This is a genomic window from Rhizobium sp. N731, from assembly GCF_001664145.1.
GTDB classification, from domain to species: domain Bacteria; phylum Pseudomonadota; class Alphaproteobacteria; order Rhizobiales; family Rhizobiaceae; genus Rhizobium; species Rhizobium esperanzae.
This window is the reverse complement of sequence record NZ_CP013601.1, coordinates 3,915,001-4,140,624: the sequence shown is the minus strand read 5'-3', so window position 1 is coordinate 4,140,624 and position 225,624 is coordinate 3,915,001. Positions and strand designations below refer to the sequence as shown.

Annotated in this window: 225 protein-coding genes, 2 tRNA genes, 1 pseudogene and 1 riboswitch (2 of these 229 cut by a window edge); of the genes and pseudogenes, 133 read left to right on the top strand and 95 right to left on the bottom strand. The window is 61.3% G+C overall.

The features are described from left to right. From rplS to ffh, 6 genes are all read right to left on the bottom strand, one after another. A protein-coding gene (rplS, locus tag AMK02_RS20075) for a 50S ribosomal protein L19 (protein WP_064805537.1) crosses the window boundary here: on the bottom strand, window positions 1-476 show its 5' portion. 67 nt of this gene lie to the left of the window's left edge; only the first 476 of its 543 coding nucleotides appear in the window; its start codon is at window positions 474-476; its stop codon lies off the left edge, out of view. A 210-nt stretch (window positions 477-686) separates the two neighbouring features. Then, window positions 687-1,388 (bottom strand): tRNA (guanosine(37)-N1)-methyltransferase TrmD, encoded by a 702-nt coding sequence (trmD, locus tag AMK02_RS20070; RefSeq protein ID WP_064805535.1) that lies wholly within the window; start codon window positions 1,386-1,388, stop codon window positions 687-689. After that, a complete protein-coding gene (gene rimM / locus AMK02_RS20065) occupies window positions 1,388-1,954 on the bottom strand; it encodes a ribosome maturation factor RimM (RefSeq protein ID WP_064806395.1) in 567 nt (188 codons plus the stop codon). The genes trmD and rimM overlap by 1 nt, the downstream gene beginning before the upstream one ends. Window positions 1,955-2,069: 115 nt before the next feature. Next, complete coding sequence (gene rpsP, locus AMK02_RS20060; protein WP_064805533.1) at window positions 2,070-2,441, bottom strand: 30S ribosomal protein S16; 372 nt, start codon at window positions 2,439-2,441, stop codon at window positions 2,070-2,072. Window positions 2,442-2,489: 48 nt separating this feature from the next. After that, window positions 2,490-2,810, bottom strand: a complete 321-nt coding sequence (locus tag AMK02_RS20055; RefSeq protein ID WP_027682490.1) for a chorismate mutase — start codon at window positions 2,808-2,810, stop codon at window positions 2,490-2,492. A gap of 16 nt (window positions 2,811-2,826) precedes the next feature. Next, window positions 2,827-4,404 carry a signal recognition particle protein gene (ffh, locus tag AMK02_RS20050; RefSeq protein ID WP_064805532.1) on the bottom strand — a complete coding sequence of 526 codons (1,578 nt, stop codon included), beginning with the start codon at window positions 4,402-4,404 and terminating at the stop codon, window positions 2,827-2,829. Between the two features lie 399 nt (window positions 4,405-4,803). Here ffh and AMK02_RS20045 point away from each other — a divergent pair, with 399 nt between their 5' ends. The 6 genes from AMK02_RS20045 to AMK02_RS20020 all read left to right on the top strand — a co-directional run bounded on the left by AMK02_RS20045 (window position 4,804) and on the right by AMK02_RS20020 (window position 10,228). Next, complete coding sequence (locus AMK02_RS20045; RefSeq protein ID WP_064805530.1) at window positions 4,804-5,028, top strand: hypothetical protein; 225 nt, start codon at window positions 4,804-4,806, stop codon at window positions 5,026-5,028. Window positions 5,029-5,140: 112 nt separating this feature from the next. Then, entirely contained in the window at window positions 5,141-6,046 is a 906-nt protein-coding gene (gene dapF, locus AMK02_RS20040) for a diaminopimelate epimerase (protein ID WP_064805528.1), read from the top strand. After that, the gene (gene mtaB / locus AMK02_RS20035; RefSeq protein WP_064805526.1) at window positions 6,043-7,314 is read left to right on the top strand and encodes a tRNA (N(6)-L-threonylcarbamoyladenosine(37)-C(2))-methylthiotransferase MtaB; all 1,272 of its coding nucleotides are present in this window, start codon (window positions 6,043-6,045) and stop codon (window positions 7,312-7,314) included. The genes dapF and mtaB overlap by 4 nt, the downstream gene beginning before the upstream one ends. A gap of 16 nt (window positions 7,315-7,330) precedes the next feature. Next, window positions 7,331-8,923 carry a signal recognition particle-docking protein FtsY gene (gene ftsY, locus AMK02_RS20030; protein WP_064805524.1) on the top strand — a complete coding sequence of 531 codons (1,593 nt, stop codon included), beginning with the start codon at window positions 7,331-7,333 and terminating at the stop codon, window positions 8,921-8,923. A gap of 76 nt (window positions 8,924-8,999) precedes the next feature. Further along, complete coding sequence (locus tag AMK02_RS20025) at window positions 9,000-9,644, top strand: septation protein A (protein WP_064805522.1); 645 nt, start codon at window positions 9,000-9,002, stop codon at window positions 9,642-9,644. Next, the gene (locus tag AMK02_RS20020; protein ID WP_064805520.1) at window positions 9,641-10,228 is read left to right on the top strand and encodes a DUF2585 domain-containing protein; all 588 of its coding nucleotides are present in this window, start codon (window positions 9,641-9,643) and stop codon (window positions 10,226-10,228) included. The genes AMK02_RS20025 and AMK02_RS20020 overlap by 4 nt, the downstream gene beginning before the upstream one ends. A gap of 39 nt (window positions 10,229-10,267) precedes the next feature. Here the strand turns inward: AMK02_RS20020 and AMK02_RS20015 are convergent, their stop codons facing one another. From AMK02_RS20015 to ccmA, 5 genes are read right to left on the bottom strand one after another with little or no spacing between them, the layout of a single operon-like run. Then, complete coding sequence (locus tag AMK02_RS20015; RefSeq protein WP_064805518.1) at window positions 10,268-10,876, bottom strand: DsbE family thiol:disulfide interchange protein; 609 nt, start codon at window positions 10,874-10,876, stop codon at window positions 10,268-10,270. Next, the gene (ccmD, locus tag AMK02_RS20010) at window positions 10,873-11,040 is read right to left on the bottom strand and encodes a heme exporter protein CcmD (protein WP_064805516.1); all 168 of its coding nucleotides are present in this window, start codon (window positions 11,038-11,040) and stop codon (window positions 10,873-10,875) included. The genes AMK02_RS20015 and ccmD overlap by 4 nt, the downstream gene beginning before the upstream one ends. A gap of 3 nt (window positions 11,041-11,043) precedes the next feature. Continuing rightward, on the bottom strand, window positions 11,044-11,805 hold the full coding sequence (locus tag AMK02_RS20005; protein WP_064805514.1) for a heme ABC transporter permease: 762 nt from the start codon (window positions 11,803-11,805) through the stop codon (window positions 11,044-11,046). A gap of 47 nt (window positions 11,806-11,852) precedes the next feature. Next, a complete protein-coding gene (gene ccmB / locus AMK02_RS20000; RefSeq protein WP_012485530.1) occupies window positions 11,853-12,512 on the bottom strand; it encodes a heme exporter protein CcmB in 660 nt (219 codons plus the stop codon). Then, on the bottom strand, window positions 12,509-13,156 hold the full coding sequence (gene ccmA, locus AMK02_RS19995; RefSeq protein WP_012485529.1) for a heme ABC exporter ATP-binding protein CcmA: 648 nt from the start codon (window positions 13,154-13,156) through the stop codon (window positions 12,509-12,511). Before ccmA ends, ccmB begins: the two co-directional genes overlap by 4 nt. A gap of 262 nt (window positions 13,157-13,418) precedes the next feature. Between ccmA and acnA the strand changes: the two genes are divergently transcribed. The 3 genes from acnA (at window position 13,419) to AMK02_RS19980 (ending at window position 17,910) form a co-directional block, all read left to right on the top strand. Beyond that, window positions 13,419-16,109: an aconitate hydratase AcnA gene (gene acnA / locus AMK02_RS19990; RefSeq protein ID WP_064805511.1), complete on the top strand. Its 2,691-nt coding sequence runs from the start codon at window positions 13,419-13,421 to the stop codon at window positions 16,107-16,109. A gap of 345 nt (window positions 16,110-16,454) precedes the next feature. After that, window positions 16,455-17,195 carry a DUF1223 domain-containing protein gene (locus AMK02_RS19985; protein ID WP_064805509.1) on the top strand — a complete coding sequence of 247 codons (741 nt, stop codon included), beginning with the start codon at window positions 16,455-16,457 and terminating at the stop codon, window positions 17,193-17,195. Window positions 17,196-17,508: 313 nt separating this feature from the next. Further along, window positions 17,509-17,910 carry a DUF2794 domain-containing protein gene (locus AMK02_RS19980; protein WP_064805507.1) on the top strand — a complete coding sequence of 134 codons (402 nt, stop codon included), beginning with the start codon at window positions 17,509-17,511 and terminating at the stop codon, window positions 17,908-17,910. A 6-nt stretch (window positions 17,911-17,916) separates the two neighbouring features. Here the strand turns inward: AMK02_RS19980 and AMK02_RS19975 are convergent, their stop codons facing one another. The 4 genes from AMK02_RS19975 to AMK02_RS19960 form a co-directional block, all read right to left on the bottom strand. After that, entirely contained in the window at window positions 17,917-18,474 is a 558-nt protein-coding gene (locus AMK02_RS19975) for a GNAT family N-acetyltransferase (protein ID WP_064805505.1), read from the bottom strand. Window positions 18,475-18,580: 106 nt separating this feature from the next. Continuing rightward, window positions 18,581-19,309: a Bax inhibitor-1/YccA family protein gene (locus AMK02_RS19970; protein WP_064805503.1), complete on the bottom strand. Its 729-nt coding sequence runs from the start codon at window positions 19,307-19,309 to the stop codon at window positions 18,581-18,583. Between the two features lie 296 nt (window positions 19,310-19,605). Further along, window positions 19,606-22,149 carry an ABC transporter permease gene (locus tag AMK02_RS19965; RefSeq protein ID WP_064805501.1) on the bottom strand — a complete coding sequence of 848 codons (2,544 nt, stop codon included), beginning with the start codon at window positions 22,147-22,149 and terminating at the stop codon, window positions 19,606-19,608. Beyond that, window positions 22,146-22,853 carry an ABC transporter ATP-binding protein gene (locus tag AMK02_RS19960; RefSeq protein ID WP_064805499.1) on the bottom strand — a complete coding sequence of 236 codons (708 nt, stop codon included), beginning with the start codon at window positions 22,851-22,853 and terminating at the stop codon, window positions 22,146-22,148. Before AMK02_RS19960 ends, AMK02_RS19965 begins: the two co-directional genes overlap by 4 nt. 72 nt (window positions 22,854-22,925) lie before the next feature. On the opposite strand from AMK02_RS19960, the gene AMK02_RS19955 reads away from it, so the two are divergent. Then, window positions 22,926-23,570: an arylesterase gene (locus AMK02_RS19955; RefSeq protein ID WP_064805497.1), complete on the top strand. Its 645-nt coding sequence runs from the start codon at window positions 22,926-22,928 to the stop codon at window positions 23,568-23,570. Between the two features lie 68 nt (window positions 23,571-23,638). Further along, window positions 23,639-24,232 carry an RNA 2',3'-cyclic phosphodiesterase gene (thpR, locus tag AMK02_RS19950; protein WP_064805495.1) on the top strand — a complete coding sequence of 198 codons (594 nt, stop codon included), beginning with the start codon at window positions 23,639-23,641 and terminating at the stop codon, window positions 24,230-24,232. Here the strand turns inward: thpR and AMK02_RS30285 are convergent. Beyond that, the gene (locus AMK02_RS30285; RefSeq protein ID WP_082929686.1) at window positions 24,139-24,639 is read right to left on the bottom strand and encodes a low molecular weight protein-tyrosine-phosphatase; all 501 of its coding nucleotides are present in this window, start codon (window positions 24,637-24,639) and stop codon (window positions 24,139-24,141) included. The two genes, thpR and AMK02_RS30285, sit on opposite strands and share 94 nt — an antisense overlap. A 33-nt stretch (window positions 24,640-24,672) precedes the next feature. Here AMK02_RS30285 and AMK02_RS19940 point away from each other — a divergent pair, with 33 nt between their 5' ends. Continuing rightward, window positions 24,673-24,978, top strand: coding sequence for a 4a-hydroxytetrahydrobiopterin dehydratase (locus tag AMK02_RS19940; RefSeq protein ID WP_064805491.1), 306 nt, complete (start codon window positions 24,673-24,675; stop codon window positions 24,976-24,978). Between the two features lie 57 nt (window positions 24,979-25,035). Then, complete coding sequence (locus tag AMK02_RS19935; RefSeq protein ID WP_064805489.1) at window positions 25,036-25,428, top strand: YkvA family protein; 393 nt, start codon at window positions 25,036-25,038, stop codon at window positions 25,426-25,428. Between the two features lie 15 nt (window positions 25,429-25,443). Here AMK02_RS19935 and AMK02_RS19930 read toward each other — a convergent pair whose 3' ends face one another. Continuing rightward, entirely contained in the window at window positions 25,444-26,004 is a 561-nt protein-coding gene (locus AMK02_RS19930; RefSeq protein ID WP_064805487.1) for a sigma-70 family RNA polymerase sigma factor, read from the bottom strand. 335 nt (window positions 26,005-26,339) lie between these two features. On the opposite strand from AMK02_RS19930, the gene AMK02_RS19925 reads away from it, so the two are divergent. The 5 genes from AMK02_RS19925 (at window position 26,340) to AMK02_RS19905 (ending at window position 31,164) form a co-directional block, all read left to right on the top strand. Then, on the top strand, window positions 26,340-26,849 hold the full coding sequence (locus tag AMK02_RS19925) for an invasion associated locus B family protein (protein ID WP_064805485.1): 510 nt from the start codon (window positions 26,340-26,342) through the stop codon (window positions 26,847-26,849). A 247-nt stretch (window positions 26,850-27,096) separates the two neighbouring features. Further along, complete coding sequence (rlmN, locus tag AMK02_RS19920; protein WP_064805483.1) at window positions 27,097-28,326, top strand: 23S rRNA (adenine(2503)-C(2))-methyltransferase RlmN; 1,230 nt, start codon at window positions 27,097-27,099, stop codon at window positions 28,324-28,326. A gap of 93 nt (window positions 28,327-28,419) precedes the next feature. Continuing rightward, window positions 28,420-29,373 (top strand): ABC transporter substrate-binding protein, encoded by a 954-nt coding sequence (locus tag AMK02_RS19915; protein WP_064805481.1) that lies wholly within the window; start codon window positions 28,420-28,422, stop codon window positions 29,371-29,373. 121 nt (window positions 29,374-29,494) lie between these two features. Next, window positions 29,495-30,373 (top strand): ABC transporter permease, encoded by an 879-nt coding sequence (locus tag AMK02_RS19910; protein WP_064805479.1) that lies wholly within the window; start codon window positions 29,495-29,497, stop codon window positions 30,371-30,373. Then, on the top strand, window positions 30,370-31,164 hold the full coding sequence (locus AMK02_RS19905; protein ID WP_064805477.1) for an ABC transporter ATP-binding protein: 795 nt from the start codon (window positions 30,370-30,372) through the stop codon (window positions 31,162-31,164). Before AMK02_RS19910 ends, AMK02_RS19905 begins: the two co-directional genes overlap by 4 nt. Window positions 31,165-31,224: 60 nt before the next feature. On the opposite strand, the gene AMK02_RS19900 is transcribed toward AMK02_RS19905, so the two are convergent. Beyond that, the gene (locus AMK02_RS19900) at window positions 31,225-31,866 is read right to left on the bottom strand and encodes a LysE family translocator (RefSeq protein ID WP_064805475.1); all 642 of its coding nucleotides are present in this window, start codon (window positions 31,864-31,866) and stop codon (window positions 31,225-31,227) included. An 84-nt stretch (window positions 31,867-31,950) separates the two neighbouring features. Beyond that, window positions 31,951-32,802 carry an SDR family NAD(P)-dependent oxidoreductase gene (locus AMK02_RS19895; RefSeq protein WP_064806393.1) on the bottom strand — a complete coding sequence of 284 codons (852 nt, stop codon included), beginning with the start codon at window positions 32,800-32,802 and terminating at the stop codon, window positions 31,951-31,953. A 176-nt stretch (window positions 32,803-32,978) separates the two neighbouring features. On the opposite strand from AMK02_RS19895, the gene AMK02_RS19890 reads away from it, so the two are divergent. The 4 genes from AMK02_RS19890 (at window position 32,979) to AMK02_RS19875 (ending at window position 36,478) form a co-directional block, all read left to right on the top strand. Next, window positions 32,979-34,202, top strand: a complete 1,224-nt coding sequence (locus tag AMK02_RS19890) for an argininosuccinate synthase (RefSeq protein WP_064806391.1) — start codon at window positions 32,979-32,981, stop codon at window positions 34,200-34,202. 271 nt (window positions 34,203-34,473) lie between these two features. Next, window positions 34,474-35,076 (top strand): TetR/AcrR family transcriptional regulator, encoded by a 603-nt coding sequence (locus AMK02_RS19885; RefSeq protein WP_064805474.1) that lies wholly within the window; start codon window positions 34,474-34,476, stop codon window positions 35,074-35,076. Between the two features lie 41 nt (window positions 35,077-35,117). Further along, a complete protein-coding gene (locus tag AMK02_RS19880) occupies window positions 35,118-35,579 on the top strand; it encodes a cupin domain-containing protein (RefSeq protein WP_237352966.1) in 462 nt (153 codons plus the stop codon). A gap of 257 nt (window positions 35,580-35,836) precedes the next feature. Then, window positions 35,837-36,478 (top strand): LysE family translocator, encoded by a 642-nt coding sequence (locus AMK02_RS19875; RefSeq protein ID WP_064805472.1) that lies wholly within the window; start codon window positions 35,837-35,839, stop codon window positions 36,476-36,478. Window positions 36,479-36,573: 95 nt separating this feature from the next. Here the strand turns inward: AMK02_RS19875 and AMK02_RS19870 are convergent, their stop codons facing one another. Next, a complete protein-coding gene (locus AMK02_RS19870; RefSeq protein WP_064805470.1) occupies window positions 36,574-37,005 on the bottom strand; it encodes a hypothetical protein in 432 nt (143 codons plus the stop codon). 227 nt (window positions 37,006-37,232) lie between these two features. Between AMK02_RS19870 and AMK02_RS19865 the strand changes: the two genes are divergently transcribed. The 4 genes from AMK02_RS19865 to ppa all read left to right on the top strand — a co-directional run bounded on the left by AMK02_RS19865 (window position 37,233) and on the right by ppa (window position 42,691). Continuing rightward, complete coding sequence (locus AMK02_RS19865; RefSeq protein ID WP_064805468.1) at window positions 37,233-39,320, top strand: M3 family metallopeptidase; 2,088 nt, start codon at window positions 37,233-37,235, stop codon at window positions 39,318-39,320. A gap of 159 nt (window positions 39,321-39,479) precedes the next feature. Beyond that, window positions 39,480-41,300, top strand: coding sequence for a translational GTPase TypA (gene typA, locus AMK02_RS19860; protein ID WP_037117960.1), 1,821 nt, complete (start codon window positions 39,480-39,482; stop codon window positions 41,298-41,300). 200 nt (window positions 41,301-41,500) lie between these two features. Next, window positions 41,501-42,007 (top strand): GNAT family N-acetyltransferase, encoded by a 507-nt coding sequence (locus AMK02_RS19855; protein ID WP_011427107.1) that lies wholly within the window; start codon window positions 41,501-41,503, stop codon window positions 42,005-42,007. 147 nt (window positions 42,008-42,154) lie between these two features. Further along, complete coding sequence (gene ppa, locus AMK02_RS19850; protein ID WP_064805467.1) at window positions 42,155-42,691, top strand: inorganic diphosphatase; 537 nt, start codon at window positions 42,155-42,157, stop codon at window positions 42,689-42,691. A 4-nt stretch (window positions 42,692-42,695) separates the two neighbouring features. Here the strand turns inward: ppa and AMK02_RS19845 are convergent, their stop codons facing one another. Together AMK02_RS19845 and AMK02_RS19840 are read right to left on the bottom strand one after the other, a co-directional pair. Continuing rightward, a complete protein-coding gene (locus tag AMK02_RS19845; RefSeq protein WP_064805465.1) occupies window positions 42,696-43,007 on the bottom strand; it encodes a DUF167 domain-containing protein in 312 nt (103 codons plus the stop codon). Next, window positions 43,004-43,294 (bottom strand): YggT family protein, encoded by a 291-nt coding sequence (locus AMK02_RS19840; RefSeq protein ID WP_011427104.1) that lies wholly within the window; start codon window positions 43,292-43,294, stop codon window positions 43,004-43,006. Before AMK02_RS19840 ends, AMK02_RS19845 begins: the two co-directional genes overlap by 4 nt. Before the next feature lie 139 nt (window positions 43,295-43,433). On the opposite strand from AMK02_RS19840, the gene AMK02_RS19835 reads away from it, so the two are divergent. Beyond that, entirely contained in the window at window positions 43,434-44,666 is a 1,233-nt protein-coding gene (locus AMK02_RS19835; RefSeq protein ID WP_064805464.1) for an MFS transporter, read from the top strand. 13 nt (window positions 44,667-44,679) lie between these two features. Here the strand turns inward: AMK02_RS19835 and AMK02_RS19830 are convergent, their stop codons facing one another. The 6 genes from AMK02_RS19830 to hemC all read right to left on the bottom strand — a co-directional run bounded on the left by AMK02_RS19830 (window position 44,680) and on the right by hemC (window position 50,527). Next, window positions 44,680-45,435 (bottom strand): glutamine amidotransferase, encoded by a 756-nt coding sequence (locus AMK02_RS19830; RefSeq protein ID WP_064806387.1) that lies wholly within the window; start codon window positions 45,433-45,435, stop codon window positions 44,680-44,682. Then, on the bottom strand, window positions 45,422-45,907 hold the full coding sequence (locus tag AMK02_RS19825) for a tellurite resistance TerB family protein (RefSeq protein ID WP_064805462.1): 486 nt from the start codon (window positions 45,905-45,907) through the stop codon (window positions 45,422-45,424). The genes AMK02_RS19830 and AMK02_RS19825 overlap by 14 nt, the downstream gene beginning before the upstream one ends. Before the next feature lie 17 nt (window positions 45,908-45,924). Then, complete coding sequence (locus AMK02_RS19820) at window positions 45,925-47,535, bottom strand: heme biosynthesis protein HemY (protein ID WP_064805460.1); 1,611 nt, start codon at window positions 47,533-47,535, stop codon at window positions 45,925-45,927. Between the two features lie 4 nt (window positions 47,536-47,539). Continuing rightward, entirely contained in the window at window positions 47,540-48,814 is a 1,275-nt protein-coding gene (locus AMK02_RS19815) for a COG4223 family protein (protein ID WP_189636985.1), read from the bottom strand. A 68-nt stretch (window positions 48,815-48,882) separates the two neighbouring features. Next, window positions 48,883-49,590, bottom strand: coding sequence for a uroporphyrinogen-III synthase (locus AMK02_RS19810; protein ID WP_064805456.1), 708 nt, complete (start codon window positions 49,588-49,590; stop codon window positions 48,883-48,885). Between the two features lie 7 nt (window positions 49,591-49,597). Next, complete coding sequence (hemC, locus tag AMK02_RS19805) at window positions 49,598-50,527, bottom strand: hydroxymethylbilane synthase (RefSeq protein ID WP_064805454.1); 930 nt, start codon at window positions 50,525-50,527, stop codon at window positions 49,598-49,600. Window positions 50,528-50,599: 72 nt separating this feature from the next. Here hemC and tsaD point away from each other — a divergent pair, with 72 nt between their 5' ends. Genes tsaD through AMK02_RS19780 form a run of 5 tightly spaced genes read left to right on the top strand, consistent with a single transcriptional unit; the run spans window position 50,600 to window position 54,065 of the window. Next, window positions 50,600-51,697: a tRNA (adenosine(37)-N6)-threonylcarbamoyltransferase complex transferase subunit TsaD gene (tsaD, locus tag AMK02_RS19800; protein ID WP_064805452.1), complete on the top strand. Its 1,098-nt coding sequence runs from the start codon at window positions 50,600-50,602 to the stop codon at window positions 51,695-51,697. Then, window positions 51,694-52,677, top strand: coding sequence for an NAD(P)H-dependent glycerol-3-phosphate dehydrogenase (locus tag AMK02_RS19795; protein ID WP_064805450.1), 984 nt, complete (start codon window positions 51,694-51,696; stop codon window positions 52,675-52,677). The genes tsaD and AMK02_RS19795 overlap by 4 nt, the downstream gene beginning before the upstream one ends. 10 nt (window positions 52,678-52,687) lie before the next feature. After that, on the top strand, window positions 52,688-52,981 hold the full coding sequence (locus tag AMK02_RS19790) for a YciI-like protein (protein ID WP_064805448.1): 294 nt from the start codon (window positions 52,688-52,690) through the stop codon (window positions 52,979-52,981). 2 nt (window positions 52,982-52,983) lie between these two features. Beyond that, window positions 52,984-53,415 carry an EVE domain-containing protein gene (locus AMK02_RS19785; RefSeq protein ID WP_064805446.1) on the top strand — a complete coding sequence of 144 codons (432 nt, stop codon included), beginning with the start codon at window positions 52,984-52,986 and terminating at the stop codon, window positions 53,413-53,415. Beyond that, on the top strand, window positions 53,412-54,065 hold the full coding sequence (locus AMK02_RS19780) for a class I SAM-dependent methyltransferase (RefSeq protein ID WP_064805444.1): 654 nt from the start codon (window positions 53,412-53,414) through the stop codon (window positions 54,063-54,065). Before AMK02_RS19785 ends, AMK02_RS19780 begins: the two co-directional genes overlap by 4 nt. Here AMK02_RS19780 and AMK02_RS19775 read toward each other — a convergent pair. Continuing rightward, on the bottom strand, window positions 54,062-54,568 hold the full coding sequence (locus tag AMK02_RS19775) for a hypothetical protein (RefSeq protein WP_064805442.1): 507 nt from the start codon (window positions 54,566-54,568) through the stop codon (window positions 54,062-54,064). The two genes, AMK02_RS19780 and AMK02_RS19775, sit on opposite strands and share 4 nt — an antisense overlap. A 418-nt stretch (window positions 54,569-54,986) precedes the next feature. On the opposite strand from AMK02_RS19775, the gene sdhC reads away from it, so the two are divergent. From sdhC to AMK02_RS19680, 18 genes are all read left to right on the top strand, one after another. Beyond that, window positions 54,987-55,382 (top strand): succinate dehydrogenase, cytochrome b556 subunit, encoded by a 396-nt coding sequence (gene sdhC, locus AMK02_RS19770; RefSeq protein WP_064805441.1) that lies wholly within the window; start codon window positions 54,987-54,989, stop codon window positions 55,380-55,382. Window positions 55,383-55,392: 10 nt separating this feature from the next. After that, on the top strand, window positions 55,393-55,773 hold the full coding sequence (sdhD, locus tag AMK02_RS19765) for a succinate dehydrogenase, hydrophobic membrane anchor protein (protein ID WP_064805439.1): 381 nt from the start codon (window positions 55,393-55,395) through the stop codon (window positions 55,771-55,773). 7 nt (window positions 55,774-55,780) lie between these two features. Next, window positions 55,781-57,622: a succinate dehydrogenase flavoprotein subunit gene (sdhA, locus tag AMK02_RS19760; protein WP_064805437.1), complete on the top strand. Its 1,842-nt coding sequence runs from the start codon at window positions 55,781-55,783 to the stop codon at window positions 57,620-57,622. 18 nt (window positions 57,623-57,640) lie between these two features. Beyond that, window positions 57,641-58,420: a succinate dehydrogenase iron-sulfur subunit gene (locus AMK02_RS19755; RefSeq protein WP_011427088.1), complete on the top strand. Its 780-nt coding sequence runs from the start codon at window positions 57,641-57,643 to the stop codon at window positions 58,418-58,420. A 465-nt stretch (window positions 58,421-58,885) separates the two neighbouring features. Beyond that, window positions 58,886-59,401, top strand: a complete 516-nt coding sequence (locus tag AMK02_RS19745) for a protease inhibitor Inh/omp19 family protein (protein WP_064805435.1) — start codon at window positions 58,886-58,888, stop codon at window positions 59,399-59,401. An 80-nt stretch (window positions 59,402-59,481) separates the two neighbouring features. Then, entirely contained in the window at window positions 59,482-60,645 is a 1,164-nt protein-coding gene (gene zapE / locus AMK02_RS19740; RefSeq protein ID WP_064805433.1) for a cell division protein ZapE, read from the top strand. Window positions 60,646-60,821: 176 nt separating this feature from the next. Beyond that, the gene (mdh, locus tag AMK02_RS19735) at window positions 60,822-61,784 is read left to right on the top strand and encodes a malate dehydrogenase (protein WP_010034465.1); all 963 of its coding nucleotides are present in this window, start codon (window positions 60,822-60,824) and stop codon (window positions 61,782-61,784) included. A 34-nt stretch (window positions 61,785-61,818) separates the two neighbouring features. Next, complete coding sequence (gene sucC, locus AMK02_RS19730) at window positions 61,819-63,012, top strand: ADP-forming succinate--CoA ligase subunit beta (protein ID WP_064805431.1); 1,194 nt, start codon at window positions 61,819-61,821, stop codon at window positions 63,010-63,012. Window positions 63,013-63,031: 19 nt separating this feature from the next. Further along, window positions 63,032-63,934 (top strand): succinate--CoA ligase subunit alpha, encoded by a 903-nt coding sequence (gene sucD, locus AMK02_RS19725; protein WP_064805429.1) that lies wholly within the window; start codon window positions 63,032-63,034, stop codon window positions 63,932-63,934. A 165-nt stretch (window positions 63,935-64,099) separates the two neighbouring features. After that, on the top strand, window positions 64,100-67,084 hold the full coding sequence (locus AMK02_RS19720; RefSeq protein ID WP_064805427.1) for a 2-oxoglutarate dehydrogenase E1 component: 2,985 nt from the start codon (window positions 64,100-64,102) through the stop codon (window positions 67,082-67,084). 15 nt (window positions 67,085-67,099) lie between these two features. After that, complete coding sequence (locus AMK02_RS19715; protein WP_064805426.1) at window positions 67,100-67,408, top strand: YciI family protein; 309 nt, start codon at window positions 67,100-67,102, stop codon at window positions 67,406-67,408. A gap of 39 nt (window positions 67,409-67,447) precedes the next feature. Next, a complete protein-coding gene (gene odhB / locus AMK02_RS19710) occupies window positions 67,448-68,704 on the top strand; it encodes a 2-oxoglutarate dehydrogenase complex dihydrolipoyllysine-residue succinyltransferase (protein ID WP_064805424.1) in 1,257 nt (418 codons plus the stop codon). Window positions 68,705-68,716: 12 nt separating this feature from the next. Beyond that, a complete protein-coding gene (locus AMK02_RS19705; RefSeq protein ID WP_064805422.1) occupies window positions 68,717-69,466 on the top strand; it encodes a DUF4241 domain-containing protein in 750 nt (249 codons plus the stop codon). Next, on the top strand, window positions 69,463-69,993 hold the full coding sequence (locus tag AMK02_RS19700; protein ID WP_064805420.1) for a hypothetical protein: 531 nt from the start codon (window positions 69,463-69,465) through the stop codon (window positions 69,991-69,993). The genes AMK02_RS19705 and AMK02_RS19700 overlap by 4 nt, the downstream gene beginning before the upstream one ends. Next, window positions 69,990-70,742, top strand: coding sequence for an SDR family oxidoreductase (locus AMK02_RS19695; RefSeq protein ID WP_064805418.1), 753 nt, complete (start codon window positions 69,990-69,992; stop codon window positions 70,740-70,742). The genes AMK02_RS19700 and AMK02_RS19695 overlap by 4 nt, the downstream gene beginning before the upstream one ends. A gap of 21 nt (window positions 70,743-70,763) precedes the next feature. Then, entirely contained in the window at window positions 70,764-71,012 is a 249-nt protein-coding gene (locus tag AMK02_RS19690; RefSeq protein ID WP_064805416.1) for a hypothetical protein, read from the top strand. 26 nt (window positions 71,013-71,038) lie between these two features. After that, window positions 71,039-72,445, top strand: a complete 1,407-nt coding sequence (gene lpdA / locus AMK02_RS19685; protein ID WP_064805414.1) for a dihydrolipoyl dehydrogenase — start codon at window positions 71,039-71,041, stop codon at window positions 72,443-72,445. A gap of 102 nt (window positions 72,446-72,547) precedes the next feature. Then, a complete protein-coding gene (locus AMK02_RS19680; protein WP_064805412.1) occupies window positions 72,548-73,048 on the top strand; it encodes a cytochrome b in 501 nt (166 codons plus the stop codon). A gap of 78 nt (window positions 73,049-73,126) precedes the next feature. On the opposite strand, the gene AMK02_RS19675 is transcribed toward AMK02_RS19680, so the two are convergent. Further along, window positions 73,127-74,203, bottom strand: a complete 1,077-nt coding sequence (locus AMK02_RS19675) for a TraB/GumN family protein (RefSeq protein WP_064805410.1) — start codon at window positions 74,201-74,203, stop codon at window positions 73,127-73,129. Between the two features lie 178 nt (window positions 74,204-74,381). Then, entirely contained in the window at window positions 74,382-75,317 is a 936-nt protein-coding gene (locus tag AMK02_RS19670) for a tyrosine recombinase XerC (RefSeq protein WP_064805409.1), read from the bottom strand. Window positions 75,318-75,456: 139 nt separating this feature from the next. Here AMK02_RS19670 and AMK02_RS19665 point away from each other — a divergent pair, with 139 nt between their 5' ends. Further along, window positions 75,457-76,407 carry a GNAT family N-acetyltransferase gene (locus tag AMK02_RS19665; protein WP_064805407.1) on the top strand — a complete coding sequence of 317 codons (951 nt, stop codon included), beginning with the start codon at window positions 75,457-75,459 and terminating at the stop codon, window positions 76,405-76,407. A gap of 4 nt (window positions 76,408-76,411) precedes the next feature. Continuing rightward, window positions 76,412-76,852: a GNAT family N-acetyltransferase gene (locus AMK02_RS19660; protein ID WP_064805405.1), complete on the top strand. Its 441-nt coding sequence runs from the start codon at window positions 76,412-76,414 to the stop codon at window positions 76,850-76,852. A gap of 17 nt (window positions 76,853-76,869) precedes the next feature. Here the strand turns inward: AMK02_RS19660 and AMK02_RS19655 are convergent, their stop codons facing one another. After that, window positions 76,870-77,802, bottom strand: a complete 933-nt coding sequence (locus AMK02_RS19655; RefSeq protein ID WP_064805403.1) for a dihydrodipicolinate synthase family protein — start codon at window positions 77,800-77,802, stop codon at window positions 76,870-76,872. A 185-nt stretch (window positions 77,803-77,987) separates the two neighbouring features. Here AMK02_RS19655 and AMK02_RS19650 point away from each other — a divergent pair, with 185 nt between their 5' ends. From AMK02_RS19650 to AMK02_RS19615, 8 genes are all read left to right on the top strand, one after another. Then, on the top strand, window positions 77,988-80,204 hold the full coding sequence (locus AMK02_RS19650; RefSeq protein ID WP_064805401.1) for a primosomal protein N': 2,217 nt from the start codon (window positions 77,988-77,990) through the stop codon (window positions 80,202-80,204). Window positions 80,205-80,275: 71 nt separating this feature from the next. Beyond that, window positions 80,276-80,665, top strand: coding sequence for an AGROH133_08824 family phage infection protein (locus tag AMK02_RS19645; protein WP_064805399.1), 390 nt, complete (start codon window positions 80,276-80,278; stop codon window positions 80,663-80,665). A gap of 255 nt (window positions 80,666-80,920) precedes the next feature. Continuing rightward, on the top strand, window positions 80,921-81,487 hold the full coding sequence (locus AMK02_RS19640; RefSeq protein WP_082929685.1) for a F0F1 ATP synthase subunit delta: 567 nt from the start codon (window positions 80,921-80,923) through the stop codon (window positions 81,485-81,487). Continuing rightward, window positions 81,487-83,016, top strand: a complete 1,530-nt coding sequence (gene atpA / locus AMK02_RS19635) for a F0F1 ATP synthase subunit alpha (RefSeq protein ID WP_064805395.1) — start codon at window positions 81,487-81,489, stop codon at window positions 83,014-83,016. The genes AMK02_RS19640 and atpA overlap by 1 nt, the downstream gene beginning before the upstream one ends. A gap of 28 nt (window positions 83,017-83,044) precedes the next feature. Continuing rightward, window positions 83,045-83,929, top strand: coding sequence for a F0F1 ATP synthase subunit gamma (locus AMK02_RS19630; protein ID WP_064805394.1), 885 nt, complete (start codon window positions 83,045-83,047; stop codon window positions 83,927-83,929). A gap of 22 nt (window positions 83,930-83,951) precedes the next feature. Beyond that, window positions 83,952-85,379, top strand: coding sequence for a F0F1 ATP synthase subunit beta (gene atpD, locus AMK02_RS19625; protein WP_011427065.1), 1,428 nt, complete (start codon window positions 83,952-83,954; stop codon window positions 85,377-85,379). Then, window positions 85,379-85,618, top strand: a complete 240-nt coding sequence (locus tag AMK02_RS19620; protein WP_064805392.1) for a hypothetical protein — start codon at window positions 85,379-85,381, stop codon at window positions 85,616-85,618. The genes atpD and AMK02_RS19620 overlap by 1 nt, the downstream gene beginning before the upstream one ends. After that, on the top strand, window positions 85,618-86,022 hold the full coding sequence (locus tag AMK02_RS19615) for a F0F1 ATP synthase subunit epsilon (protein ID WP_064805390.1): 405 nt from the start codon (window positions 85,618-85,620) through the stop codon (window positions 86,020-86,022). Before AMK02_RS19620 ends, AMK02_RS19615 begins: the two co-directional genes overlap by 1 nt. Before the next feature lie 360 nt (window positions 86,023-86,382). Here the strand turns inward: AMK02_RS19615 and AMK02_RS19610 are convergent, their stop codons facing one another. The 5 genes and pseudogenes from AMK02_RS19610 to AMK02_RS19590 all read right to left on the bottom strand — a co-directional run bounded on the left by AMK02_RS19610 (window position 86,383) and on the right by AMK02_RS19590 (window position 91,287). Next, the gene (locus AMK02_RS19610) at window positions 86,383-87,120 is read right to left on the bottom strand and encodes a sugar transferase (RefSeq protein WP_064805389.1); all 738 of its coding nucleotides are present in this window, start codon (window positions 87,118-87,120) and stop codon (window positions 86,383-86,385) included. 167 nt (window positions 87,121-87,287) lie between these two features. Then, window positions 87,288-88,507, bottom strand: a pseudogene (locus tag AMK02_RS19605) (acyltransferase family protein). Between the two features lie 89 nt (window positions 88,508-88,596). After that, window positions 88,597-89,607, bottom strand: a complete 1,011-nt coding sequence (locus AMK02_RS19600; RefSeq protein WP_064805385.1) for an ABC transporter substrate-binding protein — start codon at window positions 89,605-89,607, stop codon at window positions 88,597-88,599. Window positions 89,608-89,671: 64 nt separating this feature from the next. Then, window positions 89,672-90,484 (bottom strand): ABC transporter ATP-binding protein, encoded by an 813-nt coding sequence (locus AMK02_RS19595; RefSeq protein ID WP_064805383.1) that lies wholly within the window; start codon window positions 90,482-90,484, stop codon window positions 89,672-89,674. After that, window positions 90,481-91,287 (bottom strand): ABC transporter permease, encoded by an 807-nt coding sequence (locus AMK02_RS19590; RefSeq protein WP_064805381.1) that lies wholly within the window; start codon window positions 91,285-91,287, stop codon window positions 90,481-90,483. Before AMK02_RS19590 ends, AMK02_RS19595 begins: the two co-directional genes overlap by 4 nt. A gap of 160 nt (window positions 91,288-91,447) precedes the next feature. Beyond that, window positions 91,448-91,561: riboswitch (TPP riboswitch) on the bottom strand. A gap of 332 nt (window positions 91,562-91,893) precedes the next feature. Between AMK02_RS19590 and soxR the strand changes: the two genes are divergently transcribed. The 10 genes from soxR to AMK02_RS19540 all read left to right on the top strand — a co-directional run bounded on the left by soxR (window position 91,894) and on the right by AMK02_RS19540 (window position 102,759). After that, window positions 91,894-92,364 (top strand): redox-sensitive transcriptional activator SoxR, encoded by a 471-nt coding sequence (soxR, locus tag AMK02_RS19585; protein WP_064805379.1) that lies wholly within the window; start codon window positions 91,894-91,896, stop codon window positions 92,362-92,364. 123 nt (window positions 92,365-92,487) lie between these two features. Beyond that, window positions 92,488-93,258 (top strand): SDR family NAD(P)-dependent oxidoreductase, encoded by a 771-nt coding sequence (locus AMK02_RS19580; protein ID WP_064806383.1) that lies wholly within the window; start codon window positions 92,488-92,490, stop codon window positions 93,256-93,258. 103 nt (window positions 93,259-93,361) lie between these two features. After that, a complete protein-coding gene (locus AMK02_RS19575) occupies window positions 93,362-93,703 on the top strand; it encodes an ArsR/SmtB family transcription factor (RefSeq protein ID WP_064805377.1) in 342 nt (113 codons plus the stop codon). Window positions 93,704-93,780: 77 nt separating this feature from the next. Then, entirely contained in the window at window positions 93,781-94,674 is an 894-nt protein-coding gene (locus AMK02_RS19570; RefSeq protein ID WP_011427055.1) for a LysR family transcriptional regulator, read from the top strand. Window positions 94,675-94,809: 135 nt separating this feature from the next. After that, window positions 94,810-95,289: a formate dehydrogenase subunit gamma gene (locus AMK02_RS19565; RefSeq protein WP_064805375.1), complete on the top strand. Its 480-nt coding sequence runs from the start codon at window positions 94,810-94,812 to the stop codon at window positions 95,287-95,289. After that, on the top strand, window positions 95,286-96,842 hold the full coding sequence (locus AMK02_RS19560; RefSeq protein WP_064805373.1) for a formate dehydrogenase beta subunit: 1,557 nt from the start codon (window positions 95,286-95,288) through the stop codon (window positions 96,840-96,842). Before AMK02_RS19565 ends, AMK02_RS19560 begins: the two co-directional genes overlap by 4 nt. A gap of 66 nt (window positions 96,843-96,908) precedes the next feature. Further along, the gene (gene fdhF, locus AMK02_RS19555; protein ID WP_064805371.1) at window positions 96,909-99,788 is read left to right on the top strand and encodes a formate dehydrogenase subunit alpha; all 2,880 of its coding nucleotides are present in this window, start codon (window positions 96,909-96,911) and stop codon (window positions 99,786-99,788) included. A 73-nt stretch (window positions 99,789-99,861) separates the two neighbouring features. After that, window positions 99,862-100,686, top strand: a complete 825-nt coding sequence (gene fdhD, locus AMK02_RS19550; RefSeq protein WP_064805368.1) for a formate dehydrogenase accessory sulfurtransferase FdhD — start codon at window positions 99,862-99,864, stop codon at window positions 100,684-100,686. Then, window positions 100,676-100,921, top strand: coding sequence for a formate dehydrogenase subunit delta (locus tag AMK02_RS19545; protein WP_064805366.1), 246 nt, complete (start codon window positions 100,676-100,678; stop codon window positions 100,919-100,921). The genes fdhD and AMK02_RS19545 overlap by 11 nt, the downstream gene beginning before the upstream one ends. 179 nt (window positions 100,922-101,100) lie before the next feature. Then, entirely contained in the window at window positions 101,101-102,759 is a 1,659-nt protein-coding gene (locus AMK02_RS19540) for an OFA family MFS transporter (RefSeq protein ID WP_064805364.1), read from the top strand. A gap of 184 nt (window positions 102,760-102,943) precedes the next feature. Here AMK02_RS19540 and AMK02_RS19535 read toward each other — a convergent pair whose 3' ends face one another. The 3 genes from AMK02_RS19535 to rocF form a co-directional block, all read right to left on the bottom strand. After that, window positions 102,944-103,420, bottom strand: coding sequence for a chemotaxis protein CheW (locus AMK02_RS19535; protein ID WP_064707940.1), 477 nt, complete (start codon window positions 103,418-103,420; stop codon window positions 102,944-102,946). 198 nt (window positions 103,421-103,618) lie between these two features. Then, a complete protein-coding gene (gene rocD, locus AMK02_RS19530; protein WP_064805362.1) occupies window positions 103,619-104,818 on the bottom strand; it encodes an ornithine--oxo-acid transaminase in 1,200 nt (399 codons plus the stop codon). Window positions 104,819-104,840: 22 nt separating this feature from the next. After that, a complete protein-coding gene (gene rocF, locus AMK02_RS19525; RefSeq protein WP_064805360.1) occupies window positions 104,841-105,776 on the bottom strand; it encodes an arginase in 936 nt (311 codons plus the stop codon). Between the two features lie 122 nt (window positions 105,777-105,898). Here rocF and AMK02_RS19520 point away from each other — a divergent pair, with 122 nt between their 5' ends. Next, complete coding sequence (locus tag AMK02_RS19520) at window positions 105,899-106,336, top strand: Lrp/AsnC family transcriptional regulator (protein ID WP_170965837.1); 438 nt, start codon at window positions 105,899-105,901, stop codon at window positions 106,334-106,336. A gap of 172 nt (window positions 106,337-106,508) precedes the next feature. On the opposite strand, the gene AMK02_RS19515 is transcribed toward AMK02_RS19520, so the two are convergent. The 3 genes from AMK02_RS19515 to AMK02_RS19505 form a co-directional block, all read right to left on the bottom strand. Further along, window positions 106,509-112,931 carry a translocation/assembly module TamB domain-containing protein gene (locus AMK02_RS19515; protein ID WP_064805358.1) on the bottom strand — a complete coding sequence of 2,141 codons (6,423 nt, stop codon included), beginning with the start codon at window positions 112,929-112,931 and terminating at the stop codon, window positions 106,509-106,511. 60 nt (window positions 112,932-112,991) lie between these two features. After that, entirely contained in the window at window positions 112,992-114,920 is a 1,929-nt protein-coding gene (locus AMK02_RS19510) for an autotransporter assembly complex protein TamA (RefSeq protein ID WP_189636984.1), read from the bottom strand. A gap of 167 nt (window positions 114,921-115,087) precedes the next feature. After that, window positions 115,088-115,345 (bottom strand): YMGG-like glycine zipper-containing protein, encoded by a 258-nt coding sequence (locus AMK02_RS19505; RefSeq protein WP_011427043.1) that lies wholly within the window; start codon window positions 115,343-115,345, stop codon window positions 115,088-115,090. Between the two features lie 328 nt (window positions 115,346-115,673). Between AMK02_RS19505 and hemA the strand changes: the two genes are divergently transcribed. From hemA to AMK02_RS19470, 7 genes are all read left to right on the top strand, one after another. Continuing rightward, the gene (gene hemA / locus AMK02_RS19500) at window positions 115,674-116,888 is read left to right on the top strand and encodes a 5-aminolevulinate synthase (RefSeq protein WP_064805354.1); all 1,215 of its coding nucleotides are present in this window, start codon (window positions 115,674-115,676) and stop codon (window positions 116,886-116,888) included. Window positions 116,889-117,188: 300 nt separating this feature from the next. Beyond that, entirely contained in the window at window positions 117,189-118,211 is a 1,023-nt protein-coding gene (locus tag AMK02_RS19495) for a LacI family DNA-binding transcriptional regulator (RefSeq protein WP_064806379.1), read from the top strand. 69 nt (window positions 118,212-118,280) lie between these two features. Next, the gene (locus AMK02_RS19490) at window positions 118,281-119,519 is read left to right on the top strand and encodes an ABC transporter substrate-binding protein (protein ID WP_064805352.1); all 1,239 of its coding nucleotides are present in this window, start codon (window positions 118,281-118,283) and stop codon (window positions 119,517-119,519) included. A gap of 73 nt (window positions 119,520-119,592) precedes the next feature. Beyond that, on the top strand, window positions 119,593-120,510 hold the full coding sequence (locus AMK02_RS19485; protein ID WP_064805350.1) for a carbohydrate ABC transporter permease: 918 nt from the start codon (window positions 119,593-119,595) through the stop codon (window positions 120,508-120,510). Next, the gene (locus tag AMK02_RS19480; protein WP_011427038.1) at window positions 120,507-121,370 is read left to right on the top strand and encodes a carbohydrate ABC transporter permease; all 864 of its coding nucleotides are present in this window, start codon (window positions 120,507-120,509) and stop codon (window positions 121,368-121,370) included. Before AMK02_RS19485 ends, AMK02_RS19480 begins: the two co-directional genes overlap by 4 nt. A gap of 19 nt (window positions 121,371-121,389) precedes the next feature. Then, window positions 121,390-123,312: a glycoside hydrolase family 127 protein gene (locus AMK02_RS19475; RefSeq protein ID WP_064805348.1), complete on the top strand. Its 1,923-nt coding sequence runs from the start codon at window positions 121,390-121,392 to the stop codon at window positions 123,310-123,312. An 11-nt stretch (window positions 123,313-123,323) separates the two neighbouring features. Further along, complete coding sequence (locus AMK02_RS19470; RefSeq protein WP_064805346.1) at window positions 123,324-124,409, top strand: ABC transporter ATP-binding protein; 1,086 nt, start codon at window positions 123,324-123,326, stop codon at window positions 124,407-124,409. A 15-nt stretch (window positions 124,410-124,424) separates the two neighbouring features. Here the strand turns inward: AMK02_RS19470 and dxr are convergent, their stop codons facing one another. After that, window positions 124,425-125,615, bottom strand: a complete 1,191-nt coding sequence (dxr, locus tag AMK02_RS19465; protein WP_064805344.1) for a 1-deoxy-D-xylulose-5-phosphate reductoisomerase — start codon at window positions 125,613-125,615, stop codon at window positions 124,425-124,427. A gap of 377 nt (window positions 125,616-125,992) precedes the next feature. Here dxr and AMK02_RS19460 point away from each other — a divergent pair, with 377 nt between their 5' ends. Together AMK02_RS19460 and AMK02_RS19455 are read left to right on the top strand one after the other, a co-directional pair. After that, complete coding sequence (locus tag AMK02_RS19460) at window positions 125,993-126,643, top strand: hypothetical protein (RefSeq protein ID WP_064805342.1); 651 nt, start codon at window positions 125,993-125,995, stop codon at window positions 126,641-126,643. Between the two features lie 61 nt (window positions 126,644-126,704). Beyond that, a complete protein-coding gene (locus tag AMK02_RS19455) occupies window positions 126,705-126,995 on the top strand; it encodes a BON domain-containing protein (RefSeq protein WP_064805340.1) in 291 nt (96 codons plus the stop codon). Window positions 126,996-127,063: 68 nt separating this feature from the next. Here the strand turns inward: AMK02_RS19455 and AMK02_RS31805 are convergent, their stop codons facing one another. Then, window positions 127,064-127,216: a hypothetical protein gene (locus tag AMK02_RS31805; RefSeq protein ID WP_164517809.1), complete on the bottom strand. Its 153-nt coding sequence runs from the start codon at window positions 127,214-127,216 to the stop codon at window positions 127,064-127,066. 120 nt (window positions 127,217-127,336) lie between these two features. After that, a complete protein-coding gene (locus AMK02_RS19450; RefSeq protein ID WP_064805338.1) occupies window positions 127,337-127,594 on the bottom strand; it encodes a hypothetical protein in 258 nt (85 codons plus the stop codon). Between the two features lie 166 nt (window positions 127,595-127,760). On the opposite strand from AMK02_RS19450, the gene AMK02_RS19445 reads away from it, so the two are divergent. Then, entirely contained in the window at window positions 127,761-128,276 is a 516-nt protein-coding gene (locus tag AMK02_RS19445; protein ID WP_064805336.1) for a DUF2937 family protein, read from the top strand. Between the two features lie 130 nt (window positions 128,277-128,406). Here the strand turns inward: AMK02_RS19445 and AMK02_RS19440 are convergent, their stop codons facing one another. The 3 genes from AMK02_RS19440 to AMK02_RS19430 form a co-directional block, all read right to left on the bottom strand. Continuing rightward, complete coding sequence (locus tag AMK02_RS19440) at window positions 128,407-128,670, bottom strand: DUF982 domain-containing protein (protein ID WP_064805335.1); 264 nt, start codon at window positions 128,668-128,670, stop codon at window positions 128,407-128,409. A 320-nt stretch (window positions 128,671-128,990) separates the two neighbouring features. Further along, window positions 128,991-129,067, bottom strand: a tRNA-Arg gene (locus AMK02_RS19435). Window positions 129,068-129,121: 54 nt separating this feature from the next. Continuing rightward, a complete protein-coding gene (locus AMK02_RS19430) occupies window positions 129,122-130,285 on the bottom strand; it encodes a M20 aminoacylase family protein (protein WP_064805333.1) in 1,164 nt (387 codons plus the stop codon). Window positions 130,286-130,442: 157 nt separating this feature from the next. On the opposite strand from AMK02_RS19430, the gene AMK02_RS19425 reads away from it, so the two are divergent. Together AMK02_RS19425 and AMK02_RS19420 are read left to right on the top strand one after the other, a co-directional pair. Further along, window positions 130,443-131,576 carry a D-alanyl-D-alanine carboxypeptidase family protein gene (locus tag AMK02_RS19425; RefSeq protein ID WP_064805331.1) on the top strand — a complete coding sequence of 378 codons (1,134 nt, stop codon included), beginning with the start codon at window positions 130,443-130,445 and terminating at the stop codon, window positions 131,574-131,576. Between the two features lie 30 nt (window positions 131,577-131,606). Then, window positions 131,607-132,776, top strand: a complete 1,170-nt coding sequence (locus AMK02_RS19420) for a CobW family GTP-binding protein (RefSeq protein WP_064805329.1) — start codon at window positions 131,607-131,609, stop codon at window positions 132,774-132,776. Between the two features lie 65 nt (window positions 132,777-132,841). On the opposite strand, the gene AMK02_RS19415 is transcribed toward AMK02_RS19420, so the two are convergent. The 5 genes from AMK02_RS19415 to AMK02_RS31800 all read right to left on the bottom strand — a co-directional run bounded on the left by AMK02_RS19415 (window position 132,842) and on the right by AMK02_RS31800 (window position 136,649). Beyond that, on the bottom strand, window positions 132,842-133,066 hold the full coding sequence (locus AMK02_RS19415; RefSeq protein ID WP_064805327.1) for a sulfurtransferase TusA family protein: 225 nt from the start codon (window positions 133,064-133,066) through the stop codon (window positions 132,842-132,844). 5 nt (window positions 133,067-133,071) lie between these two features. Continuing rightward, complete coding sequence (locus tag AMK02_RS19410) at window positions 133,072-134,304, bottom strand: L,D-transpeptidase family protein (RefSeq protein WP_064805326.1); 1,233 nt, start codon at window positions 134,302-134,304, stop codon at window positions 133,072-133,074. A 196-nt stretch (window positions 134,305-134,500) separates the two neighbouring features. Further along, window positions 134,501-135,454: an acetyl-CoA carboxylase carboxyltransferase subunit alpha gene (locus tag AMK02_RS19405; protein ID WP_011427025.1), complete on the bottom strand. Its 954-nt coding sequence runs from the start codon at window positions 135,452-135,454 to the stop codon at window positions 134,501-134,503. A gap of 62 nt (window positions 135,455-135,516) precedes the next feature. Next, the gene (gene xerD, locus AMK02_RS19400) at window positions 135,517-136,467 is read right to left on the bottom strand and encodes a site-specific tyrosine recombinase XerD (RefSeq protein WP_064805324.1); all 951 of its coding nucleotides are present in this window, start codon (window positions 136,465-136,467) and stop codon (window positions 135,517-135,519) included. A gap of 5 nt (window positions 136,468-136,472) precedes the next feature. Then, window positions 136,473-136,649, bottom strand: coding sequence for a hypothetical protein (locus tag AMK02_RS31800; RefSeq protein ID WP_020922424.1), 177 nt, complete (start codon window positions 136,647-136,649; stop codon window positions 136,473-136,475). Window positions 136,650-136,797: 148 nt separating this feature from the next. Here AMK02_RS31800 and AMK02_RS19395 point away from each other — a divergent pair, with 148 nt between their 5' ends. Genes AMK02_RS19395 through AMK02_RS19385 form a run of 3 tightly spaced genes read left to right on the top strand, consistent with a single transcriptional unit; the run spans window position 136,798 to window position 139,825 of the window. Further along, window positions 136,798-137,385: a shikimate kinase gene (locus AMK02_RS19395; protein ID WP_064805323.1), complete on the top strand. Its 588-nt coding sequence runs from the start codon at window positions 136,798-136,800 to the stop codon at window positions 137,383-137,385. Further along, on the top strand, window positions 137,382-138,515 hold the full coding sequence (gene aroB / locus AMK02_RS19390; protein ID WP_064805322.1) for a 3-dehydroquinate synthase: 1,134 nt from the start codon (window positions 137,382-137,384) through the stop codon (window positions 138,513-138,515). Before AMK02_RS19395 ends, aroB begins: the two co-directional genes overlap by 4 nt. Further along, the gene (locus tag AMK02_RS19385; protein ID WP_189636983.1) at window positions 138,515-139,825 is read left to right on the top strand and encodes an HlyC/CorC family transporter; all 1,311 of its coding nucleotides are present in this window, start codon (window positions 138,515-138,517) and stop codon (window positions 139,823-139,825) included. Before aroB ends, AMK02_RS19385 begins: the two co-directional genes overlap by 1 nt. A 38-nt stretch (window positions 139,826-139,863) precedes the next feature. Here the strand turns inward: AMK02_RS19385 and AMK02_RS19380 are convergent, their stop codons facing one another. Continuing rightward, window positions 139,864-140,148, bottom strand: coding sequence for a BolA family protein (locus tag AMK02_RS19380; protein WP_170961494.1), 285 nt, complete (start codon window positions 140,146-140,148; stop codon window positions 139,864-139,866). 102 nt (window positions 140,149-140,250) lie between these two features. On the opposite strand from AMK02_RS19380, the gene AMK02_RS19375 reads away from it, so the two are divergent. The 5 genes from AMK02_RS19375 to AMK02_RS19355 all read left to right on the top strand — a co-directional run bounded on the left by AMK02_RS19375 (window position 140,251) and on the right by AMK02_RS19355 (window position 145,760). Continuing rightward, on the top strand, window positions 140,251-140,868 hold the full coding sequence (locus tag AMK02_RS19375) for a J domain-containing protein (protein ID WP_064805318.1): 618 nt from the start codon (window positions 140,251-140,253) through the stop codon (window positions 140,866-140,868). A 309-nt stretch (window positions 140,869-141,177) separates the two neighbouring features. Further along, on the top strand, window positions 141,178-142,170 hold the full coding sequence (gene cobS / locus AMK02_RS19370; RefSeq protein WP_064805316.1) for a cobaltochelatase subunit CobS: 993 nt from the start codon (window positions 141,178-141,180) through the stop codon (window positions 142,168-142,170). 13 nt (window positions 142,171-142,183) lie between these two features. Beyond that, window positions 142,184-144,085 (top strand): cobaltochelatase subunit CobT, encoded by a 1,902-nt coding sequence (gene cobT / locus AMK02_RS19365; RefSeq protein WP_064805314.1) that lies wholly within the window; start codon window positions 142,184-142,186, stop codon window positions 144,083-144,085. A gap of 24 nt (window positions 144,086-144,109) precedes the next feature. Further along, window positions 144,110-145,135 carry an esterase-like activity of phytase family protein gene (locus tag AMK02_RS19360; RefSeq protein ID WP_064805313.1) on the top strand — a complete coding sequence of 342 codons (1,026 nt, stop codon included), beginning with the start codon at window positions 144,110-144,112 and terminating at the stop codon, window positions 145,133-145,135. Window positions 145,136-145,193: 58 nt separating this feature from the next. Next, complete coding sequence (locus AMK02_RS19355; RefSeq protein WP_064805311.1) at window positions 145,194-145,760, top strand: ATP-binding protein; 567 nt, start codon at window positions 145,194-145,196, stop codon at window positions 145,758-145,760. A gap of 6 nt (window positions 145,761-145,766) precedes the next feature. On the opposite strand, the gene AMK02_RS19350 is transcribed toward AMK02_RS19355, so the two are convergent. Together AMK02_RS19350 and rpmB are read right to left on the bottom strand one after the other, a co-directional pair. Further along, window positions 145,767-146,402 (bottom strand): VUT family protein, encoded by a 636-nt coding sequence (locus AMK02_RS19350; RefSeq protein WP_064805309.1) that lies wholly within the window; start codon window positions 146,400-146,402, stop codon window positions 145,767-145,769. 109 nt (window positions 146,403-146,511) lie between these two features. Then, window positions 146,512-146,808, bottom strand: a complete 297-nt coding sequence (rpmB, locus tag AMK02_RS19345) for a 50S ribosomal protein L28 (RefSeq protein WP_008527777.1) — start codon at window positions 146,806-146,808, stop codon at window positions 146,512-146,514. Window positions 146,809-147,048: 240 nt separating this feature from the next. Here rpmB and AMK02_RS19340 point away from each other — a divergent pair, with 240 nt between their 5' ends. Both AMK02_RS19340 and yddG read left to right on the top strand, forming a co-directional pair. Further along, window positions 147,049-147,828 carry a DUF3108 domain-containing protein gene (locus tag AMK02_RS19340; protein WP_064805308.1) on the top strand — a complete coding sequence of 260 codons (780 nt, stop codon included), beginning with the start codon at window positions 147,049-147,051 and terminating at the stop codon, window positions 147,826-147,828. Window positions 147,829-147,858: 30 nt separating this feature from the next. Further along, window positions 147,859-148,749, top strand: coding sequence for an aromatic amino acid exporter YddG (gene yddG / locus AMK02_RS19335; RefSeq protein WP_064805306.1), 891 nt, complete (start codon window positions 147,859-147,861; stop codon window positions 148,747-148,749). Window positions 148,750-148,752: 3 nt separating this feature from the next. Here the strand turns inward: yddG and AMK02_RS19330 are convergent, their stop codons facing one another. Together AMK02_RS19330 and gloB are read right to left on the bottom strand one after the other, a co-directional pair. After that, window positions 148,753-149,175, bottom strand: coding sequence for a cupin domain-containing protein (locus AMK02_RS19330; protein ID WP_064805304.1), 423 nt, complete (start codon window positions 149,173-149,175; stop codon window positions 148,753-148,755). Further along, window positions 149,175-149,945 (bottom strand): hydroxyacylglutathione hydrolase, encoded by a 771-nt coding sequence (gene gloB, locus AMK02_RS19325; protein WP_064805302.1) that lies wholly within the window; start codon window positions 149,943-149,945, stop codon window positions 149,175-149,177. The genes AMK02_RS19330 and gloB overlap by 1 nt, the downstream gene beginning before the upstream one ends. Window positions 149,946-150,035: 90 nt before the next feature. Here gloB and AMK02_RS19320 point away from each other — a divergent pair, with 90 nt between their 5' ends. The 4 genes from AMK02_RS19320 to AMK02_RS19305 all read left to right on the top strand — a co-directional run bounded on the left by AMK02_RS19320 (window position 150,036) and on the right by AMK02_RS19305 (window position 153,349). Beyond that, on the top strand, window positions 150,036-150,776 hold the full coding sequence (locus AMK02_RS19320) for a class I SAM-dependent methyltransferase (RefSeq protein WP_064805300.1): 741 nt from the start codon (window positions 150,036-150,038) through the stop codon (window positions 150,774-150,776). 123 nt (window positions 150,777-150,899) lie between these two features. After that, the gene (gene hisC, locus AMK02_RS19315; RefSeq protein WP_189636982.1) at window positions 150,900-151,997 is read left to right on the top strand and encodes a histidinol-phosphate transaminase; all 1,098 of its coding nucleotides are present in this window, start codon (window positions 150,900-150,902) and stop codon (window positions 151,995-151,997) included. Beyond that, window positions 151,994-152,920 carry a prephenate/arogenate dehydrogenase family protein gene (locus tag AMK02_RS19310; RefSeq protein ID WP_064805296.1) on the top strand — a complete coding sequence of 309 codons (927 nt, stop codon included), beginning with the start codon at window positions 151,994-151,996 and terminating at the stop codon, window positions 152,918-152,920. Before hisC ends, AMK02_RS19310 begins: the two co-directional genes overlap by 4 nt. A 9-nt stretch (window positions 152,921-152,929) precedes the next feature. Beyond that, window positions 152,930-153,349: a GNAT family N-acetyltransferase gene (locus AMK02_RS19305; RefSeq protein WP_064805294.1), complete on the top strand. Its 420-nt coding sequence runs from the start codon at window positions 152,930-152,932 to the stop codon at window positions 153,347-153,349. On the opposite strand, the gene AMK02_RS19300 is transcribed toward AMK02_RS19305, so the two are convergent. Further along, entirely contained in the window at window positions 153,346-154,362 is a 1,017-nt protein-coding gene (locus AMK02_RS19300; protein ID WP_064805292.1) for a DUF2125 domain-containing protein, read from the bottom strand. The genes AMK02_RS19305 and AMK02_RS19300 overlap by 4 nt on opposite strands. A gap of 49 nt (window positions 154,363-154,411) precedes the next feature. Between AMK02_RS19300 and AMK02_RS19295 the strand changes: the two genes are divergently transcribed. After that, the gene (locus tag AMK02_RS19295; protein WP_064806377.1) at window positions 154,412-154,942 is read left to right on the top strand and encodes a gamma-glutamylcyclotransferase; all 531 of its coding nucleotides are present in this window, start codon (window positions 154,412-154,414) and stop codon (window positions 154,940-154,942) included. Here the strand turns inward: AMK02_RS19295 and AMK02_RS19290 are convergent, their stop codons facing one another. The 4 genes from AMK02_RS19290 to ftsE all read right to left on the bottom strand — a co-directional run bounded on the left by AMK02_RS19290 (window position 154,943) and on the right by ftsE (window position 158,282). Next, entirely contained in the window at window positions 154,943-155,740 is a 798-nt protein-coding gene (locus AMK02_RS19290) for a lysophospholipid acyltransferase family protein (protein ID WP_064805290.1), read from the bottom strand. 87 nt (window positions 155,741-155,827) lie between these two features. Next, complete coding sequence (locus AMK02_RS19285) at window positions 155,828-156,544, bottom strand: YdcF family protein (RefSeq protein WP_189636981.1); 717 nt, start codon at window positions 156,542-156,544, stop codon at window positions 155,828-155,830. A 66-nt stretch (window positions 156,545-156,610) separates the two neighbouring features. Continuing rightward, entirely contained in the window at window positions 156,611-157,630 is a 1,020-nt protein-coding gene (locus tag AMK02_RS19280; protein ID WP_064805286.1) for a cell division protein FtsX, read from the bottom strand. Then, entirely contained in the window at window positions 157,623-158,282 is a 660-nt protein-coding gene (gene ftsE / locus AMK02_RS19275; protein ID WP_064805284.1) for a cell division ATP-binding protein FtsE, read from the bottom strand. The genes AMK02_RS19280 and ftsE overlap by 8 nt, the downstream gene beginning before the upstream one ends. 206 nt (window positions 158,283-158,488) lie before the next feature. Between ftsE and AMK02_RS19270 the strand changes: the two genes are divergently transcribed. From AMK02_RS19270 to AMK02_RS19260, 3 genes are all read left to right on the top strand, one after another. Beyond that, window positions 158,489-159,142, top strand: a complete 654-nt coding sequence (locus AMK02_RS19270) for a hypothetical protein (RefSeq protein ID WP_064806375.1) — start codon at window positions 158,489-158,491, stop codon at window positions 159,140-159,142. Between the two features lie 129 nt (window positions 159,143-159,271). Then, a complete protein-coding gene (hpt, locus tag AMK02_RS19265) occupies window positions 159,272-159,814 on the top strand; it encodes a hypoxanthine phosphoribosyltransferase (protein ID WP_064805282.1) in 543 nt (180 codons plus the stop codon). Window positions 159,815-159,950: 136 nt separating this feature from the next. After that, entirely contained in the window at window positions 159,951-160,310 is a 360-nt protein-coding gene (locus AMK02_RS19260) for a response regulator (RefSeq protein ID WP_010028815.1), read from the top strand. Window positions 160,311-160,343: 33 nt separating this feature from the next. On the opposite strand, the gene AMK02_RS19255 is transcribed toward AMK02_RS19260, so the two are convergent. The 4 genes from AMK02_RS19255 to argH form a co-directional block, all read right to left on the bottom strand. After that, complete coding sequence (locus AMK02_RS19255) at window positions 160,344-163,013, bottom strand: TIGR02302 family protein (RefSeq protein ID WP_064805280.1); 2,670 nt, start codon at window positions 163,011-163,013, stop codon at window positions 160,344-160,346. A 268-nt stretch (window positions 163,014-163,281) separates the two neighbouring features. Next, window positions 163,282-164,550 carry a diaminopimelate decarboxylase gene (lysA, locus tag AMK02_RS19250; RefSeq protein ID WP_064805278.1) on the bottom strand — a complete coding sequence of 423 codons (1,269 nt, stop codon included), beginning with the start codon at window positions 164,548-164,550 and terminating at the stop codon, window positions 163,282-163,284. Window positions 164,551-164,562: 12 nt separating this feature from the next. Next, complete coding sequence (lptM, locus tag AMK02_RS19245) at window positions 164,563-164,757, bottom strand: LPS translocon maturation chaperone LptM (protein ID WP_003582619.1); 195 nt, start codon at window positions 164,755-164,757, stop codon at window positions 164,563-164,565. A 154-nt stretch (window positions 164,758-164,911) separates the two neighbouring features. Further along, window positions 164,912-166,315 carry an argininosuccinate lyase gene (gene argH / locus AMK02_RS19240; RefSeq protein ID WP_064805276.1) on the bottom strand — a complete coding sequence of 468 codons (1,404 nt, stop codon included), beginning with the start codon at window positions 166,313-166,315 and terminating at the stop codon, window positions 164,912-164,914. Window positions 166,316-166,339: 24 nt separating this feature from the next. On the opposite strand from argH, the gene tlpA reads away from it, so the two are divergent. After that, window positions 166,340-167,002, top strand: coding sequence for a thiol:disulfide interchange protein TlpA (gene tlpA, locus AMK02_RS19235; RefSeq protein ID WP_064806374.1), 663 nt, complete (start codon window positions 166,340-166,342; stop codon window positions 167,000-167,002). A gap of 170 nt (window positions 167,003-167,172) precedes the next feature. Here tlpA and AMK02_RS19230 read toward each other — a convergent pair whose 3' ends face one another. The 7 genes from AMK02_RS19230 to AMK02_RS19200 all read right to left on the bottom strand — a co-directional run bounded on the left by AMK02_RS19230 (window position 167,173) and on the right by AMK02_RS19200 (window position 172,947). Further along, on the bottom strand, window positions 167,173-168,054 hold the full coding sequence (locus tag AMK02_RS19230; RefSeq protein ID WP_064805274.1) for a 3-hydroxybutyryl-CoA dehydrogenase: 882 nt from the start codon (window positions 168,052-168,054) through the stop codon (window positions 167,173-167,175). A gap of 149 nt (window positions 168,055-168,203) precedes the next feature. Then, on the bottom strand, window positions 168,204-169,133 hold the full coding sequence (locus tag AMK02_RS19225) for an electron transfer flavoprotein subunit alpha/FixB family protein (RefSeq protein WP_064805272.1): 930 nt from the start codon (window positions 169,131-169,133) through the stop codon (window positions 168,204-168,206). Window positions 169,134-169,157: 24 nt separating this feature from the next. Continuing rightward, window positions 169,158-169,907, bottom strand: coding sequence for an electron transfer flavoprotein subunit beta/FixA family protein (locus AMK02_RS19220; protein ID WP_064805270.1), 750 nt, complete (start codon window positions 169,905-169,907; stop codon window positions 169,158-169,160). 184 nt (window positions 169,908-170,091) lie between these two features. Further along, on the bottom strand, window positions 170,092-170,874 hold the full coding sequence (locus AMK02_RS19215; protein WP_064805268.1) for a rhomboid family intramembrane serine protease: 783 nt from the start codon (window positions 170,872-170,874) through the stop codon (window positions 170,092-170,094). A 32-nt stretch (window positions 170,875-170,906) separates the two neighbouring features. Next, the gene (locus AMK02_RS19210; RefSeq protein ID WP_064805265.1) at window positions 170,907-171,485 is read right to left on the bottom strand and encodes a cob(I)yrinic acid a,c-diamide adenosyltransferase; all 579 of its coding nucleotides are present in this window, start codon (window positions 171,483-171,485) and stop codon (window positions 170,907-170,909) included. Window positions 171,486-171,891: 406 nt separating this feature from the next. After that, window positions 171,892-172,095 carry a twin transmembrane helix small protein gene (locus AMK02_RS19205; RefSeq protein WP_064805263.1) on the bottom strand — a complete coding sequence of 68 codons (204 nt, stop codon included), beginning with the start codon at window positions 172,093-172,095 and terminating at the stop codon, window positions 171,892-171,894. An 18-nt stretch (window positions 172,096-172,113) separates the two neighbouring features. Beyond that, the gene (locus AMK02_RS19200) at window positions 172,114-172,947 is read right to left on the bottom strand and encodes an SDR family oxidoreductase (RefSeq protein WP_064805261.1); all 834 of its coding nucleotides are present in this window, start codon (window positions 172,945-172,947) and stop codon (window positions 172,114-172,116) included. Between the two features lie 75 nt (window positions 172,948-173,022). On the opposite strand from AMK02_RS19200, the gene AMK02_RS19195 reads away from it, so the two are divergent. Then, complete coding sequence (locus AMK02_RS19195; protein WP_064805259.1) at window positions 173,023-173,946, top strand: YihY/virulence factor BrkB family protein; 924 nt, start codon at window positions 173,023-173,025, stop codon at window positions 173,944-173,946. Here the strand turns inward: AMK02_RS19195 and gluQRS are convergent. Then, a complete protein-coding gene (gluQRS, locus tag AMK02_RS19190; protein WP_064805257.1) occupies window positions 173,911-174,792 on the bottom strand; it encodes a tRNA glutamyl-Q(34) synthetase GluQRS in 882 nt (293 codons plus the stop codon). The genes AMK02_RS19195 and gluQRS overlap by 36 nt on opposite strands. On the opposite strand from gluQRS, the gene AMK02_RS19185 reads away from it, so the two are divergent. Continuing rightward, on the top strand, window positions 174,791-175,483 hold the full coding sequence (locus tag AMK02_RS19185; protein WP_064805255.1) for a DNA-3-methyladenine glycosylase family protein: 693 nt from the start codon (window positions 174,791-174,793) through the stop codon (window positions 175,481-175,483). The genes gluQRS and AMK02_RS19185 overlap by 2 nt on opposite strands. A 111-nt stretch (window positions 175,484-175,594) precedes the next feature. Beyond that, entirely contained in the window at window positions 175,595-176,152 is a 558-nt protein-coding gene (locus AMK02_RS19180; RefSeq protein WP_064710619.1) for an HNH endonuclease, read from the top strand. A gap of 10 nt (window positions 176,153-176,162) precedes the next feature. On the opposite strand, the gene AMK02_RS19175 is transcribed toward AMK02_RS19180, so the two are convergent. Beyond that, window positions 176,163-176,678, bottom strand: a complete 516-nt coding sequence (locus tag AMK02_RS19175; protein ID WP_064805253.1) for a disulfide bond formation protein B — start codon at window positions 176,676-176,678, stop codon at window positions 176,163-176,165. Between the two features lie 22 nt (window positions 176,679-176,700). Next, on the bottom strand, window positions 176,701-177,291 hold the full coding sequence (locus tag AMK02_RS19170; RefSeq protein ID WP_064805251.1) for a YqaA family protein: 591 nt from the start codon (window positions 177,289-177,291) through the stop codon (window positions 176,701-176,703). Window positions 177,292-177,486: 195 nt separating this feature from the next. Between AMK02_RS19170 and AMK02_RS19165 the strand changes: the two genes are divergently transcribed. Next, window positions 177,487-177,777: a hypothetical protein gene (locus AMK02_RS19165; RefSeq protein ID WP_064806372.1), complete on the top strand. Its 291-nt coding sequence runs from the start codon at window positions 177,487-177,489 to the stop codon at window positions 177,775-177,777. Between the two features lie 16 nt (window positions 177,778-177,793). On the opposite strand, the gene AMK02_RS19160 is transcribed toward AMK02_RS19165, so the two are convergent. After that, a complete protein-coding gene (locus AMK02_RS19160) occupies window positions 177,794-179,539 on the bottom strand; it encodes a cation:proton antiporter domain-containing protein (protein WP_064806369.1) in 1,746 nt (581 codons plus the stop codon). Between the two features lie 209 nt (window positions 179,540-179,748). Between AMK02_RS19160 and AMK02_RS19155 the strand changes: the two genes are divergently transcribed. The 3 genes from AMK02_RS19155 to AMK02_RS19145 all read left to right on the top strand — a co-directional run bounded on the left by AMK02_RS19155 (window position 179,749) and on the right by AMK02_RS19145 (window position 182,316). Next, window positions 179,749-180,030: a hypothetical protein gene (locus tag AMK02_RS19155; protein ID WP_064805249.1), complete on the top strand. Its 282-nt coding sequence runs from the start codon at window positions 179,749-179,751 to the stop codon at window positions 180,028-180,030. A 168-nt stretch (window positions 180,031-180,198) separates the two neighbouring features. Beyond that, a complete protein-coding gene (locus AMK02_RS19150) occupies window positions 180,199-180,486 on the top strand; it encodes a hypothetical protein (protein ID WP_064697599.1) in 288 nt (95 codons plus the stop codon). A gap of 666 nt (window positions 180,487-181,152) precedes the next feature. After that, window positions 181,153-182,316: an endonuclease domain-containing protein gene (locus AMK02_RS19145; protein ID WP_064805248.1), complete on the top strand. Its 1,164-nt coding sequence runs from the start codon at window positions 181,153-181,155 to the stop codon at window positions 182,314-182,316. 78 nt (window positions 182,317-182,394) lie between these two features. On the opposite strand, the gene AMK02_RS19140 is transcribed toward AMK02_RS19145, so the two are convergent. The 3 genes from AMK02_RS19140 to AMK02_RS19130 all read right to left on the bottom strand — a co-directional run bounded on the left by AMK02_RS19140 (window position 182,395) and on the right by AMK02_RS19130 (window position 185,411). Continuing rightward, window positions 182,395-183,462, bottom strand: a complete 1,068-nt coding sequence (locus AMK02_RS19140) for an AAA family ATPase (RefSeq protein WP_064805246.1) — start codon at window positions 183,460-183,462, stop codon at window positions 182,395-182,397. Further along, window positions 183,459-184,139 carry a hypothetical protein gene (locus AMK02_RS19135; RefSeq protein WP_064805245.1) on the bottom strand — a complete coding sequence of 227 codons (681 nt, stop codon included), beginning with the start codon at window positions 184,137-184,139 and terminating at the stop codon, window positions 183,459-183,461. The genes AMK02_RS19140 and AMK02_RS19135 overlap by 4 nt, the downstream gene beginning before the upstream one ends. 579 nt (window positions 184,140-184,718) lie before the next feature. Continuing rightward, window positions 184,719-185,411, bottom strand: a complete 693-nt coding sequence (locus tag AMK02_RS19130) for a recombinase family protein (protein WP_064805243.1) — start codon at window positions 185,409-185,411, stop codon at window positions 184,719-184,721. Window positions 185,412-185,772: 361 nt separating this feature from the next. Here AMK02_RS19130 and AMK02_RS19125 point away from each other — a divergent pair, with 361 nt between their 5' ends. Genes AMK02_RS19125 through AMK02_RS19105 form a run of 6 tightly spaced genes read left to right on the top strand, consistent with a single transcriptional unit; the run spans window position 185,773 to window position 191,237 of the window. Further along, entirely contained in the window at window positions 185,773-186,000 is a 228-nt protein-coding gene (locus tag AMK02_RS19125) for a hypothetical protein (RefSeq protein ID WP_064805241.1), read from the top strand. A gap of 41 nt (window positions 186,001-186,041) precedes the next feature. Continuing rightward, entirely contained in the window at window positions 186,042-186,464 is a 423-nt protein-coding gene (locus AMK02_RS30270; RefSeq protein WP_237358357.1) for a very short patch repair endonuclease, read from the top strand. Beyond that, window positions 186,458-188,281, top strand: a complete 1,824-nt coding sequence (locus tag AMK02_RS19120; RefSeq protein ID WP_064805239.1) for a hypothetical protein — start codon at window positions 186,458-186,460, stop codon at window positions 188,279-188,281. The genes AMK02_RS30270 and AMK02_RS19120 overlap by 7 nt, the downstream gene beginning before the upstream one ends. Continuing rightward, entirely contained in the window at window positions 188,278-189,195 is a 918-nt protein-coding gene (locus AMK02_RS19115; protein ID WP_064805237.1) for a hypothetical protein, read from the top strand. Before AMK02_RS19120 ends, AMK02_RS19115 begins: the two co-directional genes overlap by 4 nt. 8 nt (window positions 189,196-189,203) lie before the next feature. Continuing rightward, on the top strand, window positions 189,204-189,932 hold the full coding sequence (locus AMK02_RS19110; RefSeq protein WP_064805236.1) for a hypothetical protein: 729 nt from the start codon (window positions 189,204-189,206) through the stop codon (window positions 189,930-189,932). Between the two features lie 9 nt (window positions 189,933-189,941). Continuing rightward, the gene (locus tag AMK02_RS19105) at window positions 189,942-191,237 is read left to right on the top strand and encodes a DNA cytosine methyltransferase (protein ID WP_145924237.1); all 1,296 of its coding nucleotides are present in this window, start codon (window positions 189,942-189,944) and stop codon (window positions 191,235-191,237) included. 15 nt (window positions 191,238-191,252) lie between these two features. On the opposite strand, the gene AMK02_RS19100 is transcribed toward AMK02_RS19105, so the two are convergent. The 6 genes from AMK02_RS19100 to AMK02_RS19080 form a co-directional block, all read right to left on the bottom strand. Next, window positions 191,253-192,014 carry an HNH endonuclease gene (locus tag AMK02_RS19100; protein ID WP_064805232.1) on the bottom strand — a complete coding sequence of 254 codons (762 nt, stop codon included), beginning with the start codon at window positions 192,012-192,014 and terminating at the stop codon, window positions 191,253-191,255. Between the two features lie 44 nt (window positions 192,015-192,058). Next, on the bottom strand, window positions 192,059-192,421 hold the full coding sequence (locus AMK02_RS31290) for a hypothetical protein (RefSeq protein WP_145924236.1): 363 nt from the start codon (window positions 192,419-192,421) through the stop codon (window positions 192,059-192,061). 74 nt (window positions 192,422-192,495) lie between these two features. Next, window positions 192,496-193,323 (bottom strand): hypothetical protein, encoded by an 828-nt coding sequence (locus AMK02_RS19095; protein ID WP_064805231.1) that lies wholly within the window; start codon window positions 193,321-193,323, stop codon window positions 192,496-192,498. Window positions 193,324-193,467: 144 nt separating this feature from the next. After that, entirely contained in the window at window positions 193,468-194,880 is a 1,413-nt protein-coding gene (locus tag AMK02_RS19090) for a tyrosine-type recombinase/integrase (protein ID WP_237358356.1), read from the bottom strand. Window positions 194,881-194,995: 115 nt separating this feature from the next. After that, window positions 194,996-195,080: transfer RNA gene (locus tag AMK02_RS19085), tRNA-Leu, on the bottom strand. A gap of 124 nt (window positions 195,081-195,204) precedes the next feature. Beyond that, window positions 195,205-196,500, bottom strand: coding sequence for an MFS transporter (locus tag AMK02_RS19080; protein ID WP_064805229.1), 1,296 nt, complete (start codon window positions 196,498-196,500; stop codon window positions 195,205-195,207). Between the two features lie 126 nt (window positions 196,501-196,626). On the opposite strand from AMK02_RS19080, the gene AMK02_RS19075 reads away from it, so the two are divergent. Next, on the top strand, window positions 196,627-197,205 hold the full coding sequence (locus tag AMK02_RS19075; RefSeq protein WP_064805228.1) for a TetR/AcrR family transcriptional regulator: 579 nt from the start codon (window positions 196,627-196,629) through the stop codon (window positions 197,203-197,205). Between the two features lie 64 nt (window positions 197,206-197,269). Here AMK02_RS19075 and AMK02_RS19070 read toward each other — a convergent pair whose 3' ends face one another. Continuing rightward, window positions 197,270-198,250: an aldo/keto reductase gene (locus AMK02_RS19070; protein ID WP_064805227.1), complete on the bottom strand. Its 981-nt coding sequence runs from the start codon at window positions 198,248-198,250 to the stop codon at window positions 197,270-197,272. 197 nt (window positions 198,251-198,447) lie between these two features. Here AMK02_RS19070 and AMK02_RS19065 point away from each other — a divergent pair, with 197 nt between their 5' ends. Further along, entirely contained in the window at window positions 198,448-200,076 is a 1,629-nt protein-coding gene (locus AMK02_RS19065; protein ID WP_064805225.1) for an AMP-binding protein, read from the top strand. Between the two features lie 15 nt (window positions 200,077-200,091). Here AMK02_RS19065 and AMK02_RS19060 read toward each other — a convergent pair whose 3' ends face one another. The 3 genes from AMK02_RS19060 to secA form a co-directional block, all read right to left on the bottom strand. Next, window positions 200,092-201,369 carry a GNAT family N-acetyltransferase gene (locus AMK02_RS19060; RefSeq protein WP_064805222.1) on the bottom strand — a complete coding sequence of 426 codons (1,278 nt, stop codon included), beginning with the start codon at window positions 201,367-201,369 and terminating at the stop codon, window positions 200,092-200,094. After that, entirely contained in the window at window positions 201,370-202,785 is a 1,416-nt protein-coding gene (locus tag AMK02_RS19055) for a lipopolysaccharide biosynthesis protein (RefSeq protein ID WP_064806367.1), read from the bottom strand. A 177-nt stretch (window positions 202,786-202,962) separates the two neighbouring features. Further along, window positions 202,963-205,677, bottom strand: a complete 2,715-nt coding sequence (gene secA, locus AMK02_RS19050; RefSeq protein ID WP_064805220.1) for a preprotein translocase subunit SecA — start codon at window positions 205,675-205,677, stop codon at window positions 202,963-202,965. 246 nt (window positions 205,678-205,923) lie between these two features. Here secA and AMK02_RS19045 point away from each other — a divergent pair, with 246 nt between their 5' ends. From AMK02_RS19045 to AMK02_RS19020, 6 genes are all read left to right on the top strand, one after another. Beyond that, window positions 205,924-206,805 (top strand): peptidylprolyl isomerase, encoded by an 882-nt coding sequence (locus AMK02_RS19045; protein ID WP_064806365.1) that lies wholly within the window; start codon window positions 205,924-205,926, stop codon window positions 206,803-206,805. A gap of 113 nt (window positions 206,806-206,918) precedes the next feature. Next, complete coding sequence (argJ, locus tag AMK02_RS19040; protein ID WP_064806364.1) at window positions 206,919-208,160, top strand: bifunctional glutamate N-acetyltransferase/amino-acid acetyltransferase ArgJ; 1,242 nt, start codon at window positions 206,919-206,921, stop codon at window positions 208,158-208,160. Further along, window positions 208,141-208,947: a GNAT family N-acetyltransferase gene (locus tag AMK02_RS19035; RefSeq protein WP_064805218.1), complete on the top strand. Its 807-nt coding sequence runs from the start codon at window positions 208,141-208,143 to the stop codon at window positions 208,945-208,947. Before argJ ends, AMK02_RS19035 begins: the two co-directional genes overlap by 20 nt. Then, on the top strand, window positions 208,944-209,357 hold the full coding sequence (gene mutT, locus AMK02_RS19030) for an 8-oxo-dGTP diphosphatase MutT (protein WP_064805216.1): 414 nt from the start codon (window positions 208,944-208,946) through the stop codon (window positions 209,355-209,357). Before AMK02_RS19035 ends, mutT begins: the two co-directional genes overlap by 4 nt. Before the next feature lie 147 nt (window positions 209,358-209,504). After that, complete coding sequence (locus tag AMK02_RS19025; RefSeq protein ID WP_064697586.1) at window positions 209,505-209,822, top strand: hypothetical protein; 318 nt, start codon at window positions 209,505-209,507, stop codon at window positions 209,820-209,822. Between the two features lie 78 nt (window positions 209,823-209,900). Beyond that, window positions 209,901-210,068, top strand: coding sequence for a Flp family type IVb pilin (locus tag AMK02_RS19020; RefSeq protein WP_064805214.1), 168 nt, complete (start codon window positions 209,901-209,903; stop codon window positions 210,066-210,068). A gap of 15 nt (window positions 210,069-210,083) precedes the next feature. Here the strand turns inward: AMK02_RS19020 and AMK02_RS19015 are convergent, their stop codons facing one another. Continuing rightward, the gene (locus AMK02_RS19015) at window positions 210,084-210,968 is read right to left on the bottom strand and encodes a methyltransferase domain-containing protein (protein ID WP_064806362.1); all 885 of its coding nucleotides are present in this window, start codon (window positions 210,966-210,968) and stop codon (window positions 210,084-210,086) included. 77 nt (window positions 210,969-211,045) lie between these two features. Here AMK02_RS19015 and AMK02_RS19010 point away from each other — a divergent pair, with 77 nt between their 5' ends. From AMK02_RS19010 to AMK02_RS18995, 4 genes are read left to right on the top strand one after another with little or no spacing between them, the layout of a single operon-like run. After that, window positions 211,046-211,822, top strand: a complete 777-nt coding sequence (locus AMK02_RS19010; protein WP_064805212.1) for a ComF family protein — start codon at window positions 211,046-211,048, stop codon at window positions 211,820-211,822. A 32-nt stretch (window positions 211,823-211,854) separates the two neighbouring features. Further along, window positions 211,855-212,112, top strand: coding sequence for a glutaredoxin 3 (grxC, locus tag AMK02_RS19005; protein WP_064805210.1), 258 nt, complete (start codon window positions 211,855-211,857; stop codon window positions 212,110-212,112). An 11-nt stretch (window positions 212,113-212,123) separates the two neighbouring features. Continuing rightward, window positions 212,124-212,981 (top strand): carbon-nitrogen hydrolase family protein, encoded by an 858-nt coding sequence (locus AMK02_RS19000; protein ID WP_064805208.1) that lies wholly within the window; start codon window positions 212,124-212,126, stop codon window positions 212,979-212,981. Then, entirely contained in the window at window positions 212,978-213,406 is a 429-nt protein-coding gene (locus AMK02_RS18995; protein WP_064805207.1) for a DUF1178 family protein, read from the top strand. Before AMK02_RS19000 ends, AMK02_RS18995 begins: the two co-directional genes overlap by 4 nt. An 82-nt stretch (window positions 213,407-213,488) precedes the next feature. Here AMK02_RS18995 and ubiG read toward each other — a convergent pair whose 3' ends face one another. Beyond that, the gene (gene ubiG / locus AMK02_RS18990; protein WP_064805205.1) at window positions 213,489-214,235 is read right to left on the bottom strand and encodes a bifunctional 2-polyprenyl-6-hydroxyphenol methylase/3-demethylubiquinol 3-O-methyltransferase UbiG; all 747 of its coding nucleotides are present in this window, start codon (window positions 214,233-214,235) and stop codon (window positions 213,489-213,491) included. A 296-nt stretch (window positions 214,236-214,531) separates the two neighbouring features. Here ubiG and AMK02_RS18985 point away from each other — a divergent pair, with 296 nt between their 5' ends. The 6 genes from AMK02_RS18985 to clpB all read left to right on the top strand — a co-directional run bounded on the left by AMK02_RS18985 (window position 214,532) and on the right by clpB (window position 224,053). After that, window positions 214,532-215,806, top strand: a complete 1,275-nt coding sequence (locus tag AMK02_RS18985) for an aspartate kinase (RefSeq protein WP_064697592.1) — start codon at window positions 214,532-214,534, stop codon at window positions 215,804-215,806. An 89-nt stretch (window positions 215,807-215,895) separates the two neighbouring features. Then, window positions 215,896-218,163, top strand: a complete 2,268-nt coding sequence (ptsP, locus tag AMK02_RS18980; RefSeq protein WP_064805203.1) for a phosphoenolpyruvate--protein phosphotransferase — start codon at window positions 215,896-215,898, stop codon at window positions 218,161-218,163. A 28-nt stretch (window positions 218,164-218,191) separates the two neighbouring features. Then, window positions 218,192-219,271 (top strand): peptide chain release factor 1, encoded by a 1,080-nt coding sequence (prfA, locus tag AMK02_RS18975; protein WP_064805201.1) that lies wholly within the window; start codon window positions 218,192-218,194, stop codon window positions 219,269-219,271. Next, entirely contained in the window at window positions 219,268-220,128 is an 861-nt protein-coding gene (prmC, locus tag AMK02_RS18970; RefSeq protein ID WP_064805199.1) for a peptide chain release factor N(5)-glutamine methyltransferase, read from the top strand. Before prfA ends, prmC begins: the two co-directional genes overlap by 4 nt. Before the next feature lie 343 nt (window positions 220,129-220,471). After that, on the top strand, window positions 220,472-221,200 hold the full coding sequence (locus tag AMK02_RS18965; protein ID WP_064805197.1) for a DUF4167 domain-containing protein: 729 nt from the start codon (window positions 220,472-220,474) through the stop codon (window positions 221,198-221,200). Window positions 221,201-221,452: 252 nt separating this feature from the next. After that, window positions 221,453-224,053 carry an ATP-dependent chaperone ClpB gene (gene clpB / locus AMK02_RS18960; protein WP_064805196.1) on the top strand — a complete coding sequence of 867 codons (2,601 nt, stop codon included), beginning with the start codon at window positions 221,453-221,455 and terminating at the stop codon, window positions 224,051-224,053. Between the two features lie 57 nt (window positions 224,054-224,110). Here clpB and AMK02_RS18955 read toward each other — a convergent pair whose 3' ends face one another. Then, on the bottom strand, window positions 224,111-225,624 hold the 3' portion of the coding sequence (locus AMK02_RS18955; protein WP_064805194.1) for a M23 family metallopeptidase. 427 nt of this gene lie beyond the right edge of the window; the window shows 1,514 of its 1,941 coding nt (coding positions 428-1,941); the start codon falls outside the window, past its right edge; it ends in the stop codon at window positions 224,111-224,113.

Below are 225,624 nucleotides of genomic sequence, written 5' to 3'. Positions count from 1 at the left end.
TCTGCTGCTGCCTTTTCGGCGGCGAGCGCCTGGGCGGCTGCAACCTTCTCGGCTTCGATACGGGCCTTTTCCTCGGCGACAGCAGCGCGCTCGGCGTCGTTGAGCTTGCGGGCGCGAACGCCGGTGTCTTCAACGATACGAGCCGACTTGCCGCGACGGTCGCGGAGGTAATAGAGCTTGGCGCGACGGACCTTACCGCGGCGAACAACGTCGACGCTTTCGATCATCGGCGAGTAGACCGGGAATACGCGCTCGACGCCTTCGCCGTAGGAGATCTTGCGAACCGTGAAGTTTTCCTGCAGGCCACCACCGGAGCGGGCGATGCAGACGCCTTCATAGGCCTGGACGCGGGTACGGTTGCCTTCCGTGACCTTCACGTTGACGCGGACGGTGTCGCCCGGGGAGAATTCGGGGAGGGTGCGCTTGGCTTCGATCTTAGCGGCCTGTTCGGCCTCGAGCTGCTGGATGATGTTCATCGTCTTAACCTTTGGTTCTTCTGAAACAGCCAGAGCGCTCATACTGTCCTTCGGTCGATGCCTCTGGAGTTTGCCCTTACGGACGGGAGCGGATTCGCCATTCTTTGTTTGCTGGCAGACGGGGCTAGCCCCATTTCCGCGTGCGCCAATACACGAAAGGCCGGGGCTTGTCATCCCTCGCACGACATTTTTGTGAAAAGGACGGCGAAATCAGCCGTTTTTCTCGTTTTTAGCGCTATCGAGCAGGTCCGGCCGCCGTTCCTGCGTCAGCCGCACCGCTTCCTGGTGGCGCCATTTCTCGATGGCTCCGTGGTTGCCGGACGTCAAGACGGAGGGAATTTCCCGGCCTTCCCACTCTTGTGGTCGGGTATAATGGGGATGTTCCAGCAACCCGCCTTCGAAGCTTTCATGCAGGCCGGAAAGATCGTTGCCCATAACGCCGGGCAGGATGCGGATGATCGCATCAAGCAGGATCAGCGCCGCCGGCTCGCCGCCCGACAGCACGTAATCGCCGATCGAGACTTCTTCCAGTCCGCGCGCCTCGATCACCCGCTGGTCGACGCCCTCGAAGCGACCGCAGACGATGATGACGCCGTCACCCGCCGCAAGCTCACGCACGCGCCGCTGCGTCAGCGGCCGGCCGCGCGGGCTCATCAGCAGGCGCGGCCGGGGATCATTTTCACCGGCACTGTCGATCGCGCGGGCGAGAACGTCAGCCTTCAGCACCATGCCGGCGCCGCCGCCGGCCGGCGTGTCGTCGACAGTGCGGTGTCTGTCGGTGGCGAAATCGCGAATCTGCACCAGATCCAGTGACCATTGCCCACGCTCCATCGCCTTGCCGGCGAGCGAGAAGCCAAGATGCCCCGGAAACATTTCCGGATAAAGTGTCAGTACGCGCGCCCGGAAAGCCATTACTTCTTCTTTTTCGGCTTGTCCGCGGTGAACTGCGAAAGCTCGGGGTCGTCGACCAGTCCCGCCGCCAGCGGATCGATCAGCAGCGTACCGGCTTCGAGATCGATTTCCAGCACAGAGGCTTCCGAGAAGGGAATGAGAACGGGGCGCTTGCCCGGGCCCTTGAGCTCCAGGAGATCGCCAGCGCCGAAATCGAAGACGCCGGTGACCGTTCCGTAGCTGACGCCCTTGTCATCAAGCGCTTCGAGCCCTTCGAGATCGGCATAGTAGAACTCGTCGTCCTGGAGCTCCTCGTCCGGCAGGTTGTCGCGCTCGATATAGAGTTCAAGTCCGTTCAGCGCTTCGGCGGCGTTGCGGTCGTTGATGCCGCGGAAACGGACGACGACGACATTCTTCATCTCGCGGATTTCGAGGATTTCGAAGCTGCGTCCGTCCATGCTGTGCAAAAGGCCGTAATCGCCGAGCGCGCTAGGATCGGCCGTGTAGGCCTTGGCGCGCACCTCGCCCCTGAGACCCTGCGCGCCACCGATCGTCGCCATCAAAACCGGGTTTTCAAGCTTTGTCATGGGTTCCTTCACGTGAAGCCGAAAGACAGGTTTCTCATAAACGAAGTGCGGGCGATTGGAAACGAAAACGGGCGGCATGTCGCCATGCCGCCCGCTCGAGAAGGGAATGTCCCGATTATTCCGCGGCGTCGGCAGCAGCTGCTGCAGCGTCGGCGATCTTCTGGGCCTTTTCGGCGGCGCGTTCCTGGGCGCGCTTGCCGGGCTTTGCCTTGATCGGGTTGTTCTTGGCTTCGCGCTTGGCAACGCCGGCTTCATCGAGGAAGCGCAGAACGCGGTCAGTCGGCTGGGCGCCGTTGTCGATCCAGTGCTTGATGCGCTCGGCGTTCAGCTGAACGCGCTTCTCGTCGTCCTTGGCGAGCATTGGGTTCCAGGAACCGAGGTTTTCGAGGAAGCGGCCGTCACGCGGGCTGCGCGCATCGGCGAGCACGACGTGGTAGTACGGACGCTTCTTGGAGCCACCGCGGGCGAGACGAATTTTCAGTGCCATGTTCTTTACTCCTTAGGCTTTTCTTGACCGCTTCGTAGGGCGGTGTGGTTATCGGGCTGCGGCGCTCTGTTCAGCGTGGTCCGCAGCGATCTGCTCATGATGCCGGATGACTTCCTTGATGACGAAGTTCAGGAACTTCTCGGCGAAATCCGGATCCAGATTGGCGGTCTTCGCCAGCTGGCGAAGGCGTTCGATCTGGTATTCCTCGCGCGCCGGATCGGCCGGCGGCAGATTGTATTTGGCCTTCAGCACGCCGACTTCTTTGGTGCAGCGGAAGCGTTCGGCCAGCATGTGCACGAGAGCGGCATCGATATTGTCGATCGACTGACGATAGCTCGCGAGCTGGGCTTTGACGTTTGGATCAATCATGGGGCAAGCGATCCTTTCACTTCTTCTTCGGCAAGCCGGGCAAGCCCGGGAAACCACCGCCAAGGCCCGGCAGCTTGGCGCCGCCGAGGCCCGGCAAACCACCCGGCAGACCGCCGAGACCGGGCATACCCCCGCCCGGTTTTCCCAAACCCGCCGCTTCCGCCTGCTTCTGCAGGGCTTCGAGCTGACGGGGATCGATATTCGAGAGATCGGGCATGCCGCCCATGCCGCCGCCGCCAAGCCCCATCTTGCCGGCAAGGCCGCCCATCATCTGCTTCATCAGGCCGCCTTTGCCCTTGCCGCCCATCATCTTCATCATGTCCGCCATCTGGCGGTGCATCTTCAGAAGCTTGTTGATGGCGGCGGCATCGGTGCCGGAGCCGGCGGCGATGCGCTTCTTGCGCGAATGCTTGAGCAGGTCGGGATTGGCGCGCTCGGCCTTGGTCATCGATTGGATGATGGCGATCTGGCGGCCGAAAAGCTTGTCGTCGAGGCCGGCTGCGGCCATTTTGTCCTTCATGCCGGCCATGCCGGGCATCATGCCCATGATGCCGCCCATGCCGCCCATCTTCTGCATCTGGCGCAGCTGATCGGCGAGGTCGTCGAGGTCGAACTTGCCCTTGGCCATCTTGGCGGCCATGGCGGCCGCCTTTTCGGCGTCGATATTCTCAGCGGCGCGCTCGACGAGCGAAACGATATCGCCCATGCCGAGAATGCGGTCGGCAATGCGGCGGGGATGGAACTCCTCGAGCTCGCTCATCTTCTCGCCGACGCCGATCAGCTTGATCGGCTTGCCGGTGACGGCGCGCATCGAAAGGGCAGCACCGCCGCGGCCGTCGCCGTCCATGCGGGTCAGCACCAAGCCGGTGATGCCGACGCGTTCGTCAAAATTGCGGGCGAGGTTGACGGCGTCCTGGCCGGTGAGGCTGTCGGCGACCAGCAGGATTTCATGCGGGTTCGAGCGCTTCTTGATGTCGGCCATCTCGACCATCAAGGGCTCGTCGATATGGGTGCGGCCGGCGGTGTCGAGGATGACGACGTCATGGCCGCCGAGCTTGGCCGCCTGCACGGCGCGGGCGGCGATATCGGTCGGCGACTGGCCGGCAATGATCGGCAGCGTGTCGATATTGGCCTGCGCGCCGAGCTGGCGAAGCTGCTCTTGCGCGGCCGGACGGCGCGTGTCGAGCGACGCCATCAGCACCTTTTTCTTCTCGCGCGTCGACAGACGATTGGCGATCTTGGCTGACGTCGTCGTCTTGCCCGAGCCCTGAAGGCCGACCATCATGACGACGACGGGGGCGGCCGCATGCAGGTCGATGCCCACGCCTTCGCCGCCCAGCATCTCGATCAGTTCGTCATGGACGATCTTGACGACCATCTGGCCGGGCTTGATCGACTTCAGGATCTCGGCGCCGACGGCCTTTTCACGCACGCGGTCGGTGAAGGAACGCACGACGTCGAGCGCGACGTCGGCCTCCAGCAGGGCGCGGCGAACCTCGCGCAGCGCTGCGGAAACATCGGCTTCCGAAAGCGCGCCACGGCCTGTCAGTCCATTCAGAATGGATCCAAGACGGTCCTGGAGGTTTTCAAACATCGGCTCTTCCTTGATACGTTTCGGGCGGGTTGATCTGCCCGGAAACGTCGTGCTTTTCCTTGACGAAAACAAGACGCAAAGCCAAAAAGCACCCGAGGGCGCATCGCGCTGTCGGGTGTTGACCTCCGGGATCTCGAAGTCCCGGTCGGCGGCTCGGAGTCATCTGGCTCGTCGCGGATTGGGCGCGATAAACAGGAAAGCGGCGGGAAAGTCAAGGCGAATGCGGGGGGATGACCGCACAGCGGGCTTTTCGGAAGCGGTGCCACATGGGGCAAGCGGCTAAATTGCCGCTCACAATCCAATTCGGCATGCAGGCCAGTTGCAAAATATTCTGCTTGTGATTCTACTTTCTACTTAAGTGCGTCCTGTAAAATGATTCGTGAATATCCTTGATGCCGGATGATCCGGCGGAGATATCGAATGATCAATGCTGATATTGAAAGTTGGGCGCTGGCACGGGCCCATCATATTGTTCTCAACGAAGGCCTTAGTCTTGCAAAAGCGGCACAGGATCTGGATCGCAAACGATCCCGCTCGCTGGTCTACGAGCTGAGGAAGGTCATCACCGCCGCTATCGTCGAGGCGCATGCGGCGTCCTTCGAAGCCGACGGCGGGCAGCGGTAGAAGACGGACCGCCCGGAGGCTCAGTCGGCTGCAAGGCCTGCATGGCACTCACCCACTGGTAATTCCCTCGCGTTTCCGCCATATACAGCGGAAAGACGGACGGAATGACATCATGAGCGCAACGGTCGAATTCGCGAGGATGAACGGGCTTGGCAACAAGATCCTGGTCGTCGACATGCGCGGACGGCCTGATAAGGTGACGCCCGCAGCGGCCGTCGCGCTCAATGCCGATCCGCAGACCGAGTTCGACCAGATCATGGCGATCCATGATCCGAAGGCTGAAGGCACCGACGCGTTCATCGATATCCTGAATTCCGACGGCTCGAAGGCGCAGGCCTGCGGCAACGGCACCCGCTGCGTCGTACAGGCGCTTGCCGCCGAGACCGGTCGGAAGGCGTTCACCTTCCAGACGGTCGCCGGCATCCTCAATGCCGTCGAGCACGAGGACGGGACGATCTCCGTCGATATGGGCAAGCCGGTCTTCGATTGGGACAGGATTCCGCTGGCGGAGGAATTTCACGACACCAGCCGCATCGAGCTGCAGATCGGCCCGATCGACAATCCGGTGCTGCATTCGCCGTCCGCCATGTCGATGGGCAACCCGCATGCGATCTTCTGGGTGGACAGGGACGTGATGTCATATGATCTCGCCCGATTCGGACCGCTGCTCGAAAACCATCCGATGTTTCCCGAGCGCGCCAATATCACCTTGGCGCAGGTCACCTCGCCGACATCGATGACGACGCGCACCTGGGAGCGCGGTGCGGGCCTGACGCTTGCCTGCGGCTCGGCCGCCTGTTCTGCCGCCGTCAGCGCCGCGCGCACCGGCCGCACCGGCCGCAAAGTGACGATCAATGTGGCAAGCGCCAAGCCGCCGGCCACACTTTCGATCGAATGGCGCGAGCGCGACGATCACGTCATCATGACCGGTCCGGCCGAGTGGGAGTGGTCGGGCAGGCTCGATCCTGCGACCGGCCTGTGGTCGCGCGATGCGGACCGGGGAGCCGAGGCGCAGTGAGCGGCATCGAGGTCATTACCTTCGGCTGCCGCCTCAACACATATGAATCCGAAGTGATGAAGGCGCAGGCCGAGAAGGCCGGGCTCAACAACGCCATCCTGGTCAATACCTGCGCCGTGACCGGCGAGGCCGTGCGCCAGGCCCGCCAGGCGATCCGCCGGGCGCGGCGCGACAATCCGCATGCCCGCATCATCGTCACCGGCTGTGCCGCGCAGACGGAAAAACAGACCTTCGCCGAGATGGCGGAGGTCGATGCGGTGCTCGGCAACGAGGAGAAGCTTTCGAGCGCCTCCTATCGCAGCCTGCCGGATTTCGGCGTTTCGGCCGAAGAGAAGTTGCGTGTCAACGATATCATGAGCGTCAAGGCGACGGCGCCGCAGATGGTCAGGCACATCGACGGCCATGTGCGCGCCTTCATCCAGGTGCAGAACGGCTGCGACCACCGCTGCACCTTCTGCATCATTCCCTATGGCCGCGGCAATTCCCGCTCCGTGCCGATGGGAGCCGTCGTCGACCAGGCCCGCAGGCTGGCCGACAGCGGTTATCGCGAGATCGTGTTGACCGGGGTCGACGCCACCAGCTATGGCGGCGACCTGCCGGGCGCGCCGACCCTCGGGCTTCTCGCCAAGACGCTCTTGAAGCAGATTCCGAATATCCGCCGCCTCAGGCTTTCCTCGATCGACAGCATCGAAGCCGACGCGCATCTGATGGGTCTGATCGCCGAAGAACCGCGCTTCATGCCGCATCTGCATTTGTCGCTGCAGCATGGCGACGACCTGATCCTGAAGCGGATGAAGCGCCGACATTTACGCGCCGATGCGCTGCGCTTCATCGCGGAGGCGCGCCGTCTGCGCCCAGAAATGAGCTTCGGCGCCGATATGATCGCCGGCTTCCCGACAGAGACGGAAGAGATGTTCCGCAATGCCGTGCGGCTCGCCGAAGAGGCCGGCATTGCGCATCTGCACGTCTTTCCCTACAGCCCGCGTCCCGGCACGCCGGCAGCTCGCATGCCGCAGCTCGACCGGTCGCTGGTCAAGGATCGCGCCGCCCGGCTGCGCGCCACTGGACATAGGCTCCATCAGTCCCATCTCGACGGCATGGTCGGAACCCGGCAATGGCTGCTTGTCGAAAACAACGGCCTGGCGCATACGGAGAACTTCACGCTGGTCGCAGCCGCCGGCCTTCGCCCCGGCGAACTTGTGCCGGTCACCATCACCGGCCACAATGGCAAACATCTCGACATGCAATTGACGGCCGCAGCGGCCTGACTTTCACGGAATCCTCATGGCGCTCAGTTTCATCAAAAAGGTCTTCACCTTCGGCAAGCCGGCTGAAGAGCCCGTGCCCCAGGCGGTCGACAAGGAGCTGGAGCGGCGTTCGCGCGCCGAAGATCTGCCAGTCGCCGATGATCCGGTGCTGCCCGAGGAAATGGATACGGCCGGCGGACCGGCGGCGGATATCGGCGAGGGCGTGACGGAAGAGCATGTCGCGGCAGAGGATACGGAACCACAAAATCTGCCCGCCCCGGACCAGTTGAGCGAAATGGGCGTCGTGCCACTTTCATTGCTGGAGGCAGAGGCTGCCGCGGAGGCGGAAGCCCAGCCGATTGCGGGCAGCGCTACGGAAACACCCCCCTCTGTCCCTTCGGGACATCTCCCCCACAAGGGGGGAGATCATTTTGAGCCTGATGCACCGGCTTTGATCGAAAGGACCGGGGAAGTCGCAGAAGCGCCTGTAGAGGAAATTCCACCTGAGATCGATGAGGTACCGGGCGCCTCTATTCAGCCGATCTCCCCCCTTGTGGGGGAGATGCCCGGCAGGGCAGAGGGGGGTATCACGCCCACCGGGCCTTCCGAGACGACTGCGGAACAGCCGAAGCTGGAATCTCCCGTTCTTCCCAAAGGCTTCGCCACCGGCCCGGCAATCGTCGAACCGCAGCCCATTGCCCCGCAGCCGAAACTCAGCTGGTTTCAGCGGCTGCGCAACGGTCTGGCGCGCACCTCCTCGCAGCTGACCGGTCAGATCACTGCGCTCTTTACCAAGCGCAAGCTCGACGACGAGACGCTGCAGGATCTCGAAGACTTGCTGATCCAGGCCGATCTCGGCGTCGAAACCGCGCTGCGCGTCACCGATACCCTGGCTTCCGAGCGCTACGGCAAGGACGTCACCGGCGAGGATGTCAGCAGGATCATGGCGTCCGAAATCGCCAAGGTTTTGAAACCGGTCGCCAAGCCGCTGCAGCTCGATCTCTCGCACAAGCCGCATGTCATCCTCGTCGTCGGCGTCAACGGCACCGGCAAGACGACGACGATCGGCAAGCTGGCGGCCAAGCTTTCCGGCGCCGGACTGAAGGTCATGGTGGCTGCCGGCGATACGTTCCGCGCGGCGGCGATCGAGCAGCTGAAGATCTGGGCCGAGCGGACCAATTCCGAATTCGTTGGCACCAAGCTCGGCGCCGACGCCGCCGGCCTTGCCTATGATGCCTTCGAGCAGGCGAAGGCCAAGAAGTGCGACGTGCTGATCGTCGACACGGCCGGCCGCCTGCAGAACAAGGCCGAGCTGATGGCCGAGCTCGAGAAGATCGTGCGCGTTCTCGGCAAGCTCGATCCCGATGCGCCGCACACCGTGCTGCAGACGCTCGACGCGACGACGGGACAGAATGCGCTGAGCCAGGTCGAGATCTTCCGCAATGTCGCCGGCGTCAACGGCCTGATCATGACCAAGCTCGACGGCACGGCGCGCGGCGGCATCCTGGTGGCCATTTCCGCCAAGCACAAGCTGCCGGTCTATTTCATCGGTGTGGGCGAAGGCGTCGACGATCTGGAGCCGTTCGAGGCCGAGGACTTCGCGCACGCCATTGCCGGACTTCCCCAATGATGCCACAGATATGCCGCCGAAAGCCTGCAGGGCATGACGGGAACAGGTTTTCAGGAACAGCAGGTTTGACGAACGCATGACCACCGAAAGCGATATTACCCCGAGCGCGGCCGACCGGCATCATCCGCTGTTGAAGCTGGCGCTGGAGCTCGGGCCGCTGTTGATCTTCTTCTTTGCCAATCTGCGCGGCCAGTGGCTGGTGGAACGGCTTCCTGCTCTTTCGGAACTTGGCGGTCCGCTGTTCGTCGCAACCGGGCTCTTCATGGCGGCGACGGTGTTTTCGCTGATCGTTTCGAAGATCGTGCTCGGCCATCTGCCGATCATGCCCTTCGTCTCCGGCATCGTCGTCGTGATCTTTGGCTCACTGTCGATCTGGCTGCAGAACGAGACCTTCATCAAGATGAAGCCGACCATCGTCAACGCGCTGTTCGGCGTGGCGCTGCTCGGCGGGCTCGCCTTCGGCCGGTCGCTGCTCGGCTACGTCTTCAACGCCGCCTTCCAACTCGATGCCGAAGGCTGGCGCAAGCTCACCATCCGCTGGGGCATCTTCTTTCTGTTCCTCGCCGTGCTGAACGAAGTCGTCTGGCGCAATTTTTCCGACGATACCTGGGTCGCCTTCAAGGTCTGGGGCACGATGCCGATCACCATCATCTTCACGCTGGCCCAGATGCCGTTGGTGCTGAAACACAGTATCAACCTGGAAACGGACGGCGAGAAGTGAGTGCCGCAGACGCCGAATATCATGTCAGACGCCAGAGTTTCTGGTTCGTCGCCTGCGTTGCGGTGCTGGTCGCGCAGATCGTCACCGAATATTTGATGGGCCGCGTGCCGATCTGCGCCTGCGGTTATGTCAAGCTGTGGGAAGGCGGGGTCAATACCAGCGGCAATTCGCAGCATTTGTCCGACTGGTACACGCCGTCGCATATCATCCACGGCTTCCTGTTTTACGGCCTCGGATATCTCGTCCTGCGCCGCAAGCCGCTGGCGGCACGGCTGCTCCTGGCGCTGGTGATCGAATCCGGCTGGGAGCTGCTGGAGAATTCGCCCCTCATCATCGATCGTTACCGCACGGCGACCATTGCACTCGATTATTACGGCGACAGCATTCTGAATTCGGCCATGGACACTGTTTTCATGTGCGTCGGCTTCTTCTTTGCATCGCGGGCGCCGGTGGCGCTGACGGTGGCGATCGCCATCTTCTTCGAGATTTTCACCGGCTACGTGATCCGCGATAATCTGACGCTCAACGTGTTGATGCTGATCTGGCCGGTGGAGGCGATCAAGGTCTGGCAGGGTGGGGTTTAGGCCCACGTCGTTGCAAAGACCCCTCACCCGGAATGATGCTTACGAAGCCGGTTTCGCCAGCGCCTTTTCCATCGCCGGGAACAGCCCTTCCTTCAGGCTGATATCGTCGAAGGGGCCGACGCGCTTGTAGAGGATGGTGCCGTCGGGGGCGACCAGATAGCTTTCCGGAATCCCGTAGACGCCCCAGTCGATTGCCGCCTTGCCGTTCGGGTCGACGCCGATCGCCCGATAGGGATTTCCCAGTTCGCCGAGGAAACGCAGGGCGTTGTCGTTCTTGTCCTTGTAATTGATGGCGACGATGTTCAGCCGACCGTCTTTCGCCAGTTCCTTCAAGATCGGATGTTCGTCCCGGCAGGGGATGCACCAGGAGGCGAAGACGTTGACCAGGGTCAGCTTGCCCGTGATCGCCGCATCGGTCAGCGCCGGCAGATTTGCGCCGTCGAGCGGCGGAAGGTTCAGCGCCGGCGCCTTGGTGCCGATCAGGGCCGACGGGATTTCGGCGATGTTCTTGCCATGGAAATCCTGGTCATAAAGCATCTTTGCGGCCGTCGCGGCAATGGCGCCGAAGACGAACAGCGGCAGAAGCGCCAGGGCGTAGCGGCTAAGTCCGCTCGGCTTGCCGGGCTCGGCTTCGGGTGTTTCGCTCATTCGCCGTCCCTCGCGGGCGCCGAGCGGCGGCGAATGCCCGCGGCTTCGAGGGCTGCGAGCTCACGCTGGCGCGCCCGGCCGTCGGCCCAGATCCAGAGCGTGACCGCAACAGTCACGAGCGCCGCAAAGCCGTAGGAGGCGTAGACGTAGAAGGCATGCGTCATGATCTACTCCTCCCGGCTCGCCATCCGGGCGGCGAGACGGCGCTGCGCGGCGATCCGGCGGCGCCAGATCTCGTTCCTCATCGCCATGATGTGCAGGGTGAAGAAGAGCAGGGTGAAGGCGATCGCCATGACGAGCAGCGGGCGCAGGAATTCCGGATCGATCGCCGGACCACCGATCCTGAGCACGCTCGCCGACTGGTGCAGCGTATTCCACCATTCGACGGAGAACTTGATGATCGGAATGTTGACGAAGCCGACGAGGATGAGCACGGCTGAGACCCGCGCCGCCCTCGACGGATCGTCGATGGCGCGGCTCAGCGCAATCAGGCCGAGATACATCAGAAAGAGCACGAAGACCGAGGTCAGGCGCGCGTCCCACACCCACCAGGTACCCCACATCGGCTTGCCCCAGAGCGAGCCGGTGACCAGCGCGAGCAAGGTGAAGGCGGCGCCGAGCGGGGCTGCGGTCTTGGCGGAGACGTCGGCCAGCGGGTGGCGCCAGACGAGCGTGCCGATCGCCGAGAGGCTCATGATCGTGTAGCACATCATCGAAAGCCAGGCGGCAGGCACGTGGATATACATGATCCGAACGGTCTCGCCCTGCTGGTAATCGCCTTCGGTCGAGAAGCTGAGATAGAGGCCGGCCGCGAAACACAGCGCGGTGATGCAAGCCAGCCAAGGAATGACGCGGGCCGCCAGCGCCAGAAATCGCGTCGGATTGGCGAGATCGCTGAATTTACGGATGGCAAGGCTTATGTCGTTCATGGCCGCTTCCTTATCCCTATCCGGCTGTTCCCGCAATCGAGTGACATTCAATCCGACGTGTTTCGCAGCGCGAGCGCAGCGGCGGCCGGGCCGATCACCGCAAAGAACAGCGTCAGCGCAGTCAGGATGAGGAAGGGCGGCAGGAAAGGGGCGGGATCCTCGACCGCGGCATAGGTGGCGCTGACGCCGAAGATCAGTACCGGGATGGTCAGCGGCAGGACCAGGATCGAAACCAGCAGGCCGCCGCGGGGCAGGGCGACGGCAACGGCAGCGCCGACGGCGCCAATGAAGGTAATGGCCGGCGAGCCGACAAGAAGCGTCAGCATGGTCGCGCCGATCGCTGCCTCGTCCATATTCATGAAGAGGCCGAGCAGCGGCGAGGCGATCACCAGCGGCAGGCTGGTGGCGGCCCAATGGGCGAAGCATTTGACCAGCACGGTCAGGACAAGCGGTGTTTCCTGCATCAGCATCAGGTCGAGCGATCCGTCGTCGCGCTCGGCCTGGAACAGGCGGTCGAGGCCGAGAAGGGCGGCAAGCAGCGCGCCGATCCAGACGATGGCTGGGCCGATGCGCGAAAGCAGCTTGAGATCCGGCCCGACGCCGAAGGGGATGACGGCGACGACGGTCAGGAAGAACAGCACGCCGATCAGCGCACCGCCGCCGGCGCGGATGGAAAGTTTCAGGTCGCGGAGGAAGAGGGCAGTCATCCCCACACTCCCTGATCCACGCCGGCAAAGCCCGTCATTTTCAATTCCTGCATATTCTTCAATCCCAGCGGCTGATGTGTCGCCGCCAGAAGAATGCCACCCTTTGCCAGATGCGCTTCGATCAATCCGGCGAACAGCCGGTCGGCGCTGGCATCGAGCGCCGCTGTGGGCTCGTCGAGGATCCAGACGGGGCGATGGGCGACGAGCAGCTTGGCGAAGGCGAATCGGCGCTGCTGGCCGGCGGAGAGATAACCGAAGGGAAGGTGGGTTATTCCCGAGAGGCCGACGGCTTCGGCTGCCTCCTCAAGGGACAGGCCGGCAGAAGTTTCCGTTTCGTCGAGAAAGGTGCGCCAGAAATCGAGGTTCTCTGCAACCGTAAGTTCATTCTTCATTGCGTTTCGATGGCCGAGGTAGTGGCTGACCTCGCCGGGATGCCGGCCTTCCCGGCTGCCGTCGCCATGAAAGACGACAGTGCCTTTTTCCGGCCGCAGGAGGCCGGCAACAACACGCAGCAAAGTGGACTTTCCCGATCCATTTCTCCCCGTCAACACAAGCGCCTCGCCGGCCGCCAAGTGAAAGGAAAGATTAACGAAAATCAGATCGTCACCGCGCCTTGCGGCCAGATTTTCGGCGGTGAGATGCATGCATCGGTTCTTTCTTCGTTTTGGCTTCCGGATGGGTCAAAAAATGTCCGATTTTGCTCGTTTCCGGGTATGGCAAGTTTTTAGGAAATTATCTATAAGACCTGCAACCACGCCAGCGGTCGGCGTGAATTTCATCCTTGCGCCGAACTTGGAGCGTCTGCTCCACGTGCGGACAGCGGAAATGGCCGTACCCGCATCCTGATGTGCATTAAGTGCATAGGCGTTCGCACGACTGTGTTGGCTATCAGAAACGGGGTCTCTCGTGTCTAAATCTCTTGACAGTTTCAATTGTCGTTCCACGCTTTCCGTGAACGGGAAGGACTATGTCTATTACAGCCTGCCCAAGGCTGAGGCAAACGGTCTGCCCGGCGTTTCCAAGCTGCCCTATTCGATGAAGGTGCTGCTGGAAAATCTGCTGCGCTTCGAAGATGGCCAGTCGGTCACCAAGGAGCATATCCTGGCCGTTGCCGAATGGTTGAACAACAAGGGCGCGGTCGAAAACGAGATTGCCTATCGCCCGGCGCGCGTGCTGATGCAGGACTTCACCGGCGTTCCCGCCGTCGTCGACCTTGCCGCGATGCGCGACGCGATGGTGTCGCTCGGCGGCGATCCCGAAAAGATCAACCCGCTCGTTCCCGTCGACCTCGTCATCGACCACTCCGTCATCGTCGATGAATTCGGCACGCCGCAGGCTTTCGCCAAGAACGTCGAGCTGGAATATCAGCGCAATGGCGAGCGTTACCGCTTCCTGAAGTGGGGTCAGCAGGCCTTCAAGAACTTCCGCGTCGTTCCTCCAGGCACCGGCATCTGTCACCAGGTCAATCTCGAATATCTCGGCCAGACCGTCTGGACGAAGGAAGAAGACGGCGAGACGATCGCCTATCCCGATACTTGCGTCGGCACCGACAGCCACACGACGATGATCAACGGTCTCGGCGTTCTCGGCTGGGGCGTGGGCGGTATCGAAGCGGAAGCGGCGATGCTCGGCCAGCCGGTCTCGATGCTGCTGCCTGAGGTCATCGGCTTCAAGCTGACCGGCAAGCTCAAGGAAGGCGTGACCGCGACCGACCTCGTTCTGACCGTCGTGCAGATGCTGCGCAAGAAGGGCGTCGTTTCCAAATTCGTCGAATTCTTCGGCCCCGGCATGGACAACATGCCGCTCGCCGACCGTGCGACGATCGGCAACATGGGTCCGGAATACGGCGCCACCTGCGGCTTCTTCCCGGTTGACGGCGAAACCATCAACTATCTCACCATGTCCGGTCGCACGCATGACCGGATCGCGCTGGTCGAAGCCTATTCGAAGGCCCAGGGCATGTGGCGTGAAGGCGATGGTTCCGATCTGGTCTTCACCGACACGCTGGAACTCGACCTCGGCGACGTCGTGCCGTCGATGGCCGGCCCTAAGCGTCCGGAAGGCCGCATCGCGCTCGAAAACATCGCTTCCGGTTTCGCCGGCTCGATGGATGCGGATTACAAGAAGCCCGGTCAGCTCGGCAACCGCTATGCGGTCGAAGGCACGGATTTCGATCTCGGCCATGGCGACGTGGCGATTGCCGCCATCACCTCGTGCACCAACACCTCCAACCCGTCGGTACTGATCGCTGCCGGCCTTCTCGCCCGCAACGCCGTCGCCAAGGGCCTGAAGACCAAGCCGTGGGTCAAGACCTCGCTGGCGCCGGGATCGCAGGTCGTCGGCGAATATCTCGCCAAGTCCGGCTTGCAGGCCGACCTCGACAAGCTCGGCTTCAACCTCGTCGGCTTCGGCTGCACCACCTGCATCGGCAATTCCGGCCCGCTGCCGGCGCCGATCTCGAAGACGATCAACGACAAGGGCCTGATCGTATCCGGCGTTCTGTCGGGGAACCGCAACTTCGAAGGCCGTATCTCGCCTGACGTCCAGGCGAATTACCTGGCTTCGCCGCCGCTCGTCGTCGCTTACGCGCTCGCCGGCACCGTGCAGAAGGATCTCACCAAGGAACCGATCGGCGAAGACCAGAACGGCAATCCTGTTTATCTCAAGGATATCTGGCCGACCTCGCATGAGGTGCAGGAATTCATCCAGAAATTCGTCACCCGCGAGCTCTATGAATCCAAGTACGCCGACGTCTTCAAGGGCGACGTCAACTGGCAGGCCGTTCAGGTTCCGCCGGGCCAGACCTATGCCTGGGACGACAACTCGACCTATGTCCAGAACCCGCCCTACTTCGTCGGCATGGGCAAGAAGGGCACCGGCGTCGCTGATATCAAGGGCGCGCGCGTCCTCGGCCTGTTCGGCGACAAGATCACCACCGACCACATCTCGCCGGCCGGTTCGATCAAGGCGGCTTCGCCGGCAGGCGCCTACCTCATCGGCCACGACGTTGCGGTTGCCGACTTCAACCAGTACGGCACACGCCGCGGCAACCATGAAGTGATGATGCGCGGCACCTTCGCCAACATTCGCATCCGCAACCACATGCTTGGCCCGAACGGCAAGGAAGGTGGCTACACCATCCACTACCCGTCGAAGGAGGAGACCTCGATCTACGACGCCGCCATGCAGTACAAGTCCGAAGGCGTGCCGCTCGTCATCTTCGCCGGTGTCGAATACGGCAACGGCTCGTCGCGCGACTGGGCTGCCAAGGGTACCAACCTGCTCGGCGTCAAGGCGGTGATCGCCCAGTCCTTTGAGCGCATCCATCGCTCGAATCTGGTCGGCATGGGCGTCATCCCCTTTGTCTTCGAAGAGGGCACGACCTGGCAGAGCCTCGGCCTGAAGGGCGACGAACTCGTTACCATCGAGGGCCTCGACAAGATCAAGCCGCGCGAGCGGAAGATTGCCAAGATCACCTATAGCGACGGCACCGTTAAGGACGTTCCGCTGCTGTCGCGCGTCGATACGCTCGACGAGGTGATCTACCTCAACAATGGCGGCATCCTGCAGACGGTGCTGCGCGATCTCGCTGCCTGATTTTCAGAGCATGATGCCGAAAAGTGTGAGCGGTTTTCGGACGACATCATGTTCTTCTTCTTTGATGTAGATCCGGATTCAGATTTTAGGCCGGGCCGGCCTAAAATCATCCGGGTCTAGGAGAGTTGATTGATAATGGCCGCCGGAGAGCAATTTCCGGCGGCTTTTCTTTGCGGCGACAGTCTTTGCCGGAGGCTCACGATGATTTGTTTCAGCTGCGTTCCGGCCGAGCTGTGGTCTCACCCGTTCGTGATTTTTCGTTTGGACCGGGAAGGATTATTCGTACTCTGATATCTCAGAGCCTTCGGTTCCAAAACGCCGGCGCTGAAAAAGAGGTGCAGGTGAATGTCCCCCCGTTTCTTGATTTCGCTGATCGCCGGCATTGCTTTTGCAGGCTCGCTGCATGCCGAAGACGGTAAGCCCAGAGGCGTCGTCGAGCTTTTCACGTCGCAGGGCTGCTCCTCCTGTCCTCCCGCTGATGCCGCCTTCCGCAAGCTGGTGAACCAGGGCGACGTCATCGCGCTCGCCTATCATGTCGATTACTGGAATTATCTCGGCTGGGCCGATACGCTGAGCTCCAAGGAAAATACCGAGCGGCAGTACGGCTACGCCAGGACGATGGGCCGCAGCAACGTCTATACGCCGCAGGCGATCGTCAACGGGCGCGGCCATTTGGCCGGCGCCGATCTCACCGGTATCAACAGCAAGATCGACACATACAGCATCGAAGGCAACGGGCTGACCGTTCCCATCAGCGCGGCGATGCGCGGCGACGAGCTGGAGATCAAGATCGGCGAAGGACAGGGCAAGGCCAATGTCGTGATGGTCTATTTCGACAAGGAAAAGACGATCGACGTCGAAAAAGGCGAAAACAGCGGCAAGAAGATCTCCTATCTGCACAGCGTCACCAATGTCGAAACCGTCGGCATGTGGGACGGCAAGGCGACCAGTCTGACGCTGCCGGCGAGCGTCCTGCAGCGACCGCAGCTCGAGGGCTGCGCGATCCTGCTGCAGTCGGCGACGGCCGACGGCGATCCGGCAGCGATTCTCGGCGCAACCGTGGTGATGGCGGGAAAAAATATCTGATATTTCGCCCGATGACGGGTGAAATGCCGGGCGGCCCGGCCGAGCGTATTCGGGGCTGGGGTTAAGGTCGATACGCTCCGCCGGGCCCTTTGGCGCGCTGGCGCCAAACCGGGATGCATAAATCCCCTGCAAATGAGGCGCTGTTTTGACTGAAATGCGGCACAGGGGAGAAAGCATTGCTTGGTCCCCAACGAAGGTGCCTGGACGTGCGGCGCTGCGGTACGGCCAAATGTGAGGAGCCGCACTCTTGCAATTTGCGGCGGCTCGGGCAAACTGTCACTCTCCTGTCACAAGCGGAGGCCTTGGAGACCTGATGACAGATCAGCCGGATTTGCGACACGGCGAAAGCCGCTCCGTCGACAATAGTTCCTCGGTCGTCGTCGATCTCAGGGAGTACAAACAAAGCAAGGATCCGCTTCCGGTGACCTTCCACCGGCGTGAGCTGGACGCGATCCTCTGGATCTACGGCCGCATGGTCGGCGAGGGGGAATGGCGCGATTACGCCATCGACCATCTGAAGGACAGAGCAGTCTTTTCCGTCTTCAAGCGCTCCGGCGAGATGCCGCTCTTCCGGATCGAAAAGAACCCGAAGCTTGCCGCCAAACAGGGCGCCTATTCTGTCATCAACGTCAACGGCATGATCCTGAAGCGCGGGCACGAGCTGAATCAGGTCCTCAAGGTGTTCGACAAGGCATTGAAACTCGTCGATAAATAATTCTCATCAGCCCGGAAACAACGAACCGGGATAGGTGGAGGGATCCGGATCGGTCGTCATGCCCTCGCCGAGGCTGCGCTGCATGAGCATCGTGTCCAGCCAGCGGCCGTGCTTGTAGCCGGTGCCCTTCATCAGTCCGACCTCCACAAAACCTGCCTTCAGATGAAGCGCAATCGAGGCCGGGCTCGCGCCGCCGATGACGGCTACCATCTGACGAAAGCCAAGCGCGGTGCAGCGGTCGATCAGCTCGACCATCAGTGCCTTGCCGATGCCACGGCCGCGGGCTTCGGGCGCCAGGTAGATCGAATCCTCCACCATCCAGCGATAGGCGGGGCGGGTGCGGAAGGCCGACGCATAAGCGTAGCCCAGGAGTTTCCCGTCAGCATCGGTTGCGGCGACATAGGGATATTGCTGGCTGACGATCGCGGAAAAACGCTGGGCCATTTCGGCCTCGGAGGGCGGCGCAATCTCGTAGCTTGCAACGCCATTCAAGACCGAGTCACGATAGATCTCCGTAATGGCGGGGATGTCGGCTTGGGAGGCGTCGCGCAGGAGGAAGGACATCGGGCGGCAGGTCCATCGGAAGAGCAGGCTCCTCTAAAACCACCCCTGCGAAACCGGCGCAACAAAAAAGGCGGCCGAAGCCGCCTTTTCGATCTCAATGCGCCTGTTATCTGCGGTTGCCCATGAACTGCAGCAGGAACATGAAGAGGTTGAGGAAGTCGAGATAGAGCGTCAGTGCGCCCATGATCGCCTTGCGACCGGCGACAGCGACGTCATCGGCTTCGAAGTAGAGTTCCTTGATCCTCTGCGTGTCGTAGGCGGTGAGGCCTGCGAAGATCAGCACGCCGATCACCGAGATCGCGAACTGCAGCGCGGATGAAGCCAGGAAGATGTTGACGAGCGAGGCGATGATCAGGCCGAAGAGACCCATGATCAGGAACGAACCCATCGCCGACAGGTCACGCTTCGCCGTATAGCCGTAAAGCGACAGCGCGCCGAAGGAGGCGGCGGTGACGAAGAAGGTCTGAACGACGCTCTGGCCCGTATAGACCAGGAAGATCGACGAGAGCGACAGCCCTACCAGGCCGGCGTAGATCCAGAAGGTGGTCTGAGCGGCGGACACGCTCATCTGATGAATGCGGAAGCTCAGGAAGAAGACGACCGCAAGGGGGGCAAGGATCACGACCCAGCGCAACGGCGACTGGAACAGAAGCGCGCCAAACTGGGTGAGCTGGCCGTCCTGGACCGCGAAGTTGAATCCGAGATATGCGGCCACGCCGGTGATCGCCAGGCCCAGCGCCATCAGGTTGTAGACCTTGAGCATATATGCGCGCAGGCCTTGATCAATCATCTCGCCGGTCTGGACGCGGCTTTGATAGTTACGAAGATCAGCCATAGTTTCCTCTTACAAGCTCCGAAGGAGATACGGTGTCGGGGTTCTCGACCCGGGCGCCGCTGCGGAGCTCCAGCATGCCTGCAGACAATATGAGGCCTTAGCCCTTTGCAAACAAGGGGCTTGCAAAGGCGCGGACGGTTAAATCGCCGTAAGGTGAAGGCTTTGGGGCGGCGCCAGAGCGGTTCAGCTTTTCAAGGAAACGCAGAACCGCTCGAACCTTTTGGATATATGCAATCCCGCAAAAGCGCTTCGCGCTTTGCCTGGGAAAACCGCTTCGCACTTTCCTGGAATTGCTCTCAAAGCTCGCGCAGCACAGGCGCGGCCTTCTGCCCGAGGATGCGCCAGGTGCCGACGAGGCCGATGCCGACGGTCAGAACGAGTGCCGTCACCAGCGTCAGTCCTGCCACATCAGGCAGGAAGGCAGAGGGCAGTCGCATGATGCGGGCGACGATGAACCAGGCGGCAATACCGCCGGCAAAGAGTGCGAAGATCGCGGTTGCCAGTCCGAGGATCAGATATTCGTAGCTGAAGGCACGAATCAGCATGGCGCGCGTGGCGCCGAGCGTCTTCAGCACCACCGCGTCGTGGGTGCGGGCCCTGTTGCCGGCGGCGAGCGCCCCGGCAAGAACAAGAATCGAGGCGATGAGCGCCACCGATGCGGCGGCTCGGATCGCGGTCGCAAGCTGGGCGACGAGCTGGTTGACGATATCGATCGCGTCCTTGACGCGCACGCTGGTGATCGTCGGATAGGTATTGGTGACGGATTTCAGAATTGCCGCATCTTCGGCCGGCGTCGAGGAGGGATCGGTCAGCGTCGCCAGCCAGGCATGCGGGGCGCCGCGGAAGGTGTTCGGCGAGAAGACCATGACGAAATTGATCGACAGCGATTCCCACTGAACACGGCGCAGATTGGCGATCTTGGCCGTGATATTGCGCCCCAGCACGTTGACGGTGACGCTATCGCCGATCTTCAGGCCGAGTTCATGCGCCTCTTCGGAGGAGAAGGAGACCAGCGGCTCGCCGTTGTAATCCTTGTCCCACCAGCTGCCTTCGGTGAGCGCGGCATTTTCCGGCAGCGTGTCGGCGTAGGTGATGCCGCGGTCGCCGTTCAGCACCCAGCGGCCGGCGGCCGGCACGTTCATCTTGGTGACGTCCTCGCCGTTGAAGGCGATGATCCGGCCGCGCAGCATCGGCACCTCCATCAGCTTGCCCTTCGGCGCCTGCGCCTGGACAAGATTGCGGAAGGCGTCGACCTCGGCACTCTGGATATCGACGAAGAAGAAGTTGGGTGCACCCTCGTTCATGCGGCCGGTCAGCTGCTGGCGCAGGTTGCCGTCGATCAAGGTCAGGGTCACCAGCAATGCCAGGCCGAGGCCGAGCGAGAGCACCACTGATGGCGTCAGCGCGCCCGGGCGGTGGATGTTGCCGATCGCGAGCCTCAGCGCCGGCGAGTGAACGCGCGGGCTGCGGCGCGCGAGCCAGGCAATCAACGCGGCGACGAGGCGCAGGACAACGAAGGCAAAGACGATTGCGCCGACGAAGACGACGGCGATGAAGCGATCATAGGCGGTGAGGATGGCAAGGCCGGCAAGGGCTGCCATGAAAAGGGCGGCAAGCAGGATATAGGGCCAGGACGGCAGACGGCGGGCCTCGAAGCCCTGCTCGCGGAAGAGTGCGGTCGCGGGCACTTCGCGGGCATGGCCGAGCGGCAAAATGGCGAAGGCGAGCGTCGTCAGGATGCCGAAGAGCGTCGCAAGGAGCAGCGCGCCGGGATAGAGGGTCGGCGCGGTTGAGACCGGCAGGAATTGCGCCAGGAACTGCGCCGCAAAGATCGGCGACAGGGCGCCGATGACGAGGCCGATCATGATGCCGCCAAGGGCGATGATGGCGATCTGAAAGAGATAGATCAGAACGACAACGGCGGCCGGAGCGCCGAGGCATTTGAAGGTGGCGATGGTGGTGCGCTTGGAATCGAGGAAAGCGCGTACGGCATTGGCGACACCGACGCCACCGACGATCAGCGCAGTCAGGCCGACCAGCGTCAGGAATTGCGAGAAACGGGTGATGTTCTCGGTGAGCGAGGGTGCTGCGCGGTCGCTGGTGCGGATCGACCAACCGGCGGAGGGAAACTCCTTGGAGGCGCGCGCCTGGATGCCCGAGATCGCGTGCTTGTCTTCCAATCGGATCTTGTAGGCGTGTTCGACCAGGCTTCCGGTCTGGATCAGCCCCGAGGCTTCGAGCGCCTGTCGGCTGACGAGCAGACGCGGCGCAAAACCGAAGCCTTCCGACAGCGCGTCCGGCTCGGTTTTGACAGTGCCGGTAATGCTGAGCTTGACATTGCCGAGCAGCAATTCGTCGCCGACCGCAAGGCCAAGCCGATCGAGAAGCAGCGGGGCGGCGACCGCGCCATAGGTGCCGCCTTGGTCGGAGAGCAGGGCTGTAAGCGGATAGTCCGGTTCGGCGATGAACCTGCCGTAGAGCGGATAGGCGTCGTCGATGGCCTTGACCTCGACCAGCGCCTGGTCGGAACCGTCGGGCTTGCGGGCCATCGAGCGCAGGCCCGTTGAAACCGAAACGGTTCCCAGGCCCTGAAGGAAGCTCATTTCCTGAGGTGTCGCCTGGCGATTGTTGAGTTCGAAGCGGACGTCGCCGGCCAGCAACTCCTGCCCCTGCGAGGCGATCGTGTCGGTGATCGACTGCGAAACGGAATTGACGGCGGCGATCGCACCGGTGCCGAGCGCGATGCAAGCCAAAAAGATGTAGAAGCCACGAACGCCGCCGCGCAGTTCGCGGAGCGCCAGGCGAAAAGCGAGCGCGACGCGTGGCGTGACCATGCTCATGCGATTGCCGCCTCGCTGCGGCGGGCTGCGCTGTCGCCCTCGATCCTGCCGGAACGGACGCGGATCTGGCGCGAGCAGCGGTTTGCCAGCGAGACGTCGTGGGTGACGAGAAGCAGGGTCATGCCGCGTTCGGCCTGCTTGGCGAAGAGAAGATCGGCGATCTGTCGGCCCGTTTCGGTATCGAGATTGCCTGTGGGCTCGTCGGCAATCAGCAAGGCGGGCGAGGGAGCGAGCGCTCTGGCAATCGCCACGCGCTGTTGCTCGCCGCCGGAAAGCTGGCCGGGATAGTGGTTCAGCCGTTCGCCGAGACCGACCGAACTCAGTTCGCGATGGGCGATTTCGAAGGCGTTGCTGATATTGGCGAGCTCCAGCGGCACCGCGACGTTTTCCAGCGCCGTCATGTTGGCGATCAGATGGAAGGACTGGAAGACGATGCCGATATTGCGGCCGCGGAAATCGGCGACCTCATCCTCACTCAGGGCGTGGAGCGGCGTGTCATTGATATTGATTTCGCCACTGTCGAGCTTTTCCAGTCCGGCAAGCACCATCAGCAGAGTGGATTTGCCGGAGCCGGAAGGGCCGACGATGCCGACGGATTCGCCAGCGGCGATATCGAGATCGATGCCCTTCAGAACATGGACGGAGGCGGCCGCACTGCCAAGGGTGAGATCGGCGCCCTTCAACTCGATGATGGTTTTTGCCAACAGAAATCGCCCTATATTAATCTCTAACGCAATGGCCGCATAACGGCACCTCGCCAATCTAGGGAAGCCAGAATGAGATTTAAAGTTGCCGCGCTTCAATTCACCGTCATCGCGGTGTCGCTGATCTTTGCCGTGGGCGCAAATGCGCGGACGATCAACCTCGTCGGGCTCGGGGACAGCCTGATGGCGGGTTATCAGCTGCCGCCCGGCGAGGGCTTTCCGGAAAAGCTGCAGACGGCGTTGAAGGCCAAGGGACTCGACGTTTCCATTGCCAATGCCGGGGTCTCGGGCGACACCACGACAGGTGGGCTTGCCAGGGTCGACTGGTCCGTCCCCGACGGCACCGATGGCGTTATCCTCGAGCTTGGCGCCAATGATGCGCTGCGCGGTATTCCGCCGGAAGAAAGCGAGAAAAACCTCGACCAGATGATCGCCCGGCTCAAGGCGCGCGGCATAGCGGTGCTGCTTGTCGGCATGATGGCGCCGCCGAACATGGGAGCGGATTATGCGGCGCGCTTCAATCCGATTTATCGGAAACTTTCCGACAAATATGGAGTTCGACTTTACGCCTTCTTCCTCGACGGGGTTGCGCTCGATGCGGGGCTGAAGCTCGATGACGGCATGCATCCGAACGCGAGAGGTGTCGACGTCATGGTCGAGAAAATGGAAGCTGATGTCACAAATTTCATCGATACGATTTCTTCTGTGAAGAATTAGGGGCTTGCACGGCCATTGATTGCGTGATTCCGTGTAAGCACCTGCAAAAGATTCGGGGAGTGCTCGTTATGCCGAGACTGTTTACCGCCCTCGAAATTCCGCGCAATGCGGCAATGAGCCTTTCATTGCTGCGCGGTGGCCTCCCCGGAGCACGATGGATCGATGTGGAGAATTACCACATCACGCTGCGCTTCATCGGTGATGTCGACGGTCGTACGGCCGATGAAATCGTTGAGCGCCTCGACCGGATCGATCGGCCGGAATTTCAGTTCCGGCTCGAAGGCATCGGGTCCTTCGGCTCGAAGAAGCCGCATTCGGTCTGGGCAGGCGTTTCTCACTCGCCTGAGATGTACGCCCTGCAGGGCGAGATCGAACGGATCTGCCAGCGCATCGGCCTGCCGCCGGATCCGCGCAAGTTCACGCCGCACGTGACGCTGGCCCGGCTGAAATCCTCGCGGCTCGACGATGTCGTGCAATACCTGAGTGGGCGCGGCAACTTCCACACCGCGACCTTCACGGCGCCGCGTTTCGTGCTGCTTTCATCGCGCGAATCGGTCGGCGGCGGGCCCTACCTCACCGAGGAAGTGTTCCCGCTGCACGAAGTACGTTCGGCGACCAGCGTTTCGAGCAGGCTGCTGCAGCCGGTCAAGAGCTTGGTATAGAGCAGCTCGAAACCTTCCGGACCGCCATAATAGGGGTCGGCAATGTCCTCCCCCGTTCCCAGCGCGATATCGCCGAACAGCTGGATATTCGCCTCGGGAGAGGTGATCCTGTTGAGTTCAGCCACGTTGTCGCGGTCCATGGCGACGATCAGATCGACACTGACGAAATCGATCGAACGGATGCGCCGGGCACGTTGCCCTGCTATGTCGATGCCATGGCGGCGGGCAACAGCGATCGAACGACGGTCGGGCGGTTCACCTTCATGCCAGCCGCCGGTGCCGGCGGAATCGATCGTGAAACGATCTCTCAGCCTCGCCTGGTTAACAAGGTGGGTAAAAATTCCCTCCGCGAGCGGAGAACGGCATATATTGCCCATACAAACGAAAAGGATGCCGATGTCTTTCATCGGTAACCTGCTGACGGATGAGAGGATCATGGCATGAAACAGGAAAGACTGGAACGGGCAGCGGCCGAGGAACGACTGGCCGAGCTTTCAGGCTGGGCGCTCAATGATGCGGCCTCTTCGATCTCGAAATCGTTCAAGTTTTCAAATTTCATCGAGGCCTTCGGCTTCATGACACAGGCAGCGATTACGGCCGAGAAACTCAACCACCATCCCGAATGGTTCAACGTCTATTCCCGGGTGGATGTGACGCTGAACACGCATGATGCCGGCGGGCTGACGGAACTGGATTTCAAGCTCGCCCGGGCGATGGACAAGGCGGCAGCACGCGGTGCCGTTTGAAGATTGAAAGCCGAAAAGCCGTCACCATATGTTCGCATGGACGAAAGGATGTCAGGGATGGACGAGGTCAAATTCGGGGAAATCCTGCTGCCGGGCGACGAGGACACCCAGAGCCGGCGGGAGAAAACCGTACGGCAGAAATTCTGGCCGACGTTCCGGCGGGCCGTGCGGCAAATTCCCTTCTCGCGCGACGTCGTCGCCGGTTTCTACTGTGCGCTCGATCCGCAGACGCCGACCAAGGTCCGCGGCGTGCTGCTTGCAGCGCTCGCCTATTTCGTCATGCCGGTCGACATGATCCCGGATATTTTCGCCGTCATCGGCTTTTCTGACGACATCGCCGTGCTTTCCGCCGCCTTTGCCATGGTGCGCGGTCATATCCGGCCGAGCCATTACGACGCGGCGGACCGCGTGCTTGCCGACCGGCCCGTGGACACAATGAAAACGATTTGAAGGCCACGGCGCGGTTCACCTGAGTTCCTGCTCCAGCATCTTGCGAAGCTTTCCAAAAGCAAGCCGAATACGTGATTTCACCGTGCCGAGCGGCAGCCCGGTCGCTTCGGCGATCTCAGAATGCGATTGGCCGAGGAAGAAGGCGGCACGCAGCATGTCGCGCTGTTCTTCGGGCAGCTGTTCGACCGCGGCGCGCAGCTTGGCGTCGCGATCGCCACTGGCGATGATTTCATCGGCGCCGATCTCGGCCGATGGCAGCAGGGTCGGGTCGGTTTCGTCGAAAGTACGGGTGCCGGTGCGGCGCCGCAGATCGATGCGGCGGTTGCGGGCGATGCGAAAAAGCCAGGTCGACAGAGAAGATCGCGTCGCATCGTAGAGATAGGCCTTGTGCCAGAGCACGATCATGATCTCCTGCACCAGCTCTTCGGCCTCGCCTGATGTCATCTTCTGGCGCATCAGCCAGCTCTTCAGTCGCGGCGCGAAATAGTCGAACAGGATGGAAAAGGCCTGCTGGTCGCGATCATCTGCGACAGCCTTTGCGAGGGCAGCGAAACGCCGTCTTTCCCAGGCATCCATGTTGTCTCACCAGCCCCCGCGGCGAAAATTTCGTCCCGGATTTCCAAAGTCTTAATGAGGTACAGCGGATTTTTGAAAGGTCAAACTCTTGCCTGAATCTTTGTGTCTTAAGTTCAGCCGAACGGCCAGCCGGTGCCATCGGCGCACCGGCATCGCAGCCGATTTCGGCAAGGGGCAAAAGTGGTAGTCGAGCTGAAATGACACAGGCACATACAAATCGCAGCTATTGTTGACCATTTGGTAACCTGAATTAAGTCAAAATAAAGCAGATCGTGATTATGCGGCGCCCGCTATGATCGCTTCGGGCCTTGAATCGCAAGAACCGGCAGGAATCCATGTTTGTAAGAAGTATCGTATCCGCCCTCGCCCTCACCCTGACAATGGCCGGAGTGGCGGCAGCGCAGCAGGCCGCGCCGACCCGCATTCAGCAGTTCCAGGCTTGGGGCGCCTATTCCTATAAGTCGGGCAACAGCACTGTGTGCTACGTGCTATCCGTTCCAACGGCAAAGCAGCCGGCAAGCGTCGACCACGGCGACAATTTCTTCATCGTTTCGCAGCGTCCGGGCCAGAACATCTCCTACGAGCCGCAGGCGATGATGGGCTACACGGTCAAGGAAAATTCAAAGATCAACGTCGTCATCGACAACAAGACCTTCGTGATGTTCACCAAGGACAAGGCCGGCTGGGTGGAGAACGCGGCGCAGGAGCCGGCCCTCGTCGCAGCGATGAAGACCGGTCATTCGATGACGGTCAATGCCGTCTCGCGCAAGGGCACGGGCACGTCCTACAGCTATTCGCTCTCGGGCATCTCGGCAGCGCTGAAGCAGATCGAAAGCTGCAAGTAGGCGGGACTTCCAGTCACAAAGTTTCAAGAGCCGGCCTTGTGCCGGCTCTTGCCATTTCCATCTATAGTGACGCGCGGGCAAAATGATGCTAAAGGCCGCGCAAACAGCGGACAGATCGCGATATCAGTCGCCGTCCGCCATCAATTTCTGCCAATGTGCCGTCATGCCTCCGCAAGTCTTCCGGATCAAATCCTGAAGTCCGCGGCTTGCGGAACGGTTACGTGTTTTAATTCGAGGTCAGAAGCCTATGTCCGTCATGGATGCGATCGTCGTCAACAAACCTCAGGCCGCGCGCCCCTCTTCCGGCGCCGAGAAGCCGTCGTTGATCGGGCTCTCCCGCGAGGAAATGGCGGCGGCGCTCCGGGAAAAAGGTGTACCCGAAAAGCAGATCAAGATGCGCGTCTCGCAGCTCTGGAACTGGATCTATGTGCGCGGCGTCTCCGATTTCGACCATATGACCAATGTCGCCAAGGACATGCGTGAGATGCTGAAGACGCATTTCACCATTGCGCGTCCGGAAATCGTCGAGGAGCAGGTCTCCAACGACGGCACGCGCAAATGGCTGCTGCGTTTTCCCGCGCGGGGCGCAGGCCGCCCGGTCGAGATCGAGGCCGTCTACATTCCGGAAGAGGGCCGCGGCACGCTCTGCATCTCAAGCCAGGTCGGCTGCACCCTGACCTGCTCCTTCTGTCACACCGGGACACAGCGGCTGGTGCGCAACCTGACGGCGGAGGAAATCCTGTCGCAGCTGCTGCTCGCTCGCGACCGGCTCGGCGATTTTCCGGATCGTGAAGCGCCGCAAGGCACGATCATGCCTGCAGAGGGCCGCAAGGTCAGCAATATCGTCATGATGGGCATGGGCGAGCCGCTCTATAATTTCGACAGCGTCAAGCAGGCGCTGCTGATCGCCACGGATGGCGACGGCCTGTCGCTGTCCAAGCGACGCGTGACGCTTTCCACCTCCGGTGTCGTGCCGGAGATCTTCCGCACTGGCGAGGAGATCGGCGTCATGCTGGCGATCTCGCTGCATGCGGTGCGAGACGACCTGCGCGACATCCTCGTGCCGATCAACAAGAAGTACCCGCTGAAGGAGCTGATCGACGCCTGCAAGGCCTATCCGGGCCTTTCCAATGCGCGGCGCATCACCTTCGAATATGTGATGCTGAAGGATGTCAACGACAGCCTCGAAGACGCGAAAGGTTTGATCAAGCTCCTGAAGGGCGTGCCGGCGAAGATCAACCTCATTCCGTTCAATCCGTGGCCCGGCACCAATTATCAGTGTTCGGATTGGGAGCAGATCGAGAAATTCGCCGATTTCATCAATTCGGCCGGTTACGCCTCGCCGATCCGCACCCCGCGCGGCCGCGACATCCTTGCCGCCTGCGGCCAGCTGAAATCGGAATCCGAACGCATGCGCAAGACAGAGCGCCTGGCCTTCGAGGCAATGATGATCGCCAATCACGGCGCCGACGACTGATCAGCAAGTTTGATCCTCGCTGCAATTCTCCTGCATTGATTTAAGCATGCGCTTTTCCTAATAGTGCCGCCAAAATCATTCAGGAGGACATCCATGCGCCCGATTCTGCTCGCTCTTGCCGCCACTTTGGCGCTTTCCCTGCCCGCCAAGGCCGATGATGTGACCGTTGCCGTGACGGCGATCGTCGAGCATCCCGCGCTCGATGCCGCCCGCAGGGGCGTTCTCGACGTGCTGACGGCCGCCGGCTACAAGGAAGGCGAGAACCTGAAATTCGTGTTCGAATCGGCGCAGGGCAATCCGGCGACGGCGGCCCAGATTGCCCGTCAGTTCGCCGGTGATGAGCCCAATGTCATCGTGCCGATCTCCACGCCCTCGGCCCAGGCCGTCGTGTCGGCGACGCGCGACATTCCGGTCGTCTTCACGGCCGTATCCGATCCGCTCGGCGCCCAGCTCGTCAAGAACATGGATAAGCCCGGCGGCAATGTCACCGGCCTTTCCGACATGTCTCCCGTCGGCGAGCATCTGGCGCTGATCAAGGAAATCGTACCGAAGGCCAAAACAATTGGTTACCTTTACAATTCTGGTGAGGCGAATTCCGTTTCGCTGCTCGCAGTGTTGAAGGCCGAAGCCGAGAAGGCCGGCTTGACGGTCGTGGAGTCGGCGGCCACCAAGTCCGCCGAGGTTCAGGGTGCGGCGCGCGCCCTCGTCGGTCGCGCCGATGCGATTTATGTTCCGACCGACAACACCATCATCTCCGCGCTCGAAGGTGCCGTCGCGGTTGCCGAAGAAAGCAAGCTGCCGCTCTTCACCGCCGATACGGATTCGGTATCGCGCGGTTCGATCGCCGCCCTCGGCTTCAACTATTACGATGTCGGCAAGCAGACGGGCGAGATCGTCGTTCGTGTGCTGAAGGGCGAGAACCCGGGCGATATCGCAGTCAAGACCGCTGCCGGCAGCGATCTGGTGGTCAACAAGGCTGCCGCGGCCAAGATGGGCGTCACCCTGCCCGAGAGCGTGCTTTCGCGCGCCAACAAAGTCATCGAGTAAGCGCTCATCTTTACATCAACCATTCACATTCAGCCGCTCCCGTTTGCGCGGGGGCGGCTGAAGTATTAAAAGGCTGCGGTTTCGCGACGGGCGGAACGGAAACAAAAAGGGGCTGAAAGCCTTGAGCCAAATCGCATTCTGGGGGGCCGTCGAGCTCGGCCTGGTCTATTCCTTCGTCGCCCTCGGCGTCTATCTCGCCTTCCGCGTCCTCGATTTTCCCGACCTGACGGTGGACGGTTCCTTTCCGCTCGGCGCCGCAGTGACAGCCGTTCTGATCATTGCCGGCGTCAATGCCTGGCTTGCGGCTTTGATCGCGATGGCGGCAGGGGCGGGCGCGGGCATGGTGACGGCGCTGCTCAATGTGCGCTTCAAGATCCTCAACCTGCTTGCCTCGATCCTGACGATGATCGCGCTGTTTTCCGTCAATCTTCGAGTGATGGGAAAACCCAATGTCGCGCTCATCAATGCCGATACGATGATCAGCCCGTTCTTCGGTCATGGCCTGCGTGATTTCTACGTGCGGCCGCTCTTCGTCGGCGTTCTCGTCGTCGTCGCGCTGATTCTGGTCTGGCGTTTTCTGGAAAGCGATGCCGGGCTTGCGATGCGCGCGACCGGCGCCAATGCGCGCATGGCCCGCGCCCAGGGCGTCGACACCAGCCGGCAGATCTATCTCGGCATGGCGATTTCGAACGCGCTGGTGGCCTTCGGTGGCGCCTTGTTTGCCCAGACCAACGGCTTTGCCGACGTCACTTCGGGCGTCGGCACGATCGTCGTCGGTCTTGCCGCCGTCATCATCGGCGAGACGCTGCTCGGACGCCGGGGTCTGCTAATCGCGCTCGTCGGCTGCGTGCTCGGCTCGATCCTCTACCGCATCGCCATCCAGCTGGCGCTGTCGAGCGACGTTATCGGCCTGCAGGCCTCCGACCTCAATTTCGTGACGGCAGTGCTGGTGACCTTCGCACTCATTCTTCCCCGTCTTCGCCGAGGTGCCGCATCGTGATCAGCGTCAGGGATATCAAGGTCGTCTTCGGACGCGGCACGCCGCTGCAGAAGCAGGCGCTGAACGGCGTCAGTCTGACCATCGAACAAGGCTCCTTCGTCACCGTCATCGGCTCCAATGGCGCCGGCAAATCGACGCTGCTCGGCGTGCTCGCCGGCGATGTCATCCCGAGCGAAGGACAGGTTCTGATCGGCAAGAGCGATGTGACGCGCAAATCGACGGCGGCCCGCGCCGGCCTGGTGGCGCGCGTCTTCCAGGATCCGCTGACGGGCAGCTGCGGCTCGTTGTCGATCGAAGAGAATCTTGCTCTGGCCGCCCGGCGCGGTGAAAAGCGCGGCCTTGTGCCCGCGCTCGGCGGCAAGCGCCGCGACTATTTCAAGGAGCGGATCGCCGAGCTCAATCTCGGGCTGGAAAACCGGCTGAAGGATCGCATGGATCTGCTTTCGGGCGGGCAGCGGCAGGCCGTGTCGCTCGTCATGGCGACCCTTGCCGGCTCGGAAGTGCTGCTGCTCGACGAACATACGGCAGCGCTCGATCCCGGCATGGCCGAGTTCGTGATGAACCTCACGCAGAAGATCGTTGCCGAGCGCAAGCTGACGACGATGATGGTCACACATTCCATGCGCCAAGCGCTGGATTACGGCCACCGCACGATCATGCTGCATGGCGGCGAGATCGTTCTCGACGTGGCGGGTGACAGCAGGAAGGGCCTACAGGTCGAAGATCTGATCGCCATGTTCCGCAAGATGCGCGGCCAGACGCTCGATGACGATGCTTTGCTGATTGGCTGAACCTACAGCGTGCCGATCGGATAAACCGACAGCGTGCTGATCGGCTGAGCCGACCGCGACCTATCGAGCCTGGGTGAGCAGGATTTTGGCGGCGAAGATCGAGAAGACGCTGGCGAAGGTGTAATCCATGCCGCGCAGAACCTTCTTGTTGTTCTGCAGCCAGGATGCCAGCCAGTCGGCGGCAAAGACGACGGCGGCATTGACGGGCATACCGATCAGGATGAAGCAAAAGCCGAGAAACAGCAGTTTACGCGTGACGGCGGGATCGCCGGCGCTGACGAATTGCGGCAGGAAGGTCATGAAGAAGATGATGACCTTGGGATTCAGGAGATTGACCCAGAAGCCGGATGAGATGTTGGCAAGCGCGGTGCCCTTCTGCGTCTCGATCTTGGCAACGATGAGCTTCGAGCCGAAGCGGATGGCCTGCACTGCGAGCCAGAACAGATAGGCCGCGCCGCCGGTCTTCAGGATCAGAAAAGCCGTTGGTGAGGCGGTGATCAGCGCCGAGATGCCGAAGGCGACCAGCATGGTGTGGACGACGATGCCGAGGCTGGTGCCGACGACGACGAAGAGGGCAGACTTCTTGCCTTGGGCCAGCGCGCGGCTGATCGACAACGTCATGTCAGGGCCGGGCGTCGCCGCAAGGAGGAGCGTCGCGGCGGCAAAGGCCAGAAGTGTTGGAAGGCTGGGCACGAAATCCATGGCACTCTCTGCAAGCCGGACAACCCTGACGATCTCTAAACCGGCTTTCAGAAAATTACCAATCAAACCTCCTGATGTCGCCGATCACTTCTGCTCCAGGAAGGCCTTGAACTTGTCGGCATAATCCTTGTGCCAGCGCGACAGCGGCGGGCGGTTCTCGATGATGTCGCCGGCCGCCCAGGCCATGCGGCGTTCATCGACCGGGCGGGGTACGTCGTTGTCCGGGCAGAGGATATAGAAATCGCCGCGTTCCAGGCTTTCGACCATGAAGTCGACCGTCTGTTCCGGTGTCCAGGCGCCGGCCGGCTTTTCCGCGCGGTCGCCCTTGGTGAGACCGGTGAAGACGAAGCCGGGGATCAGCAGATGCGCGGAGATCTTCGCGTCTTTGGTGTTGCGAAGCTCATGCTCGAGCGCTTCGGTAAAGACTTTCACGCCAGCCTTGGAGATGTTGTAGGCGGGGTTGCCCGGCGGCGTGGTGATGCCCTGCTTCGAGCCGGTATTGATGATCAGGCCAGGCTCGCCGTGGGACAGCATTTTCGGCCCGAAGACGCGCGTGCCGTTGACGACGCCCATCAGGTTGACGGCGAAGATATGATCCCAATTCGCCTGCGCACTGAAGATCGAAGTCTCCGGACCGATCCCGGCATTGTTCATCAGCACATGCACACGGCCGAAACGCTGGAGCACGGCGCGTTCGAGCGCCTCCAAGGAGTCCCTACTGGCGACGTCGGTCTCGACCGCCATGACATCTTCTTCGCCGGCAATGGCCTTGAGTTCGTCGGCGGCGGCGGCCAGCCGATCGCCGCCGAGATCGGCGATGACGACACTCATGCCGCGTCCGGCGAAATATTTCGCCGCCGCCAGGCCGATGCCGGAGGCACCGCCGGTGACCACGGCAACATTGGATTTTTTGAAAATGTCTTGAATATTCGTCACGGGGAGCCCCTCCTCGATCATTGCTAGGACGTTGGCGAATATGGGCTCCGCTTTCGCACTGTCAAACGCTATCGGCGCCGGCGGTGTCGCACTTGCCCTTGCGTCACGCGCCAATCTCGCTAAAAGTGCCGCGACACCGGGTTTTCGCCGGCCTTTATGCAACGGACCTCATCATCATGGCATCATACAAAGACGTGAAGAAAGTCGTGCTCGCTTATTCTGGCGGCCTCGACACCTCGATCATCCTGAAGTGGCTGCAGACGGAACTCGGCGCCGAAGTCGTCACCTTCACCGCCGATCTCGGCCAGGGCGAGGAGCTGGAGCCGGCGCGCAAAAAGGCCGAAATGCTGGGCATCAAGGAGATCTATATCGAGGACGTCCGCGAGGAATTCGTGCGCGACTTCGTCTTTCCGATGTTCCGCGCCAATGCCGTCTACGAGGGCGTCTACCTGCTGGGCACCTCGATCGCCCGTCCGCTGATCTCAAAGCACCTGATCGATATCGCCCGCAAGACCGGCGCCGACGCGATCGCCCACGGCGCGACCGGCAAGGGCAACGACCAAGTTCGCTTCGAGCTCTCCGCCTATGCCCTGAACCCCGACATCAAGATCATCGCGCCGTGGCGCGATTGGGCGTTCAAGAGCCGCACCGAGCTGTTGGCCTTTGCTGAACAGCATCAGATCCCGGTCGCCAAGGACAAGAAGGGTGAGGCTCCGTTCTCCGTCGACGCCAACCTTCTGCATTCCTCTTCCGAGGGCAAGGTTCTCGAGGACCCTGCCCAGGAGGCGCCGGAATATGTGCATATGCGCACGATCTCCCCGGAAGCAGCGCCCGACAAGGCGACGACAATCAAGGTCGGCTTCCGCAAGGGCGATGCCGTGTCGATCAACGGCGTCGAGATGTCGCCGGCGACGCTGCTCGCGACGCTCAACACCTACGGCCGCGACAACGGCATCGGCCGTCTCGATCTCGTCGAGAACCGCTTCGTCGGCATGAAGTCGCGTGGCGTTTACGAGACGCCCGGCGGCACGATCCTGCTCTCGGCGCATCGCGCCATTGAATCGGTCACGCTCGACCGAGGTGCCGCCCATCTTAAGGATGAGATCATGCCGCGTTACGCCGAGCTGATCTATTACGGCTTCTGGTTCTCGCCGGAGCGCGAGATGCTGCAGGCGCTGATCGACAAGAGCCAGGAGCATGTCGAAGGCGAAGTGACGCTGAAGCTCTACAAGGGCAACGTCATGGTCATCGGCCGCGAAAGCGAAAAGTCGCTCTACTCCGACACGCTCGTCACTTTCGAGGATGACCAGGGCGCCTACGATCAGAAGGACGCAGCCGGCTTCATCAAGCTCAACGCGCTGCGCCTGCGCACGCTCGGCAAGCGCAACCTCGGGAAGTAATCACGGAATTCGTCTTCGGACGGACATCAGCCCGCCGGCATTGCCGCGCGGGCTTTTTTTATGGAATGCGTGGCAAGCGCGCCGATATCTCTCGGGGCATTCAAGATGACCGGATTGCGCCAACAACGGTCATCAATCGTCGCTGTTCGCGCGCCATCGCCTGCGTCTGGGTCTTGCCGATACCCCTCTCCGCGAAGGGTCAACAACCCCAGTTGACATGATCGTAAAATGGTGTCACTACAAGAGACATTAATACATCATGAGAGACATAATGTCCCAACAGTCGCCCACACGAAAGTACAGCTCTCCCTTGCGGGAGTCGCAGGCCCAGGAAACAAGGGAGCGCATCCTGCGCGCCACCTCAGACCTTCTCAACGGCAATGCGTTCGCGGACATTTCCATGGACGATGTCGCGCGGTCTGCCGGGGTGGAGAGGCGAACCGTGTTCCGACATTTCGCAACGAAGGAAGCGCTGTTCGACGCGTTCTGGGTCCGCATTAACCAAAGCATGAATGCGGCGACCCTTCCGACGACCCTGGAGGAGCTTCTTCGCTCGCCCCTCGACGCCTTTCCGCAGTTCGACAAGAACGAAGGTATCATTCGCGCCAGCCTTCATACGCCAACGGGTCACGCCATGCGGATGCGGACGGTCAAGGCACGGCGCACCGCGTTCCGAACGTGCCTTGAAGAGGCCAATCTGGATGTAAATTCCAAGAGCGCCCGCAAGGTCGAGGCGCTCTTCCACCTTCTCTACAGCGCCAGCGCCTGGGAAACGCTTAAGGACTACGGCGGATTGACGGGGAAGGACGCGGGACAGGTCGCGTCCTGGGCGATGCAGGCGCTGTTGAAGGCGGCCGAGACCGACGAGAACTGATCACACACATGCCGGCGAGGGCCGGCTTAACGATGGAGACGATGATGGATCAAGCATTCAAGACACGAGACACTGCGGACGCCCTTTGGGTCATTCGCGACAAGGTGCAGTTCATGGGCGAAGTGCCGGAGAAGGGCTTGTCGATCCTGGAGGTGACCGTGCCCCCCGGTTCCGGTACGCCGCCGCACAAGCACGAATCCGTGGAGATATTCCGGGTCCTGAGCGGCGAGATTACCTTCACGGTGTTCGACAGCGTACCTCCCTCGCAAATGGTCGCGCGGCCCGGCGACGTTCTCACCCTGCGCTCCTTCCAGCCGCACAATTATGCCAATACCGGAAGCATCCCCGCGCAGATGATCGCCGTCGTGGAAAACTCGATGAGCCACTTTTTCCGCGACGTCGGCCAGAGCGAAGTTCCGCCAGATGGCCCTCCTTCGGCCGAGGAAATCGGCGCCGTATTGGCGGCGTGCCAGAGGCATGGAATTGAGGTCCTAGGCAGCTGATGGTGGCCGGGCGACGGCGACATCCGTCGCCCTCCCAACCGACCACGACCCGTTGCGGAAGCGCCCTGGACGCGGCGGCAGGCTCGAGCCCGGCCGACGCCAACCGGAAGGTGATGACGATATGCAGATTGCGATTGGAGCGGTTCAGCTTTTTACGGACGCGCAGAACGGCTCCGACCTTTTCATGGCCGTGCCATCGCCCTTGACGGATGCCTGCCATCGCTTAGTCTGCTCCGGTCATTCTTCGGAGCATTTTCATGACGCAGTCCCTGCTTTTCGGCGCCTTTCTGGCGGCGCTGTTCTACGTGCTCATACCAGGCCCCGCCTTTCTGCAACTGCTCGGCATCGGCGCCGGGCAGGGGCGCAAGGCCGGCGCCTTGTTCATGATGGGGCATCTGGTCGGAGATCTCATCTGGTCGTCGCTGGCGCTGATTGCGATCGTCGGCGCCAAGACAATCGGGACCTTCGTCTTCGATCTGCTCGGGCTCGCCTGCGGCTTCTACCTCGCCTGGATCGGCTGGGGCGCCGTCAATGCCAAGCCGAAAGCGGATGGGCAGGCGCTTGTTATGGTCGAGCGGCCGTTCCGGCGTGGCCTGATTTTCGGGGTCACCAATCCGAAGGGGTACCCGGTGGCGCTTGCCACCTTCACGGCGCTGGTCGCGGGCTCGGCCGGTGCACTCGATTTCGAGGCGCTGCCGGTGCTTCTCGTTGTGTCCTTTCTGGGGTTTGTGACCGCCGACATCATCCTGATCGGCGTCATCGGCGCGGGTGCGGTGCGGCGCTTCTATCGCGCACATGAGCGGCTGATCGTGCGCTCGTCCGGCGTGCTGTTCATGGGCTTTGCCGCACAGGCGCTATGGCACGCAACGCCAGGCCTCATCGGTTGGCGCAAGGCCTGACTTAGGAACCGGATGTATCATCCTGTTCTAAACTGGATAATGAGAGCATGATGTCGTCCGAAAAATCGCTCAGACTTTTCGGCATCATGCTTTGATCAGCCATCCAGAAAGTTGACGATTGATTTCAGCGTCTGAACCTCATGAGGATCGCCGATCGACATGGCGACCTGCAGTTGGTTCTTATAATAATCGAGGAAATTGAAACTCGTGCCGTCGGTGACGCTGGAGAGATCGATGATATTGCCCAGCGGATCGATCGCATGCATCGGCAACGGTTCGGAGATCGCGGCGTAAGTGTGCTGATCGATCAGACCGCTATCGAAGCTTTGGCGGGCGTAGTTGCGCAGCTCGCCAGGGCTGACGGCGGTGAAATCCGGCCCCTCGTCGAGATTATCTTCGATGTGAAACGAAACCGGTGCCGGAGCCTTGGTCTCGATTTGAATATCGGCAGTCTTCGAATTTCTTGCGTTATTAGGGTTGTTTTTAAATAGCAAACTCTGAGAAGACCGCAGGGAAAAAATTTCCATGGCGCATGTCCCCTGGCAGGAAGATCACCGGGAAACTAGCGCCTGTGCCTGATTCGCGTCAATCGTTAACAAACCGTTAATTTTCAACTGTCAAATCTTGTCCACCGGCATTGGTTGACGTGCGTCAGATCGCCGAACGAGGCAAAAGGCCCCTTGCCACGACATACCAATTCCGTGATGGCTCTCCTATATTGACCATCCGTTCGCATACCAAAAGGAATTCTCCGATGGCTTCTCCCCATGATTTCAATCCGGCGCTCGTCAACTGGGACGCTCTCCACGGCCTGCCGCGGTTCGATGCCGTCGATGACGGCGATTTTTCCGCCGCTTTCGACGCCGCACTCGCCGCGCATGAACAGGAGATCGACGAGATTGCCGGAAACAGCGATGCGCCGACCTTCGACAATACTGTGGTGGCGCTGGAGATTGCCGGCGATGCGCTCTCGCGCGTTTCGGCGCTGTTCTGGAACAAGGCGGGCGCACATACCAACGAAGTCATCCAGGCGCTGGAGCGTGAGATCTCGCCGAAGATGTCACGCCACTATTCAAAGATCGGGATGAACGCCGCGCTCTTTTCCCGCATCGATGCGCTTTGGGAGACGCGCGAGAGCCTGGGGCTGACGCTGGAGCAGACGCGGGTGCTGGAACGCCATTGGAAGGGTTTTGTCAAATCCGGCGCCAAGCTCGAAAAACCCGAGCAGGAGAAACTTGCGGCGATCAATGAAAAACTCGCGGGCCTCGGAACACAGTTCGGTCAGAACGTGCTGGCCGATGAGAAGGCCTGGGCGCTCATCCTTTCCGAGGGCGCGGAACTCGACGGGCTGCCGGAATTCCTGCGCGACGCGATGGCGGCGGCGGCGCGCGAACGCGGCGAGGAGAGCAAATATGCGGTGACGCTGTCGCGCTCGATCATCGAGCCATTCCTGACCTTTTCGGAGCGCCGCGATCTGCGCGAGCAGGCGTTCAAGGCTTGGGTGGCGCGTGGGGCAAACGGCGGGGAAACCGACAACCGCGCCGTCATCAAGGAAACGCTGGCGCTGCGCCATCAGGTGGCGAAGCTTCTCGGCTACGGCAATTTCGCCGAGCTGAAACTCGACAACACGATGGCGAAGACGGCAGATGCGGTGAACGGCCTGTTGAAAGCCGTCTGGGCGCGGGCGGTGAAACGCGCCGGCGAGGAAGAGGTCGACATCGCGACGCTGATCGCCGAGGAGGGCCGGAATCATGAGGTAATGCCCTGGGACTGGCGCCACTACGCCGAAAAGATCCGAGCCCGGAAGTTCGATTTTTCCGAGGCCGAGCTCAAGCCTTATCTGCAGCTCGAAAAAATCATCGACGCCTGCTTCGACGTGGCCGGCCGGCTGTTCGGCATCCGCGCGGTCGAGAAGAAGGGTGTCGCGGCCTATCACCCCGACGTCAGGGTGTTCGAAATCAGGGATCGGGACGACAGGCTGGTCGCCCTCTTCCTCGGCGACTATTTCGCCCGGAGCTCGAAACGCTCAGGCGCCTGGATGAGCTCGCTGCAATCGCAGCACAAGCTGCAACTGAAGAACGGCCGCCGCGGCGAGTTGCCGATCATCTACAATGTCTGCAATTTCGCCAAACCCGCCGAAGGCAAGCCGGCGCTGCTGTCGCTCGACGACGCCCGCACGCTGTTCCATGAATTCGGCCATGCGCTGCACGGCATGCTTTCAAACGTCACCTATCCCTCGGTCTCCGGCACCGGCGTCTCGCGCGATTTCGTCGAGCTGCCCTCGCAGCTGTACGAGCATTGGCTGACGGTCCCCGCCATCCTCAAGAAATATGCCGTGCATTTCGAGACGGGCGAGCCGATGCCGCAGGTGCTGCTCGACAAGGTGCTGGCGGCCCGCACCTTCAATGCCGGCTTCAATACGGTCGAGTTCACCTCGTCGGCGCTTGTCGACATGGCGTTTCATACGCGACAGGCCGTCGACGACCCGATGGCGGTGCAGGCGGAGGTGCTGGCCGAGATCGGCATGCCGAAATCGATCGTCATGCGCCACGCCACACCGCACTTCCAGCACGTCTTCTCCGGCGGCTATTCGGCCGGCTATTATTCCTACATGTGGTCCGAGGTGCTTGACGCCGACGCCTTTGCCGCCTTCGAGGAGACGGGCGACGCCTTCAACGGCGAGATGGCGAAAAAGCTCAAGGAAAATATCTATTCCACCGGCGGCTCGGTCGATCCGGAGGATGCCTATAAGGGCTTCCGCGGCAAGCTGCCGAGGCCGGATGCGATGCTCGTCAAGAAGGGACTTGCGACCTTCGAGGAATTGACAGGCAGCGACGCTTAAGACAGTTTGATGACATCAAGCAAAGCGGCATGGTGAAAGCCATGCCGCAGCTTTCGCGCGCGACCCCCTTTCGCAATCGCGAAAAAAACGGTAAGAGCGCGCCAAACGTAAATGGCGCGTCCACTTGGCGTAGCGCCCCAGCCTCAGAGATTATGACATATGGCACTTCGCAACATCGCGATCATCGCGCACGTTGACCATGGCAAGACCACTCTCGTTGACGAGCTTCTGAAACAGTCCGGCTCGTTCCGCGAGAACCAGCGCGTCATGGAACGCGTGATGGACTCCAACGACATCGAAAAAGAGCGCGGCATCACCATTCTCGCCAAGGCGACCTCGATCGAGTGGAAGGATACCCGCATCAACATCGTCGACACGCCCGGCCACGCCGACTTCGGCGGTGAAGTCGAGCGTATCCTGTCGATGGTGGACGGCGCGATTGTTCTCGTGGACGCCGCCGAAGGCCCGATGCCGCAGACCAAGTTCGTCGTCGGCAAGGCCCTCAAGGTCGGCCTGCGCCCGATCGTCGCCATCAACAAGATCGACCGTCCCGACGCCCGCGCCGACGAAGTGGTCAACGAAGTGTTCGACCTTTTCGCCGCGCTCGATGCGACCGACGAGCAGCTCGACTTCCCGATCCTCTACGGTTCCGGCCGCGCCGGCTGGATGAACTACGATCCGGCAGGCCCGACCGACGAAGGCCTGGCGCCGCTGCTCGACCTCGTCGTCAAGCACGTGCCCGAGCCGAAGGTCGAGGAAGGTCCGTTCCGCATGATCGGCACGATCCTCGAGGCCAACAACTTCCTCGGCCGCATCATCACCGGCCGTATCGCTTCCGGTTCGATCAAGCCGAACCAGGCCGTCAAGGTTCTCGGCCAGGACGGCAAGCTGATCGAACAGGGCCGCATTTCCAAGATCCTCGCCTTCCGCGGCATCGAGCGCCAGCCGATCGAAGAGGCGCATGCGGGCGACATCGTCGCGATCGCCGGCCTCTCCAAGGGCACCGTCGCCGATACATTCTGTGATCCGGCGGTGACGGAAGCCCTGAAGGCGCAGCCGATCGACCCGCCGACGGTCACCATGTCCTTCATCGTCAACGACTCGCCGCTTGCCGGCACCGAAGGCGACAAGGTGACGAGCCGCGTCATCCGCGACCGGCTGTTCAAGGAAGCCGAAGGCAACGTTGCGCTCAAGATCGAAGAAAGCGCCGACAAGGATAGTTTCTTTGTCTCCGGCCGTGGCGAACTTCAGCTCGCCGTTCTGATCGAAAACATGCGCCGCGAAGGCTTTGAGCTTGCCGTTTCGCGTCCGCGCGTCGTCATGCACAAGGATGAGAGCGGCCAGCTGCTTGAGCCGATCGAAGAAGTCCTGATCGACGTCGATGAAGAGCATTCCGGTGTCGTCGTTCAGAAGATGTCGGAACGCAAGGCCGAAATGGTCGAGCTTCGTCCGTCGGGCGGCAATCGCGTCCGTCTGGTGTTCTATGCGCCCACTCGCGGCCTGATCGGCTACCAGTCGGAACTGCTGACGGATACGCGCGGCACGGCGATCATGAACCGCCTGTTCCACAGCTACCAGCCCTACAAGGGTGAGATCGGCGGCCGCGTCAACGGCGTGCTGCTCGCCAACGAAGCCGGTGAAGCCGTGGCCTACGCCCTGTTCAACCTGGAAGACCGCGGCCCGATGATCATCGACGCCGGCGAAAAGGTCTATATGGGCATGATCATCGGCATCCATACCCGCGATAACGACCTTGAGGTTAACGTGCTGAAGGGCAAGAAGCTGACCAACATCCGCGCCGCCGGCAAGGACGAAGCCGTCAAGCTGACCCCGCCGATCCGTATGACCCTGGAGCGCGCTCTCTCCTGGATCCAGGAAGACGAACTGGTCGAGGTCACGCCAAAGTCCATTCGCCTGCGCAAGATGTATCTCGACGCCAACGACCGCAAGCGGTTCGAAAAGACCAAGGCGGCCCTCTAAGAGCTCAGTCGTTACCGCTTTCAAACCCCGGCCTTCGAGCCGGGGTTTTTTATTGTGCGCTGCGCTGATTCCGACTTGTGACAATCGTTAAAAAAGCGTTAAATTTTATCCGTCGTCCACATATCAAGTCTGTGGGCAATCGATCACGATGCGCTCGCCGCATATGGTTAATTGCCTGCGGCAGGACCAGAGTAAACGTTATGAAGACGTTGTCGATCGATGTCCGGCGGGCCGAACCGCACGATGCCCGAGCCATTTCGGAAACGCACAGGCTCGCCTGGCAACACACCTATGCGGGCATCATTCCACATCGCGCGCTGACGCAGATGATCGAGCGGCGCGGCGAAAACTGGTGGCGCAAGGCAACACGCGGACCCGCGACATTGCTGGTTCTCGATGTCGCGGGGACGGTCGCCGGCTATGCGACGCTCGGTCTCAATCGTGCCCGCGCCCTGCCGCAGGAAGGCGAAATCTACGAGCTTTATCTTCGCCCCGAATATCAGGGCATCGGTCTCGGCCACATGCTGTTCGGCGAGGCGCGCCGACTGTTGAAGTCGCTCGGCTGCAACGGGCTGGTCGTCTGGTGCCTTGAAGAAAACGAGGCCGCCAGCCGCTTCTACCGCCATCACGGCGGGACCGATTTCTGCGAAGGCATGGAAAATTTCGACCACAAGCAGTTGAAGAAGATCGGTTTCATCTGGAACTGATCGGCCTGCTCGAGCGTCGCACGCCTCTCCTCTAAAGTTTTTGCGGCATCACGCCGGTGTCATCACGCATCGGTGATCTGCCGTGTTGCGTTGCGAGATGAAACTGATTATCTGGCTTCGAGCAATTCAACCCCGCGGGAGTATCCTATGCGCATCGACGCCATTTCAATCGGTAATAATCCACCTGAAGACGTCAACGTTATCGTCGAGGTTCCTGTTGGCGGTCATCCGATCAAGTATGAAATGGACAAGGAGGCCGGCACGCTGGTCGTCGATCGTTTCCTCTACACGCCGATGACCTATCCGGGCAATTACGGTTTCGTACCGCACACGCTGTCTGAAGATGGCGACCCGATCGACGTGCTGATCGCCAGCACCCGGCCGCTGGTTCCGGGCTGCGTCATCAACGTCCGTCCGATCGGCGTCCTGAAGATGGAAGACAATTCCGGCAAGGACGAGAAGATCATCGCCGTGCCGTCGCCGAAGCTGACGCTGCGCTATGAGAAGGTGAAGGACTTTACCGATCTTCCGGAGATCACGCTGAAGCAGATCGAGCATTTCTTCGAACACTACAAGGATCTGGAGCCCGGCAAGTGGGTGAAGATCTTCGGCTGGGGCGATTCCAAGGAAGCCGGCCAGCTCATCATCGAAGCCGTCGAGCGGGCCAAGAAGGCGAAGGGCTGACCCCTCAGCCTAATAGCGCTTCGAGCTTTTTTACCAAATCCTCCGGGTCGCCCTCGATCCGGAGGATTTTTTTGCGCGCCGTCTCGCCGGAGACGAGGCTGATGCTGGTTTTCGGAATGCGCAGCGACCGGGCGATCAGCAGGATCAGCGCCTTGTTGGCCTTGCCCTTCTCGGGCACTGATGTGACGCGCGCCTTCAACAGGGTCTCGCCGTCGCCATCCTCCTCGATGCCATCGATCGCGTCACGCCCGCCATTCGGCGTCAGCCGAACGGCCAGGCGCAAGTGATCGCCGGAAAATCTCCAGGGAGGGCTCAAGCGACCAGCGGGTATAGCGTGGTCCAAAGGAAGGTACGCAGGAAGAAGATGATCACCAGCAGGATGATCGGCGAAATATCGATGCCGCCGAGATTCGGCAGCAGACGGCGGATCGGCTTCAGCGCGGGTTCGGTGACATTGTAGAGGAACATGCCGACCGAATTGACGAACTGGTTGCTGGAATTGATGACGTTAAACGCATAGAGCCAGGAGAAAACGGCACTGGCAATCAGTATCCAGGTGTAAATATTCAAAACCAAATCAATGGTTTGAAACAAGGCAAACATCGTCGTCTCCAATTGGTTGTTGACAGACATGTAGACATTGGCGACTAAACGGGCAAGTGCCGTGTCGAAACGCATGGCAGATCATGTTTAACGGGCGGCCTCGCAGCCATTCCGGCGCCCGCTTCCTCGGACAAGGCCCATGTCGTTTTCGCCCACCGGAGACCGTTTCGCCGCGTTTCGGCATTCGTCCTACACGCGCTTCTTCTTCGCGCGCTTTCTGCTTTCCTTCTCGCAGCAGATCGTCAGCGTCGCCGTCGGCTGGCAGATGTACGACCAGACCGGCAAGGCGATCTATCTCGGCCTGATCGGTCTCGTGCAGTTCCTGCCGTCGCTGCTGCTCATCCTCGTCACCGGTTCGGTCGCCGATCGGCACAATCGCCGGGCCATCGCCGCTCTTTGCTCTCTGGTAAGCGCGCTCTGCACGCTGGCGCTGCTGATCATGACGGCGACGGAGACCTTCGCGCCCTGGCCGGTCTTTGCGGTGCTCCTTATTTTCGGGATCGAGCGTGCCTTCATGTCGCCGGCAGTGCAGTCTCTCGCACCCAATCTCGTGCCCGAGCACGCCCTTTCCAATGCGATCGCCTGGAATTCATCGTCCTGGCAGCTAGCGGCGATCACCGGGCCTGTTATCGGCGGCCTGCTCTACGGGGTCAGCGCGACGACCGCCTATACGGTGGCGGTCATCTTTTCCATCCTCGGGGCGGCTCTTCTCTTCATGATCCCGAAGCCGGAACAGAAGACGACGGGTGAGGCCAAGAGCTGGGCGATGATTCTCGGCGGCTTCAGTTTCATCCGTGCGGAAAAAGTGGTGCTCGGCGCGATCTCGCTCGATCTCTTCGCCGTTCTGCTCGGCGGCGCCACTGCGCTGATGCCGATCTTCGCCCGCGATATTCTGACGCTTGGCCCCTGGGGCCTTGGATTGCTGCGCGCAGCACCGGGCCTTGGGGCTATCGTCATGGCGATCTTCCTCGCCGCCTACCCGCTGAAACACCGCGCCGGCCTCTACATGTTCATCGGCGTTGCCCTGTTCGGTGTCGGCACCATCATCTTCGGCGCCTCGACCAATACCGAAATTTCGATCGCAGCCCTTGCGCTGATGGGCGCGGCCGATATGGTGTCGGTCTATGTGCGCGAGAGCCTGATCGCGCTCTGGACGCCGGATCAGCTCCGCGGCCGGGTCAATGCGGTCAACATGGTCTTTGTCGGCGCTTCGAACGAACTTGGAGAGTTCAGGGCGGGCACGATGGCATCGGTCTTCGGTGCTGTGCCGGCAGTCATCATCGGCGGGATCGGAACTCTGGCGGTTGCGGCGATCTGGGCTTCCAGTTTCCCGAAGCTGCGCCGGATCGACACGCTCGACGCGCCTGCCTGACCGCTAAACGGAATTATGCGTGCAGAGTAATAGACGGTGTCGCCTTCGCCGACTTTCCCTCAAAGACGAGATCGAGGAATTCTGTCAGCCAGGCTCTCAGCGGCGCGTCGAACAGCATGCGGCCTTCGAGGTGTTCGCGGCCCTGCTGGGCGTTCGGCAGAATGAAGCGGTGCGCGCCGTGCACGACCCAGCGATGCATCATCACCCGGGTGAGCTCGGCATGGAACTGCAGGCCCCAGGCGTTGCCGTCGTAATGGAAGGCCTGGTTCGGGTAGGCATCGCCTTCGGCGAGCAGATCGGCGCCGTGTGGCAGCTCGAAACCTTCGCGGTGAAAATGATAGACCATCTTCGGCCAGTGCATCAGCAGGCGGCCCTTCTCGGTCGGGTGCAGCGGGTACCAGCCGATCTCCGTCGAGCCGTCGGCATTCGGCTGCACCTTGCCGCCGAGATGACGCACTAGCATCTGGGCACCGAGGCAGATGCCGAGAAAAGGGCGTTTTTCCCGTAGCGGGACCTCGATCCAGTCGATCTCCTTCTTGATGAAGTCATCCGGATCGTTGGCGCTCATCGGTCCGCCGAAGACGACGGCGCCGGCATGATCTGCGAGCGTCGTCGGAAGCGGATCGCCGAGGACCGGGCGACGGATGTCGAGGCAGTAGCCTTTTTCGACCAGCAATTGCCCGACACGGCCGGCACTGGACCGCTCCTGATGCAGGACGATAAGGATCGGGCGCCGGTCGCGGTCCGGATTTTGCTCAGTCGGCATCATCTTGCGCAACCTGGATATCCGTGACCCTGGCGGCCGCCTCCTGCCGCTTCTGGATGCGTTCGCGTGAGGAGACCCCGAGCAGATCGGCGATACGCCAGATGACATGGTCTTCCATCTCGCTGCGCTCGCCATCGGCGTAAACGATGTCCCAGAGAATGCCGATCAGCTCCAGCCGTTGCTCGGTATCGAGATGGCGTTTCAGGTCGGCGGTGAAGCGATAGTAGTCGACGGCGGAGCTTTCGGCTTCGAGGCCGGCGGCCATCAAAGCATCGAGCTGCTTGCTGTCGAGCGAATACTGCTCCTTCAAGAGCTTGCGCAGCCGCTTCTTTTCACTGGCCTTGATCTGACCGTCGGCCTCCATGACCTGCATGCACAGCGCTGCCACTGCGATGCGCGGGTCATCGGGAGCAAAGCCTTTCTTCGGGCGGTCGGCGGTGAGCTTCTGAAAGAATGTCTGAAAGCGTTCGAACATGCGGTTTTCGTTCCATTTCAGAAAAGGCGAAGCCGGGTCTTGGGTTCCGGTTCCGCCCTGGAATCGCGAACGCCGGGATCGTCCGGCAGTCCGCCAAAGAAAGGCTTTGCTTCGTTCGGTACCGGCGCTTTGTCGCCGGCGGCCGGTTCGACGGGTTTCGGCTTTGCCGGCGCCGGCGCGGGGCGCACGGCCTCGGCGATCGTCGCGGCGCGCTCCAGCTGAATGATGCGGTGATCGTTGACCGGGCTTTCCGGCTTGACGTCACGCAGCGGCGGCAGGGTCTTCAGGGCGTTTTCGATCGAGGCGGGCGCCGACCCGTCTTCAAGCGGCCCCTCGATCTGACCGAAGGGCGCCTTCCATTCGAAGGCGTCGAGACGACCCGTGACCGGCGACACCGGCAGCCATTTGTCGGAGACGAAACCATCGGCCACCCAGGCGGGATCGCGCGGGGCTTTCAGTGCCTGGGCCAGCCAGTGGCGCACGCGGCCCTGGTCGCCGGACTCGGCTTCCTCGATGTCGGCCAGGAGCAGGAAGGCGGCTTCACGCGGCTCAATACGCGCCGCCGCTTCCGCCTTGGCGCGCGCCTTGGCGAATTCCTGCGCGTCGAGCGCCGCCTGGGCGACGATGAGAAGAGATTCGACATTGTTCGGGCGCATCGTTTCCAGCCGCTCGGCGCGCTTCAGCCGGTCGAGCGTGGAATCGCCGCTGCGGGCTCTGACATAGGTCTGGCCAATCTCGGGATGAGGCGCCGATTTCCACACCTGTTCGAGGATCGAAGCGGCCTTGCGCAGACCGCCTTCGCGGAACAGTGCCTTTGCGGCAATGAGAGCGGCCGGAACGAAATCGGCGGCGAACTTCAGCGCCTGCAGGGCGTCGTCGCGGGCGCCGGCCGGGTTGCCTTCCAGCTTCTCGGCGGCGCGTGCCGTCAGGAGCACGGCGTGCAGGCGGTTGGCCTCGGGTTTTTCGACGACGCGGGCGGCCTTCTGTTGCTCGAGCAGACGGATCGCATCGTCCCAACGGCCGGCCTGGCTGCGATATTCGAGAGTCGCCTGGGCGGCCCAGGGCAGATAAGGGGCATTGTCGGCGGCCTTTTCGGCATATTGGCGGGCGGCCTCGTTGGCTCCGAGGCGGCGGGCTTCGAGATAGAGGCCGCGCAGGCCAAGCTCCCGTGTTTCCGGGTCATTGGCCATGGCCTCGAATTTGGCGCGCGCTTCGTCATGGCGGCCCTCGATCAGCGCGGCCTGAGCCTCTAGCAGGTTGATCAGCGGCTCCTGATCGGCGCGGATGAGGCCGCGCGAGCGAGCGGCCATCTTGCGGGCGAGTAATGCATTGCCTGCGCCGGCGGCGATCAGGCCGGTCGACAGTGCCTGATAGCCGCGGTCGCGCTTGCGGGCACGGAAATAGCGGGTCACCGAATGCGGCGAAGTCCAGACCAGGCGAACGAACCACCAGGCGATCATCACGGCGGCGATGAGGGCGATGATCGCGCTGACGGCGACGATCAGCTTGGTCTGGTAGATCTGGCCCTCCCAGATCAGCGAGATGTCGCCGGGACGATCGGCGAACCAGGAGAAGCCGTAGGCGAGAGCCAACACGAAGAGGGCGAAGACGACAAGACGGATCAGCATGGTCTTATCCTTCCTTGCCTGTGCCGGAAACCGCTTTCGACAGCGCCCCGCCGACCAGCTCCTCGACACGGATGCGCGCCTCCAGAGACTGTTTGAAGGCGGCGGACGCCTGCTTGCCGGGGGCCGGTAGAGCGTTCCATTCGGCGGAAGCGCCGGGCAGATCGCCGTTCTTCACCTTGTCCTCCAGGCGGGCGGCGATCGCTTCGACGCTCTCACCTTCGATATTGCCGACCGGACGGACCTTGACCAGCGATTTCGCGCTCGCCATCAGCCGGTCCGACCAGCTCTGGTTCGGGTCCGGCTGGTTGACGGTTTCGACGATTGTGGTCGCAACGTCGGGAACCTGGCGCATCAGTTCGGCGCGCGAGGGAACGCCTGTCTCGGCAAAGCCACGCAGGTCGGTGACGGCAGGATCGTCGGGCGCGACGCCGGCGAAGGTGTCGAGTTCGGCCAGGAACGGCCCGCCACGATCGATCGCTGCCTTCAGGGCGGCTGCCGCGATCGCCCGCGCGACGGCAACATCCTCGCGCGGCTCGTTGAGTTTCTTTTCGGCCTCGGCGAGGCGCTTGTCGATATCGGCGGCGCTGCTCGTCTGCTGGTCGGAGGACTGCGCAAGTGTCGAGCGCAACTGGTCGACCTGACTGCTCAGCTCTGCAATCTTCTGGTTGAGCGCCTCGACATTTGCAGGATCGGCCGACGGCGCCGCCGCGGGGTTCTTCGCAGCCGTTTCCAACGCGGCGACCCGCGTCTCAAGCGCGCCGTCGCCCACGCCTGCGGGATTGGCGGCAAGGTTGGCGACGGTCTGTTTCAAGCCGTCGATTTCGCCGGAGAGATCGGCGATCTCGGGCGAGGAGGTCTCAGGTGCGGAGGAACCGGGGAGGTAACCGGCATATTGAATGACGCCTGCACCAAGCAGCGCCACGAGGCCGCCGAAAATGCCGGCGGCGATAAGACCGGAGGTGCCGGCGCCCCGTGGCGCGGGCTGTTCGGCAGGGGGCGTGGAGGACGGTTCGGCGGCTGCCGGCGTCTCCTCTTCCTCCTCCGGCTCCGATTCGGGCTTGTTTTCAGGTTCAGGCTGCGACGCCGCTTCGGTTTCGGGCGGCGGACCGAGATCCGCAGAGGGGCTATCGGCGTCGCCGGAATCATTGTTCACCGGCTTTTCGGTATCGGCTTCGGAGGCGAAGTCCTGTGCATCGAGGTCGATCGTGACCGGCTCATCGGCGCTCTTCGAATGGCGTGGCGGGTTTCCCGATACCATGAGGTCCTCTTTATCCTGCATTGCAACGAAACTAGACAGTGATGCCAATTAAGGGAAGAGGTTAGATCAAATTTGGGCGGCTAAAGCATTCAAAGCAGCGACAAAAGACTTTGCTCATCCGGCATGGACGAAATCGCCACGGTTTTTTTCAGGGACATCGGAATGGCCTGCGCCACTGCTTCGCTCAGGCAGAGAAGGCGGATTTCGCGGTGTTCCGACAGGGCTGATCGCAGCTCCGCCAAGTGAAAAAAATCTTCCACCGTCTGCCGGGAATAGAAGAGAACGGCGTCAGGGCGGCCGCCGGAAAAGAGAGCTTCGATCTCAGTCGGGCTCGGAGCAACCGGCGTCGTGCGATAGCATTCGGCGACCGAAAAGCAGATCCCGAGTTGGCGCAATCTTGTTTCGAACGTTTCGGCGCGCGGCATGCCGGCGAGGTAGAGTAACTCTTCTGTTGTCTGTGCGGCGACGAGATCGGCGAGATCGCGGCCGTTGCCTGCGGACGCGGCGACCGAGCGGAAACCGAGACGGCGCGCCTCTTGCGCGGTCATCTCGCCGACCGCAAACAGCGGACGGAGAAGATGCGGACGAAGTTTCTCGCCGAGCGCGGACACGACCCTGACGGCTTCGGCGCTGGTCACCGCGATCGCGCCGCTGGTGGCTTCGAGTGCGCCTGCAGCTGCGGCACTGTCGTGCCGTGGCCGGCGCAGCGGCAGCAGCAGCGGCTCGTGGCCCATATCGCGCAGACGTTGTGCTGTTCTTGTCGCTGAATGCGCGGGGCGGGTGACGAGCACACGCATGGCCGCTTCAGTGCCAGTCGTCGAAGAAGGTACTGCCGGCTCTTGCGCGCACGTCCTGGCCGGCGCGGGTGCCGAGTGCGGCCGCATCGCGGCGGTGGCCGTCGGTCGTCACCGCATGCTGGCTGCGGCCGTCGGGCGTGAGGATCAGGCCGGAGAATCGAATCAGGTCGCCCTCGCAGACGGCATAGCCGGCGATCGGTGTGCGGCAGGAGCCGTCGAGAGCAGCGAGGAAGGCGCGCTCGCAGGAGACAGTGTCGAAGGTCGCGGCATCGTTGACCGCCGCCAGCAGGTCATCGATTTTTGTGTCGCCGATGCGGCTTTCGATGCAGATCGCCCCCTGCGCCGGCGCCGGTGGGAAGGTGTCGGGGTCGAGGATATCGGTGATCACCTCGACCTTGCCGAGGCGTTTCAGGCCGGCCAGCGCCAGCAGGGTCGCATCCACCTGCCCTTCTTCGAGCTTGCGCAGGCGGGTTTCGACGAGGCCGCGGAAGGTGATGACGTTGATGTCGGGCCGCATGCGGCGGATCAGCGCCTGGCGGCGCAGCGACGAAGAGCCGACGGTGGCGCCATGCGGCAGGTCAATGAGCTTGCGCGCGGTGCGGCCGACGACGGCGTCGCGGATATCCTCGCGCGGCAGATAGGCAGACAGGTGAAGGCCGTCCGGCAGATGCGTCGGCATGTCCTTGGCGGAGTGCACGGCAAAATCCAGCTCGCCTGACACAAGCTTCTGTTCGAGCTCCTCGGTGAAGAGACCCTTGCCGCCGATCTCGGCCAGCGACCGATCGGTGATGCGGTCGCCCCTGGTGGTCAGCACGACGATCTCGAACATCTCTTCAGGCAGGTTGTGCGCCGCCATCAGCCTGTCGCGGGCCTCATGCGCCTGGGCAAGCGCCAGCGGGCTGCCCCGCGTGCCGATCCGGAAAGGTTTTGTTTGCATCCGCTCTGTTCCGTTGTTACCGGAATTCTCGTAAACGGGTTTCCGTTCCATCGCAATGAATGAACAGGCCACATGGTTCCCTTTCTGCGCATCCTCGGCATCGAAACAAGCTGCGACGAGACCGCCGCAGCCGTCGTCGAGCGCGATGCGGAGGGGCATTGCAACGTCCTGTCGGATGTCGTGCTTTCCCAGCTCGACGAGCACAGCGCCTATGGCGGCGTGGTGCCGGAGATCGCCGCGCGCGCCCATGTCGAGGCGCTGGACGAGCTGATCGAGCAGGCGTTGAAGCGCGCCAATGTGTCGCTTGATGATGTCGACGCCATCGCCGCCACTTCAGGGCCGGGCCTGATCGGCGGACTGCTTGTGGGATTGATGACCGGCAAGGCGATCGCCAGGGCCGCCGGCAAACCGCTCTACGCGGTCAACCATCTCGAGGGCCATGCGCTGACGGCGCGGCTGACCGACGGGCTCTCCTTTCCCTATCTGGTGCTGCTGGTCTCCGGCGGCCATACCCAGCTGATCCTGGTGCGCGGTGTCGGACAGTATGAACGTTGGGGCACGACGATCGACGATGCGCTCGGCGAAGCTTTCGACAAGACGGCAAAGCTGCTCGGCCTGCCTTATCCCGGCGGTCCGGCGGTGGAGCGGATGGCGCGCGACGGCAATGCCGATCGCTTCGATTTTCCGCGCCCGCTCGTCGGCGAGGCGCGGCTCGATTTCTCCTTTTCCGGTCTGAAGACGGCGGTGCGACAGGCGGCGCAGGATATCGCGCCGCTCAGCGATCAGGACGTGGCTGATATTTGCGCCTCGTTCCAGCGGGCGATTTCGCGCACGCTGAAGGACCGCATCGGCCGCGGCCTGCAGCGGTTCAAGAAGGAGTTCCCGACGACCGGCGAGAAGCCGGCGCTGGTCGTTGCCGGCGGTGTCGCCGCCAATCTCGAACTGCGCGCGACGCTGCAGGCGCTCTGCGACAAGAACGGCTTCCGCTTCATTGCGCCGCCGCTCAGCCTCTGCACCGACAATGCGGTGATGATCGCCTGGGCGGGGCTCGAGCGCATGGCGACGGGCGTAGCGCCTGATACACTCGACGTGCAGCCGCGTTCGCGCTGGCCGCTCGATGCCAATGCCGAAACGCTGATCGGCTTTGGCAAGAGAGGAGCCAAGGCATGAGCGAAAAGATCGTCGTCATCGGATCGGGCGCTTTCGGGACCGCACTTGCCGCCGTCATCGCCCTTGCCGGCCGCAGCGCCGTGACGCTCGTCGGACGCAAGCCATCGCTGATGGCCGATCTGAAGAGCGAACGGCTGCATGATGCCGTGCTGCCCGGCATTGTCCTGCCGGAATCGCTCGAATTCTCCGCCGAGGCGGAGGCGGTCGCCGACGCCTCGATCGTGCTTTTTGCGATGCCCTCGCAGGCGCAGGCCGATGCGGCGCGGCAATATGGTCCCTATATGTCGAAGGATGCCGTTGTCGTCACCTGCGCCAAGGGCATCGAGCGGACGACGGGCAATCTTTTGACCGACATGCTGGAGCGGGAACTGCCGGACCATCCGGTTGCGGTTCTCTCCGGTCCGGGATTTGCCGCCGATATCGCCAAAGGACTGCCGACGGCGATGGCGATCGCGGCTGATGACATGGAGACGGCCGAGCGGCTCGCTCAGGCGATCTCCGGGCGGACCTTCCGGCTCTATGCCTCCACCGATCGCATCGGCGTGCAGCTCGGCGGCGCGCTCAAGAATGTACTGGCGATCGCCTGCGGCATCGTCGAAGGCCGCGGCATCGGTGAATCCGCCCGTGCGGCATTGATTGCCCGTGGTCTCGCGGAAATGTCGCGTTTCATCGTGGCCAAAGGCGGTCAGGCCGATACGGTGCGCGGACTTTCCGGTCTCGGCGATCTGGTGCTGACGGCGACGAGCCATCAATCGCGGAACCTGCGTTTCGGCATTGCGCTCGGGCGCGGCGAAAAGACCGATCCCGCGCACGGCGCGCTGGTGGAGGGTGCGTTTGCCGCTTCCGTCGCCTCCCGGCTTGCCGCGGAGCTTTCGATCAGCATGCCGATCACCGATGCCGTTTCCGCCATCATCGACGGCAGGCTCGATATATCGGACGCCATCGAGCAGTTGATGACGCGTCCAATCACCACCGAATAGGAGAATAGACATGCTTTTCGCCCTGCTCTGCAAGGACAAGCCGGGACATCTGAACGTCCGCATAGAGACGCGGCCGACGCATCTTGCCTATCTCGACAAGCTCAATGCCGAAGGCAAGCTCTCCATGGCCGGCCCTTTCCTTGACGACGAGGGCAAAGCCTGCGGCAGTCTGGTGCTTGTCAAGGCGGAGACGGCACAAGAGGCAAAGGCGCTCGCCGATGCCGATCCTTACGCCATGGCCGGTTTGTTCGAAAGCGTCGATATCAAGCCCTTCAACTGGGTCTTCAACAAGCCGGAGGCGTGAGCATGGCGCATTGGCTCTATAAATCCGAACCTGCCTCCTGGTCCTGGGAGCAGCAAAAGGCCGCAGGCGAAAAGGGCACGGAATGGACCGGCGTGCGCAACTATCTGGCGCGCAACAACATGCGGGCGATGCAGATCGGCGACAAAGGGTTCTTCTACCATTCTAATGACGGGCTGGAGATCGTCGGCATCGTCGAAGTCGCAGCGCTGTCGCATCCCGACTCCACCGCCAAGGGCGACCCGAAGTGGGATTGCGTCGATATCCGCGCCGTCATGGACATGCCGAAGCCGGTGACGTTGAAGGACGTCAAGGCGAACCCGAAGCTCGCCAAGATGTCGCTCGTCACCTCCATGCGCCTTTCCGTGCAGCCGGTGACCGATGACGAATGGGCCGAAGTCTGCCGCATGGGCGGGCTCGACAATCCGCCGCGTTGAAAACCGATCCGGAAGCCTTCATCCGCGCCAATACCAGTCTGATGGCGCCGCCGCATGTGCCGGAGATTTCGCTGCATCTTGCCAGCGAGGCGCATGAGCTCTGGCTGAAGACGGAGGAGGAGCTGGAAGCGATCGGCCTGCCGCCGCCTTTCTGGGCTTTTGCCTGGGCGGGCGGGCAGGGACTGGCGCGCTACATCCTCGATCACCCGGAGATGGTGCGCGGCAAGCGTGTGCTGGATTTTGCCAGCGGCTCCGGCCTCGTCGGCATTGCCGCGATGATGGCCGGTGCGCGTGAGGTGACGGCCGCCGATATCGATCCCTGGGCGGAGACGGCGATCCGGCTGAACGCCAAGGCCAACGGCATTCTTCTCGGATTTACCGGCGCCGACCTGATCGGACAGGATATCGACGCCGATATCGTGCTTGCCGGCGACGTCTTCTATGACCGTGCCTTCGCCGAAGCGCTCGTTCCCTGGCTGACGAGGCTGACGGGGCAAGGCATATTGGTTCTGGTCGGCGATCCCGGGAGAAGCTATCTGCCACGGGAACAACTGGAATTCTGTGCGGCCTATCAGGTACCGGTGACGCGGGCGCTTGAGGACAGCGAAATCAAGAAGACGACGGTCTGGCGCTTCGGCTTAAGATCTTAAGGCCGGATCACGCAGACATTGGCCTCGTAGCTGCAGGGATCGTCCTGGACGGCGACGTCGATGACCTTCGCTTTTGGCGCCTGGGGCGCGAGCCGTGCGGCCGGATAATACCCGTAGCCACTGCCGCCGACATAAGTCCCGCCATCGATGTGATAGGCATAGGAGCCGGCATAAGTGTCGCCGCTGTCGCCACCCGGCGGCTGGGGCGCGAAGATGACCAGGCTGCTGCGGGCGACACGATTTGTCGCGGGGGACGAAAGCTGTTTCAGGAACGGCATCCGCCCCCTGTCGTGTCGGCGAATATAGGCATTGTCGAAACGGATGCCGCGATCGCGCCAGCCGAGACGTTGTCCGAGAAGCAAGCCGTTGTGCAAGGCGTGGCGGTGGCCAAGGAAACGATGATCGCCGAAGCGATGATCGAAACGGCGCTCGCCGGCGGCGGCAGGCAAGGCGACAAGCGCGGCGAGCGCAAGCAGGGCGACTGCAGACAGACTGCGAAACATGGATGCCAGCCTCCGGAATTCCCGATCGTTAACAAATCGTTAATTCCCAGATTGCGCCAAAAGCCGTGGCTTGTCCATGCGGCTGGGAAGAACGGCATAAATATTGAGCCGAAAAGACCACTTTCGTGGGCGCGGTTCAGCTTTTCGCCGAAGCGCAGAACCGCTCTAACCTTTTGTTCTTACGCAATTCCGGGCGGAAAATCTCTTCGCAGCTTTTCTGGAATTGCTCCCGCCCGCAAACTTCGCGGTAACCCGAATCGATTAAATTAAAAGCTGACAGCGATTGTGCTTGTCGTCGGGCTTTCCGGTGAGTAAACGTCGCAATTGATGCAACGCACACAGAGAATTTTGTCATTCGTGTGGTTGACTGAGCATGCTCCGAAATCCGGGAGCGCAGAGAAGCCGCCGCGAGGTTCTGATGGCGAACGTGACAAATAACCGGCCCCTGTCGCCGCATTTGCAAGTCTATAAACTTATTCCCACCATGGTCATGTCGATCGTCCACCGCATCACCGGTGGTGCGCTCTACGTCGGCACGCTGCTCGTCGCCTGGTGGCTGATTGCGGCGGCAAGTGGCCAGAGCTCTTACGACTGGGCCAACTGGGTGCTCGGCAGCCTTCTCGGCAAGCTCGTACTGCTCGGCTACACCTGGGCACTGCTGCACCACATGCTCGGCGGTTTCCGCCACCTCATGTGGGACCTCGGCCACGGCTTCGAGAAGGAAGTCTCGACCAAGCTCGCCATCGCCAACGTCATCGGATCGCTCTGTCTGACCGTGCTGGTCTGGGCGATCGGCTTCCTCATTCGCTTCTGAAGGTCCTCTCATGGATATGCGCACCCCCCTCGGCAAGGTTCGCGGGCTCGGCTCCGCCAAGGAAGGCACAAGTCACTTCTGGCGTCAGCGGCTGACCGCCGTCTCCAATATTCCGTTGATCCTCTTCTTCGTCATCTTCATGATCACCTATGCCGGCGCGCCCTATGCGGATGTGGTTCGCGCCCTGTCGAACCCCTTTGTCGCTGTCGTCATGGGATTGATGGTGATATCGGGCGTCATCCATATGAAGCTCGGCATGCAGGTGATCATCGAGGATTACGTGCACGCCGAATTCGGCAAGATCGCTCTGCTGATGCTGAACACGTTCTTTGCGATCGTGATCGCCAGCCTCTGTCTCTTCGCCATTCTGAAAATCGCATTCGTAGGATAAGCTCGACATGGCACCGACTTCACCCGCCCAGAACGGCAAGGCCTACAAATATGTCGACCACTCCTATGACGTGATCGTCGTCGGCGCCGGCGGCGCGGGCTTGCGCGCGACGCTCGGCATGGCCGAGCAGGGTTTCCGCACCGCCTGCATCACCAAGGTGTTCCCGACCCGCTCGCATACGGTTGCGGCCCAGGGCGGCATCGCCGCCTCGCTGCGCAACATGACGCCGGACAGCTGGCAGTGGCATCTCTATGACACCGTCAAGGGTTCCGACTGGCTCGGCGACGTTGACGCCATGCAGTATCTCACCATGGAAGCGCCGAAGGCGGTCTATGAGCTCGAGCATTACGGCGTGCCGTTCTCGCGCAACGAGGAAGGCAAGATCTACCAGCGCCCGTTCGGCGGCCACATGCAGAATTACGGCGAGGGTCCGCCGGTGCAGCGCACCTGCGCCGTTGCCGACCGTACCGGCCATGCCATCCTGCATACGCTCTACGGCCAGTCACTGCGCAACAACGCCGAATTCTTCATCGAATATTTCGCGCTCGATCTGATCATGTCTGAGGACGGCAGCCGCTGCACCGGTGTCGTCGCCTGGTGCCTCGATGACGGTACGATCCATCGCTTCGCTGCAAAGATGGTGGTGCTGGCGACCGGCGGCTACGGCCGCGCCTATTTCTCGGCGACCTCGGCCCATACCTGCACCGGTGACGGCGGCGGCATGGTGGCACGCGCCGGCCTGCCGCTTCAGGACATGGAATTCGTGCAGTTCCACCCGACCGGCATCTACGGTTCGGGCTGTCTGATCACCGAAGGTGCGCGCGGCGAAGGCGGTTACCTCGTCAACTCCGAGGGTGAGCGCTTCATGGAGCGTTATGCACCTTCGGCCAAGGACCTTGCCTCGCGCGATGTCGTCTCGCGCTGCATGACGCTTGAGATCCGCGAAGGCCGCGGCGTCGGCAAGAACAAGGATCACATCTTCCTGCATCTCGACCATCTCGATCCGGCGGTTCTGCACGAACGGCTGCCGGGGATTTCCGAGAGCGCCAAGATCTTCGCCGGCGTCGACGTCACGCGCGAGCCGATCCCGGTTCTGCCGACCGTCCATTACAATATGGGCGGGATTCCCACCAATTATTGGGGCGAAGTGCTGAACGCCGATGGCGCCAATCCGGAGCGGATCATTCCCGGCCTGATGGCTGTGGGCGAAGCAGGCTGCGCCTCGGTGCACGGCGCCAACCGCCTCGGCTCCAACTCGCTGATCGACCTCGTGGTCTTCGGCCGTGCTGCCGCGATCCGCGCCGGCGAGGTGATCGACCGCGCAGCGCCGGTCCCGCATCTCAACGTTGCGGCCTGCGACAAGATCATGGACCGCTTCGATGGTCTGCGCCACGCCAGCGGCGGCACGCCGACGGCTGAACTGCGCGAGAAGATGCAGCGCGCCATGCAGGAAGACGCCGCCGTCTTCCGCACGCAGGAATCGCTGGAATCCGGTTGCCGGCGTATTTCGGCGATCTGGGGCGAAATGAAGGACATCAAGGTCACCGACCGGTCGATGGTCTGGAACTCCGATCTCGTGGAAACGCTCGAGCTGCAGAACCTGATGGCAAACGCCATCACGACGATCTACGGCGCCGAGGCCCGCAAGGAGAGCCGCGGTTCGCACGCCCGCGAGGATTACACCGAGGGCGCATTCTCCGGCCGCGACGACGTCAACTGGCGCAAGCATACGCTCGCCTGGGTGAGCGAGGCAGGTGAGGTGAAACTCGACTACCGGCCTGTTCACACCGAGCTGATCGCCGAAGGCATCGATCCGCACAAGATCGAGCCGAAGGCGCGCGTCTACTGATATCAAGAGGAACCTGGCATGGTTGAACTCGCTCTCCCCAAGAATTCCCAGATGCGCGAAGGCAAGGTCTGGCCGAAGCCGGCCGGTGCGACCAACACGCGCGAATTCCGCGTCTACCGCTGGAGCCCGGACGACGGCCAGAATCCGTCGATCGACACCTTCTACATCGATGTCGACGATTGCGGCCCGATGGTGCTCGACGGTTTGCTCTACATCAAGAACAAGATCGACCCGACGCTGACGCTGCGCCGCTCCTGTCGCGAAGGGATCTGCGGTTCCTGCGCGATGAACATCGACGGCACCAACACGCTTGCCTGCACCAAGGGCCTCGACGATATCACGGGCGCGGTGAAGATCTATCCGCTGCCGCATCTGCCTGTCGTCAAGGATCTGGTGCCCGATCTCAGCAACTTCTACGCCCAGCATCGCTCAATCGAGCCCTGGCTGAAGACGGTGTCGCCGACGCCGGCCAAGGAATGGAAGCAAAGCCATGAGGACCGGCAGAAGCTCGACGGTCTTTATGAATGCATCCTCTGCGCCTGCTGCTCGACCTCCTGTCCGAGCTACTGGTGGAACGGCGACCGTTATCTCGGTCCGGCCGTTCTGCTGCAGGCCTATCGCTGGCTGATCGATTCCAGAGACGAGGCGACCGGCGAACGTCTCGACAACCTCGAGGATCCGTTCCGCCTCTACCGCTGCCACACGATCATGAACTGCGCGCAGACCTGCCCGAAGGGCCTCAACCCGGCCAAGGCAATCGCCGAAATCAAGAAGATGATGGTCGAGCGCCGGGTCTGATTGGTATGCATGCCACTCGACTGGACGGCTTCGATCCCGGAGCCGTCGCGGAGATCACGCATCGGTTTGGCGATCGAAAGCGGCAAACGCGCCTGAGGCTTTCCGTCTCCCGATCATCATGGTGCCGGGAAGGTTGCGGCAAATTATGTCGGGCTTATGCGGCAACATTTTCAAGACCACGGCGAAGCCGGTGCGGTTATTCCTGCGAAGCTCGTTCGAGCGCTATGCAGAGACATTGCGGGAGTTTGGCAGAAATCCTGGCAGAGATGAGCGTGCGCAACACCTTGCTGACAAATTCTATGTGCAGGAAGTTTTGCAGCAGGGCAGTTGAACTTATCGTTTTTCGGTTAGGTGTTGTCACGGGCAATTTCTGCAACCCGACTTGATTAACCAAAGCGAATTACGATAATCGAACTTGTCTCACGCCCGTTCTTTGCGGCGATAGCCGAATTCAGGAGTATGATGATGCAGTTGCGATATGCGATGACAGGTCTGGTGGTGGCTCTCGCGCTAGCCGGTTGTCAGCGTACGGCATATGATTACAGCTCCAACTCGAACGCCGGGCCGGCGCCGTTGACGGCGCAGCCTGTCCCCTCCGTCCAGGGCGGCCAGCTTCCGCCGCCGACCGGCAGCTCGCAGTTTCCGGCCGCGCCGACGGCGACGGCACCGATGCCTGGGGCACAGTCCGGCGCCATGGCTGCGAATGCGCTCGACGTCACCAAGGAATCGATGGTCGGAAGCTGGCGCGTCAACGGCAGCTGCGACATGTTCCTGACACTCACCAATCTCGGCAGCGGATCGCGCGGCGGCACGCGCGGCTGCGTCGGCGAGCTGACGGCGATGGGCTCCTGGGAGGTCGCAGGCAAGCAGGTGCTGCTCAAGGACCGTTCGGGCAACCAGATCGGCAGCGTCTACAAGACGGCCGACAACCGCTTCCAGGGCCAGACGAATACCGGTCAGCCGATCAGCCTCAGCCGGTAATTAACCGGCGCGGTAATCAAACCGGCGCGGTAAACGATCCGGCGGCGCCCCGCCGATGACCGACAGGCGGACATGCCCTTATGCAGCCAATGCCAGATTATGCGCTCAGCGTCTGCGAACAGCTTAAATCGCTGACGCTTTCCGGTGCTTTGCAGGTCGATTCCGCCCAGATGGATGTGGCCAAAAGCCTGGATCGGGTGCTCGCCGGGCTGAAGCAGCAACGACCGGCGGCGAAATCGAGCGCGCTGGGCTGGCTGTTCGCCTCGAAGAAGAAAGCCGCAGGCGGCATCAAGGGGCTTTATATCCACGGCAGCGTCGGACGCGGCAAGACCATGCTGATGGACATGTTCTTCTCGATGGCGCCGTGCAAGAAGAAGCGCCGGGCGCATTTCCACGAATTCATGGCGGATGTGCACAATCGCATCGCCGCCCACCGGCTGAAGCTCAAGAACGGTGAGACGAAGCAGGCCGATCCGATGCCGCCGGTGGCCGCAGCGCTTTACGAGGAAGCGGAATTGCTCTGCTTCGACGAGTTCACCGTCACCGACATTGCCGACGCGATGATCCTGTCGCGGCTGTTTTCCGAGCTCTTTTCGCGGGGGTGCGTGCTGATCGCGACCTCGAATGTCGAACCGGACAATCTCTACAAGGATGGGCTCAATCGCGGCCTGTTCCTGCCCTTCCTCGCTCTGCTGAAACAGCATGTCGATGTCGTCACACTGGATTCGCCGACCGATTACCGGATGGAGAAGCTGAACAGCCAGCCGGTCTATCTCGTTCCGATCAACGAACATAACGACATGGCGATGGAGGCATCCTGGACGCAGGCGTTGCACGGGCGCAAGGCGCAGCCGCTCGATATTCCGATGAAGGGGCGCTCCATCCACGTGCCGCTTGCCGCCGACCGGATGGCGCGCTTCTCTTTCGCCGATCTCTGCGACAAGCCGCTCGGGGCCGCCGACTTCCTGGCCATCGCCAAACGCTTCGATATGGTCTTCCTCGATCACGTTCCCTTGCTCGGGCCGGAGAAGCGGAACCAGATCAAGCGTTTCATCATTCTGGTCGATACGCTCTACGATCATGCCGTGCGGCTTTACATATCCGCGGCGGCGTTGCCGGAGAACCTGCTCGTCCATCGGCGGGGCGCCGAGGGCTTTGAATTCGATCGCACGGCCTCGCGCCTGTTTGAGATGCGGAGCGCGGAATATCTTGCGCTGCACCATGAGAAACGCGCCGCAGAGTAACGATCCAGTGACAAAATATATTACGTTTACGTAAGAATTTTGGTATCTAAACGATTGAAAATGCTGCATCAAAATTAATGGATTGCCATTTTTAGCCTTTGGGTCTATGCGAGTGCGTCATTGGGCGGTGCCTTCAAGCGTCGTTCGACGAATTTGATCGCAAAGGAAACAGCGAAATGGCGCGTAACAAGATCGCACTCATTGGTTCTGGCATGATTGGTGGCACGCTGGCGCATCTCGCCGGCCTGAAGGAACTGGGCGACATCGTCCTCTTCGACATCGCCGACGGCATCCCCCAGGGCAAGGGCCTCGACATCGCACAGTCCTCTCCGGTCGAAGGCTTCGACGCCAATCTGACCGGCGCCAGCGACTATTCGGCGATCGAAGGCGCCGACGTCTGCATCGTCACCGCCGGCGTCCCGCGCAAGCCGGGCATGAGCCGCGACGACCTTCTCGGCATCAACCTCAAGGTCATGGAGCAGGTCGGCGCCGGTATCAAGAAGTATGCCCCGAACGCCTTCGTCATCTGCATCACCAATCCGCTCGACGCCATGGTCTGGGCGCTGCAGAAGTTTTCCGGCCTTCCGGCCAACAAGGTCGTCGGCATGGCCGGCGTTCTCGACTCCTCGCGCTTCCGTCTCTTCCTCGCCAAGGAATTCAACGTCTCCGTTCAGGACGTGACGGCCTTCGTGCTCGGTGGCCACGGCGACACGATGGTGCCGCTCGCCCGCTACTCGACGGTCGGCGGCATTCCGCTCACCGACCTCGTCACCATGGGCTGGGTCACCAAGGAGCGCCTCGAAGAGATCATCCAGCGCACCCGTGACGGCGGCGCCGAGATCGTCGGCCTGCTGAAGACCGGTTCGGCCTATTATGCGCCGGCTGCCTCGGCGATCGAAATGGCCGAATCCTACCTCAAGGACAAGAAGCGCGTCCTGCCTTGCGCGGCCCATCTGACCGGCCAGTACGGCGTCAAGGATATGTATGTCGGCGTTCCCACCGTCATCGGCGCCGGCGGCGTCGAGCGCGTCATCGAGATCGACCTCAACAAGACCGAGAAGGAAGCCTTCGACAAGTCGGTCGGCGCCGTCGCCGGTCTTTGCGAAGCCTGCATCAACATCGCGCCTGCCCTGAAGTAATCGGCGCTGAAGTAATCGAAACAGGGATAGACCCATGAACATTCATGAATATCAGGCCAAGGCTCTGCTGAAGGGCTATGGCGCACCGGTTGCCGAGGGTGTGGCAATTCTCAAGGTTGAAGAGGCCGAGGCGGCCGCCAAGTCGCTTCCCGGCCCGCTTTACGTGGTCAAGAGCCAGATCCATGCGGGCGGCCGCGGCAAGGGCAAGTTCAAGGAACTGTCGCCGGAAGCCAAAGGCGGCGTACGTCTCGCCAAGTCGATCGAAGACGTCGTTGCCAACGTCAAGGAGATGCTCGGCAACACGCTGGTGACTGCGCAGACCGGCGTAGCCGGCAAGCAGGTCAATCGCCTTTATATCGAAGACGGCGCCGACATCGAACGCGAACTCTACTGCTCGCTGCTGGTCGACCGCTCGGTCGGTAAGGTCGCCTTCGTCGTCTCCACCGAAGGCGGCATGGACATCGAAGCTGTCGCCCACGATACGCCCGAGAAGATCCAGACCATCGCCATCGATCCAGAAGCCGGCGTGACGGCTGCCGACGTCGCCAAGATCTCCGCCGCTCTCAAGCTCGAAGGCGCTGCCGCAGAAGACGCCAAGTCGCTCTTCCCGCTGCTCTACAAGGCCTTCAACGAGAAGGACATGTCCCTTCTGGAAATCAACCCGCTGATCGTCATGAAGAATGGCCATCTGCGCGTCCTCGACGCCAAGATGTCGTTCGACGGCAATGCGCTCTTCCGGCACGACGACGTCCGGGCGCTGCGCGATGAGACCGAAGAAGACGCCAAGGAAATCGAGGCTTCCAAGTGGGACCTCGCCTATGTTGCGCTCGACGGCAATATCGGCTGCATGGTCAACGGCGCGGGCCTCGCCATGGCGACGATGGACATCATCAAGCTCTACGGCAAGGAGCCGGCCAACTTCTGCGACGTCGGCGGCGGCGCCGGCAAGGAGAAGGTCGCTGCGGCGTTCAAGATCATCACCGCAGACCCCAAGGTCGAAGGCATTCTCGTCAACATCTTCGGCGGCATCATGAAGTGCGACGTCATCGCCGAGGGCGTCATTGCCGCGGTCAAGGAAGTCGGCCTCAAGGTTCCGCTCGTCGTGCGCCTTGAAGGCACCAATGTCGAGCTCGGCAAGAAGATCCTGAACGAGTCGGGTCTCGCGATCACGGCGGCTGACGACTTGGACGATGCGGCCAAGAAGATCGTCGCGGCGATCAACGGCTAATTTTGAGGGATCGGAAAGAATGTCTATTCTCGTCAATAAAGACACCAAGGTCCTCGTTCAGGGTCTGACCGGCAAGACCGGCACGTTCCACACCGAACAGGCGCTCGCTTACTACGGCACCCAGATGGTCGGCGGTATCCACCCGAAGAAGGGCGGCGAAACCTGGACCGGCGCGAAGGGCGAAAGCCTGCCGATCTTCGCGACCGTCGCCGAAGGCAAGGAAAAGACCGGCGCCAACGCATCGGTCATCTACGTTCCGCCGGCCGGCGCTGCCGACGCGATCATCGAAGCGATCGACGCCGAGATCCCGTTCATCACCTGCATCACCGAAGGCATCCCGGTCATGGACATGGTGCGCGTCAAGGCTCGCCTCGACCGCTCCAAGTCGCGACTGCTTGGGCCGAACTGCCCGGGCATCATGACGCCGGAAGAGTGCAAGATCGGCATCATGCCGGGCTCGATCTTCCGCAAGGGCTCAGTCGGCATCGTGTCCCGCTCGGGCACGCTGACCTATGAAGCCGTCTTCCAGACCTCCAACGAAGGTCTCGGCCAGACGACGGCCGTCGGCATCGGCGGCGACCCGGTCAAGGGCACCGAGTTCATCGACGTGCTCGAGATGTTCCTGGCCGACGAAGCCACGACCTCGATCATCATGATCGGCGAAATCGGCGGCTCTGCTGAAGAAGACGCGGCTCAGTTCCTCAAGGACGAAGCCAAGAAGGGCCGCAAGAAGCCGATGGCCGGCTTCATCGCCGGCCGTACGGCGCCGAAGGGCCGTACCATGGGCCATGCCGGCGCCGTGGTATCAGGCGGCAAGGGTGACGCGGAATCGAAGATCGCGGCGATGGAATCGGCAGGCATCAAGGTGTCGCCGTCTCCGGCCCGGTTGGGCAAGACGCTGGTTGAAGTCCTGAAGGGCTGAAGCCACCTATAGACCGGGCGGAGGAACGGCATCTGCGCCTTCCGCCCGGTTCGCAAACGAGACCAGCAGATGCGCCGCGGACAGGCGGCGATCGAATGCGGCAGCCGGCGATGAGCCGGCAAAATCATCAAGTCAGGAGGCGGGCCGAAGCGTCCGCATATCACCATGGCACGGCAAGAAGCCAACGAGCAGTTTCAGATCACCTCGTTTCTGGATGGCGCCAATGCGGCCTATATCGAGCAGCTCTATGCGCGCTACGAAGAGGATCCGGCGTCGGTCGACGATCAATGGCGCACCTTCTTCAAGGCGCTGGAAGACGATCCTGCCGATGTGAAGAAGGCGGCCAAGGGAGCATCCTGGCGCAGGAAGAACTGGCCGCTGGCACCTCGCGGCGATCTGGTGTCGGCGCTCGACGGCGACTGGGGCATCGTCGAAAAGGCGATCGAGACGAAGGTGAAGGCCAAGGCCGAAGCCGAGGGCAAGCCTGCCGACAGCACCGACGTGCTGCAGGCGACGCGCGATTCCGTCCGCGCCATCATGATGATCCGCGCCTACCGCATGCGCGGCCACCTGCATGCCAAGCTCGATCCGCTCGGAATCGCCGCCGCCGTCGACGATTATCGCGAGCTGTCGCCTGAGAATTACGGCTTCACATCAGCCGATTACGACCGCAAGATCTTCATCGACAACGTGCTCGGCCTGGAATATGCGACCATCCCCGAGATGATCGAGATCCTCGAGCGCACCTATTGCTCGACACTCGGCGTCGAATTCATGCATATTTCCAACCCGGAAGAGAAAGCCTGGATCCAGGAGCGCATCGAAGGCCCCGACAAGGGCGTGGCCTTCACCGCTGAAGGCAAGAAGGCGATCCTTGCCAAGCTCGTCGAAGCCGAAGGCTACGAACAGTTCCTCGACGTCAAGTTCAAGGGCACCAAGCGCTTCGGCCTCGACGGCGGCGAATCGCTGATCCCGGCTCTGGAGCAGATCCTGAAGCGCGGCGGTCATCTCGGCCTGAAGGAAGCCGTGTTCGGCATGGCCCATCGCGGCCGCCTCAACGTGCTCTCGCAGGTCATGGGCAAGCCGCACCGCGCCATCTTCCACGAATTCAAGGGCGGTTCCTACGCACCCGATGAAGTCGAAGGCTCCGGTGACGTCAAGTATCATCTCGGTGCATCCTCCGACCGCGAATTCGACGGCAACAAGGTACACGTGTCGCTGACGGCAAACCCGTCGCATCTCGAAATCGTCGATCCCGTCGTCATGGGCAAGGCGCGCGCCAAGCAGGACATGAGCGCTACGGTGTGGGAAGGCGACATCATTCCGCTTTCCGAACGCTCCAAGGTTCTGCCGCTGCTGATCCACGGCGATGCGGCTTTCGCCGGTCAGGGCGTCATTGCCGAAATCCTCGGTCTTTCCGGTCTGCGCGGCCACCGTGTTGCCGGCACCATGCACGTTATCATCAACAATCAGATCGGTTTCACGACGAACCCGGCCTTTTCGCGCTCGTCGCCCTATCCGTCCGATGTCGCCAAGATGATCGAAGCGCCGATCCTGCACGTCAACGGTGACGATCCGGAAGCGGTCGTCTACGCAGCCAAGATCGCGACCGAATTCCGCATGAAGTTCCACAAGCCTGTGGTGCTCGACATGTTCTGCTATCGCCGCTACGGCCACAATGAAGGCGATGAGCCGTCCTTCACGCAGCCGAAGATGTACAAGGTCATTCGCGGCCACAAGACCGTGCTGCAGCTCTATGCGGCGCGCCTCGTCGCCGAGGGACTGCTCACCGAAGGCGAAGTCGAGAAGATGAAGGCCGACTGGCGCGCGCATCTCGAGCAGGAGTTCGACGCCGGCCAGAGCTATAAGCCGAACAAGGCCGATTGGCTGGATGGCGAGTGGTCGGGCCTGCGCACCGCCGACAATGCCGACGAGCAGCGCCGCGGCAAGACCGCGGTGCCGATGAAGACGCTGAAGGAGATCGGCCGCAAGCTCTCGGAAATACCGGCGGGCTTCAACGCGCACCGCACGATCCAGCGTTTCATGGAAAACCGGGCCAACATGATCGCCACCGGCGAGGGCCTCGACTGGGCGATGGCCGAAGCGCTCGCTTTCGGCGCGCTTTGCCTCGAAGGCCACAAGATCCGCCTGTCCGGTCAGGATTGCGAACGCGGCACCTTCTCGCAACGCCATTCGGTTCTCTATGATCAGGAAACCGAGGAACGCTACATTCCGCTCGCCAATCTTTCGCCGACGCAGGCCCGCTACGAAGTCATCAACTCGATGCTTTCGGAAGAGGCCGTGCTCGGCTTCGAATACGGCTACTCGCTCGCCCGCCCGAATGCGCTGACGCTCTGGGAAGCGCAGTTCGGCGATTTCGCCAACGGCGCGCAGGTGGTCTTCGACCAGTTCATCTCGTCGGGCGAACGCAAGTGGCTGCGCATGTCCGGCCTCGTCTGCCTGCTGCCGCACGGCTATGAAGGCCAGGGCCCGGAGCACTCCTCGGCTCGTCTGGAACGCTTCCTGCAGCTCTGCGCGGAAGACAACATGCAAGTCGCCAACGTCACGACGCCGGCGAACTACTTCCACATCCTGCGCCGGCAGCTGAAGCGCGACTTCCGCAAGCCGCTGATCCTGATGACTCCGAAATCGCTGCTTCGCCACAAGCGGGCAGTCTCGACGCTTGCGGAACTCGCCGGCGAATCGGCTTTCCATCGCCTGCTCTGGGACGATGCCGAAGTGATCAAGGACGGCCCGATCAAGCTGCAGAAGGACAATAAGATCCGCCGTGTCGTCATGTGCTCCGGCAAGGTCTATTACGATCTTCTGGAAGAGCGTGAAAAGCGCGGTATCGACGACATCTATCTGCTGCGCGTCGAACAGCTTTATCCTTTCCCGGCTAAGGCCCTCATCAACGAGCTTTCGCGCTTCCGCAACGCCGAAATGGTCTGGTGCCAGGAAGAGCCTAAGAACATGGGCGCATGGTCGTTTATCGACCCCTTCCTCGAATGGGTGCTTGCCCACATCGATGCGAAGTACCAGCGCGTCCGCTATACCGGCCGCCCGGCCGCCGCCTCGCCGGCGACGGGCCTGATGTCGAAGCATCTGTCGCAGCTCGCCGCATTCCTCGAGGATGCATTGGGCGGCTAATCAAAGGGGGGCGCAATGGCTTATTTCTTTTTAAGACTGCTGCCGCCGCGCCCCACTTTCCCGCATGACGGGACCGGGGAGGAAATGGCGGCGATGAAACGCCATGTCGAATATTGGCATCGGCAGGCCCTTGCGGGATCGGCAATTGTCGTCGGTCCCGTGTTCGAGGGTGCAGGCGCCTTCGGCATGGCAGTCGTCGAAGTGGAGGATCAGCCGGCGGCGCAAGCTCTTGCCGACGGCGATCCGATCATCGCTTCCGGTCTCGGGTTCCGTTTCGATATTTTGCCGATGCCCTCGATCATTTTGCGGCCGCCCGCCGTCTGAAACGCATAAACGAAAACACACGAAATCAGGATTTGAACAATGGCCACAGAAATCCGCGTTCCAACTCTCGGTGAATCCGTCAGCGAGGCAACCGTCGGCACCTGGTTCAAGAAGGTCGGCGACGCCATCAAGGCCGACGAGCCGATTCTGGAGCTTGAAACCGACAAGGTGACCATCGAAGTTCCCGCGCCTGTCTCCGGCACGCTGTCGGAAATCGTCGCCGCCGCCGGCGAGACCGTCGGTCTCGGTGCACTGCTCGGCCAGATCGCCGAAGGTGCCGGTGCTGCCGCGTCGGCTGCTGCCGCACCGGCTGCCGTTCCCGCCCAGCCGGCCCCGGCTGCCGCGGCCCAGCCGGCTGCTGCTGCCGCTGCATCCTCGTCGAGCGCTTCCGTCTCCACCATGCCGCCGGCACCGGCGGCTGCGAAGATGCTGGCTGAAAGCAATCTTTCCGCCGATCAGATCGACGGCAGCGGCAAACGTGGCCAGGTGCTGAAGGGCGATGTCATTGCCGCCGTCGCCAAGGGCATTTCCGCTCCGGCGGCCGTACCCGCAGCGGCGCCGGTTGCAGCGCGCGGCCCGTCGACGGTCGAGGATGCCTCGCGCGAAGAGCGCGTGAAGATGACGCGCCTGCGCCAGACGATCGCCAAGCGCCTCAAGGACGCGCAGAACACCGCCGCCATGCTCACCACCTATAACGAGGTGGACATGAAGGCGGTCATGGACCTGCGCAACAAGTACAAGGACATTTTCGAGAAGAAGCACGGCGTCAAGCTCGGCTTCATGGGCTTCTTCACCAAGGCTGTGACGCATGCGCTGAAGGAATTGCCGGCGGTCAATGCCGAGATCGACGGCACCGACGTCATCTACAAGAACTACTGCCATGTCGGCATGGCCGTCGGCACCGACAAGGGCCTCGTCGTTCCTGTCATCCGCGATGCCGACCAGATGTCGATCGCCGAAATCGAGAAGGACCTCGGCCGTCTTGCCAAGGCGGCGCGTGACGGCTCGCTCTCCATGGCCGACATGCAGGGCGGCACCTTCACCATTACCAACGGCGGTGTTTACGGCTCGCTGATGTCCTCGCCGATCCTCAACGCGCCGCAGTCCGGCATTCTCGGCATGCACAAGATCCAGGAACGGCCGGTTGCCATCGGCGGCCAGGTGGTCATCCGCCCGATGATGTATCTGGCGCTTTCCTACGATCACCGCATCGTCGACGGCAAGGAAGCAGTCACCTTCCTCGTGCGCGTCAAGGAAAGCCTCGAAGATCCGGAACGTCTGGTTCTCGATCTCTAAGGGAGCATTTCGATGCGGAACCGGATCATGCGAGCGGCGCGCCTTCTTCTTTGCGCTGCCGCCGCGCATGCCCCGGTCTCCGCGTCGGCTGCCGGCTGGGATGTCGGCAAGGCCAGCAGCAATTTCGAACTGGTGGCGCTTGATGATGCCGAACTCTCCAGCCGGTCGATCGACGTGGTCCATATGGGCGATGTCGAGCTGACGTCGGGGCGCATCGTCGCGGCCGATCCGCTTGCTCAGCCGGATCGTCCGGCGCTGGCAAGAACGGTTGCGCCGGGCGACTATCCGGTGACGCTCTACCGGGCCTTCGGGCGCATCGCGGCGGCGAGCATGCGGTTGGCCGAGGGCAAACCCGATCATTGGGAGTTAGCCGTCCTTCCCGGGCAGGACCCGGCGACGCTGAAAGATGACGAGATCTTCGGCTATCCTGTCGACGCCGGCGTTGGCTGTTACATGGACGCCGATACGCTGGCGCTGATCGACGAGCGGCAAGCGCAGGTCCAGGCGCAGAAGCCGGATGCCGACATCAATTATTACGACGACGTGCTGGCTTCGGAGCTCGATCCCAACAAGAACCACTATGCGCTGCACCGGCCGATTGCCGGCAAGAAGGGCAATGTCGCCGTGTTCTGGAGCGGCTGGGGCGACGGTGTCTATCCTGTCTTCTGGGGCCTCGACAAGGACGGCCGTCCATTGGTGCTGTTGACGGATTTTGGTGTGATCGAGAAGGCCGACGGACGGCGAGAGCCGAAGGTGCAATGAGCGGGACGATCGGGATCATGGCAGGGCGGAGAGGTGCAGCTGCGATTGCAGCTGCCGCGGTTTTCGCTATTCCAGTTGTTGCGTTCGCCGCCGACTGCAAACAAGAGCACGCCGTTTACGTCGACCGTGACGGCGCCTATGAACTGCGTTTTACACCGCTGAATTCTCCCTCGGCTGCCGCCAGCAACCAGTTCAAGGTCAATGCGCTCGAGACATCCGTCGTCATGGAAGGCTACGTGATGCCGTCGGAAGATCCGGTGCGGGCGATCGGCGTCCTGATGTTCAATTGCCCGGAGGGGGACGCAACCGGCGCCGACCTCGATGCCTGCACCGTCTGGCAGGGCGCCGTCTACGGTATGAATGCCAAGGGCGAGATGGACAATCTGCAGCCGGAGGGTGCGGCGGCGGCCGAAAAGCTCGTGCTTCCCGGCCTTGGTCCCGCCATTCGTGAATCGAGCGCCTGGGGCGAGGGCAAGGCTTCGGTGGCGCCCTGGGACGTGATGACTTTCAAGGAGTGTGCGACATGAGTGATGCACCTGTTGTTCTCGTGACCGGCGGCAGCCGGGGCATTGGCGCCGCGGTCTGCCGGCTCGCCGCGCGCCAGGGCTGGCGCGTCGCCGTGAATTATGCCTCCAGCCGACAGGCGGCGGAAGCTGTCGTTGCGACGATCACTGAGGCCGGCGGCGAGGCCATGGCGATCCAGGGCGATGTCGGCACGGCTGCCGATATCGCAGCCATGTTTGCCGCGGTCGATCGCCATTTCGGCCGGCTCGATGGGCTGGTCAACAATGCCGGCATTGTCGACTACCCGCAGCGGGTCGACGAAATGTCGATGGAGCGGATCGAAAGGATGCTGCGCGTCAATGTGACCGGCTCCATCCTGTGCGCGGGAGAGGCCGTTCGCCGGATGTCGAGCCGTCATAGCGGCCGGGGCGGCGCAATCGTCAACGTTTCGTCGATGGCGGCAATCCTCGGCTCGGCGACACAGTATGTCGATTATGCGGCCTCGAAGGCGGCGATCGATACCTTCACCATCGGGCTTGCGCGTGAGGTCGCGGCGGAGGGTATTCGTGTGAATGCCGTCAGACCCGGTATCATCGAAACCGATCTGCATGCTTCCGGCGGACTGCCGGACCGGGCGCGCGAATTGGCGCCGTCGGTGCCGATGCAGCGTCCGGGTACCGCCGAGGAGGTGGCGGACGCTATCCTCTATCTTCTTTCTCCTTCCGCCTCCTATGTCACGGGCGCGATCCTCAATGTGAGCGGCGGCCGCTAGAGGGACGGGGCAAAAAGCAGCATGCAGTATATTCTCGAATTCCTCGGCCTGATGGCCGTCTTCTCGATCTTCCTCGTCGTGTCGGGCGCCGATTTCGCCGCCATCATGACCGGCCTCGGCATGGGCTGGTTTGCCGGCGTCTCCAAATTCTTCACGGTCAAGACGATCCGTGACCGCTTCATTGCCAGTGGCAAATGGTTCAACCGCATCACCGGAGCGGCACTCGTCGCCTTCGGCTTCCGCCTCGCGCTGTCGCGCGCCGCCGACTAATTGAAAAATCCAAAGGGAAAGAAGCAATGTCTTATGATGTGATCATTATCGGAACCGGTCCGGGTGGCTATGTCTGCGCCGTCAAGGCAGCCCAACTCGGCCTCAAGGTCGCCGTTGTCGAAAAGCGCGCCACCTATGGCGGCACCTGCCTGAACGTCGGCTGCATCCCGTCGAAGGCGCTGCTGCATGCCTCCGAAATGTTCCATCAGGCCGGCCACGGCATGAGCGCGCTCGGCATCGACATCCCGGCGCCGACGCTCAACCTTGGCAATATGATGGCGCACAAGGATGCGACGGTGAAGGCGAATGTCGACGGCGTCGCCTTCCTCTTCAAGAAGAACAAGATCGATGCCTTCCAGGGCACCGGCAAGATCGTCTCGGCCGGCAAAGTTGCCGTCACCACCGAGGACGGCCAGGTGCAGGAGATCGAAGGCAAGAACATCGTCATCGCCACCGGTTCGGATGTCGCCGGCATTCCCGGCGTGCAGGTCGAGATCGATGAAAGGACCATCATCTCGTCCACCGGCGGCATCGCGCTGGACAAGGTGCCGGAAACGCTGATCGTCGTCGGCGGCGGCGTCATCGGCCTCGAACTCGGTTCGGTCTGGTCGCGCCTCGGCGCCAAGGTCACCGTCGTGGAATATCTCGACACCATCCTCGGCGGCATGGACGGCGAAGTCTCCAAACAGTTCCAGCGCATGCTTGCCAAGCAGGGCAGCGATTTCCATCTCGGCGCCAAGGTCACCGGCATCGAAAAGGGTGAGAAGGGCGCCAAGGTCACCTTCGAGCCGGTCAAGGGCGGCGACGCCGTGACGCTCGACGCCGACGTCGCGCTGATCGCCACCGGCCGCAAGCCTTATACGGCAGGTCTCGGCCTCGAAGAGGCCGGTGTTGCGCTCGACAATCGCGGCCGTGTCGAGATCGACGGTCACTTCAAGACCAATGTCGCCGGCATCTATGCGATCGGCGATGTGGTCAAGGGCCCGATGCTGGCGCACAAGGCGGAAGACGAGGGTGTGGCGCTGGCCGAAATCCTCGCCGGACAGCATGGCCATGTGAATTACGATGTGATTCCGAGTGTCGTCTATACGCAGCCCGAGATCGCCTCGGTCGGCAAGACCGAGGAAGAGCTGAAGGCGGCGGGTATCGCCTACAAGGTCGGCAAGTTCCCGTTCACGGCGAACGGCCGCGCCCGCGCGATGCTGGCGACCGACGGCTTCGTCAAGATCCTCGCCGACAAGGACACTGACCGCGTGCTCGGCGGCCATATCGTCGGTTTCGGCGCCGGCGAGATGATCCACGAGATTGCCGTGCTGATGGAGTTCGGCGGTTCGTCGGAAGATCTCGGCCGCAGCTGCCACGCGCATCCGACGATGTCGGAAGCGGTCAAGGAAGCTGCGCTCGCGACCTTCTTCAAGCCGATCCACATGTAATCTTACATCTTCGTAATGAAGCGTTCAGCCGCTTGCCGCGAGGCAGGCGGCTGTTTTAATTTTGGCGCATCGCAGACATCGGCATGTAACGAAGGTTAGAAAATGCAAAAGCCGTCCGACAAGGGTTACAGCCTTACCCAGCGCTTGCTTCATTGGACGGTGGCGCTTTTGATCTTCTTCAATCTGCTGTTTCCTGACGGCATGAACATCTGGCATCGGCTCATGCGCAGAGGCGAGGTGCCGACGCCGGAGCAGATTGCGTCGGCCAACATCCATGCCTACGTCGGCATCGCCATCCTGCTGCTCGCTGCCGTCAGGCTCGGACTGCGCTTCGTCAACGGCGTGCCGGCCGAGGCGGCGGAGGAGCCGGCGATCTTCCGTCTTGCGGCGAAGCTTGCGCAAGCCGGTCTCTACATCCTCATCTTCGCCATGCCGCTTACGGGCATCGCCGGCTATTATTTTGGCGTCAATCCCGCGGGGTCGTTGCACGCGGATATCCTGAAGATCATTCTCTGGGCGCTGATTGCGGCCCATGTCGCGGGCGCGCTCGCCCATCAGTTCTATTGGAAAAGCAATGTGCTGCGCCGCATGACGCTCGGCTGAGCGCCATCTGACGTATAAAAACTGAGGTTGTCAGTCTCGAGGAGCTGCCATTGCGGCTGATTATTCCGGGGGCATGCTTCAGTTTACGGCCGTCACCGTAAAACCCTGCTTGCGCAGCAGTTCGATGACGCCGCCCTGGCCGGGCAGGTGCAGGGCACCGACGGCCATGAAAACATTGCCGCCGTCGAGAATGGGAGCGGCGCGCTCGGCCATCACCTTGTTGCGATCGAGGATGACGCGCTGTTCGAAGGCGGCGTAGTCACCGGCCTGGTCTTCATTCGTCGGCGTCACCGTCTTCAGCATCGGCATGGTCATGCCGATATCGCCGGAGAGGTAGAGATCGGTCATCGTTTCGACGACGTCGCTCATCTTGTCGCCGAGTTCCAGCGTCTCGATCAGCGACTTCATATGGAATTCCACCGGCAGGTCGGCCATGGCCTGGATCTGTTCGGCAAGGGTCTCCAGCCCCTTGACCTGCTTGCCCTGAGCAACGGCGTCGGTGGCGATCTTCTGGTCGAGGAACTGCACGCCTCTGGCCTTGCGGGCGAGTTCGCAGGCCGGAAGGGCGACGGCGCTGGAGATCATCCATGGCCGCATGCGGGAGACGGCGCTGAGCGGGATTCCGCGCTGCTTGAGGCCGGCTTCCAGGCGCTTGTAGTCCTCGACAGAGAGCAGCTTATCGATCGTCGTGCCGTCGGTGAACATTGTCAGTTCCGGCCGTGCGAGCAGGGCGGCCGTCGCCTTGCGCTCATCGAGGATCTCGTCGGATTCGATGATGATCGTATTGGCTGCGTCGTGGGCGGCCTGGGCGCGCGGCGGCAGGGCAAGCACACGGGGATCGGTCACATGCATGCTGCCGAGCAGCCATGAAGGGGCAAGTCCAGGCTTCTCGATCTTCCAGAAGATGCCCTTGCCGTTCGGCGTTGCCTCGGCTTCCTTGACCGCCTCGGCGTATCGCGCGGGGTCGCTCTGCTGTAAGTCGACCATTAGATTGCGGCCGGTGCAGGCTGTGTCTTCGGCCGCCGCCGGCCTTGCGGCGAGGAGGGCGACAAACAGAGCCGCAACAAGCAGCACGTGGAAGGCTGCAATCAGCCAGAGCAGCAGATTGCCGGGTGCTGCGAGGAAAAAAGCCCGGCGGCTGATTGAAGTCGTCATCCTGGTATTCCCCACATGCCCTATCGCTTCTGCTCTACGCTCGGCTTGCGCATAATCCTTTAAGAGAATGCGTTAACGAAAACTTAGCGCATCGCTTCAGGCGGATTCATGGGCGCTGAGCTTGTCGACAAAAGGAGATGCCGTCGTCACAAGCGCTGCGCATTTTGGACGAGATGCGTCAAGCGCGCGGATGGGCTCGATCATACACCTCAAGCAGCCGCGATGCATCGACGCCGGTATAAACCTGCGTTGTCGAAAGGCTGGCGTGGCCGAGCAGTTCCTGGATGGTGCGCAGATCGCCACCGCCGGCAAGCAGATGGGTGGCGAAGGAGTGGCGGAGTGCATGCGGCGTCGCCGTCTCCGGCAGGCCGAAGGCGCCGCGCAGCTTCTGCATGGCCCGCTGGATGATCGCCGCCTGCAGCTTGCCGCCGCGGGCGCCGCGAAACAGCGGCTCACCGCTTTCGAGATCATATGGGCAGAGCGCGCGATATTTCTCGACGGCGTCGAACACTACGGGCAGCAGCGGCACCAGCCGTGTCTTGTTGCCTTTGCCGGTGATGCGCAGCGTCGTCGCGCCCTTCGGCAGGTCGGCGGGAACGAGACCCAGCGCTTCGGAAATGCGCAGGCCACAGCCGTAGAGCAGGGTCATAACAGCCGCATCGCGCGCGGCAATCCAGGGTTCATCATGCAGCTGGGCTCCATCGCTGACGATGGTGATCGCCTGCGTGTCCGACAGCGGTTTGGGCAGCGACTTCGGCTGTTTCGGCGAACGGATCGCACCGGCGCCGGCGGCATTGACCAGGCCCTTCTTTTCCAGGTGACGCAACAGCGAACGAAGGCCGGCGAGATTGCGGCCGAGCGAACGGGCGCCGGAGCCTTGCCTGCGCCGAGCAGCCAGGAAGGCGCGGAAATCGGCGGGGCGCAATTCCCTGATATCGCCGAGCGTTGCCGGGCCGGCGAGATGACCTGTCAGGAAGGTCAGAAACTGGCGGGTGTCGCGCTCATAAGCATCGAGCGTATGCTCGGAAAGACGGCGTTCACGAGCGAGGTTTTCGAGCCACGCAGCGCGTTCCGCCATCAGGCGCGGGTCGGCGATTACAAGCAGTTCATTCACATTGCTGGCCTTGAATTTGCCTTCAAGTCCGCCAATTTGAAGCAGGAACGGTTATGGAATTGCTAATGCCGGCCAAGCCTTTGTCATCCTTCGATCATATTGTACTGCGATAGCTTACAGCCCATAGACAGGATCTTTCATGGCACGGCGCGATTCCATGACGGCTTTCGGACAACTCGCGGAAGCGATCGCTCTCGTTTCACAAGGAAAGCCCGGTCACATCGTCGACACGCTGATTGCCGAACGCGGCCAGAGGATCGTGAAACATCCGCTCTGGCCGGTCATGCGACCGTTCCTCTACACGCTTCTGCGCTATAACAAGGCGATCGAATTCGCCAATGCGGTTGCCAAGATGCCGGGGTTCCAGTCGTTCGAATATCTGAGCGACGTGCTGAAGCTCGACATCGGCGTCGCCAACGGCGAACGCATTCCTGATAGCGGCGGCTTCATCCTCGTCAGCAATCACCCCACGGGCATTGCCGACGGCGTTGCCGTATTCGACCTCCTGAAAACGCGCCGGCCTGATATGATGTTCTTTGCCAATCGCGATGCGATCCGCGTCAACCCGCGTTTCGCCGAGATGGTCATCCCCGTCGAATGGCGGGAGGAGCACAAGAGCAAGCTCAAGGCGCGCGAGACGCTGCAATTGACGAACCACGCTGTGCGGGAAGGCAAGGCGACGGTGCTCTTTCCATCGGGCCGCATCGCCTATTGGGCCAATGGCCGGCTCAACGAACGCCCATGGAAAACGTCGGCGGTCGGGCTGGCGCGCAAATACAATTTGCCGATCCTCCCCGTCCACATGACGGCGCGCAATTCCGGTCTTTTTTATTGGCTGGCGAAGTGGTCGACGGAGCTTCGCGACATGACGGTTTTCCACGAACTCTTGAACAAGCGCGGCGACCGCTTCGATTTCGTGATCGGCAATCTCATTCCCGCCGAACATCTTGACGGCGATGTCAACGAGGTGACGAAGGCGCTGGAGAAACATACGGTCCACGACATGGCCCGCGATGGGGACGCGACATTCGTGCCGGTCGGCGGGCCGGCTGCGGCGATGCCGCGCGAGATGTCGGTTCTGGCCGTTTAGAGCCGTGACGATCGATATTCGTATCTTCCATGATGGGTTGCCGGAGGCGATGGTGGGACTTGCGCACGAAGCCCGACAGGAGGGCCATCTCCATATCGGCCGGCTTATCGATGAGTGGGCAGCTGGCGACATCCGCTTCGCGCGTGACGGCGAAAGGCTGCTCGGCGCCTTTGCGGACGAAGCACTCGTTGGTGTCGGTGGCATGACCATCGAACCCGCCCTGCCGGAAACGCTGCGGATGCGGCGTTTCTACGTTCGCCCCGCTATGCGCAGTCGCGGCGTCGGGCGGATGCTTGCGCTCACCCTTCTGGATCACGCGCGGCGCTTCTGCCGTTGTGTCACCGTGCATGCGGGAAACGACGGTGCGGCGAAATTTTGGGAGTCGCTTGAATTTCGTCCCCGTCACCAGGATGGTTATACCCATGTTCTCGATCTGCGCGGTTGAGGCGAGATCGCACACCATCATGCGCCGATCTCCTTGAGGCGGACCGCCTGGCGGGCCAAAAGCCGCTCGACATCGGCAATGTCGAGCGCCGACAGCCTGGCGCCCGGCTTGCGCAGGGCGGCGGACTTGATGACGCCGCGCTTGGCAAGCACGTATTTGCGGCAGGCAAGACCGATGCCCTGCTGCTGTTCATAGCGGGCGAGCGGCAGATAGGCGTCGAAGATTTCGTGGGCGCGCTCGGGATTGCCGGCGCTATAGGCTTCGACCACGCCGACCATCATCTCGGGATAACAGAAGCCGGTCATGGCGCCATCGGCGCCGCGACCCATCTCCTCCGGCAGGAAAAGCCCGCCATTGCCGCAGAGGATGGAGATGCGTCGCATGCCGCCCTTGTCGCCGGCTGCGCGAAGCGCGGTGATTTTCGACAGGCCCGGCCAATCCTCATGTTTGAGCATGACGCAATTGGGCACTTCTCTGACAATGCGCTCGATGACCGCGGGTGCGATCGTCACGTTGGTGGTAAGCGGATAGTCCTGCAGCACGAAAGGCGTATCACCCAGGGTATCACCAACCGACTGGTAAAAGGCGAAGACCTGATCGTCGGTCCTGATGGTCCAAGGCGGCGCAACCATGACGCCGGCGGCACCTTCGCCCATGACGGCCTCGGCGAGCTCGCGCATCGGAGCAAGCCCGGGTGCCGACACGCCGACGACCACCGGAAGGCGCCCGTCGAGGCGCTTCAGTACACGCTCGACCACGATCCGTGATTCCTCGGAGGTCAGCTTCGGGGCCTCGCCGAGCTGGCCGAGCACCGTCAGGCCGGTGACGCCGGCGCCTTCATAGAAATCGACCATCCTGTCGATGCTTTCGAGATCGAGCGCGCCCTCGTCGGCGAAGGGAGTTACCGCGATAACGTAGACGCCTTTGGCATCCTCGGTCAGTCTGGCCATTCATGCTCTCCGATTCAGCTGTCGAACAAATCCTCCGGTCATCTAGGCGGCCAATTGCTTGACCCGCAACCTTTTCGTCAAAGCTCGGTCCATCGTGGCGAGTCTTCGTTATCCAATTCTCACCAAACGAGCCATCTCGTCTTTGCGGTTTCAATTCTATCGATTTGCGGGCATGGTCTCGCGCGATGAGCATAGATTCGTCCGATCTCTTTGGCTCGCTTTTCGAAGCACCGCCCGCGAACCGAACGGTTCCGGTGCTGGTGCCGATGCCGGCGCCGAAACCCTATTCCTACTCGGTGCCGGAGGGCATGGCGGTCGAGCCCGGCTCTGTCGTGCAGGTGCCGCTCGGGCCGCGGCAGGTGATCGGTGTCGTCTGGGACGGCGGCGAAGATGGCATCGATCCGAAGAAGCTTCGGCCGATCAGCCATGTCTTCGATTGCCCGCCGCTTTCCAAGGAGATGCGGGATTTCATCGATTGGGTGGCGAGCTACACGCTCTCCCCGCCCGGCCTCGTCGCGCGCATGGCGCTCAGGGCGCCGAACGCCTTCGAGCCGGAGCCGATGGTGGAGGGGCTAAAATTCGTCGGCGGCGAACCCGAGCGGATGACACCGGCACGTGCGCGCGTGCTCGCGGCCGCTTCCGACGGCCTCTCCTGGACGCGCAGCGGTCTGGCGCACGCGGCCGGCGTTTCGACGAGCGTCGTCGATGGGCTGATCACGCTCGGCATTTTCGAAACGGTGTTCCTGCCGCCGCCGCCTGTTGTGGCGATGCCGGATCCCGATTTTGCCGCCGCGCGCCTCGAAGGGCCGCAGAAAGAGGCGGCCGCCGAAATCGTCTCCGACGTCCGCAGGGGCGAATTTTCAGTGTCGCTGATCGACGGGGTGACCGGCTCCGGCAAAACGGAGGTCTATTTCGAGGCGATCGCCGAGACGCTGAAACGTGGCAAGCAGGTGCTGATTCTGCTGCCGGAGATCGCGCTGACGGCCAGTTTTCTCGGGCGTTTTCAGGATCGCTTCGGGGCAAAGCCCGCCGAATGGCATTCCGATCTCGCCCCACGCATGCGTGAAAAGGTCTGGCGCCAGGCGGTGACCGGCGAGGTACGGGTCGTCGCCGGCGCCCGCTCGGCGCTCTTCCTGCCTTTCGAGGACCTCGGCCTCATCATCGTCGACGAGGAGCATGATCCGGCCTACAAGCAGGAGGATCGCGTCTTCTATAATGCTCGCGACATGGCCGTCGTGCGCGGCCGCATCGGCGATTTTCCCGTCATCCTGGTCTCTGCGACACCGTCGGTCGAAAGCCAGGTTAACGGGCAGGGCGGCCGCTACAGCACCGTTCACCTGCCCACGCGTTTCGGCGACGCGGCGCTGCCGGACCTGCATCTCATCGATATGCGCAGGCACGCGCCGGAGCGGGGTGGCTTCCTGTCGCCGGTGCTGATCCGGGCGATCGGCAAGACCGTGGAGAGGCGCCAGCAGGCGCTGCTCTTTCTCAATCGGCGCGGTTATGCGCCGCTGACGCTCTGCCGGGTCTGCGGTCACCGCTTCCAATGCCCGCAATGTTCCAGCTGGCTGGTCGAGCATCGCTTCCGCAAGCAGCTGCAGTGCCATCAATGCGGCCATGCCGAGCGCACGCCGGAAGCATGCCCGGAGTGCGGCACGCTCGACCATCTGGTCGCCTGCGGGCCAGGCGTCGAGCGCATCGCCGAAGAGGTGGAGCGGCATTTCCCCGAGGCGCGGACGATCGTTCTCTCCTCGGACATGATGGGCGGGGTGAAGCGGCTGCGGCTGGAGCTTGATGCAATCGCCAAGGGTGAGGCCGATATCGTCATCGGCACACAGCTCGTCGCCAAGGGGCATAATTTTCCGCTGATGACGCTGGTCGGTATCGTCGATGCCGACCTCGGCCTTGCCAATGGCGATCCGCGTGCGGCCGAGCGCACCTTTCAGCTTCTGTCGCAGGTGACGGGGCGCGCCGGGCGCACCGGCCTCAAGAGCCACGGGCTGCTGCAGACCTACCAGCCGCAGCATCCGGTCATGCAGGCCATCGTTTCCGGCGATTCGGATGCCTTTTATGAACGCGAAATTACCGAGCGCGAACGCGCGGCATTGCCGCCCTTCGGTCGGCTCGCCTCGATCATCGTTTCGGCCGAAACGCGCCATGACGCGGAGAACCATGCGCGCGGCATGCGCAACGCAGCCCCCCAGGTCTCCGGCATCTCAGTGCTCGGCCCGGCGGAAGCGCCGCTTGCGCTGGTGCGCGGCCGCCACCGCTTTCGCCTCTTGGTCCAGGGACGGCGCAACTCCGACATGCAGGGGTTTCTGCGGGCGATGCTGTCGCAGTCACCGAAGGAGCGCGGATCAATACAGGTTCAGCTCGACATCGATCCGCAGAGTTTTCTCTAATGCGCCATTTCCTCCTTTTCCGGCTCATGCCATAAAACACCGATTCTTTCCGGGTGATTTGAGGCTGATGCATGGAATTCTATTTTCCAACCGAACTCGGCGAGCAGCTCGCCTTCTGCTCTGCCGCTTTCACGGCGCTGGCCGGCTTCATCATGATGTTTGCGCCGGGCCATGCTTTCCGTCTTCTCGGCTTGCAGGCGCAGGAGGGGCGGTCTGAAGGATATGGCGAGGGACGCTCGATGGGCGGTTTCTATCTCGGCTTCGGCCTCGCGGCGATCATGCTTGCCCAGACAACGATCTACATGGCATTCGGCGCCTCCTTTGCGATGGCTGCCTTTGCGCGGCTCATCTCGATCTTGTCCGATAAGGGGAGCAATCTGGTCAACTATTTACTTCTGGTTGTGCAAGTCGCGCTGGCTGCGCTGCCGCTGCTCTATGTTTTCGGCTTCGTTCAAACGTGAATTTCACCGCCGGCGGGCCGCCTTTGCGGCCTGTCCGCAAGCCTTTGCGCAATTTTGCGAACAGAAATTCATGCGAAAGGCGTATTCGGACGTTACGCGTGTTGCGAGTCCGAACATCCTATGTTAGACGGACCCCGAATTTCGGAAGAAGCAAGAGGCTTCTCTTGTGATTTCTGGGGGAAATCAAAACGAATTCAAGATCATAGGTTCGGCGCCCGCCGAGAGCCGGATTTTGGATTGAAATCAGGGAAATTTGTGCCAGTGGCAGACACATCCCAGCTTACTTCTGGTGTTGCCGAGCGCTATGCCTCGTCGCTTTTCGAGTTGGCGCTCGAACAGGGCGCCGTCGACAGCGTAACCGCCGATCTCGACCGTTTCCAGGCGATGCTGGATGAAAGCGCCGAATTGAAGCGCTTCGTCGCGAGCCCGGTTTTCTCCGCCGAGGATCAGCTGAAGGCGATCGTCGCCATCAGCGAGAGGGCCGGCATCAGCGGCTTCTTCGCCAATTTCCTGAAGGTCGTGGCGCGCAACCGCCGCCTGTTTGCCCTGCCGGGCATGATCAAGGCCTTCCGCGTCATCGCCGCGAATCACCGCGGTGAAATCTCCGCCGAGGTCACCTCGGCCCATGCTCTGACCGCAGAGCAGGAAAATGAATTGAAGGCGGCGCTGAAGGGCGTCACCGGCAAAGACGTGGCGATTGCCGTCACGGTTGATCCGTCAATTCTTGGTGGTCTGATCGTCAAGGTCGGGTCCCGTCAGATTGATACGTCTCTTCGTACCAAACTCTCTACCCTTAAGCTTGCATTGAAAGAGGTCGGCTGATGGATATCCGCGCCGCGGAAATTTCCGCAATTCTCAAAGACCAGATCAAAAATTTCGGCAAAGAGGCGGAAGTCTCGGAAGTCGGCCAGGTTCTCTCCGTCGGTGACGGTATTGCTCGCGTTTACGGCCTGGACAACGTCCAGGCCGGTGAAATGGTCGAGTTCCCGGGCGGCATCCGCGGCATGGCTCTGAACCTTGAATCCGACAACGTCGGTGTCGTTATTTTCGGCTCCGACCGTGACATCAAGGAAGGCGACACCGTCAAGCGGACCGGCGCCATCGTCGACGTTCCGGTCGGTCCGGAACTGCTCGGCCGCGTCGTCGACGCGCTCGGCAACCCGATCGACGGCAAGGGCCCGATCAATGCGACCCGCCGTTCGCGCGTCGACGTCAAGGCTCCCGGCATTATTCCGCGCAAGTCGGTTCATGAGCCGATGTCGACCGGCCTCAAGGCCATCGACGCCCTCATCCCGGTCGGCCGCGGCCAGCGCGAGCTCGTCATCGGCGACCGCCAGACCGGCAAGACCGCCATCCTTCTCGATGCCTTCCTCAACCAGAAGGCCATTCACGACAACGGTCCGGAAGGCGAGAAGCTTTACTGCGTCTACGTCGCCGTCGGCCAGAAGCGCTCCACCGTTGCCCAGTTCGTCAAGGTTCTCGAAGAGCGCGGCGCACTAAAGTATTCCATCATCATTGCCGCGACGGCATCCGACCCGGCGCCGATGCAGTTCCTCGCTCCATTTGCCGGCTGCGCCATGGGCGAATATTTCCGCGACAACGGCATGCACGCGCTGATCGGTTACGACGACCTGTCGAAGCAGGCCGTATCCTATCGCCAGATGTCGCTGCTGCTGCGCCGTCCGCCGGGCCGCGAAGCCTATCCGGGCGACGTTTTCTACCTGCATTCGCGCCTGCTCGAGCGCGCTGCGAAGATGAACGACGACAAGGGCGCCGGTTCGCTGACCGCCCTGCCGGTCATCGAAACGCAGGGCAACGACGTGTCGGCCTTCATTCCGACCAACGTGATCTCGATCACCGACGGCCAGATCTTCCTCGAAACCGACCTGTTCTATCAGGGTATCCGTCCGGCCGTTAACGTCGGTCTCTCGGTTTCCCGCGTCGGCTCGTCGGCACAGATCAAGGCGATGAAGCAGGTCGCCGGCTCGATCAAGGGCGAGCTTGCCCAGTATCGTGAAATGGCCGCCTTCGCCCAGTTCGGTTCGGACCTCGACGCTGCAACGCAGCGCCTCTTGAACCGCGGCGCACGCCTGACCGAACTCCTGAAGCAGCCGCAGTTCTCGCCGCTGAAGACGGAAGAGCAGGTCGCCGTGATCTTCGCCGGCGTCAACGGCTACCTCGACAAGCTGCCGGTCGCTCAGGTCGGCAAGTTCGAACAGGGCCTGTTGTCCTATCTGCGTTCGGAAGGCTCCGCCATCCTCGATGCGATCCGCACCGAAAAGGCTATCAGCGATGACACGAAGGGCAAGCTCGTTGCTGCTCTCGACAGCTTCGCCAAGTCTTTCCAGTAATCGGGCCCTAAGTTAGGACGGATCACGGATGCCTTCACTCAAGGATCTGAAAAACCGGATCGCCTCCGTCAAGGCGACGCAGAAGATCACCAAGGCGATGAAAATGGTCGCCGCGGCGAAGCTTCGGCGTGCGCAGGAGGCGGCCGAGGCCGCCCGGCCTTATTCGCAACGCATGGGTGCGGTTCTGGCGAACATCGCCAAGGCCGTCACCGATGCGGATGGCGCGCCGGCGCTGATGACCGGCAGCGGCCAGGACAAGGTCCATCTTCTGGTGGTCTGCACGGCCGAACGCGGTCTCTGCGGCGGCTTCAATTCGCAGATTGCCCGCTTTGCGCGTGACCATGTCCGCAAGCTGCTGGCCGAGGGCAAGACGGTGAAGATCTTCACCGTCGGCAAGAAGGGTTACGACATCCTTCGCCGCGAATTTGCGCCGCTGATCATCGAGCGCAAGGAACTGCGCGAAGTCAAGAAGATCGGTTTCGAAAACGCCGACCAGATCGGCAAGCGCATCATCGAGATGTTTGCCGCCGGTGAGTTCGACGTCTGCACGCTGTTCTACTCCGAGTTCAAGTCGGTGATCAGCCAGGTTCCGACCGCGCAGCAGCTGATCCCGGCCAAGGCTCCGGAAGCCGTCGCCGAAGATGCCGCCCATGCCGGCGCCGTCTACGAATACGAGCCGGATCCGGCGTCGATCCTCGGCGATCTGATCCCGCGCAACATCTCCGTCCAAATCTTCCGCGCGCTCCTAGAGAACGTCGCAGGCGAGATGGGCGCCAAAATGAGCGCCATGGACAATGCGACGCGCAATGCCGGTGAGATGATCAACAAGCTGACGCTGAGCTACAACCGTCAGCGTCAGGCTCAGATCACCAAGGAACTGATTGAAATCATTTCGGGCGCGGAAGCGCTCTGAGTTAGGAAAAGAGGGTAAGAAAATGGCTGAGGCAGCTACCCGCTCTGTCGGCAAAGTCACCCAGGTTATCGGCGCCGTCGTCGACGTTGCTTTCGAAGGCGAACTGCCGGCGATCTTGAACGCGCTTGAAACCGACAACAACGGCAATCGCCTGGTTCTCGAAGTCGCTCAGCATCTGGGCGAAAACGAAGTCCGCACGATCGCGATGGACTCGAGCGAAGGTCTCGTTCGCGGCCAGCAGGTCATCGATACCGGCGCTCCGATCTCGGTTCCGGTCGGCGATGAAACGCTCGGCCGTATCATGAACGTCATCGGCGAGCCGGTCGACGAAGCAGGCCCGCTGAACACCGCTCACAAGCGCGCCATCCACCAGGACGCTCCTGCCTATGTCGAGCAGTCCACGGAAGCGCAGATCCTCGTCACCGGCATCAAGGTCGTCGACCTTCTCGCTCCTTATGCAAAGGGCGGCAAGATCGGCCTGTTCGGCGGCGCCGGCGTCGGCAAGACCGTTCTCATCATGGAACTGATCAACAACGTCGCCAAGGCGCATGGTGGCTACTCGGTTTTCGCAGGCGTGGGTGAACGTACCCGCGAAGGCAACGACCTTTATCACGAAATGATCGAATCGGGCGTCAACAAGCATGGCGGCGGCGAAGGCTCCAAGGCTGCGCTCGTTTACGGCCAGATGAACGAACCGCCGGGCGCCCGCGCTCGCGTGGCTCTGACCGGCCTGACCGTCGCAGAACATTTCCGCGACCAGGGCCAGGACGTTCTGTTCTTCGTCGACAACATCTTCCGCTTCACGCAGGCTGGTTCCGAAGTGTCGGCTCTGCTCGGCCGTATTCCTTCGGCCGTGGGTTATCAGCCGACCCTCGCAACAGACATGGGCCAGATGCAGGAGCGCATCACCACGACGACGACCGGCTCGATCACCTCGGTCCAGGCCATTTACGTTCCGGCCGACGACTTGACCGACCCGGCGCCGGCAACCTCGTTCGCCCACTTGGACGCAACGACCGTTCTGTCGCGCTCGATCGCCGAAAAGGGCATCTATCCGGCCGTCGACCCGCTCGACTCCACCTCGCGCATGCTCGACCCGATGGTCGTCGGCGAAGAGCACTACGAAGTGGCCCGTAAGGTTCAGTCGACGCTGCAGCGCTACAAGGCCCTGCAGGACATCATCGCCATCCTCGGCATGGACGAACTGTCGGAAGAAGACAAGCTCGCCGTCGCCCGCGCCCGCAAGATCGAGCGCTTCCTGTCGCAGCCGTTCTTCGTCGCAGAAGTCTTCACCGGTTCGCCGGGCAAGCTGGTTGCCCTCGAAGACACGATCAAGGGCTTCAAGGGTCTCGTCAACGGCGAATACGACAATCTGCCTGAAGCCGCGTTCTATATGGTCGGTTCGATGGACGAAGCTATCGAGAAGGCCAAGAAGCTCGCTGCCGCTTGATGAGCGACGCTCAGGACGAGATATTCTGCTGCGACTCCCTCAAAGGAGTCGTGGCAGAACTTCCGGAACCGGCCGCGCCAACTGTCTATCGTGCCGATAACGGCGTGCTGATGATGGTTGTCGGACTGGTTCAGACCCAGGAGGGCCTCGGATATCTCGACCAGGCGATACTGCACTGCCCGTTCTGCGGGACAAATTTGCAAGATGCAAAAGCCATAGCCGAGAAGGTAAGTCACTGATGGCTGACAATTTCAACTTTGAGCTCGTTTCGCCGGAGCGTCTACTGCTGTCGGAGATGGTGACGGAGGTTGTCGTTCCCGCGACCGAGGGCGAGATGACCGTCATGGCGAACCACGCGCCGACAATGACGACGATCAAGCCGGGAGTGGTGAGCGTGCGTTCGGCTTCCGGCAAGAAGCAGGACTATGTGGTGTTCGGCGGTTTTGCCGATATTCTGCCGACGGGCTGCACGCTGCTGGCCGAATCGGCCGTTCCGGTCGAGGAACTCCATAAGGACGAACTGACCCGCCGCATCGAGGCTGCCCGCAAGGAGCTCGAACATGCCGAGCTGCATGAGCACAAGTCGAGGCTCGAGCACTTCATCATGGAACTGACGCATCTTCGCGGCATCGTCCAGGATTGATCATACCGACAGCATCAATGAAAGGCGGCCTCGAAGGCCGCTTTTTTGTTTTGCGGTCCTTCGAGCGAAGGTCGAAGCGCCATCATCGAAGAGCTTGAAAGAAAGAGTGGGCGTTCAAAGCCGCTTTTGCCCGGCCTATAACGGAGAGGCCACACTTGCAGCGCCGTCCGCCCCCAAGGCGCGCAAAAAGGCGCTGCGGCTCTTAATAAACCCATAGTGTTTTCTGATTCGGGTCGATGTGCTGAAGCACGTCGCGGTCTTTCAGATCTCGCCTCTCGCGCTTTAGCGCTTTGTTTTGCGCATACCGTTTTCGTGGCCGCATATCTTTGCGCGCCATGCTTTGAACCGGGTAGACTCTCACTAGAAGCCGGTGCCGCCGCGCAGCTCGATGACCAGCGTCTTGAACAGAATTTTCAGGTCGAGCCGCAGGCTGAAATTCCTGACATAATAGATATCGCAGGCGATGCGGGCCCGGGCTTGCAACGGGCGCGCCGTCGGTCCGCGCCAGCCGCGTGTCTGCGCGAGGCCGGTGATGCCGGGGCGCATGATGTGGCGATGGTGGTAGTTCGGCACCAATTCTTCGTAGAGCCTGCCGGCCGCGCGCATGTTGATGGCATGACAGCGCGGACCGACCAGGGACATGTCGCCCCTGAGGACGTTTAGAAGCTGCGGCAGCTCATCAATGTTGGTCCTGCGGAGCAGAGCGCCGATGCCGGTCACCCGCCTGTCGCCCTTGACGGTTTGCTGGATGCCGCTGGGATCGCAAGCGTCGGTGTGCATCGAGCGGAACTTGAAGACGGTGATCTTCCGGCCGTTCAGGCCCCAACGGATCTGGCGGAAGAATACGGGGCCGCCATCGTCGAGTTTGATGAAAAGAGCGATTGCCAGGAAAAGCGGCGCCAGCACGAGGAGAGCGCTGGCCGAGATGACGATGTCGATCAGCCGCTTTACGGCCAATCGCAGAGCCGCCTTCCCTGCGACACCGGAAAAGCTGTCCGGCTGGCGAATGTTGGAGTTCGCTACAACCAGGGTCCGGATTTTGTTCTGACGCTGAGACGAATCGAAGCGTGAACTTATCTTCGAAGTAAAAGCATTCATTACTCAAAGCCCAGAAGTTTAGATGCGATACTGAACAGCGGGGAGACAGATACATGCTTACGTATGGTTTGTCATCGTTATAAATAAGAAATCGGTAAGCATAAAGACGCCAAATATGGGAGTATTTCGCGTTAACCCTAATGCCTCTAGTTGAGTGGTATTCGAAATTATACTTTTAAAGGAGTAGCCCGATCAGGCGGCGCGATGTCAGGCGGCTACCCAAGTCGATTGCCGGTCGTTCCAACAGATAATAACTGAGGCTTGCCACCAGAAAAACCAGCGCCGCCGTCAGTGTGCAGGATTGCAGCCAGCCGGTGACCACATTCTCCGAGGCGGCCCCGAACGAGCCGGGGGCGAGTCTCTGGATCAATGTCAGGATGATCTCCTGCCAGATGTAAATGCCGAAGGAGATCTTGGCGACGTAGCGGATAGGAGCGTTATCAAGCAGCCTGCCCAGACCCTGCGAATGGCTAAGTGAAATGAGCGCTGTTGCGACGGCCAGTGGGAAGACCGGAAATCCATAAGGGATGTCAAGCCAGCCGTAACCTTCGGCCGAGCCACCGGGCGATATGAGGAGGCGGTAACCGGCAATCGCAAGGGCCAGGAGTGCCGCGGCATCGAACCAGGGGGAGCGTCTTGCGGGCAACATCACTTCGATACCGGCGGCAAGCGCGCCGAGCGCGAAGACGGCAAAGAAGCCGATCGGATTATAGTTAGGCATCCATTCCTTCGCCCCGCCCTGCAGGCCATATGCCCAGCCACGCCCGATATCGTCGAGCGCAAAGAGCCTCAGGATCACCAGATGGGCAAGAAGGACGACGGCAACGACGCCGAGCCAGGCGGCGCGGGCGAAGAACGGACGTCGCCGCAGCAGCGGCAAGCGAAACAGCAGGAAAAAGCCGACCGGCAGGAGCACATAGCTGGTCATTTCGAAGGGAATGGACCAGAGCGGCCCATCGGCTTCGACGGGAAAAAACGTGCGCCAGTGCCACTGGCTCATGAACAGCAGTCCGCAGACGTAGCGGACGACGAGTTCCGGCGTCAGCGGCAGGGCAAGCAGCGTCAGGCTGAGGACGAAGCTGACGCTGGCGGCGAACCAGAACCCCGGAGCGATGCGTGCCAACCTGCGGATGGCGTAGTGCCCAAGGTTCGGCATGGCGCCGCCGGCGTCGAGAGCGTGCCAGAAGGGGCGGGCAAGCAGAAAGCCGCTAAGCACGAAAAAGATGGCGACGCCGAAATTGCCGAAGCGGAGGACGTTTGCCGTCGCCGCCATTTCATCCGGAACTCTGCGCATATCCAGCCGGAGCGCGAGATGATGAGCGAGCACCAACAAGCAGGCCATCGCGCGCAGAAAGTCTGCTCCGACGAGTCTGTCCTGTGCTCGCATGTCGTTCCCCGCCCTGCCCGATTCGGCTTAAACCGCCCCAGGCTCAAAGCATTGCCGCGGAAAGCCGCTTCGGCAAGGCCCGGGCCGGATCAGCCGAGGAACTCGTTGGTGTAATAGGTGGAAAAGTCCGGCTTCTCTTTGAGCGCGACGCCATTCGCATCCACCAGGATCTCGTTCTCGATCAGGAAGCCGCCGATGGCATCGGCCTTTGCCGGGTCAAGCGTGCCGATCACGCCGGCCTCGGATCTCAGGAAATGGCCTTCGATCAACGCTTTCTGAGATGCTTTTACCAGTTCCGCGTTCATCAGCGCGCCGTTACTTCCTGATATCAGCAGGTCGCAGGCTTCGTCGGGATGGTCGATGGAGTAGACATAGCCTTGACGTGTGGCCTGGATGAAGGCGCGCGCGTGTTCTCGACTGGCCGAGAGATAGGCGTCGCTGGAAACGATGACCGTCGTCTGCTCGTCGGGAATGCCGTAATCGGAATAATGGAAGCGGCTGATCTTCCGATTCTCCAGCTCGGCGGCGATGCCCTCCCAGGTGTAGATCTCCAGCGTGAAGTCAATCGAGCCATTGTCCAGTGCCTCATAGGCGGAGGTGCCGAGGGTGACGGTCTTGACGTCGCCCTTGCCGCCGTCATTGCGGATCATCGCCGAGACCAGCGCGCTTTCCCAGGTACCGCCGAAGCCGCCATACGTCTTGCCGTCGAGATCTCTGGGGCTCTTGATGTCGTCGCGCCCGCCCTTGAAGATCAGGCGTGCGGTTTCCGTCTGGACGACGCCGTAGACCATCTTCACGTCACCGCCGCCAGCCCGCTGCGTGAGGGCCTCGATCTCGCTGCTGATGCCGAAATCGGCGACCCCGTTCGACACCAGCGTGCCGGCACTGGTGTCGGTAAAGGGTAGAATTTCGACATCGAGGCCGGCGGCCGCATAGAAGCCCTTCGCCTTGGCGACATAGATGCCGATATGATTGGTGTTGGGCGTCCAGTCGAGCGCGATGCGAACCTTTGCGGGCGCCGGTTGGCCGAAGGCGGCGCGGCCGGCGAGGCTTGTTGCGATGGTGGCAAGGATCGTCTGGCGACGGGTGAGAAGCGGCATGGTGACCTCCTCAGGTCTTGAGAGCATGATGCCGAAAAGTGCGGTTTTCGGACGACATCAGGCTCTAACTCTTAAAATTGGAACAGGAGCCAGATTTCAGGCCGGTCGGCCTAAAATCATCCTGTTCTAGCGGATGAAGCAGGGTTTGCAGGATTTCAGTCTCGATTGCCTGAGCCGCGGGTGAACCGAGATCGGCGATGCTTCTCGGGCGGGGCAGGGGGACACGGAATTCGCGGATGACGCGGGCCGGGCGGGCAGACAGCACGTAGATCCGATCGGAGAGGAAAACGGCCTCGCGGACATCGTGCGTGATTAGCAGCGCCGTCCAGCGATGTTCGGTCCACATGCCTTGCAGCCACTCCTGGATCTGTGTGCGGGTCAGCGCATCGAGCGCGCCGAAGGGCTCGTCGAGCAGCAGCATGTCCTGCTTCTGGATGACGGTGCGCAGCAGTGCCGCACGCTGTCGCATGCCGCCGGAAAGAGAAGAGGGGTAGTGATGCTCGAAGCCGGCAAGGCCGAACCGCTCGAAGAGGGGTGCGACAGCGGCGCGGGCCGCCCGACGACTCATTCCCTTCACTTCCAGGCCGAGCGCGGCATTATCGATGATCGGGCGCCAGGGCATCAGCGCATCGCGTTGCGGCATGAAGGCAAAGGAATGCGGCGTCTGTTCCAGCGCTGCACCGTTGAAAAGCATGGCGCCGGAATCAGGCCGCAGCGCCTGTGTCAGCAGTCTCAGCACGGTCGATTTTCCGGAGCCGGATGGGCCGACGATCGAGACGAACTCGCCGTTTGCGACGGTGAGTGAAATGTCGCTCAGAATCTTCATGCCGTCGAAGGATTTCGAGATGTTGCGCAGCTCAAGCATCTGACCGGTCATCGGCGCCGCTCCTGGGATGGCTGCCAGGGCATGACGAAACGCTGGATAACCAGCGTCAGCGCGAAGAGGCAGAGCGTCAAGAGAGCGCTGACGATCACGGCGGCGAGCACGAGATCGGGACGGAAATTGTTCTTGGCGTTGAGGATATAGATGCCGAGGCCGCTTGCAGCGCCGGCATATTCGGCAAAGATCGCGCCGACGACGGCATAGGTGATCGAGATCCTGAGACCCGCGAAGAAAAAGGGCAAAGAGGAGGGAAGGCGCGCCAGGCGGAAAATGCGCCAGCGGCTCGCCTTCATCGAGTTCAGCAATTCGGCAATATCGCGGTCGGTCGCCTCGTAACCCTGAAGCAGCGCAACGAGCAGCGGGAAAAAGGTGACGAGGGCCACCAGCAATATCTTCGGCAAAAGGCCGAAACCGAACCAGAGAACGACGAGGGGTGCGATCGCCACCAGCGGCAAAGTTTGACTGGCAATGAAGATCGGCAGCAGTGCCCGGCGCATGAAGGGCATGAAATCCATCAGGATCGAAGAGGCGAAGGCGAAGGCGAGCGACAGAGCGAAACCGCCGAGTGTGGCGCCGAGCGTCGGCCAGGTGTTTGACATCAGCCCCTCTCGGTTCAGCCAACCCTGGACAAGGATACGCGAAGGCGCCGGCAGAATGGACGGTTTGATGCCGGAAAGATCGACATAGAGTTCCCATGCCGCCAGAAAGGCAAAGCCTGCGAGCAAGGCGGGCATTGCCCGGTACACGGCGAGACAGAGCGTCGCAAGACGCGAATCCGATGGGCGTGGCGATGTCATCGGCGTTCGATTTCAGGCTTTCGTCGGGCCGTTCGCGCAAACCTGTCGAGGGCATCGGTCTCGATGCGCAGCCTGCCGCAATTCGGGGCGATTGCCTTGACGGCATCGATAGGGATGCCGGCGGAATGGCCGGACGTCGGGTAGAGTGACACTTGCGCGCCGGAATGCATTTGGACCTCGCTCCGCTGGCATTACCCAGATCAGCTTAGAAGGGTCCGGAAGCTTGCGCCTCGCATCTCAGCCCCGGCGACACGGAGCTCCCCTGTTATTTCGGCGAAAACTATCATCGGGGTTTTCTTGCCGCAACCGCAAAATTGCAAAGCAGTCCGGCCGGTCGGGACGGGGCGCAAATGAAAAAACACCCGGACAGAGGTCCTGTCCGGGTGTTTCCGAGGTTCCGTACCTGCCGGGAACGGAACCCGAGCGCTCGCCTCTCGGGGGCCATATCGGCTGGAGCGATCGATACGGGGGCGGACGAGCGCCGATGCCCTCGTTCCAGCTTTTATCGACCGGATGATCTCACTGCCGCTCCTTCCTGCGCCTCACGCTTTACGGGCGGGGGAGCAGGGGTTATAAAACCTCAACTAATATTGAGGTCAATAGGCGATGAATAGGATTTCTGCAACGCCGCTCGGCAGGCTTCTGACGGTCGGTGAAGTGGCGCAACGCAGCGGTCTTGCCGTCTCGGCGCTGCATTTCTATGAGGTCAAGGGGCTGATCTCGAGTATCCGCACGCGCGGCAACCAGCGGCGCTACGGACGCGATGTGCTTCGCCGGCTCGGCATCATCAAGGTGGCGCAACGTGTCGGCATTCCGCTTTCGGAAATCCAGACGGCATTTGCCTCCCTGCCGCAGGGACGCACGCCGACGGTTGCCGACTGGCAGACGCTGTCGGCGCGCTGGAAGGATGAGCTCGACACGCGAATCAGACAGCTGAGCCTGCTGCGAGACCGTCTGACCGGCTGCATCGGCTGCGGCTGCCTGTCGATCGAAAGCTGTCCGTTGCGCAATCCCTTCGATCGGCTCGGCGAGGAAGGGCCGGGCCCGCGGCTGCTGGAGAGCGAAAACGAAGTGTGAGCTTTCGGGGAAGAGCGCTAGCCTCTCGCGGAAAGATGATGCCGCCTTTCTTTCGGCCGGCGCGCTCATATGTTAAGGGCGAATGGCGCAACAGGCGGCTTTGTCCGCGAGGAGGACGGCTTCGTGTTCCATCCGAGACTATTCGAGAATCGCAATGTCATCGTGACCGGAGCCGGGCGGGGCATCGGCCTCGAAGTGGCCCGGCAGTTCCTGGACTGCGGCGCGAAGGTGATCGTCCATACCGGACGCAAACCGGGGCGCGAGCTGCCGGATTTTCTGCTGACGGCTGAATCCGAAAGACGGGCGCTGCTGCTGCACGCCGATTTCACCGCCGCTGGCGGCGCTGCGCAATTTGCCGAAAATGCGCTTGCCTTTTTCGACAAGGTGCATGTGCTCGTCAATAACGCCGGCACCATGCTCGGCCGTTTTCCGGCTGCCACACTGACCGACGCAGATTATGAGGCGATCGTGCGTTTGAACCAGACGTCGGTGGTGGCGCTGACGCGTGCGCTGCTGCCGGCATTAAAGGCGGCGGAAGGCGCTGCCATCGTCAACACCGTTTCAATTTCCGCGCTGACCGGCGGCAGTCCCGGTTCTTCGATCTATTCCGCTTCGAAAGCTTTCGTTTCCACCTATTCCAAGGCGCTTGCCCGCGAGCTCGCGCCGGATAGCATCCGCGTCAATTGTGTCTCGCCCGGAACGATCGAGACGGATTTCCATGAGCGCTATTCCTCCCGCGAAAAGCTGGAGCAGACGAGAAAGTCTATTCCCTTGCAGCGGCTGGGCACGGCGGAGGACTGCGCTCCGGCCTATCTGTTCCTGGCGGCACCCTCCCTCTCCGGATACATTACCGGCCAGGTCATCGAGATCAATGGCGGCCAGCTTATCTGCTGATTTGGTTAGACCTTTTTTGACATTTCATCACTTTTGGCAAATTCGCGTGTGCGAATATGCTATTGTGCTGATCTGCCTTTTCGCTTCCCTTCCGAGATGTCGAATGCCATTGCCCAAGCCCGAGCCGGGAATGTCCGGTCAGGAACTGCACAAACTCGCTGGAAACGCTCGTGAGGCGAGCGATCTGCTGAAGGCACTGGCGCACCAGACCCGACTTCTGATTCTTTGCATACTCGCGAGTGAGGAGCGGACGGTCGGTGAAATCGAAAACATCCTCGGCATTCAGCAGGCAATGGTCTCGCAGCAGCTCGCACGTTTAAGGCTTGAAGGCCTCGTCAATACGCGCCGTCAGGGTAGGCTGGTCTATTACCGTATCGGCAATACAAGCGTGCTTGCCTTCCTTGAATCGTTGTTCGATCTTTTTCCGGCTGCTGAAAACAATTAGTACCGCCCTTGCGGAACACGGTTGCTGCGTCGAAGATGGGCTGATCCGGATGATTTCGCGCCGGATCGGGAGACCGGATGATCGACAAGCTGGAATTTTTCATCGCCCTTGCCAACGAAAAGCATTTCGGCCGCGCCGCGGAGGAGTGCGGGATTTCCCAGCCAACACTTTCGGCCGCCATCCGGCAGCTTGAAGACCAGCTTGGCGTCATGCTGGTGCAGCGCGGCTCGCGGTTTCAGGGGCTGACGCCGGAGGGGCAGCGGGTGCTTGAATGGGCGCGGCGCATCGTCGGCGATGCTCGCACCATGCGGGAAGAGATGCGCGCCGCCCGCCGCGGTCTTTCCGGCCACATCCGCCTCGCTGCCATTCCGACCGCGCTCGCCATGCTTTCGCGCATCACCACGCCCTTTCAGGAACGACATCCGGGAGTGACCTTCTCGATCGTCTCGCGGAACTCGCTGCAGGTGCTGAGCATGCTCGAAAATCTCGAGATCGATGCCGGTATCACCTATCTTGAAAATGAGCCGCTCGGACGTGTCACCAGTGTTCCCCTCTACGCCGAGCGCTATCACCTGATCACGGCTGCGGGCAGCCCGCTGTCCGATCGCGACAACGTGACCTGGAAGGAGGTCGGCGATCTTCGGCTTTGTCTATTGACCGCCGACATGCAGAACCGACGCATCATCAACCGGCACCTGACGGAAGCGGGCGCGACCGTACATCCAACTCTCGAATCCAACTCGATGATCGTGCTGTTCTCGCATGTCAGAACTGGGCGCTGGGCAAGCATCATGCCGCGCAACGTCGCGAAATCATTTGGATTCCCAATAGAAATCCGCATGATTCCGATCGTTGAACCGGAGGCCCACCATCTGGTCGGCCTCGTCGCGCCCTATCGCGAACCCTTCACGCCGCTCGTTTCGGCCTTGCTGCATGAAGCGCGCGTGCTCGTGCGGGATGAAGAGCTCTGATAGAGAAAACCTATCAATCCACGAGATAGCTTTATTGATCGTCGCCGGCTTCCCTGAGATGCTGCATGAGGGGATGGCCTCATGCCGGTGGAGAGCGCCATTCCGCAACGAGCAAGCGGCTGGGAGGGCTGCCTCATGACCATTCATATCGCCGAAGGCGATATCGCAGCGCGCACGCGTTCCATTGTCGCCGACCTTCGCTCCCTTGAAGGGCCGCTGCTTCCCATTCTTCATCAAGTTCAGCAGGAATTCGGCTATGTGCCGCAGCAAGCCCTGCCCGTGATCGCGGAGGAACTGAACCTTTCGCGCGCCGAGGTGCATGGCGTGATGACCTTTTATCACGATTATCGCGACCACCCCGCCGGGCGGCATGTGCTGAAGCTCTGTCGCGCCGAGGCCTGTCAGTCGATGGGTGGTGACGCGCTGGCTGAGCGCATCAAGGCGCTGCTCGGCATCGATTTTCACCAGACGACGCTCGACGGCAGCGTGACGCTGGAGGCAGTCTACTGCCTCGGGCTCTGCGCCTGCGCGCCGTCGGCAATGCTCGACGGCGAGGTGTATGGCCGGCTCGACGATCAGATGGCGGCGGAACTCGTTGCGGAGGCGCGCCGATGACAGTCAAGATATATGTTCCGCGCGATGCCGCTGCGCTGGCGCTCGGGGCCGAAAAGGTGGCAAAGGCGATTGCCCAGGAGATCGTCGCCCGCGGCCTCGATGCCGAGATCGTGCGCAACGGCTCGCGCGGAATGTTCTGGCTGGAGCCGCTGGTCGAGGTCGAGCTTGCCGGCAAGCGCATCGGCTACGGACCGGTGAAGGCAAAGGATGTGTCCGGTCTTTTCGACGCCGGGATCGCCAACGGCGGCGATCATCCCCTCTGCCTCGGGGAGGTTGAAGACCTCCCGTTCTTGAAGGAACAGACCCGCTTGACCTTCGCCCGCTGCGGCGTCATCAATCCGCTCTCGCTTTCGGATTACGAGGCGCATGGCGGCCTTGCCGGCCTTCGCCGCGCCGTGGCGATGGCGCCCGCTGAAATCGTCAAGGAAGTCACCGATTCCGGCCTGCGCGGTCGCGGCGGTGCCGGCTTTCCCACGGGCATCAAGTGGAAGACCGTTCTCGATGCTAGCGGCGAACGCAAATATATCGTCTGCAACGCCGATGAGGGCGACAGCGGCACCTTTGCTGATCGGATGATCATGGAGGGCGATCCCTTCGTGCTGATCGAAGGCATGGCAATATCAGGACTTGCGACCGGCGCCACGAAGGGCTTCGTCTACACCCGTTCGGAATATCCGCATGCAATCGCTGCGATGAGCGAGGCCGTCGGCATCGCGCGGCAGGCCGGGATCCTCGGCCCGTCGGTGCTGGGCTCGGGCCGCGCGTTCGATATCGAGGTGCGTACCGGCGCCGGCGCCTATGTCTGCGGTGAAGAAACGGCTCTCTTGAACAGTCTCGAAGGCAAGCGCGGCATCGTGCGCGCCAAGCCGCCGCTGCCGGCGCATAAGGGTCTGTTCGACTGTCCGACCGTCATCAACAATGTGATCTCACTGGCTTCGGTGCCTGTCATCATGGAAAAGGGCGCCGCCTTCTACCGCGATTTCGGCATGGGCCGCTCGCGCGGCACCATTCCGCTGCAGATCGCCGGCAATGTCAGATATGGCGGTCTCTACGAAACAGCCTTCGGTCTTTCGCTCGGCGAGATCGTCGACAGGATCGGTGGCGGCACAAGGACCGGCCGGCCGGTCAAGGCCGTGCAGGTCGGCGGACCACTCGGTGCCTATTTCCCGCGGGCGCTGTTCGATACGCCTTTCGACTACGAATCCTTTGCCGCCAAGGACGGGCTCATCGGCCACGCCGGCATTGTCGTCTTCGACGACACGGCCGACATGCTGAAGCAGGCGCGTTTCGCCATGGAATTCTGTGCTGTCGAAAGCTGCGGCAAGTGCACGCCCTGCCGCATCGGTTCGACGCGCGGCGTCGAGACGGTTGACAAGATCGCTCGCGGCATCGAGCCGGAGGAGAACCGAATATTGCTTGGCGATCTCTGCAATACCATGAAATTCGGGTCGCTCTGCGCGCTTGGCGGCTTCACGCCCTATCCCGTGATGAGCGCCATGACGCATTTCCCGGAAGATTTTGTGCCGGCACCGGTCGTGGAGGCTGCCGAGTGATGATCTTCCAAGCTGCAGCCGCATGCCGTGACCTGCGCAATCCCATTTCCCTACAGGAGGCCGACCATGTCTCTCATCCATGAAATCGACTACGGCACTCCCGCTTCGAAATCCGAAACCATGGTGACGCTCACCATTGATGGGCAGCAGATCAGCGTGCCGGAAGGCACCTCCATCATGCGCGCCTCAATGGAAGCCGGCATCGAGGTGCCGAAGCTCTGCGCCACCGACATGGTTGATGCCTTCGGCTCTTGCCGGCTCTGTCTCGTCGAGATCGAGGGCCGCCTTGGCACGCCGGCCTCCTGCACGACGCCGGTGGCGGCAAACATGGTGGTGCACACGCAGACGGGACGATTGAAGGATATCCGCCGCGGCGTGATGGAGCTCTACATTTCCGATCATCCGCTCGACTGTCTCACCTGTGCTGCCAATGGCGATTGCCAGTTGCAGGACATGGCAGGCGCTGTCGGCCTGCGTGACGTGCGCTACGGCTATGAGGGCGACAATCACGTCAAGGCGCGCAGCAACGGCGACATCAATCTGAAATGGATGCCGAAGGACGAGTCCAATCCCTATTTCACCTATGATCCCTCCAAATGCATCGTCTGTTCGCTTTGCGTGCGCGCCTGCGAGGAAGTGCAGGGCACTTTTGCGCTGACGATCGAGGGGCGCGGTTTCGGCTCCCGCGTGTCACCCGGCATGCATGAGAATTTCATGGATTCCGAATGCGTTTCCTGCGGCGCCTGTGTCCAGGCCTGTCCGACGGCGACGCTGACGGAGAAATCGGTGATCGAGATCGGCCAGCCGGAGCATTCGGCCGTCACCACCTGCGCCTATTGCGGCGTCGGCTGCTCCTTCAAGGCGGAGATGCGCGGCGAGGAACTGGTGCGCATGGTGCCGTGGAAGGAGGGACAGGCCAATCGCGGCCATTCCTGCGTCAAGGGCCGCTTCGCCTACGGTTATTCCACTCACAAGGACCGCATCCTCAACCCGATGATCCGCGAAAAGGTCAGTGATCCCTGGCGGGAGGTGAGCTGGGACGAGGCCTTCGCCCATGTGGCGTCGGAGTTCCGCCGCATCCAATATCAATATGGCCGCGACGCGATCGGCGGCATCACCTCCTCGCGCTGCACCAATGAGGAAACCTATCTGGTGCAGAAGCTGGTCCGCGCCGGTTTCGGCAACAACAATGTCGATACCTGCGCCCGCGTCTGCCATTCGCCGACCGGCTATGGTCTCGGCCAGACATTCGGGACCTCGGCCGGAACGCAGAATTTCGACAGCGTCGAACAATCCGATGTCGTCGTCATCATCGGCGCCAACCCGACGGACGGTCATCCGGTGTTCGGCTCGCGGCTGAAGAAGCGACTGCGCCAGGGGGCGAAGCTCATCGTCATCGATCCGCGCCGCACCGATATCGTCCGGTCACCCCATGTCGAGGCTTCCTACCACCTGCCGCTGAAGCCGGGCACCAATGTCGCGGTGATGACGGCGCTGGCGCATGTGATCGTCACCGAAGGGCTCTATGACGAGACCTTCATCCGCGAGCGTTGCGACTGGTCGGAATTCGAGGACTGGGCTGCCTTCGTCGCCGAACCGGCGCACAGCCCCGAACAGACCGAGATCTTCACCGGCGTGCCGGCGGCGGATCTGCGCGGCGCGGCGAGGCTCTATGCCAAGGGCGGCAACGGCGCGATCTATTACGGTCTCGGCGTTACCGAACACAGCCAGGGTTCGACCACGGTCATCGCGATCGCCAATTTGGCAATGGCGACCGGCAATATCGGCCGTCCCGGCGTCGGCGTAAATCCGCTGCGCGGCCAGAACAATGTGCAGGGCTCCTGCGACATGGGTTCCTTCCCGCACGAGCTGCCCGGCTACCGGCATATTTCCGACGATGCGACGCGTGATATCTTCGAAAAGCTCTGGGGCGTGAAGCTTAGCGACGAGCCGGGCCTTCGCATTCCGAATATGCTCGATGCGGCGGTCGACGGCTCGTTCAAAGGGCTTTACGTCCAAGGCGAGGACATCCTGCAATCCGATCCGGATACGAAACATGTCGCGGCCGGGCTTGCGGCGATGGAATGCGTCGTCGTGCAGGACCTGTTCCTCAACGAAACCGCCAACTACGCCCATGTCTTCCTGCCGGGCTCGACCTTCCTCGAGAAGGACGGCACATTCACGAATGCCGAGCGGCGCATCAACCGTGTGCGCAAGTTGATGACGCCACGCAATGGCTATGGTGACTGGGAGGTGACGCAGAAGCTTGCCCAGACCATGGGGCTCGACTGGAATTATGCCCATCCGTCGGAGATCATGGACGAGATTGCCGCGACGACACCGAGTTTCGCCCTGGTCTCCTACGACTATCTCGACAAGATCGGCTCGGTGCAGTGGCCCTGCAACGAGAAGAACCCGCTCGGCTCGCCGATCATGCATGTCGACGGCTTCGTGCGCGGCAAGGGCAAGTTCATCCGCACCGAATATGTGGCGACCGACGAACGCACTGGTCCGCGTTTTCCGCTGCTGCTCACCACCGGCCGCATCCTCAGCCAGTACAATGTCGGGGCGCAGACGCGGCGGACCGAGAATGTCGTCTGGCACGCGGAAGACCGGCTGGAAATTCATCCGCACGACGCCGAACAGCGCGGTGTGCGTGACGGCGACTGGGTGAAGCTCATGAGCCGCTCCGGCGACACGACGCTCCGAGCGTTGATCACCGATCGTGTTGCGCCGGGCGTCGTCTATACGACCTTCCATCATCCCAATACGCAGGCGAACGTCATCACCACCGATTTCTCCGACTGGGCGACCAACTGCCCGGAATATAAGGTGACGGCGGTGCAGGTCTCGCCGTCGAACGGGCCGAGCGACTGGCAGCTCGAATATGACGAGCAGGCACGGCAATCGCGCCGCATCGCCGGCAAGCTCGAAGCGGCGGAGTGACAATGCCGGGGCGATTTGGCGTTTTCGGCGAGATCCTTCCTTCTCCCCTCGAGGAGAAGTGGAGGCGTCTGCGATGACTTTCCCCACCACCGCCCGTGCTACCGAAACCGCCCGCCGCAACGGCGTCATGCACAGCGGTTCGCGCATCGTGCCGGAGGAAGTGCCGATCGCCTTTTCCTATGGCGGCAGTTCGCATGCGGTGATGATGGCGACACCCGCGGATCTTGAGGATTTCGCCGTCGGCTTCAGCCTGACCGAAGGGATTATCGCCAGGCCGGCGGAGATATCCGCCATCGAGATCGTCGCGGGCGGGCAGGGCATCGACGTGCAGGTCAGCCTTGCCGACGATGTCGCCGATCGGCTGCGGGCGCGCCGCCGCAGCATGGCCGGACCGGTCGGCTGTGGGCTCTGCGGCATCGAATCGATCGAACAGGCGGTGCGGCCGGTGCCCGATGTCTCGACATCGCCGTTGGCGCTGTCTCATGCGGATATCGTTCGGGCTGTTTCGCTTCTGAACGAGGCGCAGCCGCTGCATCGGGAGACGCGGGCCGTACATGGCGCTGGATTCTACCTTCCCGGCAGCGGGCTGATTGCGGTTCGCGAAGATGTCGGCCGCCATAACGCTCTGGACAAACTCTGCGGCGCCGTCATCCGCGCCGGCGAAAGCGGCGGAAACGGCGCGGTCGTCGTCACCAGCCGGCTGTCGGTCGAAATGGTGCAGAAGGCGGCGATCCTCGGCAGCCCCGCGCTCATCGCCATTTCAGCGCCGACGGCCCTTGCTATCCGCACGGCCGAAGCGGCCGGCATGACGCTCGTCGCGCTGGTGCGCGGCGAAGATTTCGAGATTTTCACACACCCGCACCGCATCTCGCCCGGAAGTATCGCCGATGTCGCATGATACCAAAACCAAGCTTGTCTATATGGCAAATCAGATCGCCACCTTTTTCAAAAGCCAGCCGCAAAATGAGGCCGCGCAAGGCGTCGCCACGCACATCAATAAATTCTGGGAGCCGCGCATGCGGCGGCAATTGTTTGAAATTCTCGATAAAGAGGAGAACGGTCTGGATGCACTGGTGCTTCAGGCCGCTCCCATGATCCGCAAGCCGGAGGCGGAGGCAAACCAGGTCCGGTAATTCAAAGTGGCGTCTGCGGAGAGGAGGCAGCAGCAAACTGCCTGCCCATGCGCCACTGCATACGTCGAAATCTAATCGATTTAAAAATACGAAGTTCGAAGTGTTACAGCGTCCTTTGCGCGCCTGAAAATGGGCGGCGCTACAATCACAGCAAGGTCTGAAACAAGGAGGAGTTGTTCATGACTGCAGCGAGAACACGTACTGACGGAGCGTTGGCGGGCTCAGGCCTGCTTGATCGCGAAAGGATTATCGCAAGGCCCGGTTTCAACAGGTGGCTGGTGCCGCCGGCCGCACTTGCCATCCATCTCTGCATCGGCATGGCCTATGGTTTCAGCGTGTTCTGGCTGCCGCTTTCCAAGTCGCTCGGGATCACGGCCTCGACCGCCTGCCCCGATCTGACCCTCGCCTCGGCGCTCTTCACCACCACCTGCGACTGGCGCGTTGCCGATCTCGGCTGGATCTACACGCTGTTCTTCGTTCTGCTCGGCTCGTCGGCCGCCATCTGGGGCGGTTGGCTGGAGCGGGCCGGCCCGCGTAAGGCGGGCGTCGTTTCCGCCTGCTGCTGGTGCGGCGGCATCGTGCTTGCCGCCGTCGGCGTCCTTACCCATCAGCTCTGGTTGATGTGGCTCGGTGCCGGCGTCATCGGCGGCATTGGTCTCGGCCTCGGCTATATCTCGCCGGTCTCGACGCTGATCAAGTGGTTTCCCGACCGGCGCGGCATGGCAACCGGCATGGCGATCATGGGCTTCGGCGGCGGCGCAATGATCGGCGCTCCGCTTGCCAACCTGCTGATGAACACCTTCAAGACCGATACATCGGTCGGCGTCTGGCAGACTTTCATCGTCATGGCGGCGATCTATTTCGTCTTCATGATGGGCGGCGCCTTCGGCTATCGCATCCCGCCGGCCGGCTGGCGGCCGGAAGGCTGGACGCCGCCCGCGGCCAAGAGCACGATGATCACCACCAGACACGTGCATCTGCGCGACGCCCACAAGACCAAGCAGTTTTGGCTGATCTGGGCCGTGCTCTGCCTCAATGTTTCGGCCGGAATCGGCGTTCTCGGCATGGCCTCGCCGATGCTGCAGGAAATCTTCGCCGGCTCGCTGATCGGCCTGCCTGATGTCGGCTTCGCTCAACTCGATGCCGGGCAGAAGGCATCGATCGCCACGATCGCTGCCGGTTTTGCCGGTTTGCTGTCGCTCTTCAATATCGGCGGACGGTTCTTCTGGGCGTCATTGTCCGACAAGATCGGCCGGAAGAACACCTATTATTGCTTCTTCCTCATCGGCATTGCGCTTTATGCGCTGGCGCCCACCTTCGCCGGCATGGGCAACAAGGCGCTGTTCGTTCTTTCCTTCGGCATCATCCTGTCGATGTATGGCGGCGGCTTCTCCACCATCCCGGCCTACCTTGCCGATATCTTCGGCACGCAGTTTGTCGGCGCCATTCACGGCCGGCTGCTGACTGCCTGGGCAACGGCGGGGATCGTCGGCCCCGTCGTGGTCAATTATATCCGCGAGGCTCAGATCGCCGCCGGCGTTGCCCCTGGTCCGGCCCTCTATACCGGCACCATGTATATCCTTGCCGGCATGCTGGCGCTCGGTCTCATCGCCAATGCGCTGGTCAGGCCGCTTCCGGACAAGTGGTTCATGAGGGATGACGAGGTCGCGGCGCTGCAGGCGAAGTCTGCGGCCGTCAATGCCGGGCCGACCGGCTCCTTCGGCATCGGCACCGGCGGGCTGGACGCCAAGGCGATGCTGGCCTGGGCCGTCGTCGGCATTCCGCTGCTCTGGGGTGTCTGGGTTACGCTGAAGGCGACTTTCGCCCTCTTCGGGTGAGCGGTCGAATTGCGCCGCCCGGTTTCCGCGGCGGCGCGCTCTATCGCAGCTTGCGCGACGATTTCCTCAAACGGTTGACCGGTCCCGCCGACGAGACCGACCGCTGTAGGCCTAAATTACCTATGACGAACAATAAAAAACCGCCGAGAACGGCGGTTTTTCGATATCCAATTGTTCTGGCAGATCAGGCAGCCAGTTCATCCGTCTCGTTTTCCTTGAACATCTTGGCGAGGTTCAGGAAGCAGATCATGCCGTTTTCCGAAGCGATGATGCCCTCGCAGAAAGCGCGGTCGAAGGAGGCGGTCACCTCAGGCACCGGCTGGACCTGGCTGGACGAGATGGTGAGAATATCCGAGACGCGGTCGACGAGCATGCCGATGACCATGCTGTGAACTTCAGCGACCACGATGGCGCTGCGTTCGTTGGCAACGGTGCTCTTCATGCCGAGCTTATAGGCGAGATCGATGATCGGGATGACCGAACCGCGCAGGTTCATGACGCCGATGACATCGGCCGGCGAATGCGGGATCGGGGTCGAAGGCGCCCAGCCGCGGATTTCGCGAATGGTCGTGGTCTTGACGCAAAATTCCTGATCATGCAGGCGAAAGGCAATGATCTCGAGCGTATCGCCGCTGAAGCTAGTGGAATTGATCGTGGCCATTAGAATTCTTCCCAACTGTCGTAAGCCAAAGCAGAAGCGGGTGCGCCACCATTGGCGCCGACGAGCTTTGCCTTCACACCACGCGATGACTTTGCATTTGGCAAAGCATCGTTACGGTTAGCGACGACATTAACGGAAGAGTGTTGCCCAAATCTAAATCGGGAACGGGCGTGTGAAGCTTTTCCGCCTCGATCTACTTCAACCGATCGTCTTTTCGATCTGCGAGACGGCCCAATCGACCTGCTCCCTCGTTATAACAAGTGGCGGAGCAAGGCGAATCGTGTGGTCATGGGTGTCCTTGGCGAGAAGGCCGCGCTCCTTCAGTGCATGGCAATATTGCCGCGCGCCGCCGGCTTCGGGCTCCAGCTCGATCGCCATCATCAGGCCGCGACCGCGCACCTCCCTGACGATGTTGGAGCGGATCGACCTCAAGCCTTCGATGAAATAATCGCCCATCGCGGCGGCATTCTCGATCATGCCTTCGTCGACGAGCACCTTGAGGGCCGTGCGCGCAACCGCGCAGGCGAGCGGATTGCCGCCGAAGGTCGAGCCGTGCTGGCCGGGCTTCAGCACGCCCAGCACCTCGGAATTCGAAAGGACGGCGGATACGGGATAGAAGCCGCCGGAAAGCGCCTTGCCGATCAGCGTCACATCGGCCTCGATGCCTTCGTGCTCCTCGGCCAGCAGCTTGCCGGTGCGGCCGAGGCCGGTCTGGATCTCATCGAGGATCAGAGTGACGTTGTTATCAGTGCAGAGTTCCCGAATACGGGTAAAGTAACCGGCCGACGGGATGATGACGCCGGCTTCGCCCTGAATCGGCTCGATCAGGGCCGCAACGGTATTGCCGTTGATCGCGGCCTCGAATGCCTCGGCATCGCCGAAGGGAATGATGCGGAAGCCCGGCGTGTAGGGGCCGAAGCCGGTCCGGGCGTCGGGATCTGTGGAGAAACTGATGATGCTCAGCGTGCGGCCATGGAAATTGTCGGCGCAGACGATGATCTCCGCCTTGCCTTCAGGCACGCCCTTGACCTCGTATCCCCATTTGCGCACAGCCTTGATGGCGGTCTCCACCGCCTCGGCGCCGGAATTCATCGGCAGGATCTTGTGCGAGCCCGTCAGTGCGGCAAGCTCCTCGTAGAGATGGGCGAGCTGATCATTGCGGAAAGCGCGGGATGTCAGCGTCAGCCTGCCCGCCTGTTCGACCATGGCGGCGAGAATCTTCGGGTGGCAATGGCCCTGGTTGACGGCAGAATAGGCCGAGAGGCAATCGAGATAACGATTGCCGTCGGTATCCCAGACATACACGCCTTCGCCACGCGTCAGCACCACGTCGAGCGGCTTATAGTTGTTGGCGCCGAGCCGCTGTTCCGTTGCGATCAGTTTTTCCGAAGTGTTCATGGCGCTTCTCCCTCAGCCTTGTCTATGCGGCACGTGTCGGACGATCGAAGATGCGGCGGCCGAACAGGCTTGCCGTCAGTTCCACCAGGATGCGAGCGCTCTTGCCGCGATCGTCGAGAAACGGATTGAGCTCGACGAGATCGAGCGACGAGACGAGGCCGCTGTCCGAAAGCATTTCCATGACAAGATGCGCCTCGCGAAAGGTCGCGCCGCCAGGCACCGTCGTGCCGACGCCTGGGGCGATGTCGGGATCGAGGAAATCGAGATCGAGGCTGACATGCAGCAGCCCGTTGGCCTTGGCGACGACAGCGAGAATCTCCCGCATGATCGCGCCGATGCCCTGCTCGTCGATCGCGCGCATGTCGAAGACATTGACGCCGTGTTCATGGATTTCCTCGCGCTCGCGCGCATCGACCGAACGGATGCCGACCTGGAAGACATTCTTCGGGTCGACGAAAGGCCGGTCCTTCGGGAGGATTTCGGCGAACTCCGCCTCGCCGCAGAAAAAGGCAACGGGCATGCCGTGAATATTGCCGGAGGGCGACGTGGCCGGAGAGTTGAAATCGGCATGGGCATCGAGCCAGAGCACGAAGAGCGGGCGCTCCCTGCTGGCGGCATAACGCGCCATACCGGAGACGCTGCCCATCGACAGGCTGTGATCGCCGCCGAGAATCAGCGGAAAGCGGCCAGCGGCGGCGACGTCATAGACGCTGCTTTCCAATGCGCGCGTAAAGGCGCCGACGATCCTCAGATTATGGGCTTTCGGATGATTCGGCAGATCCATCGCGGGCACGATGGAGAGATCGCCAATATCGGCGACGTCGTGGCCGAGATCGATCAGTGTCTGGTCGACGCCGGCAATCCGCAGCGCTGCGGGGCCCATGGCGGCGCCTCTGCGGCCGGAGCCTTCTTCCAAGGGTGCGCCGATGAGGGTGACAGATCGCGATTGCGCGTTCATTCGAGGGCTCCGTGTTGAGGCCTGTTTCGGCCGATAGTGGGATAAAGGGCTGGCGGCAAAAAGATGGAAAAGTGCCAGAAATGGACTATGATTGCGCAGATTGATAAACCTATTTTGACAAAGTGTTCGACGTGGACGATCTCGATACCGAACTTCTGAGTGCGCTTCGCCACAATGCTCGCATCTCCGTCTCCTCGCTCGCGGCAATGACCGGTGCATCGCGGGCAACGGTCGCCGCCCGAATCGACCGGCTGGTCGCCAGCGGCACCATCGTCGGCTTCACCATCCGTACCAGTCACGAGACGCGATCCGCCGGCGTGCGCGCCATCGTCATGATCGAGGTGCTCGGCAAGCTCGCCGACCGGGTAGCCGATCAGCTCAGGGGCCTGCCACAGGTGCGTGCGCTTCACAGCACCAACGGCAAATGGGATTTCGTTGCCGAGCTGGAGGACCGCGATCTCGCCGCCTTTGACGAGACGCTGCGTCGAATCAGATTGATCAACGGCATCAATTCGACCGAGACCAATATTCTTCTCAAAACGAGCAAGACAGGTTTCTAGAACTAGCCCCTCATCCGCCGGCCGGCACCTCCGTTCCAACCTCGACGTTGCATTTGGCACGTCCCCCTCGCCCCGTAAGCGGTCGCAAGCGGGGAGAGGGTTAGGGTGAGTGGCAGACCTCAGGTCCGAACCGAACCGCCGTCCGCTGCGTTCTGCTCCTGATTTAGCCGGCTTAATATTCCCGCTCGTAAACGACGCCTGCTTCGCCGGCACCATTCCCGCCAGCGGCTCCTCGCAATTTGACGCCGCGGCCGACATCGAGATTGATGATTGCCTTGGCGCCGGCCGAGCCGCCCTGCTGCAGTTCGAAATAGGTACGGTCGTTGAGGTAGCGGCCGACGCTGACACTCGTCTGGCCCTTCTCGTCGGTGCTGACGTCGAAATCGTCGACGCCGAGCTGGTTGCGCAGGCCCTCGAAGAGCGAGGTGGAGCGGTTGCCGGCCAGCTGGCTGACGGCGTCCGCGAGCTGGGCGATCTGTACCGGCGAGAGCTTCGACATCGACTGGCCGAAGATCAACTGCGCCAGCACTTCGTCCTGCGGCAGCTGGGGCGAGGAGGAAAAGGTGATCGAGGGATCGGTGGCAAGGCCTGAGACATCGACCGTCAGGGTCGTCGTGCCGGAGGTAGAGGTCGCTTCCATGTCGAGCGCCGGCGTCAGGTCGCCGGCAAAGGTGATCCTGCTCTTGTCGGAGAAGTTCAGACGGCGGTTGAGAATGGTCAGCCGGCCGCGGCGCATGGTAAAGCCGCCGGTGACGATGGGTGCTGCCGCCGTTCCGCGGATGGTCACGAGACCTCCGAGCTCGGCATCGATGCCGCGGCCGCGCGCGAAGATCTGGGAGGGCGCATCGATTTGGAGGTCGAGCGTGATAACGGAGGACTTCTCGCCCGGCTTTCGCTCGCCGTCATTGCGCAGCTGCGCCAGCACCGCTCGCGGTGCATTCTTATGCCGGATGTCGATTTCGCGGAGCGAGGTCGGCAATCTCTCCGGGACGGTGATCGAGGTCTTGTCCAGCCGGAGCTTGCCGCTCAGCGTCGCGCTCATGATCGGCCCGCGCAGGCCCACCGTTCCATTGACAGTCGAGACAACAAGCGTTCCGTCGACATAGACGGCCTTGTCGAGCTTGATCGAAATGTCGGCGGGAAATCCGCCGGCCGGCTGGATGCCGATGGTGCCGCTTGCCGAAATCATGCCGCCGCCGCCAAGATTGCCGCTGAGGCGCGAGATGACGGCCTGGTTGCCATTGAAGGTGACGGTGGCTGCGAGATTGTTGACGGCAAGATTGCGCCTGACGTCGACGAGCTTGGCGGCTGATGTCGAGACAGTGCCGTTGATGACGGGTGCCGCGGCCGTTCCGCCAATCTTAAGATCGACGCTGGCGACGCCGTCGGCGACAAAGCCCTGCTGTGCGAGCGGGGCGCCAAGCACGGCGAAGGGAACATTGCCGTTGAAGCGCATGTCGACGGCGCGGTTGCCTGACATCACGACGCTACCGCCGCCTTTCAGCGACATGCCGGCATCGCCGGCAAGGTTGGTGTCGACTGTCAGCCTGTTATCGGCAAGTTTGCCGGATGCCCCGATGCTGAATGGCGAAAGACCGGCGCCTTTCGTCTGGCTCGTCGCGGCATTCTTCCAATCGACCTTGAAATCGACGGCGGGCGAGGACAGCGCGCCCGCCGCCTTGGCCGTCGCCGTAATCGTGCCTTCGGCTCCGATGCCCGGAACAAAGCCGTTGGCGATGGCGGCCGGAACATTGGCAGCGTTCGCGGTGACGTCGATCGATCGGATCGTAGTGCCTGCAATGGAAAGATTGCCGGCGGCTTTCAGCGAAATGCCGCCACTGCCGCTGAGGTCGGCATCGAAATCCAGTCGGTCGCCGGAATATTTTCCCGTCGCCGCCAAAGCAAGGCGGGAGAGGCCGGCGGCCTTGGTGTGGCTGGTCGCGGCATCTTTCCAGTTCAGCTTGAAATCGACGATCGGGTCTGCCGGCGTTCCAGATGTCTGGGCGCTCGCCGACAGAGTGCCTTCGGCACCGAGGCCGGGAACAAAGGCATTGGCGATATTTGCCGGCAGCGCCGGAATATCGGCATTGATCGAAAGGTCGCGTATGGCCGTTCCCGCGATCGTCACGCCACCCGCCGCCTTGGCCAACATGCCGTCCTTGCCGGCAAGGCTGGCATCGAAGTCGACCCTGCCATCGGCGAACTTGCCGGAGGCCGCGGCACTCAGGCCCGACAAGCCGCTGCTCCTGGTCTGGGCGGTGGCGGCGTTCTTCCAATCGAGCTTGAAATCGACGGCGGGCTTGGGCAGCGATCCTGAGGCGGATGCCGTTCCCGATACCGTGCCCTCCGCGGCAAGACCGGCAACGAAGCCGTTGGCAAGGCTCGCGGGTAGATTGGCAAGATCGGCTTTGACGTCAATGTTGCGGATCGAAGTGCCCGATATCGCCACATTGCCCGCGGCATTCAGCGACAGGCCGTCCTTGCCGCCGAGATTGGCGTTGAAGTCGAGCTTGTTGTCGGCGAGGTGTCCCGATGCGGCAAGCGCGAGGCCGGAAAGATGCGCGCTTCTGGTGTGACTGGTCGCGGCGTCCGCCCAGTCGAGCTTGAAATCTGCCTTGGGTGCAGCGGGTGTTCCGGCTGCCGAAAGCGTGCCGGATATCATGCCGCCGGCCGCCAGATCGGGGACGAAGGCATTGGCGAGGGCGGCGGGGAGTTTGACGATTTCGGCATCGACCTTCACGCTGTCGATTGCCGCACCGGCGAGAGCGACATTGCCCATGGCCTTCAATGAGAGACCTTGGTCGCCACCGGCCGCCGCGTTGAAATCCAGCTTGTTATCGGCAAATTTCCCCGATGCGGTAACGGCGAGAGCGGCAAGGCCGGCACGCTTCGTGTGGCTGGTCGCAGCGTCTTTCCAATTGAGGTCGAAATTGGCGGTGGGGGCCGAAAGCGAGCCCGCAGCCGAGACCCTCCCCGAGACCGTGCCTTCGGCGGCGAGATCGGCGACGAAGCTGTTTGCCAGGCTTGCCGGAACATTTGACAGCGTCGCATCGGCCGCGACAGTGCCGATCGTCGTGCCGGTAACGGCCACATTGCCGTTCGCCTTCAGCGAGAGGCTGTCTGTGCCGGCAACTGCGACGTCGAAATCAAGCTTGTTGTCGGCGAACTTTCCGGACGCGGTGAGGCCAAGACCGGCAAGGCCGGCCCGTTTCGTGTGGCTCGTCGCGGCGTTTTGCCAATGGAGATCGAAATCGGCGGCCGGGGCTGCAAGCGACCCGCTGGCCGCGACGGTTCCGGAGATTGCGCCTTCCGCTGCGAGATCGGGAACGAAGCCGTTGGCAATCGCTGCGGGGATATTGTCCAGTGTTGCGCCGACCTTGATGTTACCGATCGTCGTCCCGGCGATATCCACGTTGCCGTCTGCCTTGAGCGAGAGTCTGTCGGCGCCGATGGCTGCGGCATCGAAATCGAGCGTGTTGTCCGCGAATTTGCCGGACGCGGTCACATCAAGAGCCGCGAGGCCGGCTCGCTTGGTGTGGCGCGTCGCAGCGCTTTTCCAGGCGAGGTCGAAATGGGCGATTGGGGCCTTAAGGGAACCGGTGGCGGTCACCTTTCCCGTGATCGTGCCTTCGGCGGCGAGATCGGAAGCAAAACCATTGGCGACCTGCGCCGGCAGGTTGAGGATATCGGCGTCGATATCGAGCACCGGCGCGGTCGGATCAGCGAGAGCGACGTTGCCGCGGGCCTTGAGCAACAGGCTGTCGGCACCGGCGATTGTCGTGTCGAAATCGAGCTTCTTCTCGGCAAATTTGCCGTTGGCGTTGATGCCGAGCGGTGCCAGGCCCGCGCCCTTAAGCGGCCCGGTCGTCGCATCCTTCCAGTCGAGTTTGAAATCGGCGATGGGTGCTGCCGGCGTTCCCGTCACGGCAATCGTTCCCGAGATTGTGCCGCCGGCCGAAAGGTTCGGCACGAAACCATTGGCCAGCGCTGCCGGCAATTGGTGGATGTCGGCATTCAGCTTCAGCGTCCCGCCGGCGGAGCCGGTGACGCTCACCGAACCGGTGCCTGTTTTCAGCGTCAGTCCGTCCAGACTGGCGGTGCCGCCGCCGATCGTGACCTCAGTCGGTGCGGCAAGCTCGACCGGGATGTTGCGGGGGCTGGCCGAGAAGTGGTCAAGGTTTACCGCGATCGTGCCGCCTGATGCCTGGATATTGCCGGCGGCCAGCACCGGATTGCCGTCATAGGCGGCGTTGAGATCGAAATCGGTTCGGTTCTGCTGCTTGGTGAAATCGAGCGAAAGGCCGGCGAGCCTGTTTTCTCCGGCAGCCAGCTCTTCGGCGCGGATCGTGCCGTTTGCCGCAAGGGCGCTGAGATCGCTGACCGTGAGGTCGATATCCGGCTTGATGATCGCCAGCGTATCGCGGCGGATCGAGGCACCTGATGCAACGAGCTTAAGCGCGATCTTGCCGCCGTCGCTCTCGATGCCGAGCGAACCCTTGAGATCTCCTTCGGCTTTCTGGCCGCCGAGCGCAGCCAGCAAGCCGAGCTTGGGGAAATCGAAGGTCAATGCGCCCGAGGGCGTCAGGGAGGGCGAAAGCTCCAGCTTGCCGGTCAGCCGGTTGCCGCCGACATCGGCGGTCAGTGCGGGAATGCTCGTCCTGCCGTTCTCAGAACGGATGTCACCGTTGATGCCGATCGGCTGTCCGTCGATCGTGCCGGTGGCCGCAAACTTTCCCTGCGGCGCCTTGGCATCGGCGACGCCCGACAGATCGATATTGAGGTCGGCGAGCGCGCGATCAGCCATCTCAAGGCTGGGAGCCTTGATATTGGCTGTCACGGAGATCGCCGGCAGTTCGCCTCCGATCCTCAGCGCGTAACCGGCGCCGCCGCTCGCGCCCGTCATCAGCTTGCCGATATCGGGCAGCCGACCTGAAAGATCGGCGTTCAACATCGAACCGTCGAACGCGACGTTGCCGGCGGCTTCAAGCGTGCCGGATTTCAGGACGAGATTGGACAGCGCGAATTTCGACGGGATCGTGCCGGTCACCTGGCTTTCGAGCGAGATCGGCTGATCGAACCTGCTCGTCGCCGCGGCCGGCAGGGCCGCTGGTTCGACGCTCAGCTTGACATTGCCGGTCAGCGCGCGGTCTGCCAGCCGATAGGAACCGTTGAGGCTGCCGTTGATATTGGCGCTTTCGACGGTGGTGCCGTTGAAGCCAATGTCGCCCGACGAAATCTGGAGCGGCGAGGCGATCGTGATAGGGCCCTGAACTGCGCGATTGAGGTTCGGTTCGGCAAAGGTTGCGTCCCCGGCCACGAGGCGCAGCTGAACGCTGCCGGAACGGGCGGCAAGATTGAAGGCATCGCTCTTTGCCGTCAGCTTGACGTTGCCGATATCGGCCTGCGGCAGGGTGGCGCTGTCGAGCGAGCCGCTGAGGCTCAGTCGGGCGGTCTGCGCATCGCCCGTCAGAGCCAGGTTGAGGCCTGAAATCAGGAAGCGCGCTTCGCCTTCGGCGAGCGGCCAGCGGAAATCGACGGGGCCGGATGTGCCGAGCAGATTGGCGTTCAGGCTGTTGTTGCCGGCCGGATCAAGCGCGCCCGATGCGGCGATGACGACGCTGCCGGTGGCGATATTGCCGGTCTGGATATCGATCTTGCCGTGGTCGTCGAAGGTGGCGGCAAGATCGATATTGGTCTGGCCGGCGAAAAGCGGCCGGAATGCTGCGGGAAGAAGCGAGCTCAGGTCACCGCCACCCTTGAGATCGAGATGATGCAGCCTGTCTGCGCCAATCGCATGCCGGCCCTCGATTGCAGCGCGCTGCTGCCCGTCGAGCGCAGCCTGTATCTTGCCTGTCCAGTCGGATATCGGTCCCTGGCCGTCGAGGTCGATGTTGACCGCAGGATTGCCAGGCAGGCCGAGGAAGCCCGCCAACAGCCCACCCTTCGGCTCGGCAAGCTGCGCCTTCAGCCGCAGCCGGTTTTCGGCCGGCGCGTAGGCGATATCGGCAGTAAGGCGCGCATCCGGAACCGCGTGGCGGCTGACATTGACCATCGCTTCGCCGCCGTCGCCATTTGCCGAAAGGCTGCCTTCGGCGGCGAGCGCGAAAGCCCGCCCGGCAAAAGCTTCGGCCAGTTTGATATCGGGCAAGGCCACATGGTCGACATCGATCTTGACCGGAAGAGTGAAGCCGCCGGAGTTTTCGGCGCTGGGCCGCGAGGGCAGGGTGCGCACCGGCTTGCGCAGCACGTTGATCGTGTCGATCTGGAAACGCTTGGCGTGGAATGTTCCCGTCAACAGCGCCAGCGGGTTCCAATCGATCGCCACACCGTGGATTTCCGCAAAAACGCCCCTCGTGTCGGATAGGGAGATTTCGGTGGCGCGAAGCCCGCCGGTCAAAAGCCCTTCCGGTTCGCGCACCTCGATCGTCATATCGCGGTTGGAAAGGGTGGAGGCGATCTTTTCGGTGACGATGCGGGCGCCAAAGGAGGTGAAGCCGAAGATCGCAAGCGCCGCGACAGCGAGAATCAAGATGGCGCCGACGGCATAACCGGTGACCCGCACGATCCAGTTGACGATTTTTGCCAGCGGTTGCATCGGCGCGAACTACCCCGTTTTCATGCGGCCCATCGATTGGAACAAACCGGAATCGCAACCCTAGAAGGATTGGCCGATGCCGGCATAAATTCCATAATCTGTGCCATCTTCGTACTTGTTCAGCGGCACGGCAAAATCAAGCCGCAGCGGCCCGAAAGGTGTGGCATATCGTATTCCCGCGCCGGCGCCGGCGCGGATATCGGAAAAACCCGGGAAGGTGCTGTCCGATACGGTGCCGACATCGATGAAGGGCACGAGGCCGATCGTATCGGTGATCTTGAAGCGGGCCTCCAGCGACCCGGTCACATAGGAACGGCCGCCGGTGGCATCGCCATTGTCGTTGTAAGGCGAAATTTCCTGATAACTGTATCCGCGCACCGAGCCGCCGCCGCCGGCGAAAAAGCGCTGCGTGGCAGGAATGTCCTCGATTCCGCCGCCGCCGATCAGCACGCCGGCGGCGACCTTGCCGGCAAGCACGAGGCGATCCTCGGCGCCGAACGGCAGATAGCCGGAAATCGAGCCTTCGAACGCCGCATAGGGTGTGGCGTTGAAGACCTCGTAGCCGGGCTTTGCCGAGACTGTCGCGCGATAGCCTTCGGTCGGATTGAACTTGTCGTCGCGTGCGTCACGATCATACTGAAGCGGCAGGGCGATGGTCAGATAGTCATTGGTGCCGAAGGCGTCGTCATCGCGCTCCCAGCTGACTTCGCCGCTCGCCGAAACCGTGTCCTTCTCGGTCAATTCATAGGAAAGCCCGAGCGAGGCGGTGACGAGCGTCGCGTTATAGGCGTCCGGATTCTGGGTCTTGGCGACGATACCGGCCTTCAGCGTGGCGGCCGGGAAGAAGGCGCCGGGCTTGGTGAAGAGGATGCCGGCGGAATAGTCGAGGCTGCCGACATCGGTGGCTTCGCCGAGCCGCGAGACCGAGCCTTCGATCCTCAGCGTCTCGGCCTCGCCGAACAGGTTGCGGTGGCCCCAATAGCCCTGGATGCCGAGGCCGTCGGTGGTGGAATATTGCGCGCCGACGCCGAAATAACGCCTCTTGCCTTCGGACACCTCGATCGTCATCGGCAGCGTATCATCAGGCGACAGCACATCGCCCTCATGAATGGTGACGCTCGAAAAGACGCCGAGGGCGCGAAGCCGCTCGCCGGCCTTCTTCAGCCTTTCCGGCGAATAGGCATCCCCTTTGTTCAGCCGGGAATAACGCTGGATGAAACCTGGCCGCACGGTTTTTTCGCCGGTGACCCCGACATCGCCGATCGGGGCGACAGGCCCGCCTTCGGCAGCAAGCACGATGTCGACCGTGTCGCTCCTGTGATCGGCGACGACCTTGCGTTCGGTCAATTTAGCGAAGGGCCGACCTTCGCTTTTCAACTGTTCGACAATCTTGTCACCCGCCTTGATGATGGCGAGCGAGCCGGCCTCGGCGCCGGGGGCAAGGTCGTAATCGGCGGGATTGCGGTCCGCGGCGTCGCCGCCGAACTGCACCTCTTTGACCCTGAAAACGGGTCCGGGGGTTATATTGACGGTGACGGGGACCGGCCCGGAGCGGTCGAATGTCGGATTGGGCGGCAGCTCGTCGATATCCTTGCCGTCGATGCTGATCGTCACCACGCCGCCGTAACGGGCTTTTTCATACAAGGTGGCGATCAGCCGCTCGCGGTCGTCACGCGCCTTGACGACGATGCCGAGATCGCCGGAGACGGGCTGTTTCTGGTCGCTGACGAGGCGGGAGCTGTTTTCGAGCGCTTCCTTAAGATCGGGATCGGCGGTGTCGGCCTTGAGTTCGACGTGATAGCGCACCGGATCGGGCACCTGTTCGCTCTCGTCCTCCTCCTTGCCGAAGATGGTGATGCCGAAAAGCTTGAAGGCGTAAGCATCGCCGATCAGGACCGGTGAGAAAGCAGCTGCCGCTGCGACCACCATCATGGTGCCTGTTCGCCGATACGCAAAACCTGTTTTCGGACTTGTCCCTCTAATCCGCATCCGCTGCTTTTGGTTACGCCTACATGAAGCTTCGTTGCCCAGCCGTGAACAGCTTAGCGGCAAAATCGCGCATGGTGTACCATTTTAAATTGCCCACGCGCTAATTCAGCACAAAAAATCCCGGATGTGTGTCCGGGATTTCCTGTTTTTGCGTTTTGCCAGCGCTCTCAGCGCGGGCAAGCGTCGATGTAACGGCGGCCATAGCGGTCGCGATAGTAGCACTGGCCGGGCTGTTCCGCGACGCTGCCGATCAGGGCGCCCGACACGCCGCCGATGGCGGCGCCGACCGCCGCGCCACGAACGTTGCCGGTGACTGCACCGCCAATGACTGCGCCGGATGCAGCACCGATGCCGGCGCCCTGCTGGGTCGGTGTGCAGCTTGCGACCGACAGGCCGATCAATGCGAGTATGACAGCTTTTTTCATCTCTTTTCTCCTGGGTTGTCGCCCAATGGGCATAGGCCGTCCCTATTGTTTTTTTGGCACGCTAGCTCGAAAACTATGTCGGAAGAAAGGGTTGTCCACTCTTGTCCGGATTTTTTTGCATTGAAGGGGTGTTGCGGGTGTTGCGGATTTTGCGCCTATGTCGGGCGCTTTTGCCGCATGGCCCCGTTGATTGTGGCGCGCGTATTTTTTTGTCTGGAATCATTCAAAAAACTGGGCCTTTTGCCGCAGTTGATGTTAAACCAAAGGGTAAGCATTGACGCGCGGACGTCCCATCGGCAAGAACGGCCGCGTGATACTGGAGCATATGATGGATTTCGAAGCATTTTTCAAAAACGAGCTGGACGGGCTTCATGCCGAGGGCCGCTACCGCGTTTTTGCCGATCTCGAACGTCACCGCGGCAACTTCCCGCGGGCGACGCGCCATACGGCCGATGGCGAGAAGGAAGTCACGGTCTGGTGCTCCAACGACTATCTCGGCATGGGCCAGAACCCGAAAGTGATCGAGGCGATGAAAGCCGCCATCGACCACTGTGGCGCGGGTGCGGGAGGCACCCGGAATATTTCTGGCACCAACCATTACCACGTCCTGCTCGAGCGTGAGCTTGCCGATCTGCACGGCAAGGAATCGGCGCTGATCTTCACCTCAGGCTATGTCTCCAACTGGGCCGCACTCGGCACGCTCGGCGCCAAAATCCCCGGCCTGATCATCTTCTCCGATGCGCTCAACCATGCCTCGATGATCGAGGGCATCCGGCATGCCAAATGCGACAAGGTGATCTGGAAACACAATGACGTCGCCGATCTCGAAGCCAAGCTTGCCGCCGCCGATCCGAAGGCGCCGAAGCTGATCGCCTTCGAGAGCGTCTATTCGATGGACGGCGACATCGCCCCGATCAAGGAGATCTGCGACCTCGCCGACAAATACGGCGCGATGACCTATCTCGACGAGGTGCATGCGGTCGGCATGTACGGCCCGCGCGGCGGCGGCATTGCCGAGCGCGAGGGGCTGATGGACCGGCTGACGGTCATCGAGGGCACGCTCGGCAAGGCCTTCGGCGTGATGGGCGGTTATATCGCCGCGTCGACGGCGCTGTGCGACTTCATCCGCTCGTTTGCCTCCGGCTTCATCTTCACCACGGCGCTGCCGCCGGCGCTTGCCGCCGGCGCCGTCGCCTCGATCCAGCATCTGAAGGTCAGCCAGTTCGAGCGCGCCCGCCATCAGGACCGGGTGCGCAAATTGCGCTCGCTGCTCGATCAGCGCGGCATTCCGCATATGCACAATCCCAGCCATATCGTGCCGGTGATGGTCGGCGATGCAGCCAAGTGCAAATGGATCTCCGACCTCTTGCTCGACAATTGCGGTGTCTATGTCCAGCCGATCAACTATCCCACCGTGCCGAAGAAGACCGAGCGGCTGCGCATCACCCCGACACCGCTGCATTCCGACGCCGATATCGCCCATCTCGTCGACGCCCTGCATTCGCTCTGGTCGCGTTGCGCGCTGGCAAGGCACGTCGCCTGATCTTCAACGATCGCCTGGGTTCTAACCTCGCGAATCAGAACTTCCATCGGAGGTTCTGACGGCGATTGTTTGTTCCGCATTCATCAGCTGGATAAGGTTATCTAGCCTTTGTCCTGTCGCTCTATCGATGAATGACGCATTGCAGTCCGGTCTCGTGGATTCGCATCGGCCTTTTCCACGCCTTCCTTCCTTCAATTCACGCTTGTTGTTCCATCTGTCGAATTGCATGAGAAAACCTTTTCTCACTTGACAGAGAGATTGGTAAAAGCTTTTCTCAAGCCAATTCAGAAGGAGGAAGGCCTGAACATATCGGGAGGAAAAAGAGGCAGGATCACCATCCATGAGGTCGCGTCGGCTGCTGGCGTGAGCATCTCGACGGCGTCGAAGGCTCTCAACGACACCGGCCGGATGGGAGCGGAAACCCGCGAGCGCGTGAAGCGGATTGCCGGCGAAATCGGATATCGGCCGAATGCGCTGGCAAGAGGTCTTCTCAGCAAGCGCAGCTTCACCATCGGGCTGCTGACGAACGACACTTACGGTCGTTTCACGCTGCCTGTGATGGCGGGTATTTCGGACGCGCTCGTCGATCATGGGGTCTCGGTTTTCCTGTGCGCCATCGAAGACGATCCGGCGCTCGCCCAGATCCATGTCGATGCGATGCTGGACAAGCAGGTCGACGGTATCATCGCAACCGGCAAGCGGCTGGACAGGCGTCTGCCTGTCGACCTGTCGAATTTGCATGTGCCTGTCGTCTACGCCTTCACCGAGGGGACGCAGAACAGCGTTACCTTCCGTTCGGACGACGAACAGGGTGCGAGGCTGGCCGTCGAATGGCTCGCGACGATCGGGCGGCGGCGGATTGCGCATATTACCGGGCCGGAAGACTTCTTTTCGGTGCGGGAGCGGGCCGGGGCCTATCATCAGGTGGCGGGCCACCGCGAGCCGGTGCTCTATGGCGTCTGGTCGGAAAGCTGGGGCCATGAGGCGGTGGAACAGCTTTGGAAGAGAGTGGGGGAAAAGCCGGATGCGCTCTTCTGCGGCAACGACCAGATCGCCCGTGGCGCGGTGGATGCGCTGCGCGAGCGCGGCGTCAAGGTGCCGCAGGATGTTTCGGTAATCGGCTTCGACAATTGGGAGATTGTTGCGGCCCAGACGCGGCCGCCACTGACGACGGTGGATATGGAGCTGAAGGAGCTCGGGCGGCAGGCCGGTTTGACGGTGCTGGCGCTTGCGGAAGGACGGCCCGTCGAGCCGGGAGTGAGGAAATTGCCCTGCCGGCTCGTCATCCGGCGGTCATGCGGGGGTAGGACTCCTCCGGAATGAGACTAAGGGAATGAGAATCAGGGAAATGAGCAAAGGCGCGAGGAGATGCGCCATATTGGGAGGAGTGTCATGATCAAGCGTCTATTGGCGGCGACCGGCATCGCTACTTTGTGCCTGGTGTCGGCTGCATCGGCTGCCGAAAACGTCGAAATGTGGGTCCGGTCGGGGATCGGCGACGCGTTCAAGAAGGTCGTCGAGGCTTATAATTCCAGTCATGAGAACAAGGTCGTGATGACCGAAGTGCCGTTCTCCGAGCTGGTGCAGAAATATGCGACGGCAATCGCCGGCGGACAGGCGCCGGATGCCCTGTCGATGGACCTCATCTACAATCCCGCCTTTGCCGCGGCCGGCCAGCTGGAAGACCTGACGGACTGGGCGAAGTCGCTGCCCTATTTCAACTCGCTGTCGCCGTCGCATGTCCGCCTCGGCACCTATCAGGACAAGATCTACGGCCTGCCGCTCTCTGTGGAAACATCGGTTTTCGCCTGGAACAAGGATCTCTACAAGAAGGCCGGCCTCGACCCGGAAAAGGCGCCGGCCAACTGGGACGAAATCACCGCCAATGCCGAGAAGATCCAGGCTCTCGGTGACGATACCTACGGCTTCTATTTCTCCGGCGGCGGCTGCGGCGGCTGCATGATCTTCACCTTCACCCCGCTCGTCTGGGGTGCGGGCGCCGACATCCTGTCGGCCGACAGCAAGAAAGCGACGCTCGATACGCCTCAGATGCGCAAGGCCGTCGACATCTACCGCAACATGGTCAGGAAGGACCTCGTGCCGGCGGGTGCGGCCAGCGACAACGGTACGAACTTCCTGACCTTCACCAATGGCAAGATCGGCCAGCAGAGCCTCGGCGCCTTTGCCATCGGTACGCTGGTGACCCAGCATCCTGAGATCAATTTCGGCGTGACCCTCATTCCCGGCGTCGGCGGCAAACCGTCGTCCTTTGCCGGCGGCGACAATTTCGTCATCACCAAGGGAACGAAGAAGATCGACGCCGTGAAGGAATTTCTCGAATACATCTATTCGATGGACGGCCAGAAGATCATGGCGAAATATGGCAGCCTGCCGACACGCGGCGACATTGCCGATAAGGTGCTCGAAGGTCTCGACCCGCGCATGCAGGTCGGTCTGAAGGCAATCAGTGTCGCCAAGACGCCCTATACGCTGCAATTCAACGACCTGATCAACAGCGCCAACGGTCCCTGGGCAAGCTTCACCAATGCGGCGATCTTCGGCGACGATGTCGACGGGGCGTTCTCCAGCGCCCAGTCGGAAATGCAGTCGATCATCGATAGCGGCCAATAACTCTCCCAAGGCCGCGGCCGGGGAGCGGTGGCAGCTTCCCGGCCAACTTCAATTGACAGATGCGGAGCGTTTGATGACCGGTTCCGGTTCAGAGACTCTATTGCCTCGGCGCAGGCGGCGGCGCAGATCCAACTGGCGCGGCCTTGCCTATATCGCGCCGGCCATGGCGCTGGTCATCGTCTTCTTCATCATGCCGGTTCTCTTCACGGGGTGGATGAGCCTTCATAACTGGCCGCTGATGGGGGCGTCGCGCTGGATCGGCTTCAACAATTATTTCCGAATGGTCAACGACACTCGCTTCATGGCGGCACTGAATTTCACCGCCTATTACACCGTGATCGTCACCATTGCGATCTTTGCCGTCGCCTTTCCGCTGGCAATCTTCGTCGAGAAGGAACGGCAGTTCGTCAGCGCCTACCGCACAATCATCTTCCTGCCTGTCGTGGTCGGCCTTGCCACCGCCTCGCTGCTCTGGGTCTGGCTTGCCAATGTCGATAGCGGCTTCATCGGCCCAGCCTTGAAGGCGCTCGGTCTTCTGGAAAAGAGCCCCAATCTGCTTGCGACCTTCGACACGGCCTTTCTGACTGTTGTGGTGATGGTCGTCTGGAAGATCGCCGGCTTCACCATGATCATTCTGCTGACCGGGCTTCAGGCCATTCCGCCCGAGCTGACGGAGGCGGCCCGCATCGACGGCGCCGGCCGCTGGCAGCGTTTCCGGCATCTGACGCTGCCGCTGATGCGTAAGACGATCGCGCTGGCGCTGATCGTCTCGGTCACCGGCTCGATCCTTGCCTTCGACCAGTTTTACATCATGACGGCGGGCGGACCGCAGAACAAGATGATCTCGGTGGTCTATTACGTCTTCAACCAGTCCTTCGTCTCCTTCAATCTCGGTTATGGCGCAGCGCTTTCGATCGCCCTTCTCGCCATCCTGGTTGCCATCAGCATCGTCCAGCTCTGGCTGCTTCGCGTCGGGGAGGAGCGTCCATGACGACGTCAAGGCAACGCCGCGCCCGCAAGGCCATCCGCACGAAGTCGGCCTATCATCTCACCGGCATCGCCATTTCGATCTTCTTTCTGGCGCCCTTCGCGATCACGCTGCTCGCCTCCTTCCGGCCGGGTGCCGAAGCCAGTCTGCCGCCCTTGCCGCCGTGGCCGACATCCGGGGTCAGCTTCGATGCCTATGCGCTGCTCGATACGTTCGGCGCCGGCATCTGGCAGCACATGATCAATTCGCTGTTGGTGTCGGTCGCCACCGTGGTGCTGACCGTTCTGGTCAGCCTGCTCGCGGGCTATGGCTTCTCGCGTTATCGCTTCCCGATGAAGAATGCGCTCTTCGTGCTGATCATCGCCACGCTGATGATTCCGTTCCAGTCGATCCTGACGCCGCTCTTCATCATCCTGGCAAAACTCGGCCTCAACAATTCGCTGCTCGGGCTGACCCTCGTCTATGTGACGCTGCAGCTGCCTTTCTCCGTTTTCATGATGCGCAATGCCTTCGATGCCGTGCCGAAGGAAATCGAAGAGGCCGCGCGCATCGACGGCGCGCGCGATCTGAGGCTCCTGGCGCGGGTTCTCCTGCCGCTGGTGCTTCCCGGTGTTGCGACGGTGGCGATCTTTGCGTTCCTCAATGCCTGGAACGAGTTTCTCGCCGCGCTTGTGCTGCTCTCGAGCAATGAGAAATACACCCTGCCGGTGCTGATGACGGCAGTTCGCGCCGGGCGGCTCGGCGCCATCAACTGGGGAGCGGTGCAGGCCGGTGTCGTCGTCATGACGATCCCCTGCCTGATCGTCTTCCTGCTCCTGCAACGCTACTACATGCGCGGGCTGATGGCCGGCGCGGTGAAATGATCCCAAGAAGGTAGAGCCCATGACCAAGTCAAGCAACGACCGCCAGTTTCGCCCCGTCGCCGTTCCCGATGTCGAGCTCGGCGGGTTCTGGGGCAAATGGCAGGATGCCGTCTGCAATTCGACCGCCGAGACCCTGCTCGACCGCTGCGTCGAAGCCGGCATGCTCAAGGCGATCGACGTCAGCCAGCCGAGCCCCGGCGTCGTCATTCCCATTCAGCCGTGGGGCGGGACGACGCAGATGTTCTGGGATTCCGATCTTGGCAAGTCGATCGAGACTATCGCCTATTCGCTTTATCGCCGGCCGAACCCGAAGCTGGAGGCTCGGGCCGATGAGATCATCGACATGTATGAGCGGATGCAGGATAAGGACGGTTATCTGAACGCCTGGTTCCAGCGCGTCGAGCCATCCCGCCGCTGGACCAACCTGCGGGACCATCACGAGCTCTATTGCGCCGGCCACCTGATGGAAGCCGCGGTCGCCTATTATCAGGCGACCGGCAAGCGCAAGCTGCTCGACATCATGTGCCGCTTCGCCGACTACATGATCAAGGTTTTCGGCCATGGAGAGGGTCAAATACCAGGCTATTGCGGCCATGAGGAAGTCGAGCTGGCACTGGTCAAGCTCGCTCGCGTGACCGGCGAGAAGAAATATCTCGACCTCTCGAAATTCTTCATCGATGAGCGCGGCACCGAGCCGCACTTCTTCACGGCCGAAGCGGCTCGCGACGGCCGGAGCGCTGCCGACTTCCATCAGAAGACCTATGAATATGGTCAGGCGCACTTGCCGGTACGAGAACAGACGAAGGTCGTCGGCCATGCCGTGCGCGCCATGTACCTCTATTCCGGCATGGCCGACATCGCCACCGAATACAAGGACGACAGCCTGACGGCAGCTCTGGAAACGCTCTGGGACGATCTGACGACCAAGCAGATGTACATCACCGGCGGCATCGGCCCGGCCGCGTCCAACGAAGGTTTCACCGACTATTACGACCTGCCCAATGATACGGCCTATGCGGAAACCTGCGCCTCTGTCGGTCTGGTCTTCTGGGCAAGCCGCATGCTCGGGCGCGGGCCGGACCGGCGTTACGCCGACATCATGGAGCAGGCCCTTTATAACGGCGCGCTGCCCGGCCTTTCCACAGACGGCAAGACCTTCTTCTATGACAATCCGCTCGAAAGTGCGGGCAAGCACCACCGCTGGAAATGGCACCATTGCCCCTGTTGCCCACCGAACATCGCCCGGCTGGTGACGTCGATTGGCTCATACATGTATGCGGTTGCCGATGATGAGATCGCCGTACATCTCTATGGCGAAAGCACCGCCCGGCTGAAGCTTGCCAACGGCGCCGAGGTGGAGTTGGAACAGGCCACCAACTATCCGTGGGACGGCGCCGTCGCCGTCACGGCCAAGCTGGCAAAGCCGGCCCGGTTTGCACTGTCGCTGCGCATTCCGGACTGGGCGGAGGGCGCAACCCTCAGCGTCAACGGGGCGATGCTCGACCTCGATGCTCATGTCCGCGACGGATATGCGAGGATCGACCGCGAATGGGCGGACGGTGATAAGATGGCCCTCTACCTGCCGCTGGCGCTTCGCCCGCAATATGCCAATCCGAAAGTGCGCCAGGATGCCGGCCGCGTCGCCTTGATGCGCGGTCCGCTCGTCTATTGCGTGGAAACAACGGACAATGGCAAAGATCTCAACGCCATCGTTCTGCCCCGCGAACTCCCGGCCGCCGAAACCGTCGTGCTGAAGGACCTCAATGATGCCGTCGCCCTCGATCTCAAGGTCGAGCGTGAGGAAACATCGAATTGGGGCAATTCGCTCTACCGCAAGGCGCCGGCCGAAAGGCGGGTCGCCACCGCACGCTTTGTGCCCTATCATCTCTGGGACAACCGCGCGCCCGGAGAGATGCTCGTCTGGGTCCAGGCGGACAAGTAGGTCGTTTGGGGATGACGAACGGTATGGGTAACAAGAGCGTCGTCCTTCAGGACGTGCGAAAAAGCTATGGCAATCTGCAGGTGGTCCATGGCATCGACCTGACGATCGAGGAGGGCGATTTCGTCGTCTTCGTCGGTCCGTCCGGCTGCGGAAAATCGACGCTGCTTCGGATGATCGCGGGTCTTGAGGACGTGACCGATGGGGAGATCGAGATCAAGGGACGTGTTGTCACCGATCTCGATCCGTCCGAGCGCGGCATCGCCATGGTCTTCCAATCCTACGCGCTCTATCCGCATATGAGCGTGCGCGACAACCTGGCCTTCGGACTGAAGATGGCGCGTACGAATGGTGCGGAGATCGAGACGCGCGTCAAGGCCGCCTCGGCGATCCTGAAGATCGACCATCTGCTCGACCGGCGGCCCGGGCAGCTTTCCGGCGGCCAGCGCCAGCGTGTGGCGATCGGCCGGGCGATCGTGCGCGAGCCCGATGTTTTCCTGTTCGACGAACCGCTCTCCAATCTCGATGCAGAGCTGCGCGTTTCCATGCGCATCGAGATCGCCCGCCTTCATCGCGAGCTCGGCAACACGATGATCTATGTCACCCATGATCAGACCGAGGCGATGACGCTCGCCGACAAGATCGTCGTGCTGCGTGACGGTCGCGTCGAGCAGGCCGGAACACCGCGCGAAATCTACGAGAATCCTTCGAATACATTCGTGGCGGGCTTCATCGGCTCGCCGAGGATGAATCTCCTGAATGCTCGATGGGGCGAAGACGGTCTGGTCGACGTTGCCGGCGGGCGCGTCGAAAGTGGCCTGTTGCCGAAAGACAGGCCGGCCGGTGCGGCCGTGACGCTCGGTCTGCGGCCGGAGCATCTGAAGGTGGCCCCGGAGCTCACAGGCAGCCTGACGGCAAGGGTCGATTTTTCGGAATATCTCGGCGGAACGCAGTATCTCTACTGCCAGCTCTGCGATGGCCAGTCGCTCACCGTCGAGCACCGGTCGCCGACCAGCATTGCTGCCGGGGAAGAGGTCAGCCTGCAGTTTGAGCCGTCGAATTGCCGATTGTTCGACGAAGGCGGCAATCGGCTGCGATAATCGCCGCCCGAGCCCTCACCCGACAAGATCGAGTTTCATCAGCGCCGACGCGCGCTGCCGGGCCTGCCTGTCGGCGTTGAAGACATCGTCCATGCCGGCAGCCGGCGGCAGGCCGGCCAGATCATCCATGACTCTCTCGGTGACCTCGGCCATGGCGAGGAAGGACAGGCGCCCTTCGATGAAGGCCTCGAGCGCCACTTCCTTGGCGCCGTTCAGCACCGCGCCCTGAACGCCGCCGCGCGTCATCGCAAGGCGCGCCAGCCGCAGGGCGGGGAACCGCACCTCATCCGGCGCTTCGAAATCCAGTCTCGCGAGCCTTGCGAAATCCAGCCGCTCGACCGGCAGGTTCGGCCGGCGCGGAAAGGACAGCGCGTACCCGATGGCGGTGCGCATGTCAGGTGCGCCGAGCTGCGCCAGTACCGAACCGTCGGTATAGCCGACCATGGAATGAATGATCGACTGCGGATGGAAGATCACCTCGATCTGCTCGGGCTTCAATCCGAAAAGGTGGCGGGCTTCGATCATCTCCAGCGCCTTGTTGAACATCGAGGCGCTGTCGATCGAGATCTTCAAGCCCATCGACCAGTTCGGATGGGCGCGCGCGGTTTCCACCGTCACATCGGCCATCTCCTTCAACGAGGCGGTGCGGAAAGGGCCGCCCGAGGCGGTCAGGATGACACGCTCGACGGCATGGCGCTGGTTTTCTTCCAGCACCTGGAAAATCGCATTGTGCTCGCTGTCGACGGGAAGCAGCCTGCCGCCGCCGGCGCGGATCGCCCCGATGAAGAGATCGCCGGCCGAGACCAGACATTCCTTGTTGGCAAGGGCGATATCGGCACCACGGCGTGCAGCGGCAAGCGTCGGCGCCAGACCCGCGGTGCCGACGATTGCCGCCATCACCCAGTCGGCTTCGCGGTCGGCTGCTTCCATGAGGCCGGATTTCCCCGACGCGACCGCGATGCCGCTGCCGGAAAGTTCGCTTTTCAGCGCTTCATAATGCCGGTCGTTTGCCGTCACCGCCAGCCGCGCGCCGAAGGATCTGGCCTGCCGGGCGAGCAGCTCGACATTGCCGTTGCCTGTCAGAACGGAAATTTCGAAGTTCTCCCGCCCGCCCAGATGTTCGACAACATTGAGGGTATTGCGGCCGATCGACCCGGTGGAGCCGAAGATGCTGAGGCGCCGCGGCGCGGTTTTGCCGGTCATCATTTGGAATTTCGCGAAAAATGTCTCTCGTAGGCTCAGGCTCTACTAGGGTTTGGAGGGTGCGGCAAGTGTGCGGTGCAGCAGATATCAGCCCTGCAGGGGTTTACAGGGCGGCGGCGGGATGTGATGCTTATGGCATTCCTGAAGGGGATGTGATTCCCCTGCGGCCTCTCGTAGGCACATGGGCAATCGGGCCGCTGTGCGGCCATTGAAAAACGGGCACTTGGCTGCCCTCGGCTTTTTCGGCCAACATTAAATCGAGGATGACATCGGGATGAACGGCTTGGCCGTGCTGCCCGTCCACGTTCTCTGCGGGCACTTTGGTGCGGTATCGTGCCATTCGATGACCGGCACGTGTCAGGTCAAAGCGATCGGATCACATGACGATATTCAGAATAATCATCCTTCTTTTCGCCATCCTGTCTTCGCTGAGCGCGGCTGCAAAGGCGGACGACCTGCTGATCTGGTCGCCTGCCAAGGTTTCGGATCGGTCGTACAAGGCGACGATGGGTTTTCGTCTGCCGACGGAATGGGAGACGAGCGCCGGCGCCGACCTCGCATTGGCAGCGACAAAAGGCGGTGCGCCGCTGCCCCATTCCGAACAGGCCATGCTTTGGGGCAGGATCAGCAAGACGAGTGTCACGCCGGCAGGTCAATCACAGCAGGGCGCCAGGGTCAGCGTCGATACGCTGCGCGGCAGCGGCGCGCTGACACTCAGCCGCTCGCGCAGCTGGATCCTGTCGGATTCGCTCGACATGCAATCGAGCCGCTCCGTCAGCGTCCGTTACGACCCGGTCGATGCCAGGGAGACTTCGGTGACGGCGTCGCAGGCGCTGAAATTGATCCATCCCTGGACGGGAACCTCGCTTTCGGCCGGCGCAGGCATCAGCAACGCCAGCGGCGACTTCTCGAGCACGGTGGCGGTCAACCAGGCGATCCTGCCTAACCTCAACCTCGATGCCTCGGTCAGCAATCCGTTCTCGCCCGATCAGGCCGGCAGCGTCAATCTTCGCTATCGCGTGCAGTGGTAGCGGTACGAAACCAAACGAGGCTGGTGGCGTTTCTTCTTCAGGTTTTTCGGAGGAATGGAATATGGTTTTCAAAGAGCCGACATTTCACGGGCTTGCGCCCGAAATGGAAGCGGAGATCGCCAATCGCGCATCTCTCGAGGCCGCCGTCGCCAATGCATTGGCAATTGCCGGCGGCATCGATGCGTCGGATGTGGAAGTGACGATGGAGGAAGATCAGGTCGTGTTGACAGGCACTGTTGGTACGGTCGGGGAGATCGAACGGGCAACCGCCGTCGCCAGGGCGGTGGAAGGCGTGACCGCGGTGCAGAACCGAATCCTGCTCAGCGGGTCTGCTAGGGGCGACCCGCATTGATATTATCGAAACTCGCTTGCGATCGCCGGTCTTGCCGGGCGCACGCTGTTACGCCGGCGCTCGGCTGATCAACCTGCGAAGCGCTCGACGAGGAAGGATGAACCTTCCAGGCGATCGGTCTTCGCTGCGGTCACCGGCCCCTGCGGCTGATAGGCGATGGCAAGCAGCAGAGCGCTGACGGCGACATAGGCGATTGCCAAAAGAGTCATCTTGATACGCATGATGCGTTCTCCCATTTTCGCGATAAACGCGGCCGATGTCGCGAAGTTCCTGATGGCGAAATCAGAGGAAAGGCCCGACCAGGGGAGGAGCGGCCGGGCTTTTCGTGCATAGACACTGCCTTATCGGCAGATCCGGGTCTCCTTGATGATCGTATGGCCGTGACGGCGGATTCTTTCCGTCTTGGTGAAGCAATCATCGGAGACGCGGCGCATCATGTGATGGCGGTAGTAGGGCCGGTGGCGATAATAAGGGCGCTCCGAATCGCCATAATAAGGACGCGGGTTATCGGTGGTGATAGTCACGCTTGCCGCCTGGGACGGCATGGCGGAAAGGATGGACGCTGCAGCGAGCGTGCAAGCAAGAATGAACTGTTTCATGACGAGCCTCTCTTTCTCAGTTGCTCACGGGAGCGACTTGTTGGTCATAGTCTCAACTCGCCGGAAGCGCCGCCGGTTCAATCACATAGCGTTACCGATTGTGTCGAAGGCAGAAACCTTTGCAGCCGCGGATCGTTAGCGCAGGAAACAGCCGGAGACCACGGTCGTGGGACAGATTGCAAGGATCATCGCCCTTGTCGCCGGACTTGCCGGCGGCACGGTCTTTTCGCAAGCGCCTGAATTTGCGCAGCAATATCGCCAGCGGATCGGCGGCGCGATCGATGAGCTGCGTGTCATCGTCGAGGACTTCAACCGCCAAGCCGCCCAGCATCAGCTCGACCGCGAGCAGGCGCTGAACGCCTATGCCCAATCTTCCGACGATTTCCTGCGCGACCGCGGCGTCTCGATGCAGAGCACGATCGCGCGTTACGAAGAACTGCAGTCGCAGCAACTGAAACTCAGCACCGCCGCCCCCGTCGCCAAGCCCTTCGTGCTGCTGAGGAATGCGGATGATGTGGTTTTCGCCAATACCTGGCGCGACTTCGTGCCCGGGATGCCGATGAGCTTTGCCGGCCTCGTCTGGGGCGCCATCGGTTTTGTCGGCGGATCGGTTGTGGCGGCGCTGCTGGGATTGGGGGCACGACGCGTTGGACGCCGACGAGCCTATCGTCAGGTGCCGTGAGCATATACGGGAGTCAGGCGCCGCCCTGCTGCCCATCTTTAAGACGAGATCAGTCATTCCACTCCTCCCGCAGCATGCGAGGAAGCAGACGACTTAAAGCAAGCGGCCGCTGCACGACGCCCTGCCTAGCTCAATGAAGAACGGCGATGGCCGTTACGCCAGCTTCGTCCGCGGCGCGAATAATCGCCGCCCTCAGTTGCTCAGATTTAGCGTTACCCTTCACGACGTCCAGGCAGATTTCAATCGCAGCAAGGAACTCCTTTCCGTCGTCGTAAGGGAACTCGTTCATCAGCGCGTGGGCGGCCCCCACGGCCGTCCTGACGGAAAAAAGCCGTTCCGGGTTGTTAAAGAGAAGGATGACGGGATCGAATTCGATCGAAGTGCCCCATTCCATTACACAATACTCCTGATGGGATGGCATATTGTTAACGGTGCAAGGGGCGTGCCACTGCGCGCGACGGTTTACGCAAAAGCTGGCATGGCATCGAAAGGCAATGAATTGGCACCTCGAAAGAGGGCACAATGCATCGTGAACGGGGATGCTCACAGCCGAGCTCGACATCATCTTTGAAGGTATAAGCCGGAGAAATCCGATGTCAGCCACGTATCGAGCCGCTTGCCGCTGCCTCGTTTGAATCCCTGGAAATCAACGGAAGCAGCTGCAAAACGATTGCGACATGCGGCGGCAACATTTCGATGTAGATTGTTTGATAGTGGTGATCCCGGCGCGATTCGAACGCGCGACCCCCAGATTAGGAATCTGATGCTCTATCCTGCTGAGCTACGGGACCACTTGCACGCCATGCATACAAAAGGCTTGGCGCGAAGCCAAGCCTTAATTCTTGTCAAAGGCCGAGGCGTTGTTCGGCGAGGCGGACCCAGTAGGAGATGCCGTGGGCGATGGCTTCGTCGTTGAAGTCGTAGGCCGGGTTGTGCAGGCCGGCGCTGTCGCCGTTGCCGATGAAGATGAAGGCGCCGGGGCGGGCGTTGAGCATGTAGGAAAAGTCCTCGCCGCCCATCATCGGATCGATTTCGGCATTGACGTTGACCTCGCCGGCAATGGCGCTGGCGACGGCCACCGCATGCTCGGTTTCGTCGGGATGGTTGACGGTGACGGGGTAGTTGCGGTTGAAGCTGATTTCGGCCTCGGCGCCATGGGCTGCGACCAGGCCTTCGACGATCTGCCGGAAGCGTTTTTCGGCAAGCGTGCGCACCTCGCTGTCGAGGGTGCGCACGGTGCCGGCGAAGGTCGCGTCATTGGGGATGACGTTATGGGCGAAACCGGCATTGAACTTCGTCACCGAAACGACGACAGAGCTGATCGGATCGGCGGTGCGCGAGGCGATCATCTGCAGATTGCCGACGATCTGGGCGGCGATGGCGATCGGGTCGATCGTCCGGTGCGGCTGGGCGGCGTGGCCGCCGCGGCCCTTGATGGTGACGGTGAATTCGTCGGTCGCCGCCATGATGGCGCCCTTGCGGATCGCGAACTGTCCGACGGGCAGGCCCGGCAGGTTGTGCATGCCGTAGACCTCTTCGATGCCGAAGCGCTCCATCATGCCATCCTTGACCATCAGATTGCCGCCGCCGCCGCCTTCTTCGGCGGGCTGGAAGATGACGGCGACATTGCCGTTGAAATTGCGGGTTTCGGCGAGATATTTCGCGGCGCCGAGCAGCATGGCGGTATGGCCGTCATGGCCGCAGGCATGCATCTTGCCGGGCGTCTTCGAAGCCCAGGGCTTGCCGGTGACTTCGGTCAGCGGCAGGGCATCCATGTCGGCCCGCAGGCCGATCGTGCGGCGGCCTTCGCCCTTGCCCTTGATCAGGCCGACGACGCCGGTGCGGCCGATGTCGGTGACGATCTCGTCGACCCCGAATTCCTTGAGTTTTTCAGTGACGAAAGCGGCCGTGTTTTCCACCGCGAAAAGAAGCTCGGGCCGGGCATGGATATGGCGGCGCCATTCGGCGACTTCGTCCTGCAATTCGGCGGCTCTGTTCAAAATCGGCATATTGGCTTTCCTGTTATCAAATCCCGACAATCGTTCGTCGCTTCAATGGGCGTGAGGCCCATGCAAATTACTTCGTCAATGACCTTTGCCATGTCATAGCCATATAGGCTAGATAGATGAAGGTTGCGAGATTTTCCGGACATCTGAAGGACGAACCGTGTCGACGAGCCACTTCCGTTTGTTTGCCGCCATGCGGCCGTTTCGTTTCATGATTGCCGCGACTGCCGCTTTTGTCGCCTCCGTTTCGCTCGTTCAGGCCAATCCGCATATTCTCGTCGACGTGCAGACAGGCCGCGTCCTCGAACACGAAGAAGCCTTCCGCAAGTGGTATCCGGCCTCGCTCACCAAGCTGATGACCGTCTATACCGTCTTCGATGCGATCCGCGCCGGTCAGATCAGCCTCGATACGCCCATCGTCATGAGCAAACGCGCCGCCGCACAGCCAGCCGCCAAGATGTATTTCAAACCGGGCCAGAAGCTGACGCTCGACAGTGCGTTGAAGATCCTGATGGTGAAATCGGCCAACGATATCGCGGTTGCGGTCGCAGAAGCCGTCGGCGGTACGCAGGAAGGTTTCGTGACTCGGATGAACGGCGAGGCGCTGAAGCTCGGCATGACGGATTCGCATTTCGTCAATCCGAACGGCCTGCCCGGCAAAGGCCAATACACCACGGCGCGTGACCTGGCGGTGCTGACGGTGGCGTTGCGCCGCGATTTTCCACAATATGCCGCCTATTTCGCGCTCGAGGGCTTCACCACCGGCCAGCAGAACGTGCCGAACCTCAACATGCTGATCGGCCGTTTCGCCGGCGCGGACGGCATGAAGACGGGTTTCATCTGCGCCTCGGGCTTCAACCAGATCGGTTCGGCGACGCGCAACGGCCGTACGCTCGTTTCCGTCGTGCTCGGCACGGACAGTCTCGCGGCGCGTGCCGATGCGACGGCGAACCTTTTGCAGAAGGGCTTTACGACGCAGTTTCCCGGAAACGAGACGCTCGGTTCGCTGAAGCCCTACGGGCCGGGACAAGACCAGGTGACCGACATTACCGCCGATATCTGCAGCGCCAAGGGCGCCAAGGTGCGCAGCGAAACGCGAGACGAGGTCGGCCGCATGAAGGTGCACTCGCCCTATATTCTGGAAATGGACCACGACCCGCAATTCGTCTTCGCCGGCCTCATTCCGGGGCAGGACCCGCAGCCGCCTCAGCAGCCGGAAAAGGTGGCGACCGGCGATACGGCTGGCGGCATCGCCAACGTCCCGGTGCCGCTGCCGCGCCCGACCGCGTTTTAAGACAAGATGGGCTTCTAAGGTAAGGCAGATATGAGCGCGTTCAACGACAGGATTCCGGTCACCATCCTGACCGGCTTTCTCGGCGCCGGCAAATCGACGCTGCTGAACCGCATCCTCAAAGACCCTGACATGAAGGATGCGGCTGTCATCATCAACGAATTCGGTGATGTCGGCATCGACCATCTGCTGGTCGAAAGTTCCGGCGATTCGATCATCGAATTGTCCGATGGCTGCCTCTGCTGCACCGTGCGCGGCGAGCTTGTCGACACGCTGGCGAACCTGATGGACGCCGTGCAGACGGGCCGCGTCAAGCCGGTGAAGCGCGTCGTCATCGAAACGACCGGCCTTGCCGATCCGGCGCCCGTCATGCAGGCGATCATGGGCAATCCCGTCATCGCCACGAATTTCGAACTCGACGGCGTCGTGACGGTCGTCGATGCGGTCAATGGGCTGCAGACGCTCGACAATCACGAGGAAGCGCGCAAGCAGGCGGCCGTTGCCGACCGGCTGATCGTCTCGAAGACATCGATGGCAGGCGCAACGGCCGGGCTGGAACAGCGCTTGCGGGCGCTCAATCCACGCGCGGCGATGATGGATGCCGACGGCATGGACGCCGGCAGCGCCGCGGTGCTGGTGAACGGGCTCTACGATCCGGCGACAAAGATCGCCGATGTCGGCCGCTGGCTGCAGGACGAGGATGCGCATGAGGCGCATCACCACAATCACGGCCACGATCATGATCACGATGGCGATCACCATCACCATGGCCACCGCCATGATCACAGCCATGCGGGTCAGGATCCGCACGACGTCAATCGTCACGATGCCTCGATCCGGTCTTTCTCCATCGTCGAAGAGAAGCCGATCGATCCAATGGCGCTCGAAATGTTCATCGATCTCCTGCGCTCGGCCCATGGCGAGAAGCTGCTGCGGATGAAGGCGATCGTTTCGGTCTCCGATCGGCCGGAACGGCCGTTGGTGCTGCACGGCGTCCAGAGCATCTTCCATCCGCCGGTGCGGCTACCGGCGTGGCCGGATCCACAAGACCGTCGCACGCGCATGGTGCTGATCACCAAGGACCTGCCCGAGGCCTTCGTGAAGGATCTCTTTGACGCCTTCCTCGGCAAGCCGCGGATCGATACACCGGATCGTCAGGCGCTGTCCGACAACCCTCTCGCCATTCCGGGTTTGCGCATCTAAAGGCGCCGCATTGTGCTATCCGAAAATCGAGTCCGATTTTCAGGCCGATGCGCTGGCGGCATGTTTCACCGCTTGCGGATCAGGAAGCGATGACCGCTCTCCGTCTTTTCCGTCTCGACCAGTTCGTGGCCGTCCTCATTGCAGAAATGCGGCATGTCGATCACCGCCATCGGATCGCTGGTATCGACGAGGATGAGCGTGCCGCTTGCCATGGCGGCAAGCTTCCGGCGTGTCTTCATCACGGGGAGTGGGCATTTCAAGCCGCGAAGATCGTAGAGAGCGGGGTTCAAGCCGTTCAGTTCCGCGCCCAGAACTTCCAGAACGGCTTCTTTGCCGCGGCTTCTGCCGTCTCCTGTGGTTCCGGCGCGGGCGCGGTATAGGCGAGCGGATTCTGCATCGGCACCGGCACGACCGCAGGCGTCGCGGCGGCGACGGTCGTTGCCTGCGGCTGGGCCGGCGTTGCGGGTGTGGCGCCGGCTGCGGAGTTGGCGGTGAGGCTCTGCGTCGTGCGCTTGGCCATCAGGTCTTCCAGTTCGGCGACCTTGACCATGCGGCCGGCTTCGAGCGAGGTGCCGGTCGGCGCGAAGGCGAGTTCGCGGCCCTTGCGTGTCTTGGCGACGACGGCTTTGCGCTCGGCTTCGGACGGGTCGTACCAGGCCATGCCGTCATATTTGCTCATCGCCTTGGCGTAGTCGGCGTCATAGGTTTTGCCGTAGGAGGCCAGGGCTGCCGCCAGTGCCGGCGGCGTCGACATGGCAGGGCATTTGCCGGCGGCATTGAAGGCGCCGCCATCGGTTGCCTGCTGGTTGAAGACATATTTCTTCTCGCAGACGTTCACCTCGGGCGGGCGCTTCGTCACTTCGAAATTGTCGTAGCCGACCTTCAGCATCTTCCAGAAGTCGTTGTTCGGATCGAGACGATGCTTGACCATGTTTTCCGCCGTCATGCGGAACGGGAAGGCCTGCAGCTGCACGGTCGACTGGCCGCCCTTGAAGGCGTCGCGGGCGAACGCATAGATCTCCAGCACCTGCTGGTCGGTCATCGAATAGCAGCCGGAGGACGAGCAGGCGCCGTGGATCATCAGATCGGAGCCGGTGCGGCCGTTCACCGCGTCGTAGCGGTTCGGGAAGCCGGTGTTGATCGCCAGATAATATTTGGAATTGGGATTCAGGTTGGCGCGCGTCAGCTCGTAGAAGCCTTCCGGCGCCTGCCGATCGCCGGTCTTGACCTTCGGACCGAGGCGGCCGGACCAGGCGCAGATCTTGTAATCGGCGATCTTGTCGAAGCGGTTGTCGGTCTTCGCTTTCCATATCTCCATTGCACCTTCTTCCTTGAAGATGCGGATCATGATGGGCGAATTGCGGTCCATGCCCTTGGCTGCCATGGCGTTGAGGATATGGGGAGGGAGCGGCTGCTCGACCTTGTTCTTGACCTTGGAGAGATCGACCTGCGCCACTTCCAACGTGTCATTGCAGCCGGTCAGAGCCAGCGCCATGAGGGAAACATAGGCAAAATGACGTATGCGCATCCAAATTAGCCCATAAAGATAGTGCGACCCGGTCCGCCTATGGAGTTCGGGCACTGGAAGGAATCATAAGCGGTTTATACTTTATAAAACCTTACCAGCCTATGACGTGCCCCGAACATCCCCGCAAGCGCGAATGTTACAGATAATATCAATGTGGCCAAGATTTGGCCCCAATCGCTGAAAAGCGCAACTTGTCTTAGAGGTTGCGGCCCATATTGAGGAATTTCTGACGCCGCTCGTTGCGCAGCTGTTCGCCGGAACGCGATGCCATTTCGCCGAGCGCATTGGCGATTACATCGCCGGTTGCGGCTATCACGCTGTCGGGGTCGCGATGGGCGCCGCCGAGCGGCTCGGAAATGATGCCGTCGATGACGCCGAGCGATTTCAGGTCTTCGGCGGTGATCTTCATGTTGGTCGCCGCTTCCCGGGCGCGGGTCGAATCGCGCCAGAGGATGGAGGCCGCCCCTTCCGGCGAAATGACGCTGTAGATTGAATGCTCGAGCATATAGACCCTGTTGCCGGTGGCAATTGCGATCGCGCCGCCCGAGCCGCCTTCGCCAATGACGACGGAAACCAGGGGAACCTTGACGCCGAGGCACATTTCTGTCGAACGGGCGATCGCCTCGGCCTGGCCGCGCTCTTCGGCGCCGACGCCGGGATAGGCGCCGGCCGTATCCACCAGCGAAATGACAGGCAGGCCGAAACGGTCGGCCATCTCGAGGATGCGGATCGCCTTGCGGTAGCCTTCCGGGCGGGGGCTGCCGAAATTGTGTTTCAGGCGGGACTTGGTGTCATTGCCCTTTTCCTGGCCGATGACGGCGACGGGCTGACCGCGAAAGCGGGCAAGCCCCGCCTGGATCGCAGCGTCCTCGGAAAACTTGCGGTCGCCGGCAAGCGGCGTGAATTCCTGGAACAGCGTCTTGGCGTAATCGACGAAATGCGGGCGCTGTGGATGGCGGGCAACCTGCGTCTTCTGCCAGGCATTGAGCTTGGAATAGATTTCGACGATCGCTTCGCGGACGCGAACCTCCAGCCTGCCGATCTCATCGGTGGTGTCGATGCTCTCGTCTTCCGATGCGAGCTTCTTCAGCTCGATGATCTTGCCTTCGAGGTCGGAGATCGGCTTTTCGAAGTCGAGATAATTGTGCATGAGGTGCGTTTCCGTTCCTTGTGCCCGGGGCGTTTTCCTGGCTCCGCCCCTTGTCGCCGGTCCTATTCGTGCTTTTTCGCCTGTTTGGCAAGGGGGTGATGCGTCTGGACGAGCTGCTGCAGCCTCTCTTCGAGCACATGCGTGTAGATCTGTGTGGTCGAAATGTCCGAATGGCCGAGGAGTTCCTGCACGACGCGCAGATCGGCGCCGTTGGCGAGCAGATGGCTGGCAAAGGCGTGACGCATCACGTGTGGCGAGATCAGCGACGGCGTCAGGCCGGCGCGGATCGCCAGGTTCTTGAGGTCGCGGGCGAAAACCTGACGCGGCAGATAGCCCTCCTTCGAGGCGGCCGGAAACAGCCAGGGGCTTTCCTGCGGCTCCTTGGCCGCGGCATTTTCGGCCGCCAGCAGCCGGCCGTAGGATTTCAAGGCTCTGATCGCCGACTGCGACAACGGCACCAGCCGCTCCTTGTTGCCCTTGCCGCGGATCATCAGGAAGCGGCCTTCCTGGTCAAGGACGCGGGCGGGAAGCGAGACGAGTTCGCTGACGCGCATGCCGGTGGCATAAAGCAGCTCCAGCAGCGCCAGCATGCGCAGGCGCTGCAACTGGCCCGGGGCCGGATCGTCGGCCTCGGTCTGCGCTTGGGAAAGAAGCCTGCCGACCTCCTCGACCCCCATCGTCTTCGGCAGTGGCCGCCCCTTCTTCGGCGCGTCGAGAACGCCTGTGGGGTCGTCGGTGCGCAGGCCCTCGGCATAGAGGAACTTGTAGAATTGCCGCATGGCGGCAAGCCGGCGTGCCTGCGAGGAGGGCTTGAAGCCCTGGCGCGCCAGCGAGGCGAGATAGGCGGCCAGGTCGGTGGAGGCGGCTTCGGTCAACCTTATGCGGCGGCCGTTCAGGAAAGCGCTGACATCGTCGAGGTCGCGCTGGTAGGATTGCAGGGTGTTGGCGGCAGCCCCACGTTCGGCGCTCATCATTTCCAGGAAGGATTCCACGTGGACGCGGCTTAGATCCATCTCACTCACTTCCCGGTCGTGTCGATCGTGCCCGTCGCCGGCGGGTTGACCCGCTCGGAGGGAATACGGATCGTCACGTCGCGCTGCTGCGGCTCGACGAAGGTCACGAGCGCCCACATCGCTCCGTAAACCGTCCCGGCGAGGATCGCGCAGAAGAACAGGAAACGGAACAGGGTCGGCATCCGGCAACTCCTTCATGCTCTGCTTCTGTTATAAGAAGCGTATTCGCAAGTGCAAGAAGCGCCATTCAAGCCATGATTCCCTTGTCCGCGACTTGACGCTCCACCTGCATTTGTCGATACGGTTTGCAAACAAAGTGTGAATGGACCGATGAGTGAACCACTGCTGACCGTTGCTGACAGCCTGAAAGTCAGAGCTCGCGCTGCGCTCGGTTCACGCAATCTGGTCCTCGTCGGTCTGATGGGCGCCGGGAAATCCTCCGTCGGGCGTATCGTCGCCAGCCAACTCGGCATTCCCTTCATCGACAGCGATCATGAAATCGAGCGGGTGTCGCGCATGACGATCGCCGAACTTTTCGCAGCCTATGGCGAGGAAGAGTTCCGGGCGTTGGAAACGCGGGTGATGAAACGGCTCCTCAAGAGCGGACCACGTGTCGTCTCCACCGGCGGCGGCGCCTTCATCAACGACCGCACGCGCAGGCATATCAAGAAGGGCGGCCTTTCGATCTGGCTGAAGGCGGACCTCGACGTGCTTTGGGAGCGGGTCAACAAGCGTGACACGCGGCCACTGCTCAAGACCGAAAATCCGAAGCAGACCCTCGAAAGCCTGATGAACGCGCGTTACCCGATCTATGCGCAGGCAGACCTCACCGTACTCTCGCGTGATGTGCGCAAGGAAATCATGGCAGACGAGGTGCTGAAGGCCGTGGCCGAACAGAAAGAAAGTGCAGCATCATGAATGCGATAAGCTCCACCTCATCAGTCCAGACGGTGCATGTGCCGCTCGGCGAGCGCGCCTACGACATCCTGATCGGGCCGGGGCTGATTGCGCGGGCCGGCGCCGAGATCGCCTCGCGTCTCAAGGGCCGCAAGGCGGCCATCATCACCGACGAAAATGTCGCTCCGCTCTATCTCGAGACCCTCGCCGCGAGCCTGAATGCGGCAGGCATCGTCTCGGCCGAGGTCGTGCTGCCGGCCGGCGAAAAGACGAAGAGCTTCGAACATCTCATTGATGTCTGCGACAAGGTGCTCGAAGCCCGGGTCGAACGCAACGACTGCGTGATCGCGCTCGGCGGCGGCGTCATCGGTGACCTTTCCGGCTTTGCGGCCGGCATCGTCCGCCGCGGCGTACGCTTCGTGCAGGTGCCGACTTCGCTGCTGGCGCAGGTCGATTCCTCTGTCGGCGGAAAGACCGGCATCAATTCCCCCCGCCATGGCAAGAATCTGATCGGCGTCTTCCATCAGCCGGATCTGGTCCTGGCCGATACGGATGTGCTGAATACACTGAGCGAGCGGGAATTCCGCGCCGGCTACGCCGAAGTCGCAAAGTATGGGCTGATCGACAAACCGGATTTCTTTGCCTGGCTGGAAGCGAACTGGAAGTCGGTGTTTACGGGCGGCTCCGCCCGCATAGAGGCCATCGCTGCCAGCTGCCAGGCGAAAGCCGATGTCGTCGTTGCCGACGAACGTGAGACCGGCCAGCGGGCGCTGCTCAATCTCGGCCACACGTTCGGCCATGCGCTGGAAGCGGCGACCGCCTATGACAGCCGCCGCCTGGTGCACGGCGAGGGCGTTTCGATCGGCATGGTGCTGGCGCATGAATTCTCCGCACGGATGAACCTTGCCAGCCCCGACGATGCGCGCCGCGTCGGGCGGCATCTGCAGGCGGTCGGCCTGCCGACCCGGATGGCCGAAATTCCGGGCGAGCTGCCGCCAGCCGAGGTGCTGATGGATGCGATCGCGCAGGACAAGAAGGTCAAAGGCGGCAAGCTCACCTTCATCCTGACGCGCGGCATCGGCCAGTCCTTCGTCGCCGATGACGTTCCGGCCTCCGAGGTGATCAGCTTTCTCCGGGAAAAACACCCCTGATGACGATCGAAGGCGCTCTGGCATTTTTCGCGACTTATTGGCCGGAGATCCTTTCAATCACGGCGCTCGTGCTGACGTCCGCCTTCTTTTCCGGCTCGGAAACCGCGCTGACCGCCGTTTCGCGCAGTCGCATCCATACGCTGGAGGTCAACGGCGACGAGCGCGCCGGGCTCGTGCGCCAACTGATCGAGCGGCGCGACCGGCTGATCGGCGCGCTGCTGATCGGCAACAATCTCGCCAATATCCTGTCCTCCTCGATCGCCACCAGCCTGTTTCTCGGGCTGTTCGGCAGTTCCGGCGTGGCGCTGGCGACGCTGGCGATGACCGTTATCCTGGTCATTTTCGCGGAAGTGCTGCCGAAGAGCTGGGCGATCTCGACGCCCGACCGCTTCGCGCTTGCCGTCGCACTGCCGGCCAAGCTCTTCGTCACCGTCGTCGGCCCGGTTTCCTCCTTCGTCAATGCGATCGTTCGGCGGATCCTGGCGCTGTTCGGCATCAATCTCTCGCGGGAAATATCGATGCTGACGGCGCATGAGGAGCTGCGCGGGGCCGTCGACCTGCTGCATCGCGAGGGATCGGTGGTGAAGGCCGACCGCGACCGCCTCGGCGGCGTGCTCGACCTCGGCGAGCTGGAACTGTCTGATATCATGGTTCACCGCACCAAGATGCGGGCGATCAATGCCGACGATCCGCCGGAGGCGGTGGTGCGCGCCATTCTGGAAAGCCCTTATACGCGCATGCCGCTCTGGCGCGGCACGATCGACAACATCATCGGCGTCGTCCACGCCAAGGATCTGCTGCGCGCGCTTGCCGAGCCGAACATGGAGCCGCAGAACCTCGATATCGTCAAGATCGCGCAGAAGCCGTGGTTCGTGCCCGACAGCACCAACCTCGAAGATCAGCTCAATGCCTTCCTGCGCCGCAAGCAGCATTTCGCCGTCGTCGTCGACGAATATGGCGAGGTGCAGGGCATCGTCACGCTCGAGGATATTCTCGAGGAGATCGTCGGCGACATTTCCGATGAGCACGACATCGAGATTCAGGGTGTCCGCCAGGAAGCGGATGGTTCGGTCGTCGTCGACGGCGGCGTGCCGATCCGCGACCTGAACCGTGCGCTCGACTGGAACCTGCCCGACGAGGAGGCGACGACGATCGCCGGCCTCGTCATCCATGAATCGATGACCATCCCGGAAGAGCGCCAGGCCTTCACTTTTTACGGGAAACGTTTCGTCGTCATGAAGCGGGAGAAGAACCGCATCACCAGGCTGCGCATCCGTCCGGCCGGGGAAGACGGTGCCAAGCCGACCTGATCGGCTTGGCACGATCGGTTCCTATATGAGCTGCGGTCCTACCATCGCGTCGCCTCGCCGGGTGCCGCCGGTTCGACGGCCAGCGCATGCAGGCCGGCATCGAGTTCCGGTTTCAGCAGGTCGGTGATCGCCCGGTGGCGCGCCAGGCGGGAGAGGCCGGCAAATTTTGCCGAAACGATCCTCACCCGCATGTGGGTTTCGCCGGTGCCTGTGATGTCAGGCTGGTGGCCGGCATGCAGATGGCTTTCGTCGATGACGCTCAGACGTTCGGGCGCGAAGGCTTCGACAAGTTTTTCTTCGATGCGGGTCCGCAGGGTCATCATCCGGTCTTGCTGCTTCGCGAAAAGGGTTCCCACCAAGCCAGCAACATTCCCATTTGTCAATTCTTGTTGTCGCCTCGCGACAGCCTCATAATTAGCGCCGCCATGAGACTTGATTCCAAATATTTCGATCGCATCCGCACGCGCCGCAAACGCGAGCAGGAGGCGGAGCAGGCACCGCCTACCTGCCAGTGGGACGGCTGCGACAAAAAAGGCTCGCATCGCGCTCCCGTGGGACGCAATGCGGAAGGCCAGTTCTTTTTGTTCTGCTTCGAGCACGTCAAGGAATACAACAAGGGCTATAATTATTTCTCCGGGCTTTCGGACGGCGAGATCGCGCGCTACCAGAAAGAGGCGATCACCGGCCATCGTCCGACATGGACCGTCGGCGTCAACAAGTCGGCCAAGGATAGTCCGCTGCATTCCGAGGTGCGCTCCGGCGCCTATACACGGGTTCGCGATCCCTTCGGCTTCGTCAAGGAAGGCGGCAAGGGCAGCGGCCCGCGCTTTCCCCAGACACGCAAGCTGAAATCGCTCGAAAGCAAAGCCTTCGACACGATGGGCCTCAACGCCAATGCGACGTCGGCAGAGATCAAGAGCCGCTACAAGGAACTGGTCAAGAAGCACCATCCGGATGCCAATGGCGGCGACCGCGGCTCGGAAGAGCGTTTCCGCGCCGTCATCCAGGCCTATCAATTGTTGAAGCAGAACGGTTTTTGTTAATTCCCGTCCTTGCTCTTGGGCTTCAATCGGGTATGGTCCAAATCGGCTGAGGCCGCAGGCAAACGCGGCTCCTATCTGCGTGTTTTCCCGACATCGCCTCGGCCGACCTTCCGGACGCGGCGTTTCTTGTCCGGGACTCTTTCAAGAATGCTCGCACGCGGTCATTATCCCGCCGAGGTTTCGTTTCAGTCCCGGAGAAGTATCGCCGACGTTCCGACCTGGACGGGCGCGGAATAAAATCGCGGCGTCACGGTTGCGACATGGCCTGAGACAGTTTGGCCGGGTGGCTTCACCCGCCTTGGAGACATGATGAGCAAGATCGACCTCGATATTTCAGAACTGCCCGATACCACCGTTTCGGTCCGCGAGACCTTCGGCATCGACTCCGACATCCGCGTTCCCGCCTACAGCAAGGGCGACGCCTATGTGCCGGATCTCGATCCCGACTACCTGTTCGACCGCGAGACGACGCTCGCCATTCTCGCAGGCTTCGCGCATAACCGTCGCGTGATGATCTCCGGCTATCACGGCACGGGCAAATCCTCGCATATCGAGCAGGTGGCGGCGCGCATCAACTGGCCCTGCGTGCGCATCAACCTCGACAGCCATGTCAGCCGTATCGATCTCGTCGGCAAGGACGCGATCGTCGTCAAGGACGGGCTGCAGGTCACCGAATTCAAGGACGGCATCCTGCCCTGGGCCTATCAGCACAATGTCGCGCTCGTCTTCGATGAATATGATGCCGGCCGTCCCGACGTGATGTTCGTCATCCAGCGGGTGCTGGAATCGTCAGGCCGCCTGACGCTGCTCGATCAGAGCCGCGTCATCCGGCCGCACCCGGCCTTCCGCTTGTTTGCCACCGCCAATACGATCGGCCTCGGTGACACCACGGGCCTCTATCACGGCACGCAGCAGATCAACCAGGCGCAGATGGACCGCTGGTCGATCGTGACGACGCTGAACTACTTGCCGCATGATCACGAAGTGAACATCGTCGCCGCCAAGGTGAAGAGCTTCGGCAAGGACAGGGAAGGGCGCGAGATCGTCTCGAAAATGGTCCGCGTCGCCGATCTGACGCGCGCCGCCTTCATGAACGGCGATCTTTCGACTGTCATGAGCCCGCGCACTGTTATTACCTGGGCCGAGAATGCCGAAATCTTCGGCGACCTCGCCTTTGCCTTCCGCGTCACCTTCCTCAACAAGTGCGACGAGCTGGAGCGCCCGCTGGTCGCCGAGCACTATCAGCGCGCCTTCGGCGTCGAGCTGAAGGAAAGTGCTGCCAACATCGTCCTCGGAGCCTGAGGCCCGACCGATCATGGCAGCTCGCGGTGACAATTCGAAAGCAAAACCCGGCGCGCCGGTCGACGTCGAGCCGTTGCGCCGGGCGATATCCGGTTGCGTCCGCTCGATCGCCGGCGACGGCGATGTCGAGGTGACCTTCGCCAATGAACGGCCTGGAATGACCGGCGAGCGCATCCGTCTGCCGGAGCTTTCCAAACGGCCGACGGCGCATGAGCTGGCGGTCACCCGCGGGCTCGGTGATTCCATGGCGTTGCGCCTGGCCTGCCATGACGAGAAGATGCATACGACGATGGCGCCGCAGGGCTCGGACGCCCGGGCGATCTTCGATGCGGTCGAGCAGGCGCGTGTCGAATCGATCGGGACACTGCGCATGGAGGGCGTGGCGGCGAACCTGCGCTCCATGACGGAAGAGAAATATTCCAAGGCGAATTTCACCGGCATCGAGCGCCAGGAAGACGCGCCGATCGGCGAAGCCGTCGCCATGATGGTGCGCGAGAAGCTGACCGGCCAACGCCCGCCGGCCTCGGCCGGCAAGGTGCTCGATCTCTGGCGCGGTTTCATCGAAGACAAGGCGGGGGCTGAACTCGGCAACCTGTCGGGCGCGATCAACGACCAGCAGGCCTTCGCCAAGGTCGTCCGCAACATGCTGTCGGCCATGGAAATGGCCGAGGAATACGGCGACGACGACAGCGAAGCCGACAATGACGATCAGTCGGAGCAGGAAGACCAGCCGAGCGGCGATGAGCAGGACCAGGACGAGGTCGACGAGGATGCCGGCACCGATGCCGCGCCCGTCGAGGACAGTGAAGTCTCCGACGAGCAGATGGAGGACGGTGAGACCGAAGGCGCCGAAATCTCCGACGACGACATGATGGAAGAGGGTGAGGACGATTCGGAAACGCCGGGCGAGACCCGCCGTCCGAACACGCCTTTTGCCGATTTCAACGAGAAGGTCGATTATCACGTCTATACCGAAGAGTTCGACGAGATCATCACCGCCGAGGAGCTCTGCGATGCCGCCGAGCTGGAGCGCCTGCGTGCCTTTCTCGACAAGCAGCTGGCGCATCTGCAGGGCGCGGTCGGGCGTCTCGCAAACCGGCTGCAGCGCCGCCTGATGGCGCAGCAAAACCGCTCCTGGGATTTCGATCTGGAAGAGGGCTATCTCGATACGGCCCGGCTGCAGCGCATCATCATCGATCCGATGCAGCCGCTCTCCTTCAAGATGGAGCGCGACACACAGTTCCGCGACACGGTCGTCACCCTGCTCATCGACAATTCCGGCTCCATGCGCGGCCGGCCGATCACGGTTGCCGCCACTTGCGCCGATATTCTTGCCCGCACGCTGGAACGCTGCGGCGTCAAGGTCGAGATTCTCGGCTTTACGACCAAGGCCTGGAAGGGCGGGCAGGCGCGTGAGACCTGGCTTGCCGGCGGCAAGCCGCAGACGCCGGGTCGTCTCAACGACCTGCGTCACATCATCTACAAATCGGCCGACGCGCCGTGGCGGCGCGCACGCGCCAATCTCGGGTTGATGATGCGCGAAGGCCTGCTCAAGGAAAATATCGACGGCGAGGCGCTGATCTGGGCGCATAACCGCCTGCTCGCCCGCCGCGAGCAGCGCCGCATTCTGATGATGATCTCGGACGGCGCGCCGGTCGACGATTCGACGCTGTCGGTCAATCCGGGCAATTATCTCGAGCGGCATCTGCGCGCCGTCATCGAGCAGATCGAGACGCGCTCGCCTGTCGAATTGCTGGCGATCGGCATCGGTCACGACGTGACGCGCTACTATCGCCGCGCCGTGACGATCGTCGATGCGGACGAGCTGGCCGGGGCGATGACCGAACAGCTTGCCTCACTCTTCGAAGATCAATCCGCCCAGCCGCGCGGCGGCCGGCTACGCCGTGCCGGCTGACGCTCCTGGAAGGAAACACGTGGAATGATGGTCAAGCGCCTCTGCCGTGCGGCATCGGTCTTGCTCTGCCTGGCAGGGGGCGCTTCCGCGGCGATGGCCGGCGACGAAATACCCGTCATTGGCCGACAAATTAGCGATTTCAGGATCGGATCGTCGGAGACGACGTTCGGATCGCTGGAATTTCTCGGCGGGCTGGAGATGGTTTCCAGCCGCGCGCTGTTCGGCTCGCTTTCCTCCATCCGTTTCCGGCAGGACCAGAAACACTTCATCGTCGTCCTCGACACCGGCCAGTGGCTGACCGGCAGCATCGAGCGCGATGCGAGGGGCAAGCTTTCGGGCCTTTCTCAGGTCGAGATCACCCCGATGAAGAACCGCGCCGGCCGCAGCCTCGAGGGCAAGGGCTATATGGATGCCGAGGGCCTGGCGCTCGACGGCGACCGCATTCTGGTCTCTTTCGAGCAAAATCATCGCGTCGATGCCTATCCCGATCCCGGCTTTGCCGCATCGCGCGCGATCGCGACCCTGCCGATCCTGATCCCACGCAAGATGCTGAGCGACAATCGCGGTATCGAAACCATAGCCGTGGCGCCCGCCTCCAGTCCATTGAAGAGCGGCGTGGTCGTCGTCTCCGAGCGCGGTCTCGACAGCGAGGGCAACCGGATGGCGGCTATTCTCAGCGGCCCGCTGAAAGGGCTGTTCTCGATCAAACGCGACGGCAGCTTCGACGTGACCGACGGTGCCTTCCTGCCGGACGGCGACCTGCTGCTCCTGGAGCGGCGGTTCAATATGGCCGAAGGCATAGGAATGCGCCTTCGGCGCATCAAAGGCGCCGATATCCGGCCGGGGGCGATCGTCGACGGCGAATTGCTGATCGAGGGCAATTTCAACTCGCAGATCGACAATATGGAAGGGCTTGACGTGTTCCAGGCCTCCGACGGCACGGTCCATGTCATTATGGTGTCGGACGACAACCACTCGATCCTGCAGCGCAATCTGATGCTGGAATTCCGGCTCGCCGATCGCCACGTGCTCAGCGCGGCGTCGGATTGACGTCACATGCCTCGGCTATCCCATTGTCGCATCGAGAGCAGCTTTCGGAGGGACAGTCATGGTGCATATTCATATCATGGGTGCCTCCGGTTCCGGTACGACATCGCTCGGCTATACGCTTGCCGAACGGCTTGATATCGCTCATCTCGATACCGACGATTTCTTTTGGCTGCCGACCGACCCGCCATTCACGACCCCCCGGGACGCCGACGAACGCATACGGCTGCTTCTTGCCGAGGCGGCACGGCATGACGGCTGGATCCTCTCCGGATCGGCGCTGAAATGGGCGAGGCAGGTCGAGCCGTTCTATGATCTGATCGTGTTCCTCAGGATCGAGCCGGAGCTGCGGATGGCGCGGATCCGTGCGCGCGAGATCGCCCGCTACGGAGACAGGATCGGGCCTGGGGGCGATATGGAAATCAAAAGCGGGGAATTCATGGAATGGGCGGCAAGTTACGACACGGCCGGTCCGGAACGCCGCAGTCTTGCGGCGCATGAGCAATGGTTGGAAACGCAGACGGCACCGGTCCTGCGGCTCGATTCGTCACGAGAGATCGATGATCTGGTTGCAGAGGTTTTGCTGCATCCGGCCATCGCCGCCGGCGCGGTCCGACAGCGTCGTTGAAAGGCTTTAGCTGACGCGTGCGGGCTGCATCGGCCGCAGCACGTTCATGAGCGCGCCATAGGGCAGCAGCATGACGAGGCCGACGATCATCTTGACGGCGAAATCGCCGATCGCCCAGGAAATCCAGCGCGGGGCCTCGGCGGCAAAGATGCCGAGGACAGGAGCTGCTTCGAGCGCAAAGGGCTCGTTCGGGCCGAGGAAGACGAAAAATGCGGCAAAGGACAGCGAGAAGAACATCACCGTGTCGAGCGCCGAGCCGATCAGCGAGCCGATGAGCGGCGCGCGCCACCAAGCCTGGCGGCGAAGGCGGTTGAAGACGGCGATATCGAGCAGCTGGCCGGCGAGATAGGCCGAGCCGGAGGCGATGGCGATGCGCGGCACCGAGGTGAAGAAGGACAGCGTCACGCCGACGACGAAGCCGGCAAAAACAACCTTGCGGGCTGCCTGCGGGCCGAACTGGCGGTTGGTCAGATCGGTAATCAGGAAGGCGACCGGATAGGAGAAGGCGCCCCAGGTCAGGATGTCGGCCAGGTTGACGCCGCCGACTTCAACGTTCAGCGGAAACTGGACCAGGAAGTTGGAGGCGACGACGACAAGCGTCATCAGTGCGACATAGGCAATGGTGTAGCGCGTCTTCAGCATTTTTTTATCCTGGGTGATGCCACCAGTTGGAGTGCTCTGGCAAAGCAAAAGGCTTGTCCGGTGTTATCCGTTCAAGCCTTTCGAAGCCGTATGAAAGAAGGGCAGAAGCTTACGCAGCAGCGGCTTCGGCAGTCTTCTTGACGATCTGACGGCGCAGCAGGCGCGCGCGCATCGACAGTTCGTTTTCGCTTGCCTTGATCAGGAAGGCATCGAGGCCGCCACGATGTTCGACGGAGCGAAGAGCCGCAGCCGAAACGCGAAGACGATAACGCTGGTTGAGAGCGTCGGAGATCAGCGTTACCTGGCACAGGTTCGGCAGGAACCGGCGCTTGGTCTTGTTGTTGGCATGGCTGACATTGTTACCAGTCAGGACGGCCTTGCCGGTCAATTCGCACACGCGGGACATGGAACACCTATTCTTGTTTTTCTCGGGCCATCGAATTGACATCCCCGGCAAAACCGGGCGCGCAATCCAACAGGCATGATTGGAAAGTTGCGGTTCTATAGTCAGAGAGGCTGCGCGCGTCAAGCCAAACCTTGGCCTTTCCCGCAATTCTGTCAAAAAGCTGCTGTTTTCTTCCCTTTGCGGCAGGAGTATAGAGCGCTCGGCAGGGCTGCCGGCGCGCGGCAAGACAAGGCTTCACTCATGGCTCACTCGGGCAGACGCATTTTCATTTCGGCTATCGCCGCACTCCTTGCCATACCGGCATCGGCGGCCGAAATCCAGCATCAGACAGTATACCGGGTGACGCTTGCCGGCCTGCCGATCGCGCGCGCGGCGTTTCTGACGCAGATCGAGGATGATCACTCTTACAAGATCGCGGGCGATATCAAATCCGCCGGCCTTGCCGATCTCATCAAGACAATCTCGGCAAAGACCAGCGTCACCGGCGTCGTCCGTAATGACCGGCTGCAGGCGCTGAAATATTCGCTCTATTACAAGAGCGGCAAGAAGGCCCGCGTCTACGAGGTCAGTTACCGCAACGGCAACATCATCTCGGCGACGACGACACCGCCGCCGAAGCGCCCGAAGAACTGGATCGACGTCACCCCGGGCGACATGCGTTCGGTGCTCGATCCGATCTCCGGCCTTGTTTTCACCGGGGATACCAAGGTCTGCGCACAGACGCTGCCGATCTTCGACGGCGAGACGCGCATGGATCTGGTGCTTTCGCCGAAAGGCGACGAGGATTTTTCGACCGACGGCTTCAAGGGCAAGGCGGTCGTCTGCGGCGTGCGTTTCGTGCCGCGCTCCGGCTACAAAAAGGGCCGCAAGGACATCGACTATCTCAGCAAGAGCGACCGCATGGAAATCTGGTTTGCCAAGTCGGAGGCGGCCAATGTATACGCTCCGGTCTATGTGCGCATTCCCACAGAATATGGGATGGTGACGATCACCGCCGTCAAATATGGCAGCGTCGGCTGACGGAGCTTTCGCCTCCGTGAAGGGGGACAGGTGAAGCTTCGTGCGACGGTAGTCGGTTTTACAGCTATTTTGATGTGGTCGTTCCTGGCACTATTGACGGCCGGCTCCGGCAAGATGCCGCCCTTCCAGCTTTCGGCCGTCTGCTTTGCGATCGGCAGCATTCCGGGTCTCGTCATGCTTGTCCTCAACCCGGCGCGGCTGGGGCTGCTGAAGCAGCCTGCCCGGGTCTGGATCACCGGTATTGCGGGTCTCTTCGGCTATCACTTCCTCTATTTTACCGCGCTCAGGAGTGCGCCTGCGGTGGAGGCAGGGCTGATCTCCTATCTATGGCCGCTTCTGATCGTCGTTGGCTCGGCGCTGCTGCCGGGAGAGCGGTTGCGCTGGTATCACGTGGCGGGCGCGCTTGCGGGGCTTTGCGGAACCTTCCTGATTGTCGGCCGCAATGGCATCGATTTCGATGGAGCTTACGCAGTCGGCTATGGCGCTGCCTTCCTCTGCGCCTTCACATGGTCGGGCTATTCCCTGCTGACACGGCGTTTCGAGGCTGTCTCCACAGATGTCGTCACCGGCTTCTGCCTTGCGACCTCCATCCTGTCCTTCTTCAGCCATCTCGGCCTGGAGGCGACTGTCTGGCCGGAAACCGGCGTCGAATGGGTGGCCGTCGTCGGGCTCGGCCTCTTCCCGGTCGGGGCGGCCTTCTATGCCTGGGATTACGGCGTCAAGAATGGCGATATCCAGATTCTCGGCGCAGCAAGTTATGCCGCGCCGCTGCTTTCGACGCTCATCTTGACGCTGTTCGGATTTGCCGAGCCGAGCTGGCGCATTGCTCTCGCCTGCCTGCTCGTCACCGGTGGAGCGGTGCTCGCCGCCCAGGACATGTTCCGCCGCAAAAGCCAGGTACAGCCCGCGGCCGCAGAGTAAGTCTCAGCCGCCGGGCTTCCAATCCGCCGGCGCCATCTCGAAGCTCGAAAATTCGAAACCGGGCGAGACAGTGCAGCCGACCAGGGTGAAATCGCCGAGCGGCTCGGCCGATTGCCACCAATTGGCGGGAATGATTGCCTGCGGCCGCTCGCCGGCAGGAAGGTTGGTTCCGAGCGTCAGTGTCTCGCTTGCCATCCCGTCCTGCGAGCGGTGCAGCGCCAGCGGCGCACCGGCATAATAATGCCAGACCTCGGCCGCGTCATGGACCCGATGCCAGTGCGAACGCTGTCCCTTTGTCAGCAGATAATAGATCGCCGTCGAATGACCGCGCGCTCCACCCGCCGTGTCGCGGAATGTCTGCACGTACCAGCCGCCTTCGGGATGCGGCTGCATGCCGAGCTCGCGAATGATCCCCTCAGGCGACATCAAAAGTTGTCCTTGCGCTTGCGGATCTCGGCAAAGACCTCCTCATTCGTCTTGCCTTCCATGAGCAGATTGCGGCGGATCGCGGGATCGGCGGCGCGCAGAAACGGATTGGTTTCCTTTTCCAGTCCGAGCGTCGTCGGGATGGTGAATTTGCCTTCGGCGCGCAGGGCTTCGATTTCGGCGGCGCGGCTCTTCAGGCGCTCATTGTCGGGATCGACAGTCAGTGCGAAGCGGGCGTTAGACAATGTATATTCGTGGCCGAAATAGACGGCGGTCTCGTCTGGCAGCACGGCGAGCTTCTGCAGGGAATGCCACATGTCGGCGGCGGGGCGTTCGAACAGGCGGCCGCAACCGAGCGCAAACAGCGTGTCGGCGGCAAAAAGCAGCTTATCGTCGACGAAGTGATAGCAGATGTGACCGGCGGTGTGACCGGGAGTCTCAATGACCTTGACCGTGTGATCGCCGAAAAGGAAGTTGTCGCCATCGGCCATCGTCCGGTCGAGACCAGGAATGGCGATGGCCTCGTTGATCGGACCGATGATCTCGCAGCCGAACTGCTCCTTCAGCGCCAGGTTGGCGGCGACGTGATCGGTGTGGTGATGCGTGGTGAAGATGTGGGTGATCTTCCAGCCGCGCCGTGTTGCCGCTTCCAGAATCGGCGCCTCCTCCGGCGCATCGATCGCCGCGGTAAATCCTGTCTCCGGGTCATGCACGAGCACGCCGAAATTGTCGGTGCGGCAGAGAAAAATGTCTAATTCCAAAGGTTTCATCTTCAAACAATCCCTTGTCCCACGACTCTCGCGGGAATGTAGAGAGTCCGGCCTTGAAGTCCAACCGCCCGCTGATAACATTTATCGCAAATGCACGCCGATATCGTCGACCTACGTCAGTTCTATCACTCCGACCTCGGGCGTCTTGCCGAGCAGTCGATCGCCATGGCGCTTTCGTCGCTCTGGGTGCGCCTGCCGCAGGAGCGTCTCGTCGGGCTCGGTTATGCCGTGCCTTTCCTCGATCGCTTCCAGGCCGATACCGAACGCACCTTCGCCTTCATGCCGGCTGGACAGGGCGCGGTGAACTGGCCGATGGGCTCGCTGTCGTCGACGACGCTTATCTTCGATGAGGAACTGCCGCTGCCGGATTCCTCGATCGACCGGGTGCTGATGGTGCATTCACTCGAGTTCGCGGAAAGCCCGCGCGAGACGCTGAAGGAGCTCTGGCGGGTGCTGGCGCCGGGCGGGCGGCTTGTTATCGTGGTGCCGAACCGGCGCGGAGTCTGGGCCCGCATGGAACACACCCCCTTCGGTTCGGGCCGGCCCTATTCCCGGGGCCAGCTGACGCATTTGCTGCGCGAGACCAACTTCACGCCGGGTGCGACCGCCGAAGCGTTGTTCTTTCCGCCCTCGAAGCTCAGGACCATCCTGCGCCTTCGCCGCGCCTTCGAGCGGATCGGCCGCACCTTATGGCCGGCGTTTTCGGGTGTCATCATCGTCGAGGCGCAGAAGCGGCTCTATCAGGGGTTGCCGGTCGCCGCCCGTGCCTCCCGCCGCGTCTTCGTGCCCGTTCTCGCGCCGCACGGCGTACCGACAACGCGCAACAGCTGAATATCATAATGATATTCTCCTTCTGCTTGTGTCACGCCCATGCCTCTCGACAACAATCACATTCCGCTTTAATGCCACTTGGTCATTTTCCGGAAAATCCAAGGTCGACCCATGAGCGTTGAGATGAGCAAGCCCGTTCCGCGTCCCGGTATTCTCGATATCGCATCCTATGTGCCGGGCAAGGAACACGCGCCGGGTGTTGCCCGCGTCTACAAGCTTTCCTCCAACGAAACGCCGCTCGGCGCCAGCCCGAAGGCGATCGCCGCCGTCAAGGCAGCTGCCGACAATCTGGGACGTTATCCCGACGGGCAGGCAATTGAACTGCGCGAGGCGATCGCCGCCGTGCATGGCCTCAATCCGGCAAATATCCTCTGCGGCAATGGTTCCGACGAGCTGCTCGGCCTGCTTTGCCATGTCTATCTTGGCGCCGGCGACGAAGGCATCATCACCGAGCATGGCTTCCTCGTCTACAAGATCCAGATCATGGGCACGGGTGCCACGCCCGTCGTCGTCAATGAGAAGGACTATACCGTCGATGTCGACGCGATCCTGGCAGCGGTGACGGAAAGGACGAAGATCGTCTTCATCGCCAATCCAGGCAACCCCACCGGTACATATGTTCCGGTCAGCGAAATCCGCCGTCTGCAGGCCGGCCTGCCGAAACACGTCGTGCTTGTGCTCGATGCGGCTTATGCCGAATATGTGCGCCGCAACGATTATGAAGCCGGCATCGAGGTTGTGTCGTCCAGTTCCAACGTGGTGATGACCCGCACTTTTTCGAAGGCCTACGGCCTTGCGGCTCTGCGCGTGGGCTGGATGTATGCGCCCGCGGAGATCGTCGACGCCGTGAACCGTGTCCGCGCTCCGTTCAACCTGAATGCGGCCGCGATTGCCGCCGGTGCCGCGGCCATCCGCGACCAGGCCTTCGTCCAGCAGGCCGTCTCTTTCAACCAGATGTGGGTGGAGACGCTCACCGAGACCCTCGAAGCGATCGGGCTGAAAGTGACGCCCTCCGTCGCCAATTTTGTGCTCATTCATTTTCCTGACGTCGACGGCAGGCGCGCGGCCGATGCCGACGAGCTCCTGACGAGCCGCGGCTACATCCTGCGCGCCGTGCGCAGCTACGGCTTTTCCAATGCGCTGCGGATGAGCATCGGTCCTGAAGAGGCCAATCGCGGCGTCATCGCCACGCTGCGTGAGTTCATGGGACGGCAGGCATGAGCGTGCTGTTCGATCGCATCGCGCTGATCGGCATCGGGCTGATCGGCTCTTCGCTTGCTCACGATATCCGGCGGCTCGGGCTTACCAAAGAGATCGTCGTCGCAACACGCAGCGCCGATACGCTGAAGCGCGCCAAAGAGCTCGGCCTCGGCGACCGTTATACGACGTCTTCGGCCGATGCTGTTCGAGATGCCGACCTCATCATCGTTTCGGTTCCGGTCGGCGCTTCGGAAAGCGTGGCGAAGGAAATCGCCGACAGCCTGAAGCCGGGGGCTATCGTCACCGATGTTGGTTCCACCAAAGCATCGGTGATCGCGCAAATGCAGCCGCATATGCCCGACCACGTGCATTTCATCCCCGGTCATCCGCTGGCCGGCACGGAAAAATCCGGCCCGGATGCCGGTTTCCCCGGCCTCTTCGAAGGTCGCTGGTGCATCTTCACGCCCGTTCCGGGAACCGACGAGACGGCGCTGAAGCGGCTGCGCAGCTTCTGGGAAGCGCTCGGATCGAAGGTCGACGAGATGGATGCGGAGCATCACGACAAGGTGCTCGCGATCGTTTCGCACCTGCCGCATATCATTGCCTACAACATCGTCGGCACCGCCGACGATCTGGAGACGGTGACGGAGTCCGAGGTCATCAAATATTCGGCCTCCGGCTTTCGCGATTTCACCCGTCTTGCCGCTTCCGACCCGACGATGTGGCGCGACGTCTGCCTGCACAATCGCGATGCGATCCTCGAAATGCTGGCGCGCTTCTCAGAAGATCTCGCTTATCTGCAGCGCGCGATCCGCTGGGGTGAAGGCGACAAGATTTTCGAACTCTTCACCCGCACGCGCGCCATCCGTCGCTCGATTATCCAGGCTGGCCAGGATGTCGACGCGCCCGATTTCGGCCGCCCCCACCCGCTTGATAAGAAGTAGACTCTCGCGATGGTGGAGGTGGCGAGCGCAAGTCAGGCGGATATCGACTGGCTGGCTCGCGAGGATGCCGGTGCCGGCAAGGCGTGGGTATCGCGATGCGTGGCGCTTGGCGAATACCTGATTGCCAGGGAGTCCGGCGAGATCGTCGGCTTCCTGCGCTTCTCCCGCTTCTGGGGCAGGGTTCCCTATATGGAGATGATCCGCGTTCTGCCCGGCAATCGCCGGTCGGGCGTCGGCACCGCACTGTTTCTCGCCTGGGAAGCGGCCATGCGTGGCGAGGGCGCCCGGCTGCTGATGACGTCGAGCGAATGCGACGAGAGCCGGCCGCAGGACTGGCATCGCCGCAACGGATTTACCGAAACGGGCGCGATCGAGTTGCTTGGCCTGCAATCGGTGCCTGAGGTGTTCTTCACCAAACGGATTGATTAGATCGGCGGGATCTGACCGAGCGGAATGAAGCCGCTGACGGTGGCATTGCCGCGGTCGACGACGAGATCGACCGAGACCTTGTCTCTGCCGCCGGCCAGCGCCTTCAACATCTTCGTCGCCGTGTTGATGGTCGAGGCAATATCCGGGAAGGCCTGTTTCAGGCTATCGCCCCAGGGGCCGAGTCGTTCGATTTCCAGCTTGAATTTTCCGGAGAGGAAGCCTTGCTCGTCGAAGGAAAAGGGGCCGGTGAGCGTCATCACCTTACCGTCGCCGATGTCGGCGACGATGCGACGCAGTTCGCCGGCAGAACCATTGAGGCCGTTCGGGTCGCTGCCGTCAATCAGGCCGGCTTTGCCGGCGATCGTGAGATCGATACTGGCGGAGAGTTTCGGGAAGAGTTGCGGCCAGTCCTTGATCGCGGTGTTCGCATCCTGCACCGAGATTGCGCCGTCGAGATCGGCGCCGTTCTGGCGCAGGTGAATTTCGGTGCGAGCCGCATCGAAGCTGATGGTCTGACCGGTATAGGAGGAGACTGCCGTCGCCTTAAGACCCTCGATGACGGTGGAGCTGTGATCAACGCCCTGCAGCTTGGTCGTCAGGCTCGCCTGCAGATTCGTCCACTGAGCCGAAACCGAAAGGCCGTTTGTGGTGCGGATTTCGGCCGGCGAATCGAGCTCCCAGACGATATGGCTCGGCGCATAGACCTGCGCGGCGGAGCGCAATGCGCCGAAGGTGGCGGAGACGCCGTTGACATTGTCGTCGACATCGACCTTGGAGCAAAACAGACCGATGCGGAAGGGATAGCCGCGGAATTCGATATCGGAGCATTCGCCGGTGACGCCTGCCTGATCGCGCGGCGCGATTGCTTTCAACACCGTCGCTTTCAAAGCCGATGCGGCATAGCACCAGCCGCCGGTATAAAGGGCGATCACCAGGAGGATGCCTCCGCCCAGCAACCAGAATTTCTTGCTGTTGCCGGTTTGGCTGCTGCCGGATCGGCTTGACGCTGCCATGATGTTCTCCAATGGTGAATCGCAAAGTGATTCCGGTCTGGCGTGCGATATGGACGAATTTTGGGTGTTTGGCTACGGCTCGCTTATGTGGAATCCGGGCTTCGAGTTCCTGGAGCGGGCAGAAGCTCTGGTGCATGGTTACCGGCGTTCGCTGTGCGTCCGATCCTTCGTTCATCGCGGCACGCGCGACAATCCGGGCCTGGTTCTCGGCCTCGACAGGGGTGGAGCATGCCGCGGCATGGCGTTCCGTATTTCGGCGCACAAATGGGACGAGGTGATCGAATATCTCCGTGCTCGCGAACTCGTCACCAATGTCTATCTGGAGCGCCGGGTTCGGCTGCAGTTTGCCGGCGGTCGCCGAACGGAAGCGGTTACCTACATCGCTGATCGCGATCACGAGCAATATGCCGGTACGCTCGATGCGCTTGCCGCCGCGCGGGTTGTGCACGAGGCCAGAGGACAGTCAGGCCCGAACGATGCCTATGTCTTCAACACGCTTGCGCACCTGAAACAGATGGGCATTCGCGACCCATGGCTGGAGCAGGTCGGCAACGAGGTGGAGCGGCTGCGGGCCGGCTGATCAGGCCGTCGCCGCCGTCACTTTGCGCAACTCGGTTAGCCGAGCGATCGCTGTTGGCGGCAACGGCAGATGCGGATTACGGTCGACGGTGTCGATGAGGAGCTCGTCGCTTGCCCGTTCCGTGACCTCGATCAGATGAGCGAAGAAGGCATCGGGATCCATTCCCGGCATGATCGGCGGCAGGATCCTGACCTTGAAATGGCCGGGATAGCGGCGGACGCTCCGCCGCGGCCAGAAGAGGCCGGGATGCATGGCAACCGGCACGACGGGAATGCCAAGATCGCGGTACATGCGGGCGATGCCGTATTTATAGACCGGCTCCGCCCCCGGCGGGCGGCGGGTGCCCTCAGGATAGATGATCAGCTGACGGCCGGTCGAAAGCTCTTCCTTGGTGCGTTTCAGCACTTCTACCATCACCTTGCCGCGGGCGCCGCGGTCGACCGGGATCATGCGCTGCTTCTTCGCATACCAGCCAAAGAGCGGAATCCACATCAGCTCGCGCTTCAGGATGTAGACCGGATCCTTGAGATTGGGCAGCAGCGCATAGGTGTCCCAGAAGGACTGGTGCTTCGGCGCCAGGATAAAACTGCCCTCAGGCAGGTTCTCCAGCCCCTCGATCTCGAAGGTCGTGCCGACGATCATGCGCATCAGCCAATGGTTGGAGCGCGCCCAATTCTTCGGAATCGCATATGCCGTCAGCCGCGGCACCACGAAATAATAGGGCGAGAGCACGATCATCCGGATGATGAGATTGGCGTAGAAGATCGTGTTGAAGAGGACGGAACGCAGGGCGATCATAAAATTATCCCGAGGCAGGCTCATGCGACCGGCCTACACGATATTGCCGGTCATAAAAAGCGTTTGATGCGGCCTCGATGCAAAAGCTCAGTCTGCGGCGGATACGCTTGCCGAGCGCAGTCCGGTGTGACGGCCGAAGCCGGTGATATTTCGGGCGCCTGTTAACAGCACCTTTGCATATTCGGCGAGCATGACGCGCATCGCGTTCGGGTCGGTAAACCAGTTGCGGGTCTTCAGATCCGAATTGACCACCGGATAGGGGATGAACTCGATGTCCGGATCGACATAGGAGAGTTCTGCGAGGCTGCGCGGCATGTGATAATTGTTGGTGACGACGAGAACGCTTCTGTATCCCCTGGCGTGGATCCAGTTGGAGGTTTCCTCGGCGTTGCCGATCGTATCTATTGCATCATGGCCGATATCGACGCAGCAGGAGAAAAGATCGGCCGGGCCTTGCGTCATCTTGCGAATCTGCGCCGGCGTCGTCGTGGGGTGGACACCGGAGATCAGCAGTCGTTTGCCCGCCCCCTTCTGCAGCAGTTCCACGGCCTGGTCGATGCGCTGGTAGCCACCGGTCAGCACGACGATCGCGTCTGCCTTGGGCTCGACCGGTGGCTTGAGCGTGGTTACGGAATCGGCAAACCGCAGGAAGCCGCCGAACACCAGGGCGATTGCCAGAACGCAGCCAAAGCCGCCCCAGCGCAGCAGGCGGCGGATCGGACCGCGCCGCGGCGGCAGGCCCGCCGGACGATCAAGCTCCGGGTCCTGCCGAATCGGATTGCGTGTCGTATCGCCCATGGTCATGAATCGTGATTATACGCTGATTGCGGCGCGGAACAGACGCTTTCACGATAAAACGGCATGGCACGATCAACTTGCGATGCCGTCGGTGCGTGTCGGGTCCGAACGCAATGTATCAATTTCATAGATCGTCCGCATGACGGTCAGCCGCGCCGTGACGGTCGTCAAGAGCGCGATGACGATCATCGTCGCGAAGATGCCGGCATAACCGAGTACGCCGACGGAGAAGGTGCCGAATAGCGCCGTCGCCTGATCCGTCTCCGGCGTGGCCAGCGTGCGGCTCTGCCAGAAGCCGGCGGTGGCGAAGAAAAGAGCCGCAAGCGCGCTGCCGATCGCCGAGCCCTTGAGACTGATCTTCAGAAAATGCTTCTGAAATTCAGTAGCGACGAAGGAGCTCTCGGCACCGACGAAATGCAGCACTTCGACGATGTGGCGGTTGCCCGACAGCGCGCCGCGCGTGGCGAAGACGACGGTCAGCACCATGGCCGAGAAAACCAGGAGCAGGACGCCGGTGCCGATCAGCACCGTCGTGTGCGCCATGGAGACCAGCCGGTCGACCCAGGTGCGATGATCGTCAAGGCTCGCCTGCGGGATGCTGTCCTTCAGGAGGCCCCGCATCGCATCGAAATCCGGCGGATTGTTTTCGTCGATGGTGATGACGACGAGACGGGGAACAGGCAGATCCTTGAGATCAAGACCAGGCCCGAGCCAGGGTTCGAGCAACCGGGCGGTGGCTGCCTCGTCGACGATCTGGCCGCTCTTGGTGCCGACGAAGGTCAGCGCCAGGTCGCGTGCCTGCGTCAGCGCCTTTTCCATATCGAGATTGTCGTCCGGCTTGATCTGGATGGTGATCTCGCGGGAGATCTGGCTCTCCCAGCTTGCCGCCGTCGAACGCACCATGCTGACGCCGCCGAGCGTCAGGCAGGCGAGAAAGGCCATGATCGATATGACCACCATCAGGGCATTGCCCTGGATATTGGAGGGCGGCAGGATCGGCGCGGTCGGGCGCACACGCATTTCCGGGCGCTTCTGCTGGGCGGCAGGCTGGGCCGACGCCTTCTCTCGGTTCCTGGACGGGGGCTCAGTCATAGATATCGAGATGCCCCTCCGAGAGGATCATACGGCGGGCTTCCACCTGTTCCATCAACGTCAGGTCATGGGTGGCGATCACGACCGCCGTACCAAGCCGATTGAGTTCGAGGAAAAGATTGAGCAGGCGCCTCGCCATCGGCGGGTCGACATTGCCCGTCGGCTCGTCAGCCAGCAGGACTTCCGGCCGGTCCATCAGCGCCCGGGCGATGGCGGCGCGCTGCTTCTCCCCGCCGGAGAGGACCGGCGGCAGCACGTTGATGCGTTCGCCGAGCCCGACCCATTTCAAGAGTTCCAGAACATCGGTTTTGTAGGAGCTTTCCTCCTTGCCGCGCACCCGCAAGGGCAAAGCGACGTTTTCATAGGTCGTGAGATGGTCGAGCAGGCGGAAATCCTGGAAGACGATGCCAACGCGCCGGCGCAGCAGCGGCAGTTCCGGCCGGGGAATTTCGGAAATGTCGCGCCCGAACATGCGGATCAGGCCACGTGTCGGCTGCAGCGACATGAAGAGCAGCCGCAGCAGCGAGGTTTTGCCGGCACCGGATGGGCCCGTCAGGAACTGAAAGGATTTCTTCGGAATGTCGAAGGTCAGGTCCCGGAGGATTTCCGGGCCCATGCCATAGCGCAAACCGACATTCTCGAAGTGGATCAACGGGCAGCTCAGTCTGTTCTTGGTTTCACCGCGCGACTTGTTAACCAACACCGTTAACAGCCGGTAAATTTTGCCGGAAAGACGCCCGTTTGATGGCAATCTTTGCGAAGCATTAACCATTAAAATTTACGACTGAGGAGGATTCGTTTCAATGCCAAGATTTCTTGCGGCAGCGAAACCATGTGGACATCTGCGAGGCAGCCACCATGGAAGCATCCTCCTTCAGCCGCCGGACACCGGGCCAGGCCTATGATTTCCTGCCGCCCGAACCCGCGCGCCGCCAGTATCGTTCGACACGTCCTGCCGATATTTCCGACGCCGAATTCGTGACGGTCGGCAAGACCCGGCCGAAGGACTTCAGCTCCAGGATCCATAACGACAACAGCAGGCGCATGGCGGCAGCGCGCGCCGCACGGCCGCCGTTCCTGCTGGCGATGACTGCTTCCGCTCTGCGAAGGGCGGAATCCTGGCTGCAGCGGGCGTCGCTGCGCAGCTTCGCGGTGCTGGTACTGGCGCTTGCCGTGCTCGTTTTCGGGCTCGCAGGCGGCTTTTCCGGCCTTTCCGCCGCGGGCGCCTCCTCCGGAGCGCCGCTGCATTTCACCCATGTCACCGTGACGCCGCGTGATGCGAACGGCATGCGTGTGCTCGTCGTCAACGGCATCATCGAAAATGAAAGCGGCACGACGCAGACGGTGCATCCGATCCGCGCCGATCTGGTGGCAGACGAACGGCTGACGGCAAGCGTCGTCATTGATCCGCCCGCCGACGTCATCTATGACGGCCAAAGCCGTGGTTTTTCGGCGCGAGTCCAGCACGCCGGGGGAAAATTGCCGGAGGTTCGGCTTTCCTTCCTGCCGTAGAAATAACCGGATTCGTGATGGCTTTCCGCCACAGGGCGGGCCAATCCCGTTGATTTCATGAACGGCGAGGCTGTTTCAGGCGCGCATATGTGCTAACGGCTTACCCTTCTTTTCATGGAGCAAGCCCTTATGCCTGTCGTGCGCGGAAAAAACATCGAGCCGCTCTTCACCGCCGAGCAGATCGCGGAGCGCAATCATGCGATGGCGCGGGAGATCGCCAACGGCCCGACCAAGGACCTGCTCGTTATTGCCGTGCTCAAGGGCTCCTTCATCTTCGCCGCCGACCTGATCCGCGCCCTGCACGACACCGGGCTTGCTCCCGAGGTCGAGTTCATCACGCTGTCGAGCTACGGCACCGGCACGGTTTCCCAGGGGGTGCGCATCGTCAAGGATATCGACAGCGACGTGCATGGCCGAGACGTCCTCCTGATCGACGATATTCTCGAGTCCGGCCGGACGCTGCTCTTTGCCAAGGAGCTGCTCTTCGAACGTGGCGCGCGCAACGTGACGATCGCCGTGCTGCTCGACAAGCGGGTCAAGCGCAAGGAAAAGCTGGAGGCCGATTATGTCGGCTTCGAATGTCCCGATTACTTCGTCGTCGGTTACGGCATGGACGTTGCCTATGCGTTTCGCGAACTCCCCTTCGTCGGCGTGGTGACCGGCGACGCCTGAGGGAATGCGGGCGTCGCGTCATTGCCGCGTGAAGACGGGTTGTTAACCATCTCGTCCATCGCTTCGCCATCTTTACCGATCGAAAAGGAAAGTCTGGTGATTTCCGTCGCGGGGCTGAAGACGGAGCAATGCACATATGGCAAGAATTCTGATTACGGAAGACGAGGATTCCCTGCGGTCTTTCGTAGCCCGGGCCTTGCGGCTCGACGGTCATGAGACCGATGAGGCGGCCGACGGCGCCGAGGGGCTGGAGAAGCTGAAGGACGGGGTCTACGATCTGCTGCTGTCGGATATCCGCATGCCCGTGATGGACGGCATCGAACTCGCCCATCAGGCGAAAGACGCCTTCCCTGCTTTGAAGATCCTGCTGATGACCGGTTATGCCGAGCAGCGCGAGCGCGCCGACGATCTTGCAGAAAAAATCATCGACGTCGTCGCCAAGCCATTTGCGCTTCCCGATATACGCAAGGCTGTCGCCCGGGCACTCGTCGCTTAAAGCGCGCGCCTATCTTTGACGGCGGTATGAGGCTTACTGGATGTCCAGAAGCCGTTCGAGGTACCGCCGTTCCATTTCCTGTGGCGGATTGTTGCCGAGCTTCTCGCGGATCGCATCGAGAATTTCGCGTGCGCGCTGAACGTCGATTTCGTCAGGCACCTTCACGCCGTCGTCGTCGATATAGCCGTTGGTCATGCGTGGCCGTCCCAACGGATCCCGGCCGTTCTGATCGCCCTGGCCGACCTGGCCGTTCGGGCCCTGTCCCTGCTGGCCCCGTTGCGCCTGCATCATCTGGTTCATCATGTCGCGGGCACCCTGGCGAAGGGCTTCCAGGGCACGGCCCTGGTTCTCGACGGCCGTGTCGCCGCGGCCCTGGCCGAGCTCGCGGCCGGCGCCGTCCATCTCGCGTTGGGCCTGGCCGAAGCCCGGGCCGGGCTTCATGCCCATTTCGCCGAGTTTCTTCTGCAATTCTCCGAGCTGCTTGCCGAGGGCATCCTGCTGGGCGCGCAACTGTTTCAGCGCTTCCCTGAGCTGCTCGGCGGTCATCTGGTCGGAAGGTTGCTGGCCCTTACCTTGCTGGCTCTGGCCTTGCTGCCCTTGCTGCTGATCCTGCGGCTCGCCATTCTCTCCCGGCATCATCTCGTCGAGCAGTGGATCGTTTTCGCCCATATCGGATTCGCCACGCTGCATACGGTCCTTGAGCTGCTGATCGAGGCGGAAGGTTTCTTCCATCAGCTTCTGCTGATCGCGCAGGATCTCGCCGAGCTTGTCGATCTGCTTGCGGGCTTCGCTGTTTTCCTGACCCTGCTGGCCCCGCTGCGGCCGGCCAGCCTGCAGGTTGTTCATCATACGCTGCAATTCCGACAGCATCTGCTGTGCCGCGTCGCGATTGCCCGAGCGGGCGAGATTCTCGATCTGGTCCATCATCCGTTCCAGATCCTGCTGGCGCAGGATGTTCTGCGCATTCTGGTTCGGCTGCATCGTCGGGGCGTTCTGCATGCGTTCGGCAAGCTCCGTCAGATAGTCCTGCATCGCCTTGCGCAGCTCATCCATCAGCTTCTTGATCTCTTCGTCGGGCGCGTTGCGGTCCAATGCGTCGGCAAGCTTCTGCTGGGCTTCACGCAGCTTGCGCTCGGCAAGCGAAAGATCGCCGTCCTCCATGCCGAGCGCAATCTCCCAGAGATACTGGGCCGTATCCTTCAGCGCCTCCTCGCCCTTTGCCAGCTTCATGCGGGCCAAGGCCGATTCCAGCAGCAGGTAGTTGGTGAGCTTGGGGATGGTCTCCTCGGGACGGATGGTCAGCGCCTCGTTCAGCGCGATCGCCTGCGGCATCTTACGGGTATCGAGCGCGAAAACCTGCCGTTCCTCGGCGACGGCTGCGGCAAGCGGCTCGTTGAAGGGCCGCGACGGCAGCGTCATTTCGTAGGGCGGGCTTCGGCCGGTCTGGCCAGCGGCATCCTTGGCGACGAGGGTAATGCGCACCGGCTTGCCGGCAAGCGGATGTTCGGTCAGATTCCGGCTGGTCACGCCCTTGGCGTCGCGGGCGTTGCGGCGGGGAATATCCAGCCGGTACTCCGGCAGTGGATAGAGCGGCGTCGCCGCCGGATCGTTTTCCAGAGGAACGATCTCCGCATGGGCCTCCTGGACACCATAGTCGTCCTTGACGGTGAAGCCGATTTCCAGCGCGCCGTTGACGCTTGCCTTCGGCATGCCGTCAAAGGCGATTTCAGGCGCCTTGTCGGGCAGCACGTCGAAGCTCCAGCGGCGACCGTTGACCTCGAGCGCGCCATTTTCCTCAAGCTTCATCACATGCGTCTGTGCGATGAGGGCATTGTTGGCAGGCGCGCCGGCCGTCGGCTGCTCGCCGGCAGGTGCGCTTGCCTGCTGCGGCCTTGTGTCGGTCTGTACGGCGATATCCCGCGCCTCGCCGTTCGCCTTGCGGAACACGACCTTTTCGGCCGTCTTTCCGCCGCTGACGCGCACGGTGAGACCGGAAAACTGCGGAATGCCGATCGGCGCCTGTTCGCTGCCGTCGGCGGTCAGGTAAACCGGCGCGCGACCGGTATAAGAGGGCGGCGTCACCCAGGCGTCGATACGCACCGCCGGATCGACCGCCACCTGCTCGGGCGCTGATTGCAATGCGTCACTGACCGAGCCGCCGTTGAGCGACAGCGAATAGCCAAAAGCGGTGACGAGCAGCAGAGCAGGGATGGCGCGCAGGGCGAAGCGGTCATGTGCGGCGATATCAGGCTGCGGCATGCCGGCATCGAGTGCTGCGATCTTTTCGGCCATGCGCACTTGGTGCTCACGCCAAAGTGCCCGCGAAAAGGGCGTGTTGTAGGCGGGCTCGTCTTCCTGGACCGAAACTGGCTGGTGCGGCAGGCCATTGCGCTCTTCCAGCATGCGATCGGCTTCAGCGGTTTTCGGCCAGCGCAGATGGCGGAAGGGGACAAGCGAGACGAGGAACGCCGCGGCAAAGGCGATCAGCAGCAAGATGCGCAGCCAGTCCGGCACGTTGCGGAAGATGCCGAACCAGGAGGCCGAGAGATAAATGGCGACGATGCAGAGGACCGGCATCAGCAGCGGCAGCAGTTGCTCGAAGAAGAGCACGGTGCGCGCCAGCAGGCGTTTTGTCGTTACCAGCCGGGCAAGCGAGGGGCGGAGCGCGAATGCACCCTTCCTCTGCCTCGAGGGGCTTGTCATCGGTCCGGTCTCCGCGATCTGGCGTTCTGGTACAGAGGGCGCTTCCGGCGATTGCGGGGCAATACGCTCATGAACGAAAGGATAACACTCTTTGTGGCGAAGGCGAGGGCGAACGGGCAGGAATACCGCCTTTTCACGTTTATTCGCCGAAAAGTGATGTTGCTGCTAAAGCGCGTCGTGGTCTTTCAGATTCGCTTCTTGCGCTTTAACTCTTTGTTTTACGCCTGTCGTTATCGAAAAACCGCTTCACACTTTTGCGCGACATGCTCTAGTCGAGCCAGGCCGGAACGGAATCGAGGCTGATCAGCTCGGCATAGGTCCTGCGCGGGCGAATCACATGAAAATCGCTGCCCTTGACCAGAACCTCGGGCACCAGCAGACGGCTGTTATAGGTGCCGGCCTGGACGGCGCCATAGGCGCCGGCAGTGCTGACGGCCATCAGATCGCCGGGCTTCGGCATCGCCATTTCGCGGTCGAGCGCCAGATAATCGCCGGTCTCGCAAACGGGGCCGACCACATCGGCGCGGATGCGCGGCGCGTTTGCCGCCGAAATCGTCACCGGACGGATTTCGTGATAGGCCTCGTAGAGCGTCGGGCGAATGAGGTCGTTCATCGCACCGTCGACGATGACGAAAGTCTTCTCGCCGCCGTCCTTCACATAAAGAACTTCGGTGACGAGAATGCCGGCATTGCCGACGATCAGGCGACCGGGTTCGGTGACGATCTTGCAGTTCAGACCGCGCAGCTGGTTCTTGACGATCGCCGCATAGGCATCGGGCAGCGGCGGCGGATTGTTGTCATCCTTATAGGGAACGCCGAGGCCACCGCCGATATCGACGTGATGGATGGCGTGGCCGTCGGCACGCAACGTGGCGACGAGATCGCGCAGCAGCTTGAAGGCGTCGTCGAAGGGCTGCAGCTCGGTGATCTGGCTGCCGATATGCATGTCAATGCCGGTGACATCGATCCCCGGCAGCTTGGCGGCATGGGCATAGATGGCGCGGGCGCGATCCCAGGAAATGCCGAACTTATTTTCCTTCTTGCCAGTCGAGATCTTCGCATGCGTCTTGGCATCGACATCCGGATTGATGCGGAAGGAGACCGGTGCTCTCTTGCCGGCGTTGACGGCGCGCTGGTTGAGGATCTCGAGCTCAGGCTCAGATTCGACATTGAAGCAGTAGATGCCGGCCTCTAGCGCGAAATCCATCTCCTGCGGCGTCTTGCCGACGCCCGAAAACATGATGCGGTTCGCCGGAATGCCGGCAGCAAGCGCACGGCGCAGTTCGCCTTCCGAGACGACGTCGATGCCGGCGCCGAGGCGTCCCAAGGTCTTCAGCACGGCTTGGTTCGAGTTCGCCTTCATCGCGTAGCAGACCATCGAGTCGACATCGGCGAAGGCTTCGGAGAAGACGCGATAGTGGCGCTCCAGCGTTGCGGTGGAATAGACATAGAACGGCGTACCGACCGCCTTGGCGATCTCGGGAACGGGGACGTTCTCGGCGTAAAGGATGCCGTCGCGGTAATCGAAATGGTTCACGGGGCGCGCGCCTTAAAGGAGAGGGTCAAGAAGGAAGGGCTTATCGACGGTGCCGGGCTGTTTCGTCGGCTTGGAAACGTCGCCTTCCTTCGTCGCCGCAGCACTCGGCGGATCGAGATCGCCCTTGCGTCCGCATCCGGCAACGGCAAGGCCGATGACGGCGAGCACCGCCGTCAGGCGGATGAGGTGCGGCAAGCTCTTCTGCATGGATATCCTCTTGTGCGGCGTATGGCTGATATCATTCATATCGAACGACGGGATCTTCATAGCGAAGTTTATCCGCCTTGTGCACCCTGATTGTTGGACGGCATTTCCGCGCTTTGCAGGAAGGGGGAGACGGCTTTCACCCGCCCGATCTCTCTCAATTGCGGGCGCGCCAGAAGGCGATCTGCTTGCGCACTTCAGAGGGCGCCGTGCCGCCGAAGCTCTTGCGGCTGGCGACCGAGGCTTCCACCGTCAACACGTCATAGACCTTGTCGGTGATTGCGGAATGAATCGCCTGCAGGTCGGAGAGCGGCAGCTCGGCAAGATCGCAGCCCTTGCTTTCGGCGAGCGCCACGGCGCGGCCGGTGACGTGATGGGCGTCCCGGAAGGGCAGGCCAGCTTCGCGCACCAGCCAGTCGGCAAGATCGGTCGCCGTCGAAAAGCCGGAGCCGGCCGCCGCCTTCATGCGCGCTGTGTTGACGGCCATATCGCGTACCATGCCGGTCATGGCGGCGATCGCCAGCTCCAGGCTCTCGGCTGCGTCGAAGACCTGCTCCTTGTCTTCCTGCATGTCCTTGGAATAGGCGAGCGGCAGGCCCTTCATGATCGTCAGCAAGGCGATCAGCGAGCCGTTGATACGGCCGGTCTTGGCGCGCACCAGTTCGGCGGCATCGGGGTTCTTCTTCTGCGGCATGATCGAGGAGCCGGTCGAGAAGGCGTCGGACAGGCACACGAAGCCGAATTGCGGCGTCGACCAGATGACGATCTCTTCCGCGAGGCGCGACAGATGCATGCCCGTAATCGCGGCGATCGCCAGGAACTCGATGGCGAAGTCGCGGTCGGAGACCGTATCGATGGAATTGCGGGTGGGCTCGCGGAAACCCAGTGCCTTGGCCGTCATGTGGCGGTCGATCGGATAGCCGGTGCCGGCCAGCGCAGCCGCGCCGATCGGGCTTTCGTCCAGATGTTCGATCGCGTGGCGCACGCGCGAACGGTCGCGGCCGAACATTTCGACATAGGCCATGCAGTGATGGCCGAAGGTGACGGGCTGGGCAGTCTGCAGATGGGTGAAGCCCGGCATGACGCTTTCGGCATGTTCCTCGGCGCGGTCGAGGAAGGCGGCAATCAGGCCGGTCAGCATCTTCTCGGTCTTCTCAAGCTCTTCCTTCACCCAGAGGCGGAAGTCGAGCGCCACCTGGTCGTTGCGCGAGCGGGCGGTGTGCAGGCGGCCGGCGGCCGGTCCGATCAGCGTTGCCAGGCGCGCTTCGATGTTCATATGGATGTCTTCGAGCCGGCGCGAGAATTCGAAATTGCCGCTTTCGATTTCTGACAGGATCGTGTTTAGCCCGTGAACGATCTTGTCCTTATCGTCCGATGAAATGATGCCCTGATGGGCGAGCATGGTCGCATGGGCGACGGAACCACGGATATCCTGGGCGAATAGCTTCTTGTCGAAACCGATCGAGGCATTTATCTCCTCCATGATCGCGTCCGGGCCGGAAGCGAAACGCCCGCCCCACATCTGGTTGGAGGATTTGGTGTCCGTGTTGCTCTCGGCCATAAGATGCCCGTCCTGGAGAATGAAATGACGACGAAAAAACCCTTCGGCCTGCCGTCCGGAAAACTGATCGCAATCGCCGCCGTCGCAGGTGTCGTTGCAGGTGCGGCAGCGGTATACGTGAAGGAGACGGGCATTGGCAATGGCATCGGCAGCAGCGCTTCGGCCGAATGCCCGTTGGCAAAGGGGCGCGCCGCCAATCTGACGCCGCTCATGAAGGGTCAGGTCGCCGCCATGGTTGCCGCCAACGAGCCGCGCAAACTGACCACGGTGTCCTTCAACGGACCGGATGGCAAACCGCTGACGCTCGACCATTTCGCCGGCAAGACCGTGCTGCTCAATCTCTGGGCGACATGGTGCGTGCCCTGCCGCGAGGAGATGCCGGCGCTGAACGCTCTGGAAAAGGAGATGGGCAGCGACAAATTCCAGGTCGTGCCGGTCAATATCGACACTGGCGACGATGAAAAGCCGAAGACTTTCCTTGCCGAGACCGGTGTCGATGCGCTGCAGCTTTACCGCGACAATACGATCGGCGTCTTCAACAGCCTGAAGAAGGAAGGTCTCGCTTTCGGCCTGCCGGTGACGCTGTTGCTCGACGACAAGGGCTGCCTGATTTCCGCCATGAACGGGCCTGCCGCCTGGGACAGCGAAGATGCAAAGGCGCTGATCAAGGGCGCAATCGGGTCGTGAGGATATCAGTCCCCATCGCCTCTTATGAGGAAGACGCCTGCGAGTCCGATCAGGACGCAACATTGCAGCAGGAACATGGGTGTTTCGGTCGACATGGCATTCCTCCCGTTCCCGGTAAGGAAAGCATTTCGCGGGCGTGCGGTCCATTCGCCCTTTCTGATGATGTCTGCTTACCGCGTCGGGACGGGCACTTCGCCACGATAATCGTAGAAGCCGCGGCCGGATTTGCGTCCGAGCCAGCCGGCTTCGACATATTTCACCAGCAGCGGGCAGGGGCGATACTTGGAGTCCGCCAGGCCGTCATGCAGCACCTGCATGATCGACAGGCAGGTGTCGAGGCCGATGAAATCGGCAAGCTGCAGCGGCCCCATTGGATGGTTGGCGCCGAGCTTCATCGCCGTATCGATGGCGTCGACGGTGCCGACACCTTCGTAGAGCGTATAGATCGCCTCGTTGATCATCGGCAAGAGGATGCGGTTGACGATGAAGGCTGGGAAGTCCTCGGCGACGGTGACGGTCTTCTCCAGCGAGCCGACGAACTCCTTGGCGGCGGTGAAGGTCTTCTCATCGGTTGCAATGCCGCGCACCAGCTCGACCAGCTTCATCACCGGCACCGGGTTCATGAAGTGTATGCCCATGAAGCGCTCGGCGCGGTCGGTGGCGGCGGCAAGACGGGTGATGGAAAGCGAAGAGGTGTTGGTGGCCAGCAGCGCTTCCGGCTTCATCACCGGACAAACCTGGCTATAAATCTTGCGCTTGACGCTTTCGTCCTCGGTGGCCGCCTCGATGACGAGATCGGACGGGGCGAGATCGTTGACATCGGCGGAGCCTGATATGCGCGACAAGGTCGCCTTGCGCTCCTCGTCGGTCATCTTGCCGTTCGTCACCAGGCGGGCGAGATTGCCGTTGATGGTGGCGAGACCGGATTCGATGCGGTCCTGCGAGAGATCGTAGATATGAACCCTGTAACCTGCGGCGGCCGAAACATGCGCGATGCCGCAGCCCATCTGGCCGGCACCGATAATACCAATATTCTTCAACACCGCATTCATCTCCAAACCCCCGCTCGGCAGTCGCCCCCGCGTTGCCGTATTATATTAGCAATACTGCCGGACGAAAGATCGCCCGGCAGTAAGTAGTAGACCGATAAAAGACAATTTTCCAGTCATTCGCAAGTGCGAAAGAAAGGCATTTGCCTCGCTCAGAGCGCCTTTTGCAACTCCGGCAGTGCGTCGAACAGATCGGCGACGAGGCCGTAGTCGGCGACCTGGAAGATCGGCGCCTCCTCGTCCTTGTTGATGGCGACGATCACCTTGGAGTCCTTCATGCCGGCCAGATGCTGGATGGCGCCGGAGATGCCGCAGGCGATATAGAGATCGGGCGCCACCACCTTGCCGGTCTGACCGACCTGCCAGTCGTTCGGGGCATAACCGGCATCGACGGCGGCACGCGATGCGCCGACGGCGGCACCGAGCTTGTCGGCAACCGGCAGGATGACCTCTTTGAACTTCTCGGCCGAGCCGAGCGCCCGGCCGCCGGAGATGATGACCTTGGCCGAGGTCAGTTCCGGACGTTCCGAAGCCGACAGCGCATCGGAGACGAAACGCGACAGGCCCGGATCGGACACCGCTGCGATCGCCTCGACAGAGGCAGAGCCGCCTTCCGCTGCGGAGGCGAAGGAGGCGGTGCGCACGGTGATCACCTTTTTGGCGTCGCTTGCCTGCACCGTCTGAATGGCATTGCCGGCATAGATCGGCCGCTTGAAGGTATCGGGGCTGACGACCTCGATGATCTCCGAGACCTGGGCGACATCGAGCAGGGCGGCGACGCGCGGCAGCACCGTCTTGCCGACCGAGGTGGCGGCCGAGACGATCGTGTCATAGGAACCGGCAAGCGAGACGATCAGATCGGCCAGAGGTTCGGCGAGATTGTTGGCAAGCGCGTCGCTTTCGGCCAGCAGCACCTTGGTCACACCGGAAAGTTTTGCCGCCGCATCGGCCGCCGCTCTGGCAGCCTTGCCGGCAACCAGCACATGCACGTCGGAGCCGATCTGGCTTGCTGCGGTCAGTGCCTTGGCGGTCTGGTCGGAAAGGTGATTGCCGTCATGGTCGGCCAGAAGAAGAATGGTCATGATAGTTGCTCCTGTTCTTGCCCGTTACAGCACGCCGGCTTCGTTCTTCAGCCTGTCGACCAGTTCGGCCACCGACTTGACCTTGACGCCGGCCTTGCGGCCGGACGGCTCCTCGGTCTTCAGCACCTTCAGCCGCGGCGTCGTGTCGACGCCGAAATCGGCAGGAGCCTTCTTGTCGAGCGGCTTCTTCTTCGCCTTCATGATGTTCGGCAGCGAGGCATAACGCGGCTCGTTCAGGCGCAAGTCGGTGGTCACCACCGCCGGCAGCTTGATCTCTATCGTCTGCAGACCGCCGTCGACCTCGCGGGTAACCGTCGCCTTGCCGTCACCGATCTCGATCTTCGAGGCAAAGGTCGCCTGGGCCGAACCGAGCAGTGCCGCCAGCATCTGGCCGGTCTGGTTGCTGTCGTCGTCGATCGCCTGTTTGCCGACGATGACAAGACCCGGCTGTTCGGCATCGGCGACCGCTTTGAGGATCTTGGCGACGGCAAGCGGCTCGACCTGATCGTCGGTCTCGACCAGGATCGCCCGGTCGGCGCCCATGGCAAGGGCCGTGCGCAGCGTCTCCTCGGCCTTGGCCGGGCCGATCGACACCACCACCACTTCTTCCGCCTTGCCGGCTTCCTTCAGCCGCAGCGCCTCTTCCACCGAGATCTCGTCGAACGGGTTCATCGACATCTTCACATTGGCAAGCTCGACACCCGAACCATCCGGCTTAACCCGGATCTTCACGTTGTAGTCGACAACCCGCTTGACGGGCACGAGAATCTTCATGGGGGCCTTCCTTCAAGAGAAACTGGTTTCACGAGTTTTTTGAAAAATGCGCGCTCAGGCGCCGCTTCGATTGTCGAATGGCGACATGGATACGCGTTTTTCCTCCAAATACAACGCTTGCATGACGCCGGCGGGGAATCGCCGCGGCAATATATGGACGTTTACGTACACGTCAACATATTGATCAGCGCCGGCCTCGGCCCCAGGGAAGACGCTGCTCGTTGTGGCCGCCCGTGGCGGCCGCAACCGCGCCGGCTTCATCCCTTACGGCGCGGGGCGTTACGATTTCCCGGTCGAAGAGCGGCACGCCTGGACGGCGCAGGACGAGGATCAGCAGGGCACCGACAAGGATGCCGCCGACATGGGCGCCCCAGGAAACATCGCCATCCGGCGCAATCGCCAGCATGAAGAATTGCTGTCCGATCCACAAAAGCAGCGGCACGAAGGCCGGCAAGGGCAAGGGCACACGCAGGAACACCAGCACCCAGACCCTGACGCGCGGATGCAGCATGACATAAGCGGCAACGACGCCGGAGATCGCCCCGGAAGCGCCGACCAGCGGCGCTTCCGACGTCGTCGTCAACAGACCGTGGCAAAGGGCGCCGGCAGCCGCGCAGAGGAGGTAGAATAGCAGGAAGCGCATATGCCCCATCGCATCCTCGACATTGTCGCCGAAGACCCAGAGGAAGACCATGTTGGAGGCCAGATGCCAGAAACCCGCATGGACGAAGGCATAGGTGAGATAGGTCAGCGGCTCCGGCACGATTTCCAATCCCTGTGCCAATTGCGCGTGGCCGAAGGCGATCGCCGGAATAAAGCCGAGACCAACCGTCGTCGCCTGGGCAGCCAGTTCGCTCTCCAGACTGGTGAAGAGCCAGACCGCGACATTCAGGATGATCAAGGCGAGGGTCACCCACTGGACCTTGATATGCTTCAGCGTATTGGCATCGTGAAGTGGTATGAACATAAGGCCCCCCGGCGATCGTGATCGCGGCAAACCTATCTGTTTTTTCCCGGAACCCAAAGCACATCCGCACGACCCTGGTCATTTGCATGACGGGCCGCGACGAAGAGGAAATCAGAGAGCCGATTGATATATTTCATCGCGGTTTCGCCGACGATCTCCCCGTCCGTGCGCGCAAGCGTGACCATCAGGCGCTCGGCGCGGCGCGCGATCGTGCGGGCCAGATGCAGATGGGCGGCAGCCGGGCTGCCGCCCGGCAGGATGAAGGATTTCAGCGGATCCAGATCGGCGTTCAGCCGGTCGATATCGCATTCGATCCGCTCGACCTGCGTCTCGACGATCCGCAACGGCTCGTAGACCGGGGGCTCGCCGGTGTCGGGAGTGGCGAGATCGGCGCCGAGGTCGAAGAGATCATTCTGGATCGACATCAGCATCGCGTCGAGCTCGGGCGAGCCTGTCGTGTGAAGCCGCGCCAAGCCGATCGCGGAATTGGCCTCATCGATCGTGCCGTAGGCGGCGACGCGCAGGTCGTCCTTCCTTCGGCGCCGGCCAGCGGCCAGTCCAGTCGTGCCGTCGTCGCCGGTTTTCGTGTAAATCTTGTTGAGCTTCACCATGCCGCACCGCCTGTCAGGGGGAGGGCGGCCGCCTCCGCCCAACCTCCGTGCTCGGGCTTGACCCGAGCATCCACACCGCATCCGTCGGCGGTTAGGAGGATGGGTCCTCGGGTCAAGCCCGAGGACGACGGAAGGTGGGGTTGGCCTTTTCGCCAAACCGGCCTCGGCATACTGACGCACACCGCGTCAGGGTGCTTCCTCGAGCCAGCGCTTGCCTCACCTCCCTCATTCCTGTGCTCGTCACAGGAATCCAGTGCGCCCAAGTCCTTGGGCGCGGGAGACTTCTTCAATGGCAGGCTATGGTCATTCACGGCGCGAACTCGCCGTGGCTGGATTCCTGTGACGAGCACAGGAATGAGGGAGGATATGTTTGCGTGCATCATTAAAATCCCCGCTCCATGGTCCCTCAGCTCGGACGGCCGCCGCCGGTGATCCAGAGTGTGATCATAATCAGGACGACGGCGATTGCCTGCAACAGAACACGAAGCTGCATCAGCTTGTTGGAAAGGTTGGCATCACCGCCCTTCATCATGTTGAAGAGGCCGCGGATCAGCACGAGGGCGACGAGGCCCATGACGATGATTGCAAGAATATAGGTGGCCGTGGACATGGTATTCAACTTTCTCGATCAATCGGTCCAGCGCATCAGATTGTAGAAGAGGTCCGCCGGAAGCAGCCGCTTCAGGAGCATGCCCTGTTTAGCCGGAGTCGTTACAGGATAATGTGGCCTTGGTCTTTTCGAGTTCAATGCGTGTTTCAATACCGAGTAGACCGCGTCCGGACCAAGTTTGTGGCGGTTGACCGGCCCGGAGCCGTCAAGCCTCGCCAACTGTCTGGCATAATCGGCTGCGTGCGGCGAATTCTCGAGATCGATATTTTCCTTGATCTTTGCGAGCGCGTTGGCGGTGAAACGCGTGGCGATCGGCCCGGGCTCGATCAGGCTCACATGGATGCCGCTGCCGTAGAGTTCCATGCGCAGGGTGATGCTGAGGCCCTCGAGGGCAAATTTCGAGGCAGTATAGGCCCCGCGATAGCGATAGGGAACCAGGCCGAGAATGGAGGAGCATTGCACGATCCGTCCGCGACCATGTTCGCGCATCGACGGAATGAGCTGCCGCGTCAATTCGTGCCAGCCGAAGAAGTTCGCTTCGAACTGCGCCCGCAACGCCGCCGTCGACAGATCCTCGACGGCGCCAGGCTGGCCATAAGCACCGTTGTTGAAGAGCGCGTCGATGCGGCCGCCGCTGCGATCGAGGACCGCGGCTACCAGGTCGGAGATGGTGTCGGCTCTGGCATAGTCCATCACGAAAACTTCGATGCCGTCGGTTTCCAGTGCCGGCAGATCATCGGCTTTGCGCACCGTCGCAAAGACACGCCAGCCATCGGTTTTCAGCGCTCGGGCGCAGTAAGCGCCGATGCCGGAGGAACAGCCGGTGACGACGATTGTGCGCTGTTCCGTCATGGAATGATTCCTGTACAAAATGGGACTCGTTTCCCATATTCGACCAGAGGATACAATCTGGAAGCCGGGGACGGAATGCGGAAGGTGCTGCGCACGAGCTACGACGTGGTCTATGACGCGATCTGTCACATGGTCGAGGACGATGGCTTTGCAATGGCGAGCCACGTGGCGCTGTCGAGCCTGCTTGCGGTTTTCCCGTTCCTGATCTTCGGCACGGCGCTTGCAAGCTTCCTCGGCGCCGATCAGTTTTCCTCCACCGCCATTCACCTGATCTTCGACACCTGGCCGGAAGCGATCGCCAAGCCGCTCGCCGACCAGGTGCTCCAGGTCCTGACCATTCAGCGCGGCGGGCTGCTGACGATCTCGGTGCTGGCGGCGGCCTATTTCGCTTCGAACGGCGTCGAAGCGCTGCGCATCTCGCTCAACCGTGCCTATCGGGTGCAGGAAACGCGGCCGTGGTATTTCACCCGCCTCGCCAGCCTCGGCTATGTGCTGATTGCCGTCATCATCTTCGCGGCGATCAGCATCCTGCTGGTGGCGGTGCCATTGGCTCTCGACTATGCCCGGAAGTGGCTTCCGCTGTTTGCCGATACGCTCGACGTCGTCTTCAGCTGGCGCATCTACGGCACGCTTGTCGTGCTCACCGTCGGCCTGCTGGTCATGCATCTGTGGCTGCCGGCCGGCAAGCGGCGGGTGTTCGACGTCATTCCCGGCGTGCTGCTGACGCTGCTTCTGTGGCTCGCCGGCGCGTTGGTCTTTGCCTATTATCTCGCGACCTTCGCCAATTATACCGCGACCTATGCCGGTCTCGCCTCGGTGATGATCGTGCTGATCTTCCTCTACATGGTCGGCGTCATCTTCATCATCGGCGCAGAGATCAACGCGGCGCTGATCAAGTTCCGCGTCTTCCGGATGTTCTCGCACACACTTTCGATCGTCGGCAGAGAGCGTGTCAAACGGCGGTCAGAGCCCGACGAGGCGGCGAATATCGGCCCCTGACATGCCCTGGGCACGCAATTCGGCAAGGCCGCTGTCACCTTCGCTTTTCGAAAGCTTGCGGCCATCGGTATCGAGAATGAGACGATGGTGGTGATAGAGGGGCTGCGGCAGGCCGAGCAGCACCTGCAGCAGCCGGTGCACCGATGTAGCGTGGAAGAGGTCGAGCCCGCGTACGACATGAGTGACGCCCTGCAGCGCATCGTCGACGACCACCGAAAGATGATAGCTCGAGGGGGCATCCGAGCGAGACAGGATGACGTCGCCCCAGACGTCGGGTTCGGCGGCGATCTCGCCTGTCCTGCCGTCGCCGGTTTCGGTCCAGAACAGCAGTTCGCCGATCAGGTCGAGCGCCTTGCGCATATCGAGCCGCCAGGCATGTTTTTTGCCCGAAGAAAGAATATCCCGCCATTCGGCCTCGGACCGCTCGCGATCAATCGGCGGATAATGCGGCGTGCCATCGGGGTCGCGCGGCCAGGACTGGCCCGTTACCTCGTAGGCGGAGACACACGCCTTCACCTCGCCGCGTGTCAAGAAGGCCGGGTAGACCAGGCCGCGCTCGATCAATGCGTGGAGCGCCGCCTGATATTCCGGGAAATGTTCCGACTGGCGCCGCACCGGGCTTTCCCAGTCGATAGCAAGCCAGTCGAGATCCCTCAGGATGCCGGCCTCGAATTTGGGGGTGCAGCGCGTCTGATCGATATCCTCGATGCGCAGCAGAAGGCGGCCATTTTCGGCTTCGGCCATGTCGCGGTTCAAAAAGGCCGACAGTGCATGGCCGAGATGCAGCGATCCGTTGGGACTCGGCGCAAAACGAAAGACAGGTTTTTGACGCTCGCTCGTGGTCATGCTTTCTTCTGCCACGGATTCAAGTTTCGAACCACTGGGAGGACGCGTGCAGATCATCCGCAACGACGATGACGTCAGGCTGGGACTCGACGCGCTGCTTGTCCTCGATCCGCGGCTTGCACCGATTGCAGCGGATGCAGGGCCCGTTCCCCTGCGGCTGCGCGAACCCGGTTTTGCCGGCCTTGCCCATATCATCGTCTCGCAAATGGTCTCGCGCGCCAGCGCCGAGGCGATCTGGCGGCGCATGCTGCCGGCGGATGGGTCACTGACCGCCGAAAGATACGCGCTGCTTGCGCCTGACGCTTGGCGGGAATTCGGCCTGTCGCGCGCCAAGGCCGACACGCTATCGCGGATTGCTGAAGCCGTTGCCTCCGGCCGCCTCGATCTTTCCGGACTCTGCCTGAAGCCGCCGGGCGAAGCGCTTGGCGAACTCACCGCCTTGAAGGGCGTCGGTCCATGGACGGCGGAGGTCTATCTGATGTTCTGCGGCGGCCACGCCGATGTCTTTCCGGCCGGCGATGTGGCGCTGCAGAATGCCGTCGGCGCTGCGCTTGGACTTGCGGCGCGGCCGCAAACAAAGGCGCTTGCCAAGCTTTCGGAGATCTGGTCGCCATGGCGCTCCGTGGCGGCGCGGCTTTTCTGGGCCTATTACGCCACGAAAATGCGGCGCGACATGTTGCCGACCGCCTGATCGGCAACACTCTTCAAATTGCCTTTATCCTCTGAATTTATTCGACTTCACAATCCTGTAACAACCGGCCTAATATACAGGTGCAGATGCCGAATCGATCAGGAGAGTCCCTTGACGATTGCAGTCTCCCCGCAGGCCCTGCCGGCGCTCGTCCTGAACGCCGACTACCGGCCGCTGAGTTATTATCCCTTGTCGCTCTGGTCCTGGCAGGACGCGATCAAGGCGGTCTTCCTCGACCGTGTGAACATCATCGCGGAATATGAACACTCGGTCTCCTCACCGAGCTTTTCGATGCGGCTTCCGAGTGTCGTGTGCCTGAAGACTTATGTTCAGCCATCGCGCAATCCGGCTTTCACCCGGTTCAACGTCTTCCTGCGCGACCGGTTCGAGTGCCAGTATTGCGGCTCTCATGACGACCTGACTTTCGACCACGTCATCCCGCGTGCCCATGGCGGCGAGACGACCTGGGAGAATGTCGTGGCAGCCTGCTCGCCCTGCAATCTGCGCAAGGGCAGCAAGCTTCCGAAGCAGGCGGGCATGTTCCCGGCGCAGAAGCCCTATCAGCCGACGGTGCAGGATCTGCACAATAACGGCCGGCTGTTTCCGCCCAACTATCTGCATGAAAGCTGGCTCGACTATCTCTACTGGGATACCGAACTGCAGCCCTGATAGGCTCGCCTCACGCAGATTTGCGGACGCCGACGAAGGCGAAAGCTGCGAGCAGAATGCCGGCGATCACGTTCCAGCCTGCAAAAGAGAGGCCAAGCACCCTAAGCGCCGCATCGGTGCAGGATGGGCCTTTGATCGTATTGAGCTCAGTGAGCAGATCGCCGGCATTGCTCGTCATGCTGTTTGCAGTCGTCGAGCAGGTCGCCGGCCCCGGCCAGAAATGCCATTCCACGCCAGCGTGATAAACGCCCATGCCGGCCGTCACCAGCATCAGGATGCCGGCAGCAAGCAGCATTGCGCGGGAAATCCAGTTCGGCAGACCGGCAAACTCACAGATGGCAGCGAGAATGGCGATGGGGATGGCATAATAATAGGGCTGGCGCTGCAGCAGGCAGAGTGCGCAGGGAATATAGCCGCCGATATACTGGAAACCGAGCGCGGCACCGACCACCGCCGCCATGCCGATAGCGAGCAATATGGAATAGGTAAAGCCGGGGCGGGCGAGCGGCGAGGAAATGGCAGTCATGGCGGAACTCCGCAAAATAGGCCTAGTGAGCGAAAGAGCGGTAGCCGACATATAGCACGATCACCGCACCAGCACCGATGCCGACGATTTGGCCGAGGCGCTTTTCGATGAAATGCCGGATCGGCTCGCCGTAGCGGCGCAGCAGCCAAGCGAGGAACAGGAAACGCGCGCCGCGCGCAACAATCGCCGAAACGATGAAAAGACCGAGATTGACGTGGATGACGCCGGACAGGATGGTCACGACCTTGATCGGCGGCAGATGCGCGATACCAGAAGTGACGAGCAGCAGCAGGATCCACTCGTAGCTGACATAGGCCTTCATCTGCTCAAAGGCATCGAGCTTGCCGTAGAATTCGAGAACCGGTCGCGCCACCGTCTCATAGGCGTAAAAGCCGAGCGCCCAGCCGGCGATGCCGCCGAGCACGGAGGCGACGGTCGCAATCAGCGCATAGCGGTAGGAGCGTTCCGGCTTGGCAAGCGCCATCGGCAGAAACAGCACATCGGCGGGGACGAGAAAGACGGAGCTTTCGACGAAGGCGATGACGGCGAGCCAGACTTCGGCCGATTTGCGCGAGGCCAGAGACATGGTCCAGTCGTAAAGTCTGCGAAGCATTCCATTCCTTTCCTATTGCGGTGCAAAAAGCTTTAGGGGTCGTATGCGGCGCTGTAAATGCTCGCCCGTGTCCTTCGTGCCACCGCCGTCTAAAAATTTTGTGATGCAGAGGCGTCGCCGCCTCTCCCAAGATTTCATGGGATTGCGAATCGGCCATTCTGCGGCAAGGTTTACGTGGTCGACGTGCAGGGTGGCATGAGAATGTTCAAAGTGATCGAAGGCGGCCTTGGGCGGGCCGTGCAAATAAATGACCGGGCCGAAGCGGGCCCGGGACCGAGCAGGGAAGATGTGCGCCAGGAAGCGAACCGGCGGCTCAAGGAAAGTGGTTATCACCCGTCCCGCATCCGGGAATTTGCCACCGGTGTGCCGATGCTGGCCTCCCTGAAATACCTGTCGCTGCAGATCGATTTCGCAGCCGAGACCTTGTCGCGGCTCGACCCGATTCCGGACGATTTCCGCTCCGATGGCTATTGGCCGGCGGGTTGAGACGAGCGCCGCGCCCTCAGGACAGATCCATCGACTTTTCCCATTGCTGGCGCAGGACGTTCATTTCGGTGCGCTTCTGCGCCATTTCGCTGACGATGGCGCGCAGGTTGGGATGATGCGACATGAACATGTTGAAATCGCGCCGCTCGAGCACCTCGAACTGACAGAAGTCGACGGCGATGACGTCTGCCGTGCGCCTTCCGCCGCTCAGCAACGCCATTTCGCCGAAGAATGCGCCCGGTTCCAGGCGAATCGCGCCGCTGGCGAGACGCACTTCGACCGCACCTGAGGAGATGAAATACATGCTGTCGCCGCGATCGCCGCGACGGATGACACGTTCGCCTGGTGGAGCCGACTTCGCCTTGAAGAGCAGCAGCAGCTCTTCCTGCGCATCCTCCCCGACCTGAGAGAACAGCGGAAACGTTTCGATCAGCTGCTGCATCTTCAACTGATGCTGGCGTTCGCGTTCCTCGCCGAGCGCCCTGATCTTTTCCAGTTCTTTGCCGAGCGTCTTCTGCCTCTTTCTGCCGAAACTTTCGAAGAGGGAGGGCCATTGCGCATGGATATGTTTCTTCAGGCCCTCGGTTGCGACGATCACGATCGGGTTGAGGGTGATCGACAGGATCGCTGCGGCAAGGATCAGATCCTGGCCTTCATGCGGCAGAAGCCCGAGCGAGACGCCGAGGCCGGCGAGGATGAAGGAAAATTCACCGATCTGGGCAAGGCCGCCGGCCAAGGTCAGCCCCATGCCGATCGGATATCTGAGCAGCATGACGATGGCGAAGGTAATGACAGCCTTGCCGAGAATGACGAGGGCCAGGGCGCCGATCACGGCCAGCGGCTGGCGAACCAGGATCGAGGGGTCGAAGAGCATGCCGACCGAGACGAAGAACAGCACGGAGAAGGCGTTCTGCAAGGGCAGCGAATCGGCCGCTGCTCTGTGGCTGAGCTGGGATTCGCTCATGACGACGCCGGCGAAAAAGGCGCCGAGTGCAAAGGAGACGCCGAAAATCGCCGCCGAGCCGAAAGCGATCCCGAGCGCGATCGCCAGCACCGTCAGCGTGAAGAGTTCGCGCGAGCCGGTGCGGGCGATCATCGTCAGCAGCCAGGGCACGATACGGGGGCCGAGGAAGATCGCCATGGCGGCGAAGGCCAGCACCTTGAACAAGGTCAGTCCGATCGTCAGCACCAGCGGCAGCTCACCGAGGCCGTGATTGGTATCGAGGGCATGGCCGCCGAGAAGCTCTGCCAGCGCCGGCAGCAGCACCAGGGCCAGCACCATCACCAGGTCCTCGACGATCAGCCAGCCGACGGCGACGCGCCCGCTCGGCGCATTGACGAGATTGCGTTCCTCCAGCGCCTTCAGGAGCACGACCGTACTCGCCACCGAGAGGCTGAGCCCGAAGACGACGCCGGCGCCGAGGCTCCAGCCCCAGAGCATGCAGAGGCCGATGCCCAGCAGAGTGGCCAGAACAATTCGGCCGATCGCGCCCGGCACCGCGATTCCGCGTACGGCAAGCAGGTCGGATGCGGAAAAATGCAGGCCGACGCCGAACATCAGCAGGATGACGCCCATTTCGGCAAGCTGACCGGCAAGGGCGGTATCGGCGACGAAGCCTGGCGTGAGCGGCCCGATCAGGATACCGGCCATCAGATAGCCAACGAGCGGCGGCAGCCGCAGCCGGTCGGCGCCATAACCGAGGACCGCCGCGAAAACAAAACTGACGGCGACCGTCGCAATGAGTCCCACTTCCTGATGCACGTCTGCCCTCGCCTGATGGTAACGGCCGCCACCTTGGACGAAGCGCAAGCAAAATTAAATAGTTGATTTGCGTTTTGCGGCTGCTCTGGGAGGTGTCGGCTTGGTCGCGAACAATAAATTCCACGTCTATTCGAGAATGACAGGGTTGCCGCTGATGTCGGAACCACTTCCCTTTTGCTTCGTTGGCCCTTTAGACAAGGAGAAACGACATGAGAAAGATCATTCTGAACTGTGCCGTGACGGCCCTTGCCGCCTGCTCGTTTGCAGCGCCTGTCCTCGCCGACAGCGTTTATGTCAGGGAGCGTTCCTATGACGATGACTATCGTTACGAGCGGGTGCGGCCCGGCATCACCATCAGCGAGCGCGGCGTGACCTTCGGCGTGCGCGAACGCGAGCATCGTCGCTATCGACATGATGGCTGCGATGTCAGGAGCGTCACCCGTCAGACCGATGAAGGCGAAGTGACCAGGACGGTCAGGCGCTGCTATTGACAAAAATTCGCGACAAAGTCGAAGCCCGGCTCCCGCAAGCCGGGTTTTCGCCTTTCGCGTGGCACGCACGCGCAATGCGGTGGTGGAAGTGATCAGGCGGTGTTATGAGCACCCTTTCGTTCGAAGCGCATTTTCGGCGCACAGAACCCCGCACAGGAATTTTTCAGTATGATTGAGCTTACCCCATCCCAGATTGTTGCACTCAAGCTCGCCAAGGCCGGAGATCTCTATCCTCAGCCGGCGAATAAATGGACGCATCAGAACGCGACGGTGACCTACGCAAAGACCGACCGCTGGAAAGAGCGGCCGCAGAAGGTGAAATCGGTCACGGCTAAGACGCTGGGCGAGTTGAAAGAGCCGGGCTTCCTCGAGCGGCGTCACCTCGACGATGACGCATCAAAAGATGTCTACGGCATCACGATGGCCGGCAAGATGTGGCTGCTGAAGAACAAGTAGTTTCGGGCTGATGTGAATTCGTTCCGTGCTTCCGCGTCAGCTTGATGATGCGGAGGCGCGACACGATTGTGCTCGGGATAATGGCGCCGCTAAGCGGAGCATCATCGAACCAGTCCGCCTTCGCTTAGCTGCTCTCTTCAGCTCGCCGAGCCGAAGCTCATAGAGCGGAGGCTGGTGCCCCATGCCGGTTTACTTCGGCCATTATCGAACCGGTCCGGTCATGGAAATTCACCATTAGCGTCAACAACTTGAAGAAAATTCGTCGCACCGAGTCGCCTGGAGGTACAGTACCTCGCGGGGGATTGCAACAGTACCTCGGAAAGCTTTTAGTTGATCCAGTTCGCGGCGCTTATGCATACGCAGCTTTGTTGAGCCACGGGTCAAAGCCTGCCCTGTAGAACTCCGATGTCCAGAAGCCGCCGCGCCAGAATTGCCGGAAGGTCTCGTAGGTCCAGCCGAACGCGGAGGCCTTTAAAAAATGTCCGCGCCTGCTTCAAACGTCGCGACTTCATCGCGCTTTCTTCGTCTGCTCGCTGGGCGACGCATGATGACCATAGGGTCTTCGTCTAGCGTGTTCGCTCGACTCTTTAGTTGCTCGTGGCTATTCAACACAATGAAGGGTAAAGCTGAGGCCGCGCGTTATCGATTAAGCAATTGAGGTGTCATTTGCGGGGTGAACCTAAGAAAACAATTTGGTTCCAGATAGGCCTGATTGCCATTTTGTTGCTCGTCTGTTTCTTGTTTCCGTGGGTTTTATTGCTGGTGGGGATCCTAGCATGGACTATTTACACCGACTTGGTGTCTCCAAAGTATCCCATCGTACCGCCCCCAAGAACATGGCGCGATGCCAAACCTCTCGATGATGACTGGCTTACTTTATATTGCGAGGGATGCGAATCTCCAGCTGAAGAACAGTTTCTCCGAGCGATGGTGAAGGAATTCGCCCTCAAACCGAACAATGGCGTTCTGGAATCTCCGGAACTCATACTTGCAATGCAGGTCGAGGTAGAGAATTACCGTTTCGATTTCCTAGCCAACGGCCGTCAGATCATCGAAATAGATGGGGCGGCCTATCACTCATCTCCGGATCAAGTGGAGCGCGATCGCATCCGAGATGAATATTCTGTGAGATCGGGCTACAAGGTCCTTCGTATACCCGCAGCTATTGTGTTCAAGTCACCGGATGAGGCGATACGAAGGGTAAGGGCGGCCATTGCCGAAACACCATCTTATACAACACCAAAGAAAATGACGCTCCCGAGTGAGACGCGAACCTTTGCACAGCACTTCAACGGTTTCTTGGATGGAGTTGCCCGCTTTGATCGGAATGTAAGTGTATTGCAGCAAGTGAACCAAGCGACGATGGCCTTCAAGGCGGCAATCGAAACTGAAGAAACTCAACTTGCTGCTCTGGTAAAGCTGACCGAATTGGAAAAACCGCGTAAAGCGACGCAGCGCGAAGGCAGTGAGATGAACAATCTCGCCCCATCAATTCAGCTCTTTCGAGACAGGGAGCTCACGAGTACATTTCATTGGCAGGAGATTGTGCAGCCGCCTCGCGTGGAGGATGCGGAAGTGCAGCACCGGATCGATGAGGCGTTCAGAAGCGCCATGAGAGGGCGCGACACGCGACTTGCAGCATTGAACGAGCGCTGTGCGCGAGACCCAGTATTCTCGAAGCATCTGTGCCTAAAGATGTTGGCGGCAAGGTATCCGGCCAAGGACGCAATGAAGATTGTTCCTGTACCGATTTATTTCGAAGCGGTTTCGGCATTCGAACGTCATGATGCCTTCCGGGACCAATATTGGGGCGATATTCCATATTCCTAGCTAGTAAGAGAGGAATAGAGAATAGTGAAGTTTGTGTAGCGGAGGGGCCAGAGGCCTCCCCGCAGTGCCGCCAAGGTCTCAGAAGTCGTCGGCGGCTTCCTCGGTTACCACGGTATCCGATGCTCCAGCAGGGTTCGCTGCCACGCCCGAAAGTGACCGTGCGCTGATGAACAATCTGTCGATCTCATCCTGTTTGGCGGTGCCCAGTATCACGCAACGCTTGAGTGCCTTCGATACGGAACTCTGAGCCATACCGAGGGCTTGGGCCACCTGACCTTGGTTGACGAACTTGAGGGACCTCACGGCCTCCAGGACGCGTCCGTCAGCACTCCCAGTGTCGTCCTGAACATCCCAGCCGGAGCCCCTGAGCGTCCATACGCGTGGTCTAAGGCTGTCATTGCCCCGGCCCCGGAATTTGCCAAACTGGGTGATAAACGACGCTTCCCCGGGCTTCTCGACTGGTGGCCGCTCGAGGCCAAGCTTGACCTCAAAGGTGGCCTCAAGTGCCGTCGAGCCACGGGCGTCCTTCCCGGATTTGTTGGCGTGGTGGACAACGATGGCCGTCTTTCCGGCCTGCTTCATCATGAGAAGAAACCCCATGATCGACCGAAAGGCTGTTGCGTCGTTCTCATCTGCCAAGCCGTCCGCGCAGGTGGTGAGATTGTCAATGATGATCACCTCGGCCCCGCTCGTCTCCATTTCTCTAAGTATGCGCTCCTGTGAGGTCGGATCGGTGATGTCATAGAACTGCGCCCGTGGGTCCTGATACTGGCGAGGCATGAGAAGCAAGTTGGCACCCATGGCCTCCCGGTCCAAACCATCAACAGCGCCGGAGATCACCAGATGGTTTATTCGCTCCTGAAGGTCCTGGACGTTCATCTCGCCGTCGAGGATCAGGACCTTACGCGCCTTCGGTGCCTTCCACTCCCACACGCGGCCACCCCCGGCCATGGAGAGGGCGAGCGACAACGTGAGCCAGGTCTTCCCGACGCCCGTTGCTGCCCATATCAGGGCGCTCTCACCGGTCCTAAGCCATGGATCGATTGCGAACTCACGGGGCGGGTAGCTGGTCTGCAACAGCTTAGCCGCCGTGATACCCCTCAGCGGCGGCTTTGGTGCAGCCTCGGTCACCATCGGACCACTCATGCTGCACCTCCGCCCTGCTCAGGACCAAGGATGGCGTCACGTTCCACGCTAGCTTTCTGTCGTGCTACCGCCAAGGCCCTTGCTTTGCGACGGGCGATCTCCATGCCGTACAAGACGAGCTTAGTGTCCTCGATAGCCAACCACAGCGCCCGTATGGTCCTCGGCGGTATCTCTCGATACACAGTCCGCGTGAGGCCATTCATTGACCAATTATATGCCGCCTCTCGGGGATTAAGACGGAGAAGCATGCGCACGGTCTGAAAGCGGAAGCCTTCGTCATACTGCCAACGGCGCTGATCATCTTCATACCAGAAACCCATAGCCATCAGCGTCATGCCTATGGTGCGGCTATCGGCCTCTTTGGACAACGAAACAACCGCCTTGGAAGCCTGAAGTTCATGCACGTTGAACGAAGCGCCGCATTTGGTGCCGTCAATATGGGCCTGAGCATTCGCGACAGTGCGACCCCAGATGTCGGTCATGATGTCGTGGGCGTTCGCCGCAGACACAGTCTTCAGATAGCTTTCGATCTCCTTCAAGTAAGGTTTCAGGTCGCATTTCTTCACGCCGGTCTGCTTAGGATGACCGTGGCGGGCTTTGGTTCTCTTATGGCGCTCACAGTAGGAGCTGAAGCCGTTGGTCTGCGTGAGGCAGCCGCCAGCTTTGCAGGTTTTCATAATGATTGATGATCTCGTATTTGGGAGTTAGGTCGTGGCAGAGGAGTGTCTTGCTCGCTCTGTTCATGCAGCAGACTGCATGGCCGAAACCGTACCTGGACCCTGAGGCACGGGGGCGGACTTAGTTGAGCAGTGTCGATGATTTATGATGTCATGGCTTGTGTGGCTTGGTTGCCTTGTCGGTGCAACTCAGGGGGCTCGGGATTGCGTTCCCTGCCAGTCCCTCACCGCTCGGTTCAACGTGTCAGCCACCTGCTGCCCGCCTTGCCACTGCTTACGATCGTTCGACCGTTCCCGATTTGGTGCTTTGTTTCCGCTCTACGGGCCGCTTCCGGTCCCTGCGCCGGGGTTGTGTCCCCAGACCGTCAGGCCGTACATAAATGCACCACGGGTACACGTCCGTCAAGTGACGCGCGGAAGAAAGCATAATAAAAACAGGTACTTAATAGACACGGAAGACGTTGATTCTTGTGACGGGCAGAGCAAATTCAGGGGCTTACGGTGGGCATGGGAGAAAAGTTGTCCCACAAATGGGCAAATAAAAAAGCGATGGAAGGGAGCCAGAGCGGCTCCTATCGCCTACTTCTGTCCCCGTTCGATCACCCTGGAGACCTGCGTTGCCGTCCACGTTCCACCTCGGGAGGTCGCCACGCCCATGCTATCGAGGGTTTCGGCTATGGCGCTCAGGGTCTGTCCCCCCGCCCTCAGCGGCCCGACAATCTTAATGAGCTTCGCCGCTTCGGCGTCAGCCTTCTGCTGAATCGCTTCGTTGCGCTTCATGGTCTTGTCGCGGAGACCACCAATCCGCTTCGAGTACGTCGGGTCTTCCTTCCGCTTCGCCGCGTGGGTGACTTTCGCCGCCGCCAACGCAGCCTTCGTCCGCGCAGAGATAAACTCTCGTTCTTGTTCGGCCAAGGCCGCGTATATGTGAAGCTGGAACTTGTCAGCCTGCGGCATCTGCGCCACTCGAAGCTTCACTTTCTTGTCGTCCATTAGGCTTGCGACGAAGGCGACTTTGCGGGAGAGGCGGTCTAGCTTCGCCACCAACAGCTCTGCGCCAGTCTTCCGAACAAGATCCAGCGCCTTCGCCAATTGTGGCCTGTCGTTGTCAGCACCAGATTGAATGTCCTGAAACTCGCCAGCGACTTCGAAGGGAACGTCTGAGAATTGCGCAAGGAAGATATCAATATCCCGCTGCTGAGCATCTAGGCCGTGACCGCTCTTGCCCTGATCCTCGGTGCTGACCCGCTTGTAAATGACATACTGCTTCATGGCCTGTTCTCCGCGTCGAGGGGAGCATGTCAGGCGAATTATCTAATGTCAACGTTCGTTGTGGCCGTAAATATCATTTCGATCCGATGGACGACGGAAGCCTGCCTCCAGTCCCCTATTGCCAAGCATCGCTGCGCATCTCTTTCAGCGGCATCTGGGGGTACGGGGGGCAATGAGTTCATGCGTCGCTCTATCATGCCACTTCAGATTTTTTTGTCAGAATCTTATCGGCTACTCCGTTCGTCGGAACTAAGAATTCCTCCGGACGCTTGAGGTTTTTCATGTACATTTTTGAAATGTAATTGACATGGCATTTTTGTATATACTATTTTCAGATAATAGGGAAGATATTGGAGCCTCAATGCGGGATAAACGGGCGAAATTCGTGAAGTTGGCGAACCAGCGTGTCACGCGTGCGCTGGAGCAAATTCGTTTGGTTGGCAATCTCTCAAACCGCGGCGCTTACGAGTTCACGGACGAAGATACTAAGAAGATCATCAAGGCTCTTCAGAAGGCGGTTGATGCAGCGAAGTCTCGGTTCTCGGACGCTGGAAATTCGTCCGACCAAAGCTTTTCTCTTGACGCGTAGCTATCGTGGACAGGATCTCGGTAGAAGCACGCAGCAGTCTGATGGCATCTGTTAGGCAGCGTGACACCAAGCCTGAGTTGATCGTCCGTAGGCTGCTTCACGCACGCGGCTGGCGATATCGGCTTCATAAAAAAGAATTGCCGGGGACGCCTGATATTGTCTTCCAGTCTAGACGCGCCGCATTGTTCATAAATGGATGCTTCTGGCATGGCCACTGTTGTAAACTTGGGAAGATCCCAAAATCCCGCCCTGAATTCTGGATCCCGAAGATTGCGTCTAATAAAGAGCGCGATAGTAGGAAGGTGCAGGCTTTAGTTGATTCGGGGTGGAGAGCGATGACGGTTTGGCAATGTGCTCTTAAAGATTGTGAATCCGCACTCAACGAAATTGAAGAATTCTTACGGGGCGTCCAAAGTGTAGCAGAGACGCCACCAAACGCTGTCGAACGGGGAACGGAATGCTAGAAACTGTCAAGGCCATGGCCACTGACGCTCCAGTTGAATGGGCGTTCGAGGTTAATCCTCCCATGGGCGGTGCGGCGGGTGAGGCATACACGAACACGCTCGCGTCTTCGGGAATGCATCCGGCCGAGGTTCTCGCTCGTGAAGCAATCCAGAACAGTGTTGACGCTCGCACAAAGGGTGAAACCAAGGTGGCCGTGGATTTCATAGTAAGGTCGCTTGAAGGGCAAGCAAAGGCCTCATTTGTGCGGAGTGCGGGGCTCGGCAGTATACGCGAGCGAGCCAATGACTTGAAAATGAATGAACCAAATTGTCTTGGAGCGCTGGGCGATAAAGCCGTTCCCCTAAACTTGTTGTATATCAACGATCGCAATACGACTGGCCTTGCGGGAGATCCAAAAGATCCCGATTCTAAGTTCTATCGTTTTCTGCTTTCGCTGGGAGACGGTGGCAAGGAGCATGACGAGCACGGGACGGGTGGCTCGTACGGGTTCGGAAAATCAGTGTACAGTTCAAACTCTGGAATTCTTTCGATCTTCGCCTACAGCAGAACTGTAGATGAAAACGGAAGCCCATTGTCACTTCTTTTCGGCTGCGGCTACTATCGCAAGCACAGGTTTAACAAACAGCATTTTACCGGTCGTTCGTGGTTTGGCCAAAATTTATCCGGAATGGGCCAGCAGATTGTTGACCCCCTGCGCAATAGCGCCGCTGACGACATGGCCGCGGAGCTAGGCTTTGAGCCGAGAGCTACGGACGACCTCGGAACCTCTGTTCTTATTGTTGACGCAATGGTTGCTCCCCAGGATATCCTGAGAGGCGTGGAGGACTGGTGGTGGCCACGTATAGTTGATAGCCAGTTGGATGTGCGCGTTATCGACAAAGACGGGGTAGTTAACTTTCCTCGGCCTAAGAAGCGGGAGGATCTCCGACCGTTTTTGGAAGCGTACTATGTGGCCAAAAACGTGTCTCCGCCGAACAACAAGACTGAGTTTCGCCGACCGCTGACGAAGCTGGACAACATATCTCTCGGTGTAGCAGGCTTCAAACTTCTCCAGAAGAACGAGAAGGATGACTATGCAGTGGATGAAAGTCGTGTCGATTCCGTCGCACTGGTACGGGCGCCTCTTATGGTTGTCTCGTACTACCGGCAGTGGAATGTGCAGAATCCCGGGATTGTTGGAACCTTTATCGCGGATGATGAGATCGATGACGTCCTTCGCGCGGCAGAGCCGCCCGCGCATGACCGCTGGGATATTGGCGCTCGAAGGCTGCAAGACAAAACAGGGCGAAATCGCCTGATCGTCGACCGCGTTTTAAAGAGTATAAAGCGAAATCTGAAGCAGTGCCAAACGGCGGCTTCACCACCTCCACCGCCGCGCCCGAAGCGTTTGACCGTGCTTGAGCGAACGCTAGCGAACTTCCTCACCCCGTCTAAGAAGGGCGGCAAACCAAACGTGGAACCGTCTTCCGCGCCAATTCACCTCACCTATGAGCAGGAACCTCGCGCGGAAGCAGTTGGAGACAAGCTGAGGCTGTCGGCCGTCTTTCATGTGAAGTTGAAAGCCGACGAGGAGTTGTCTGAGGTTCCGGCGCGGGTCAGGATAACGTGCCCAGTTTTGGAGGATGGGCAGACCGGTGACCCGATAAATCTTCAGATTAACGCTGATGTTGTATTCGCCCCGGATACAGTCAGGGAAGGTTGGTTGGCTTTTGATCTAACCCATCAGGGTGCAAGATTTCAGTGTGTGAGTGAGGCATATAATCCGCTTTGGACGGTTCGATTCGTTCCGGAAGTGGAACCCGTGGAGGTGAAATGATGGCGGCTGAGGCGTGGCATCGCGAGGAGCCGAGAGAGGTTCGTCCCTTTTTCCAGAGTGTCCAGGCTGAGGACGCCCTAACAAGCACTGGGATAAAGCTTTTTGAAAACGGCGATGTGCTCCAGGACGTTTCGTTTGATTTGGACGAGATCGACTTCAAAAAACTCCAGCCGACTGTTTCCATTGCGATAGCCGAACCTAAACAATGGATGCCTGCGGGGCTTAAGGCACAGGATCTTGATCTAGTACTTGTCGTACGACACGGTTTTCTGAAGCGATCGGAAATAGTACACCGAACGCGTCTTTCGGATGGAGCTCCCAGCAGTTGGGAAATACCCGCTGAAGTGTTGGAGAGGCTGGGTGGTGGGCGAAATGTCCACATCACCTTGGCGCTATGTCTCTCTCACGATCGCTCGCCGAAGCCTGGCTCGCCTTTCGTCCCAGGTCATTGGCTAGCAAAAAAGACGTTCGTTCTTCGGTCCCGCACCATCCCCACATTGTTTGATGTGAGGACGAGAACAGATGAAGAGTGGGTCGCTGCGGGCTATCCGCCAAAGACCTACTATGCTGTGGAATACACCGGAGGAATTGAGACGGAACTTGGTGAAGGGGACTCTGTGGCGATCGTATGGGTCCATGCGGACGCGCACAACAAGATGGTGTCAAGTTCCCTAGGAGAGTGTTTGCAGCCGATGCTCGGTGCCGAAATAATATCGACTATTCTATTGGAAAGCTTCAAAGACTGGAAAGAATCGACTTCTGTTGAGCCAGCTAGCCCGCTTGCGACGTTGCTGAAGCAACTAGGGAAGGAAAAACCTCTCACGCTCGACGGAATGAAATCTTTGGTTGGCCGACCACCCCTGATCAAGGCGATGCTCCAAGATCGTCTTTCGGTCTTGGCCGCACTACGATAGGACTGGTGATGCCGTATCCAATCTTAACTAAAGCAGAAGCGCGGACTTATCTCCTAGCTGTCGACGCGGCGATCGAAAAACAAGCCGACGCGCCCGAAATCCCCGCAACACATTACAAACCCGATGGCCCCGACGAGGATTGGGATGACCTAGGCAAGGACGTCGCGGCGAAGCTGGAAGGCATCATCGTGAAGCTTGATGGCACGGGAGATGTGAAAGGGAGCGAGTTTGAAGTATTAGCCGGCCCGGTTATTCATGCGCTGTTGCCTGAGCATCCCGCGCTGGCCGATCCCGAATTTTGGGTTTGGGTCGTTGTGGCGCATTGCGAGGGAGTCGTTCGGTGGCGTTATCCGAAAAAGGGTAACCTACGGAACTTCGGTATTGGCGGAGGCGGTGAAAACCTACTCTATAGACTGTGGCTTCGGGCAGAAATCGGTTATGCGCCTGGCGCACACGACCCATATGAGCTTGCGCTGGTGGGCGACATTGACTTTTGGCGCAGCCACATCTTTCGACAGAGTTATGGTGAAGTTCGGCACTTCGCGCGTGCTCTCATCGAATTTCAGTTTCCGGCGAAGATGGCCAGAAAGTCACATCTGAAAATCAACCAAATTCGATTGTTGGCTAAACAGCTTAAAAGAGCTCGATCCAATTTGCTGTTTGAGTTAATGTCGCAATCGCGGGCGACTCAGTTCATCGAATCGGAATGGGAGCGGCTTGCATCCGAAACTGCGTGAGCTTGATCCTTGAAACAGACATTTCAACGTAAGAACAATTCAGTATCTCGCACCTTAGCGATGGGGGATATCGTCCACGAGACAACGTTGGTCGATGTCGCTGATGACGGCCTGGCCGACCAGGCGGCATGGTGGCAATCCTATCTCCGGGGCGAAAGGCCGGTCTCTAAGGAAAAGCGGCCCTTGGTTACGATTGTTGACGCATTCTGCGGATCTGGAGGTCTCGCGCTAGGAATAAAATCTGCCGTTGAGGCCTTGGGACGTCGAGCTGACTTCGCGGCTGTCATCGACACGGACGCAACTGCTCTGGAAATTCATCGGCACAATTTGGGTGCCAGACGCTGCTTAAGCAAAAGCGTTGCTACCCTCGTCGATTTTCATGTCCTCGGTCTAGGCGAGGAAGCGAAATTTGGATACGAGCCTGAAATTATTGAACCGGATCTGGCGAACATCGGCAACGTCGATATGTTTATCGCTGGTCCTCCGTGCCAAGGGCACTCGAACCTAAATAATCATACCCGTCGGCAAGATCCGCGAAATGACCTCTACGTCGCTGCAGTAGCACTCGGCGTCGCCTTGTCGGCAGAAATGATCGTCATTGAGAATGTACCAACTGTCCTAAATTCGCACTCGAACGTTGTATCAACCGCTGTAGGTCTGCTGCAATCGTCAGGATACGGCGTCTCCATGACGATCCTCAAGGCGGATGAGCTGGGAAGTGCTCAACGGCGAAATCGGCATTTCCTAATTGGTGTCCTAGATCGCCGACTTTCACAGGATTACTTGGCCACTTGCACCGCGCAATTGACTGCATCCCCGCTGCCTGTCTCGTGGGCTATCGGTGACCTGCTTGATGTTGAGCCTGCGAAACTCGCTGACACTGCTCCGTCGCTCACGCCAGTCAATGTCGCCCGCATCGACTATCTATTCGATAATGATCTGTATGACTTGCCGGATGATCAACGCCCGGACTGCCATAAGAACGGAACTTCATATACATCTGTATATGGTCGGATGCACTGGACTCGTCCGGCTCAAACAATAACTACAGGCTTTGGAACCCCAGGGCAGGGTCGCTACGTCCATCCTCTACGCCGTCGCGTTATTACGCCGCACGAGGCGGCACGTATTCAAGGGTTTCCCGATTGGTTTGACTTCGCGCCGGCCGGATTGGCAGTGAAACGAAAACACCTGGCCAAATGGATTGGTGATGCGGTTCACCCGATACTCGGTTATGCCGTAGGACTTGCGGCACTATCCGCTTGGCACGAGATCGCCACGGACGCCTATCGGGATGTAGCTTGAGGCGAGCCGCAAATCCTAGTTATGCGCCAGTCGATGGCTCGTTCGGCCATCTTTGTTCATGTTTAAGGATGCGAAGAGGATTTCGCGGGCTTCGTCTACACCGACCCATTGAGCTTGCCGCGAAATGAGTCTGTGAATTAAACGATGGCAGCAAGCACACAAAAGTGCCATGTCCGTGACGCGCGTTAACCTTTCACCCTCAGCGTCGACGAGTGGTATGCGATGGTGGGCCTCAAACATGCTTTCCTGCAAATCTCTGCCAAGCGTTGAAACAGAGTAGTCACATATCTCGCAGACCAATGCCTCGCCTTTTCGCTGATTTAGCAGTCGTGATCGTAGCCGGCGGTCTCGCTGTCTATGGCGAGACGTCAGCCAGCCCCCCTCTATGAATGTCTCTTCGTCAGACAGGTCAGGATCGGGCACGCCAAGGCTGACAGTGTTCTTTAGCGCCGACGCGATTTCACTGAGGTATTCACTCCTCTCCTTCGGAAAGTCATTGACGACCGCAAGGTCAGTTTTTGAGAAGCTTAATCCCCTGCCGGGCTCAACGGCGGAGAACAAATTTTGCAACTTGAGCGCAACGCCGTCAGCGTTACGAAAGCTTGCCCGGCGATTGCTTGCTGGATGAATGTTTGCGTTCTGCAATATTGTTGAGAGAGCAATTACATCGGAGTGCCGGCGGTCAATGGGTTTTCCGTGCTTATACAAAAGATCAAGGGCCAACACCGTTTCGTCCCGCGTCCAATCGGGGTTCCCATGTCCATCGGTTATCGGCATTGCCATTATCCTCCTGTTGAAGAGTCCGCGTCCCAGTCAAGCCTTCACAGGATCGAAGCTAAACAAGCGTGAACTTCAGAAATGATCTTATCAACTTCGTGCGTTGAGTTCGGAAAGCTGCCTGCTCGATGTGCGTAGCGGTTTCGCGGCATCGCGATCGCAGATACGTAAGCAACCACGGTAGAATACGGTAGATGACCACGCAGAGACGGGTGCAGAGATGGAAGTTGATGGAGCATCTTACCGATACCGTGTTTCGGTGTAAGTGCATGATGTGTAAGCACCGCATTGAGGCAGCTGTCTAATGCCCTGGTGGCGTGGATGACTTGCAGCAAGCGTTGGCGATTGGGCGGCTGCATCTTGTTGCACCGGCCAAGCTCACCGAGTTCTTCGTCGACCTGCGCCACGGAGGTGACTCTGCCATAAAGAGGGGAGCCCCTTACGATCGCCTGCATTGCCTGATGTCGCGATCTCCTGCTGCTCATATTAGCCTCGTTCGCCTACTGATCACTTCGGCAAGGTTCTCGTTGGTTTCAAGGGCGCTTCCTGGTGCGAGGATCCAGCCCGCAAACGCCGCTGCACGCATATACTTGTCGGGGTCCCCGGGCGCTACCGGGTAGGCTGATGCAAAGGCTGCGCTCGCAGGGACGTCCTGGGGAAAAATACCATTGTCCTCCGCAAACCAACGATCTGCACCATCAAGCGCTAGCGAATTAATTCGACCAGGATTCGGCGGGCTACTGAAATGCGTGGTGTGGATTTTGTTTGATAAAAAGGCGGCGTGCATAGCGATTCGCTCAGCGAGCTGCCTCGGTTCCGATACCCGATTTCGATCCATTCGCCTCTGTAAGGCTCTTGCGAGGCGGTATGTTTCTCCGAATCGGGCCTGCGTCTGAGCAAGAAGTTTGTCCGGAATGCTTTTTTTGCTTAGGCGCCCCGGTTGCTCAGCTAGGCCTGTCAACTCTGAACGCAAGCTCTGATCGTCAAACGACAGGATCGCCGAGAATTCGTTTGTCACCCCGGAGATCAGAAATTCGTCTCCCGGCGCGGAAACAAAAATGAACCTGGTTTCCTGAGGCAGTGCAAGTTTGTTCAAGACTAGGCGTGATCGAAAATAGCGACTTTGCCTTTTTTCGGCTTCTGTTGCGAACATTATCGCGGTCAGGCCGGCTCTTCCGCCAATCAAAATGTCGGTAGACCTCAATACAAGAGGATGGTCAGGCGAAGTAACCGTGATGAAGTCTGAGCCTAAAGAACGGGCGAGCGATTTCTCCAGGCTTTTTCGTTTCTGCACTACGGTGTAGACCATAAAACTCTCTAATATCAAAAATGGATGTGCAGAGTACACGCGATAGGGGTAGTTAAGTCAATCTCGCCCAGGTAAAATCCAACCGCTTTATGCGGTGTCCAGCGCGGACACGGTTTCACCGTGTTGGGCGTGGTTGAAGTCTTCCTACGTGAAGACCGAGATGTTGTTTGCGCTTACTCCGTAGCAAACGTGCATTGAGCGCGTGACCGCCAAAAGACGTGCGTCATCTGAACCATATCGATTCGCCTCCCCGTTCACGGCATGTCCGAGAATTAGGTGCCGGTCATGTTCGCTGATGCCTGCGCGAATCATCCGATCCTGCATGCTATGCCGAAGGCTATGGACTGTTACCTTCGGGTCTGGAACAACCTTTCTGAGGTTCTTCATTAAGGCCGCACTTGCTGCGTCTCCCCCACCTTTTCTACCGTATCTAGGGAAAAGCGGTGCTTCTCCGCTTACGGTTATCGCTTGTAAAGCTTCTTTCGCCGCTGCGAGTGCGTCCCCTAGCAATGGGACTCTGCGCCTGGATGCATCGTTCTTGAGTCGTCTAATGCTGTTGAAACGGATTACTAGATGCGGCAACTCGCCTTCGACGACCGCGTCCTTGACCTCGAGCCCCGTCGCCTCACTAACCCGGAGGCCCGTGCCTTCCAGCAATCGCCAGATTAGTTGCAACTCAGGGGTCGCGTGTTTGAGGATGAAGGCTCGCGCGTCCTTCAACTGCTGTGCGGTAAACGGGTTGCGTTCGTCTCGATCAGCCTTGCCCACGTCCTTAAGGCCTTTGATATCGATATTCTTGAAATGGTTGATGGCCCGACGCTCAAGCTCAAATTCCCTAATCCCGAATTCGATAATCGCGCGGATGTCGTTGCAATTACGGTCCACCGTTGCGGGTGCTAGATCCGAGCTTAACATCTCTCCAACCACCTCTCTCGCATCCGATCGAGTGAGTTCGGCAAGCTTAGGGTCTTTGCCAAGCGCGGTTGTTACGAAATGTATCACTCGGTCCACGCGAAGCCGCTTTCGCTTCTCATTAGCATCGCCCGCAACCTTGGTGGCAATATAGAGTCGCGCTGCATCAACGAATGTCGGCTCTGGGGCTTTAGCCTTAGGGCCCGCTCCCAGTAAGGAAATCATCATGGTGTCGATTGGCGATGTGACGTCTGGATACCCTTCGGCGTCAAGAGGATACTTTTTGCCGATGTCTTCAATCATCGCGTCCCGCACTAGCCCTTCAGGATGATGGTTTTCCGGTCCCTCTTCCTCGCGGTAAACCGGGGCCGTAGGGTCTATTCCTAACGCCCTTAGCCGCGCTATGGCCTCTCGCCAGTCGTCCATGGCGGTCCTGATGGCTTCTATGGTTGCCCCTCGCGGCGCAGGTGCTCTGGCGTTCTTTAATTCTTGCTCCACCCAATCGTGAAAGGCCGGCCACGCTTTGATCGCGTCGCTCTCGTTGAAACCCAGAACTTTCTTGAATTCGTATCGTCCCAAGCGCTTTCGCAGAGCAGCGGGTACTTGGCGCCGGTACTCGAAACTGCCGGACTTGGTCATGGTCACGTATTTCAAGGTAATTGTCTTCACAGTCTACGGTCCCCGCTCTGTACCTTTTTCAGTACCCGGAGGACGAATTATCCTAGTTTTTTCAGCTAAATAAGGCCTTTTTGCCTGTAAGTGGTGCCCCATGCCGGGGTCGAACCAGCACTTCTTTCGAAACTCGATTTTGAGTCGAGCGCGTCTACCAATTCCGCCAATGGGGCAACGGATACGGACGGGCGGCTGTCTAACATGCGAGAACCCGCGCGCGCAAGACGGGCCGGCGAAGTTATCGCAATGAAGCGTTGGAGGATCCGGCCTGGTTTCGAGGCCGGATCCTTTTTCATATCAGTGGACGGCGGCAGGTGCCGGGTTGGTCAGGCCGGACTTCTTCAGCGTGATCGCCAGGATCGAAGCTAAGAGGCAGAAAGCGCCGGCGACGAAGAAGGCGGGCAGGTAGCTCGACAGCTCCGTGCGCGACAAGCCGGCGCCATAAGCGGCGGTGGCGGCGCCCAGCTGATGGCCGGCAAAGACCCAGCCGAAGACGAGGCCGGCCTTTTCGCGGCCGAAGCGGTCTGCGGCGATCTTGACGGTCGGCGGCACGGTGGCGATCCAGTCGAGACCGTAGAAGATCGCGAAGATCGAGAGGCCGTAAAAGCTGAAATCGCTGAAGGGCAGATAGAGCAGCGAGAGACCGCGCAGGCCGTAATACCAGAACAGCAGCCAACGATTGTCGAAGCGGTCGGAGAGCCAGCCGGAGCCGATGGTGCCGAAGAAATCGAAGATGCCCATGACGGCAAGCACGCTGGCGGCTGCCACCGGCACGATCCCGAAATCGCCGCACAGGGTGACGAAATGCGTCTGGATCAGGCCGTTGGTGCTGAGGCCGCAGATGAAGAAGGTGGCAAACAGGATCCAGAAGGTCGAGGTCGTCGAGATTTCGCGGAGCGTGGTGATCGGCGTCATCAGCGCAGCGCCGAGCGTCGTGCGGGCCGGCGCAGGCGCGACATGGGCTTCTCCCAGCGACGGCAGGTTCACGTCAGAGGGACGGTCACGCATGAAGAGGAGGACGAGAAGCGCGGCAAGCATGATCATGGCGCAGACGAAGAACACGGTGGCCCGCCAGCCGTAACGTTCGGTGAGTTCCGCCATCAGCGGCAGGAAGACGAGTTGGCCGGTTGCCGAGCTCGCCGAGAGCATACCGACGACAAGGCCGCGGTGCTTGACGAACCAGCGCGTCGAAACCGTTGCCGCCAGCACCATAGCCGTCAGGCCGGTGCCGAAGCCGACGACGATGCCCCACAGGGCCAGCAGATGCCAAAGCTTGGTCATGAACAGCGAACCGATGAAGCCTGAGCCGATCAGCGCCAGTGCAAAGACGATGACCTTTCGGACCCCGAAATAATTCATGAAGGCAGCTGCGAACGGGCCCATGAAACCGAAAAGGAGCAAGCGAATCGCCAGTGCGGAGGAAATCTGCGACGTTTCCCAGCCGAACTCGTCCTGGAGCGGCTTGATGAGGACGCCGGGGGCGCCCATGGCGCCTGCCGTCACCAGCATGGTCAGGAAGGTCGCGGCAACGACGACCCAACCGTAATGAATGTTGCGCCGCGCAAGGGAGGAGGCAAGAACTGCTGAAACCATGAGGGGATTCCATTCGAATTCAGGTGGGGAAGATACAGAGCCGCTTTACATGATGGTCATCATATTTGTTGCTTATTGATGATAGACATCATATATTTTGTCAAGCGACGATTTCTGGAGATGAAGATGCGGGTCAGCCGCGAAAAATTTGTCGAGAACCGCGAGAGGATTCTCGATGTTGCCGGCGTGCTCTTTCGCGAGAACGGTTTCGATGGCGTCGGCGTTGCCGATATCATGAAAGCGGCGGGGCTGACGCATGGCGGCTTCTACGGCCACTTCAGTTCGAAGGACGAACTGGCGCTTGAGGTCAGCCGCAAGCTGATCGACAAGGTCGAGACGCGCTGGAGGGAACATATTGCCGAGTCACCCGACCGGCCACTGCAGGCACTTCTCGACCATTATATTCATTGGCGCACGGTTGACGATCCGGGCGGCAGCTGTGTTTTCGCGACCTTGATTCAGGAGGTGAGCCGCAGCCGCGGCGCGATGCGCGCGGTCTTCAGCGACGGTCTGTCCGTATTGGTCGATACACTTGCCGATATCGTTCCCGGCGAAACCGAGGAGGAGCGTCGCGCCAATGCAGCGACGACGCTCTCATCGATGATGGGCGCCGTTATTCTTGCCCGCGCCGTCGAGGACCGGGCGCTTGCCGAGCAGTTTCTGGTGACGATGCGCCGGCAGCTCGATCCCGCCAACCTGACATAATCCGAGCCCGGAAGCCGAGGGTCCGACCCCCTCCACGCCAGTCTGCCCATCGAGATGCCAACGGCTATTTGAATCCGGCGATGGCGTGCGGGATGTAGGGCGCTTCGAGTTCCGCGATTTCCTCGGCGGTGAGTTTGACCGATAGCGAGGCGACGGCATCCGCCAAGTGGTTCGGCTTGGAAGCGCCGATGATCGGGGCGGTCACCACACTCTTCTGCAGGATCCAGGCCGTGGCTATCTGGGCGCGGGAGATGCCGCGGGCTCTGGCGATTTCGGCGACGGCATCGACGATCTTGCGGTCGGCATCGATGGACTGCGTGTAGAGCGTCTTGCCGAATTCGTCGGTTTCGCTGCGCGCCGTCGTCTCGTCCCAGTCGCGGGTCAGGCGGCCGCGGGCCAGCGGGCTCCAGGGGATGACGGCGATCTTCTGGTCTTCGCAGAAGGGCAGCATTTCGCGCTCTTCCTCGCGGTAGAGCAGGTTCAGGTGGTTCTGCATACTGACGAACTCGGTCCAGCCGTTCAGCCGGGAGATATAAAGGGCCTTGGCGAATTGCCAGGCATACATCGACGAGGCGCCGATATAACGCGCCTTGCCCGATTTGACGACGTCATGCAGCGCTTCCACCGTTTCCTCGATCGGCGTCGTATAGTCGAAACGATGGATCTGGTAGAGGTCGACATAGTCGGTGCCGAGGCGGCGCAGGCTATTGTCGATCTCGTCGAAGATCGCTTTGCGCGACAGACCGGCGCCGTTCGGGCCCGGCCGCATGCGGTTGAACACCTTGGTCGCCAACACGATATCCTCGCGCTTGGCGAAGTCTTTGATGGCACGGCCGACGATCTCCTCCGAGGAGCCGTTGGAATAGGTGTTGGCGGTGTCGAGGAAATTGATGCCGAGGTCGATCGCCTGCTTGATCATCGTCCTACTTTCCTCTTCCCGCAGGCTCCAGGCATGATTGCCGCGGCCGGGATCACCGAAGGTCATGCAGCCGAGGCAGATTTTCGAGACTTCGAGACCGGTCTTTCCGAATTTGACGTATTCCATGAAACGACTCCAGAATTGAGATAACCCCGCACGGCGTTTCATGATCTAGTGCGAAGCCGCCAACGTCGCAGGGGGCTGAATGAGAAATCTGCGGGCGGCAAGTACAATGGTGCGTGATGGGGCCGCCGTTTCGTCTGCGGCTTGCGTATCCGCGCCGCAAGGTGTTAGCTGCTGCAGCATTTCACCGGAATTCGACTATGCGACTGCCGTCCTTCGATCGTTATGGCGATCTCTACCGTGATTTTTCCTGGCGGATTCCGGAGGATTTCAATATCGGCCGCGCTGTCAGCGACGAATGGGCGGTGCGAGAGCCGGAGCGTGTCTGTCTGGAGCATTTCAGCCCGGACGGCGACCATCTTTCACTGACCTATGGTGAACTTTCCGCGGCCTCTTCGATGTTCGCCAATGCGCTGGCATCGCTCGGCATCAAGCGCGGTGATCGCGTCGCTCTGCTGATGCCCCAGTCCTTCGAGACCGTGATTGCGCACGTCGCGATCTATAAAATGGGTGTGATCGCCCTGCCGCTGGCGTTGCTGTTCGGCATCGAGGCGCTTGAATATCGGCTCAGAATCTCAGGCGCGGCGGCAATCATCACCAATGATTTCGGCCTCGATCGTGTCCGGCAAATTCGCGATCGGCTGCCGGAGCTGCGACATGTGATCAGTGTCAGCGAGGCTGCCGACGCCCTCTCCTTTGCCGATCTGACCGCCTCGCATGCGCCGGTCTTCGAGGGAGAGAAGACAACGCCCGACGATCCGGCGCTGATGATCTTCACCTCGGGCACGACGGGGCCGCCCAAGGGCGCATTGCATGGCCACCGTGTTCTGCCCGGGCATATCCCCGGCATGCAGTTCGCCCATGAAGGGTTTCCCAAGGCGGGCGACAAGGTCTGGACCCCGTCCGACTGGGCTTGGGCCGGCGGTCTGCTCAATGCGTTGCTGCCGAGCCTTCTGCTCGGCATTCCCGTCGTCTCGTCGCCGGCGCAGAAATTCGACGCCGACGCGGCCTATCGGATCATGGCGAAGATGAAGGTGCGCAATGCCTTCATCCCGCCGACGGCGCTGCGGCTGATGCGATCGGTTTCCGATCCGCGCTCGAAATATGATCTGGTGCTGCGCACGATCGGCTCGGCGGGAGAAGCGCTCGGCCGCGAGACCTATGACTGGGCGCGGCGCACGCTCGGCGTCACCGTTAACGAATTCTACGGCCAGACGGAGTGCAATTTCGTGCTGTCGTCGAGTGCCGCCTTTGGTGTCACCAAGGCCGGCGCCATCGGACGCGCGGTGCCGGGACATCGCGTCGCGATCGTCAGCGAGGCCGGCGACGAGCTGCCGGCGGGCGAATCCGGTCAGATCGCCATCGCCAGTCCTGATCCCGTCATGTTCCTCGGCTATTGGAACGATGCGGCGGCGACCGAGCGAAAATTTCTCCACGGCTGGCTGCTTACCGGCGACATCGGCCGGCAGGACGAAGACGGCTACGTCACCTTCGAAGGCCGCGACGACGACGTCATCACCTCGTCCGGATATCGCATCGGGCCGGCCGAGATCGAGGATTGCCTGATCGGCCATCCCGCCGTGCAGCTTGCCGCGGCCGTCGGCAAACCCGATGCGGTGCGCACCGAGATCGTCAAGGCCTATATCGTGTTGTCACCCGGTCATTCGCCGAGCGAGGCGCTGGCCGCCGAAATCAGGGAATGGGTGAAGATGCGGCTTTCGATGCACGAATATCCGCGCGAGGTGGAATTCGTCGAGTCATTGCCGTTGACGACAACCGGCAAGGTCATCCGCCGGCTGCTGCGGGAGAAAGCTGCGGCTGAGGGCTAAGTTCCCGGAGATGCTTTAGCCCCGGCCGGCGAGCGACATGATCTTCTCGCGCAACATCTTCGCCATGTTACGCGTGCTGCGATACATGTGGAGCTGGGCGGCGGCCTGGCGCATGTCGCGGTCGCCGTTCTGGGTTAGGCCGATGACCAAAGTTCCCATCTCCTCGCGCTCCTGCCAGAAGCGGCTCATGATCGGATGATCGGAGACGGCGCAGGAATCCGAGCGCACGATGTTGGCGTCATCGAGGTGCCATTCCGTGAGTTCGCTCATCAAGAGCTTGCCCGGCGAATAGCGGGCATAGTTCTCGTCATAGGCGGTCTTCCAAGTATAAGCTTCGCCGCCCATCATCAACACCACGATGGCGGCGATCGCTTTGCCGTTAAGATCGATCGTATGAATGCGCACGGCGTCGACGGCGGCAAGGTTCGACACGGCCTCACGCGCGAAGGCAGTATGATAGCGATCGGTGACGAGAGCGCTTCGCCGTTTGCCCTTCCAGCCGCCGGCCTCCATCGCCAGGAATTCCTCGAAACGGACGTGGACGTCGCGCGGCTGGCGGGCGACGGCGTAGAAGGCCGTTCCCTGTTCCTCCAGCAGGCGCCACTGGCGGCGCATCTCACGCATGTGTGACGAGGATATGGTTTTGCCGAGATAGGTGGGCGCCTCTTCCTCGCTGTGTAGCATCGGGCGCAGATAGGGGTTGGTCACGGTGAGCGGAAGGTTGCGGCTGAGCGCCACGGCCTTGAGCATGCGCACGAAAATGCCGTTCAATCTCAGATCCGGCAAGACCAGTGTGCTCGGCAGGCTGAGATCGGGAACGGTCAGTCCTTCGAAGAAATTGTCGAGGGTTTCGGCCGCATCTTCGCTGTCGACGAGCGGTGTGCCGAGCGGGCCGAAGCTGTTCGACCAGCCGCGGATGATCGAGGGGCCGACGGCAAAACCCGGTCTGTCGACCGAAAACGGCAGGAGGAAGCGCATGCGGCTGCGGCCGGCGCCGTGATCGCGGATGAGGGCGAAATTGACCTGCCGGTCTTCGATCCGCGGCATGGCCGGCGCAAGGAAGCGGCCGGAGAAAAAGACGTTCGGTTCCATCGCCCGGTTGGACAGGAAATCGAGCTCATCCTGAAGTTCGTAGCCGAGCTTGCCGGGATAGAGGCAGAGCTCGCGCCCCGGCCGGCCGATCTCGGCGCGGGCCTCGGCCTGCGGCGCTTCGAAATGCAGCGCCGCGAGCTCATGGATCATGCGGTTGCTGATGCTGTCGGTGCTTTCGGTGACGGGGGGCAGGCGCACCATCTATCGAACTCTCATTTCTGGCGTTGCGGCGGAGGGGCTGGCGAAGGCGAAGAGGGCGATGCCGAGCGTGCGGCGCACGGCGACATGCAGGAGGATAGCTTCGACCGCCATGGCCGAGGCTGTGGCGACAGCGGTGCCTTCGATGCCGTAATCCGGGATCAAAGCAAGGTTGACGCCGACATTGGCAGCCAATGCGCCGGCATAGAGCGCCACACAGAGGTTCTGCTTGCCCGCCATCATCAGCAGTGTTTCAGCCGGGCCGACCAGTGACTTGGCAAGGATGCCGGCGAGCAGGATCGCCATGACAAGATAACCTGACGTGAAGGCGCCGCCGAACAGCGACAGCAGCAGATGGCCAGCCGCGAGCACGGCGAGGCCGACCCCGAGCGCCGGCCAGAAGGTCCAGCGGGCGGCGTCGGCGGCGGCCGCCGCCAGCTGAGCGTGGTCGCCTTCGGCGATGATCGAGGAAAAGCGCGGGCCGGAAGCGGCCTTGACAGAGAAATTGATGAAATGCACCAGCGCCATGGTCTTGGCGGCGGCGAAATAGATGGCGACGTCGTGCGGTTCAAGGAAAATGCCGACGACGATGACATCGGAATTGGTGAGCAGGAAACTCACGCCCTCGATCAGGAAGATCGGGAAGGCGACACTGAGCCAGGCGAGGAAATCGATTTTGCGCGGACCTTCGTCATAGTGCCGGCGAAGGCGATAGAGTGTCGCGCCATACTGGCCCAGCGCGGTGACGAAGGTGGCGGCAAGTGCTGCCTGCATGGCGGTGACGGCCGTATGCTCTGCACCCATTGCAATCGCGATCAGCATGAAGGCGATGATGAGAATCGGCCGGACGATATAGACCGGGCTCAGCGCCATCACCGGCCAATGGTTCGCCCGCGACGTGCCTTCCAGAATATCGCCGAGCGCGATCATCGGCATGGCAAGCAGGCCAAGGAAGATCGGGACGAGATAATAGGTCTCGATCCTATCGCCGAAGAAATGCAGTCCGATCATGCCGGCGGCGAGCATTACTGTGCCGGAAAGCATCGCGAAAATGCGTGCCGTGCCGGTCAGGCCGCGGATTTCGTCGAAGGCGCCTGCCGCCTTGTACTGCGGCAGAAAGCGGACGATCGCGGTGTGGAAGCCAAGGCAGGAGAGATCGCCGAAGACGACGATCAGCACCCAGACGAAAACGAAGATGCCATATTCATATTCGCCCATCAGCCGTGCGAGCACGATCTGCGAGATAAAGGCAAGCGCGGCGCTGAGGATGCGGATCGAGAAGGCCGTCAGCGCCATCCGCCGGGCGGCGGCTTTTTCGCCGCCTTCGGTGAGCATGGCGGCAAGCATGCGCAGCGTGCGGCCGCCGATCGGGCGCAGGCCCACGGGCAGCAGTTTCTCCGCTGTTTCTATGACCGCCATGATGAACACGCAAAACTCTGAGGTCAGGCAAATCGTCCCCGAAGTCTTGACAGAACAGGGTTAAGAAACGGTTCCGGATCGGGCTGCCATTCGGTGGTGAAGGCCAGGTTTTTTGTGCTGCCGCAGAAAAGAAAATGCCGCCCGGAGGCGGCATTTTCCAGCTTTTCGCGATTTGCCTCAGACCTGCTCGAAGGCACCGTGGCAATGCTTGTATTTCTTGCCGGAACCGCAAGGGCAAGCCTCGTTGCGCCCGACCTTGCCCCAGGTGGCGGGGTCGTCCGGATTCCGGTTCTCAGGCGAGACGATGACTTCGGAAGCCTGGTAGATCGGGGCGAAATCGTCCTCGCCGGTCGTCGGATCGAGATGATGGGCCTGCATCAGCGGTGGTTCCGGCTCAGCAGGCGCCTGCTGCACCAGCTCGACGCGCATCAGCTGGGCGGTGACGGCCTCGCGCAGATTGTTGAGGAGGCCGGTGAAGAGTTCGAAGGCTTCGGACTTATATTCCTGCAGCGGATCGCGCTGGGCATAGCCGCGGAAACCGATGACGGAGCGCAGATGGTCGAGGTTGACGATATGCTCGCGCCAGAGATGGTCGAGCGTCTGCATGACGATCGAGCGTTCGACGTAATGCATGATGTCGTCGCCGAAGCGCTCGGCCTTTTCGGTAAAGGCGGCGTTGGCGGCCTGCGTCAGGCGCTCGCGAATGTCGTCTTCGCCGATGCCTTCTTCCTTGAACCATTCTTCGATCGGCAGATCGAGGTTCAGGATATTGGCAACGCCGGTCTTCAGGCCGACCGCATCCCATTGTTCGGCATAGGCGCGCTCGGGGATATGCTTTTCGACCAGATCCTCGATCACTTCGCGGCGCATATCGGAGACGGTCTCGGAAATATTGGCCGATTCCATCAGTTCGAGACGCTGCTCGAAAATCACCTTGCGCTGATCGTTGAGGACGTCGTCATACTTCAGCAGATTCTTGCGGATATCGAAGTTGCGGGCTTCGACCTTCTTCTGCGCGCGCTCGAGAGCCTTGTTGATCCAGGGATGGACGATCGCCTCGCCCTCCTTGAGGCCGAGTTTGGTCAGCATGCTGTCCATGCGGTCGGAACCGAAGATGCGCATCAGGTCGTCCTGAAGCGAAAGGTAGAATTTCGAGCGGCCGGGGTCGCCCTGACGGCCGGAACGGCCGCGCAGCTGGTTGTCGATGCGCCGGCTCTCGTGGCGTTCGGTAGCGATGACGTAGAGACCGCCGGCGGCGAGCGCCTTCTGCTTGAGCTCCTTGATCTCCTCGACGATCGCCTGGATCCTGGCGTCGCGCTCCGGACCGGCCTCGAGTTCGCCGAGTTCGCGCTCGATGCGCATATCCAGGTTGCCGCCGAGCTGAATGTCGGTGCCGCGGCCGGCCATGTTGGTGGCGATCGTGACGGCGCCCGGCACGCCGGCCTGGGCAACGATATAGGCTTCCTGCTCGTGGTAGCGGGCGTTCAGCACCTGGAAATCGTTGAAGCCCTGCTTGCGCATGCGCTCGGCGAGCAGTTCCGACTTCTCGATCGAGGTGGTGCCGACGAGCACCGGCTGACCGCGCTTGTGAGCGTCGAGGATCTCCTCGATGATCGCCTTGAACTTCTCGTCGAAGGTCCGATAGACCTCGTCGTCCTCGTCGAGACGCTTGATCGGCAGGTTGGTCGGGACTTCGATGACATCGAGATTGTAGATATTGCCGAATTCTTCCGCTTCCGTCTGCGCCGTGCCGGTCATGCCGGCGAGCTTGTCGTACATGCGGAAGTAGTTCTGGAAGGTGATCGACGCCAGCGTCTGGTTCTCCGGCTGGATCTGCACCTTTTCCTTGGCTTCGAGCGCCTGGTGCTGGCCTTCCGAATAACGGCGGCCCGGCATCATGCGGCCGGTGAATTCATCGATGATGACGACTTCGTCGTTGCGGACGATATAGTCCTTGTCGCGCTGGAAGAGTTTGTGGGCCTTCAGCGCATTGTTGATGTGGTGGACGATCGCGACGTTCTCGATGTCGTAGAGCGCGTTACCCTTCAAGAGGCCGGCCTGACGCAGCAGGTTTTCCAGCTTCTCGGTGCCCTCTTCGGAGAAGTTGGCGGAACGCTGCTTCTCGTCGATCTCGTAATCGCTGGGTGCGAGCAGCGGAATGAAGGCGTCGATCGTATTGTAGAGTTCCGAGCGATCATCGAGCGGACCGGAGATGATCAGCGGCGTGCGCGCTTCGTCGACGAGGATCGAGTCCACTTCGTCGACGATCGCGAAGTTGTGGCCGCGCTGGACCATCTGATTCTTCTCGTACTTCATGTTATCGCGCAGATAATCGAAGCCGAGCTCGTTGTTAGTGGCATAGGTGATGTCGCAGGCATAGGCCGCGCGGCGCTCCTCGTCGGAGAGGCCATGGACGATGACGCCTGTGGTCATGCCGAGGAAGCCGTAGACGCGGCCCATGGTCGCCGCATCGCGCTGGGCAAGATAGTCGTTGACGGTGACGACGTGCACGCCCTTGCCGGAAAGCGCGTTCAGATAGACCGGCAGGGTGGCGACGAGAGTCTTGCCTTCGCCGGTCTTCATCTCGGCGATCGCATTCGAATGCAGGATCATGCCGCCGATCAGCTGTACGTCAAATGGTCGCAGGCCGAGAACGCGGCGCGACGCCTCGCGCACCACGGCAAAGGCGGGAATCAGAATGTCGTCGAGCGTCTTGCCTTCGGCGAGAAGGGCGCGGAATTCGGCGGTCTTTGCCGCGAGCTGCTCGTCCGTCAGCGCCTTCGTCTTCTCTTCGATGGAGTTGATCGCGGCGACGTTCGGCTGGTAGGACCGCACGCGGCGATCATTGGACGACCCAAATAACTTGCGGGCTATACCGCCAAAGCTGACCATGTGACTGGTCCTTTCTCAATATTCATCCGCGACGTTTCTTGTCCGCGGCCCAGCCGAAAATCAGGCGCACGCCTTGAAACGCCCGGAAACTGTTCTGGACGCGAGGTTGCGTGACAGATAAGAGGGGGGTCGAATGATGTCAACGGATTTGGCGGATACAGAAAGGCCACAATCCGGTGTTGATGGCTATTTTGAGCTGGAACAGGCGATGCTGAAGCCGGCGATGTAACTGTGAAGGGTTATTTGATGTTGAGCACCAATAAATTCGCCGTGCTGGCGTTTGCAACTTTCGTTGCATTCCAGGCTCCGGCCCGTGCAGAGGACGCCGTCGTCGCCAAGGTCGGCAATCTGGAGATCCACCAGTCTGAGCTCGATCTCGCCGTCGCCAACCTCGATCCGCAGCTGGCGCAGCTTCCCGACGACCAGAAGAAGGTCGCAGCCCTGTCCGCCGCCATCGATGTGAAACTGCTAGCGGCCGGCGCGACGACGGAGAAGCTCGACCAGACTGACGAGTTCAAGAAGCGCATGCAGTACCTCACCGACCGCGAGCTTCACAATGCTTATTTCAAGAAGCACGTCGTCGACACCGTGACGCCCGACGAAATCAAGGCTCGTTACGACAAGGAAGTCGCCGCGCTGCCGAAGCAGGAGGAAGTCCACGCCCGCCACATCCTGGTCAAGACCGAGGACGAAGCCAAGGACATCATCAAGCAGCTCGACGCCGGCAAGGATTTCGCCGAACTCGCCAAGGAAAAATCCACTGATCCGAACAAGTCGGAAGGCGGCGATCTCGGCTATTTCTCGCGCGGCCGTATGGTGAAGGAATTCGAGGACGCGGCCTTCGCACTCGAGAAGGGCACCTATTCGAAAACGCCCGTCAAGACCGATTTCGGCTATCATGTCATCAAGGTCGAGGACAAGCGCGACGCTCCGCCGCCGCCTTTCGACCAGGTGCAGGACCAGGTTCGTCAGCTCGTCATGCGCGACAAGTATCTTGCCCTCCTCAACCAGGCCAAATCGTCTGCCAAGGTCGAGATCTCGGACGAGACGCTGCGCAAGGGTTACGACGAGGCCAACAAGCAGCCGGAGCCGGGCAGCGAGCCCGCCCAGCCGGCGCCGAAGCAGTAATATTCGCATCAGGGCCCGGTTCTTCCGGGCCCTTCCTTATCGTTGTTGTCGCATTTCCGGACGGCGAGCCGGTTCTTTCAGTCGCCGGGAAATGCTCATTGGCAGGTTTCATCATGTCCGGTTCCGTTTCGCCGCTCGCCCCGAAATCCTTCGTTCCGATGCCTTCGCTGCGCGGCGTGCGCATGGCGACGGCTTCGGCCGGCATCAAGTACAAGAACCGCACCGACGTGCTGATGATGGTCTTCGATAAGCCGGCATCGGTCGCGGGCGTCTTCACCCGTTCCAAATGCCCCTCCGCGCCAGTCGATTTCTGCCGTGCGAACCTGCCGCACGGCACTGCGCGCGCCGTCGTCGTCAATTCCGGCAACGCCAATGCCTTTACCGGCATGAAGGGCCGCCAGGCGACCGCCCTGACGGCAAAGTCGGCTGCTGCGGCCGTCGGCTGCGGCGAAAACGAGATCTATCTGGCATCGACCGGCGTCATCGGCGAGCCGCTCGACGCCACCAAATTCTCAGGCGTCCTTGACAGGATGCAGGCCGAGGCGACCGGCGATTTCTGGTTCGAAGCCGCCAAGGCGATCATGACGACCGATACCTATCCGAAGGTTTCAACCCGCAGCGCCGAGATCGGCGGCGTGGCCGTGACGATCAACGGCATTGCCAAAGGCGCCGGCATGATTGCGCCCGACATGGCGACCATGCTCTCCTTCGTCGTTACCGATGCCGACATCGCGTCGGAAGCGCTGCAGGCGCTTCTGTCCGACGGCGTCGGGCCGACCTTCAATTCCATGACCGTCGACAGCGACACGTCCACCTCCGATACGCTGATGCTGTTTGCGACGGGGGCTGCGGCCGAGGACGGCCAGGCCCGCATCGAACGCGCCGACGATCCGCGCCTTGCCGCCTTCCGCGCCGCGCTCAACGAAGTGCTGAAGGACCTGTCGCTGCAGGTTGTGCGCGACGGCGAAGGCGCCACCAAGATGCTCGAAATCACCGTGACGGGCGCCGAGAGCGATGCCGCCGCCAAGCGCATTGCGCTGTCGATCGCCAATTCGCCGCTGGTCAAGACAGCGGCTGCCGGCGAAGACGCCAATTGGGGCCGTATCGTCATGGCGGTCGGCAAATCCGGCGAGATGGCCGACCGCGACCGGCTCGCCATCTGGTTCGGGGACATCAGGGTCGCCGTCAACGGCGAACGTGACCCGGATTATTCCGAGGCAGCCGCGTCAAACGTGATGAAAGCGCAGGATATCCCCGTCAAAGTCGATATCGGCCTCGGCACTGGGTCGGCGACCGTCTGGACCTGCGACCTCACCAAGGAATATGTTGCGATCAATGGCGACTATCGGAGCTGATCGTCTATTGGTGCAGGCATCCATATCTTCAACGAATCTGCCGTTGGTCCGCAGGCTGGAGGCCGTCGGCTTTCGCGCCTGGCCGGCGGCGTCCGTGCAATATGACGGCAGCTGGCAGGTGCGGCTGACGGCGGGCCACCCGTCCAACCGGCTGAATTCCATCGTGCCGCTCGACCCCTCGGACCATCGCGATGTCGAGATCCGTCTGGAAAAGGCGAGCCGGAAGTTCGAGGCCTATGGCCGCGCCGCCGTGGTCCGTCAGACGCCGCTCGCCTCGCCGGTGCTGATCGACCTTCTCGGCGCCCGGAACTGGACACGGTTCGACGAGACCATGGTGATGACCTGCGATCTCGCCGAGGCCGAGCTGCCGGATACGCTCGATCATCTGCCGACCCATGATGTCGGCCGTTTCGTCGATGCCAACCTGGCGGTCGACAGGGCGCCGCTGAGCCTGAAGCCGGCGCTTGCCGAAATCATTTCGGCGATCAAGCCGCCGTTGGGTCTGTTCATGATCGAGAATGCCGTGGAGGGACCGCTCGCGACCGTGCTCTGCGTTCAGGACAACGATCTTGCCGGCATCATGTCGCTTTCAGTCTGCGAAACGCGGCGGCGTGAGGGGCTCGGCACCGAAATCCTGACCTCGGCGCTGCGCTGGGCGCGCATGCGCAGCGCCCGCTCGGCTTGGCTGCAGGTCAGGCTTTCCAATCGCCCGGCCATCGCGCTCTACGAGCGCCTCGGTTTTCGCGATGCCTATCATTATTGCTATTGGCAACGAGGTCCGCGATGAGCGAGGCAGGCCGAAAAATATTGCTGGTCGCCGCCTGTGCGCTGATCGATGCCGATGGGCGTATCCTATTGGCACAGCGTCCCGAGGGAAAGTCGCTGGCCGGGCTTTGGGAGTTTCCCGGAGGGAAAGTCGAGCCCGGCGAGACTCCGGAGGAGACGCTGGTGCGTGAGCTCGAGGAAGAGCTTGGTGTCAAGACCAAGATCGCCTGCCTGGCGCCGCTCACCTTTGCCAGCCATTCCTACGAGACGTTCCACTTGTTGATGCCGCTCTATATCTGCCGGCGCTATGAGGGGATTGCCCAAGGCCTTGAGGGGCAGGCTTTGAAATGGGTGCGTGCGCAGGCGCTGCGCGACTACCCCATGCCGCCCGCCGACGAGCCGCTTATCCCGATGCTGCAGGATTTACTTTAAGCGCGTCCCGACATGTATTAGCATCGGCTGATTTTTATTGTGCCGCAGCGTTTTCGGCTGTGGATATTAATGGATCGTTTAACACCTTCTGCCAAAGATCGGCCTCAATCAAGCATCTGGCGTGCGTGTATTAAAAGGCTTGACGTCATGGACGACGATTTCTGGAAAGCTGTCCGGGAAAAGGAACGGGCTTCGTCTGCCTCGCGCAGGACGGGTGCGCTCAATATCGCCCTTCTGTTCGGCACGGCGGTGGTCGCGTTGACGTTGATTCTGACGCCTATGCTTGCGGATTCCTCGAAGAAAAGTGTCTTTGCGAGTGCACCGGTCGATTTCGATACGATCACGACCGGATCGATTCCGAAGAACGAAAGCGGCAAGCACTATACCATTCGTCGTAGCGTCCTTCAGGACACGCCCGGCTCAGTCTGCGTCGTCCAAGGCTACGGCGTCGGCGCCGGTTGCTGAAGCGGACGCTTGGGATGGCCATCGCTCGGTGGCTGTGGAATTGATCGTTGCAGGCGGTTCACGCAGAAGGTTGGGGTAATGCGGCTTTGGAAAGCATTTCTTGCAGATGACAACGGCGCAACGGCGGTCGAATACGGCCTGATCGCCGCCATCATTTGCACAGCGCTTGTCTCCGGTCTCGGCATCTTTAGCGGCAGCCTGCAGAACGTCTTCAACGTGGTCAGCAACAATATCACCGTCAATTGACGAAGCTGCGGACGATCACTGCCTGAGCTTGTGTTCGTCCACTTTCAGCGCGTCGGCAAGGCGTGCTTTGGCCGAGCCCGGCTGGAGCGGCTTCTGCTGGCTCTCGTGCGGAGCCCATCCGGAGACATAGATGATCGAGAATGTCGCGCGAATGCGTCCGTCGGGATCGGAATAGCGTTCGGCATAGATCTCTGCGGCGCGCAGGAAGAAGGCGCGCGTCAGCGGCATGCGACTGCGGGCTGCAAGCGGATTGCTCATGCCCATCGCCCTGAGATCACGCATCAGCGGGAAGAGCGAGTCATATCGGACCGTATAGTTCTCAGCGTCGATCACCGGAAGGGTGAAGCCGGCGCGCTGCATCAGACTGCCGATATCGCGCACATCGGCGAAAGGGATGACGCGCGGGCTTGCGCCGCCCGTCATCTCGACCTCGGCTGCCAAAAGCACGTCGCGCAGTTCCTGCAGCGTGCCGGCGCCGGGAATGGCCGCCAGGAAAAGGCCGTCCGGCTTCAGGGCACGACGAATCTGGATGAAAACGCCGGGCGTATCGTTGGTCAGATGAAGGCTGAGCGGCGCGAGGATAAGATTGACCGATTGCGGCGCAAGCGGCACGTCCTCGAGCGTCGCCTCGACAAAAGTTTCGCCTGGGCCCGCATAGGTCTTCTCGCTCTCGACGCGGATCATCGTGCCGATCTTGCCCGTCGCCATTGCCGCGCGGGCGGCTGCACCGGTCGTGCCATGCAATTCAACGGCGGTTTCGAAGCGCCGCTCGACGACATCAAGTCTCTCGGCCATTTCCTCGGCCGCGATGTCGAGCAGGAAAGCGGCTTTCGGGTCGTTGTTAACAAGCGCGCGATGGCGATGTGCGGCGATCAGGGCTCTGTCGAAGATCGTTTCCATGGGGATGTCCATAGTCCCGGCTCGCTGCAGCGGCAAGGCGATTTTCCTTTCGAAGAGAACAGGCTAGTCTCGGCCTCATGAAACGGATCCACTCCGACTGGCCGGCAGACTTGCTCCGGGCGCATCTCCTGCGACCGTTTTCGGCGCTTGCCGATTTTCTCTATCCGCCCGCCTGTTCCGTCTGCGGCATTTCGACCGGCGGCCATCGCGGACTGTGTGCGAAATGCTGGTCCGGCATCCGCTTCATCGAGCGGCCCTATTGCGAAGTGCTCGGTATTCCCTTCTCGCATGATCTCGGCGCCGGCATCCTCAGCGCCGAGGCGATCGCCAATCCGCCGCCTTTCGACCGGTTGCGGTCAGCGGCGACGCACGACCGTGCCGTCCGAGATCTCGTTCACGGGTTGAAATATCGCGATCGCACCGATCTGGCGCCGATGATGGCCGGCTGGATGCTGCGTGCCTCCGACGGCGCGGTGGAAAGCTGCGATGCGCTGATCCCGGTGCCGTTGCACCGCACCCGCATGCTGTCCCGTAAGTTCAACCAGGCTGCCGAACTTGCCCGCCATATCGCGAGCCTATCGGGCAAACCGCTGCTTGCTGCAACGCTCATCCGCGTCAAGCGCACCAGCCAGCAGGTCGGCCTCGGCGCCAAGGCGCGCGAGGACAACGTCAGAGGTGCTTTCGCGATTGCCAAAGGCTGCGAGAACGACGTTTTCGGCAAGCGTATTGTGCTTGTCGACGATGTCTACACAACAGGCGCGACAGTCGCCGCCGCCAGCCGGACGCTGCGGAAGGCGGGTGCGGCCGAGATAACGGTTTTAACCTTTGCAAGGGCCCTTTCCGAGCCTATATGACAGAAAATACCCGGCATCCGTCTGGAGATATCATGGTACCCGTCACCATCTATACACGGCAGTTCTGCGGCTATTGCAGCCGCGCCAAGTCCCTTCTCGAACAAAAAGGCGTCGACTATATCGAGCACGACGCGACCTATTCGCCGGATCTTCGCCAGGAGATGGTCGGCAAGGCGAATGGGCGCGCGACCTTCCCGCAGATCTTCATCGGCGCCGAACATGTCGGCGGTTGTGACGACCTCTTCGCGCTCGATCGCGCCGGCAAGCTCGATCCGATGCTGGCGGCCTGAAGGAAGACCCGATGAGCTTCAAGGCCGCCGCCGTTCAGATGTGCTCCGGGGTCGACCCGGCAAAGAACGCCACCGCCATGGCGCGGCTGGTGCGCGAGGCGGCCGCCAAAGGCGCCACCTATGTGCAGACGCCTGAAATGACCGGTATGCTGCAGCGTGACCGCGCGGCGGCACGAGCCGTGCTTACCGATGAGGCGCGCGATATCATCGTCAAGACGGGGTCCGAGCTTGCCAGGGAACTCGGCATCCACATGCATGTCGGCTCGACGGCGATCGCGCTTGCCGACGGCAAGATCGCCAATCGTGGTTTCCTCTTCGGTCCTGACGGGCGGATCCTCAATCGCTACGACAAGATCCATATGTTCGACGTTGATCTCGACAATGGTGAGAGCTGGCGCGAAAGCGCGTTCTATACGGCCGGCTCGGAAGCCCGCGTTCTGTCGCTGCCCTTTGCGGAAATGGGTTTTGCGATCTGCTACGACGTTCGCTTCCCCGCACTTTTCCGCGCTCAGGCCGTTGCCGGCGCCGAGGTAATGACGGTTCCTGCCGTGTTCACCAAGCAAACCGGTGAGGCGCATTGGGAAATCCTGCTGAGAGCGCGCGCGATCGAGAACGGCGTTTTCGTCGTTGCCGCGGCGCAGGCCGGCCGGCACGAGGACGGGCGCGAGACCTTCGGTCACTCGATGATCATCGACCCCTGGGGCACGGTGCTGGCTTCGGCCGGCGCAACGGGCGAGGCGGTCATCGTCGCCGAGATCGATCCCGGTGCGGTCAAGGCCGCCCATGACAAGATCCCGAACCTCAGGAACGGTCGGGAATTCTCGGTTGAGAAGATCGCGGGGGCAGTCGCAGGAGGCGTCGCCGCTTGATCCGCTATTCCCTCACCTGCGACAATGCCCATGAATTCGAAGGCTGGTTTTCAGAAAGCGCCGATTTCGAACGTCAGGTCGCGAGCGGGTTTCTGACCTGCCCGGTCTGCCATTCCGCCGCCATCTCCAAGCTCCTGATGGCGCCTTCGGTGTCGACTGCGCGCAAGAAGGACGAGAGGCAGACGCTGGCGATGGACGCCATGCGCCGGGAGGCCCTGCAAAAGCTGAAAGAGGCGGTCGCGGCCGTCAAAGCCAATTCCGAGGATGTGGGCACGAAGTTCCCTGAGGAAGCCCGCAAGATCCATTATGGCGAGGCGGATGCCCGCGGCATCATCGGCCAGGCGACGGTCGACGAGGCCCAGGCGCTGGTGGAGGAAGGCATCGAGATCGCCGCCATTCCGGTACTGCCGGAAGACGTGAACTGAGATGCATTCAGTTCACCTGGCCCCTCTTGAAAGTTGGCGGGAAGGCGCCGCAGACAATTAGCCGACTAATTATCTGCCGGAACTATGCGGGCCGCTTTGCCAGCAACATGTAGTTCACGTCCATATCCTTGGACAGGTTCCACTGGTTGGACAGCGGATTGAAGAAGACGCCGGTGCGGTCGGTAATCTCAAGGCCGCTTGCCGTGAGCGGCTTTTCCAGCTCTTCCGGGCGCACCAGCTTTTCATACTGATGGGTGCCGCGCGGCAGCCAGCGCAGGATGTTTTCAGCGGCGAAGATGGCAAGGGCTGCCGCCTTCATCGTGCGGTTGATCGTGGCGACGAAGATCAAGCCGCCGGGGCGAACCATCTTTGCGCAGGTCGTCATGAAGAGTTCGACGTCGGCGACGTGTTCGACCACTTCCATGTTCAAGACGATATCGAAAGTCTCGCCGGCGTCGGCAAGTTCCTCGGCGGTGACCGCGCGATAGTCGACCGCAACGCCTGAGGCCTTCGCATGGGTCGAGGCGATGCCGATATTCTTCTCGGAGGGGTCCGCGCCGACGACAGAGGCGCCCATGCGGGCGACGGGTTCGGACAGGAGGCCGCCGCCGCAGCCGATATCGAGCACGCGCAGGCCTTCGAGCGGGCGGGCGCTTTTCGGATCACGGCCGAAATTCTCACAGGCCTTGTCTCTTATATAGGCGAGACGGACGGGGTTGAATTTGTGCAGTGGCTTGAACTTGCCGGTCGGGCTCCACCATTCCGCCGCCATCGCCGAGAAGCGGTCCACTTCGCCCTGGTCGATCGTGCTCCTGGCGCCTTCCGTCATCGTCTTCTCCTTGCGTTCGTGACAAGTGAAGTCGGACGATCGGCGACATAAGTCAAGGGCGGAGGTTATCGAGGAGCGACGGGCGTGCAGACGCTCGGCAATTGCTTTATATCGTGCGCTTGCCTCCCCCCGCCAAACTCGCTAAGAGACCCCGCAACTTGGGGCCTTCAGGGCCTGGGCTTTTAGAGCGGTTCCAGAAAGTAGGAGCCCGGCTCTTTCGCCAAGCCGTTCGCCCCAGAGCTTTCGTGATGCCGGGTCGGGTTTCCGCTTCCCGGCGCCAGTCGTGGTAGAGGCATATGGCACGCATCGTAATGAAATTCGGCGGCACGTCCGTCGCTGACCTGGACCGCATCAAGAACGTTGCCCGCCACGTCAAACGCGAAGTCGATGCCGGTCACGAGGTCGCGGTGGTGGTCTCGGCGATGTCCGGCAAGACCAATGAGCTGGTCGGCTGGGTGCAGGGCACGCCGAAGGTCATCGGCGCCAATTCGCCGTTTTACGATGCGCGGGAATATGATGCGGTCGTCGCCTCCGGTGAGCAGGTGACCTCGGGGCTGCTGGCGATCGCATTGCAGGCGATGGATATCAATGCGCGGTCCTGGCAGGGATGGCAGATTCCGATCCGCACGGACAACGCACATGGCGCAGCCCGGATTCTGGAGATCGACGGTTCCGACATCGTCAAGCGGATGGGCGAGGGGCAGGTCGCCGTCATCGCCGGCTTCCAGGGGTTGGGACCGGACAACCGCATCGCCACTTTGGGACGCGGCGGGTCGGACACGTCGGCCGTCGCCATTGCCGCGGCTGTCAAAGCGGATCGCTGCGATATCTATACGGATGTCGACGGTGTCTATACGACCGATCCGCGCATCGTGCCGCAGGCGCGCAGGCTGAAGAAGATCGCCTTCGAGGAAATGCTTGAGATGGCCTCGCTCGGCGCCAAGGTGCTGCAGGTGCGCTCGGTCGAGCTTGCCATGGTGCACAAGGTGCGTACCTTCGTGCGCTCGTCTTTCGAAGATCCCGATGCTCCGGGCATGGGCGATCTGTTGAACCCGCCCGGAACGCTGATTTGTGACGAGGATGAAATCGTGGAACAGGAAGTAGTCACCGGCATCGCCTATGCCAAGGATGAGGCTCAGATCTCGCTTCGCCGTCTTGCCGACCGGCCGGGCGTTTCCGCCGCGATCTTCGGACCGCTTGCCGAATCCCATATCAATGTCGACATGATCGTCCAGAATATCTCCGAGGACGGGTCGAAGACCGATATGACCTTCACCGTGCCGTCGGGCGATGTCGAGAAGGCGATCAAGGTGCTCGGCGACCATAAGGAGAAGATCGGCTACGACGTCGTTCAAAACGAATCGGGGCTGGTGAAAGTCTCTGTCATCGGCATCGGCATGCGCAGCCATGCCGGCGTGGCAGCGACCGCGTTTCGTGCACTTGCCGAAAAAGGCATCAACATCAAGGCGATCACCACCTCCGAGATCAAGATTTCCATCCTGATTGACGGTCCCTATGCAGAACTCGCTGTCAGGACTTTGCATTCCTGCTACGGTCTGGATAAGAATTGATTCCCAGCGGGCGGCCTGCCCCTTCAGGTTGAGGAGACGAAGGCAGGCCGGCCGGGACAGAGTGCGTTGTTTCGGGAGCTTGAGACGCCATGAGAGACCTTTCCGGCGGTCCGCGCGTGCTGCTCAGGCGGCTGCGCGAGTTGATGGCAGAGCCGCTGGAGCCGCAGGATCGTCTTGACCGGATCGTCCGACAGATTGCCAGCAATATGGTGGCGGAAGTCTGCTCCGTCTATGTGCTGCGCGCCGACGGTGTGCTCGAACTCTACGCGACCGAAGGCCTCAACCGGGAGGCCGTGCACCTGGCGCAGTTGAAGATGGGGCAGGGCCTCGTCGGCACGATCGCGGCTTCAGCGCAGCCGCTCAACCTTTCCGACGCGCAGTCGCATCCGGCGTTCCGCTACCTGCCGGAGACGGGTGAAGAAATCTACCATTCCTTCCTCGGTGTGCCGATCCTCAGGACCGGGCGCTCGCTTGGCGTTCTCGTCGTCCAGAACAAGGCGAGCCGCAACTATCGCGAGGAGGAGGTGGAAGCACTCGAAACGACGGCGATGGTGCTTGCCGAGATGATCGCCACCGGCGAGCTCAAGAAGATCACCAAACCGGGCCTCGAACTCGACCTGACGCGTTCGGTGACGATTGACGGCGACACCTATAATGACGGCATCGGCCTCGGCTATGTCGTGCTACACGAGCCCCGCATCGTCGTTACCAACCTGCTGAACGAGGATGCCGAGAAGGAAATCCGCCGGCTGGCGGAGGCCATGGGGTCGCTCAGGATCTCGATCGACGACATGCTGTCGCGCCGCGACGTCTCGATGGAAGGCGAACATCGCGAGGTGCTCGAAACCTATCGCATGTTCGCGCATGACCAGGGCTGGGTGCGCAAGCTCGAGGAAGCGATCCGCAACGGCCTGACGGCGGAAGCGGCGGTCGAAAAGGTGCAGAGCGACACCAAGGCGCGGATGATGCGGTTGACCGACCCTTATCTGCGCGAACGCATGCACGATTTCGAGGACCTGGCGAACCGGCTGCTCAGGCAGTTGACGGGTTATACCGGGCGCACGACCGCCGAGGGTTTTCCCAATGACGCGATCATCCTGGCGCGGGCCATGGGGGCGGCCGAGCTGCTCGATTATCCCCGTGCCAATGTGCGCGGGCTGGTGCTGGAAGAGGGAGCGGTGACGAGCCATGTGGTGATCGTCGCCCGCGCCATGGGCATTCCCGTCATCGGCCAGGCGGCGGGTGTTGTGGCGCTCGCCGAGAATGGCGATGCCGTGATCATCGACGCCGACGAAGGGCATGTGCATCTCCGGCCGATGGCCGATCATCGGCGCTCCTACGAGGAAAAAGTGCGCTTCCGCGCGAGGCGGCAGGAGCAGTTCCGGGCGTTGCGCGCGATCGAGCCGGTCACCAAAGACGGCCAGCGGATCTCGCTTATGATGAATGCCGGCCTGCTGGTCGACCTGCCGCAGCTCTCGGAATCGGGTGCGGAGGGCATCGGTCTCTTCCGCACCGAGCTGCAGTTCATGATTGCCTCGACCATGCCGAAGGCGGAAGAGCAGGAGCAGTTCTACCGCAATGTGATCAAACAGGCGGCAGGCCGCGTCGTCACCTTCCGCACGCTTGATATCGGCGGCGACAAGGTGGTGCCTTATTTCCGAGGCCATGAGGAGGAAAATCCCGCACTCGGCTGGCGCGCGATCCGGCTGTCGCTCGACCGTCCGGGATTGTTGCGCACCCAGCTGCGCGCCATGCTGAAGGCGTCCGCCGGCACCGAGCTGAAGCTGATGGTGCCGATGGTGACTGAGGTTTCCGAGCTGAAGATGGTGCGCGAACTCCTGCAGAAAGAAGTGCAGCATCTGTCGCGCTTCGGGCATGGACTGCCGCGCAAGCTGCAATTCGGAGCGATGCTGGAGGTGCCTGCGCTGCTCTGGCAGCTCGACGAACTGATGGAGGCGGTCGATTTCGTCTCGGTCGGTTCCAACGACCTTTTCCAGTTTGCTATGGCGGTCGATCGCGGCAATGCGCGGGTGTCCGATCGCTTCGACCCCCTCGGCAAACCGTTTTTGCGGATCCTCCGTGATATCGTGCGCGGGGCGGATCGGAACACGACGCCGGTGACGCTTTGCGGCGAGCTTGCCGGCAAGCCGCTTTCGGCAATGGCGCTGCTCGGCATCGGCTTTCGGTCGATCTCGATGTCGCCGGCCTCGATCGGTCCGGTAAAGGCAATGCTACTCGGGCTTGATGTCGGAGCGCTGGCGAAGGTGATGGACGAAGTGCTGGACGATCATCGCAGCACGGTGCCGATGCGCGAGGTGCTTGCCCGCTTCGCCGAGAGCCACAATATTCCCCTTTAGAGAAATATAAGAAGAATCGGAGTGAAGGGTGGCGAAGCTTCCCGTTGAAAAAATGCGCGAGCTGGAACGCCGTTTCGGCGAGATCGAAGCGCGCATGTCGGCTGGCCCGGCCGCCGATGTCTATGTGAAGCTCGCATCCGAATATTCCGAGCTGCAGCCCGTCGTGACGAAGATCCGCGCCTATGAGAAGGCTGTCGCCGAGCTCGCCGATCTCGAAACGCTGCTCGAGGACAAATCGGTCGATCGCGAGATGCGCGATCTTGCCGAGCTCGAACTGCCCGAAGTGAAAGGGCGGATCGAGGCGCTGGAGCAGGAAATGCAGATCCTGCTTCTGCCGAAGGACGCAGCCGACGAAAAGAGCGCGATCCTGGAAATCCGCGCCGGCACCGGCGGCTCGGAAGCTGCCCTTTTTGCCGGCGATCTTTTCCGGATGTACGAGCGTTTCGCGTCGGAAAAGGGCTGGAAGGTAGAGGTGCTCTCGGCAAGCGAGGGTGAAGCCGGCGGCTACAAGGAAATCATCGCGACGATCACAGGCCGGGGGGTGTTCGCCAAGTTGAAGTTCGAATCCGGCGTGCACCGTGTGCAGCGCGTGCCGGAGACCGAAGCAGGCGGGCGCATCCATACTTCGGCCGCGACGGTGGCGGTGCTGCCGGAAGCCGAGGAGATCGACATCGACATTCGGCCGGAAGACATCCGTATCGATACGATGCGCTCTTCGGGCGCCGGAGGTCAGCACGTCAATACGACGGACTCGGCAGTGCGCATCACCCATCTGCCGACCGGCATCGTCGTCACCAGCTCGGAAAAATCACAGCATCAGAACCGCGCCAAGGCGATGCAGGTCTTGCGTTCCAGGCTTTACGATGCCGAGCGGCAGCGGGCCGATAGCGAGCGCTCGGCCGATCGCAAGAGCCAGGTCGGCTCCGGCGATCGTTCGGAACGCATCCGTACCTATAATTTCCCCCAGGGTCGCATAACGGACCATCGCATCAATCTGACGCTTTACAAGCTCGACCGGATGATGGAAGGCGAGATCGAAGAGGTCGTCGACGCACTGATGGCCGATTATCAAGCAAGCCAGCTGGCGCAGCTCGGCGAACAGCAATGAGCGCTACGGTCGCCGATATGCTTGCCGAAGCGCGCCGTCGTTTCACAGAGGCAGGCATTGTCGATCCGGTGACCGATGCGCGGCTGCTTGTCGCAGGCATTTTGAAACTGTCGTCAACGGAGCTTTTGACGCGGTCGGCCGAGAGGCTCTCTTTAGATCAGGCGGAGGCGATTTCGAGGGCCTTGGAGCGGCGTCTCGGCCATGAGCCGGTGCATCGTATTCTGGGCGAGCGGGAATTCTACGGCCTGCCGCTTGGCTTGTCGACGGAAACTCTGGAGCCGCGTCCGGATACGGAAATCCTGGTCGATACGGTGCTTCCCTATTTGAAGGACCTTGCAAAGGCGCAACGCCATCTCCATATTCTTGATATCGGAACCGGGAGTGGGGCGATATGCCTCGCGCTCTTGAGTGAATGTCCCGAGGCGTCAGGTATCGGCAGCGACATATCGGCTGATGCACTTAGGACGGCGAAGTCAAATGCAGAAAGAAACGGGTTGCAGGATCGTTTTCAGGCCGTGCAGTCGAAATGGTTCGAGAACATCCAGGGCTCCTTTCACGCGATTGTCTCAAATCCGCCCTATATTGCCTCCAATGTCATTCACGATCTCGCTCCCGAAGTGACGAAATTTGATCCGGTTGCAGCGCTGGATGGCGGCCCGGATGGGCTTGACGCTTACAAAGCCATAGCCAAGGATGCGGCAAGGTTCATGAGGCCCAACGGGGTTCTCGGACTGGAAATCGGCTACGATCAGCGAAACGATGTGACGGCGATCTTCGAAGCGAAAGGCTTCAAGTGCCTCAAATCCGTGAAAGATTATGGTCAGAACGACAGGGCGCTTGTTTTCGCGCTTGCGTAAAAGGCGGTAACTGCGGCATCGGACGGGACATTATTGCTATTGCGAAGAAAAGGCTTGGATTTCCCAGGGAAGCAATATAGGTTGCGGACACGTGTTGGGCAGATAGGAATGAACGAGATTCGTTCGGCACTTGGTTTGCCTCGGGGGTCCGCTCTTTTAAACGAGAGTTTCAACGGTTGAACACGACCCAACGCGTGAATCAGTCAAACTGACTTGAGAACCAAGCGGCAGGTCGGCGCAAAGGCGCAGTATGCTCGCGGCACAAAGGTCCTGACCCGGTTTTCCGGTCATGGCGGTTGGTGCCATGTATCCATCACAAACAGAGAATTCAGGTGAACGATCTATGAGGCCAGGACAGCAAAACAAGCGCGGTCGAGGGCGTGGTAACAACAATAACAATGGCGGCGGCGGAAATAACAATAACAACAATTTCAACCGCAAGGGCGGTAACCCGCTGACCCGGAGCTATGACAGCTCCGGTCCCGATGTTAAGATTCGCGGTACTGCACAGCATATCGCCGAGAAATATGCGCAACTTGCCCGTGATGCCCAGAGCTCTGGCGACCGCGTGATAGCCGAGAATTATCTTCAGCACGCCGAACATTACAATCGGATCATTGCCAGCGCTCAGGCGCAGATGCAAGAGCGGTTCCAGCGCGACGATCGCAGCGACTACAATGACCGCGACGCGGCGGATCGCGACAGCGACGACATCGATACCAGCGACAATGATGGCGACGATGTCGTCGTCGTCCAGCCGCCGCAGAGCAGGCAGCATCAGCCGCAGGCACAACCAAAGTCCGCGGCGGCACCCGTTGCTGCGCCTGCCCCGGCACCCCAACCCGAAATCATCGACGGAACCGGCCCGCAGCCGGAGATCGAAGGCATTCCTGCCGAGGTCGCCATGGACGAGGAAGGCTCTGCCGGCCAGTCACGCGAACGCCAGCCCCGTCGTCGTAGCCCCGGCAATCGTCCCCGTCGCCCGCGCCGCGGCGCAGACGGCGATGCAGCCTCCGAGGGCGAGGGTGCTTCCGCCGAGGCGCCGGTTCTGGCGGATGCCGCATCGGAATAGGGGATCTGGCCGCTCCTTTCGGGGAGAGCCGGGTGCTCATGCCATCTGTTCGAATTTCCTTGAAAATCCCCGGCCTCGTGCCGGGGATTTTCGTCTTATGGGCTCTTTAAACTCCCGAAACAGCGTACCATATTCTCCTCGACTGCTTCGCCCAAATCCCAGATGGGCCAAGCGCGGCCTGCCTTTTCAGGGGGTCGATCTCAATCATCGGTCTGCGCCTCGTAAGGGCAGGGCGATCAATGGAGGTAGAATATGAATATCGAGAAATATTCCGAGCGGGTGCGCGGTTTCATTCAGTCGGCCCAAACCTATGCGCTGGCGCAGGGGCATCAGCAATTTTCACCCGAACATGTGCTCAAAGTTCTGCTCGATGACGATCAGGGCATGGCGGCGTCGCTGATCGAGCGTGCCGGCGGCGATGCCAAGGCTGCTCGCCTTGCCAATGACGCGGCTCTTGCCAAGTTGCCGAAGATATCGGGCGGCAACGGCAACATCTACCTGGCGCAACCGCTCGCCAAGGTGCTTTCGACCGCCGAAGAGGTGGCCAAGAAAGCCGGCGACAGTTTTGTTACGGTCGAACGTCTGCTGCAGGCGCTGGCGATCGAATCCTCGGCTTCGACCTATTCGACGCTGAAGAATGCGGGCGTGACAGCCCAAGGTCTCAACCAGGTCATCAACGATATCCGCAAGGGCCGGACCGCGGATTCCGCCAGCGCCGAGCAGGGCTTCGATTCACTCAAGAAATTCGCCCGCGACCTCACTGGCGAAGCCCGCGAGGGCAAGCTCGATCCGGTGATCGGCCGCGACGATGAGATCCGCCGCACCATCCAGGTCCTGTCGCGCCGCACCAAGAACAATCCGGTGCTGATCGGCGAGCCAGGCGTTGGCAAGACGGCGATCGTCGAAGGTCTGGCTCTGCGCATCGTCAACGGCGACGTGCCGGAATCGCTGAAGGACAAGAAGCTGATGGCGCTCGACATGGGCGCGCTGATTGCCGGCGCGAAATACCGCGGCGAATTCGAAGAGCGGCTGAAAGCGGTCCTCAATGAAGTTCAGGCGGAAAACGGCGAGATCATCCTGTTCATCGACGAGATGCACACGCTGGTCGGCGCCGGCAAGGCGGACGGGGCGATGGATGCCTCCAACCTTCTAAAGCCTGCGCTTGCCCGCGGCGAGCTGCATTGCGTCGGCGCAACCACGCTCGACGAATATCGTAAACATGTCGAGAAGGATCCGGCGCTTGCCCGCCGTTTCCAGCCTGTCGTCGTCGACGAACCGACGGTCGAAGATACGATCTCGATCCTGCGCGGACTCAAGGAAAAATACGAGCAGCATCACAAGGTTCGCATCGCCGATGCGGCGCTGGTCGCCGCCGCGACGCTGTCCAACCGCTATATCACGGATCGCTTCCTGCCCGATAAGGCCATCGATCTGATGGATGAGGCGGCGGCGCGACTGCGCATGCAGGTGGATTCCAAGCCGGAAGAGCTCGATGAACTCGACCGCCGGATCATTCAGATGAAGATCGAGCGTGAGGCGCTGAAGAAGGAAACCGACGTTGCTTCCGCCGACCGGCTGAAGCGACTGGAGACCGAACTCACCGCGCTTGAAGAGGAGGCCGATGCGCTGACGGCCCGCTGGCAGGCGGAAAAGCAGAAGCTCGGCCTTGCCGCCGATCTCAAGAAGCAGCTCGACGACGCCCGCAACGAACTGGCGATTGCCCAGCGCAAGGGTGAGTTCCAGCGCGCCGGCGAGCTCACCTACGGCGTCATTCCGGATCTCGAAAAGCAGCTGGTCGAAGCCGAGAAGCAGGATGGTGAACGCGGCGCGATGGTGCAGGAGGTGGTCAGCCCCGACAATATCGCCCATGTCGTTTCCCGCTGGACCGGCATCCCGGTCGACAAGATGCTGGAAGGCGAACGCGACAAGTTGCTTCGGATGGAAGACGAGCTGGCGAAATCGGTGATCGGCCAGGGCGATGCGGTTCAGGCCGTGTCGCGCGCCGTCCGCCGCGCCCGCGCCGGCCTGCAAGATCCGAACCGGCCGATCGGCTCGTTCATCTTCCTCGGCCCGACCGGCGTCGGCAAGACCGAACTTACCAAGGCGCTCGCCCGCTTCCTCTTCGACGACGAAACGGCCATGGTGCGCATGGACATGTCGGAATACATGGAGAAACACTCCGTCGCCCGGTTGATCGGCGCGCCTCCCGGCTATGTTGGTTATGACGAAGGCGGGGCGTTGACGGAAGCCGTGCGCCGCCGGCCATATCAGGTCGTGTTGTTCGATGAGATCGAGAAGGCGCATCCCGACGTCTTCAACATCCTGCTGCAGGTGCTGGACGACGGACGGTTGACGGACGGTCAGGGCCGGACGGTCGACTTCCGTAATACGATGATCATCATGACCTCGAACCTCGGAGCCGAATATCTGACGCAGCTCAGGGACGGCGATGACAGCGATACGGTTCGCGAGCAGGTGATGGACGTCGTGCGTGGGCATTTCCGGCCGGAATTCCTGAACCGCATCGATGAGATCATCCTCTTCCACCGCCTGAAACGCGAGGAGATGGGCGCGATCGTCGATATCCAGCTGAAGCGGCTGGTGGCTCTGCTGTCCGAACGCAAGATTGTTATCGATCTCGACGAGGAAGCTCGCCATTGGCTGGCGAACAAGGGGTATGATCCGGTTTACGGCGCAAGGCCGCTGAAGCGGGTGATCCAGAAATTCGTGCAGGACCCGTTGGCCGAGCAGATCCTGTCGGGCCAGGTGCCGGACGGATCGACTGTCAAGGTGACGAACGGTTCGGACCGGCTGCAGTTCAGCACGCGGCAGACGGTGAGCGCAGCGGCTTAATTTGGTTTGTCGAGAAATGAGAAATGGCGGCTTCAGCCGCCATTTTTCGTTTAGAGACTACTTGCTCGCCACCTGATCCGGCGTCTGGTTGTTCAGCAGCGTATCGATACGCTTTCGCTCGTCCTCGAATTTCGCCAGCGCCTCGCCCTGCAGCGATTTGCCGCCCGGCAGACGGATGCGCAGCGGATCGACCTTGGTGCCGTTGACGATCAGCTCGTAATGCAGATGCGGGCCGGTGGATTCACCCGTCGTGCCGACCCAGCCGATCACCTGGCCCTGACGTATTTTCGCGCCGGGAACGACGCCTTTGGCAATGGCGCTCTGGTGATTGTAGGAGGATTCATAGCCATTGGCATGGCGGATGATCGTCTGATTGCCGTAGCCGCCGGAATCCCAGCCGGCTTTTTCGACTGTGCCATTGCCGGAGGCGATAATCGCGGTGCCACGCGGCGCCGCCCAATCGACGCCGGTATGCATTCGCGCGAAACCGAGGATCGGATGGCGGCGCATGCCGAAGCCCGACTTGAAAATGCCGTTCGGAACTGGGTTGCGCAGCAGGAACTGACGGATGCTCTTGCCGTTCTCGTCGAAATAATCGACCGTGCCGTCGTCGGGATCCTGGAAGCGATAGAAGCGCGTCTGCGTATCGCCGAAACGAGCATTGACGTAGAGCAGTTCGGAATCCTCGGTCGCCTGGCCGGTGCTGTCGGCGACGGAGAAGAAGGCCTCCAGCTTATCGGTCGATCTCAGCTGCGCCTGGAAATCGACATTGCTTGCAAGCAGCTTGATGATCAGCGCGGTCATATCCTTGGTCATGCCATAGGAAAGGGCGGCGCGATAGATGCCGTCATAGACTCGCGGCAGGTTCTGTCCGGGCGGCGGAGCGAAGGTATTGTCATCGAAAGCCGTGGCGATGGCATCCAGCATCGGCGGCTCGCTGCCGGACACGTATTTGCCCTTGTCGTCAAGGGCTACGGTGACGAGATGGCGCGTGCCGCGGTAGACGCTGGCCCGGATGATCTTTGCCTGTTCGCCCTTCTGGATGATGCCGATGCGCAGCACGTCACCCTTTTCGAGATCGCTGGCGCCGAGTTGCTGCGAGATATAGTTGGCAATGCCATCGGCATATTGCTGTGGGTAGCCTGAATCCGTAAGCGCCTTGGCGATCGGTGTATCGGCGCGCACCGGAAGAATGTCGTCGGCGAATTCTTCGGTCTGCGGCGTGATCGATTCCGGCGCAGAAACCGTCATGTTCTGCTCGAGCACGCGGGCTGACAGGCCGGCGGTCAGATCGACATCGGCTTCCTCATTGGAGAAACGACGTGGATCGACGTAGTAGAGGGCTGCGAGCTGCGTATTGCCGTCGGTCAGCACGGAGCCGTTGGAACGGACGTTTTCCTCGACCTCCTCGAGTGACAGGCCGGAGGCCATTTTCATACTGGTCTTGGCGGTCGGGAAGGGAACGGTCTTCAGGCTGACCTCGGATTCAACGTCGGAGCCGTAGAGTACGCCGGTGCGGCTCTGCGGGGCGGGCTGCGGTTCGTCGGCGGAAAATATCGCCAGAGGATCGA

Coding starts and splice junctions, on each gene's coding strand:
- trmD (WP_064805535.1), bottom strand. CDS start 1,388: ATGGCTTTCCGGGCGCGCGTACTGACACTTTATCCGGAAATGTTTCCG.
- rimM (WP_064806395.1), bottom strand. CDS start 1,954: ATGACAAAGCTTGAAAACCCGGTTTTGATGGCGACGATCGGTGGCGCG.
- rpsP (WP_064805533.1), bottom strand. CDS start 2,441: ATGGCACTGAAAATTCGTCTCGCCCGCGGTGGCTCCAAGAAGCGTCCG.
- AMK02_RS20055 (WP_027682490.1), bottom strand. CDS start 2,810: ATGATTGATCCAAACGTCAAAGCCCAGCTCGCGAGCTATCGTCAGTCG.
- ffh (WP_064805532.1), bottom strand. CDS start 4,404: ATGTTTGAAAACCTCCAGGACCGTCTTGGATCCATTCTGAATGGACTG.
- AMK02_RS20045 (WP_064805530.1), top strand. CDS start 4,804: ATGATCCGGCGGAGATATCGAATGATCAATGCTGATATTGAAAGTTGG.
- dapF (WP_064805528.1), top strand. CDS start 5,141: ATGAGCGCAACGGTCGAATTCGCGAGGATGAACGGGCTTGGCAACAAG.
- ftsY (WP_064805524.1), top strand. CDS start 7,331: ATGGCGCTCAGTTTCATCAAAAAGGTCTTCACCTTCGGCAAGCCGGCT.
- AMK02_RS20025 (WP_064805522.1), top strand. CDS start 9,000: ATGACCACCGAAAGCGATATTACCCCGAGCGCGGCCGACCGGCATCAT.
- AMK02_RS20015 (WP_064805518.1), bottom strand. CDS start 10,876: ATGAGCGAAACACCCGAAGCCGAGCCCGGCAAGCCGAGCGGACTTAGC.
- ccmD (WP_064805516.1), bottom strand. CDS start 11,040: ATGACGCATGCCTTCTACGTCTACGCCTCCTACGGCTTTGCGGCGCTC.
- AMK02_RS20005 (WP_064805514.1), bottom strand. CDS start 11,805: ATGAACGACATAAGCCTTGCCATCCGTAAATTCAGCGATCTCGCCAAT.
- ccmB (WP_012485530.1), bottom strand. CDS start 12,512: ATGACTGCCCTCTTCCTCCGCGACCTGAAACTTTCCATCCGCGCCGGC.
- ccmA (WP_012485529.1), bottom strand. CDS start 13,156: ATGCATCTCACCGCCGAAAATCTGGCCGCAAGGCGCGGTGACGATCTG.
- AMK02_RS19985 (WP_064805509.1), top strand. CDS start 16,455: ATGTCCCCCCGTTTCTTGATTTCGCTGATCGCCGGCATTGCTTTTGCA.
- AMK02_RS19980 (WP_064805507.1), top strand. CDS start 17,509: ATGACAGATCAGCCGGATTTGCGACACGGCGAAAGCCGCTCCGTCGAC.
- AMK02_RS19975 (WP_064805505.1), bottom strand. CDS start 18,474: ATGTCCTTCCTCCTGCGCGACGCCTCCCAAGCCGACATCCCCGCCATT.
- AMK02_RS19970 (WP_064805503.1), bottom strand. CDS start 19,309: ATGGCTGATCTTCGTAACTATCAAAGCCGCGTCCAGACCGGCGAGATG.
- AMK02_RS19965 (WP_064805501.1), bottom strand. CDS start 22,149: ATGAGCATGGTCACGCCACGCGTCGCGCTCGCTTTTCGCCTGGCGCTC.
- AMK02_RS19955 (WP_064805497.1), top strand. CDS start 22,926: ATGAGATTTAAAGTTGCCGCGCTTCAATTCACCGTCATCGCGGTGTCG.
- thpR (WP_064805495.1), top strand. CDS start 23,639: ATGCCGAGACTGTTTACCGCCCTCGAAATTCCGCGCAATGCGGCAATG.
- AMK02_RS30285 (WP_082929686.1), bottom strand. CDS start 24,639: ATGAAAGACATCGGCATCCTTTTCGTTTGTATGGGCAATATATGCCGT.
- AMK02_RS19940 (WP_064805491.1), top strand. CDS start 24,673: ATGAAACAGGAAAGACTGGAACGGGCAGCGGCCGAGGAACGACTGGCC.
- AMK02_RS19935 (WP_064805489.1), top strand. CDS start 25,036: ATGGACGAGGTCAAATTCGGGGAAATCCTGCTGCCGGGCGACGAGGAC.
- AMK02_RS19930 (WP_064805487.1), bottom strand. CDS start 26,004: ATGGATGCCTGGGAAAGACGGCGTTTCGCTGCCCTCGCAAAGGCTGTC.
- AMK02_RS19925 (WP_064805485.1), top strand. CDS start 26,340: ATGTTTGTAAGAAGTATCGTATCCGCCCTCGCCCTCACCCTGACAATG.
- rlmN (WP_064805483.1), top strand. CDS start 27,097: ATGTCCGTCATGGATGCGATCGTCGTCAACAAACCTCAGGCCGCGCGC.
- AMK02_RS19915 (WP_064805481.1), top strand. CDS start 28,420: ATGCGCCCGATTCTGCTCGCTCTTGCCGCCACTTTGGCGCTTTCCCTG.
- AMK02_RS19900 (WP_064805475.1), bottom strand. CDS start 31,866: ATGGATTTCGTGCCCAGCCTTCCAACACTTCTGGCCTTTGCCGCCGCG.
- AMK02_RS19890 (WP_064806391.1), top strand. CDS start 32,979: ATGGCATCATACAAAGACGTGAAGAAAGTCGTGCTCGCTTATTCTGGC.
- AMK02_RS19885 (WP_064805474.1), top strand. CDS start 34,474: ATGTCCCAACAGTCGCCCACACGAAAGTACAGCTCTCCCTTGCGGGAG.
- AMK02_RS19880 (WP_237352966.1), top strand. CDS start 35,118: ATGATGGATCAAGCATTCAAGACACGAGACACTGCGGACGCCCTTTGG.
- AMK02_RS19875 (WP_064805472.1), top strand. CDS start 35,837: ATGACGCAGTCCCTGCTTTTCGGCGCCTTTCTGGCGGCGCTGTTCTAC.
- AMK02_RS19870 (WP_064805470.1), bottom strand. CDS start 37,005: ATGGAAATTTTTTCCCTGCGGTCTTCTCAGAGTTTGCTATTTAAAAAC.
- AMK02_RS19865 (WP_064805468.1), top strand. CDS start 37,233: ATGGCTTCTCCCCATGATTTCAATCCGGCGCTCGTCAACTGGGACGCT.
- typA (WP_037117960.1), top strand. CDS start 39,480: ATGGCACTTCGCAACATCGCGATCATCGCGCACGTTGACCATGGCAAG.
- AMK02_RS19855 (WP_011427107.1), top strand. CDS start 41,501: ATGAAGACGTTGTCGATCGATGTCCGGCGGGCCGAACCGCACGATGCC.
- ppa (WP_064805467.1), top strand. CDS start 42,155: ATGCGCATCGACGCCATTTCAATCGGTAATAATCCACCTGAAGACGTC.
- AMK02_RS19840 (WP_011427104.1), bottom strand. CDS start 43,294: ATGTTTGCCTTGTTTCAAACCATTGATTTGGTTTTGAATATTTACACC.
- AMK02_RS19835 (WP_064805464.1), top strand. CDS start 43,434: ATGTCGTTTTCGCCCACCGGAGACCGTTTCGCCGCGTTTCGGCATTCG.
- AMK02_RS19830 (WP_064806387.1), bottom strand. CDS start 45,435: ATGATGCCGACTGAGCAAAATCCGGACCGCGACCGGCGCCCGATCCTT.
- AMK02_RS19825 (WP_064805462.1), bottom strand. CDS start 45,907: ATGTTCGAACGCTTTCAGACATTCTTTCAGAAGCTCACCGCCGACCGC.
- AMK02_RS19820 (WP_064805460.1), bottom strand. CDS start 47,535: ATGCTGATCCGTCTTGTCGTCTTCGCCCTCTTCGTGTTGGCTCTCGCC.
- AMK02_RS19815 (WP_189636985.1), bottom strand. CDS start 48,814: ATGCAGGATAAAGAGGACCTCATGGTATCGGGAAACCCGCCACGCCAT.
- AMK02_RS19810 (WP_064805456.1), bottom strand. CDS start 49,590: ATGCGTGTGCTCGTCACCCGCCCCGCGCATTCAGCGACAAGAACAGCA.
- hemC (WP_064805454.1), bottom strand. CDS start 50,527: ATGCAAACAAAACCTTTCCGGATCGGCACGCGGGGCAGCCCGCTGGCG.
- tsaD (WP_064805452.1), top strand. CDS start 50,600: ATGGTTCCCTTTCTGCGCATCCTCGGCATCGAAACAAGCTGCGACGAG.
- AMK02_RS19795 (WP_064805450.1), top strand. CDS start 51,694: ATGAGCGAAAAGATCGTCGTCATCGGATCGGGCGCTTTCGGGACCGCA.
- AMK02_RS19790 (WP_064805448.1), top strand. CDS start 52,688: ATGCTTTTCGCCCTGCTCTGCAAGGACAAGCCGGGACATCTGAACGTC.
- AMK02_RS19785 (WP_064805446.1), top strand. CDS start 52,984: ATGGCGCATTGGCTCTATAAATCCGAACCTGCCTCCTGGTCCTGGGAG.
- AMK02_RS19775 (WP_064805442.1), bottom strand. CDS start 54,568: ATGTTTCGCAGTCTGTCTGCAGTCGCCCTGCTTGCGCTCGCCGCGCTT.
- sdhC (WP_064805441.1), top strand. CDS start 54,987: ATGGCGAACGTGACAAATAACCGGCCCCTGTCGCCGCATTTGCAAGTC.
- sdhD (WP_064805439.1), top strand. CDS start 55,393: ATGGATATGCGCACCCCCCTCGGCAAGGTTCGCGGGCTCGGCTCCGCC.
- sdhA (WP_064805437.1), top strand. CDS start 55,781: ATGGCACCGACTTCACCCGCCCAGAACGGCAAGGCCTACAAATATGTC.
- AMK02_RS19755 (WP_011427088.1), top strand. CDS start 57,641: ATGGTTGAACTCGCTCTCCCCAAGAATTCCCAGATGCGCGAAGGCAAG.
- AMK02_RS19745 (WP_064805435.1), top strand. CDS start 58,886: ATGCAGTTGCGATATGCGATGACAGGTCTGGTGGTGGCTCTCGCGCTA.
- zapE (WP_064805433.1), top strand. CDS start 59,482: ATGCAGCCAATGCCAGATTATGCGCTCAGCGTCTGCGAACAGCTTAAA.
- mdh (WP_010034465.1), top strand. CDS start 60,822: ATGGCGCGTAACAAGATCGCACTCATTGGTTCTGGCATGATTGGTGGC.
- sucC (WP_064805431.1), top strand. CDS start 61,819: ATGAACATTCATGAATATCAGGCCAAGGCTCTGCTGAAGGGCTATGGC.
- sucD (WP_064805429.1), top strand. CDS start 63,032: ATGTCTATTCTCGTCAATAAAGACACCAAGGTCCTCGTTCAGGGTCTG.
- AMK02_RS19720 (WP_064805427.1), top strand. CDS start 64,100: ATGGCACGGCAAGAAGCCAACGAGCAGTTTCAGATCACCTCGTTTCTG.
- AMK02_RS19715 (WP_064805426.1), top strand. CDS start 67,100: ATGGCTTATTTCTTTTTAAGACTGCTGCCGCCGCGCCCCACTTTCCCG.
- odhB (WP_064805424.1), top strand. CDS start 67,448: ATGGCCACAGAAATCCGCGTTCCAACTCTCGGTGAATCCGTCAGCGAG.
- AMK02_RS19705 (WP_064805422.1), top strand. CDS start 68,717: ATGCGGAACCGGATCATGCGAGCGGCGCGCCTTCTTCTTTGCGCTGCC.
- AMK02_RS19700 (WP_064805420.1), top strand. CDS start 69,463: ATGAGCGGGACGATCGGGATCATGGCAGGGCGGAGAGGTGCAGCTGCG.
- AMK02_RS19695 (WP_064805418.1), top strand. CDS start 69,990: ATGAGTGATGCACCTGTTGTTCTCGTGACCGGCGGCAGCCGGGGCATT.
- AMK02_RS19690 (WP_064805416.1), top strand. CDS start 70,764: ATGCAGTATATTCTCGAATTCCTCGGCCTGATGGCCGTCTTCTCGATC.
- lpdA (WP_064805414.1), top strand. CDS start 71,039: ATGTCTTATGATGTGATCATTATCGGAACCGGTCCGGGTGGCTATGTC.
- AMK02_RS19680 (WP_064805412.1), top strand. CDS start 72,548: ATGCAAAAGCCGTCCGACAAGGGTTACAGCCTTACCCAGCGCTTGCTT.
- AMK02_RS19675 (WP_064805410.1), bottom strand. CDS start 74,203: ATGACGACTTCAATCAGCCGCCGGGCTTTTTTCCTCGCAGCACCCGGC.
- AMK02_RS19665 (WP_064805407.1), top strand. CDS start 75,457: ATGGCACGGCGCGATTCCATGACGGCTTTCGGACAACTCGCGGAAGCG.
- AMK02_RS19655 (WP_064805403.1), bottom strand. CDS start 77,802: ATGGCCAGACTGACCGAGGATGCCAAAGGCGTCTACGTTATCGCGGTA.
- AMK02_RS19650 (WP_064805401.1), top strand. CDS start 77,988: ATGAGCATAGATTCGTCCGATCTCTTTGGCTCGCTTTTCGAAGCACCG.
- AMK02_RS19645 (WP_064805399.1), top strand. CDS start 80,276: ATGGAATTCTATTTTCCAACCGAACTCGGCGAGCAGCTCGCCTTCTGC.
- atpA (WP_064805395.1), top strand. CDS start 81,487: ATGGATATCCGCGCCGCGGAAATTTCCGCAATTCTCAAAGACCAGATC.
- AMK02_RS19630 (WP_064805394.1), top strand. CDS start 83,045: ATGCCTTCACTCAAGGATCTGAAAAACCGGATCGCCTCCGTCAAGGCG.
- atpD (WP_011427065.1), top strand. CDS start 83,952: ATGGCTGAGGCAGCTACCCGCTCTGTCGGCAAAGTCACCCAGGTTATC.
- AMK02_RS19620 (WP_064805392.1), top strand. CDS start 85,379: ATGAGCGACGCTCAGGACGAGATATTCTGCTGCGACTCCCTCAAAGGA.
- AMK02_RS19615 (WP_064805390.1), top strand. CDS start 85,618: ATGGCTGACAATTTCAACTTTGAGCTCGTTTCGCCGGAGCGTCTACTG.
- AMK02_RS19610 (WP_064805389.1), bottom strand. CDS start 87,120: ATGAATGCTTTTACTTCGAAGATAAGTTCACGCTTCGATTCGTCTCAG.
- AMK02_RS19600 (WP_064805385.1), bottom strand. CDS start 89,607: ATGCCGCTTCTCACCCGTCGCCAGACGATCCTTGCCACCATCGCAACA.
- AMK02_RS19595 (WP_064805383.1), bottom strand. CDS start 90,484: ATGACCGGTCAGATGCTTGAGCTGCGCAACATCTCGAAATCCTTCGAC.
- AMK02_RS19590 (WP_064805381.1), bottom strand. CDS start 91,287: ATGACATCGCCACGCCCATCGGATTCGCGTCTTGCGACGCTCTGTCTC.
- soxR (WP_064805379.1), top strand. CDS start 91,894: ATGAATAGGATTTCTGCAACGCCGCTCGGCAGGCTTCTGACGGTCGGT.
- AMK02_RS19575 (WP_064805377.1), top strand. CDS start 93,362: ATGCCATTGCCCAAGCCCGAGCCGGGAATGTCCGGTCAGGAACTGCAC.
- AMK02_RS19570 (WP_011427055.1), top strand. CDS start 93,781: ATGATCGACAAGCTGGAATTTTTCATCGCCCTTGCCAACGAAAAGCAT.
- AMK02_RS19565 (WP_064805375.1), top strand. CDS start 94,810: ATGACCATTCATATCGCCGAAGGCGATATCGCAGCGCGCACGCGTTCC.
- AMK02_RS19560 (WP_064805373.1), top strand. CDS start 95,286: ATGACAGTCAAGATATATGTTCCGCGCGATGCCGCTGCGCTGGCGCTC.
- fdhF (WP_064805371.1), top strand. CDS start 96,909: ATGTCTCTCATCCATGAAATCGACTACGGCACTCCCGCTTCGAAATCC.
- fdhD (WP_064805368.1), top strand. CDS start 99,862: ATGACTTTCCCCACCACCGCCCGTGCTACCGAAACCGCCCGCCGCAAC.
- AMK02_RS19545 (WP_064805366.1), top strand. CDS start 100,676: ATGTCGCATGATACCAAAACCAAGCTTGTCTATATGGCAAATCAGATC.
- AMK02_RS19540 (WP_064805364.1), top strand. CDS start 101,101: ATGACTGCAGCGAGAACACGTACTGACGGAGCGTTGGCGGGCTCAGGC.
- AMK02_RS19535 (WP_064707940.1), bottom strand. CDS start 103,420: ATGGCCACGATCAATTCCACTAGCTTCAGCGGCGATACGCTCGAGATC.
- rocD (WP_064805362.1), bottom strand. CDS start 104,818: ATGAACACTTCGGAAAAACTGATCGCAACGGAACAGCGGCTCGGCGCC.
- rocF (WP_064805360.1), bottom strand. CDS start 105,776: ATGAACGCGCAATCGCGATCTGTCACCCTCATCGGCGCACCCTTGGAA.
- AMK02_RS19515 (WP_064805358.1), bottom strand. CDS start 112,931: ATGCAACCGCTGGCAAAAATCGTCAACTGGATCGTGCGGGTCACCGGT.
- AMK02_RS19510 (WP_189636984.1), bottom strand. CDS start 114,920: ATGCGGATTAGAGGGACAAGTCCGAAAACAGGTTTTGCGTATCGGCGA.
- AMK02_RS19505 (WP_011427043.1), bottom strand. CDS start 115,345: ATGAAAAAAGCTGTCATACTCGCATTGATCGGCCTGTCGGTCGCAAGC.
- hemA (WP_064805354.1), top strand. CDS start 115,674: ATGGATTTCGAAGCATTTTTCAAAAACGAGCTGGACGGGCTTCATGCC.
- AMK02_RS19490 (WP_064805352.1), top strand. CDS start 118,281: ATGATCAAGCGTCTATTGGCGGCGACCGGCATCGCTACTTTGTGCCTG.
- AMK02_RS19485 (WP_064805350.1), top strand. CDS start 119,593: ATGACCGGTTCCGGTTCAGAGACTCTATTGCCTCGGCGCAGGCGGCGG.
- AMK02_RS19480 (WP_011427038.1), top strand. CDS start 120,507: ATGACGACGTCAAGGCAACGCCGCGCCCGCAAGGCCATCCGCACGAAG.
- AMK02_RS19475 (WP_064805348.1), top strand. CDS start 121,390: ATGACCAAGTCAAGCAACGACCGCCAGTTTCGCCCCGTCGCCGTTCCC.
- AMK02_RS19470 (WP_064805346.1), top strand. CDS start 123,324: ATGACGAACGGTATGGGTAACAAGAGCGTCGTCCTTCAGGACGTGCGA.
- dxr (WP_064805344.1), bottom strand. CDS start 125,615: ATGATGACCGGCAAAACCGCGCCGCGGCGCCTCAGCATCTTCGGCTCC.
- AMK02_RS19460 (WP_064805342.1), top strand. CDS start 125,993: ATGACGATATTCAGAATAATCATCCTTCTTTTCGCCATCCTGTCTTCG.
- AMK02_RS19455 (WP_064805340.1), top strand. CDS start 126,705: ATGGTTTTCAAAGAGCCGACATTTCACGGGCTTGCGCCCGAAATGGAA.
- AMK02_RS31805 (WP_164517809.1), bottom strand. CDS start 127,216: ATGCGTATCAAGATGACTCTTTTGGCAATCGCCTATGTCGCCGTCAGC.
- AMK02_RS19450 (WP_064805338.1), bottom strand. CDS start 127,594: ATGAAACAGTTCATTCTTGCTTGCACGCTCGCTGCAGCGTCCATCCTT.
- AMK02_RS19440 (WP_064805335.1), bottom strand. CDS start 128,670: ATGGAATGGGGCACTTCGATCGAATTCGATCCCGTCATCCTTCTCTTT.
- AMK02_RS19430 (WP_064805333.1), bottom strand. CDS start 130,285: ATGCCGATTTTGAACAGAGCCGCCGAATTGCAGGACGAAGTCGCCGAA.
- AMK02_RS19420 (WP_064805329.1), top strand. CDS start 131,607: ATGAGCGCGTTCAACGACAGGATTCCGGTCACCATCCTGACCGGCTTT.
- AMK02_RS19410 (WP_064805326.1), bottom strand. CDS start 134,304: ATGCGCATACGTCATTTTGCCTATGTTTCCCTCATGGCGCTGGCTCTG.
- AMK02_RS19405 (WP_011427025.1), bottom strand. CDS start 135,454: ATGCACAATTATCTCGACTTCGAAAAGCCGATCTCCGACCTCGAAGGC.
- xerD (WP_064805324.1), bottom strand. CDS start 136,467: ATGGATCTAAGCCGCGTCCACGTGGAATCCTTCCTGGAAATGATGAGC.
- AMK02_RS31800 (WP_020922424.1), bottom strand. CDS start 136,649: ATGCCGACCCTGTTCCGTTTCCTGTTCTTCTGCGCGATCCTCGCCGGG.
- AMK02_RS19395 (WP_064805323.1), top strand. CDS start 136,798: ATGAGTGAACCACTGCTGACCGTTGCTGACAGCCTGAAAGTCAGAGCT.
- aroB (WP_064805322.1), top strand. CDS start 137,382: ATGAATGCGATAAGCTCCACCTCATCAGTCCAGACGGTGCATGTGCCG.
- AMK02_RS19385 (WP_189636983.1), top strand. CDS start 138,515: ATGACGATCGAAGGCGCTCTGGCATTTTTCGCGACTTATTGGCCGGAG.
- AMK02_RS19380 (WP_170961494.1), bottom strand. CDS start 140,148: ATGATGACCCTGCGGACCCGCATCGAAGAAAAACTTGTCGAAGCCTTC.
- AMK02_RS19375 (WP_064805318.1), top strand. CDS start 140,251: ATGAGACTTGATTCCAAATATTTCGATCGCATCCGCACGCGCCGCAAA.
- cobS (WP_064805316.1), top strand. CDS start 141,178: ATGAGCAAGATCGACCTCGATATTTCAGAACTGCCCGATACCACCGTT.
- cobT (WP_064805314.1), top strand. CDS start 142,184: ATGGCAGCTCGCGGTGACAATTCGAAAGCAAAACCCGGCGCGCCGGTC.
- AMK02_RS19360 (WP_064805313.1), top strand. CDS start 144,110: ATGATGGTCAAGCGCCTCTGCCGTGCGGCATCGGTCTTGCTCTGCCTG.
- AMK02_RS19355 (WP_064805311.1), top strand. CDS start 145,194: ATGGTGCATATTCATATCATGGGTGCCTCCGGTTCCGGTACGACATCG.
- AMK02_RS19350 (WP_064805309.1), bottom strand. CDS start 146,402: ATGCTGAAGACGCGCTACACCATTGCCTATGTCGCACTGATGACGCTT.
- rpmB (WP_008527777.1), bottom strand. CDS start 146,808: ATGTCCCGCGTGTGCGAATTGACCGGCAAGGCCGTCCTGACTGGTAAC.
- AMK02_RS19340 (WP_064805308.1), top strand. CDS start 147,049: ATGGCTCACTCGGGCAGACGCATTTTCATTTCGGCTATCGCCGCACTC.
- AMK02_RS19330 (WP_064805304.1), bottom strand. CDS start 149,175: ATGTCGCCTGAGGGGATCATTCGCGAGCTCGGCATGCAGCCGCATCCC.
- gloB (WP_064805302.1), bottom strand. CDS start 149,945: ATGAAACCTTTGGAATTAGACATTTTTCTCTGCCGCACCGACAATTTC.
- AMK02_RS19320 (WP_064805300.1), top strand. CDS start 150,036: ATGCACGCCGATATCGTCGACCTACGTCAGTTCTATCACTCCGACCTC.
- hisC (WP_189636982.1), top strand. CDS start 150,900: ATGAGCAAGCCCGTTCCGCGTCCCGGTATTCTCGATATCGCATCCTAT.
- AMK02_RS19310 (WP_064805296.1), top strand. CDS start 151,994: ATGAGCGTGCTGTTCGATCGCATCGCGCTGATCGGCATCGGGCTGATC.
- AMK02_RS19305 (WP_064805294.1), top strand. CDS start 152,930: ATGGTGGAGGTGGCGAGCGCAAGTCAGGCGGATATCGACTGGCTGGCT.
- AMK02_RS19300 (WP_064805292.1), bottom strand. CDS start 154,362: ATGGCAGCGTCAAGCCGATCCGGCAGCAGCCAAACCGGCAACAGCAAG.
- AMK02_RS19295 (WP_064806377.1), top strand. CDS start 154,412: ATGGACGAATTTTGGGTGTTTGGCTACGGCTCGCTTATGTGGAATCCG.
- AMK02_RS19290 (WP_064805290.1), bottom strand. CDS start 155,740: ATGATCGCCCTGCGTTCCGTCCTCTTCAACACGATCTTCTACGCCAAT.
- AMK02_RS19285 (WP_189636981.1), bottom strand. CDS start 156,544: ATGACCATGGGCGATACGACACGCAATCCGATTCGGCAGGACCCGGAG.
- AMK02_RS19280 (WP_064805286.1), bottom strand. CDS start 157,630: ATGACTGAGCCCCCGTCCAGGAACCGAGAGAAGGCGTCGGCCCAGCCT.
- AMK02_RS19270 (WP_064806375.1), top strand. CDS start 158,489: ATGGAAGCATCCTCCTTCAGCCGCCGGACACCGGGCCAGGCCTATGAT.
- hpt (WP_064805282.1), top strand. CDS start 159,272: ATGCCTGTCGTGCGCGGAAAAAACATCGAGCCGCTCTTCACCGCCGAG.
- AMK02_RS19260 (WP_010028815.1), top strand. CDS start 159,951: ATGGCAAGAATTCTGATTACGGAAGACGAGGATTCCCTGCGGTCTTTC.
- AMK02_RS19255 (WP_064805280.1), bottom strand. CDS start 163,013: ATGACAAGCCCCTCGAGGCAGAGGAAGGGTGCATTCGCGCTCCGCCCC.
- lptM (WP_003582619.1), bottom strand. CDS start 164,757: ATGCAGAAGAGCTTGCCGCACCTCATCCGCCTGACGGCGGTGCTCGCC.
- argH (WP_064805276.1), bottom strand. CDS start 166,315: ATGGCCGAGAGCAACACGGACACCAAATCCTCCAACCAGATGTGGGGC.
- tlpA (WP_064806374.1), top strand. CDS start 166,340: ATGACGACGAAAAAACCCTTCGGCCTGCCGTCCGGAAAACTGATCGCA.
- AMK02_RS19230 (WP_064805274.1), bottom strand. CDS start 168,054: ATGAATGCGGTGTTGAAGAATATTGGTATTATCGGTGCCGGCCAGATG.
- AMK02_RS19225 (WP_064805272.1), bottom strand. CDS start 169,133: ATGACCATTCTTCTTCTGGCCGACCATGACGGCAATCACCTTTCCGAC.
- AMK02_RS19220 (WP_064805270.1), bottom strand. CDS start 169,907: ATGAAGATTCTCGTGCCCGTCAAGCGGGTTGTCGACTACAACGTGAAG.
- AMK02_RS19215 (WP_064805268.1), bottom strand. CDS start 170,874: ATGTTCATACCACTTCACGATGCCAATACGCTGAAGCATATCAAGGTC.
- AMK02_RS19210 (WP_064805265.1), bottom strand. CDS start 171,485: ATGGTGAAGCTCAACAAGATTTACACGAAAACCGGCGACGACGGCACG.
- AMK02_RS19205 (WP_064805263.1), bottom strand. CDS start 172,095: ATGTCCACGGCCACCTATATTCTTGCAATCATCGTCATGGGCCTCGTC.
- AMK02_RS19200 (WP_064805261.1), bottom strand. CDS start 172,947: ATGACGGAACAGCGCACAATCGTCGTCACCGGCTGTTCCTCCGGCATC.
- AMK02_RS19195 (WP_064805259.1), top strand. CDS start 173,023: ATGCGGAAGGTGCTGCGCACGAGCTACGACGTGGTCTATGACGCGATC.
- AMK02_RS19185 (WP_064805255.1), top strand. CDS start 174,791: ATGCTTTCTTCTGCCACGGATTCAAGTTTCGAACCACTGGGAGGACGC.
- gluQRS (WP_064805257.1), bottom strand. CDS start 174,792: ATGACCACGAGCGAGCGTCAAAAACCTGTCTTTCGTTTTGCGCCGAGT.
- AMK02_RS19175 (WP_064805253.1), bottom strand. CDS start 176,678: ATGACTGCCATTTCCTCGCCGCTCGCCCGCCCCGGCTTTACCTATTCC.
- AMK02_RS19170 (WP_064805251.1), bottom strand. CDS start 177,291: ATGCTTCGCAGACTTTACGACTGGACCATGTCTCTGGCCTCGCGCAAA.
- AMK02_RS19165 (WP_064806372.1), top strand. CDS start 177,487: ATGAGAATGTTCAAAGTGATCGAAGGCGGCCTTGGGCGGGCCGTGCAA.
- AMK02_RS19155 (WP_064805249.1), top strand. CDS start 179,749: ATGAGAAAGATCATTCTGAACTGTGCCGTGACGGCCCTTGCCGCCTGC.
- AMK02_RS19150 (WP_064697599.1), top strand. CDS start 180,199: ATGATTGAGCTTACCCCATCCCAGATTGTTGCACTCAAGCTCGCCAAG.
- AMK02_RS19140 (WP_064805246.1), bottom strand. CDS start 183,462: ATGAGTGGTCCGATGGTGACCGAGGCTGCACCAAAGCCGCCGCTGAGG.
- AMK02_RS19135 (WP_064805245.1), bottom strand. CDS start 184,139: ATGAAAACCTGCAAAGCTGGCGGCTGCCTCACGCAGACCAACGGCTTC.
- AMK02_RS19130 (WP_064805243.1), bottom strand. CDS start 185,411: ATGAAGCAGTATGTCATTTACAAGCGGGTCAGCACCGAGGATCAGGGC.
- AMK02_RS19125 (WP_064805241.1), top strand. CDS start 185,773: ATGCGGGATAAACGGGCGAAATTCGTGAAGTTGGCGAACCAGCGTGTC.
- AMK02_RS30270 (WP_237358357.1), top strand. CDS start 186,042: ATGGCATCTGTTAGGCAGCGTGACACCAAGCCTGAGTTGATCGTCCGT.
- AMK02_RS19120 (WP_064805239.1), top strand. CDS start 186,458: ATGCTAGAAACTGTCAAGGCCATGGCCACTGACGCTCCAGTTGAATGG.
- AMK02_RS19115 (WP_064805237.1), top strand. CDS start 188,278: ATGATGGCGGCTGAGGCGTGGCATCGCGAGGAGCCGAGAGAGGTTCGT.
- AMK02_RS19110 (WP_064805236.1), top strand. CDS start 189,204: ATGCCGTATCCAATCTTAACTAAAGCAGAAGCGCGGACTTATCTCCTA.
- AMK02_RS19100 (WP_064805232.1), bottom strand. CDS start 192,014: ATGCCGATAACCGATGGACATGGGAACCCCGATTGGACGCGGGACGAA.
- AMK02_RS19095 (WP_064805231.1), bottom strand. CDS start 193,323: ATGGTCTACACCGTAGTGCAGAAACGAAAAAGCCTGGAGAAATCGCTC.
- AMK02_RS19080 (WP_064805229.1), bottom strand. CDS start 196,500: ATGGTTTCAGCAGTTCTTGCCTCCTCCCTTGCGCGGCGCAACATTCAT.
- AMK02_RS19075 (WP_064805228.1), top strand. CDS start 196,627: ATGCGGGTCAGCCGCGAAAAATTTGTCGAGAACCGCGAGAGGATTCTC.
- AMK02_RS19070 (WP_064805227.1), bottom strand. CDS start 198,250: ATGGAATACGTCAAATTCGGAAAGACCGGTCTCGAAGTCTCGAAAATC.
- AMK02_RS19065 (WP_064805225.1), top strand. CDS start 198,448: ATGCGACTGCCGTCCTTCGATCGTTATGGCGATCTCTACCGTGATTTT.
- AMK02_RS19060 (WP_064805222.1), bottom strand. CDS start 201,369: ATGGTGCGCCTGCCCCCCGTCACCGAAAGCACCGACAGCATCAGCAAC.
- AMK02_RS19055 (WP_064806367.1), bottom strand. CDS start 202,785: ATGGCGGTCATAGAAACAGCGGAGAAACTGCTGCCCGTGGGCCTGCGC.
- secA (WP_064805220.1), bottom strand. CDS start 205,677: ATGGTCAGCTTTGGCGGTATAGCCCGCAAGTTATTTGGGTCGTCCAAT.
- AMK02_RS19045 (WP_064806365.1), top strand. CDS start 205,924: ATGTTGAGCACCAATAAATTCGCCGTGCTGGCGTTTGCAACTTTCGTT.
- argJ (WP_064806364.1), top strand. CDS start 206,919: ATGTCCGGTTCCGTTTCGCCGCTCGCCCCGAAATCCTTCGTTCCGATG.
- AMK02_RS19035 (WP_064805218.1), top strand. CDS start 208,141: ATGGCGACTATCGGAGCTGATCGTCTATTGGTGCAGGCATCCATATCT.
- mutT (WP_064805216.1), top strand. CDS start 208,944: ATGAGCGAGGCAGGCCGAAAAATATTGCTGGTCGCCGCCTGTGCGCTG.
- AMK02_RS19025 (WP_064697586.1), top strand. CDS start 209,505: ATGGACGACGATTTCTGGAAAGCTGTCCGGGAAAAGGAACGGGCTTCG.
- AMK02_RS19020 (WP_064805214.1), top strand. CDS start 209,901: ATGCGGCTTTGGAAAGCATTTCTTGCAGATGACAACGGCGCAACGGCG.
- AMK02_RS19015 (WP_064806362.1), bottom strand. CDS start 210,968: ATGGAAACGATCTTCGACAGAGCCCTGATCGCCGCACATCGCCATCGC.
- AMK02_RS19010 (WP_064805212.1), top strand. CDS start 211,046: ATGAAACGGATCCACTCCGACTGGCCGGCAGACTTGCTCCGGGCGCAT.
- grxC (WP_064805210.1), top strand. CDS start 211,855: ATGGTACCCGTCACCATCTATACACGGCAGTTCTGCGGCTATTGCAGC.
- AMK02_RS19000 (WP_064805208.1), top strand. CDS start 212,124: ATGAGCTTCAAGGCCGCCGCCGTTCAGATGTGCTCCGGGGTCGACCCG.
- ubiG (WP_064805205.1), bottom strand. CDS start 214,235: ATGACGGAAGGCGCCAGGAGCACGATCGACCAGGGCGAAGTGGACCGC.
- AMK02_RS18985 (WP_064697592.1), top strand. CDS start 214,532: ATGGCACGCATCGTAATGAAATTCGGCGGCACGTCCGTCGCTGACCTG.
- ptsP (WP_064805203.1), top strand. CDS start 215,896: ATGAGAGACCTTTCCGGCGGTCCGCGCGTGCTGCTCAGGCGGCTGCGC.
- prmC (WP_064805199.1), top strand. CDS start 219,268: ATGAGCGCTACGGTCGCCGATATGCTTGCCGAAGCGCGCCGTCGTTTC.
- AMK02_RS18965 (WP_064805197.1), top strand. CDS start 220,472: ATGAGGCCAGGACAGCAAAACAAGCGCGGTCGAGGGCGTGGTAACAAC.
- clpB (WP_064805196.1), top strand. CDS start 221,453: ATGAATATCGAGAAATATTCCGAGCGGGTGCGCGGTTTCATTCAGTCG.